229 protein-coding genes, 1 tRNA gene, 1 other RNA gene, 2 riboswitches and 1 other annotated feature (2 of these 234 cut by a window edge) are annotated in these 225863 nt (G+C 62.6%); of the genes, 96 read left to right on the top strand and 135 right to left on the bottom strand.

What is annotated here, in order from left to right:
* The 9 genes in view from L9O85_RS06760 to L9O85_RS06720 are tightly spaced (at most 33 nt apart) and all read right to left on the bottom strand, a layout consistent with a single transcriptional unit that may run on beyond the window.
* Positions 1-62, bottom strand: partial view of a cobalt-precorrin 5A hydrolase gene (locus L9O85_RS06760; RefSeq protein WP_301579989.1) — the 5' end (the start) only. 940 nt of this gene lie to the left of the window's left edge; only the first 62 of its 1002 coding nucleotides appear in the window; its start codon is at positions 60-62; its stop codon lies off the left edge, out of view.
* A complete protein-coding gene (cobM, locus tag L9O85_RS06755) occupies positions 59-814 on the bottom strand; it encodes a precorrin-4 C(11)-methyltransferase (RefSeq protein ID WP_301579988.1) in 756 nt (251 codons plus the stop codon). Before cobM ends, L9O85_RS06760 begins: the two co-directional genes overlap by 4 nt.
* Before the next feature lie 25 nt (positions 815-839).
* Positions 840-1367 carry a methyltransferase family protein gene (locus tag L9O85_RS06750; protein WP_207642597.1) on the bottom strand — a complete coding sequence of 176 codons (528 nt, stop codon included), beginning with the start codon at positions 1365-1367 and terminating at the stop codon, positions 840-842.
* 1 nt (position 1368) lies between these two features.
* Positions 1369-2061 (bottom strand): precorrin-2 C(20)-methyltransferase, encoded by a 693-nt coding sequence (gene cobI / locus L9O85_RS06745; RefSeq protein WP_108981278.1) that lies wholly within the window; start codon positions 2059-2061, stop codon positions 1369-1371.
* Complete coding sequence (cbiD, locus tag L9O85_RS06740) at positions 2028-3182, bottom strand: cobalt-precorrin-5B (C(1))-methyltransferase CbiD (protein ID WP_301579987.1); 1155 nt, start codon at positions 3180-3182, stop codon at positions 2028-2030. Before cbiD ends, cobI begins: the two co-directional genes overlap by 34 nt.
* Positions 3183-3215: 33 nt before the next feature.
* Positions 3216-3983, bottom strand: a complete 768-nt coding sequence (locus L9O85_RS06735) for a sirohydrochlorin cobaltochelatase (protein ID WP_301579986.1) — start codon at positions 3981-3983, stop codon at positions 3216-3218.
* Entirely contained in the window at positions 3980-4792 is an 813-nt protein-coding gene (locus L9O85_RS06730; protein WP_329737313.1) for an ABC transporter ATP-binding protein, read from the bottom strand. The genes L9O85_RS06735 and L9O85_RS06730 overlap by 4 nt, the downstream gene beginning before the upstream one ends.
* On the bottom strand, positions 4782-5849 hold the full coding sequence (locus tag L9O85_RS06725) for a FecCD family ABC transporter permease (RefSeq protein ID WP_108981282.1): 1068 nt from the start codon (positions 5847-5849) through the stop codon (positions 4782-4784). The genes L9O85_RS06730 and L9O85_RS06725 overlap by 11 nt, the downstream gene beginning before the upstream one ends.
* Positions 5850-5859: 10 nt before the next feature.
* Complete coding sequence (locus tag L9O85_RS06720) at positions 5860-6861, bottom strand: ABC transporter substrate-binding protein (RefSeq protein WP_108981283.1); 1002 nt, start codon at positions 6859-6861, stop codon at positions 5860-5862.
* 158 nt (positions 6862-7019) lie between these two features.
* A riboswitch (cobalamin riboswitch) is annotated at positions 7020-7219 on the bottom strand.
* A gap of 126 nt (positions 7220-7345) precedes the next feature.
* On the opposite strand from L9O85_RS06720, the gene L9O85_RS06715 reads away from it, so the two are divergent.
* On the top strand, positions 7346-7813 hold the full coding sequence (locus L9O85_RS06715; protein ID WP_050624686.1) for a hypothetical protein: 468 nt from the start codon (positions 7346-7348) through the stop codon (positions 7811-7813).
* A 50-nt stretch (positions 7814-7863) separates the two neighbouring features.
* On the opposite strand, the gene L9O85_RS06710 is transcribed toward L9O85_RS06715, so the two are convergent.
* The 9 genes from L9O85_RS06710 to L9O85_RS06670 all read right to left on the bottom strand — a co-directional run bounded on the left by L9O85_RS06710 (position 7864) and on the right by L9O85_RS06670 (position 15272).
* Positions 7864-8715: an RnfABCDGE type electron transport complex subunit B gene (locus L9O85_RS06710; RefSeq protein ID WP_050624685.1), complete on the bottom strand. Its 852-nt coding sequence runs from the start codon at positions 8713-8715 to the stop codon at positions 7864-7866.
* A gap of 22 nt (positions 8716-8737) precedes the next feature.
* On the bottom strand, positions 8738-9361 hold the full coding sequence (locus tag L9O85_RS06705; RefSeq protein ID WP_050624684.1) for an electron transport complex protein RnfA: 624 nt from the start codon (positions 9359-9361) through the stop codon (positions 8738-8740).
* Complete coding sequence (rsxE, locus tag L9O85_RS06700) at positions 9361-10041, bottom strand: electron transport complex subunit RsxE (RefSeq protein WP_050624683.1); 681 nt, start codon at positions 10039-10041, stop codon at positions 9361-9363. The genes L9O85_RS06705 and rsxE overlap by 1 nt, the downstream gene beginning before the upstream one ends.
* A 21-nt stretch (positions 10042-10062) precedes the next feature.
* The gene (locus tag L9O85_RS06695; RefSeq protein ID WP_108981285.1) at positions 10063-10587 is read right to left on the bottom strand and encodes an FMN-binding protein; all 525 of its coding nucleotides are present in this window, start codon (positions 10585-10587) and stop codon (positions 10063-10065) included.
* Complete coding sequence (locus L9O85_RS06690; protein WP_050624680.1) at positions 10584-11537, bottom strand: RnfABCDGE type electron transport complex subunit D; 954 nt, start codon at positions 11535-11537, stop codon at positions 10584-10586. Before L9O85_RS06690 ends, L9O85_RS06695 begins: the two co-directional genes overlap by 4 nt.
* The gene (gene rsxC / locus L9O85_RS06685) at positions 11537-12847 is read right to left on the bottom strand and encodes an electron transport complex subunit RsxC (protein ID WP_108981286.1); all 1311 of its coding nucleotides are present in this window, start codon (positions 12845-12847) and stop codon (positions 11537-11539) included. The genes L9O85_RS06690 and rsxC overlap by 1 nt, the downstream gene beginning before the upstream one ends.
* 435 nt (positions 12848-13282) lie before the next feature.
* Positions 13283-13432, bottom strand: coding sequence for a hypothetical protein (locus L9O85_RS06680; protein WP_170116231.1), 150 nt, complete (start codon positions 13430-13432; stop codon positions 13283-13285).
* 86 nt (positions 13433-13518) lie between these two features.
* Positions 13519-14622, bottom strand: coding sequence for an S-layer homology domain-containing protein (locus tag L9O85_RS06675; RefSeq protein WP_108981287.1), 1104 nt, complete (start codon positions 14620-14622; stop codon positions 13519-13521).
* Complete coding sequence (locus L9O85_RS06670) at positions 14619-15272, bottom strand: redox-sensing transcriptional repressor Rex (protein ID WP_050624677.1); 654 nt, start codon at positions 15270-15272, stop codon at positions 14619-14621. The genes L9O85_RS06675 and L9O85_RS06670 overlap by 4 nt, the downstream gene beginning before the upstream one ends.
* Positions 15273-15468: 196 nt before the next feature.
* Here L9O85_RS06670 and L9O85_RS06665 point away from each other — a divergent pair, with 196 nt between their 5' ends.
* A complete protein-coding gene (locus L9O85_RS06665) occupies positions 15469-16053 on the top strand; it encodes a helix-turn-helix domain-containing protein (RefSeq protein WP_276756104.1) in 585 nt (194 codons plus the stop codon).
* 73 nt (positions 16054-16126) lie between these two features.
* Here the strand turns inward: L9O85_RS06665 and L9O85_RS06660 are convergent, their stop codons facing one another.
* The 7 genes from L9O85_RS06660 to L9O85_RS06630 form a co-directional block, all read right to left on the bottom strand.
* Positions 16127-17539, bottom strand: coding sequence for an alanine/glycine:cation symporter family protein (locus L9O85_RS06660; RefSeq protein ID WP_301579981.1), 1413 nt, complete (start codon positions 17537-17539; stop codon positions 16127-16129).
* Positions 17540-17700: 161 nt separating this feature from the next.
* Entirely contained in the window at positions 17701-18408 is a 708-nt protein-coding gene (gene sigE, locus L9O85_RS06655) for an RNA polymerase sporulation sigma factor SigE (RefSeq protein WP_050624674.1), read from the bottom strand.
* A gap of 28 nt (positions 18409-18436) precedes the next feature.
* Positions 18437-19309 carry a sigma-E processing peptidase SpoIIGA gene (locus tag L9O85_RS06650; protein ID WP_256183525.1) on the bottom strand — a complete coding sequence of 291 codons (873 nt, stop codon included), beginning with the start codon at positions 19307-19309 and terminating at the stop codon, positions 18437-18439.
* A gap of 279 nt (positions 19310-19588) precedes the next feature.
* Positions 19589-21910, bottom strand: coding sequence for an S-layer homology domain-containing protein (locus tag L9O85_RS06645; RefSeq protein WP_301579980.1), 2322 nt, complete (start codon positions 21908-21910; stop codon positions 19589-19591).
* Between the two features lie 118 nt (positions 21911-22028).
* Complete coding sequence (locus L9O85_RS06640) at positions 22029-23285, bottom strand: ABC transporter permease (protein WP_050624671.1); 1257 nt, start codon at positions 23283-23285, stop codon at positions 22029-22031.
* Positions 23282-23977: an ABC transporter ATP-binding protein gene (locus L9O85_RS06635; protein WP_050624670.1), complete on the bottom strand. Its 696-nt coding sequence runs from the start codon at positions 23975-23977 to the stop codon at positions 23282-23284. The genes L9O85_RS06640 and L9O85_RS06635 overlap by 4 nt, the downstream gene beginning before the upstream one ends.
* 13 nt (positions 23978-23990) lie before the next feature.
* Positions 23991-25703, bottom strand: coding sequence for an efflux RND transporter periplasmic adaptor subunit (locus L9O85_RS06630; RefSeq protein WP_276756108.1), 1713 nt, complete (start codon positions 25701-25703; stop codon positions 23991-23993).
* A gap of 401 nt (positions 25704-26104) precedes the next feature.
* Between L9O85_RS06630 and L9O85_RS06625 the strand changes: the two genes are divergently transcribed.
* From L9O85_RS06625 to L9O85_RS06615, 3 genes are all read left to right on the top strand, one after another.
* Positions 26105-26638 (top strand): ECF transporter S component, encoded by a 534-nt coding sequence (locus tag L9O85_RS06625; protein ID WP_050624668.1) that lies wholly within the window; start codon positions 26105-26107, stop codon positions 26636-26638.
* A 14-nt stretch (positions 26639-26652) separates the two neighbouring features.
* On the top strand, positions 26653-27204 hold the full coding sequence (locus tag L9O85_RS06620; protein ID WP_272867231.1) for a uridine kinase family protein: 552 nt from the start codon (positions 26653-26655) through the stop codon (positions 27202-27204).
* Between the two features lie 111 nt (positions 27205-27315).
* On the top strand, positions 27316-27606 hold the full coding sequence (locus L9O85_RS06615; protein ID WP_050624666.1) for a hypothetical protein: 291 nt from the start codon (positions 27316-27318) through the stop codon (positions 27604-27606).
* A 193-nt stretch (positions 27607-27799) separates the two neighbouring features.
* On the opposite strand, the gene L9O85_RS06610 is transcribed toward L9O85_RS06615, so the two are convergent.
* The 14 genes from L9O85_RS06610 to L9O85_RS06545 all read right to left on the bottom strand — a co-directional run bounded on the left by L9O85_RS06610 (position 27800) and on the right by L9O85_RS06545 (position 40577).
* Positions 27800-29212: an aminopeptidase gene (locus tag L9O85_RS06610; protein WP_301579978.1), complete on the bottom strand. Its 1413-nt coding sequence runs from the start codon at positions 29210-29212 to the stop codon at positions 27800-27802.
* Positions 29213-29300: 88 nt separating this feature from the next.
* A complete protein-coding gene (gene coaE / locus L9O85_RS06605) occupies positions 29301-29921 on the bottom strand; it encodes a dephospho-CoA kinase (protein WP_301579976.1) in 621 nt (206 codons plus the stop codon).
* The gene (locus tag L9O85_RS06600) at positions 29888-30319 is read right to left on the bottom strand and encodes a hypothetical protein (RefSeq protein ID WP_157954760.1); all 432 of its coding nucleotides are present in this window, start codon (positions 30317-30319) and stop codon (positions 29888-29890) included. Before L9O85_RS06600 ends, coaE begins: the two co-directional genes overlap by 34 nt.
* 24 nt (positions 30320-30343) lie before the next feature.
* The gene (locus L9O85_RS06595; RefSeq protein ID WP_050624662.1) at positions 30344-30817 is read right to left on the bottom strand and encodes a hypothetical protein; all 474 of its coding nucleotides are present in this window, start codon (positions 30815-30817) and stop codon (positions 30344-30346) included.
* Positions 30818-30838: 21 nt separating this feature from the next.
* Positions 30839-31858, bottom strand: coding sequence for an L-threonylcarbamoyladenylate synthase (locus L9O85_RS06590; RefSeq protein ID WP_301579973.1), 1020 nt, complete (start codon positions 31856-31858; stop codon positions 30839-30841).
* A 551-nt stretch (positions 31859-32409) separates the two neighbouring features.
* On the bottom strand, positions 32410-32961 hold the full coding sequence (locus L9O85_RS06585; protein ID WP_108981298.1) for a GNAT family N-acetyltransferase: 552 nt from the start codon (positions 32959-32961) through the stop codon (positions 32410-32412).
* A complete protein-coding gene (locus L9O85_RS06580) occupies positions 32954-33610 on the bottom strand; it encodes an HAD family hydrolase (RefSeq protein WP_050624659.1) in 657 nt (218 codons plus the stop codon). The genes L9O85_RS06585 and L9O85_RS06580 overlap by 8 nt, the downstream gene beginning before the upstream one ends.
* Positions 33611-33622: 12 nt before the next feature.
* Complete coding sequence (locus L9O85_RS06575) at positions 33623-33892, bottom strand: hypothetical protein (RefSeq protein WP_301579971.1); 270 nt, start codon at positions 33890-33892, stop codon at positions 33623-33625.
* A 30-nt stretch (positions 33893-33922) separates the two neighbouring features.
* Positions 33923-34981, bottom strand: coding sequence for a peptide chain release factor 1 (prfA, locus tag L9O85_RS06570; protein WP_276756111.1), 1059 nt, complete (start codon positions 34979-34981; stop codon positions 33923-33925).
* Positions 34905-35486: a GNAT family N-acetyltransferase gene (locus L9O85_RS06565; protein WP_346015900.1), complete on the bottom strand. Its 582-nt coding sequence runs from the start codon at positions 35484-35486 to the stop codon at positions 34905-34907. The genes prfA and L9O85_RS06565 overlap by 77 nt, the downstream gene beginning before the upstream one ends.
* A 24-nt stretch (positions 35487-35510) precedes the next feature.
* Positions 35511-36137, bottom strand: a complete 627-nt coding sequence (locus L9O85_RS06560) for a YdcF family protein (protein ID WP_050624656.1) — start codon at positions 36135-36137, stop codon at positions 35511-35513.
* A complete protein-coding gene (gene abc-f, locus L9O85_RS06555; protein ID WP_301579968.1) occupies positions 36134-38032 on the bottom strand; it encodes a ribosomal protection-like ABC-F family protein in 1899 nt (632 codons plus the stop codon). Before abc-f ends, L9O85_RS06560 begins: the two co-directional genes overlap by 4 nt.
* A gap of 93 nt (positions 38033-38125) precedes the next feature.
* On the bottom strand, positions 38126-39520 hold the full coding sequence (locus L9O85_RS06550; protein WP_276756114.1) for a UDP-N-acetylmuramoyl-tripeptide--D-alanyl-D-alanine ligase: 1395 nt from the start codon (positions 39518-39520) through the stop codon (positions 38126-38128).
* Between the two features lie 4 nt (positions 39521-39524).
* On the bottom strand, positions 39525-40577 hold the full coding sequence (locus L9O85_RS06545; RefSeq protein WP_108981303.1) for a D-alanine--D-alanine ligase: 1053 nt from the start codon (positions 40575-40577) through the stop codon (positions 39525-39527).
* Positions 40578-40914: 337 nt separating this feature from the next.
* Between L9O85_RS06545 and L9O85_RS06540 the strand changes: the two genes are divergently transcribed.
* Entirely contained in the window at positions 40915-41658 is a 744-nt protein-coding gene (locus tag L9O85_RS06540; RefSeq protein ID WP_050624652.1) for a tRNA threonylcarbamoyladenosine dehydratase, read from the top strand.
* Between the two features lie 80 nt (positions 41659-41738).
* Here the strand turns inward: L9O85_RS06540 and L9O85_RS06535 are convergent, their stop codons facing one another.
* The 4 genes from L9O85_RS06535 to L9O85_RS06520 form a co-directional block, all read right to left on the bottom strand.
* Complete coding sequence (locus tag L9O85_RS06535) at positions 41739-43070, bottom strand: TRAP transporter large permease subunit (RefSeq protein ID WP_050625483.1); 1332 nt, start codon at positions 43068-43070, stop codon at positions 41739-41741.
* Positions 43071-43148: 78 nt separating this feature from the next.
* A complete protein-coding gene (locus tag L9O85_RS06530; protein WP_301579965.1) occupies positions 43149-44771 on the bottom strand; it encodes an N-acyl-D-amino-acid deacylase family protein in 1623 nt (540 codons plus the stop codon).
* Positions 44772-44898: 127 nt separating this feature from the next.
* Positions 44899-46488, bottom strand: a complete 1590-nt coding sequence (locus tag L9O85_RS06525) for an N-acyl-D-amino-acid deacylase family protein (RefSeq protein ID WP_301579964.1) — start codon at positions 46486-46488, stop codon at positions 44899-44901.
* Positions 46489-46646: 158 nt separating this feature from the next.
* A complete protein-coding gene (locus L9O85_RS06520) occupies positions 46647-46985 on the bottom strand; it encodes a DUF3870 domain-containing protein (protein ID WP_050624649.1) in 339 nt (112 codons plus the stop codon).
* A 369-nt stretch (positions 46986-47354) separates the two neighbouring features.
* On the opposite strand from L9O85_RS06520, the gene L9O85_RS06515 reads away from it, so the two are divergent.
* Positions 47355-47780 carry a DUF6291 domain-containing protein gene (locus L9O85_RS06515; RefSeq protein ID WP_050624648.1) on the top strand — a complete coding sequence of 142 codons (426 nt, stop codon included), beginning with the start codon at positions 47355-47357 and terminating at the stop codon, positions 47778-47780.
* 227 nt (positions 47781-48007) lie between these two features.
* Here the strand turns inward: L9O85_RS06515 and rnpB are convergent.
* An RNA gene (rnpB, locus tag L9O85_RS06510) (RNase P RNA component class A) lies at positions 48008-48435 on the bottom strand.
* 60 nt (positions 48436-48495) lie between these two features.
* Entirely contained in the window at positions 48496-50034 is a 1539-nt protein-coding gene (locus L9O85_RS06505; protein ID WP_108981305.1) for a sodium:solute symporter family protein, read from the bottom strand.
* A 712-nt stretch (positions 50035-50746) separates the two neighbouring features.
* On the opposite strand from L9O85_RS06505, the gene L9O85_RS06500 reads away from it, so the two are divergent.
* Positions 50747-51475, top strand: a complete 729-nt coding sequence (locus L9O85_RS06500) for a YebC/PmpR family DNA-binding transcriptional regulator (protein ID WP_050624646.1) — start codon at positions 50747-50749, stop codon at positions 51473-51475.
* A gap of 219 nt (positions 51476-51694) precedes the next feature.
* Here L9O85_RS06500 and ligA read toward each other — a convergent pair whose 3' ends face one another.
* The 8 genes from ligA to murD form a co-directional block, all read right to left on the bottom strand.
* Entirely contained in the window at positions 51695-53668 is a 1974-nt protein-coding gene (ligA, locus tag L9O85_RS06495) for an NAD-dependent DNA ligase LigA (RefSeq protein WP_050624645.1), read from the bottom strand.
* A gap of 21 nt (positions 53669-53689) precedes the next feature.
* On the bottom strand, positions 53690-54400 hold the full coding sequence (gene yunB / locus L9O85_RS06490) for a sporulation protein YunB (RefSeq protein ID WP_108981306.1): 711 nt from the start codon (positions 54398-54400) through the stop codon (positions 53690-53692).
* Positions 54401-54449: 49 nt separating this feature from the next.
* Entirely contained in the window at positions 54450-55703 is a 1254-nt protein-coding gene (locus L9O85_RS06485; RefSeq protein ID WP_276853109.1) for an aminotransferase class I/II-fold pyridoxal phosphate-dependent enzyme, read from the bottom strand.
* A 62-nt stretch (positions 55704-55765) separates the two neighbouring features.
* Positions 55766-56767: a M42 family metallopeptidase gene (locus L9O85_RS06480; protein ID WP_108981308.1), complete on the bottom strand. Its 1002-nt coding sequence runs from the start codon at positions 56765-56767 to the stop codon at positions 55766-55768.
* A 55-nt stretch (positions 56768-56822) separates the two neighbouring features.
* Positions 56823-57116, bottom strand: a complete 294-nt coding sequence (locus L9O85_RS06475; RefSeq protein WP_301579960.1) for a hypothetical protein — start codon at positions 57114-57116, stop codon at positions 56823-56825.
* 17 nt (positions 57117-57133) lie between these two features.
* Positions 57134-58159: a M42 family metallopeptidase gene (locus tag L9O85_RS06470; RefSeq protein WP_301579959.1), complete on the bottom strand. Its 1026-nt coding sequence runs from the start codon at positions 58157-58159 to the stop codon at positions 57134-57136.
* Positions 58156-59193, bottom strand: coding sequence for a M42 family peptidase (locus L9O85_RS06465; protein WP_050624641.1), 1038 nt, complete (start codon positions 59191-59193; stop codon positions 58156-58158). The genes L9O85_RS06470 and L9O85_RS06465 overlap by 4 nt, the downstream gene beginning before the upstream one ends.
* A gap of 27 nt (positions 59194-59220) precedes the next feature.
* On the bottom strand, positions 59221-60600 hold the full coding sequence (murD, locus tag L9O85_RS06460) for a UDP-N-acetylmuramoyl-L-alanine--D-glutamate ligase (protein ID WP_108981309.1): 1380 nt from the start codon (positions 60598-60600) through the stop codon (positions 59221-59223).
* Between the two features lie 234 nt (positions 60601-60834).
* Between murD and trpS the strand changes: the two genes are divergently transcribed.
* From trpS to L9O85_RS06440, 4 genes are read left to right on the top strand one after another with little or no spacing between them, the layout of a single operon-like run.
* Positions 60835-61842 carry a tryptophan--tRNA ligase gene (gene trpS, locus L9O85_RS06455; RefSeq protein ID WP_301579956.1) on the top strand — a complete coding sequence of 336 codons (1008 nt, stop codon included), beginning with the start codon at positions 60835-60837 and terminating at the stop codon, positions 61840-61842.
* Positions 61843-61898: 56 nt separating this feature from the next.
* Positions 61899-63068, top strand: a complete 1170-nt coding sequence (locus tag L9O85_RS06450) for an MraY family glycosyltransferase (RefSeq protein WP_050624638.1) — start codon at positions 61899-61901, stop codon at positions 63066-63068.
* Positions 63065-64213: a non-hydrolyzing UDP-N-acetylglucosamine 2-epimerase gene (wecB, locus tag L9O85_RS06445; RefSeq protein ID WP_301579954.1), complete on the top strand. Its 1149-nt coding sequence runs from the start codon at positions 63065-63067 to the stop codon at positions 64211-64213. Before L9O85_RS06450 ends, wecB begins: the two co-directional genes overlap by 4 nt.
* A 33-nt stretch (positions 64214-64246) precedes the next feature.
* Positions 64247-65008, top strand: a complete 762-nt coding sequence (locus tag L9O85_RS06440) for a hypothetical protein (RefSeq protein ID WP_301579952.1) — start codon at positions 64247-64249, stop codon at positions 65006-65008.
* 8 nt (positions 65009-65016) lie between these two features.
* On the opposite strand, the gene L9O85_RS06435 is transcribed toward L9O85_RS06440, so the two are convergent.
* Genes L9O85_RS06435 through L9O85_RS06425 form a run of 3 tightly spaced genes read right to left on the bottom strand, consistent with a single transcriptional unit; the run spans position 65017 to position 66253 of the window.
* Entirely contained in the window at positions 65017-65490 is a 474-nt protein-coding gene (locus tag L9O85_RS06435; protein ID WP_108981312.1) for a hypothetical protein, read from the bottom strand.
* Positions 65483-65935: a hypothetical protein gene (locus tag L9O85_RS06430; RefSeq protein ID WP_301579950.1), complete on the bottom strand. Its 453-nt coding sequence runs from the start codon at positions 65933-65935 to the stop codon at positions 65483-65485. The genes L9O85_RS06435 and L9O85_RS06430 overlap by 8 nt, the downstream gene beginning before the upstream one ends.
* 36 nt (positions 65936-65971) lie before the next feature.
* Entirely contained in the window at positions 65972-66253 is a 282-nt protein-coding gene (locus tag L9O85_RS06425) for a hypothetical protein (RefSeq protein ID WP_050624633.1), read from the bottom strand.
* A 65-nt stretch (positions 66254-66318) separates the two neighbouring features.
* Here L9O85_RS06425 and L9O85_RS06420 point away from each other — a divergent pair, with 65 nt between their 5' ends.
* Positions 66319-66777 carry a metallophosphoesterase family protein gene (locus L9O85_RS06420; RefSeq protein WP_077138761.1) on the top strand — a complete coding sequence of 153 codons (459 nt, stop codon included), beginning with the start codon at positions 66319-66321 and terminating at the stop codon, positions 66775-66777.
* 69 nt (positions 66778-66846) lie between these two features.
* On the opposite strand, the gene L9O85_RS06415 is transcribed toward L9O85_RS06420, so the two are convergent.
* The 7 genes from L9O85_RS06415 to L9O85_RS06385 form a co-directional block, all read right to left on the bottom strand.
* The gene (locus L9O85_RS06415; protein WP_337541999.1) at positions 66847-67425 is read right to left on the bottom strand and encodes a hydrolase; all 579 of its coding nucleotides are present in this window, start codon (positions 67423-67425) and stop codon (positions 66847-66849) included.
* A 116-nt stretch (positions 67426-67541) separates the two neighbouring features.
* Complete coding sequence (locus L9O85_RS06410; protein WP_050624631.1) at positions 67542-68378, bottom strand: DegV family protein; 837 nt, start codon at positions 68376-68378, stop codon at positions 67542-67544.
* 916 nt (positions 68379-69294) lie between these two features.
* A complete protein-coding gene (gene trmD, locus L9O85_RS06405) occupies positions 69295-70059 on the bottom strand; it encodes a tRNA (guanosine(37)-N1)-methyltransferase TrmD (protein ID WP_050624629.1) in 765 nt (254 codons plus the stop codon).
* A 166-nt stretch (positions 70060-70225) separates the two neighbouring features.
* A complete protein-coding gene (locus L9O85_RS06400) occupies positions 70226-70489 on the bottom strand; it encodes a spore coat protein (protein ID WP_050624628.1) in 264 nt (87 codons plus the stop codon).
* 12 nt (positions 70490-70501) lie between these two features.
* Positions 70502-70687, bottom strand: a complete 186-nt coding sequence (locus tag L9O85_RS06395; RefSeq protein WP_050624627.1) for a hypothetical protein — start codon at positions 70685-70687, stop codon at positions 70502-70504.
* A gap of 20 nt (positions 70688-70707) precedes the next feature.
* Complete coding sequence (locus tag L9O85_RS06390) at positions 70708-71289, bottom strand: hypothetical protein (protein ID WP_301579947.1); 582 nt, start codon at positions 71287-71289, stop codon at positions 70708-70710.
* A 105-nt stretch (positions 71290-71394) separates the two neighbouring features.
* Positions 71395-72024 carry a hypothetical protein gene (locus L9O85_RS06385; RefSeq protein WP_301579946.1) on the bottom strand — a complete coding sequence of 210 codons (630 nt, stop codon included), beginning with the start codon at positions 72022-72024 and terminating at the stop codon, positions 71395-71397.
* A gap of 164 nt (positions 72025-72188) precedes the next feature.
* Positions 72189-72429 (top strand) — a binding site (T-box leader).
* 58 nt (positions 72430-72487) lie between these two features.
* Here L9O85_RS06385 and leuA point away from each other — a divergent pair.
* Both leuA and L9O85_RS06375 read left to right on the top strand, forming a co-directional pair.
* A complete protein-coding gene (leuA, locus tag L9O85_RS06380; RefSeq protein WP_050624624.1) occupies positions 72488-74179 on the top strand; it encodes a 2-isopropylmalate synthase in 1692 nt (563 codons plus the stop codon).
* 333 nt (positions 74180-74512) lie between these two features.
* A complete protein-coding gene (locus tag L9O85_RS06375; RefSeq protein WP_202973721.1) occupies positions 74513-76897 on the top strand; it encodes a phosphoketolase family protein in 2385 nt (794 codons plus the stop codon).
* A gap of 165 nt (positions 76898-77062) precedes the next feature.
* Here L9O85_RS06375 and L9O85_RS06370 read toward each other — a convergent pair whose 3' ends face one another.
* Together L9O85_RS06370 and L9O85_RS06365 are read right to left on the bottom strand one after the other, a co-directional pair.
* Positions 77063-77917 carry a MurR/RpiR family transcriptional regulator gene (locus L9O85_RS06370; RefSeq protein WP_050624622.1) on the bottom strand — a complete coding sequence of 285 codons (855 nt, stop codon included), beginning with the start codon at positions 77915-77917 and terminating at the stop codon, positions 77063-77065.
* Between the two features lie 40 nt (positions 77918-77957).
* Positions 77958-79166, bottom strand: coding sequence for an AGE family epimerase/isomerase (locus tag L9O85_RS06365; protein ID WP_050624621.1), 1209 nt, complete (start codon positions 79164-79166; stop codon positions 77958-77960).
* Positions 79167-79478: 312 nt separating this feature from the next.
* Here L9O85_RS06365 and L9O85_RS06360 point away from each other — a divergent pair, with 312 nt between their 5' ends.
* From L9O85_RS06360 to nagB, 3 genes are read left to right on the top strand one after another with little or no spacing between them, the layout of a single operon-like run.
* Complete coding sequence (locus L9O85_RS06360) at positions 79479-80858, top strand: ROK family protein (RefSeq protein ID WP_050624620.1); 1380 nt, start codon at positions 79479-79481, stop codon at positions 80856-80858.
* A gap of 6 nt (positions 80859-80864) precedes the next feature.
* A complete protein-coding gene (gene nagA, locus L9O85_RS06355; RefSeq protein ID WP_050624619.1) occupies positions 80865-81980 on the top strand; it encodes an N-acetylglucosamine-6-phosphate deacetylase in 1116 nt (371 codons plus the stop codon).
* 21 nt (positions 81981-82001) lie between these two features.
* Positions 82002-82727 carry a glucosamine-6-phosphate deaminase gene (gene nagB / locus L9O85_RS06350; RefSeq protein WP_277102910.1) on the top strand — a complete coding sequence of 242 codons (726 nt, stop codon included), beginning with the start codon at positions 82002-82004 and terminating at the stop codon, positions 82725-82727.
* An 87-nt stretch (positions 82728-82814) separates the two neighbouring features.
* Here the strand turns inward: nagB and L9O85_RS06345 are convergent, their stop codons facing one another.
* Entirely contained in the window at positions 82815-83987 is a 1173-nt protein-coding gene (locus L9O85_RS06345; RefSeq protein WP_050624617.1) for an NAD(P)-dependent malic enzyme, read from the bottom strand.
* Positions 83988-84364: 377 nt separating this feature from the next.
* On the opposite strand from L9O85_RS06345, the gene L9O85_RS06340 reads away from it, so the two are divergent.
* Positions 84365-85711 (top strand): APC family permease, encoded by a 1347-nt coding sequence (locus tag L9O85_RS06340; protein WP_050624616.1) that lies wholly within the window; start codon positions 84365-84367, stop codon positions 85709-85711.
* Positions 85712-85926: 215 nt separating this feature from the next.
* On the opposite strand, the gene recN is transcribed toward L9O85_RS06340, so the two are convergent.
* From recN to L9O85_RS06280, 12 genes are all read right to left on the bottom strand, one after another.
* Positions 85927-87609: a DNA repair protein RecN gene (gene recN / locus L9O85_RS06335; RefSeq protein ID WP_301579941.1), complete on the bottom strand. Its 1683-nt coding sequence runs from the start codon at positions 87607-87609 to the stop codon at positions 85927-85929.
* Between the two features lie 27 nt (positions 87610-87636).
* Positions 87637-88089, bottom strand: coding sequence for an arginine repressor (locus L9O85_RS06330; RefSeq protein WP_050624614.1), 453 nt, complete (start codon positions 88087-88089; stop codon positions 87637-87639).
* Complete coding sequence (locus tag L9O85_RS06325; RefSeq protein WP_050624613.1) at positions 88086-88958, bottom strand: NAD(+)/NADH kinase; 873 nt, start codon at positions 88956-88958, stop codon at positions 88086-88088. Before L9O85_RS06325 ends, L9O85_RS06330 begins: the two co-directional genes overlap by 4 nt.
* Entirely contained in the window at positions 88955-89773 is an 819-nt protein-coding gene (locus L9O85_RS06320) for a TlyA family RNA methyltransferase (RefSeq protein WP_050624612.1), read from the bottom strand. Before L9O85_RS06320 ends, L9O85_RS06325 begins: the two co-directional genes overlap by 4 nt.
* Positions 89748-91622 carry a 1-deoxy-D-xylulose-5-phosphate synthase gene (gene dxs, locus L9O85_RS06315; RefSeq protein WP_329737564.1) on the bottom strand — a complete coding sequence of 625 codons (1875 nt, stop codon included), beginning with the start codon at positions 91620-91622 and terminating at the stop codon, positions 89748-89750. Before dxs ends, L9O85_RS06320 begins: the two co-directional genes overlap by 26 nt.
* 51 nt (positions 91623-91673) lie before the next feature.
* The gene (locus L9O85_RS06310) at positions 91674-92138 is read right to left on the bottom strand and encodes a divergent PAP2 family protein (protein ID WP_050624611.1); all 465 of its coding nucleotides are present in this window, start codon (positions 92136-92138) and stop codon (positions 91674-91676) included.
* A 31-nt stretch (positions 92139-92169) separates the two neighbouring features.
* Positions 92170-93054 carry a polyprenyl synthetase family protein gene (locus L9O85_RS06305; RefSeq protein ID WP_050624610.1) on the bottom strand — a complete coding sequence of 295 codons (885 nt, stop codon included), beginning with the start codon at positions 93052-93054 and terminating at the stop codon, positions 92170-92172.
* 1 nt (position 93055) lies between these two features.
* The gene (gene xseB / locus L9O85_RS06300) at positions 93056-93289 is read right to left on the bottom strand and encodes an exodeoxyribonuclease VII small subunit (RefSeq protein WP_050624609.1); all 234 of its coding nucleotides are present in this window, start codon (positions 93287-93289) and stop codon (positions 93056-93058) included.
* Positions 93289-94497: an exodeoxyribonuclease VII large subunit gene (gene xseA / locus L9O85_RS06295; RefSeq protein WP_050624608.1), complete on the bottom strand. Its 1209-nt coding sequence runs from the start codon at positions 94495-94497 to the stop codon at positions 93289-93291. The genes xseB and xseA overlap by 1 nt, the downstream gene beginning before the upstream one ends.
* The gene (locus tag L9O85_RS06290) at positions 94494-95438 is read right to left on the bottom strand and encodes a DNA-binding protein (RefSeq protein WP_413464694.1); all 945 of its coding nucleotides are present in this window, start codon (positions 95436-95438) and stop codon (positions 94494-94496) included. Before L9O85_RS06290 ends, xseA begins: the two co-directional genes overlap by 4 nt.
* A complete protein-coding gene (gene nusB, locus L9O85_RS06285; protein ID WP_050624607.1) occupies positions 95435-95944 on the bottom strand; it encodes a transcription antitermination factor NusB in 510 nt (169 codons plus the stop codon). The genes L9O85_RS06290 and nusB overlap by 4 nt, the downstream gene beginning before the upstream one ends.
* Before the next feature lie 168 nt (positions 95945-96112).
* Complete coding sequence (locus L9O85_RS06280; protein ID WP_256182653.1) at positions 96113-96646, bottom strand: DUF4364 family protein; 534 nt, start codon at positions 96644-96646, stop codon at positions 96113-96115.
* A gap of 270 nt (positions 96647-96916) precedes the next feature.
* Here L9O85_RS06280 and L9O85_RS06275 point away from each other — a divergent pair, with 270 nt between their 5' ends.
* From L9O85_RS06275 to L9O85_RS06255, 5 genes are all read left to right on the top strand, one after another.
* Positions 96917-97534, top strand: coding sequence for a hypothetical protein (locus L9O85_RS06275; RefSeq protein ID WP_301579936.1), 618 nt, complete (start codon positions 96917-96919; stop codon positions 97532-97534).
* Positions 97535-97561: 27 nt separating this feature from the next.
* Positions 97562-98932, top strand: a complete 1371-nt coding sequence (locus L9O85_RS06270) for an aldehyde dehydrogenase (RefSeq protein ID WP_346015910.1) — start codon at positions 97562-97564, stop codon at positions 98930-98932.
* 198 nt (positions 98933-99130) lie between these two features.
* Positions 99131-100642 carry a recombinase family protein gene (locus L9O85_RS06265; protein WP_301579934.1) on the top strand — a complete coding sequence of 504 codons (1512 nt, stop codon included), beginning with the start codon at positions 99131-99133 and terminating at the stop codon, positions 100640-100642.
* Positions 100635-101006 carry a hypothetical protein gene (locus L9O85_RS06260; RefSeq protein WP_242850338.1) on the top strand — a complete coding sequence of 124 codons (372 nt, stop codon included), beginning with the start codon at positions 100635-100637 and terminating at the stop codon, positions 101004-101006. Before L9O85_RS06265 ends, L9O85_RS06260 begins: the two co-directional genes overlap by 8 nt.
* 107 nt (positions 101007-101113) lie before the next feature.
* The gene (locus L9O85_RS06255) at positions 101114-101590 is read left to right on the top strand and encodes a pyridoxamine 5'-phosphate oxidase family protein (RefSeq protein ID WP_276758514.1); all 477 of its coding nucleotides are present in this window, start codon (positions 101114-101116) and stop codon (positions 101588-101590) included.
* A gap of 59 nt (positions 101591-101649) precedes the next feature.
* Here the strand turns inward: L9O85_RS06255 and cls are convergent, their stop codons facing one another.
* The 9 genes from cls to murB all read right to left on the bottom strand — a co-directional run bounded on the left by cls (position 101650) and on the right by murB (position 111949).
* Positions 101650-103182, bottom strand: coding sequence for a cardiolipin synthase (cls, locus tag L9O85_RS06250; protein ID WP_050624602.1), 1533 nt, complete (start codon positions 103180-103182; stop codon positions 101650-101652).
* A 47-nt stretch (positions 103183-103229) separates the two neighbouring features.
* The gene (locus L9O85_RS06245; RefSeq protein ID WP_276853234.1) at positions 103230-106709 is read right to left on the bottom strand and encodes a DNA polymerase III subunit alpha; all 3480 of its coding nucleotides are present in this window, start codon (positions 106707-106709) and stop codon (positions 103230-103232) included.
* Between the two features lie 167 nt (positions 106710-106876).
* Complete coding sequence (locus tag L9O85_RS06240; protein WP_050624600.1) at positions 106877-107227, bottom strand: DUF2200 domain-containing protein; 351 nt, start codon at positions 107225-107227, stop codon at positions 106877-106879.
* A 67-nt stretch (positions 107228-107294) separates the two neighbouring features.
* Complete coding sequence (locus tag L9O85_RS06235) at positions 107295-107921, bottom strand: VanZ family protein (RefSeq protein WP_108981380.1); 627 nt, start codon at positions 107919-107921, stop codon at positions 107295-107297.
* A gap of 17 nt (positions 107922-107938) precedes the next feature.
* A complete protein-coding gene (gene whiA / locus L9O85_RS06230) occupies positions 107939-108859 on the bottom strand; it encodes a DNA-binding protein WhiA (protein WP_301579930.1) in 921 nt (306 codons plus the stop codon).
* 4 nt (positions 108860-108863) lie between these two features.
* The gene (locus L9O85_RS06225; RefSeq protein ID WP_050624597.1) at positions 108864-109904 is read right to left on the bottom strand and encodes a gluconeogenesis factor YvcK family protein; all 1041 of its coding nucleotides are present in this window, start codon (positions 109902-109904) and stop codon (positions 108864-108866) included.
* A gap of 36 nt (positions 109905-109940) precedes the next feature.
* On the bottom strand, positions 109941-110801 hold the full coding sequence (gene rapZ, locus L9O85_RS06220; protein ID WP_050624596.1) for an RNase adapter RapZ: 861 nt from the start codon (positions 110799-110801) through the stop codon (positions 109941-109943).
* A 13-nt stretch (positions 110802-110814) separates the two neighbouring features.
* A complete protein-coding gene (locus L9O85_RS06215; protein WP_277102747.1) occupies positions 110815-111015 on the bottom strand; it encodes a hypothetical protein in 201 nt (66 codons plus the stop codon).
* Between the two features lies 1 nt (position 111016).
* Positions 111017-111949, bottom strand: coding sequence for a UDP-N-acetylmuramate dehydrogenase (murB, locus tag L9O85_RS06210; RefSeq protein ID WP_276853225.1), 933 nt, complete (start codon positions 111947-111949; stop codon positions 111017-111019).
* Between the two features lie 632 nt (positions 111950-112581).
* On the opposite strand from murB, the gene mgtE reads away from it, so the two are divergent.
* The gene (gene mgtE, locus L9O85_RS06205) at positions 112582-113931 is read left to right on the top strand and encodes a magnesium transporter (RefSeq protein ID WP_050624592.1); all 1350 of its coding nucleotides are present in this window, start codon (positions 112582-112584) and stop codon (positions 113929-113931) included.
* 71 nt (positions 113932-114002) lie between these two features.
* Here the strand turns inward: mgtE and L9O85_RS06200 are convergent, their stop codons facing one another.
* The gene (locus tag L9O85_RS06200) at positions 114003-114506 is read right to left on the bottom strand and encodes a GreA/GreB family elongation factor (RefSeq protein ID WP_256183382.1); all 504 of its coding nucleotides are present in this window, start codon (positions 114504-114506) and stop codon (positions 114003-114005) included.
* A 203-nt stretch (positions 114507-114709) separates the two neighbouring features.
* Between L9O85_RS06200 and L9O85_RS06195 the strand changes: the two genes are divergently transcribed.
* From L9O85_RS06195 to L9O85_RS06185, 3 genes are all read left to right on the top strand, one after another.
* Complete coding sequence (locus tag L9O85_RS06195) at positions 114710-115117, top strand: Mini-ribonuclease 3 (RefSeq protein ID WP_050624590.1); 408 nt, start codon at positions 114710-114712, stop codon at positions 115115-115117.
* A 34-nt stretch (positions 115118-115151) separates the two neighbouring features.
* Complete coding sequence (locus tag L9O85_RS06190) at positions 115152-116915, top strand: Rqc2 family fibronectin-binding protein (protein ID WP_050624589.1); 1764 nt, start codon at positions 115152-115154, stop codon at positions 116913-116915.
* A 274-nt stretch (positions 116916-117189) separates the two neighbouring features.
* The gene (locus L9O85_RS06185) at positions 117190-117654 is read left to right on the top strand and encodes a GNAT family N-acetyltransferase (RefSeq protein WP_050624588.1); all 465 of its coding nucleotides are present in this window, start codon (positions 117190-117192) and stop codon (positions 117652-117654) included.
* 153 nt (positions 117655-117807) lie between these two features.
* On the opposite strand, the gene L9O85_RS06180 is transcribed toward L9O85_RS06185, so the two are convergent.
* From L9O85_RS06180 to L9O85_RS06165, 4 genes are all read right to left on the bottom strand, one after another.
* A complete protein-coding gene (locus L9O85_RS06180) occupies positions 117808-118812 on the bottom strand; it encodes an NAD(P)H-dependent glycerol-3-phosphate dehydrogenase (protein WP_276853221.1) in 1005 nt (334 codons plus the stop codon).
* Between the two features lie 97 nt (positions 118813-118909).
* Positions 118910-119590, bottom strand: a complete 681-nt coding sequence (locus L9O85_RS06175; RefSeq protein ID WP_187120372.1) for a glycerol-3-phosphate acyltransferase — start codon at positions 119588-119590, stop codon at positions 118910-118912.
* A gap of 12 nt (positions 119591-119602) precedes the next feature.
* Positions 119603-120928: a ribosome biogenesis GTPase Der gene (gene der, locus L9O85_RS06170; protein ID WP_301579923.1), complete on the bottom strand. Its 1326-nt coding sequence runs from the start codon at positions 120926-120928 to the stop codon at positions 119603-119605.
* A 146-nt stretch (positions 120929-121074) separates the two neighbouring features.
* On the bottom strand, positions 121075-122451 hold the full coding sequence (locus L9O85_RS06165; protein ID WP_301579922.1) for a DUF512 domain-containing protein: 1377 nt from the start codon (positions 122449-122451) through the stop codon (positions 121075-121077).
* 426 nt (positions 122452-122877) lie between these two features.
* Between L9O85_RS06165 and L9O85_RS06160 the strand changes: the two genes are divergently transcribed.
* Genes L9O85_RS06160 through L9O85_RS06150 form a run of 3 tightly spaced genes read left to right on the top strand, consistent with a single transcriptional unit; the run spans position 122878 to position 125874 of the window.
* The gene (locus L9O85_RS06160; protein ID WP_301579920.1) at positions 122878-124482 is read left to right on the top strand and encodes a glucosyltransferase domain-containing protein; all 1605 of its coding nucleotides are present in this window, start codon (positions 122878-122880) and stop codon (positions 124480-124482) included.
* Between the two features lie 8 nt (positions 124483-124490).
* Positions 124491-125459: a glycosyltransferase family 2 protein gene (locus L9O85_RS06155; RefSeq protein WP_108981388.1), complete on the top strand. Its 969-nt coding sequence runs from the start codon at positions 124491-124493 to the stop codon at positions 125457-125459.
* The gene (locus L9O85_RS06150) at positions 125440-125874 is read left to right on the top strand and encodes a GtrA family protein (protein ID WP_050624582.1); all 435 of its coding nucleotides are present in this window, start codon (positions 125440-125442) and stop codon (positions 125872-125874) included. The genes L9O85_RS06155 and L9O85_RS06150 overlap by 20 nt, the downstream gene beginning before the upstream one ends.
* A gap of 824 nt (positions 125875-126698) precedes the next feature.
* On the opposite strand, the gene L9O85_RS06145 is transcribed toward L9O85_RS06150, so the two are convergent.
* On the bottom strand, positions 126699-127145 hold the full coding sequence (locus L9O85_RS06145) for a YhcH/YjgK/YiaL family protein (RefSeq protein ID WP_050624581.1): 447 nt from the start codon (positions 127143-127145) through the stop codon (positions 126699-126701).
* A gap of 296 nt (positions 127146-127441) precedes the next feature.
* Between L9O85_RS06145 and L9O85_RS06140 the strand changes: the two genes are divergently transcribed.
* From L9O85_RS06140 to L9O85_RS06065, 16 genes are all read left to right on the top strand, one after another.
* A complete protein-coding gene (locus tag L9O85_RS06140; protein ID WP_050624580.1) occupies positions 127442-128212 on the top strand; it encodes an IclR family transcriptional regulator in 771 nt (256 codons plus the stop codon).
* Positions 128213-128328: 116 nt separating this feature from the next.
* Entirely contained in the window at positions 128329-129372 is a 1044-nt protein-coding gene (locus tag L9O85_RS06135; protein WP_301579915.1) for a tripartite tricarboxylate transporter substrate binding protein, read from the top strand.
* Between the two features lie 107 nt (positions 129373-129479).
* Positions 129480-129947 (top strand): tripartite tricarboxylate transporter TctB family protein, encoded by a 468-nt coding sequence (locus L9O85_RS06130; RefSeq protein WP_050624578.1) that lies wholly within the window; start codon positions 129480-129482, stop codon positions 129945-129947.
* A 19-nt stretch (positions 129948-129966) separates the two neighbouring features.
* Entirely contained in the window at positions 129967-131478 is a 1512-nt protein-coding gene (locus tag L9O85_RS06125) for a tripartite tricarboxylate transporter permease (protein ID WP_050624577.1), read from the top strand.
* A 46-nt stretch (positions 131479-131524) separates the two neighbouring features.
* Positions 131525-132451, top strand: coding sequence for a dihydrodipicolinate synthase family protein (locus L9O85_RS06120; protein ID WP_077138759.1), 927 nt, complete (start codon positions 131525-131527; stop codon positions 132449-132451).
* A gap of 91 nt (positions 132452-132542) precedes the next feature.
* Positions 132543-133541, top strand: a complete 999-nt coding sequence (locus tag L9O85_RS06115; protein WP_050624576.1) for a ribokinase — start codon at positions 132543-132545, stop codon at positions 133539-133541.
* Between the two features lie 63 nt (positions 133542-133604).
* Positions 133605-134219, top strand: a complete 615-nt coding sequence (locus tag L9O85_RS06110; protein ID WP_050624575.1) for an SIS domain-containing protein — start codon at positions 133605-133607, stop codon at positions 134217-134219.
* Between the two features lie 51 nt (positions 134220-134270).
* On the top strand, positions 134271-134678 hold the full coding sequence (locus L9O85_RS06105; protein WP_050624574.1) for an RbsD/FucU domain-containing protein: 408 nt from the start codon (positions 134271-134273) through the stop codon (positions 134676-134678).
* A gap of 40 nt (positions 134679-134718) precedes the next feature.
* Positions 134719-135024, top strand: a complete 306-nt coding sequence (locus L9O85_RS06100) for a hypothetical protein (RefSeq protein WP_301579913.1) — start codon at positions 134719-134721, stop codon at positions 135022-135024.
* Between the two features lie 78 nt (positions 135025-135102).
* Positions 135103-135513, top strand: a complete 411-nt coding sequence (locus L9O85_RS06095; RefSeq protein WP_050624572.1) for a peptide deformylase — start codon at positions 135103-135105, stop codon at positions 135511-135513.
* A gap of 15 nt (positions 135514-135528) precedes the next feature.
* Positions 135529-135978 carry a flavodoxin family protein gene (locus L9O85_RS06090; RefSeq protein ID WP_050624571.1) on the top strand — a complete coding sequence of 150 codons (450 nt, stop codon included), beginning with the start codon at positions 135529-135531 and terminating at the stop codon, positions 135976-135978.
* A gap of 16 nt (positions 135979-135994) precedes the next feature.
* Positions 135995-136495, top strand: coding sequence for a DUF6933 domain-containing protein (locus L9O85_RS06085; RefSeq protein WP_256183358.1), 501 nt, complete (start codon positions 135995-135997; stop codon positions 136493-136495).
* A 159-nt stretch (positions 136496-136654) separates the two neighbouring features.
* Positions 136655-137491, top strand: coding sequence for a hypothetical protein (locus L9O85_RS06080; RefSeq protein WP_276758269.1), 837 nt, complete (start codon positions 136655-136657; stop codon positions 137489-137491).
* A gap of 96 nt (positions 137492-137587) precedes the next feature.
* Positions 137588-138310, top strand: coding sequence for an alpha/beta hydrolase (locus L9O85_RS06075; protein ID WP_301579912.1), 723 nt, complete (start codon positions 137588-137590; stop codon positions 138308-138310).
* An 84-nt stretch (positions 138311-138394) separates the two neighbouring features.
* Positions 138395-140098: an ABC-ATPase domain-containing protein gene (locus L9O85_RS06070; RefSeq protein WP_256183360.1), complete on the top strand. Its 1704-nt coding sequence runs from the start codon at positions 138395-138397 to the stop codon at positions 140096-140098.
* Between the two features lie 179 nt (positions 140099-140277).
* Positions 140278-141660, top strand: a complete 1383-nt coding sequence (locus tag L9O85_RS06065; RefSeq protein ID WP_108981397.1) for a vWA domain-containing protein — start codon at positions 140278-140280, stop codon at positions 141658-141660.
* 266 nt (positions 141661-141926) lie between these two features.
* On the opposite strand, the gene aroE is transcribed toward L9O85_RS06065, so the two are convergent.
* From aroE to L9O85_RS06045, 4 genes are all read right to left on the bottom strand, one after another.
* Complete coding sequence (aroE, locus tag L9O85_RS06060) at positions 141927-142790, bottom strand: shikimate dehydrogenase (protein ID WP_108981398.1); 864 nt, start codon at positions 142788-142790, stop codon at positions 141927-141929.
* Between the two features lie 14 nt (positions 142791-142804).
* The gene (gene aroD, locus L9O85_RS06055) at positions 142805-143578 is read right to left on the bottom strand and encodes a type I 3-dehydroquinate dehydratase (RefSeq protein ID WP_346015896.1); all 774 of its coding nucleotides are present in this window, start codon (positions 143576-143578) and stop codon (positions 142805-142807) included.
* A 76-nt stretch (positions 143579-143654) separates the two neighbouring features.
* Entirely contained in the window at positions 143655-144911 is a 1257-nt protein-coding gene (locus L9O85_RS06050; protein ID WP_050624563.1) for an FAD-dependent oxidoreductase, read from the bottom strand.
* Positions 144912-144933: 22 nt separating this feature from the next.
* Positions 144934-146376 (bottom strand): SLC13 family permease, encoded by a 1443-nt coding sequence (locus tag L9O85_RS06045; protein ID WP_050624562.1) that lies wholly within the window; start codon positions 146374-146376, stop codon positions 144934-144936.
* 238 nt (positions 146377-146614) lie between these two features.
* Between L9O85_RS06045 and L9O85_RS06040 the strand changes: the two genes are divergently transcribed.
* Positions 146615-147556: a LysR family transcriptional regulator gene (locus L9O85_RS06040; protein WP_301579907.1), complete on the top strand. Its 942-nt coding sequence runs from the start codon at positions 146615-146617 to the stop codon at positions 147554-147556.
* Between the two features lie 93 nt (positions 147557-147649).
* On the opposite strand, the gene L9O85_RS06035 is transcribed toward L9O85_RS06040, so the two are convergent.
* Together L9O85_RS06035 and L9O85_RS06030 are read right to left on the bottom strand one after the other, a co-directional pair.
* Entirely contained in the window at positions 147650-149092 is a 1443-nt protein-coding gene (locus tag L9O85_RS06035) for an SLC13 family permease (protein ID WP_050624560.1), read from the bottom strand.
* Positions 149093-149116: 24 nt separating this feature from the next.
* The gene (locus tag L9O85_RS06030; RefSeq protein WP_050624559.1) at positions 149117-150385 is read right to left on the bottom strand and encodes an FAD-dependent oxidoreductase; all 1269 of its coding nucleotides are present in this window, start codon (positions 150383-150385) and stop codon (positions 149117-149119) included.
* Positions 150386-150661: 276 nt separating this feature from the next.
* On the opposite strand from L9O85_RS06030, the gene L9O85_RS06025 reads away from it, so the two are divergent.
* The 8 genes from L9O85_RS06025 to vanT all read left to right on the top strand — a co-directional run bounded on the left by L9O85_RS06025 (position 150662) and on the right by vanT (position 158387).
* Positions 150662-151603 carry a LysR family transcriptional regulator gene (locus L9O85_RS06025; protein ID WP_050624558.1) on the top strand — a complete coding sequence of 314 codons (942 nt, stop codon included), beginning with the start codon at positions 150662-150664 and terminating at the stop codon, positions 151601-151603.
* Positions 151604-151765: 162 nt separating this feature from the next.
* Positions 151766-152461: a VanR-ABDEGLN family response regulator transcription factor gene (vanR, locus tag L9O85_RS06020; RefSeq protein WP_108981402.1), complete on the top strand. Its 696-nt coding sequence runs from the start codon at positions 151766-151768 to the stop codon at positions 152459-152461.
* On the top strand, positions 152454-152990 hold the full coding sequence (locus L9O85_RS15170) for a hypothetical protein (protein ID WP_430688781.1): 537 nt from the start codon (positions 152454-152456) through the stop codon (positions 152988-152990). The genes vanR and L9O85_RS15170 overlap by 8 nt, the downstream gene beginning before the upstream one ends.
* A complete protein-coding gene (locus L9O85_RS15165; RefSeq protein WP_430688780.1) occupies positions 152872-153609 on the top strand; it encodes a sensor histidine kinase in 738 nt (245 codons plus the stop codon). The genes L9O85_RS15170 and L9O85_RS15165 overlap by 119 nt, the downstream gene beginning before the upstream one ends.
* Positions 153599-154336, top strand: coding sequence for a GNAT family N-acetyltransferase (locus L9O85_RS06010; RefSeq protein ID WP_276853701.1), 738 nt, complete (start codon positions 153599-153601; stop codon positions 154334-154336). The genes L9O85_RS15165 and L9O85_RS06010 overlap by 11 nt, the downstream gene beginning before the upstream one ends.
* Positions 154337-154489: 153 nt before the next feature.
* Complete coding sequence (locus L9O85_RS06005; RefSeq protein ID WP_301579903.1) at positions 154490-155530, top strand: D-alanine--D-alanine ligase family protein; 1041 nt, start codon at positions 154490-154492, stop codon at positions 155528-155530.
* Entirely contained in the window at positions 155527-156270 is a 744-nt protein-coding gene (locus L9O85_RS06000; RefSeq protein ID WP_277102929.1) for a D-alanyl-D-alanine carboxypeptidase family protein, read from the top strand. Before L9O85_RS06005 ends, L9O85_RS06000 begins: the two co-directional genes overlap by 4 nt.
* Positions 156267-158387 carry a serine racemase VanT catalytic subunit gene (gene vanT / locus L9O85_RS05995; protein ID WP_301579900.1) on the top strand — a complete coding sequence of 707 codons (2121 nt, stop codon included), beginning with the start codon at positions 156267-156269 and terminating at the stop codon, positions 158385-158387. The genes L9O85_RS06000 and vanT overlap by 4 nt, the downstream gene beginning before the upstream one ends.
* A 162-nt stretch (positions 158388-158549) precedes the next feature.
* Here the strand turns inward: vanT and L9O85_RS05990 are convergent, their stop codons facing one another.
* The 4 genes from L9O85_RS05990 to L9O85_RS05975 are packed head-to-tail and all read right to left on the bottom strand — an operon-like array spanning position 158550 to position 161672.
* Positions 158550-158963: a (deoxy)nucleoside triphosphate pyrophosphohydrolase gene (locus L9O85_RS05990; protein ID WP_050624551.1), complete on the bottom strand. Its 414-nt coding sequence runs from the start codon at positions 158961-158963 to the stop codon at positions 158550-158552.
* Positions 158964-158999: 36 nt separating this feature from the next.
* Positions 159000-159350, bottom strand: a complete 351-nt coding sequence (locus tag L9O85_RS05985; RefSeq protein WP_050624550.1) for a DUF4186 domain-containing protein — start codon at positions 159348-159350, stop codon at positions 159000-159002.
* Positions 159351-159383: 33 nt separating this feature from the next.
* Entirely contained in the window at positions 159384-160703 is a 1320-nt protein-coding gene (brnQ, locus tag L9O85_RS05980) for a branched-chain amino acid transport system II carrier protein (RefSeq protein ID WP_050624549.1), read from the bottom strand.
* Positions 160704-160745: 42 nt separating this feature from the next.
* A complete protein-coding gene (locus L9O85_RS05975) occupies positions 160746-161672 on the bottom strand; it encodes a LysR family transcriptional regulator (protein ID WP_301579898.1) in 927 nt (308 codons plus the stop codon).
* 132 nt (positions 161673-161804) lie between these two features.
* Here L9O85_RS05975 and L9O85_RS05970 point away from each other — a divergent pair, with 132 nt between their 5' ends.
* The 4 genes from L9O85_RS05970 to L9O85_RS05955 are packed head-to-tail and all read left to right on the top strand — an operon-like array spanning position 161805 to position 165719.
* Positions 161805-162704: an MBL fold metallo-hydrolase gene (locus L9O85_RS05970; RefSeq protein ID WP_301579896.1), complete on the top strand. Its 900-nt coding sequence runs from the start codon at positions 161805-161807 to the stop codon at positions 162702-162704.
* A 59-nt stretch (positions 162705-162763) separates the two neighbouring features.
* Complete coding sequence (locus tag L9O85_RS05965; protein WP_050624546.1) at positions 162764-163264, top strand: TRAP transporter small permease; 501 nt, start codon at positions 162764-162766, stop codon at positions 163262-163264.
* Positions 163261-164547 carry a TRAP transporter large permease gene (locus L9O85_RS05960; RefSeq protein ID WP_050624545.1) on the top strand — a complete coding sequence of 429 codons (1287 nt, stop codon included), beginning with the start codon at positions 163261-163263 and terminating at the stop codon, positions 164545-164547. The genes L9O85_RS05965 and L9O85_RS05960 overlap by 4 nt, the downstream gene beginning before the upstream one ends.
* A gap of 38 nt (positions 164548-164585) precedes the next feature.
* Positions 164586-165719 (top strand): TRAP transporter substrate-binding protein, encoded by a 1134-nt coding sequence (locus L9O85_RS05955; protein WP_301579893.1) that lies wholly within the window; start codon positions 164586-164588, stop codon positions 165717-165719.
* Positions 165720-166075: 356 nt separating this feature from the next.
* On the opposite strand, the gene L9O85_RS05950 is transcribed toward L9O85_RS05955, so the two are convergent.
* The 9 genes from L9O85_RS05950 to L9O85_RS05910 form a co-directional block, all read right to left on the bottom strand.
* On the bottom strand, positions 166076-167830 hold the full coding sequence (locus tag L9O85_RS05950; RefSeq protein WP_119346878.1) for an ABC transporter ATP-binding protein: 1755 nt from the start codon (positions 167828-167830) through the stop codon (positions 166076-166078).
* Entirely contained in the window at positions 167827-169611 is a 1785-nt protein-coding gene (locus L9O85_RS05945) for an ABC transporter ATP-binding protein (RefSeq protein ID WP_119346879.1), read from the bottom strand. Before L9O85_RS05945 ends, L9O85_RS05950 begins: the two co-directional genes overlap by 4 nt.
* Positions 169612-169672: 61 nt before the next feature.
* Positions 169673-170287, bottom strand: coding sequence for a TetR/AcrR family transcriptional regulator (locus L9O85_RS05940; protein WP_301579892.1), 615 nt, complete (start codon positions 170285-170287; stop codon positions 169673-169675).
* 156 nt (positions 170288-170443) lie between these two features.
* Positions 170444-170677: a hypothetical protein gene (locus L9O85_RS05935; protein ID WP_119346881.1), complete on the bottom strand. Its 234-nt coding sequence runs from the start codon at positions 170675-170677 to the stop codon at positions 170444-170446.
* 58 nt (positions 170678-170735) lie between these two features.
* Positions 170736-172844, bottom strand: a complete 2109-nt coding sequence (locus L9O85_RS05930) for a heavy metal translocating P-type ATPase (protein ID WP_119346882.1) — start codon at positions 172842-172844, stop codon at positions 170736-170738.
* A gap of 57 nt (positions 172845-172901) precedes the next feature.
* Positions 172902-173162 (bottom strand): DUF6110 family protein, encoded by a 261-nt coding sequence (locus tag L9O85_RS05925; RefSeq protein WP_119347799.1) that lies wholly within the window; start codon positions 173160-173162, stop codon positions 172902-172904.
* Positions 173163-173379: 217 nt separating this feature from the next.
* Complete coding sequence (locus L9O85_RS05920; protein ID WP_119346883.1) at positions 173380-174261, bottom strand: helix-turn-helix domain-containing protein; 882 nt, start codon at positions 174259-174261, stop codon at positions 173380-173382.
* A 38-nt stretch (positions 174262-174299) separates the two neighbouring features.
* Positions 174300-174548, bottom strand: coding sequence for a heavy-metal-associated domain-containing protein (locus L9O85_RS05915; RefSeq protein WP_119346884.1), 249 nt, complete (start codon positions 174546-174548; stop codon positions 174300-174302).
* An 82-nt stretch (positions 174549-174630) separates the two neighbouring features.
* Positions 174631-175413 (bottom strand): ZIP family metal transporter, encoded by a 783-nt coding sequence (locus L9O85_RS05910; protein ID WP_119346885.1) that lies wholly within the window; start codon positions 175411-175413, stop codon positions 174631-174633.
* A gap of 448 nt (positions 175414-175861) precedes the next feature.
* On the opposite strand from L9O85_RS05910, the gene L9O85_RS05905 reads away from it, so the two are divergent.
* From L9O85_RS05905 to L9O85_RS05870, 8 genes are all read left to right on the top strand, one after another.
* Positions 175862-176251 carry a sigma-70 family RNA polymerase sigma factor gene (locus L9O85_RS05905; protein ID WP_119346886.1) on the top strand — a complete coding sequence of 130 codons (390 nt, stop codon included), beginning with the start codon at positions 175862-175864 and terminating at the stop codon, positions 176249-176251.
* A 228-nt stretch (positions 176252-176479) separates the two neighbouring features.
* Positions 176480-177580 carry an AAA family ATPase gene (locus L9O85_RS05900; RefSeq protein ID WP_301579886.1) on the top strand — a complete coding sequence of 367 codons (1101 nt, stop codon included), beginning with the start codon at positions 176480-176482 and terminating at the stop codon, positions 177578-177580.
* Entirely contained in the window at positions 177577-177903 is a 327-nt protein-coding gene (locus L9O85_RS05895) for a hypothetical protein (protein ID WP_301579885.1), read from the top strand. Before L9O85_RS05900 ends, L9O85_RS05895 begins: the two co-directional genes overlap by 4 nt.
* Positions 177904-178036: 133 nt before the next feature.
* Positions 178037-178450: a plasmid mobilization protein gene (locus L9O85_RS05890; RefSeq protein WP_301579884.1), complete on the top strand. Its 414-nt coding sequence runs from the start codon at positions 178037-178039 to the stop codon at positions 178448-178450.
* Between the two features lie 21 nt (positions 178451-178471).
* Complete coding sequence (locus L9O85_RS05885; RefSeq protein ID WP_119346888.1) at positions 178472-179833, top strand: relaxase/mobilization nuclease domain-containing protein; 1362 nt, start codon at positions 178472-178474, stop codon at positions 179831-179833.
* 36 nt (positions 179834-179869) lie between these two features.
* Positions 179870-180154, top strand: a complete 285-nt coding sequence (locus tag L9O85_RS05880) for a hypothetical protein (protein WP_119346889.1) — start codon at positions 179870-179872, stop codon at positions 180152-180154.
* Between the two features lie 84 nt (positions 180155-180238).
* Entirely contained in the window at positions 180239-180418 is a 180-nt protein-coding gene (locus L9O85_RS05875; RefSeq protein ID WP_301579881.1) for a hypothetical protein, read from the top strand.
* Positions 180419-180466: 48 nt separating this feature from the next.
* Positions 180467-180838, top strand: coding sequence for a TnpV protein (locus L9O85_RS05870; protein ID WP_301579879.1), 372 nt, complete (start codon positions 180467-180469; stop codon positions 180836-180838).
* A 48-nt stretch (positions 180839-180886) separates the two neighbouring features.
* Here the strand turns inward: L9O85_RS05870 and L9O85_RS05865 are convergent, their stop codons facing one another.
* From L9O85_RS05865 to L9O85_RS05855, 3 genes are read right to left on the bottom strand one after another with little or no spacing between them, the layout of a single operon-like run.
* Positions 180887-181912, bottom strand: coding sequence for a virulence RhuM family protein (locus L9O85_RS05865; protein WP_301579878.1), 1026 nt, complete (start codon positions 181910-181912; stop codon positions 180887-180889).
* 11 nt (positions 181913-181923) lie between these two features.
* A complete protein-coding gene (locus L9O85_RS05860) occupies positions 181924-182832 on the bottom strand; it encodes a hypothetical protein (RefSeq protein WP_301579876.1) in 909 nt (302 codons plus the stop codon).
* A gap of 56 nt (positions 182833-182888) precedes the next feature.
* Positions 182889-183821 carry a sigma-70 family RNA polymerase sigma factor gene (locus L9O85_RS05855; RefSeq protein ID WP_301579874.1) on the bottom strand — a complete coding sequence of 311 codons (933 nt, stop codon included), beginning with the start codon at positions 183819-183821 and terminating at the stop codon, positions 182889-182891.
* Between the two features lie 153 nt (positions 183822-183974).
* Between L9O85_RS05855 and L9O85_RS05850 the strand changes: the two genes are divergently transcribed.
* The 27 genes from L9O85_RS05850 to L9O85_RS05720 all read left to right on the top strand — a co-directional run bounded on the left by L9O85_RS05850 (position 183975) and on the right by L9O85_RS05720 (position 206080).
* Positions 183975-184283 carry a transposon-encoded TnpW family protein gene (locus L9O85_RS05850; RefSeq protein ID WP_301579872.1) on the top strand — a complete coding sequence of 103 codons (309 nt, stop codon included), beginning with the start codon at positions 183975-183977 and terminating at the stop codon, positions 184281-184283.
* Positions 184274-186331 carry a recombinase family protein gene (locus L9O85_RS05845; protein WP_301579871.1) on the top strand — a complete coding sequence of 686 codons (2058 nt, stop codon included), beginning with the start codon at positions 184274-184276 and terminating at the stop codon, positions 186329-186331. Before L9O85_RS05850 ends, L9O85_RS05845 begins: the two co-directional genes overlap by 10 nt.
* Before the next feature lie 69 nt (positions 186332-186400).
* Positions 186401-187030 (top strand): CHC2 zinc finger domain-containing protein, encoded by a 630-nt coding sequence (locus L9O85_RS05840; RefSeq protein ID WP_301579870.1) that lies wholly within the window; start codon positions 186401-186403, stop codon positions 187028-187030.
* Complete coding sequence (locus tag L9O85_RS05835) at positions 187002-188303, top strand: DNA primase family protein (RefSeq protein WP_301579869.1); 1302 nt, start codon at positions 187002-187004, stop codon at positions 188301-188303. The genes L9O85_RS05840 and L9O85_RS05835 overlap by 29 nt, the downstream gene beginning before the upstream one ends.
* A gap of 516 nt (positions 188304-188819) precedes the next feature.
* Positions 188820-189035: a DUF6471 domain-containing protein gene (locus L9O85_RS05830; RefSeq protein ID WP_301579867.1), complete on the top strand. Its 216-nt coding sequence runs from the start codon at positions 188820-188822 to the stop codon at positions 189033-189035.
* 12 nt (positions 189036-189047) lie between these two features.
* Positions 189048-189254 carry a DUF3847 domain-containing protein gene (locus L9O85_RS05825; RefSeq protein ID WP_256129697.1) on the top strand — a complete coding sequence of 69 codons (207 nt, stop codon included), beginning with the start codon at positions 189048-189050 and terminating at the stop codon, positions 189252-189254.
* 352 nt (positions 189255-189606) lie between these two features.
* Complete coding sequence (gene mobQ, locus L9O85_RS05820; RefSeq protein WP_301579862.1) at positions 189607-191304, top strand: MobQ family relaxase; 1698 nt, start codon at positions 189607-189609, stop codon at positions 191302-191304.
* A gap of 398 nt (positions 191305-191702) precedes the next feature.
* Positions 191703-192281: a TetR/AcrR family transcriptional regulator gene (locus tag L9O85_RS05815; RefSeq protein WP_301579860.1), complete on the top strand. Its 579-nt coding sequence runs from the start codon at positions 191703-191705 to the stop codon at positions 192279-192281.
* Positions 192282-192391: 110 nt separating this feature from the next.
* Positions 192392-193006, top strand: a complete 615-nt coding sequence (locus L9O85_RS05810; protein WP_301579859.1) for a class I SAM-dependent methyltransferase — start codon at positions 192392-192394, stop codon at positions 193004-193006.
* Positions 193007-193010: 4 nt separating this feature from the next.
* Positions 193011-193616: a class I SAM-dependent methyltransferase gene (locus tag L9O85_RS05805; RefSeq protein ID WP_301579858.1), complete on the top strand. Its 606-nt coding sequence runs from the start codon at positions 193011-193013 to the stop codon at positions 193614-193616.
* A 12-nt stretch (positions 193617-193628) separates the two neighbouring features.
* Positions 193629-194534 carry an alpha/beta hydrolase gene (locus L9O85_RS05800; protein WP_301579857.1) on the top strand — a complete coding sequence of 302 codons (906 nt, stop codon included), beginning with the start codon at positions 193629-193631 and terminating at the stop codon, positions 194532-194534.
* Positions 194535-194578: 44 nt separating this feature from the next.
* The gene (locus L9O85_RS05795; protein WP_301579856.1) at positions 194579-195262 is read left to right on the top strand and encodes a class I SAM-dependent methyltransferase; all 684 of its coding nucleotides are present in this window, start codon (positions 194579-194581) and stop codon (positions 195260-195262) included.
* 11 nt (positions 195263-195273) lie between these two features.
* Positions 195274-196137, top strand: coding sequence for an MBL fold metallo-hydrolase (locus L9O85_RS05790; RefSeq protein ID WP_301579854.1), 864 nt, complete (start codon positions 195274-195276; stop codon positions 196135-196137).
* The gene (locus tag L9O85_RS05785; protein ID WP_301579852.1) at positions 196134-196835 is read left to right on the top strand and encodes an L-2-amino-thiazoline-4-carboxylic acid hydrolase; all 702 of its coding nucleotides are present in this window, start codon (positions 196134-196136) and stop codon (positions 196833-196835) included. The genes L9O85_RS05790 and L9O85_RS05785 overlap by 4 nt, the downstream gene beginning before the upstream one ends.
* Positions 196835-197329 (top strand): hypothetical protein, encoded by a 495-nt coding sequence (locus L9O85_RS05780; protein WP_301579851.1) that lies wholly within the window; start codon positions 196835-196837, stop codon positions 197327-197329. The genes L9O85_RS05785 and L9O85_RS05780 overlap by 1 nt, the downstream gene beginning before the upstream one ends.
* 10 nt (positions 197330-197339) lie before the next feature.
* Complete coding sequence (locus tag L9O85_RS05775; RefSeq protein ID WP_301579849.1) at positions 197340-198113, top strand: alpha/beta fold hydrolase; 774 nt, start codon at positions 197340-197342, stop codon at positions 198111-198113.
* A gap of 9 nt (positions 198114-198122) precedes the next feature.
* The gene (locus L9O85_RS05770) at positions 198123-198965 is read left to right on the top strand and encodes a class I SAM-dependent methyltransferase (RefSeq protein ID WP_301579847.1); all 843 of its coding nucleotides are present in this window, start codon (positions 198123-198125) and stop codon (positions 198963-198965) included.
* Entirely contained in the window at positions 198962-199888 is a 927-nt protein-coding gene (locus tag L9O85_RS05765; RefSeq protein WP_301579845.1) for a ketopantoate reductase family protein, read from the top strand. The genes L9O85_RS05770 and L9O85_RS05765 overlap by 4 nt, the downstream gene beginning before the upstream one ends.
* Positions 199885-200547 (top strand): L-2-amino-thiazoline-4-carboxylic acid hydrolase, encoded by a 663-nt coding sequence (locus L9O85_RS05760; RefSeq protein WP_301579844.1) that lies wholly within the window; start codon positions 199885-199887, stop codon positions 200545-200547. The genes L9O85_RS05765 and L9O85_RS05760 overlap by 4 nt, the downstream gene beginning before the upstream one ends.
* A complete protein-coding gene (locus L9O85_RS05755; protein ID WP_301579843.1) occupies positions 200544-201140 on the top strand; it encodes an L-2-amino-thiazoline-4-carboxylic acid hydrolase in 597 nt (198 codons plus the stop codon). The genes L9O85_RS05760 and L9O85_RS05755 overlap by 4 nt, the downstream gene beginning before the upstream one ends.
* A 20-nt stretch (positions 201141-201160) precedes the next feature.
* A complete protein-coding gene (locus L9O85_RS05750) occupies positions 201161-201955 on the top strand; it encodes an alpha/beta fold hydrolase (protein ID WP_301579842.1) in 795 nt (264 codons plus the stop codon).
* On the top strand, positions 201952-202593 hold the full coding sequence (locus L9O85_RS05745) for an N-acetyltransferase (RefSeq protein ID WP_301579841.1): 642 nt from the start codon (positions 201952-201954) through the stop codon (positions 202591-202593). Before L9O85_RS05750 ends, L9O85_RS05745 begins: the two co-directional genes overlap by 4 nt.
* Positions 202590-203081 (top strand): hypothetical protein, encoded by a 492-nt coding sequence (locus tag L9O85_RS05740; RefSeq protein WP_301579840.1) that lies wholly within the window; start codon positions 202590-202592, stop codon positions 203079-203081. Before L9O85_RS05745 ends, L9O85_RS05740 begins: the two co-directional genes overlap by 4 nt.
* Positions 203082-203274: 193 nt before the next feature.
* Positions 203275-203754, top strand: coding sequence for a hypothetical protein (locus L9O85_RS05735; protein ID WP_301579838.1), 480 nt, complete (start codon positions 203275-203277; stop codon positions 203752-203754).
* Positions 203755-203814: 60 nt separating this feature from the next.
* Positions 203815-204534, top strand: coding sequence for a DUF6796 family protein (locus tag L9O85_RS05730; protein ID WP_301579836.1), 720 nt, complete (start codon positions 203815-203817; stop codon positions 204532-204534).
* Positions 204531-205349 (top strand): class I SAM-dependent methyltransferase, encoded by an 819-nt coding sequence (locus tag L9O85_RS05725; RefSeq protein ID WP_301579834.1) that lies wholly within the window; start codon positions 204531-204533, stop codon positions 205347-205349. The genes L9O85_RS05730 and L9O85_RS05725 overlap by 4 nt, the downstream gene beginning before the upstream one ends.
* A gap of 104 nt (positions 205350-205453) precedes the next feature.
* The gene (locus L9O85_RS05720; protein WP_161213597.1) at positions 205454-206080 is read left to right on the top strand and encodes an L-2-amino-thiazoline-4-carboxylic acid hydrolase; all 627 of its coding nucleotides are present in this window, start codon (positions 205454-205456) and stop codon (positions 206078-206080) included.
* Positions 206081-206145: 65 nt separating this feature from the next.
* On the opposite strand, the gene L9O85_RS05715 is transcribed toward L9O85_RS05720, so the two are convergent.
* The 5 genes from L9O85_RS05715 to L9O85_RS05695 all read right to left on the bottom strand — a co-directional run bounded on the left by L9O85_RS05715 (position 206146) and on the right by L9O85_RS05695 (position 213139).
* Entirely contained in the window at positions 206146-207879 is a 1734-nt protein-coding gene (locus L9O85_RS05715; RefSeq protein WP_301579833.1) for an ABC transporter ATP-binding protein, read from the bottom strand.
* Positions 207879-209636, bottom strand: a complete 1758-nt coding sequence (locus L9O85_RS05710; RefSeq protein ID WP_301579831.1) for an ABC transporter ATP-binding protein — start codon at positions 209634-209636, stop codon at positions 207879-207881. The genes L9O85_RS05715 and L9O85_RS05710 overlap by 1 nt, the downstream gene beginning before the upstream one ends.
* 21 nt (positions 209637-209657) lie before the next feature.
* Positions 209658-210233: an MptD family putative ECF transporter S component gene (locus L9O85_RS05705; protein ID WP_301579829.1), complete on the bottom strand. Its 576-nt coding sequence runs from the start codon at positions 210231-210233 to the stop codon at positions 209658-209660.
* A 52-nt stretch (positions 210234-210285) separates the two neighbouring features.
* Positions 210286-212448 (bottom strand): ATP-binding cassette domain-containing protein, encoded by a 2163-nt coding sequence (locus tag L9O85_RS05700; RefSeq protein WP_301579827.1) that lies wholly within the window; start codon positions 212446-212448, stop codon positions 210286-210288.
* Between the two features lie 82 nt (positions 212449-212530).
* The gene (locus L9O85_RS05695; RefSeq protein ID WP_301579826.1) at positions 212531-213139 is read right to left on the bottom strand and encodes a TetR/AcrR family transcriptional regulator; all 609 of its coding nucleotides are present in this window, start codon (positions 213137-213139) and stop codon (positions 212531-212533) included.
* Positions 213140-213259: 120 nt separating this feature from the next.
* Between L9O85_RS05695 and L9O85_RS05690 the strand changes: the two genes are divergently transcribed.
* A complete protein-coding gene (locus L9O85_RS05690; protein ID WP_346015908.1) occupies positions 213260-214873 on the top strand; it encodes a recombinase family protein in 1614 nt (537 codons plus the stop codon).
* A 344-nt stretch (positions 214874-215217) separates the two neighbouring features.
* Here L9O85_RS05690 and L9O85_RS05685 read toward each other — a convergent pair.
* From L9O85_RS05685 to L9O85_RS05615, 15 genes are all read right to left on the bottom strand, one after another.
* A tRNA-Gln gene (locus L9O85_RS05685) sits at positions 215218-215291 on the bottom strand.
* 56 nt (positions 215292-215347) lie between these two features.
* Positions 215348-216001, bottom strand: coding sequence for a toprim domain-containing protein (locus L9O85_RS05680; RefSeq protein ID WP_301579824.1), 654 nt, complete (start codon positions 215999-216001; stop codon positions 215348-215350).
* Between the two features lie 36 nt (positions 216002-216037).
* Positions 216038-217105, bottom strand: a complete 1068-nt coding sequence (gene holA, locus L9O85_RS05675) for a DNA polymerase III subunit delta (RefSeq protein ID WP_277117935.1) — start codon at positions 217103-217105, stop codon at positions 216038-216040.
* Between the two features lie 29 nt (positions 217106-217134).
* Positions 217135-219420: a DNA internalization-related competence protein ComEC/Rec2 gene (locus tag L9O85_RS05670; protein ID WP_301579821.1), complete on the bottom strand. Its 2286-nt coding sequence runs from the start codon at positions 219418-219420 to the stop codon at positions 217135-217137.
* A gap of 39 nt (positions 219421-219459) precedes the next feature.
* Entirely contained in the window at positions 219460-220083 is a 624-nt protein-coding gene (locus tag L9O85_RS05665; protein ID WP_050624541.1) for a folate family ECF transporter S component, read from the bottom strand.
* 81 nt (positions 220084-220164) lie between these two features.
* Positions 220165-220286, bottom strand: a riboswitch (THF riboswitch).
* Positions 220287-220418: 132 nt separating this feature from the next.
* Positions 220419-220808, bottom strand: coding sequence for an Asp23/Gls24 family envelope stress response protein (locus tag L9O85_RS05660; RefSeq protein WP_050624540.1), 390 nt, complete (start codon positions 220806-220808; stop codon positions 220419-220421).
* 222 nt (positions 220809-221030) lie between these two features.
* Positions 221031-221192, bottom strand: a complete 162-nt coding sequence (locus tag L9O85_RS05655) for a hypothetical protein (RefSeq protein WP_170116235.1) — start codon at positions 221190-221192, stop codon at positions 221031-221033.
* 217 nt (positions 221193-221409) lie between these two features.
* Positions 221410-222021 carry a SpoIIIAH-like family protein gene (locus tag L9O85_RS05650; protein WP_108981414.1) on the bottom strand — a complete coding sequence of 204 codons (612 nt, stop codon included), beginning with the start codon at positions 222019-222021 and terminating at the stop codon, positions 221410-221412.
* 27 nt (positions 222022-222048) lie between these two features.
* Positions 222049-222558 (bottom strand): stage III sporulation protein AG, encoded by a 510-nt coding sequence (locus tag L9O85_RS05645; RefSeq protein ID WP_108981415.1) that lies wholly within the window; start codon positions 222556-222558, stop codon positions 222049-222051.
* Positions 222555-223046 (bottom strand): hypothetical protein, encoded by a 492-nt coding sequence (locus tag L9O85_RS05640; protein ID WP_050624537.1) that lies wholly within the window; start codon positions 223044-223046, stop codon positions 222555-222557. Before L9O85_RS05640 ends, L9O85_RS05645 begins: the two co-directional genes overlap by 4 nt.
* Positions 223043-224113, bottom strand: a complete 1071-nt coding sequence (locus L9O85_RS05635) for a stage III sporulation protein AE (RefSeq protein ID WP_301579816.1) — start codon at positions 224111-224113, stop codon at positions 223043-223045. Before L9O85_RS05635 ends, L9O85_RS05640 begins: the two co-directional genes overlap by 4 nt.
* Complete coding sequence (locus L9O85_RS05630) at positions 224110-224487, bottom strand: SpoIIIAC/SpoIIIAD family protein (RefSeq protein ID WP_242850337.1); 378 nt, start codon at positions 224485-224487, stop codon at positions 224110-224112. Before L9O85_RS05630 ends, L9O85_RS05635 begins: the two co-directional genes overlap by 4 nt.
* An 11-nt stretch (positions 224488-224498) precedes the next feature.
* Positions 224499-224693 carry a stage III sporulation protein AC gene (spoIIIAC, locus tag L9O85_RS05625; RefSeq protein ID WP_050624534.1) on the bottom strand — a complete coding sequence of 65 codons (195 nt, stop codon included), beginning with the start codon at positions 224691-224693 and terminating at the stop codon, positions 224499-224501.
* A gap of 94 nt (positions 224694-224787) precedes the next feature.
* The gene (locus L9O85_RS05620) at positions 224788-225294 is read right to left on the bottom strand and encodes a stage III sporulation protein AB (RefSeq protein ID WP_050624533.1); all 507 of its coding nucleotides are present in this window, start codon (positions 225292-225294) and stop codon (positions 224788-224790) included.
* Positions 225291-225863, bottom strand: partial view of a stage III sporulation protein AB gene (locus L9O85_RS05615; RefSeq protein ID WP_108981416.1) — the 3' portion only. 333 nt of this gene lie beyond the right edge of the window; 573 of the gene's 906 nt are visible here — the last part of the coding sequence; its start codon lies beyond the right edge, outside the window; it ends in the stop codon at positions 225291-225293. Before L9O85_RS05615 ends, L9O85_RS05620 begins: the two co-directional genes overlap by 4 nt.

Raw genomic sequence — 225863 nt, 5'->3', positions numbered from 1 at the left:
GCCGCCAGCGCGGCGGCCAGCCTCCCACCATTCTCTGTAAAGGAAATAAGCTCCACAGTCATTGGGACGCCTCCCGATAGCCGGTGGAAAACCCGGGGTGGTAGAGCTGGCTGCGGTCATAGGGTCCGGCCAGGATGTCCCCCACCACCACCAGCGCGGTCCTGGAGATCTGGTGGTCCCGCCCGGCCTGGGCCAGTTCTCCCACCGTGCAGCGCACCACCTTCTCCTCCGGCCAGGTCGCCTTATACACCAGGGCAGCTGGAGCATCTGACCGGTATCCCCCCTCCATCAGCCGGGCAGACAGTGCCTCCAGCATCCCGGCGGAGAGGAAGATGACCATGGTGGCCCCGTGCCGGGCCAGGGAGGCGATCTCCTCCCCCTCCGGCACGGGGGTCCGGCCCGCCATGCGGGTGATGATAACGGTCTGGCTCACCCCGGGCAGGGTGTACTCCGCCCCCAGGGCCGCCGCTGCCCCGCAGAAGGAGGACACCCCCGGGGTCACGTCCCAGGGGATGCCCCGCCGGTCCAGGGCGTCCATCTGCTCCCGCACCGCACCGTACAGACAGGGGTCGCCGGTGTGGAGGCGTACCGTCTCCTGCCCCGCCGCCTCTGCGCGCTCCACCGCCTCCAGCACCTGCTCCAGCGTCATGCGGGCACTGTCATAGATCCGCGCGCTGTCCCTGCACAGCCCCAGAAGGGCCGGGTTGACCAGGCTGCCCGCATAGATGACGCAGTCCGCCCCCCGAAGCAGCTCCGCTCCCCGCAGGGTGATCAGGTCGGGCGCACCCGGCCCGGCCCCTACAAAATGGACCATGGAAAAAGCCTCCTTCCCACACGGATCAGAGATACCGCCTGACCCGCTTCCGATACGCCTCGTAGGGTGCGCCGAACTGCTCCCTGCACCACCGCTCCTCCGCCAGGATGATCCAGTGCTCCGAGAGCTGGAACAGCAGGACCAGGGCGGCCAGGAGCCGGGAGCGGGTCAGCAGGACGCACCCCGCAAAATACACGAAATAGGACACATACATGGGGTTGCGGGAGAACCGGTAGAGGCCGTCCTCCCGGAAAGGACCCGGGGAGTGCCTTCCGAAACTCACCACCGCCCCCGCGCACAGGGCCAGCCCCAAAAGGTACAGGACAAGTCCCGCCCAAAAGGGCCAGGCGCCGTCCACCTCCGCCCGCTGTGCGCAGAGACACACCAGCACCCCGGCGGAGGAGAGCTGATAGACCCAATAGGCCAGCCGTTCCCTGCCCCCCATGGGGGGAATGTGGGCGGCGCGGCCCAGTCCGTCCCTTCCCAGCCGGCCCAGGAGCCCAAATCGGAGCAGCAGGAAGGGGAACAGCAAGAGCAGACCGGACACGCCCATGTCACGGCACCAGAAGGGTGGTGAAGTAGCTGCCGGACTGGGGAGCGTCCTTCAGGCTCTCTGCCGCCTGCTCCCCCGGCAGGCCGCAGTTCTGCACCATGGCCGAGCTCTCCAGCAGGCCCCGGCTCTCCAGCGCCTCCAGCACCTGGGGCAGGGCCCGTCCGGACTTCATCAGCACCTTTGTCCCCGGCAGGTCCAGGGCCTCCTCCAGGGGGAAGCCCCCCGCCGGGACGATGTGGACCGGCAGGTCCATCTCCGTCAGGCTCCGGCCCAGCCGGGCCGCGGCGGCGCAGAAGCTGGGGACCCCCGGGACCCTGACACAGCGGCAGCCCTCCTCCTCCAGCAGCTGGGCTACATAGGCGCTGCTGGCGAAGAGAGACACGTCCCCCAGCACCGGCATGGCCACGTCTGTCCCCCGGTCCAGCAGGGCGCGCACCGCCTCCGCCGCTCGCCGGTGGGCCTGGCGGCGTTTCTCCTCATCCCGGGACATGGCAAAGTCTATAAAGTGTATCTCCTTGTCAGTCAGATCCGCACCCGCCTGGGCGATCTCCAAGGCCAGGGAGTCCCCCGCCGGCGTGCGGGGGACAGCCAGGACGGGACAGTCCTCCAGCACCCGCACCGCCTTCCGGGTCATCAGTTCCGGGTCCCCGGGTCCCACCCCTACGGCGTAAAATGTTCCTCTTTCGCTCTCCATATGTTCAAGATCTCCTTTGCAGTCCCGGTCATTCCCAGCAGGCCCCGGGTATTGGTGAACAGTACGCCGCCGCAGCGGCAGGACGTCCCCGCCCGCCGCTCCAGGTGTGCCTGGAGGGCGGACAGCAGGCTGTCCATGGTCCGGTCCAGCAGGCCGGCCTCCGCCAGGATGTCCAGTCCGGCGTCGGTGGTGGCGCTGCCCATCAGGGCCCGGGCAGTCTCCTGGCCGGCCCCGCACAGGGCCGCGTGGGCGCACAGGATCTCCATGCGGCAGTCCGCCCAGCGGGAGTGGGTGTTCATCACGCCCCCCGCCACCTTCACCAGCTTGCCCAGATGGCCCACCAGGATCAGCTGCCTGATCCCCGCCTCCGCGGCGCGGTCCAGGGCCTCACCGATAAAGTTAGAACACTTTACTATCCTGATATCAGAAGGGATCAGGCCGCTCTCCGCCAAAAAATCGGCCCCATAGTTGCCTGGGGTCAGCACCACCCGGTCCGCCCCCTCCGCCGCCGCCTGGCGCAGCTCCAGGGCGATGGTCTCCACCAGGGCCTGGGCGCTCATGGGCTCCACGATGCCGGAGGTGCCCAGGATGGAGATGCCCCCCTCCACCCCCAGCTGAGGATTGAAGGTCCGGCGGGCGGCCTCCTCCCCCCCAGGGACGGAGATGGTGATCTCCAGTCCCCCGGCGTAGCCCAGGGCCGCCGCCTCTTCCTCCGCCGCCCGGGCGATCATCCTCCGGGGCACCGAGTTGATGGCCGCCTCCCCCACCGGCTGGTCCAGCCCCGGCCGGGTGACCCGGCCCACCCCGGGTCCCCCCAGGATGGCCGTCCCCCCCTCCGCCCTGCGGCGGACCGTGGCCCGGATGGGCAGCCCGTGGGTGGCGTCCACGTCATCTCCCCCGTCCTTCTCCACGGAGCAGGCGGCGGTCTCTCCGTCTGCGACGCAGTCCAGCAGGGGGGCCTCCACCATCCAGTCTCTGGGGGTGTTCAGGGAGATCAGGTCCGGGGCCCGCCCTGTGAGGAGCAGCCGCACCGCCCCCGCCGCCGCCATGGCGGCGCAGGTCCCGGTGGTGCGTCCGCAGCGCAGGCGCTTCCCGCCCGCAGTGATGTAGTGCTCCGGCATCGGCAGCTCCTTTCCCGCGGCATGTCTCTTCTCTCAGGACCCGGCCCGAAGCTCCTCCAGGCGGCGGACATAGAGGGCCTGTACCTGGGACAGGGCCCCCAGTCCGGTGAGCCGGCAGGACACGGCATGCCCCCGGCTCTGGAGGAGCCTTTTCCAGCTGTCCGGCCCCTCCCCCGCCATGTCGTGGAGGGCGTGGTCCCCGGCCACCAGCATCAGCGGCACCAGCTCCACGGCGGGGGCGGTGACCAGCGGCAGCACCTCCTCCACCCTGGGCCGGCCCTCCACCGTGGCCACCACCAGGTCGTCCCGCCCGGCCAGATGGAAGATTCCCTGGAGGGCCGGGTAGACCAGGTCGGCGGATCTGTGGGTCCCGTGGCCCATGAACAGGGTCTGGGCCCCCTCTGCCGGGGGGATCAGGTCCATCAGCGCCCCGCCCAGCTCCCTCAGGTCCTCCGGCGTCCCCAGCAGGGGGCAGGAGAGCCTCAGTGCGGGAAAGCGGCCCTCCCACCGGGCGGCGGTCTCCCTTATTTTATCATATTCCGCGCCCGGGAGCAAATGGGTGGGCACGATCAGGGGGCACTCTATCCCCTCCGCCGCCATCTGCTCCAGGGCACCGGCCACATCCGGGACCGCGATCCCCCGGTCCCCCAGCCGCGCCCGGACCAGACCGCTGGTGTAGGCCCGGAAGAGGGGCAGCTCCGGGGCGGCGGCGGACAGCGCCTGCTCCACCCCCCCCAGGTCCCGGCTCCGGGCCTGGTCCACCGTGCTGCCGAAGCTGACGGCCAGAATGGCTTCTCTCATATCGATTCCTCCCCTTCGTTTCGGATGGGCTGAAAAAAGATGCGCAGGCAGCCCCGGCTGTCCCGCGCCACCTCCGCCTCCACCTCATAGATCTCCCGGAGGAGCTCCGGGGTCAGCACCTCCTCCGGTGTGCCCGAGGCGGCCACGCGGCCAGCCTTCATCACATAGAGCCGCTGGCAGTACAGGGCCGCCAGATTCAGGTCGTGGATGGCCGCCACCACCGTCCGGCCCAGGACCCGCACCAGCTCCATCAGCTGGAGCTGATATTTGATGTCCAGATGGTTGGTGGGCTCGTCCAGGATCAGGCAGGGGGTGTCCTGGACCAAGGCCCGGGCGATGAGCACACGCTGCTTCTCCCCGCCGGACAGGGTGGTGTAGCTCTGCTCCCGCACCTCCTCCAGCTGGGTGAGGCGGAGCACCCGGTCCACCAGCGACCGGTCCTGCCCATTGTCGGCCTCCAGCAGTCCCTTCCGGGCGTGCCGCCCCATGCGGACCACCTCCTCCACCGTAAAGTCGAAGCCGCTCTCGTGCTCCTGGACCACCACGGCCAGCCGCTGGGCCATCTCCCGGCCGCTCATGGCCAGCAGGTCCTCCCCCATGAGGAATGCCCGCCCCGCCCTGGGGCGGAGCACTTTGTAGAGGTTCTTCAGCAGAGTGGACTTTCCGCTCCCATTGGGCCCGATGATGCCAACGAACTCCCCCGCCTCCGCCCGCAGGCTGATCTCGTACAAGATCTCCCTGTCCCGGGTCCCATAGGAGATCCCCTCCGCAGAGAGCATGGCGCTCCCCTCCTTTTCTTCAAAATTCATAGCGCCGCACCCGGATCATCCATAAAAACAAGGGGGCCCCGATGAAGGCGGTGATGATGCCCACCGGGATCTCCTCCGGCCGGACGGCCAGCCGGGCCCCCACGTCCATCCAGATCATAAAGACGGCCCCGCACAGGGCGGACAGGGGGATCAGGCGGCGGTGGTCCGCCCCCACCACAGACCGGACCAGATGGGGGATGACCAGCCCCACGAAGCCGATGCAGCCGCTCACCGCCACAGCGGAGGCGGTGAGCAGGGCGGAGGACAGGATGAGCACTCCCCGCACCCGGTCCAGATCCACCCCCAGGGTGACGGCGGAGCTGTCCCCCATGAGCATGGCGTTCAGGGGACGGGCCAGGGCCATCAGCACCAGGAACAGGGGCGGAAGGATCAGTGCCAGCAGGGGCAGGTCCTCCCATTTGGCGCTGCCCAGCCCGCCCAGCATCCAGAAGGTGGCCTCCCGCACCGCGGCGTCATCCGGGGCAGTATAGACGAGATAATTGGTAAAGGCCTGAAACATGGCGGAGACCGCCACCCCCACCAGGATCAGCCGGACGGGGGTGACGGCGCCGCCGGAGCGGGACAGGCCGTACACCAGCAGGATGGACACCAGCGCCCCCACAAAGGCGCCGGCGGGGACGGAGAGCCGCCCCATGGGCAGCCACACCCCCACCAGCATGGCCAGCACGGCCCCCAGGGAGGCCCCGGAGGAGATGCCCAGCACGTAGGGTTCCGCCAGGGGATTGCGGGTGAAAGCCTGCATCCCCACCCCGGACAGGGTGAGGGCGGCCCCCACCAGCATCCCCAGCAGCACCCGGGGGGCGCGGAGGTGCCAGACGATATTCTGTGTGCTGTCCCGGATGCCCTCCAGGCTGATCCAGTCCCCCAGGCCCAGGGGGGTAAGCAGACGGTGGAGCATCACCCGCCACACCTCCGGAAAGGGAATGGTCACCGGCCCCAGGCTGATGCCCAGCACCACGGAGAGCATCAGGACCGCCAGCAGGGCCAGACAGGCCAGCCCGGTATGCGCCCGGACCGCACGGCACAGCCTTTTCATCCCGCCGCGCTCACTGGAAGCAGTCCGGGTGGAAGGACCGGGCAAATTTTTCGATGGTGTCCCCCGTCATGGAGGAGGCGAAGGACTCGCACAGGGTCACCGAGGTAATGCGGCCGTCCCGAATGGCAGGCACGTCCGCCAGAGCAGGATTTTCCTTCAGCTCCTCGATCTTCTCCTCCAGGGAGGTGCTGCCGTAGTCGTTGATGACGATGACCTCCGGGGCCCGTTCCACCACCTCTTCCCAGCTGACGGTGGCCCAGGTGGTGTCCATGTCCTCAAAAATATTGACGCCCCCGGCGTGGGAAATCAGCTTGGCGGTGAAGTTATCCCCGCAGGTGTAGGCGCCCCCCTCCTGGGCCATGTCGTAGACAAAGACCTTCACCGGCTCGGCCCCGGCGACCGCCTCCTCCACGGCGGCGATCTGCTCCTTCATGGCGCTGACGATCTCCTCCGCCCGGTCCTCTACCTGGAAGATGCGGCCCAGATCATAGAAGTCCTGGTAGACCACGTCCACGTCGGCCCCCACGGTATAGCCTTCGATGGAGGACAGGGACATGATGCCGTAGCCGCTGAGGGTGTCGTGGGTGGTGTTGTTCTTCTCGCTGAAAGAGCTGGAGCGGCCGTAGACGAAGTCGGGCTCCAGGGAGAGGATGGTCTCCAGGGAGATGTAGCTCTCCGCCACGGTGGGAATGGCCTCATACTCCTCCCGCCACTGGGGATTGACCTGGGTGTTGTTGTAGGCGGTGGCAATGATCTTGTCCCCCAGGCCCAGGGCCATCAGCTCATCGCCGGCGTTGGGGTTGCAGGAGATGATAGTCTCGGGGACGTGGGTGAAGGTCACCTCCTGGCCGTCCTTGGTGGTCAGGGTGAAGGGGAAGCCGCTCTCCTCCTGGGTGTGGCTGCTGGAGGCGGACTGGGCGCTCTGGCTGTCCGTTTCGCCGGAGCACGCAGTCAGACCCACGGTCAGGGTCATGGCCAGCAGGGCTGCAAGGGACTTCTTGGGGGTTTTCATCTGTTTTTCCTTCCTTTTTTCCGCGGCACGAAAAACACCTCTCTCCAGACATTCTGAAAAGAGGTGTGAGACAACAAAGCACGGTCCCAGCCTTTCCGGCCGCGCCAAATTCTCCCCAGATGATTGGTCCGACCACCCGGGAGTGTCTGCCCTCTCTCGGCAGTATCCTCCAGCAGGCAGGTCTTCCGGCTCGGGTTCCCAGCCTCCGGTCCGCCTTCCCATGGGGCCCCTCCCCACAGTGGCTGATGAACCGGCGCTCACCCATACGGCGGCGGTCCCGCGCGGGCCTCTCACCCGCTTCCCTATTCTCCCGGCCGGCCCTCTCCGGGCCCCGGGCACCTTCTGGCGCTTTGTCGGTCCTATTGTACCGGATACGGCGGCCCCTGTCAATGCGCAGGCAGCGCTTTTGTGAGGCTGATTGACAGATCGGGTCCGTTCTGCTATGATGTGCCCGATTCATCAGACCAGAAAGGACGTGGTTTCAGTGCCGCAGTTGAATCCAGGGGGAAAATTTGTCTTTGGGCGCTCGGTGCTCCGGGAGAACGGTTCCCTCCGCCTGCCGCCCCAAGCCGTGGAGGAGTACCGAATCACGGAGGAGGGGCAGGTCATACTGTTCACCGGAAGCAAAAGCACCGGTGGATTTTGTGTGACCCGGCGTGGCCTACTGCTCCCCTCCAAGCTGGGGCATATCCTCACCGACTGCTCCGGGCTGGGGGATGGCTCCCTCCCGCCCGCCAGGCTACTGGCCTATAAGGGGCGGTCCTACTGCTGGCTCCCCATCTCTCCAGAGGGGGAGCTGTCCCTCCCTCAGGGGCTGATGGAGCAGCTCCAGCTCACGCCTGGTCTGGCCCTGCTCGCCATCCGCAGCAGCGACATCGCCTTCACTATGGGGGCCCGGGGTCCCCTTCTGGAGCGGGCCCGGGCCTATCCGGGGGAGATCCCCGCCTTTTGAGCAGAAAAAGAGAGACGGGAGTCCCGTCTCTCTTTTTTCCTCGCAGACGATCAGGCGTTGGCCGCGGGGGCCTCCTCCTGGGCGGGGGACATGACCTGCTGCGCGTAGGCCGCGGGGACGTGGATCACGCCCACCGGGCACTCCTTGGCGCACAGGCCGCAGCCCACGCACTTCTCCTGGTCGATATAAGCCAGGTTGTTTTCCACGGTGATGGCCTGCTTGGGGCAGGCCTTGGCGCACTTCATGCAGCCGATGCAGCCGGCGGAGCAGGCCTTCCGGGTCTGAGCGCCCTTGTCCTTGTTCTGGCACAGCACCACAGGCTTGCGCTTGTGCTCCGGGATGATGCTGATGATGGCGTTGGGGCAGGCCTTGGCACAGGCACCGCAGCCGGTGCATTTCTCCCGGTCCACCAGGGCCACGCCGTCCACCACATGGATGGCGTCGAAGGCACAGACGCTGACGCAGTCGCCGTAGCCCAGGCAGCCGAACTTACAGTCGCCGTCGCCGCCGTACAGGCCCTTGACCGCCTGGCAGCTGTGCAGGCCCTCAAACTCAAAGCGCTTGCCGGTCTTCCCGCAGGTACCGGAGCAGGCCACCACGGCCTTCATGGGGACGGAGGCGCCAGCCTCCACGCCCATGATGGCGGCGATCTCGCCGGCCACCTTGGCACCGCCGGGGACGCACTTGTTGACGGCGTTGCCGTCCTCCACGATGGTCTTGGCGTAGTCGGCGCAGCCGGCGCAGCCACAGGCGCCGCAGTTGGCGCCGGGCAGGCACCCGGTGATCTGTTCCACACGCTCATCCACCGGGACATACATAAAGATAGAGGCAGCCACCAGAATGACAGCGCCGATCAGGCCGATGACGGTGACGATCAGGACTGCCAGTAAAATCGGATTCATACTCTTTCCTCCCCTCCTAAGCTCAGGCCCCGAAAATGGATTCCACGATGCCGCCGAAGCCCATGAAGGACAGGGAGGTCACAGCCGCAGCCACCAGGGTGATGGGCAGGCCCTCGAAGCACTTGGGGGTGACGGCCTCCTCCACCCGGCGGCGCACGCCGGAGAACAGGACCATGGCCACCAGGAAGCCGATGCCGGCGCCGGCGGCGCAGACGATGCTCTCCGCGAAATCATAGCCATTGTCGATGTTCAGGATGGTCACGCCCAGGATGGTGCAGTTGGTGGTGATCAGGGGCAGATACACACCCAGCGCCTTGTACAGCGCGGGGATGAACTTCTTCAGCACGTTCTCCAGCAGCTGCACCAGGATGGCGATGATCAGGATGAACACGATGGTCTGGAGATAGCCCAGGTCGCGGCTCGTCCCCTCGGCCCACTCAGGTGAGAGGATGTAGGTATAGATGGGCCAGGTGGCGGCGGTGGCCATGACCATGACGAAGGTGACGGCCAGGGACATGCCCACGGCGCTGTCCAGCTTTTTGGACACGCCCAGGAAGGGGCAGATGCCCAGGAACTTGGCCAGAACGTAGTTGTCCACCAGGATCATGGTGAAGAAAATGCTGGCCAGCTTCAGTGCGAGCTCCATTACGCATTCCCTCCTTCCACGGTCTCAGCGGGCTTCTTCTCCTTCTTGGGCCGGGTGGTCAGCCAAGTGGCCGCCGCCATCATGACGCCGAAGACAAAGAAGCCGCCGGGGGCGCTGGTCATCAGGGTGAAGGGGTCCACGGAGGTGGGGATGACCTGGATCTTGAAGCCCTCAGGCAGGAAGGGCAGCAGGCCGTCCAGGCCGGCCATCCAGGTGCCGGAGCCCAGGATCTCGCGGATGGTGCCCATGATGGTCAGGGTGATGGTGAAGCCGATGCCCATGCCGATGCCGTCCAGAGCGGAATCCAGGATGCCGTTCTTGGAGGCGAACATCTCAGCGCGGCCCAGGATGATGCAGTTGACCACGATCAGGGGCAGGTACACGCCCAGGGCGCTGTCCAGGCTGGGGACATAGGCCTTCACCAGCATCTGGACCACCGACACGAAGCCGGCAATGACGGTGATGTAGCAGGGGATGCGGACCTGGTCGGGGATGACCTTCCGCAGGGCGGAGATGACCACGTTGGAGCACAGCAGCACGAAGGTGGCCGCCAGACCCATGCCGATGCCGTTGGAGGCCATGGTGGAGACAGCCAGGGTGGGGCAGGTGCCCAGCACCAGACGCAGAACGGGATTCTCTTTCAGAAGGCCGTTGGTCAGTACACTCAATCTTTTACTCATTTTCTATCGCACCTGCCTTTCTCAGGAGATCGCGTTGTACGCGGCGATGGCGAAGTTGACGGCGTCATTCACAGCACTGCTGGAGATGCTGGCGCCGGTGATCCGGTCCACCTGCTGGTCCAGGGTGATGGTCTCGGCGGGCAGGCCGGTGTACTGGCTCCAGAAGGACTCGTTCTCGATCTTGGTGCCCACGCCGGCGGTCTCGCCCTGGCTCTGGATCTTCACCTGCTTGATGGTGCCGTCGGGGTCGAAGGCCACCATGACCACCACAGTGGAGCTGTATCCCTTGTCGCTGCTGGTGATGATGGTGCCCACACCGTTGTCGGCGGTGTAGATCTCGGTGACGCCCTCGAACTCGCCCTCCACCAGGGTGAAGCCCGTGGCTTCAGGCAGCAGCTCGGTGCGGGCCGCCTGGGCAGCCGCCTCCTCCGCCGCCTTGATGACGGGGGCGGTGGCGCTGTTGGTGGCGGCCAAGGCGCCGGTGATGACGACGCAGATCAGACACAGGACCACGATGGGCTTGCCGATCTTGTTCCAATTGCTCATTTCGCGGCACCTCCCTTGTTCTTCTTAGGCTTGGAAATCCCCAGCAGATCCTGGCGGGTCAGCACTTCAATGTAGGGGACCAGCAGGTTCATCAGCAGGATGGCGAAGGACACGCCCTCGTTCATGGTGCCGAAGAAGCGGATCAGGCAGGTGATGACGCCCAGGCCGATGCCGAAGACCAGCTTGCCCTTCTCCGTGGTGGGAGAGGTGACATAGTCGGTGGCCATGAAGAAGGCGCCCAGGATCAGGCCGCCGGAGAGCAGCTGATAGATGGGGTCATAGCCGCACAGCAGGCTGAATACCGCCACGGTGGCCAGATAGGTCACCGGGATGGTGGGGCTGATGACCTTGGTCCAGATCAGGTAGATACCGCCGATCAGCAGGGTGATGGCGCAGGTCTCACCCAGCACGCCGCCGTGGTTGCCCAGCAGCAGGGTGACATAGGAGCCCGCGTTCTGGGCGGTCTCCTCCACCGCCAGAGGGGTGGCGGAGGCCAGGGCGTCGATGCCGTTCTCGGGATATGTATAGCTGGTCATGGCGCCGGTGAAGCCCAGGGCCATGGCGATGCGGCCCACGATGGCCGGGTTGGCAAAGTTATAGCCCAGGCCGCCGAAGAGCTGCTTGATGATCACGATGGCGATGAACGCGCCCACCAGGGACATCCACACCGGCAGACCGGCGGGCAGGTTGAAGGCCAGCAGCAGGCCGGTGACCACGGCGGAAAGGTCGCTGATGGTCACGTCCCGGCCCACCAGCTTGCAGTAGGCGTACTCGAAGACCACACAGGCCGCCACGGTGACGGCGGTGAGCAGCAGGGCCTGGAAGCCGAAGATCAGCACAGAGGCGATCAGGGTGGGCAGCAGGGCGATGCACACGCGGCCCATGATCTTGCTGGTGCTGTCCGCGCTGGTGATATGGGGCGCGGCGCTGACAATAAGTTTATTGGCCATCACTTCTTACCTCCATTCTTCATCATGATCTTCGCCAGGGCAATGGAGGGGGTCAGAGGCCGCTTGGCGGGGCAGACAAAGGAGCAGGTGCCGCAGGACATGCACAGGTCGGCATGCAGCTGGTTGAGCAGCTCCACATTGCCCTTGTTGAAGGCCACCACGATGTCCTTGGCCGCCAGCCCCAGGGGACAGGCGTTGACGCAGCGGCCGCACTGGATGCAGTTGCTGGCCTTGGGCAGCTTGGCCCGCTCCTGGGAGAAGGCCAGGATGGCGTTGTTGTTCTTCAGGATGGGCTGGGACAGGTCCGCCACGCAGGTGCCCATCATGGGGCCGCCGTAGAGGATCTTCCCCGGCTCGGCGGTGAGGCCTCCGCAGAAGTCCAGCAGCTCCTGGATGGGGGTGCCGATGATGACCTCCACGTTCTTGGGCTGCTTGACGATGTCGCCGTCCACGGTGAGGCGCTTGGTGGTCAGGGGCATGCCGGTCTCCAGATACTTGGAGACGAAGGCCACCGAGGTGACGTTCATCACGATGACGCCCACGTCGGAGGGCAGCCCGGGGAAGGGCACCTCCCGGCCGGTGCAGGTCTCGATGAGCACCTTCTCAGCACCCTGGGGGTACCGGCAGGGCAGGGTCTTGACCTCGATGGCCGGGTCGTCGATGGCGGACTTCATCTTGGCGATGGCCTCGGGCTTGTTGCCCTCGATGCCGATGACGCACTTGGCGATGTTCAGATACTTCATCACCTGCTTGATGCCGTTGAGGACGTGATGGGTGTCCTCGATGAAGCACCGGTTGTCGGAGGTGATATAGGGCTCACACTCCGCGCCGTTGATGACCAGCATGTCGATCTCGTCCAGGTTCTTGGGGGACAGCTTCACCGCCGTGGGGAAGCCGGCGCCGCCCAGGCCCACCAGACCGCTGGCCCGGACCGCGTCTACGAAGGACTTCATATCCGTCACCTGCGGGGGGGCGATGGAGGGGTCCACCGTCTGCTGGCCGTCAGGGGTGATGACCACGGCCTGCTGGGCCGCGCCGTTGGGCGCGGTAATGGTGGTGATCTCGGTCACCGTACCGGAAACGCCGGAGTGGATGTCGGCGGAGACGAAGCCCCCTGCCTTGCCCACCACGGTGCCCACATACACCTGGTCGCCCTTGGCGACGGCAGGGGCGGCGGGGGCGCCGATGTGCTGTCCCATGGACAGGACGATCTTGGACGGCAGAGGCATCGCCACCGTCTCAAGGTTGGAAGTCCCCTTCTCGTGGGGCACTCCCGCGCCCTGCGCGGAACGTCTGAGAAAATTGCTCATTCAGATTTCAACCTCCCTGTACTGCATTCTTGGGATCACATTTGTTCTCTTTTTCGTCTGGCGGGTGGGGACTCCCTTTTTACCGGGCTTGTCCAGCCGCCTTCTCTCCCTCCCCAAAAGCATAAAATAAAATGGAACTTGCCGCGGAACTGTGCCCACGCACAACAAAACCCGACCGGTCTTTTCCGCTTTGAAAAAGGCCCCGTCGGTGTCCGCACGGCTCCGGCCCCCTCCCTTTGGACGGGCCGCTCCGCGCTGCATTACGTGCATTATCATACACCCATCTTCCAAAAAACGCAAGGACAGTTTTTGCCTGGATGGGGATCTTTTTTTCAAAAAGGGGTGTTTTTCCATAGAAAACAGCCCCTTCCGCTCCGGTCCGCCGGACAGAAAGGGCCCGGGGTGCGCAGGCACCCCGGGCCCTGTTCCTCGTGTTCAGCAGCCGCAGCCGTTGTTGCAGCCGTTGTTGTTGCAGCCGCAGCCGCAGTTGTTTCCGCCCCAGCCGCCGCAGCAGCACAGGATGATGATCAACAGAATGATCCACAGGCAGCCTCCGCCGCCCCAGCCGTTATTGCAGCACCCCATAATGAGTACCTCCTAATTTATGAATTGCGAGGCCGGCTCAACGCCGCTCTCAATCCTATCTTATGCGGAGGCACGACAAAGGTGTGTCACAGGTACTTCTCAGCAAAGTTTTGCAGCATGACCGCCACCTGGGCCCGGGTGGCGCTCTCGTCCGGGCTGAGGAGCATCAGGTCCGCGTCCGAGCTGGACAGCAGGCCGGCGCCCACCGCCCAGGCCACCGCCTCGCCGCCCCAGCTGGCCACCGCCGCCGCGTCCTCATAGGGGGTCAGGTCGGCCCGCTCCGTCAGCTCCAGACCCAGGTAGTTGGTCCCGAAGCTGTAAAGCAGGGCCACCGCCTCCCGGCGGGTCACTGCCTGCTCCGGGGAGAAGGTATCCTCCCCCGTCCCCGCCGTCACCCCCTGGTCCGCCGCCCAGCTCACATAGGGGGCGTACCACTGGCCTGCCGGCACATCGGAGAAAACGGCGGTGGAGGCGTCCATCTCCCCCTGGGGCGCACCGGCCATGTTGTAAAACACGGTCACGATCATGGCCCGGTCCATGGAGGCCATGGGAGAAAAGAGTCCGTCCCCGGTTCCGGAAAACAGCTGCTCAAAGTAGACATAATCCACTGCGGAGCTGTACCAGTCAGAGCGGGAGACATCTGTAAAGGGAGCAGCCTTTTCTCCGCTCTCCGTCTTTTCAAAGCTCCCCTGCACCCCCACCTTGGCCAGGCCGGAGTCCACGGTGAAGACGGCGGAGGTGTCCTCCCCCACCAGATAGCGGTGTCCGCTCACCAGGGCGGCTCCGGATGCCACCGTCTGGCCCGCAGTCACGTCGATCACCGCCCCGGTGTGGACAACGGTGCCGGCGCCCGCCGCCAGCTGTACCACCGAACCGGTGGGCAGCTTCAACTGATCCCCCCGGACCATGTCCCGGCTGCGCAGGTCGGCGCTGTAACTTCCGCCGCTCCCCTGCTGCACCCCGTACCCCTGGTTCACCTCGTCCAGCTTCTGGCTGGCCGCCTGATAGGCCTGGATCAGCTTTTCGTCCGCCGCCTTGGTCCCCTGGGCCACCACGGTGGGGATATAGGTGTCATTGAGATAGCTCAGGGAGATCAGGCTGTCCCCTGTGCTCAGGGCCAGCGCCGCCCCGGTCAAGGCCGCGCAGGCCAGCACCGCCGCCGCCGCGCGCACCATATGCTTTCGTTTCATGTCTCCTCCTCACGCTCCTCCCGCTGGGTGATGAGATAGCTCAGCGTCAGCAGGCTGTCAGAAAAATGTACGTTTTCCACCGCCACATCCGGCCGGGAGACGCTGATCTCCCGGTTGGTGAAGTTCCAGATCCCCCGGACTCCCCCGGCCACCAGCCGGTCGGCCACCCCCTGGGCCGCCCTCTGGGGCAGGGTGAGCAGGCCCACGCTGACCTTGTGGGCCGACAGATACTCCTCCAGCTGGTCCACATGGTACACGTTCACTCCGCCGATGGTGGTGCCCACCACGCTCTCGCCCACGTCGAAGGCGGCCAGGAGCTGGAAGCCGTTGCTGGCGAACTTGAAGTTTTCCATCAGGGCCCGGCCCAGGTTGCCTGCCCCCAGTACCACTACGGTGTGACCCTGGCTGATCCCCAGGATCTCCCCGATCTCCTCCCGCAGCAGGTCCACCTTATATCCATAGCCCTGCTGGCCGAACTCACCGAAGCAGAACAGGTCCTGACGGATCTGGGATGCGGTCAGCCCCATGGACTTCCCCAGGGCGCTGGAGGAGATCCGGATCACGCCCTTCCCCTGAAGCTCCAGCAGATGCCGGTAATATCGCGGCAGCCGGCGTATCACCGCCGTGGAAACCTTTGTATTTCTCTTCATCGTGTGATGCTCCATCCTCCGTCGGCGCCCGGGGCGCCTGTCTTTCTTTTCAGTCTACCCCATCCCGGGGCTGTTGTCAATTTCTAAAATCAGGGGCACAGGTCCCCCGCCGCCCGTTCCCTGCCCCGGTCAACGGTCCGTTGATTGCTTTTTTCTCCGTCTTCTGGCATAATGCCGGTTAGAAGGAGGGAGCACGATGGATCAAAAAAAGACCGGTGCGCTGATCCGGGTCCTGCGGCTGGAAAAAGGGCTGACCCAGCAGGGGCTGGCCGAGCTGCTGGGAGTCAGCAACCGGGCCGTCTCCAAGTGGGAGCGCGGACTGGGGTCCCCGGACCTCTCCCTACTGCCCGCCCTGTCCCTCCAGCTGGGCGTGGATCTGGCCGGACTGCTCTCCGGCGGTCTCCCGGAACCCGACAACACAGGAGGAAGCATGAAACACATTCGATTTTTTGTCTGCCCCCAGTGCGGCGATCTCATCACCGCCACCGGGGAGGCCGCCGTCTCCTGCTGCGGGAGGCGGCTGGAGCCCCTGCCCGTCCAGAAGCCGGACGAGGCCCACAGCCTCCAGATCCATCCGGTGGAGGACGAGTGGTTCATCACCTCCGGCCACCCCATGGAGAAAGGGCACTGCCTGTCCTTTTTGGCCCTGGTCACCGGCGAGCGGGCCACCGTGATGAAGTGCTGGCCCGAGTGGGACCTCCAGCAGCGCATCCCCCGCCGGGGACACGGGATGCTCTATTGGCACTGCACGCAGCACGGCCTGTTCCGACAGGTCCTGTGAGCGGCCGAAGGTCTGAAGGAGAACGAGCGCGCGGCGCCCTGATGGGCGCCGCGCGCTCGTTCTCCTCTCTGTCTCAGTTCCAAAAGTCCGTCTTCTCCTTCAGACCGATGGAGGCGGCCCGGAACACCGGGTCCTTCCCCTCCCGCCGCTGGCTGGTGTAGTCCTTCAGGGCGCTGAGAGCGGTCCGGCCCAGCAGGACGATGACCGGCAGATTGATCAGGGCCATGACGCCCATGAGCACGTCCGCCACGTCCCACACCAGGTCGAACTCCATCTGCGCCCCCGCAAAGACCAGCGCCGCGGCGGCCAGACGGAAGACTGTCAGCCCCCTCTTCCCGATCCGCTCCCGGGTGATGTACCGCAGGCATCCCTCGCAGTAGAACAGGTTGCCCAGCAGGGTGGTGAATGCGAAGAGCAGCAGGGCCAGGGTGAGGAAGTAAGGCCCCACGCTGCCGAAGGTGGTGGAGAGGGACTGCTGCACGAAAGCGGCCCCCTTCAGCTGCTCAGAGGGCACGATGCCGGTGCACAGGCACATCATGGCGGTGGCGGTGCACACCAGCAGAGTGTCGATAAAGACGGACAGCATCTGCACCAGGCCCTGCTTGACCGGGTGGGACACGTCCGCCGCCGCCGCGGCGTTGGGGGCGGAGCCCACGCCCGCCTCGTTGGAGTACAGCCCCCGCTTGATGCCCTCCATCAGTGCGGAGCCGGCGAAGCCGCCGAAGATGGCCCGGAAGTCAAAGGCGCCGGCGATGATCCTGCTGAACACCTGGGGCAGCATCTGGAAGTTCAGCGCCATGACCACCAGCGCCATCAGGATGTAGGTCACCCCCATGAAGGGGACCAGCAGGCCGGTGATCCTGACGATCCGCCTGCCCCCGCCCAGGACGCACACCGCCACCAGGACGGCCAGCAGGCCGCCCCCCACCAGGGGGACCAGGCTGGTCTGCGGGTCGCCGTAAAAGCTGTATCCGGACATGCTGTCGATCAGGTTGAAGGAGGCCAGCATGTTGAACCCCCCGGCGTAGGTGGCGATCAGGGCCGCCGCGAAGACCACGCCCAGCCAGCGGCTCTTCAGCGCCGCCTGGATGTAGTAGGAGGGGCCTCCGTAGCTCCCGCCGTTCTTGTCCCGCACCTTGTAGATCTGGGCCAGGGTGCTCTCGATAAAGGCGGACGCCCCGCCCAGCAGGGCGATGATCCACATCCAGAACACCGCGCCGTAGCCGCCGACGGCGATGGCGTTGGCCACTCCCACGATGTTGCCCGTCCCCACCCGGCTGGCGGTGGACACCATCAGGGCCTGGAACGCGGACACCGACTCCCTGGAGGAGCTCTTCTCCCCCACCACCCGGATGGACTCCGCCAAAAGCCGCAGCTGCACCCCCCGGGTGCGGATGGTGAAGTACAGCCCCACCGCCAGCAGCATGATGATGAGCAGATAGCTGTACATGAAATCGCTGATGGTCCCTATCATCTCTCCAAACATCGTCTCTCTCCTTCTTTCTCTCTGTCCGGGCAGAACGGCGCCCCCGTCAGTCATCCATGGCGGGGGCGCTGCTCTGCGCGGAGGAGATTATACCACAAATCCGGGAAGAGTTCCAGACGCCGCCGGACTTTTCTCGCATTTTGTGCAAAAAGCCGGGAGCGTCACATCATGCGGACGATCTCCTTCTTCAGCCGGGCGATGATCCGCTTCTCCAGCCGGGAGATATAGGACTGGGAGATGCCCAGCCGGTCCGCCACCTCCTTCTGGGTCTGCTCTCTGGCCCCGTCCAGTCCGAACCGGAGGGAGATGATGTGCCGCTCCCGGGGCTCCAGCCGGTCCAGGGCCTGGCGGAGCAGCTGCCGGTCCACGTCCGCCTCGATGGGGCGCATCACCAGGTCGTTCTCCGTCCCCAGCACGTCGGACAGGAGCAGCTCGTTGCCGTCCCAGTCGGTGTTCAGCGGCTCGTCCAGGGACAGCTCCGTCTTCTGGGAGGAGGTCTTGCGCAGGTGCATCAGGATCTCGTTTTCGATGCAGCGGCTGGCGTAGGTGGCCAGCTTGATGCTCTTTGCCGGCTGATAGGTCCCCACCGCCTTGATCAGCCCGATGGTCCCGATGGAGATCAGGTCCTCGATGTTGATCCCCGTGTTCTCGAACCGGCGGGCGATGTACACCACCAGACGCAGGTTGTGCTCGATGAGGCGGGCCCGGGCCTCCGGGTCCCCCTGCCCCAGGCGGGCGATCAGTTCCCCCTCCTCCTCCCGGGTCAGGGGGCTGGGCAGGGTGTCGCTCCCACCGATGTACATCACCTTCTCCGGCTGGTACAGCCCCAGCCGGACCAGGAGCCGGGCCGCCCGCTCCCTCACCGCCATCCATAACAGTCTCACAGCAGTTCTCCTTTCAAGTCAGCGCGCCGATAAGCGCGCGGTAGCTCCCTCCGTCCGAGACCGGTGTGGGAGACATGGCCACGAGCAGGGGGCCCAGCTCCTCCCCGCCCACCCTGGCACGGTCCACCCGCACCGCCAGCAGCAGGCCCCGGTCCACCCCTACGGCCCGGTAGGGCAGCAGGCGCAGGCGCCCCCGGAGGGGGCCCTCCCCCAGCCGGGCCAGCCCCCCCGCCGGGTCCCGCAGGTCCTCCGGCCCGGGCCCTGTCCCCGGTGGGAACAGGGGGGACAGGGTCTCCCCCTCCGCCACCATCACCGGCCGCCCGGAGACCGGGTCGGTCAGTGTGTTCCCCGTGTCCACCAGGGCAGTGAGCTCCACCTGCCGCTCCCGGAGGGAGAGACGGGCGGGGAGCAGCTCCCGGGAGGCAGCGGTGTGGCGGCCCGCCCCCCGGAAGATCAGGGTGATGACCGCATAGCACCCCGCTGCCGAGAGCAGGACGATCTTCAGGTCCATGGAGGAGTAGAGCACCCCGCCCCCCAGGCTCAGCCCCCGCCCCCCCAGCAGTCCGATGGCCAGCACGCCTCCGCCGAAGGCGCAGGAGAGCAGAAAAAAGATCACCACCTGGCGCAGCAGGCGGCGGCAGCCGCCGAAGGCGGTGAGCACCATCAGCACCGCCGCCGACAGCCGGCAGAGGGGCCGCCCCAGGAACCCGAAGCCGGGCAGAAAGAGCGCCACCGCATAAAGCCCGCCCAGCAGCGCCCCCAGGGCGAAGCGGAGCCGGCTCAGCCGCTCCCCGGCCAGCCGGGCGGAGCAGAGCAGGAGCAGATAGTCCACAATGGCGTTGAGCAGGAACAAGGTATCCACATAGATCACAGTCAAGCCGGCCATCTCCTCTCCGCGCGGAGCCGGTCCGGCCCCTTTTTGTTCTCCCCGGCCGCCCCCTGGGGCCGGTCCGACAAGCCCTATTATAGAGTCCGTCCATCCAGAAAAAGGTCACAATCGAGATGTCATTTTCAGGAGAAATCCCCCGCCCCTCTAGTACGGGACAGAGGGCCTGCCCGTCTATTGGCCAGACCAGCGGCGGCACCATTCCCTTTTCCTGAATAAAAACAGTGGGACCGGGAGGCCGTGCGGCCTCCCGGTCCCTGTTTTGGACAGAGGGTGTGCTTACTGGGTGGTGATGACCCGGACCTTCTCGCCGTAGGGGTCTACGTAGATAGTCAGGTCGTCGGAGTAGGCGCGGATCTGATACAGCGGGTCATCGCCGGTGAACCAGACCTTGGTCGTGGTGTTGTAGCAGGCCACCTTGTTGGACACCTGGTACACCTTGCCGCCCGCGTTGACGTAGGAGGCGCCGTTGCTGACGAAGAAGTCGCTGCGGGACACGCCCTCCACGGCCTCCAGGGTGACCCGGGAGCGGAGCTTGCCGTCGCCGTCCACCGCGATGCCGCCGGGGACGCCGTTGTCCCCGATGTAGCCCACATTGGAGAAACTGGTGGTGCCCTCCGGGCTCTCGAACCGCAGAGTGCGGACATAGGAGACCTTGCCGGACTCATCTCCTTCGACCTCTCTGGTGTCGGAGAAGAACAGGCCGTACTGATAGGCGTCGCCGGTGGCGCCCTCCAGGATGATGAAGTCCACCATGTCGGAGGAGTTCAGGTGATAGGTGGCGATCTTGTCGCCGGGGATGGAGTGGGCCTGGATGTCAGCCAGCTCCAGCTGGACCACCGTGCTGCCGCTGACCCGCTCGAAGACGTGGACGCCGGCGGTGACGGGATAGCTGCCCAGTGTCATTTTCTGGAGGTCGAAGACGCCGCCCACAGAGCGGTCAGACATGCGGCTGGCGCTGATGACTCCCGCCTTGGAGGAGGAGACCGTGACCAGCTGGTCCTTCACGCTGTCGGAGAGGCTGGAGGAGCTCTTCAGCTCGATGGTGCCCCCCGCGGGGAGGAAGACCTTCACGGAGCTGCCTTCAGCCAGGCCGATGGCGGTGGAACGGGTCTTGGCTCCGGGCTCCGCCATGCCGGCCACGTTGCCGTCCGCAGTGAGAAGCAGGACTACCGTCTTGCCCACGTCAAAGCTCTGGATGGATTCCAGGGCGCTCTCCAGGACGGTAAACTCGTGTCCCAGCACCGTGATCTTCTGGGGCGCTCTGGGGTTGGGCTCGGCGCTCTCGTAGACGCAGGGCAGCCGCAGGTCGGAGACGATCAGCTTATTGGCCACGCTGTCGTAGGTGACCACGTCATAGGGCTGGATATCAGCCATGGTGATGGTCTGGCCGTTCTTCTCGATGGTGTAGTTGGACGCGCCGCCGGTGAGCTGGTGGAACATGGCCTCGGTGGCGGTGCCGGAGACCACCACCGCGTCAGTGGAGGCGCCGGAGGAGCCATAGTACAGGCCCACCACCTTGCCGTCTGCGGTGTACAGGGTCACCTGGCTGCCGGAGCGCAGCTCCAGATACAGCTTCTCATAGGTGGTCACCGGGTTTTCCTTGGAAGAGGTATAGGCCGGGGTGTCGCCGTCGATGTTGTACCGGGTGCCGTTGGCGCCTGTGAGATAGGTGGGCTGGGCGGCGCCGGACAGGGTCACGGTGACGGAGGCGGTCTCGTCGGGGAGGAAGGTGACGATGCGGTCTTTGTCGTCCAGCACCAGCACGCCCCGGCGTCCCTGAAGGGCGGAGGGCACCACACCCTCCTGCGCAGGGAGATAGGTCCCATCCGAGGTGCGGATGGCGCCCTCGGAATTGTTGTCCTCCGCGGTGGCGTTGGCGTCCAGCAGGATGACTTTCTCCTTCACAGAGGCGCCCAGGGTCTCGTAGTAGGGGCGGCCGGAGGCCGTCTTGCACCGCAGGGTGTTGACAAAGAGCTGGGCGGTCTGGGCCCGGGTGATGGGGGCGCTGTACGCAAGGGAGACCCCGTCGGTGAGCCCCAGGGAGTTGGCCAGGTTCAGATAGCCCTCCGGCCAGACGGCTCCGGCGTCGGTCTCATCGTAGGAGAGCAGCCGGATCAGGATGGTCACCGCCTCCGCGAAGGTGATCTTCTCGTCGGGGGCGAAGGTGCCGTCCCCCCGCCCGGAGATCAGCCTGGTCTGGGCCTGAGTCCCCTCTCCGCCCTCAGAGGAGGAGCCGGAGCCGGAACCCGACCCTCCCACCGTGATGGAGGCGGCCAGGTTGATGTAGCCCCTGGCCCAGTGTGAGGCAGTCACATCGGAAAAGATGGTGCGGGTGGTGTACATGGGCACCTTGGACTGCTGCCGCAGCAGTCCAACCAGCATGGTGCAGAACTGGGCCCGGGTGAGCACATCGTTGGGGCGGAAGGTGCCGTCACTGTCGCCGGACACCGCACCCATCAGCCGCAGCACGTCCACGTTGACGGCAGTGCTGTGGTCGTTGATGTCGGAAAAGGAGCCGCCGGAGGCCGCCGCCGGCAGGGCAAGGGAGAGAAGTGCCGCCGCCGTCAGCAGCGCGGCGAGGATCCGTTTTAATTTCATACTCATATCTCCTGTCTTTCTCTGATCTCCAATTTCATTTTGTGTTCCTGGGAAATCTCTACCTTCCGGAGCTCCCCTCCCTGCCGGGAAGGAGCGCACAAAAGGATGGTGAGGTCCCTCATTCGGCCCGCAGGGCCACCACAGGCTGGAGCCCGCTGGCCTTGACGGCCGGGTACATGCCGAAGATGACGCCCAGCGCCACCGAGAAGAGGAAGGCCCCCAGGGTGATGATGGGGCTGGGGAGCAGCACATCGGTGGTGGTGGACAGCAGCAGCTTTCCGGCCACCATGGTGCCCACATAGCCGATGGCGATGCCGATCAGGCCGCCGATGCTGCAGATCATGGCCGCCTCGATGAGGAACTGGGCGATGATGCTCTTGCGCTCGGCGCCGATGGCCTTGCGGATGCCGATCTCCCGGGTGCGCTCGGTGACGGTGACCAGCATGATGTTCATGATGCCGATGCCGCCCACCAGCAGCGAGATGCCGGCGATGGCGCCCAGCACCAGAGACTGCATGTTGCTCTGGGACTGGACCTGCTCGGCGCTGCTGTTGTTGCTGTTGACGTAAAAGCTTCCGTTGTCCCGGTTTCCGTCAGCATTCATAGGAAACAAACCGTTCAGGAAAGCGTCCAGCTTTGTCATGGCCTCCACAGTGGCCTGGGCGCTCTTGGCCTTGACCACGTAGCTGTCGATGTTGTAATTGTTGTTCATGGAGCGGTTGAAGGTGTAGGGCAGGACGATGATATTGTCCAGCTCGTTCCACCCCTCCAGATCGACCGCCTCATAGTAGCCCACCACCTTGAAGGGCTGTCCGTTGATGGTGATATACTCCCCCACCGGATCGGTGAAGTCGAAGAGGGCCTCCTTGGCGCCGGCCCCCAGGACGCAGACGGCGTTGGTCTTCTCCACGTCCAGGTAGGACATCTCCCGCCCGCCGGCCAGGGTGTAGTTGTTGCACACCCCGTACTGGTCAGAGCCCAGCTTGATGTGCATGGCGGTCTGCCAGTCGTAGTTCCCGTTGTTCCAGTCATTGATGCGAATGGTTTTCGCTCCATACTGGACTGTAGCGGTCTCGTTGATCTCCACATCAGGGGTGATCCCCTCCACCAGGTCGCTCATGGTCAGGCAGTAATCGTACAGCTTCTGGGAGGTCTCATTGTTGGTGTCGTAGTAGCCGTAGGCCTGTACGGTGATCTTGTTGTCGCCCAGCTTTTCAAACATCTCCATGGTCTGCCGGTTCTGGCCCTGGACCACGGACACCATGATGACCACCGAGGCCACGCCGATGATGATGCCCAGCATGGTGAGGAAGGACCGGGTCTTTTTCATGGAGATGGACTTGAAGGCCATTTTGAAAGCCTGCCACAGATTCATTCCCAATCCACCTCCTGTGCGTGGTCCGCGATGATCTTTCCATCGGACAGCCGCACCACCCGCCGGGCGGTGGCGGCGATGCCATCGTCATGGGTGATGAGAAGAATGGTGGTGCCCTCCCGGTAGAGGCCCCGGAGGATCTCCAGCACGTGTCGGCCGGTCCTGGAGTCCAGAGCGCCGGTGGGCTCGTCCGCCATGATGATGGGGGGATGGGTGGCGATGGCCCGGGCGATGGCCACCCGCTGCTGCTGGCCGCCGGACATCTCACTGGGCCGGTGGTGGGCACGCTCCGCCATGCCCACCTTTTCCAGCGCCTCCATGGCGATGTCCTCCCGGTCCCACACGGACACCCCCTGATAGATCAGGGGCAGGGTGACGTTCTCCAGGGCATCCAGCTCCTGGATCAGGTTATACCCCTGGAAGATGAAGCCGATCTCCCTGTTGCGGATGTGGGCCAGCTGCTTGTCGGACAGGGAGGTGACGTCGGTGCCGTTCAGGTGGTACTCCCCATAGGTGGGGATGTCCAGGCAGCCCAGCACATTCATCAGGGTGGACTTGCCCGAGCCCGACTGGCCCACGATGGCCACGAACTCCCCCCGGTCGATGTGGAGCGTGACTCCGTCCAGAGCCCGGACCTCACTCTCCTTGCCCTCGTTATAAATTTTGTAAAGGTCTTTGATCTCGATCAGCATGAGAGCACCTCGATCAATAGCCGGAGCTGTAATCGGTGACCATGAAGTTGACGAAGACCTCGTCCCCCTCCTGAACGCCGGAGGTGATCTCCACGTTTTCTGTGTCCGAGATGCCGGTGGTGACGATGACGGGGTAGAAGCCATCCTCCTCCGAGGGGAACTGGCGCTGCTGGCCGGGCTCGACCTGGGGCAGGTCCAGCTCCGGCACATCGTCCGGCCGGGCGTCCCGCTTGACGAAGACCACCGCCTGACGGTTTCCATCCGCGTCGGAGACATATTTCACCGCGCTGGTGGGCACCAGGATGCAGTCACTGGACTCGCTGGTAACAAAGGAGTACTGCAGCCAGGCCCCGTCCATCAGGGAGCCGTCGTAGTTCTCCACCGTCAGGGTGACGGGGTAGTTGGTCATGCCGCTGCCGCTCTCAGCCTTTCCCATGTCGATGGCGGTGACCACGCCCTGATAGGTGGTGCCGTTCCAGTCCAGATCCACGTAGTCCCCGGGCTTGATGAAGGAGATGTTCCGGTCGTCCACCGTGATGGTGACCAGCATGGTGGTGGTGTTGGAGATGATGACCACCGTGTCGCCGCTCTTCACCTCGGCCCCCTCGGAGAGGGTGCAGGAGGTGACGGTCCCGTCGATCGGGGCCACAGCGTTGAAATCCGCCAGGGCCTTGGAGGCCTCATCCAGCGCAGTCTGGGCCTCCTCGATCTCGGACTGCTTGGCCCGGATGTCAGAGTCAATGGTGGAGGACCCCAGGTAGAGCAGGGCCTCTCCCGCCTCCACATTGGCGTGGTCGAGCAGGTTGCCCATGCCCACCACGGGGCCGTTGGCCTTGGCCTCGATGGTGCGGGTCTCATAGAACTCGGTCTGCCCATTCTGGTAGGGGTAGATCTGGGTGCCATCGCCGGCGGTGAGCATGGCGGAGGCGTCCATCCCGGCGGTGAGGGTGCCGGGGTTGTCAAAGACCACTACGGCCTCAAAGTGGACGGCCCCTTCCGGGGATATGTAGCTGACCTTGTTGATCTTCTCCACTGTTCCGGTGAAGGTGCGCATCACCGCGGGGATGGACACGTCCACGCTCTGGCCCACAGAGATCTGGTCCTCATAGGCGTAGCTGAAGTAGAGGGACAGCTTCAGCTGCTTGTCGTTGACCAGGGTGGCCACCACGGTGCCCTTGGACACGTCCTGGTCGATCTGGAACTCCTTCACATCCTGGAGCTTACCCGCAAAGGGGGCCCGGATCGTCAGGTTGGCGGCATCCTCCTGGAGGTCAGACAGGTCCTTGTAGAGGTTCTCCACCTTCTCCTGGGCGGTCTTCACCGCGTCCTCAGCGGCCTGGCTGAAGATGGTGTAGAGGGGCTGGCCCGCCGTGACGGTTTGGCCGGGAGCGATGAGCACCTCCTGTACGGTGCCGCCGGCGTTGAGGGTGATGGCGGCGGTCTCCTTGGCCTTGGCGGTGCCGCTGCCGGACACCTTGCTCTGGATGGAGCCGAGGAAGGCGGGCTGGGAGAAGATCTCCCCCTCCTCGCCGCCGGTGCTGAACAGGAATCGGTAGAGGGCAAAGCCGCCGGCCGCCAGCAGGGCGAGCACAACGGCCAGAATGATCAGGTTTTTGACCATCTTTTTCTTTTTCCGGCCGCCGTTGGGCTTGACCGGAGGCCGCGGAGTCGTCTGTGCGGGTGCGGGCGCGGTCTCGGTGGTCTGAGGTGTGGTGATCTCTGGCATTTCAAGTTCCTCCTACGTTTTTTGCCGGGCAGGCACAAGGTCAGGTGCGAGCCTGTCCAGCATGTCCATTATATGCCCAGGGCCGCCGGGTGGCAACTACATAAGAATTACAATTTTTTAAGATTATCTTAAGAAACGTCCTCTTCTGCAGAAATGTGCCCCGGGCAAAGTATCTCTGCTTATCTAGACGAAGAACGGGCACAAAATGTTCCAGACTTTAAAAATTTTTCTGGCCGGTGGGCTGGAGTTGATGCGAGGGCGCTTTTCTTCCGGGCAGAGCTGGCAGGAGATTGTTGACGAATTTTCTTCCTTCCGCTACAATAAAGCCAGTTCCCTGCCTCTGGGGCAGGAATTTTCATCCCGCCGCAGCCCGGTCTGCGGCTCCAGGAGGTATGTCCCCGATGTCTTCTGCCCGAAACAAACGGCTGGTGGTCTCCGCCCTGATGCTGGCACTGGCCCTTGTCCTGCCCTATTTTACCGGCGGCATCCCCGCCATCGGCAATCTGCTGCTGCCCATGCACCTGCCGGTGCTGCTGTGCGGCTTTCTGTGCGGCGGCGGGTGGGGGGCCGGGGTGGGACTGGCCGCCCCCCTGCTCCGCTCCCTGCTGGCGGGCCGCCCCGAATTCTTTCCCACCGCCTTCTCCATGGCCTTTGAGCTGGCCGCCTACGGCCTGATCTCCGGGCTGCTCTACCGCCGCCTGCCCAAAAACGCCGCCGGTGTCTATGCCTCTCTGGCAGGGGCCATGGTGGGCGGGCGAATGGTCTGGGGGGCGGTGCGGGCCCTCATCACCCTGGCCTCCCCCACCCCCTTCGGCCTGGCCATCTTCTGGACCGAGGCCGTCCTCAACGCCATCCCCGGCATCCTGCTCCAGCTGGTGCTGATCCCCGCTCTGGTCCTCTCCCTCCAGCGCGCCCGCCTCTCCCCAGTCCAATGACGGCCCTGGAACAGATGTGCGCGGCCCTGTCCCCTCTGGCCGGGGGCGGCGGGAGGGTGCTGGCCGCCCTGGACGGCCCCTGCGCCTCGGGAAAGACCACCCTGGCCGGCCAGGCGGCCCGGCAGCTGGGCTGCCCCCTGGTCCACATGGACGACTTCTTCCTGCCCCCGGCGCGCAAGACCCCCGCCCGCCTGGCCCAGCCGGGGGGAAATGTGGACTGGGAGCGGGTGCGGGACCAGGTCCTGGCCCCCCTGTCCCGGGGAGAGCCCGCCCGGTTCTCCCCCTACCGCTGCCATACCGGGGCGTATGGGCCCCCGGTGTCCCTCTCCCCCGCCCCCCTGGTGCTGGTGGAGGGGGTCTACGCCCTCCACCCCGCCCTGCGGGACTTCTACCGCCTCCGGATCTTTCTGGAGGCCCCCTGGCCGGTGCGGCGCGCCCGCCTTCTGGACCGGGGCGGGCCGGAGCTGCTGGCCCGCTTCCAGGGGGAGTGGGTCCCGCTGGAGGACCGGTATTTCCAGGCCTGCCGGGTCCGGGACTGCTGCCAGCTGGTGCTGAGCGGTCAATGACACGCGCCCCATCCCCCTGCAGCTCCGCCTTGCAAAGCGCGTCAAGGCATCGTATCATCAATAGACATCAAACAGCTTCTGTTTTCTGCGGTCGGAAAGAGGAGGTCAGTGATGTACAGGGTCATCGTGATCGTGCTGGCGTTTATGCTGGGAGTTTTCATTTTCTTCGGAGCCGACTCCGCGAAAACCCGCGGTCAGAAAAAGTGGGTCAACGTGATCGGCACCCTGCTCGTCTGGATATTGGCGGTCCTTGGGGCAGGTGTTCTGGTCCTGTGCTGTCTGGCGGCATGGGACTACTGGAAGACCGGCGATCCAGAAACGGCCGTCTCCTTAGGGATCACCGCCGTGATCCTCGCTGTCGCGATTTATGTCCTGCTGCGGTCTTATTTCAAAAAAACATAGCCGGGAAAACAGCCTCGTCACCGCCCCGCAGGTCCCGATCTGCCGGTGTGTCCCTGCCCCGTGCGGGGCGGGCGCGGCAGGGGTGCCCTTCCCCCGGGGCCGCAAAGCGAACTTGGGCGTCATGGAGCAGAATTGGAAAAGGTGCAGCCGAAAGATCGGCTGCACCTTTTCCGGTATCACGGGGCATATGGGCTCAGACCGCCTCGTAGATGGCCTTCATGCCCTTATAGGTCATATAGCAGTCCAGCTTGGACACCGTCTCAAAGGGGGCATGCATGGACAGCACGGGCACGCCGGCGTCCAGGGTGTCGATGTTCCGCTCCGCCATGAAGACGGCCACCGTGCCGCCGCCGCCCTGATCGGCCTTGCCCAGCTCGGCCATCTGCCACACCACGCCGGCGCCGTCCAGCACCCGGCGGACATAGGCCACCAGCTCGGCGGAGGCGTCGGAGGCCCCGGACTTGCCCCGGGCCCCGGTGTACTTGCACAGGCCCATGCCGTAGTTGACAAAGGCGCTGTTGCGCTTCTCGTACACCTCCGCGAAGTTGGGGTCATAGGCCGCCGTCACGTCGGCGGACAGGCAGAAGGACTTCTCATAGCAGGCCCGCAGGGGCACGCTCTGGCTCTGGCACAGGTCCTCCATGAAGGTGTCGAAGGCCCTGGACTTCATGCCGGACACCCCCTCGGAGCCGATCTCCTCCTTGTCCGCCAGCATGCACACGGCGGTGCGCTCCGGCGTGCCCAGCTGGAGCAGGGCGGCCAGGGAGGCATAGGCGCACACCCGGTCGTCATGGCCGTAGGCGCCGATCAGGGAGCGGTCGAAGCCGATGTCCACCGCCCGGAAGGCGGGGACGGCGCACAGCTCGGCGGAGAGGAAGTCCTCCTCCACGATGCCGTACTTCCGGTTGAGCAGCTCCAGCACTGACAGCTTCACCCGGTCGCTGCCCTCGTCGTCCCGCAGGGGGCGGCTGCCCACCAGGATGTTCAGGCTCTCCGCGGGGATGGCCTCCCCCAGGGGCTTCTTCACCTGGTCGGTGGCCAGGTGGGGCAGCAGGTCGTCGATGGTGAACATGGGGTCGTCCGGCCCGTTGCCCACCGAGACCCGCACCACCTCTCCGTTCTTCAGCGCCACCACGCCGTGGAGCTCCAGGGGAATGGTCACCCACTGGTACTTCCGGATGCCGCCGTAGTAGTGGGTCTTGAAGAAGCCCAGCTCGTCGCTCTCGTACAGGGGGTTCTGCTTCAGGTCCAGCCGGGGGGAGTCGATGTGGGCCGCCCCGATGTTGACCCCGTGCTCCAGGCCTTTCCGGCCCATCACGGCCAGCATGATGGCCTTGTCCCGGTTTACCTGGTAGATCCGGTCCCCGGGCTTCAGCTCCATCCCCCGGACATAGGCCCGGAAGCCGGCGGCCTCCGCCTGGGCGATGGCCCGGTCCACGCACTCCCGCTCGGTCTTGCCCGCGTCCAGGAACTGCTTGTAGCCGGTGCAGTACGCCTCCAGCGCCGCGCCCTCCTCCGTGTCCAGCCGGTCCCAGCCGTTCTTCCGCTCATAGACCAGGGCCCGGCGGAGCTGCTCGCCCCGGGTCAGTTCTTTTTCTTCACTCATAAAACAGTCCTCCTTTGATCTCACAGGGGCGCTTTGCGCGCCTCATTGTTCTCTTATTATGCCGCGCACGGGCGCACACTGTGCGCCCCTACACGATCTCTTTCAAAAACTCCTCTGCCTTCCGGGAAAACTCCTCCGCGGTGCCGCAGTCGTTGTACAGGATATGGGCACAGCCCTCCGCAAAGAACTGGTCCGGCCGCTGGGCCCTCACCCGGGCCCAGGCATAGTCCTCCGAAATGCCCTCCCGGGCCATGATGCGCGCCACCCGCGCCTCCGCCGGGGCCAGTACGGCCACCGTGGTGGTGCACAGGTCGGCCAGACCGCTCTCCAGCAGGGCGAAGGCGTCGATGGCCGTCAGGCCGATGCCCCGGGACCTGTTCTCTTTGACCATCTGCCGGGTGCGCTGAACCACGGCCCGCTGGGCGATGGCGTTCAGCCGCTCCAGCTTGGCCAGGTCCCCGAACACCAGGGCGCCCAGCTTTTTTCTGTCAATGGCCCCCTGTCCGTCCCGGAGGGGGCCAAAGGCCCTCTCCAGGCTTTCCTGTAAGGCTCTATCACTTTCCAGCATTTCGTGGTACACGGCATCGCAGTCGATGACCGCGCCCCCCAGTGCCTCGATCTCCTTCAGGACGGTGGTCTTCCCCGCCCCGGTAGGGCCGGTGATGCCGATGACAGTCATGGTGATCCCTCCCACTTCAAATGCGGACATGCCTCCCGGAGCTGCTCCTCCAGCTCCCGGGGGCTGCACAGCTGCTTCCGGACCTTGGCGAACCTCCGGCCGTCCCGGTCCCGTATCACCACACAACTCCGCTTTTTGGTATAGCTCCCGATTTGGGAATATGGCAGGGCCTTCATGCGACCCAGCAGGTCGAAATAGATCAGCTGATCTGCGTCGCCGTCCAGTCCCTCGTTTCGCACCCGCAGATACCGCGCCAGCAGCCACAGGACAAACAGCCCCAGAAGGGCCATCAGGGCAATCTGCCCCGGCCCCCATACGTCCAGCACGACACACAGCGCGAGAAAGAGGAAGAGGAATTTCAGCAGGGAGCGCCGGGCGTGCCTGCGCTCCATACGCCACTGAAAGCGTTTCCATGTGTACTCTTCCATCGAAGGACCTCCTTTCCGGGCCGGTCAGGGGGCCTTGGCGATGCGGCGGCCCACCCAGTAGGACACGGTGAAAATGAGGATCAGCAGCACCGCCGAGGCGATGCCTCCCCACACCACCAGCAGGCTGCCCATGTAGGTGCCGTCCACGATGCACAGGGGGGTGACCAGCATCATCGCCCCGGGCACCACGCCGGAGATAAACTGGCCGAAGAGGGCGATGGGGATGCTCCGGGCGGCGTCGTCCACCAGCCAGAACTGCCATGCCCCGCACAGCACGCTGAGGAGCACCCCCCAGTGGCCGGCCAGGAGGCTGAGCCAGAAGGGCCGCCTCTGCCGCCCGCAGTCCATCCCCAGCCAGGCCCAGGTCAGCACCATGAGCCAGGGAAGCAGGGTGAACAGCAGCGTCCCCACCACCGGGATGGCCGTCGAGTAGACATAGCAGCCCCCCAGGACCAGGGGAATCAGCCCCATCCAGGGGAAATAGTGGGACCGCTTCACTGCCCTCGCTCCTTTCCTTGGTCAGGCCTCCACGATGTGGAAGCCCGCCGCTTTGTTCAGGCGGTTGGTGACCGCCAGCCCGATCCCTCCGCTGTCCGGGCACTGGGCCCAGATGGCGGAGACGGCGGTGTGGTCGAAGGCCCGCAGGGCGTCGAACACCCGCCGGGCCTGCTCCCCCTTGTCCCCCGCCGGCCCCAGGCTCATGACGGGCCGCGCGCCCCCCGCATACATCGGGAGGAACTCCTCAAAGCAGATGACCCCGTCCCCCGGTCCGGCGTGGGCGGCGATATAGGCCGCGCTCCGCTCCGGCTCCCCGGTGACCACGGTGACGGGGGCCTTGGGGGCGTAGTGGCGGTACTTCATCCCAGGGGCCCGGGGCCTCTCCCCCGCCCCCATCAGCCGGGTGACCGCCGGGTCCACCGCCACCTCCCCCAGGGCCGCCCGCAGCTGCTCCAGGGTGATCCCCCCCGGCCTCAGCAGGCGGGGGGGCGTGCATGTCAGGTCCACGATGGTGGACTCCACCCCCACGGAGCAGGGGCCGCCGTCCAAAATGGCGTCGATCCTGCCGTCCATGTCCTCCAGCATGTGGGCGGCGGTGGTGGGGCTGGGCCGCCCGGAGGTATTCCCCGAGGGGGCCGCCACCGGCACGTCCGCCGCCTGGATCACCGCCCGGCACAGGGGGTGGGCGGGACAGCGCATCCCCACCGTGTCCAGCCCCGCCGTCACCTGATCGGGCACGTTGTCCCGCCGCCGGAGCACCATGGTCAGCGGACCGGGCCAGAAGCGCCGGGCCAGCTCATAGGCCGCCGCCGGGATGTCCCGGCAGTACCGCTCCAGCCAGTCCGCCCCCGGGATGTGCAGGATCAGGGGGTTGTCCTGGGGGCGGCCCTTGGCCTGAAAGATCCGGCCCACCGCAGCGGGGTCCAGCCCGTTGGCCCCCAGGCCGTACACCGTCTCGGTGGGGATGCCCACCAGGCCGCCGGTGCGGAGCAGGTCCGCGGCGGTCTGGATGTCCTGTTGGGAGAGGCGCTTTGTCTCCATCCTTTTCCACTTCCTATCTCTCTTGGGCGCGTGCCCGTTTTCCGAGGGTTCCATCCGGGCGGGGCGTGCCCCCTGTGCAGCACACAGCGGCCCGGCGCGCTGCTTCGTCGGACCCCGTTTTCCCCGCCAGTCTCCCTATGGGGCCCGCGCCTACGCAGGGCGGAACCCCCCTGACAAATCCTGTGACTGAGACCGGCCCGGTGGAAGGACGCCCCCTCATCCGTCACGGCTTCACCGTGCCACCTTCCCCCCAGAGGGGGGAAGGCTTTCCGGGTAGCTGAAAGCCGCCCCTTCGGGATGTTTTCGGTCTTTGTGCAGGGGCGGGCTTGGCCCGCCCGGCTTCAGCGGCAGGGTGTCCCCAAATGGATTCCGCCCCGCAGGGCGGAACCTTTCTGACAAATCATGACTGAGACGGGGACAGTGGAAAGACGCCCCCTCATCCGTCACGGCTTCGCCGTGCCACCTTCCCCCCAGAGGGGGGGAGGTAGCACGGCATATGCCGCGGCACCTTTCCTCTAAGGGAAGGTGTGTGGGAGCTTCTATGGGACCCCTCAAGGGCTTCCAGCAGGCGGAAGCTGTTCCCCCTGCCGGACGGAGAACACGATGTGGAGCATATCCATCCCATAGTAGTGCTTTATGAAAGAGCCCCGCTCCTCCATCCCGATGCACCGAGCTACTCTTTGGGATGCAAGGTTGCTGTCCCGGATGATGGAGAATACCTCCTCAAATTTCAGGGCTGAAAAGGCATGGTCCCGGCAGGCCCGGGCCGCCTCAACGGCGTAGCCCTTGTGCCAGGCCGTCCGCTCCAGAAGATAGCCAACCTCGGGTATCCGTGTGCCATCTCCCAGCCCCTGCCAAGTGAGTCCGCACTGGCCCACCATCTCTCCGGATGTTCTCTCCACTGCTGCCCACAGGCCGAAGCCATCCTTTCGATACCGCGCCTGCTGGCGGCGAAGCCATTCCCAAGCCTCCTGGTCTGAAAAGGCATGCTCATAGGCGTACATTACTGACCGATCCTGAAGCATCCGGCACAGGGCAGGAAAATCTCTGTCCGTCATTTCCCGCAGTATCAGTCGGTCAGTCTCTAAAATAGTCTCAGCCATCTCCCAGCACCGCCTTTACCAGCTCCTCCGGCGTCCGGGCCAGACAGTCGGCCCCCTCCGCCTCCAGCTCCGCCCGTCCGCGGAAGCCCCACAGCACGCCGCAGCTGGTCAGGCCGCCGTTCCTGGCGGTGCGGATGTCCACATCGCTGTCCCCCACGAACAGAGTATCCTCCGGGGAGGCCCCCATCTGCTCCATCAGCCGGTGCAGCAGGGTGGGGTCCGGCTTGGTGGGCAGGCCGGGCAGGGCCCCCTGCACCCAGGGGAACTGCCCCGGGTAGTAGTCCTCCACCACCGGGCCCGCCAGCGCGTGGGCCTTGTTGGACAGCACCGCCGTCCGCACCCCCGCCGCCCTCAGCCGCTCCACCGCCTCCGGCATCCCGGCGTAGGGGGCGGTCTTGTCCGCCCTGTGGGCGCCATAGCGCTCCGAGAACTCCTCCAGGGCCCGGGCCAGCCCCTCCGGCGTCCGCTCCGGGGCCGGAGCAAAGCGCTCCACCAGCCGGGGTATCCCGTTGCCCACGAAGCGCTTGTACTCCTCCACCGTGTGGAGGGGCCACCCGTGCCGGGCGCACACCCAGTTGGCCGCATCCGCCAGGTCGTCTATGGTATTGAGCAGAGTGCCGTCCAGATCAAAGATCACATTTTGGAACATAGCGGCCCGGCCTCACTCGTAGACCCCGATCTCCATGCCCCCCAGCTCCACCCGGGTATCCTGGGGAAACTGGGCCCGCTGGAGATAGGCCTTCACCGCCATCTGGGCGAATTTGGGGTTCACCTTCTCGTCCTCCAGCTCCAGATCCAGCCGTCCGCCGGGGCCGTCCGTCTGGCCGCCGCACACCGCGCCGCCGTCCTCCAGCACCTCGTTCAGCTCGCCCACCACGTCCGCCAGGCTCTTCCCCTGGGGCAGGGCGGTATAGTGAATATAAAAATCCATGTCGGTCCCTCCCGATCCTTTCGTCGTCGTTTACTGGGTCTGCTTCAGCCGCTCCGCCTGGTCGGCGGCGGCCAGGGCGTCCATCAGCTCGTCCAGGTCCCCGTCCATCACGCTCTCGATTTTGTACAGGGTCAGCCCGATGCGGTGGTCCGTGACCCGCCCCTGGGGAAAGTTATAAGTCCGGATGCGCTCGTTGCGCATCCCCGTGCCCACCTGGCTGCGGCGCTCGGCGGTGAACTCGCTGCTGCGCTTCTCCTGCTCCGCCTCGTACAGCCGGGAAGCCAGGATGCGCATGGCCCTGTCCCGGTTCTGGAACTGGCTGCGCTCCTGCTGGCACTCCACCACCATGCCTGTGGGCCTGTGGATGAGCCGCACCGCTGAGGAGGTCTTGTTCACATGCTGGCCCCCCGCCCCGGAGGCGCGGAACACCTGCATCTCCACGTCCGCCGGGTCCAGGTCCACCTCCACCTCCTCCATCTCGGGCAGGACGGCCACCGTGGCGGTGGAGGTGTGGATACGCCCGCCGGACTCGGTCTCCGGCACCCGCTGGACCCGGTGGACGCCGCTCTCGAACTTCATCCGGGACCAGGCCCCGTCCCCCTCGATAGTAAAGGAGATCTCCTTTACCCCTCCCAGTTCCGTCATGTTCAGGCTGGCCACTTCCGTCTTCCAGCGGCGGCTCTCGGCGTACATGGAGTACATGCGGTGGAGGGAGTGGGCGAAGAGGGCGGCCTCCTCCCCCCCCACCCCGGCCCGGATCTCCACGATGACGTTCTTCCCATCGTTGGGGTCCCTGGGGAGCAGCAGGACCTGGAGCTCCCGCTCCAGCCGCTCCAGCTCCTGCCTGGCCTGCTGCTGCTCCTCCTGGGCCAGCTCCCGCAGCTCCGGGTCGGAGAGCAGGGCCCCGGCCTCTTGCTCCCGCTCCCGGGCCCGGAGGTAGGCCCGGTATGTCTCCACCACCGGGGACAGCTCGTTCTGCTCCTTGTTCAGCCGGGCCACCTGGGCGGGGTCGTCATAGGTCTCCGGCGCGGCCAGCCTGGCCTCGATCTGGCTGTATCGGGCCTCCACGGCCGCCAGCTTGTCCAGCATGGGCATGCTCCTTTCCGCTTGATGCCCGCCCCAGGCGGTCCACCATGATATATTCCTCTTCTGTCTCCCGTACTATGCGGAATCCCACTCTCCGATACAGGCGGACCGCCGGGTTCCCCTTCTGCACGGACAGGGAGACCTGACGGACCCCCTCCCGCTCCAAAGCATCCATCATGGCGCGCAGCAGCTCTGTTCCGATGCCCTGGCCCCGGTACTCCGGATACAGCGCCGCCGCAAGGGAGGGCGTCTCATCGTCGATATGTCCGTAGTCATCCATAAGCCGGCACCATACACTGCCCACCACCCGGCTTCCGTCCACCGCTGCCAGAGCCCGGTCCAGCGGTCCACTTCCAAATCCTTGGAAATAGACCCGCAGCTCCGGCCGGTCTGCCGCCGACCTGGGCGGCGGAGCGTCCCCCGGCGGGACGTAGATTGCCTCATAGAGGAGGTCCTTCAGTGTCGCATACTCCTCCACCCGCATATTCCGAATGGTGATCTGATCCACAGCTGCCTCCTCTCCCCCGGCCCCTCACCGGTCCAGGAAAAACGACTTGACCAGGGCCAGCGGCTCCCGCACATACATGTGCAGCCGGGAGGGCAGGTGGCTGGAGGGGGCCGCCAGGGTGGAGACACTGTCATATCCGGCCCGTTCCGCCAGCATCCGGGCCCGGGTCAGGTGGAAGCCGTTGGAGACCACCACCACCCCCTGGGACAGATCACAGCCCTCTGCCTCCAGCAGCTCCCGGGAATAGCGCAGGTTCTGGTCGGTGTTGTGGGACCGCTCCTCCAGAAGCAGCTGGTCCTCCTCCACCCCCCGCTCCATCAGGTAGTCCGCCATGCACCGGGCCTCGGTGACGGGCTCGTTGTCCCCCTGGCCCCCGGAGACCACCACCGTCAGGTCCGGGTGGTCCTCCAGGTAGTCCAGCGCCCGGTCCAGCCGGTCCCGCAGAAGGATGGAGGGCTCCCCGTCGGGCATCACCTGGCAGCCCAGCACCACCATCGCCCGGGGGTCCCCCTGGATATGGTCGTAGGAGCCGTAGAGCACCGCGCCGAACAGCCCGGCAAAGGTCACGGCCCCGGCCAGCACCGCCGAGAGCAGCAGCTTCTGCCAGAGACAGAGCTTCCTTCCTTTATAACTGCTGATCTGCCGCTTCATCCTCTGGCCTCCTCCAGCTCCGCCGACAGGCGCTCCCAAGTCCCGTACAGCTTCAGGATCTCCTCCTCCAGCGCCTCCCGCTGCTCATACAGCTCCTGGAGCTTCAGATAGTCGGAGGCGGCCTCCTCGATCTGGAGCCCAAGCTCGTACATTTGTTCCTCTGCCTTAGCCACCGCCCGCTCGGCGGCGGCCACCTCCTTCTCCAGGTTCTTGGTGCCGCCGGGCCGCCGGGGCTTCTCCTTCTTCTCCGCCGGCGCCGCCGCGGGGGCGGGGACGGCCTGGGCCTGCTTCCTCTCCCGGGCTGCCCGGTACTCGCCGTAGCTGCCCCGGAAGTCAGTGACCTGCCCGTCCTCCAGCACCCACACCCGGGTGGCGAAGCGGTCGATGAAGTAGCGGTCGTGGGAGACGAAGAGCAGGTTGCCCTCGTACTCCTCCACCGCCTCCTCGATCCACTCCCGGCTCTGGATGTCCAGGTGGTTGGTGGGCTCGTCCAGGATCAGGAGGTTGATCTTCTCGTCCATGAGCATGCACAGCCGCAGCCGGGACTGCTCCCCGCCGGACAGGGCGGAGACCGGCTTGAATACGTCCTCCCCCCGGAACTTGAAGGAGGCCAGCCGGTTGCGGGCGGTCTGGGCGGTGCAGTCCAGCTCATAGAGCATGGTGTCCAGCAGGCTGCGCTCCGGGTGGTCGAAGTGGATGATCTGGGGCAGGTAGCCGATCTTCACCGTGGGGCCCATGCGGATCTTCCCCTCGTCGGGCCCCTCCTCCCCCATCAGGATCTTGATGAGGGTGGATTTGCCGGTGCCGTTGTCCCCCAGCAGGGCGATGCGCTCGCCCCCCACCACCTCCAGGTCCACCCCGGAGAACAGGGCGCGCTGGCCGAAGGATTTGGACAGCCCCTTGATGGTGAGCACCTCATCCCCCCGGAACTCCCGCTCCCCGAAGCGGACCTCCATCTTCCGCTCCCGGGTGGGCCTGTCGGTGGTCCGCATCCGCTCGATGCGCTTCTCCATGGACTGGGCCCGCTTGAAGATCTTGTCGTTGCCCGAATAGGCCCAGATCCGCAGCTGCTCGGCGGCCTTCTCCAGCTGCTGGATCTTGGCCTGCTCCTTCTCATACTGCTTCAGCTTCTCCTGGTAGCGGCGCTCCTTCTCCACCACATAGAAGCTGTAATTGCCGGAGTAGAACTCCGCCTTCCCCTCCTGGATCTCGATGACCCGGTCCACCACCCGGTCCAGGAACCAGCGGTCGTGGGAGACCGCCAGCACGGTGCCCTTGAACTTGTCCAGATACTCCTCCAGCCACTCGGTGGCCTTCAGGTCCAGGTGGTTGGTGGGCTCGTCCAGCAGCAGGATGTCGGTGTCCTCCAGGATCAGCCGGCCCAGGTTCACCCGGGTCTTCTCCCCGCCGGAGAGCCGGTCGAAGAGCTGTTCCCGCATCCCCGGGCCGATCTGAAGGCCGCTGCACACCTTGTTCTTCCGGGTGTCGGTGTCATAGCCGCCCCCGGCCTCGAAGGCGGCGGTGAGCTGGTCGTACCGGCGCAGCAGGGCGGGGTCCTCCCCCCGCTCCATCCGGGCGGCCAGCTGCTCCATCTCCTCCTCCATCTCCCGCAGGGGGCGGAAGGCGGTGTCCAATACATCCTCCACCGTGTAGCCGGCGGGGTAGACCGGGATCTGGGAGATCAAGCCCACCCGCTTGTCCGGGGCCAGGACCACCTCCCCCTCGTCCCAGTCCATCTGGCCGGTGAGGATGCGCAGCAGGGTGGTCTTGCCGCAGCCGTTCTTGCCCAGCAGTCCCACCCGCTCGCCGGAGTCCACCTGAAAGGTGAGCCCGTCCAGTATTTTTTTGCCGACCTCAAATTCCTTGACCAGGCCGGAAATGGCGATATCGATCATAACGGTCCTCTGTCTCTCCTGTGTTGGCCTCTGGGAAGGGCCCTCCCGCAGGCGGGCCTTCCAAACGGTCCGTCCGCGGGAGGGCCCTGGGGGTCACTCCGCCTCCGGGGTGATGGAGAGCAGGTAAGCGGTCAGCTCCTCCAGCTCCATCCCGCGGGACGCCTTCACTAAAATGGTGCTGCCCGGCCGGACCAGCTGGTCCAGGACAGGCTTGGCCTCCGCCTTGTCTTTGCAGTGGTACACCAGGGGCACGCCGGAGTTCCGGGCCCCCTGGGCGATGTGCTCCGCCAGCTCCCCCACCGCCACCAGGCAGTCGATGCGGGCCTTGCCCAGGCACTCCCCCACCCCCGTGTGCAGGGCGGGGGCGAAGGGCCCCAGCTCGAACATGTCCCCCAGCACGGCGATGCTCCACTGGCTGCGCCGGTCGGACAGCACGCTGATGGCCGCCCGCATGGACTGGGGGTTGGCGTTGTAGGTGTCGTCCAGGATCACGATCCCATCCCCCCGGTAGAGGATATTCATCCGCATCCGGGTGGGGACGAAGCGGAGGATGCCCTCCACGATCTGGTCCTGGGTGAGCCCGAACCGCTCTCCGATGGCGGCGGCGATGAGGGCGGGGTAGATCATGTGCTCCCCCAGGGCAGGGATCTCCACCTGCCGGTCCATCCGGGGGGTGGTCATCTGGCAGAGGATGCGGCTGTCCCCGTCCCCCTCCAGCCGGCGGGCCCGGTACTCCAGGCCCTCCTCCCGGCCGCAGAAGACGGCGGGCACCGGGGTGCGGCCCCGGAGGGATGCCAGCATGGGATCATCCCCGTTGAGCACCACCAGCCCGCCGGGCCGGATGTGGGGCAGCAGCTCGCACTTGGCCCGGAAGATGTTCTCCCGGCTGCCCAGGCGCTCGATGTGGGCGTCCCCGATGTTGGTGATGACTCCCACGTCCGGCTGGACGATCTCCCCCAGGTAGTCGATCTCCCCCGGGCGGTCCATCCCCATCTCCAGCACGCAGATCTCACAGCTCCTGTCCAGCCGCAGCAGGGTCAGGGGCAGGCCGATGTTGTTGTTGTAATTGCCCTCGGTCTTGAGCACCCGGTACCGGGTGCTCAGCACGGCGGCGATCATGTCCTTGGTGGTGGTCTTGCCCACGCTGCCCGTCACGGCGATGAAGGGGATGGGGAATCGGGCCTTGTACCATGCGGCCAGGTCCCGCAGGGCCCGCTGGGTGCTGGCCACCTTGATATAGAATCTGTCGGGGCGGTAGCTCTCCCGTTCCCGGGCGGTGAGGCAGCCCAGAGCGCCCCCCTCCAGGGCGGCGTTGATGTAGGCGTGCCCGTCGAACCGCTCTCCCACCAGGGGGATGAACAGGGAGCCGGAGTGGATGGTCCGGCTGTCGGTGTCCACCCGCTGGACGATCACGTTCTCATCCCGGAAGTCGCCCAGCAGCGTGCCGTGGACGGCCTCCAGAAGCTGGGCCAGAGTGATGGCTTCCATCTGGTCAGGCTCCTCCTTTTCTGGCTTTCAGAGACGCCTCCACGATGGTCTGGCACAGGGCGCCGTAGCCGATGCCCACCGCGGCCGCCTCCTGGGGCACCAGACTGGTGGGGGTCATGCCGGGCAGGGTGTTGATCTCCAGGAAATAGGGGGTCCCGTCCGGCGTCACGATAAAGTCCGCCCGGGCGTACACGGACAGCCCGATGGTCCGAAAGACGGCCAGCGCCGCCTCCCCCAGCCGCTGCTCCCACTCCGGGGGGATCTGGGCCGGGCAGACCTCCAGGGCCGCGCCGGGCTGGTACTTGTTCTCGTAGTCGTAGAAGCCCTCCTTGGGGATGATCTCGATGGAGGGCAGGGCCCGGTCCTCCAGCACCGCCACCTGGATCTCCCTGCCCTGGATATACTCCTCCAGCACGGTGCGGCCCCCCAGCTTCCGGCTCTCCTCCAGGGCCCGGCGCAGCTCCTGTCCGTCCCGGGCGATGAAGACCCCGATGGAGGAGCCGCTGTCCACCGGCTTGACCACCACAGGCAGGCGGGTCTGCCGGGCAAGCTCCTCCAGGTTCTCCTCCGTCACGGTGACGGAGCGCCAGGCCGGGGTGGTGACCTGACCCGCCACCAGGCGCTTGGTCAGGTCCTTATCCATGGCGATGGCGCTGGCCAGGCAGCCGGAGCCGGTGTAGGGCACTCCCAGCAGATCCAGGGCCGCCTGGATGCGGCCGTCCTCGCCGCAGGCGCCGTGAAGGGCCAGATAGACCACGTCCGCGCCGGCGCACAGCTCCAGCACCCCGGGGCCGATGGACGAGGGGCTCCTGTCCCGGCGGGCGGCGCGCACCTGGGCCAGGTCGGGGGCCTGCCGGCCGATCCGCTTGAACGCTTGGGGCACCGGGGCGTCGTAGAGGGCCTCTGCCGGGCCCTCCACCCCCTCTGTCCCGAAAAACAGGTCCACCAGCGCCACCTGATGGCCCTGCTCCCGCAGGGCCTCGCTCACCATAGCGCCGGAGGACAGGGAGACGTTGCGCTCCGGGCTGAGCCCGCCCGCCAATACCACGATCTTCATCCTATTCAACACCTCATCAGGTCTGTCTTATAATAATATGCCAGCCAAATATTTTAGCACATATCCCTGGAATACTCAATGGCCTTTTCTCATTTTGCCTCCTTCCACGGGAATTTTATCCCTTTTCCCCCGCTTTTGCGCTCTGTCCCGCCCTCCTTGCCGTTGAACTCACCCAAATCTTATGATATGATGGCCCGTGTGGTGACAAAAACAGAGGCCGGATCTGCATCTTTTCCGCAGAGCCCCGGGAAATTCCCTCAGCCGTCACCGCACGCGCCAAGAAAGAACGCTCCGCCCGGCGGGCGGGGCATCCCTTTGGAAAGACGAGGTGGGACCTGTGTCCGATCAATTCTCCCGTTCCCGCATGCTCCTGGGCGACGGCCCCCAGGAGCGGCTCTTCCACGCCTCTGTGGCCCTCTTCGGGGTGGGCGGCGTGGGGGGCTTCTGCGCTGAGGCCCTGGCCCGGGCCGGCATCGGCGCCCTGGATCTGTACGACGACGACACCGTCTCCGAGAGCAACCTGAACCGGCAGCTCATCGCCCTCCACTCCACCCTGGGCCGCCCCAAGGCGGAGGTGATGGCGGAGCGGGTCCGGGACATCAACCCCGCCTGCCGGGTGCGGGCCCTGCGGATGTTCTACCTGCCGGAAAACGCCGGGGAGGTGGACCTGTCCCGGTACGACTATGTGGTGGACGCGGTGGACACCGTCTCCGCCAAGCTGGAGCTGGCCGTCCGCTGCCAGGCCCTGGGGGTCCCGCTCATCAGCGCCATGGGCTCGGGCAACAAGCTGGACCCCTCCGCCTTCTCCGTCTCCGACCTGTCCAAAACGGAGGGCTGCCCCCTGGCCCGGGTGATGCGGAAGGAGCTGCGGAAGCGGGGCATCCACCATCTGAAGGTGGTCTGGTCCCGGGAGGAGCCCCGCGCCCCCCTGGCCCCCCCGGAGGCGGATCTCCCCCCCGGCGGAGACACCCGCCCCGCCTCCTCCCCCCGCCGGGCCGTCCCGGGCTCGGTCTCCTTTGTCCCCGGCGCCGCCGGGCTGGTGCTGGCCGGGGCGGTCATCCGGGATCTGGCCGGTCTCTGACCGCCTCAAAAAAGCTGCCCCCTGTATAGGAACAGACCTATACAGGGGGCTTTTTTCACTCTTTTTCAGTCCCGCCGGGCTCAGCCCAGGATCAGGGGGCCGATGAAGGAGTACGCCACCACGAAGACGCAGGCAAAGGCAACGCTGATCCAGCAGGCCTGGAGGGCCTCCTTGGTGTTGCTGCACTGGGCGGTGCCCAGCTGGCCGGCAAAGTTGGTGGTGGGATAGGCGGAGCCGGTGAGCCGGGTGGCCGCCAGGATGGAGACGGCGAAGCAGCCCATGGGCAGGCCCACCTGGGTGGCCAGACCGCCGAACATGTCGGTGATGATCTGGATCTCCGCCACGGCGGCCGCCTCGATGCCGAAGCCGCCCACCACAGAGGCCACCAGCATGACGGCGGTGGGGCTGTTGCCCGCCAGGCCGCCCAGCAGGTTGGAGAGGGCGTCAAAGCCGCCGCCCAGGGTGACCAGGTTGAGCAGCACGTCGATGCTCACAAAGATCAGGAACATGTTGGCCTGGGAGGCCACGCCCTTGGTGATGCAGTCCACGGAGCGGTCGATCTCGATGCCGCCGAAGATGGCCACCACGGCAGCCAGGACGATCATGACCATCAGGGCGTAGTTGGTGCCCTGCTTGGTGGCGATGCCGTAGCCCACCAGAAGGACAAAGGAGATCAGGAAAGCGACCGTGGTCCGCTTCTGACGGGGGGTGATGACCACCTGATCCAGGTGCTGCACGTCCTCCCCCAGGGCATAGCCCTCCTTGCCGAAGGTGCGCTTCTGGGCGCGGTTCGCGCCCACCCAGGCGCCAGCCAGCCAGAACACGGCGAAGGGGATGGCCGCCTGGATCATCAGCTCGCCGTAGGACAGGCCGGTGACCTCCATGGTGATGAGGGTCACGCCGGTGAGGGGGCCCAGGATCAGGCCGATCTCACCCGCCACCTTGAACAGGGTGGCCACCACGGTGGGGGTGACCCCCAGGGAGGCCATGATGGGCAGCATGATGGGGGCGATGACGGCGTTGCCGCCGCCCAGGGTGCCCAGCAGGCCGCAGACGATGATGGACACCACCACCAGGGCGATCTTGCCTTTGGTCTGGGTGTTCACGCCGATGCGCTTGACGATCCAGTAGACCAGGGTGTGGGTGACCCCCGCCTCGCTCATCAGCACGCCCAGGCCGGCGCCCATCATGATGATGAGGCCGATCAGGGCCGTGGAGGAGCCCAGCGAGGTGGCGAAAGCCTTGGCCATGGCCCCCAGGTCCTGCCCCAGCAGCAGAGCGCCCACCAGCACGCCCACCATGATGGCGGACACGTTGCTCTTTCCCCGGAAGATCAGCACGATCATGACCACCAGGGGGATCAGAGCCAGCAGAGAGGGCGCCTGAATGATAGACCAACTACCTAATTCCATATCTGTTTCTCCCTTCTGTCCGCCCCGGTCCAGACAGGCAGGCCGGGACGGCTCACACATATTGTTTTCTCCCTGTCCTCAGACAGGTCCTCCGCTCTCGCGCCGGATGACCGCCCCCTTTCTCCCTCCGGCAGACCTGCCCTGGCGCAGGGCGAATTCGCCCCCCACCAGCACGTGGCAGATGCCCTCCGGCTTCCGCACGGAATCGGTGAACTCCGAGGTGTCCCGGACCCGCTCCGCGTCAAAGACTGTGATATCGGCGATCCGGCCCTCCGCCAGGGTGCCCCGGTCCCTCAGGCCCAGGATGTCCGCCGGCAGGCCGGTCAGCTTGTACACCGCGTCCTCCAGCGGCATCAGCTGGTGCTCCCGCACCAGCCGCAGGAAGCGGGGGAAGGTGCCGAAGCTGCGGGGGTGGGGGTCGGTGATGGTAATGGAGCGGTCAAAGGACAGGCCGTATCCGTCGCTGCCCACCGCAATGTCCATGTCCTTCATGATGTTGAGCATGTCGCCCTCATCGATGGAGAAGTAGATGCAGGCCACCCGGCCGCCGCAGCAGTCCAGGGCGTGGACCACCGTGTCCGCCGGGGACAGCTTCAGCTCCTCCGCCAGCTCCGCCACGGTCCTGCCCTCCCACTCCGGGCGGCAGCCGTGAGTGCCGGCGATCATCACCCGGTCCGCTCCGCCGCGGTCCTCCATCTCGGCGGCGATCTCCGCCTTCAGCTGCCGGGAGGGGTCCCGCAGCCGCTCCAGCAGGGCGGCGCGGCCTCCGTCGTGGGCCCACTTGGGCACCAGGGCGGTCATAGAGGTGGAGGTGGCGGTATAGGGGTACTGGTCGCAGGTGACGTTCAGCCCCTCCCGCCGGGCGGCCGCCAGCTTGTCCAGCAGCTCCCGGGAGCGCCCCCACTGGGGCCTGCCCATCAGCTTCAGGTGGGAGATCTGCAGGTGCACTCCAGAGCGGCGGGTGATGTCCAGCATCTCGTCCACTGCCTGGAAGATGCGGGGCCCCTCGTTGCGCATATGGACGGTGAGCAGGGCGTCGTACTTCTTCAGCACCTTGGCCAGCTCCACCAGCTCCTCCCGCTTGCAGAAGGCGCTGGGGGGATAGATCAGCCCCAGGGACATGCCGAAGGCGCCCGCCCTCAGCTCCCGCTCCAGCAGGTCCTTCAGCCGCTCCATCTCCTCCGGTTCAGGGTCCCGGTCCACAAAGCCCATCACCGCCCCCCGCAGGGTGCCGTGGCCCACCAGCTGGCCGTAGTTGGCGGTGCAGCCGTGGGCCGCCACCGCCCGGGCATACTCCTCCACCCCGTACAGGCCGTCCAGGCTCCGGTCCTTCTCGTTGAGGACCACCTGACTGAACATGCTGGTGTCATCAAAAAAGTATTGGACGATCTCCCGGCTGTTCTCCGGCAGGCTGGGCAGGATGGAGGTGCCGCAGTTGCCGGTGATCTCGGTGGTGATGCCCTGGAAGAGCTTGCTCTCCGGCTGGAAGCTGAGCAGGGGGCAGGCATCGGAGTGGCTGTGGATGTCGATGAAGCCCGGGGCCACCGTCAGCCCGGACACGTCCACCACCTCCCGTGCCTTCTCCCCCGCATCCGGGGCGATGCGGGCGATGCGCCCGTCCCGGATGCATACGTCGGCGGCATAGGGCCGGGAACGCGTTCCGTCCACCACCGTGCCGCCCCGCAGAATCAGATCATACAAGGCTCCTTCCCTCCTTTTTTCTCCAGAGGCCCGCCGGGGGAGCCCTCAGCTCCCCCGGCCATCTCTCCCCGGAAAGGGGAGGGATGACCGCCGCGGCGGTCCCTCTATATTGGCAGGCCAGATTGTCTCAGACCTTCTTCAGCACCGTGCCCGTTCTGGAGCCGGTGGCCGCGCCGTCCTTCAGGGCGAAGGTGCCCCCCACCAGCACGTGGCGGATGCCCGCCGGCTTTTTCACCGAGTCGGTGTACTCCGACAGGTCCCGCACCTGCTCCGGGTCAAAGACCGTGATGTCGGCGATCCGGCCCTCCTCCAGGGTGCCCCGGTCCTTCAGGCCCAGGATGTCCGCCGGCAGGCCGGTGATCTTGTACACCGCGTCCTCCAGGGGCATCAGCCTGTGGTCCCGGGCCAGCTCCAGGAAGCGGGGGAAGGTGCCGAAGCTGCGGGGATGGGGGTTGGTCCGGGTGATGGACCGGTCATAGGAGAAGCCGTATCCGTCGCTGCCCAGTGCGATGCGCATGTCCCTCATGATGTTCAGCATGTCGTCCTCGTTGATGCAGAAGTAGATGCAGGCCACCGAGCCCTCGCAGGCGGACAGCACATGCATCACTGTGTCCACCGGGGACAGCCCCAGCTCCTCCGCCAGCTCCGCCACGGTCCTGCCCTCCCACTCCGGGTGGTAGCCGTGGGTGCCGGAGACCATCACATGGGCCGGGCCGCCCCGGTCCTCCATCTCCGCCGCCGTCTCGTCCTTCAGCCGCTGGTCGGGGGCCTTGACCCGGGCCACCAGGGCGGACACGCCGCCGTCGTGGGCCCACTTGGGCAGCAGGGCGGTCATGGAGGTGGAGGTGGCAGTGTAGGGGTACTGGTCACAGGTGATGGTCATCCCCTCCTGCCGGGCCGCCTCGATCTTGTCCAGTAGCTCCTGGGAGCGGCCCCACTGGGGCTTGCCCATCAGCTTCAGGTGAGAGATCTGCAGGTGCACCCCGGAGCGGCGGGTGATGTCGATCATCTCATCCACTGCCTGGAAGATGCGGGGCCCCTCGTTGCGCATGTGGACGGTGAGCAGGGCGTCGTACTTCTTCAGCACTTTGGCCAGCTCCACCAGCTCCTCGCTCTTGCAGAAGGCGCTGGGGGGATAGATCAGCCCCAGGGACATACCGAAGGCGCCCGCCTTCAGCTCCCGCTCCAGCAGGTCCTTCAGCTGCTCCATCTCCTCCGGTTCAGGGTCCCGGTCCACAAAGCCCATCACCGCCCCCCGCAGGGTGCCGTGGCCCACCAGCTGGCCGTAGTTGGCGGCGCAGCCGTGGTCCGCCACCATCCGGGCGTACTCCTCCAGGCCGGACACTCCCAGCTGGGGCAGGCTCCCGGCGGGCAGCTCCAGCTGGCTGAAGAAGTAGCGGCCGATCTCGTCCCGGCTCTCCGGCGTGCTGGGCAGGATGGAGATGCCGCAGTTGCCGGTGATCTCGGTGGTGATGCCCTGGTGCAGCTTGCTCTCCGGCTCATAGTCCACCAGGGGGCAGGCGTCAGAGTGAGTGTGGATGTCGATGAAGCCGGGGGCCACCGCCAGTCCGGACACGTCCACCACCTCCCGGGCCTCCTCGCCGCCCTCCGGGGCGATGCGGGCGATGCGCCCCTTCCGGATGCAGATGTCAGCGGCATAGGGCTGGGAACGCTTCCCGTCCACCACCGTGCCGCCCCGCAGGATCAGATCATACATAGGGATACCTCCATTCTTTCTGCTGTCTCGCTTGTCTGTTGGGATGCAAAAGGACGCACCTGCCCGGCGGGGCGTTCCGTCCCGCTGCGGTTCAGTGCGTCCTGCTACTGGATGGCAGAAAGGACAAGTCCACTTCCCGCCGCATAGCAAAATGCTGACTATTCACGCGCCTGACTGGTGCTGTCCAGGAACTTCATCCGGGCGGACCGGGCGGCGGCGTACAGCACCCGCTTGGAGTCCCCCAGATAGTTGTCCAAAAGGCTGTTCCGGATCTCCTCCAGGTCGTCCACCAGGCTGTGCCCCACAAAGACGGAGCGGAGGAAGCGCCGGGTCAGCTCGCAGACCATATTGGTGTCTGCGTCCACGATCAGGCCGGTGGCCCGTTCCACCACCAGGATGAGGATCACCTTCTCGTGGGCCAGGTAGATGGGGTTGGTCTTCTCCGGGCGGGCGTCCCCCACCACGCAGATATGCTCCCCCGGGTTGAAATCCAACATAAAAAACATCCCTAAGTTTGTTGCTGTTATCAAATTACCACAAAAGCGGGGCCTTGTCAACCGCCCCGCTCCAACATCCCAGGAAAATCACTGTGTCAGCCACAGCTTTTTCGTTGTGGCTGAGGCGAGGTTTGGATGGAAAGATGTTCTTGACAGCGCTCCCGTCCCCCCGCGGGGAAAAACGGTCCTCTCCCCCCTCTCTCCTCCGCCGCCCGGCGCGGCACCGTGACCATCGCTCTTCCTATCACTATAACAGAGATAACAATGACATTTTCTATTTCTCTGACTGTTACTGTTACGGGGCCCTAATTGCACGGAAATGTGCCACTTTCTCCCCCCTTTTCCGTTAGGAGTAAGGAGGGATGCGGATTGGAGAACGCGAAACGGGGTTTTGTTTTCTACTTTGACAACTACTTTGTGGTGGAGGACCTCCCCCCGGACCAGCGGGGGTGGCTGCTGTCCGCCCTGTGCGTCTATGCCGAGCGGGTGTGGCGGGACCCGTCGGTGACCATGGAGGAGATCCTGGACCACTACCCCCAGATGTCCGGCCAGACCAGGATCGCCTGCGGCTTTCTGGGAGCGGCCGTCCTGCGGGACACCCAGCGGTGGCTCAGCCAGCGGCAGGCCCGGGCCCTGCGCCGCCAGCAGGGGGACCGTCCGGGCAGGCCCCCGGCTCCCGCCCGGGAGCGCTCCTGGAGCCGGGAGCAGGACATGGAGCTGACCCGGAAGCTGGCCGCCCGCCTGCGGGAGGAGGCGGCCATGGCGGAGGCAGGGGGAGCAGAGGGACAGGACTGACAGGACCGCATGGGCGCACCCATGCGGTCTGTTATCCCGAGTGGTGAAGGTGAACTGGCTGCCGCCGGCACAGGTCCTGTCCCTGGCGGCCGCGATGGCCCGCCGGCAGGTGCCTGCTCTTCCGACGCCGGTCCTGTGATGCCGGAGAACGCGGAGATCCACTTAAAAAGAGCATGGCCAACACACAAAAAAAGAGTGAAGGATCTCCCTCCACTCTTTTTTCTGAAGATGCAAGTAAGCCTGTAAGCCGGGTTCTGTCTTTTAAGACAGCCATCTATCTCGACGCACCGTTGCCGGTGCGCTCCAGCCGCCTCCCTGGGACGGTCGGGCCGACCTGTGTGTCCCTCCACGGCGTTGCTCCGGATAGAGTTTACAGCGACGGACAGTTCCCAGCCGTCGGGTGAGCTCTTACCTCACCTTTCCACCCTTACCTCACCGGCGCAAGTTTCATATCCCTCGCTTCCCCCAAGGGAAAGCTCGCTCATTCCACCGCGCCTCCTCCCCCGCTCACGGGGGATCGAGGCGGTATATCTCTGTTGCACTTTTCCTAGGGTCGCCCCCGGCGGGTGTTACCCGTTATCCTTGCCCTGCGGAGCCCGGACTTTCCTCACAGGCGGGCCTTTCGCCCCGCCCGCGCGGCTGTCCAGCTTACTTGCCCGTCTATGATACAGGAAAACCGGCGGATTGTCAAATCCATCTGCGGATGACCCGCCGCTCAGTCTCCCAGGGCCTCCCGCTGGGCCACGATGACGGGCTTGTTGTAGCAGGAGAAGGCGTCCTCCACCAGCACCGGGTCGGGCTTGCGGGTGAAGAGGCTCACCACCGGCACGATCACCAGTCCGGCCAGCATGCAGAAAGCGCCGGCGTTGATGGGCGACTGGAGCAGAGCTGGAAAGCGGGAGCCCACGAAGATGTTGGACAGCATCACCACAGTGGAGAAGAGAAAGCTGGCCCAGCAGGCGGCGGAGGTGGCCTTCTTCCAGTACAGGCCGTAGAGGAAGGGGGCCAGGAAGGCGCCCGCCAGCGCGCCCCAGGACACGCCCATGAGCTGGGCGATGAAGGTGACGCTGGACCTGTACTGGATGATGGCCAGCACCACGGAGATGGCGATGAAAACCACGATCAGGCCCCGGATGATGCGGATCTGGCGCTTCTCATCCATATCTTTGATGAAGTGGTCCTTCAGGAAGTCCAGGGTGAGGGTGGAGCTGGAGGCCAGCACCAGGGAGGACAGGGTGGACATGGAGGCGGAGAGCACCAGGATGACCACCACGGCGATGAGCACATCGGACAGTCCGGAGAGCATGGTGGGGATGATGGAGTCATATCCGTTGGCCGCCACGTCGATCTGGTCGGAGAAGAGCCGCCCGAAGCCGCCCAGGAAGTAGCAGCCGCCGGCCACCAGCAGGGCGAATACGCTTGAAATGACGGTGCCCGTCTCGATGGCCTTCTCGTCCCGGATGGCGTAGAACTTCTGGACCATCTGGGGCAGGCCCCAGGTGCCCAGCGAGGTGAGCAGCACCACGCCCAGCAGGTTCAGGGGGTCGGGGCCGAAGAAGGAGGCGAAGACGCCGGGGATGTCAGAGACGGCGGGGTCGCTCACCTGGGCCAGTCCCTCCAGGGCGGCCATAAAGCCTCCCTGGCTGTTGAGGACGGCGGCGATGACGGCGCAGATGCCCACGATCATGATGATGCCCTGGATGAAGTCGTTGATGGCGGTGGCCATGTAGCCGCCGGCGATGACATACACCCCGGTGAGGACCGCCATGACGATGACACACACGGAATAGTCGATGTTAAAGGCCATGCCGAACAGGCGGGACAGTCCGTTGTACAGCGAGGCGGTGTAGGGGATGAGGAAGATGAAGATGATGACTGAGGCGGCGATCTTCAGCTTGTCGCTGCCGAAGCGCTTGCCGAAGAACTCCGGCATGGTGGCGGAGCTGAGGTGCTGGGTCATGATGCGGGTCCGGCGGCCCAGCACCGCCCAGGCCAGCAGCGAGCCCAGCAGGGCGTTGCCGATGCCCGCCCAAGTGGCCGCAATGCCGTACTTCCATCCAAACTGTCCAGCGTAGCCCACGAAGACCACGGCGGAGAAATAAGAAGTGCCGTAGGCGAAAGCGGTGAGCCAGGGACCCACAGAGCGCCCGCCCAGCACAAATCCGTTCACATCCGTGGCGTGGCGGCGGCAGTACAGGCCGATGCCCACCATCACGCCGAAGAACACGATCAGCATACCCAGTTTGACGATCATAGCGATCACACTCCCAAAAACTTTCTCGCGTTAAACTGTAACGCACAAAAGCAATAAAGTCAAGAGTTTTTTTCAGCTGATCCTCCCACGCCTCCGGGGCGGCTGGAAGCCGCCCGAAAAGCCTTCCCCCCTCATGGGGGAAGGTGGCGCGGCGTATGCCGCAACGGATGAGGGGTCTTCCCTCCCTCGACCCCATATCAATCCTTAGGATCTGTTAAAGAGGTTCCGCCCTGTGGGGCGGGTTTCTTTCTGAGCGATCAGAAAGAAACCAAAGAATCGCCGGGTGACGCTCCCGGCGGGACCACGGCTCCACATCCGTTCCGCCTAGGTCCCGCAGTCCGCTTTCCCCCGGACCCCCGATGCCGGGGACACGGGCCTTGGGTATGGCGCCGGCGTCCGGCGCGGGTGGGGGATGACACCCGCTTCCCCCGTTTGTGCTGCCGCCGTTGGTGGGTCCAATGGGCGCGCAGACCCCACGGTGGTGTCGCGCCTACCCTGGCAGAATAGGGACAGCCGGTGTAAAACCGGCGGGCGCATGATATGCGCCCCTACGCAAAGACCGAAGGGAATCCCGTATTTCGTCAATTCGCCTGAAATCTTTCTCCCCGGCCCCCGATGGGGCAGACTGTCCCCATCCAGGGGTTGCAAAGGACAGGGAGAAGTGATATAATACCATCGCTTTTTAATGAACTCAGAGAAGGGAACGAGAGATATGTCCGGACATTCCAAGTGGCACAATATCCAGAAGACCAAGGGCGCGGCGGACGCCAAGCGGTCCCAGATCTTTACCAAGATCGCCCGTGAGATGATCGTGGCGGTCAAGACCGGCGGCAGCGGCGACCCCGCCAACAACTCCCGCCTGGCCACCGTCATCGCCAAAGCCAAGGCCGCCAACATGCCCAACGACAACATCAAGCGCACCATCGACAAGGCGCTGGGCTCCGGCAACACCGACGACTTTGAGAACGTGGTGTATGAGGGCTACGGCCCCAACGGCGTGGCCGTCATCGTAGAGGCCCTCACCGACAACCGCAACCGCACCGCCCCTGAGGTGCGCCATCTGCTGGACAAGTACGGCAAGGGCCTGGGCGCCACCGGCTGTGTGTCCTGGTCCTTTGACAAGAAGGGGGTCATCGTGCTGGACGCCGAGGACCTGGATGAGGACACCGTGATGATGGACGCCCTGGATGCCGGCGCCGACGACATGCAGGCTGACGACGAGGTGTTCGAGGTCTACACCGATCCCGACGCTTTCAACGCCGTGGTGGCCGCCATGGAGGCCAAGGGCTACACCTTCCTGGAGGCGGGCGTGCAGATGGTGCCCCAGAACTATGTGAAGCTCACCGATGAGGAGGACATCAAGAACATGACCAAGCTCATCGAGTTCCTGGAGGACAATGACGACGTGCAGAACGTCTACCACAACTGGGAGCAGGACTGATCCCTCCGTCCCTGCCGTCAAAGAGCGGGACCGCTTTCGGGCGGTCCCGCTCTTGTTCTGTCCCTGTGCTCCCGGAGCCTGCCGGGCCCTCATCTCCATGCGGGACGCGGCCTCGCCCCTCTCCCCCCTCTTCCGGGGAAAACACCGAGCGGCAGGGCTGACGCCCCGCCGCTCCAGTCCAGACGATCCAACTCTCCAAATGCCCTGCTGGCCCTCCACTCACTCCATGAGCCGGAAAAATTCCTCCTCGCTGAGCACTGGGACGCCCAGCTCCTGGGCCTTGCGCAGCTTGGAGCCGGCAGCCTCCCCCGCCACCACATAGGTGGTCTTCTTGGACACGGAGGAGGCCGCTTTGCCCCCCCGGTCCTCGATCATGGCCGCCGCCTCCTCCCGGGTGAGGCGCTCCAGGGCGCCGGTCAGCACGAAGGTCATCCCCGCAAAGCGCTGGTCCTCCCCCTTCTCCGCGGCTGCGGTATTCACCCCTGCCTCCCGCAGCCGGGCCATCAGGTGCCGGCTCTGGGGGCTGGCCATCCACTCCAGGACGCTCCGGGCGGTGATCTCCCCGATGTCGTCCACGGCGGTGAGCTCCTCCAGGGTGGCGTTCTCCAGGGCCTCCAGGGTCCCAAAGCGGGCCGCCAGGACCTTGCCCGCCTTCTGCCCCACCTGCCGGATGCCAAAGGCGTAGATCAGCCGGGACAGGTCCTGCTCCTTGGAGCGCTGGATGGCGGCCATCAGGTTTTCCGCCGACTTCTTGCCCATCCGCTCCAGCTGGGCCACGTCCTCCTCCTTCAGGAAGTACAGGTCGCCGGGGGTCTTCACCAGCCCCGCGTTCACCAGGTTCTCCACCACCGCGATGCCCAGGCCCTCGATGTCCATGGCGTCCCGGCTGGCGAAGTGGGCCAGATTGCGCAGCAGCTGGGCGGGGCACTCCGCTCCGGTGCAGCGGATGTGGGCCCCGTCCTCCTCCCGCTCCACCGGAGCGCCGCACACCGGGCAGACCTGGGGGAAGCGGTAGGGCTGGGTGCCTTCCGGCCGCTCCTCCGCCACCACGGACAGCACCTCCGGGATGATCTCCCCCGCCTTTCGGACCAGCACCGTGTCCCCGACGCGGATGTCCTTCTCCGTGATGAAGTCCTGGTTGTGGAGGGTGGCGCTGGTCACGGTGGTCCCCGCCAGCCGCACCGGTTCCAGCACCGCTTTGGGGGTGAGCACCCCGGTGCGGCCCACCTGGACCGTGATGTCCACCACTCTGGAGGGCTTCACCTCCGGGGGGTACTTGTAGGCCGCCGCCCAGCGGGGGAATTTGGCCGTGCTGCCCAGCAGCTCACGTTCTGACAGGTCATTTACCTTTACGACCGCTCCATCGATATCGAAGGGAAAGCTGTCCCGCTCCTCCCCGATCCGTGCGATGCGGGCAACCGCCTCCTCCACCTGGTCACAGCTGTAATGCGGGATCACTTTAAAGCTGTGTGTTTTCAGGTACTCCAGGGTTTCCAGATGGGTGCTGAAGGTCTCCCCCTCCACCCACTGGACGTTGAACACCAGGATGTCCAGGCGGCGGCGGGCCGCCACCTTGGGGTCCAGCTGCCGCAGGGAGCCGGCGGCGGCGTTGCGGGGGTTGGCGAAGAGGGGCTCCCCCCGCCGCTCCCGCTCCTCATTGAGGGCGTGGAACACCTTCTTGGGCATGAACACCTCCCCCCGCACGATCAGCCTGGCGGGGGCGTCAGGGATGACCATGGGGATAGACCGGACGGTGCGCAGGTTCTCGGTGACGTCCTCCCCCACCCGGCCGTCCCCCCGGGTGGCCCCCCGGACGAAGACCCCGTCCTCATACTCCAGCGCCACCGAGAGGCCGTCCACCTTTGGCTCCACCACATAGCGGGCGTCCGGCGCCGCGCCCCGCACCCGCTGGTCAAACTGGCGCAGCTCCTCAAAGTCGAATACGTCCTGGAGGGACTCCAGGGGCACCCGATGGACCACCTGCTGGAAGGCGTCCAGGGCCTTCCCCCCCACCCGCTGGGTGGGGGAGTCTGGGGTGATCCACTCCGGGTGGGCTGCTTCCAGCTCTTCCAGCCGGCGCAGCTTGTGGTCGTAGTCGTAGTCCGTCATGGTGGGGGCGTCCTGGACATAATACTCATAGTTGGCCTGCACCAGCTCCCGGCGCAGGCACTCCAGCTCCTGTTTTTCATCCATGAAAGGCATCTCTCCTCTGTATCACGCGGCCCCGTTCAGGGTCAGATATGTGTCAGGCACCGCCCCAACAATGACGGTCTCCGCCACCCGCAGGCCGGTCTCTACGGTCAGCTCCGTCTGCCCGCCGGGCAGGATCAGCGTCACGGGGACGGCCACCTCCAGCTCGATGCGGTGCAGGGTCTGGTTCACCCCCGCCTGGGAGAAGTCGCTGCGGAATTCCGCCGACACCGTCCCCACCCGCAGGGCCCGCACCCGCAGCTCCGGGCCCCGGGCCCACACCAGTTCGCTGTCCACCAGGCTGCCCAGGGGGATGCGGATCTCGGAGGCGTCCACCCCCTCCAGTGCGGAGAGGATCTGGGCCACCAGCTGAGCCCGCAGCTGGTTCAGGGCCGCCATATCGGTGGTCATGGCGGTGATGGCCCCGGAGGCGTCCCGCTGGATGGTGACGAAGTCCCCGTAGTCCACGTCCCGCTCCGCCAGGTCGGCGGCGATGGCCCGGTCGATAACGGCGGTAAGGGCGTTGGCTGCCTGGGCCCGGGCCGCCGCCTCCACCAGGGGGCGCAGCTGATGCTGGAGCCACCCCACGATCCCGGCGGCCAGGGCCAGGGCCACCAGGGCGGTGAGCAGCCACCCCCGCCCCCGTCCTCCCCCCGGTCCCCGCCGGGGCGCCCGTCCCCGGAGGGGCGGGTCCAGCCGCCAGCGGACGGCCCGCAGGCGGCATCGCATATCCATATCCTCACCCCCTATGGGTCAGGATATTCATCAGGGCGCTTGGCCTATGTCAATCTTTCCCGCCCAGCAGCTCCTGCACCGCCAGCAGCACGCCCAGCCGGCCCGACTCGAAGGTGAGGCCGCCCTGGAGATAGACGGTGTAGGGGGGGCGCATGGGGGCGTCGGCGGACAGCTCGATGGAGGCCCCCTGGACGAAGGCCCCCGCGGCCATGATGACCTGGCAGTCGTAGCCCGGCATGTCCCAGGGCTCCGGCGTCACATAGGAGTCCACCGGCGCGCCGAACTGGATGCCCTTGCAGAACTTTTTCAGCGCCTCCGGCTCCCGCATATGGATCATCTGGATGATGTCGTGGCGGACGGAGGAGGAGGCGGGCTCGGTCTCATAGCCCAGCAGCTCCATCACGCCGGCGGCGAAGACGGCGGTCTTCACCGCCTGGGCCACCGTGTGGGGGGCCAGGAAGAGCCCCTGGTAGAGCAGGCGGTTCTGCCCCAGGGTGCAGCCGCACTCCCCGCCGATGCCCGGTGCGGTCAGCCGCATGGCCGCCCCCTCCACCAGGTCCCGGCGGCCGGCGATATATCCCCCCGTGGGGGCCAGTCCGCCGCCGGGGTTCTTGATGAGGGAGCCCACCACCAGGTCCGCCCCCACATGGGTGGGCTCTTGGGTCTCCACGAACTCCCCGTAGCAGTTGTCCACCAGGACGGCGGCGCCCGGGTTGACCTCCTTTACGATGCGGCACATCTCCCCGATCTCCGCCACCGACAGGGAGGCACGGGTGGAGTACCCCTTGGATCGCTGGATCAGCACCGCCTTCACCCGGGGGTCCGCCGCCGCCCGGGCCAGCCCCTCCAGGTCCGGGCAGTCATCCTTCAGCTCTACCTGCCGGTATTCCACCCCGTAGTCCCGCAGGGAGCCGTGGCCCTTGTCCGCCGTGCCGATGGCCCCCATCAGGGTGTCATAGGGGGCCCCCACCGCGGACAGGAGCACATCCCCCGCCTTCAGCGCCCCGAAGAGGGCGCAGGTGATGGCGTGGGTGCCGTTGACGAACTGGATGCGCACCAGGGCCGCCTCGGTGCCGAACAGGTCGGCGTAGATCTGGTCCAGCTGGTCCCGGCCCAGGTCGTCATACCCGTACCCGGTTGTGCCGGCAAAGTACCCCTCTGCCACCCGGTGCTTCTGGAACGCGGACAGCACCCGGGCGGTGTTCTCCTCGGCAATGGCGTCGATGCGTGCAAACTGCTCCGCCAGGCCCTGCCGGGCCTTCTCCCCCAGGTCCAGGACCCGCTGGCTTATCTGTAATGTCATATTCCTTGCTCATTCCTATCTTTCTTTGGTTTCATACGGGCTCTCCCCGCCCGGCCGCCCCCTCAGGGCTGCTCCAGCGGCCGCTGGGCCAGGGCGGCTGCCAGCCGGACGCAGGCATCCGCGTCGGACAGGCTGGCGGTCTCCGCCGGGGTGTGGATATACCGGCAGGGCACTGAGATGCCCCCGGTGATGACGCCGGTGCGGGTCAGGTGGATGGCCCCCGCGTCGGTGCCCCCCGCCCGCATGATGTCCCGCTGGACGGGGATGTCCCCCTCCCGGGCGGTGTCCTCCAGCAGCGCCACCATGGCGGGGTGGCAGATGACAGAGGAGTCCATCACCTTCACCGCCGCGCCCCGGCCCAGCCGGGCCGTGCCCGCGCGCTCCGAGCCGGGCGTGTCGTCCACATCGGTCACGTCCACCGCCACGGCGTAGTCCGGGGCGATGGACCAGGCGGCGGTCCGTGCCCCCCGCAGCCCCACCTCCTCCTGGGCGGTGAACACCAGGTAGAGGTCGTTGGGGCACTCCCCGATTCGCTCCAGGGCGGAGAGCAGCACCGCGCAGGAGATCCGGTCGTCCAGATAAGGGGAGACCACCAGGTCCCCTGTGCGGAAAGCGGGGGTGTCATAGACCGCGCTGTCCCCCACCTGGACCAGCTGTTTCGCCGCCGCCTCGTCCCCGGCGCCGATGTCCAGGAAGCACTCGTCCAGCTTCAGCTTGCCGAAGTCGGCCTTCTCCTCCGGGGCAAAGACCCCCCGCAGGCCGCTTTTGAAGCGGACGGGGGTGTAGGCCGCCTCTTTGGGGCTGACGCCTCCCAGCCGCCCCACCCGGAGGAAGCCCTCCTTCTCGATGTGGGTGACGACGAAGCCGATGGAGTCCATGTGGGCGGCGAGGAGCAGCTTGGGCCCCTTCCCCCGCCTGTGGACGATCAGGCTGCCCATGGTGTCTGCGGTGATCTCGTCGGCATAGGGCTCCGCCAGGGCCCGGATGACCTCCCGGATCTCCCCCTCGTCCCCCGAGGGGCCGTGGGCCCGGTTCAAGGTCTGGATCAATTCAAACAGTTCCATAGTTCACTCCTATTTTCATGCACTCTCATATTCTTTGGGCGGAGGCTGGGCCCCCTCACCCCAGCAGGCCGGGCACCTCCGGCACCGCCAGGGGGCCGAACAGCGCCGCCGCGGTCAGGCAGGCGGCCACCCCAAGGGCGGCCAGCGTCCACCGGGCCCACCGGGCGGTCAGGCAGCGGCCCAGGGCCGCCCAGTATTTCTGGAGCAGCCGGATCTCCACCACCATGAACAAGATCCACAGGGGATCTCTCCGCAGGGCGAAGGCCGCCCCGGACATGGCATAGCTGAGGACCGCGAACTCCACGGTCTCCAGCAGGGCCTCCAGGCCCCGGCCCTTTCTCTCGTTCACCTAGCCCGCTTCCTCTCTCACAGCCGGGCGGCCTGGTCGGCCACGAACAGCCGGGTCAGTGCGAGCATGTCCTCAAAATCCGCCAGGCTGCCCACGCTGGCCGGGGCGTGGAGATAGCGCACAGCGGCGGAGAGGGCGGCCACCCGCACCCCGGCCCGGGAGCGCTGGATGGTCCGGGCGTCGTTGCCCCCGGCGATATACTCCTTGGTCTGCCAGGGGATGCCGTTGTCCTCCGCCAGCCGGCGCAGGTCCTCAAAGAGCCCGCGGTCGTAGATGGTCCCCCCGTCCATATAGGAGATCACAGGGCCCCTGCCGGGGGCGCACACCCTGCGGTGTCCCTCCACCCCGGGCAGGTCAGCGGCGGTGGTGGTCTCCAGCACCAGGGCGGTCTCCGGAGCCACAGAGAAGGCGGCTCCAAAGGCTCCCCGGGTGCCCACCTCCTCCTGGGCAGTAAAGACGAAGACCACATCCATGGGCAGGTCCTCCTCCAGCAGCTTGAGCAGCACGGCACAGCCCACCCGGTCGTCGATGGCCTTGGCCTTGAACAGGCCCTCCCCGAACTCCTCCGGCGTGCAGACGAAGGAGCCGTAGGTCCCCGGCTCCACCCTGGAGAGGGCCTCCTCCCGGTCCTTCGCCCCGATGTCCAGGTAGAAGGCGTCGGTCTTGGGGACCTTCTTCTCCTCGTCCCGGCTGACCAGGTGGATGGCCTTGATCCCCACCACGCCGGGCACCCGGTCCGGGCCCAGGACCACCGGCTTGCCGATGGCCACCCGGCGGTCCACGCCGCCCACGAAGTCGAATTTCAGAAAGCCCTCTTCGGTGACGTGGGTGACGATGAGCCCCACCTCATCCATGTGGGCGCACAGCATCAGCCGGTCCCCGGCCGCTCTGGCCCCCTTCTTCCACACGATCAGGTTGCCCAGGGGGTCCACCTTCATAGACCGGGCCCAGGGCCTGGCCCGTTCCGCCAGGAACTCCCGCACCTGGTCCTCGTCCCCCGACACGCCGTTCAGGGCGCACAGGGTCTTCAGCAGCTCCTTCATCGGGACTCCGCCTCCTCTCCGATCCCCTCCACAAAGGCGGCCAGCAGCCGGGCCAGGTCCTCCAGGTCCCGGCGGCTGATGACCTCGATGGGGGTGTGCATATACCGCAGGGGCAGGGAGAGCACCGCCGTGGCCACCCCCTCCCGGCTCACCTGGAGGGGCCAGCCGTTGGTGCCGGAGTGGCCCGCCATTACCTCGGTCTGGACCGCCATCCCCAGCTCCTCCGCCTTGCGGCGCATCCGCTGTTCCATCCAGCGGGTGCAGTTGGGGCCCACGCCGATGACGGGCCCCTTGCCCAGAGGGAAGGTCTTTTCCTTGGGGGCATCCGGGCTGTCCCCGTGGGTCACGTCCACCGCCGCGCACAGGTCTGGGACCACCCCATAGGCCGCGGTCACCGCCCCGGTGCTGTCCACCTCCTCGCACACGCTGCCCAGCACGTACAGGTCTACATCCAGCCTCCGGTCCTTCAGCAGCTCCAGGGCCCCCAGCAGGGCGGCGAAGCAGGCGCGGTCATCCAGGGACTTGCCGCAGATCAGCTCCTGCCCCAGAGGAAAGCAGCCCCCGCGGAAGACCGCCGGGGTGCCCACCGGCACCCGGCGCTCCGCCTCCTCCTGGCTCAGCCCCACATCCAGGCAGAGCTCCCGGATGGGGATGGACTTGTCCATGTCCTCCCGGGTCTGGACATGGGGGGGCAGACAGGCCACCACCCCAGCCAGGGGGGGATCGGTGAGGACGGTGAGCTCCCGGTCGGGGAGCATCCTGGGGTCCACTCCGCCCAGGGGGGCAAATTTCAGATACCCTTCTTCATGGCCGGTGACCACAAAGCCGATCTCGTCCAGATGGGCGTCCAGCAGCAGCCGCTTCGCCCCCTCCCTGCCGCACCGGCGCAGGGCCAGCACGCTGCCCATCCGGTCCACGGTCACCTCGTCCGCCAGAGGGCGGAGCAGCTCCGCCGCCGCCCGGGACGCCGGCCCCTCGAATCCGCTGGGGGCGCCCAGGCCGCACAGGCGGGAAAGTATCGCATCATGATCCAACTCAGTGTTCCTCCTTTGTGCTTCCGGTCACAGGGACCGGACCAGCTCCTTGAACGCCCGGCCCCGCTCCATGAAGTTCTTGAAGCGGTCGAAGGCCGCGCAGGCGGGGGACAGCACCACCACGTCCCCCGGCCCCGCCGCCCGGCGGGCGGCCTCCACCGCCCCGGCCAGGTCCTCGGTCTGGATGATCTCCGGGCAGCCGCGGCCGCCCTCCGCCTCCTCCACTGCCTGCCGGATGGCCCGGGCCGTGTCCCCGGTGAGGACCAGGGTCTTGACCCGCTCCCGGATCTCCAGGGCCAGGGCGTGGAAGGGGATGCCCTTGTCATAGCCCCCGGCGATGAGGATCACCGGCTCCGGGAAGGACTCCAGGCAGGCCACGGTGCGGCTGGGACTGGTGCCGATGGAGTCATTGTAGTACTTCACTCCGTCCAGCTCCCGCACCAGCTCGATGCGGTGCTCCACCCCCTGGAAGCGGGCGGCCACCGCCCGGACGCACTTGTCCGGCACCAGTCCGTCCACGGCGGCGATGGCCGCCATGTAGTTTTCGATGTTGTGCACCCCGGGCAGCCGGATGTCCCGGGTGGGCAGCACCTCCCGGCTGCCCTGGGCGTTGGTGAGCCAGATGGCCCCGTCCCGGAGGTAGACCCCCTCCTCCAGCCGCTCCCGGCGGCTGAAGAAGGTGACCGCCCCCCCGGCCTTCTCCGCCAGGTCCCGGGTCAGCTGGTTGTCATAGTTGAAGATGGCCCGGTCCCCCTCCCCCTGGTGGAGGAAGATGTTCTCCTTGGCGGCGATATACTCCCCCATGGATCTGTGGTAGTCCAGGTGGTTGGGGGACAGATTGGTCATTACGGCGATGTGGGGGCTCTGCTCCATGGTCATCAGCTGGAAGGAGGACAGCTCCAGCACCGCAAAGTCCTCCGGCTCCATGCCGGACACATCGGGCAGCAGGGGCTTGCCGATATTGCCCCCCACATAGACGTTGTATCCCGCCTCTTTCAGGAACTCCGCAAGGATGGTGGTGGTGGTGGTCTTGCCGTCGCTGCCCGTCACACCGATCAGGCGGCAGGGGCACAGGCGGAAGAACAGCTCCATCTCCGAGGTGACCTCCGCCCCCCGGGCCCGGGCCGCCTCCAGGGCGGGGTGGCCGGGGTGCAGGCCGGGGGTGCGGAAGATCACGTCCTGATCCAGCCCCTCCAGATACGCCTCCCCCAGCCGCAGCCGGGCTCCCAGGCTCTCCAGCTCCTCCGCCTGCTCCTCCACCCGCTCCCGCTGGGCCCTGTCGCACACGGTCACGTCCAGATCCGCCCGCAGCAGCATCCGGATCAGCGGCGTGTTGCTGACCCCCATGCCGATCACGGCGATCCTCTTCCCCCGCAGACTGTCGAAATATTCCCTGATGTCGGACATGGGATACGCTCCTTTCCCGATTTGGGCCGCCGCGGCCTGAGGCCGCGGAAAAAATTTGACTGGTTTTATGGGTTTTATGGTATGTTATCACAGAAGAAGAAAAATTTCAATGAAACACTCCGCCGGAATTTCAACGGGATTCTTGCACTTTTTCCATTCCTGTGCTATTCTTGTTAAGATAGGGGTCTTCTTCCCTTCCCGATCTGAAATCACGACAGAAACGAGGTCTTTTCCATGGAGCAAGCCAACTCCGCCCCCCGCAAGCGCATCTTCAGCGGCATCCAGCCCAGCGGCGATCTGACCCTGGGCTCTTATATGGGAGCCATCAAGAACTGGGTCCCCCTTCAGGATGAGTACGACTGCATCTACTGCATCGTGGACATGCACGCCATCACCGTCCGCCAGGACCCGGCCCTGCTGCGCCGGCGCACCCTGGAGCAGCTGGCCCAGTATATCGCCTGCGGCCTGGACCCGGTCCGGAGCGTCATCTTCATCCAGAGCCACGTGCCCCAGCACGCCGAGCTGGCCTGGGTGCTGGGCTGCTACACCCAGTTTGGGGAGCTGTCCCGCATGACCCAGTTCAAGGACAAGTCCAAAAAGCACGCCGACAACATCACCGCCGGCCTGTTCACCTACCCGGTGCTGATGGCGGCGGACATCCTGCTCTACCAGGCCGACCTGGTCCCGGTGGGTCAGGACCAGAAGCAGCACGTGGAGCTGTGCCGGGACGTGGCCCAGCGCTTCAACGGCGTGTACAGCGACACCTTCACCCTCCCCGAGCCCTTCATCCCCAAGATGGGCGCCCGGGTGATGAGCCTGGGGGACCCCTCCAGCAAGATGAGCAAGTCCGATCCGGACGGCTGCGTCTTCCTCATGGACGCCCCCGAGGTCATCCAGAAGAAGTTCAAGCGGGCAGTCACCGACAGCGAGACCCAGGTCCGCTTCGACCCGGAGCACAAGCCGGGCATCTCCAACCTGCTGACCATCTACTGCGCCGCCACCGGCAAGAGTCCGGAGGAGGCGGAGGAGGTCTTCCAGGGCCAGGGCTACGGCGTGTTCAAGCCCGCGGTGGGTGACGCGGTGGTGGAGCTCCTCCGGCCCATCCGGGAGGAGGCCGGCCGCCTCATGGCCGACAAGGCGTATCTGGAGGGCATCTACAAGGAGGGTGCGGAGCGCGCCTCCCACCTTGCCGCCAAGACTCTGCGGAAGGTCTATAAAAAGGTGGGCTTTGTGGCCCGCTGACCGGGCGCCCGCTCCCGCCTCCTTCCCCACATCAATTCTGCAAAAGGGGTTTTCCCATGAACGTTCCCACGGATATTTCCCTTCAGGTGGTGGGCTCTGTGGCCGCCGCCCTGCTGGTGGCCGCGGTGGTGGCTCTGATCGCCACCCCGGTGGTCCGCTCCCTGGCCTTCAAGATCGGCGCGGTGGATGTCCCCCGGGACAGCCGCCGGATGCATGACCACCCCATCCCCCGGATGGGGGGGCTGGCCATCTTCTTCGGCTTCATCCTCAGCGTGCTGCTCTTCCTGCCCCTCACCACCCAGCTGCGGGGCATGCTGCTGGGCGCGGTGGTCATCGTCATTCTGGGCATTTTTGACGACATCTATGCCCTGTCCGCCAAGCTGAAGTTCGCCGTCCAGATCGGCGCGGCCCTCATCGCCGTGCTGATGGGCAACCAGATCGACTACCTCTCCAACCCCAATATCTTCAGCAGCGACCCCTACTGGCACCTGGGCGTGCTGTCCATCCCCATCTCTGTGCTGTGGATCGTGGCCATCACCAACGCCGTCAACCTGATCGACGGGCTGGACGGCCTGGCCTGCGGCGTGTCCACCATCAGCTCCATGACCATGCTGGTCATCGCCCTGACGGTGGCCGAGGCCCAGGTGGCCATCCTCATGGCCGCCCTGGCCGGCGCCTGCATCGGCTTTCTCCCCTATAACCTGAACCCGGCCAAGATCTTCATGGGGGACACCGGCTCCACCTTCCTGGGCTTCGTGCTGGCCACCGTCTCCATCCAGGGGCTGTTCAAGTCCTACGCCATCATCTCCTTCGCCGTCCCCTTCCTGGTGCTGGGCCTGCCCATCTTCGACACCTGCTTCGCCATCCTGCGGCGGCTGGCCCGGGGGCAGAGCCCCATGGCCCCCGACCGGGGACACATCCACCACCGGCTCATCGACATGGGCTTCACCCAGAAGCAGGCGGTGGCGGTGCTCTATCTCATCAGCGCCATCCTGGGCCTGTCCGCAGTGGTGCTCACCACCAACAACGCCATGAAGGCCATGCTCTTCCTGCTGGCCCTGTGCATGGCGGGCGCCTTCGGGGGCAGGCTCTACCTGTCCCACAGCGACAGCGGCGGCTCCGGCGCCGCGGGGGAGGCCAAGGGCCGGCAGCACCGCCCCCCCTCCAAGACCCAGATCGCCGGCAACGACAATTTCTTCGGTGAGGAGGACCGTTCCGACAAATGAACCGTATCCGAGTCATGACCATCTTCGGCACCCGGCCGGAGGCCATCAAGATGGCCCCCCTGGCCCTGGAGCTCTCCCGCCGCCCCCAGATCGACGCCTTGTGCTGTGTCACCGCCCAGCACCGGCAGATGCTGGACTCCGTGCTGGACATCTTCCGCCTGGTGCCCGACTTCGACCTGAACATCATGGAGCCCCGGCAGACCTTGTCCACCATCACCTCCAAGTGCCTGCTGGGCATGGAGGAGGTGCTGGAGCAGGCCCGACCCGACCTGGTCCTGGTCCACGGTGACACCTCCACCACCTTCGCCGGCGCCCTGGCCGCCTTCTACCACCGGGTGCCCGTGGGCCACGTGGAGGCCGGCCTGCGCACCTATGACAAATACTCCCCCTACCCGGAGGAGATGAACCGCCGGATGGTCAGCGCCATCGCTGACCTGCACTTCTGCCCCACCCCCTCCAACCGGGACAATCTGGCCCGGGAAGGGATCGAGCAGGGCGTCTTTCTGACCGGCAACACGGTGATCGACGCGCTCCAGACCACAGTTGTAAAAGACTTTCATTTTTCAGAAGGCGTCCTCAATGATTTGGATTATGTCAACCGAAAGGTGATCCTGGTCACCTGCCACCGGCGGGAGAACTACGGAACGCCTATGGCCCACATCATGACCGCCCTGCGCCGGGTGGCCGACGCCTTCCCCGACGTGGAGCTGGTCTATCCGGTCCACCTCTCCCCGGTGGTCCAGGAGGCGGCCCATCAGTACCTGGACGGCCACCCCCGCATCCACCTCATCGCCCCACTGGCGGTGGACGAGATGCACAACCTGATGGCCCGCTGCCATCTGGTGATGACCGACTCCGGCGGGCTCCAGGAGGAGGCCCCCGCCCTGGGCAAGCCGGTGCTCGTCCTGCGTCGGGAGACGGAGCGCCCCGAGGCGGTGGCCGCGGGGACGGTCCAGCTGGCGGGCACCGAGGAGGAGCCCATCTTCCAGATGGCCTCCCGCCTGCTCACCGATCCGGCGGCCTATGCCGCCATGGCCCACGCCGCCAACCCCTACGGCGACGGCCGGGCCTGCGGGCGCATCGCTGACGCCATCGAGTACCGCTTCGGTCTGCGGGTGCAGCCCCCCGCCCCCTTCCATCCCTGACCTCTGTCTGACCCCACGAGAAAGGAGCCGGCCATGGACCAAAAAAACCGCCTGATCATCGCCATCGCCGTCACCCTTCTCATCGTGGCGGCCATGTTCACCAGCTTCGGCCGCAGCCTCTTCTCTATGCGCACCGAACATATCCAGCTCCCTGAGCCCGGCGCCTCCTCCAGCAGCCAGGAGGGGGGAGGCTCCTCTCAGTCCGCCGAGCTGTTCCAGCGGGTGGAGGTGACCCCCCAGACCGTCCAGAGCGTCATCCGCACCCTGGAGCGCTCCACCAGCTATTACTGGGAGCTGACGGTAGAGACCTTCTGGACCGGGGGCTCCAGTGCCACCTCCGTCCAGACCTGGGTGGACGGAGGCTGGTCCCATACCCGTCAGGTCCTCCCCTCCGGTCTGATCCGCCACGACCTCATCAGCGAGGACACCGTCTACTACTGGTATGAGGGGTCCTCCGACTACCTCACCGCCCCGGCGGAGGGCGGCTCCGCCGATCTGGCTCAGCACATCCCCACCTATGAGGCCGTGCTGGACGCGGACCCGGAGCAGATCACCGGCACCGGCTACGACGACTCCAGGGGGGGCATCCCCTGCATCTATGTGGAGGTATCCGCCCCCGGCGGGGAGCGGGTGGACCGCTACTGGATCAGCGTGGAGAGCGGGCTGCTCATCTCCTCTGAGACTCTGGAGGGGGAGGAGCTGCTCTACCGCATGACCGCCTATTCTCCCATCCAGTCCTGCCCCTCCGGCACCACCTTTCAGCTGCCGGACGGAACGGTGCTCCACAGCATTTGAGGAGGAGCTCACCCCCCTTGCTTCTCCTCCTTCCTGTCATCCGCCAGCCCCAGCAGGAGCAGCAGCCCCAGGGTGATGACCAGGTCCATGTTGTCCCCCTCCACCAGCAGGAGCAGGATGATCAGGATCAGCAGGATATCCCCGCTGTCCAGCTCCTCCAGCCGGAGGACTTTCAGGATGCCGTTGATCCCCCCCTTGTCCCCGCCGAACAGGGCGTTCAGCGGGCTCTTCTCCCCTGAGAGCAGGTCCCCCAGGCCGCCAAAGCCCATGGGACCCGGGGCAGGCCGGCGGCCTCCTCCTCCGGGCGCGCCCCGGGCTGCCCCGTGTGGAGGTCCTGCGGAGCCCCGGGGCCCGTTCTCCCCCGGCTCCCCCCGCTCCGGCCCGGGCGGATGGGGTGCCGGACGCCGGGCCCCCTCCTCCGGGCCGTCCTGCTCCACCACCCGGGTATAAGTACCATTCTGGGGGATATAGCGGTTATACATCGCCCCGCCCCCCTTCTCCCATGCCGCGGAAGAGGACCCGGATCACCCGGGCCAGCCGGGAGATCTGCACCGCCCGGTCCAGCTTGGCCAGGCGGCTCTCCTTCAGGAAGGGGCGCAGGGCGTTGAGCAGAGCCACCGTTCGGTCGTCCTCCCCCTGATACTCCCGCAGCAGCCGCATCCCCATCTGGATCATGCCGGGGTCGATCTCCCCCAGGGCGGCCAGCGGGTCCTCTCCCCCCGCCAGGGCCGGCGGAGCGCTCCCCGCCGAAGCGGGCGCCTCCGCCTCCCTGGCGCCGGTCTGCTCCGCCCCCTGGGCGGCCTCCCCCGCCGGGGAGGCCTGCGGCCGGGGAGTGCCGCCGCCCAGGGACTGGGCCAGCGCCATGATTTGCCCCATGGCGGACGGGTCATTGAGGATCGCGTTCAGCTTGTCTTCCATCTCCCCCACAGGGCAGCCCCTCCTTTCCCCCTCCTGTGCGGGGACTCAGTCGGTCAGGCCCGACTGCCTGGCCTGGCGGCTGATGCGCTCCACCAGCTCGCCTCCCTCCGGGGTGTTCATCAGCCGCTGCATCATTCCCACCAGCTGGCTGGTGTCCCCTTTCACGGCGGCCTCCGCCGCCCCCTGGATACCGCCCCCCTGCCGCAGCAGCTCCATCAGCCGCTGGGCATCGCCGGATCTGGCCAGACGGTTGAGGGCCTCCTTATTTTTGACCAGATCGGCGGGCAGGCTCTCCTGCCCCTTTTTGCCGCTTCTTTCCTGATTCATACCGGATCTCCCTTCCAAGAGGATTTCATTCCAGTATATGCGCCAGACGAGGTAAGGTGACTCTTTTGAAAATTCTTGTGTTTTCCGACTCCCACCGCTACACCGGCGGCATGATCCAGGCCATCGAGGAGCAGCAGCCCGACCTGGTGGTCCACCTGGGCGACCTCCAGCGGGACGCCGAGGAGCTGGCCCTCCTCTACCCCAAGCTGTCCATGGTCACCGTGCCCGGCAACTGCGACGGCTGGACCACAGATCCTCTGGAGCGCCAGTTCATGGTGTGCGGCAAGCGCGTCCTCCTCTCCCACGGGCACATCTGGCATGTGAAGCAGGGGTATGACGCCGCCCTCCGGGCGGCCCGGAACGCCGGGGCCCACCTTCTGCTCTTCGGCCACACCCACCGCCCCTGCTGCTTCCAGGAGCCGGACGGCCTCTGGGTCCTCAATCCAGGCAGCGCCCGCAGCACCTTCGGCCTCGTCCTCCCAGAGGGGGAGGCTCTCTCCTGTTCCCTGCTGGACATGCCCTGATGGGCGCCTCTGTAAAAAAAACACCCCCGGGACCTGTTCACGGTCCCGGGGGTGTTTTTTTTATATGTCTCAGCCCTGGGCAGCGGCCTCCTCAATGGCCGCCTCCTCCGCCCGCATGGCTGCCAGAGTGCGGTCCAGCAGCTGGTCCAGCTCCCAGCCCAGCAGCTCCGCCCCCTGGGCGATCACGTCCCGGGAGCAGCCTGCGGCGAATTTCTTGTCCTTGAATTTCTTCTTCAGGGACTTGAGCTCCATGTCGGACACGCTTTTGGAGGGGCGCATCAGGGCGGCCGCCCCGATCAGCCCGGTGAGCTCGTCCACCGCGAAGAGGACCTTCTCCATCTCCTGCTCCGGCTTGATGTCCACACAGTGGCCCCAGCCGTGGCTGGCGGTGGCCCGGACGATCTCCTCCTCCACCCCGGCCTGCCGCATCAGCTCCTGGGACTTTTTGCAGTGCTCCTCCGGCCAGCGCTCAAAATCCAGGTCGTGGAGCAGACCCACGATCCCCCAGAACTCCTCCCGGTCCCCATAGCCCAGCTCCCGGGCAAACCAGCGCATCACGTGCTCCACTGTAACGGCGTGGCGCAGGTGGAACTCCTCCTGGTTATACTGGGTCAGCAGGTCCCAGGCCTGCTCTCTTGTCATGGACATCTCTGAAACACTCCTTTTTTCACTTCTGAGCTCCTTCTGTGCTCCTGGGGACGAAGCTCCCCCGGCCCTCCCCCGCCGGGGACGGGCATACAGACAGAGCGGGGCTTTTGACTGTTTTAATAGGCCACGACCACGCCGCCGTCGTTGGCGTAGACGGTGGTGATCCCGCCGGCCTCCAGGATCAGGACCTGCTGGAACTGGCATTTGGCCTCGATCTGCTCCTTCAGGGCGAAAGCCCGCTCCAGGCAGTTGCAGTGGCACACCGCCGCCACCCGCCCCTGATGATCCGGGTCCGCCGCCATCCGGTCCACCAGCTTGCCCAGAGCCTGCTTCATGGTCAGGGCCTGGCCCAGCTTGCAGATCTCCCCCTGAGGGGTGGCCCCCATCAGCAGCTTGATCCGCAGCGCCCCGGTGACCACCGCCTGCAGCTTGGTCAGCCGTCCGTTCTTCCGCAGATTCTCCAGGGACTCCAGCACGAAAAGGGTCTGCATCTGGCAGATATACTGCTCCACTTCCCGGACCACCTTCTTGAAGGGCATCCCGGAGGACGCCAGCTCCCGGATCTTCAGCGCCGTCAGCACCTCTCCAGAGGAGGCGGAGCAGGAGTTGAACACGTGGACGTTACGCTCCGGTTCCTCCTCTTCCAGCAGGACCCGGGCCTGGACCGCGCTGTTGTGGGAGCCGCTGAGCAGGGCGGACAGGGTGACCACATAGATGTCATCCGCGCCGCACTGGTAGGCGTCCAGATAGCTCTGGGGGGCGGGGCAGGCGGTGGAGGGGGCGTCCTCGCTCTGCTTCATGGCCCACAGCAGGTCGCTCCGGTCCAGGGAGGCGTCGTCCACGAAGGAGCTGTTCTCCACCCGAATGGTCAGAGGCACCTTCACAAAGCAGGGGTCCTTCAACATGGTCCCGGTCAGGTCGCAGCAGCTGTCCACAATGATCTTGAAACTCATACTTTTCATCCCCGAACATGATATTAGATATTAGATTTACGATACTATACCACAGTTCCGCCCAAATGTAAAGTAAAACCGCGGCGCCTCCCGTGTGCAGGATCGCCCCGGAGGGCGCAGTCCCCCGCCGCTTACCGAGGCGGACCTCTGTAACCGCCCAAACCCTCCCCTTTAGGGAGAAATGCTGCGGCGTGGGCTGTCCCCCTCTCGGCCCCGCCCCCCAAAGCCTTCCCCCCTCCGGGGGGATGGTGTCACGGCGCACGCCGCGACGGATGAGGGGTCTTCCTTTCCCCGTCCCGCTTTTTCGAGAAGGGCAGGACAAGCTCCGCCCCTACGGAGTAACTGGAAACAGCCCGTACCTCATAGGGCCCGATACCCCATCGGGCCGCGCCCACAAAGACGGCGGGCGCACAATGTGCGCCCCTACGAATTGGCCGAAGGCATCCCGTAGGGGCGGCTTCCAGCCGCCCGAAAAGCCTTCCCCCCTCCGGGGGGAAGGTGTCACGGCGCACGCCGCGACGGATGAGGGGTCTTCCTTTCCCCGTCCCGCTTTTTCGAGAAGGGCGGGGCAAGCCCCGCCCCTACGGAGTGACTGGAAACAGCCCGTACCTCATAGGGCCCGATACCCCATCGGGCCGCGCCCACAAAGACGGCGGGCGCACAATGTGCGCCCCTACGAATTGGCCGAAGGCATCCCGTAGGGGCGGCTTCCAGCCGCCCGAAAAGCCTTCCCCCCTCCGGGGGGAAGGTGTCACGGCGCACGCCGCGACGGATGAGGGGTCTTCCTTTCCCCGTCCCGCTTTTTCGAGAAGGGCGGGACAAGCCCCGCCCCTACATGGGCCGGAAGGGATCAGCGCCTCCACAGAAAACCGGGGCCTGGGGCAGTGTACTGCTCCAGATCCCCCCGCGGCCCGGGTCAGTCCTCCGGGAACAGCTCCGGCTCCTCGGCGCGCAGCTCCTTCAGGATCTTCTGGTCCGCCTTGGAGGACAGATCCAGCCGCTCATAGAGGTCGGGGCGGCGGCGGCGGGTACGCAGGATGGACTGCTTCCGCCGCCACTGGTCCACCTTGGCGTGGTTGCCTGACAGGAGGATGGGGGGCACCGCTCTCTCGTGCCACACCTCCGGCCGGGAATACTGGGGCGCCTCCAGTGCACCGTTCCAGTGGCTCTCGTTCTCATAGCACTCCGGGTCGGACAGCACCCCGGGCACCAGCCGGCACACCGCGTCCGCCACCGCCATGGCCGGGATCTCCCCGCCGGTGAGCACAAAGTCCCCCAGGGAGATCTCCTCGTCCACGCACTCCTCCACGAACCGCTCGTCGATCCCCTCGTAGTGCCCGCAGACCAGGATCAGCCGCTGGTAGCTGTCCTTCAGCCGCCGGGCATCCCCCTGGCGGAAGGTCCTGCCTGCGGGAGATAAGTAAATGGTATGGACCCGCTCCCCCGCCTCCTCACAGATGTGCTTCCAGCACTGGTAGAGGGGGTCGGCCTGCATCACCGCCCCCCGGCCGCCGCCGTAGGGGTAGTCGTCTACCTGCCGCTGCTTATTCAATGTGTAGTCCCGGATCTGGTGGCACTCGATGCGGATGTAGCCCCGCTCCTGCCCCCGGCCCAGGATGGATTCGCACAGCATGTCCCCCACCACGTCGGGGAACAGGGTCATGATATCGATACGGTACATAGTCAGTCTCTTTCCTCACTTGGCGTTTTATCCCCTTGATTATACGCAATCTCCCCCTGTTTTTCAATGGATGCCGGCCTTTTTCCCCAACTCTTTTTCCCGCCCCGGAAAAAGGGCCCGCGCCGGGCCTCCGCACTTGGGGCCCGGCGCGGGCTGCGCTCCGGTCTTACTGCTGTCCTGTGGGCTTCTGGTTGGAGAACTTGGTGTAAGCCTGGCTGATCTTGTCCGCCTGGGCCTGCTCGGGCTGGTACCAGCCCTTGGACTGGGCCAGCTGGAACAGCTCGGTCTGGGTGTGGTGCCCCTGGTTGAACAGGCCGAGGAAGGCGTCCCGCAGGGGGATGTTGACGCACTCCGAGGCGTAGGTGTCATAGTTGGAGGTCATCTTCTTCTCACTGCACAGAAAATCTGTCATACGTTCCTGATCGTTCATTCGTTCTCCTCCTCAGCGCAGCTGATCCAGCAGGGTGTTGTAGTTCTGAAGGTGTTGGCTGGCGCAGTTCTGGAACATGGTCTTCAGCTCCTGGTCGGTGCTCTCCTGGACCGCGGCCAGATACTTGCAGTGGAGCACCCGCTCAAAGTCCAGCTGGTCATTGAGGGCCTGGAGCTCCTTGGTGGTCAAAATGGGCATACGAATTCCTCCTTCAGCCGTCATCGGCTCTGATCTACGGCCTTAGGTTTCCCGCCTTTTCCAAAATTATACGGCATTTTAGGGGTCCCCTGCCGATCAAACAGAAAGATCACATATTCCCCTCCCCGGATCTGGCCCACCGTCCCGAAGCAGAAGAGGGGGACCAGCGGGAACTGCCCGCCGCCGCGGAAGGAGGCGGCCAGCCGCACCTCCTCCCTGCCCCGCTGCACCAGCAGGGGCCCCCAGCTCCGGGCCGCCTGCACCAGCACTGGGTCGGACACCAGCTTCCAGGGCTCCTCCTCCCAGTACCACTCTCCGGCGCTCTCCTCTGTAAAAGGATAGGCCATCACAGCCCTCCCTCCCGCCACCGGCCAGCAGCCCGCATCCTCCAGAGTACGGCGGCTCAGGGTCCGGCTCAGCACCAGCTCTCCCCCCTCCGGCACCAGCGTTCCCAGCAGCAGCCGTCCCTTTCCGCCGCCCCGCAGCCACACCTTATAGAGCCCCTGGCCGTCGTTCTGGCGGCGCGCCTCGGTGTGCACCCTGGGGCCGTCCTCCCGCAGGGAGAGGGTCCCGCCTCCCTCCAGCATGATCTTTTCCACCACGGCCTGTCCCTCCCTCTCCCCATCTCGCTCCACTTTATGCACCCCGGGGGCGTGGATATGCCGCTGTGGGAAAGGCGCCGGCCGCATGCCCGCGGCCGGCGCCTTTCATCCCGCCTGCTCCTGAAGGGTGAGGGCGATCTCCTCCCGTTCCTCCCCATAACAGATCTCCATGCTGTACTGCTGACGGAAGGGGAGCAGGAGCCCCTCGGTATAGCTCCCGTCCGGCGTGTTGGCCAGCCGGCACCAGACCTCTCCGCCCGCCGCATACCCAGACAGATAAAGCGTCCCGCCGTCAGAGACGGAGTAGCGGAACTGCTCTGCTTCCGTTCCGTTATGGGTCACCAGCAGCTCCGTCAGATAGATCTGCTCCGCCTCCTCCAGCGCCATGGCCTCCTCCGTCGCCTTCAGAGCCAGGGCGTTGTACTCCTCACTGCGCTCCGGGAAATCCGCCCCGCTCTGAGCCATGGTCTCTGCTGAGGCCCACTTTCCCTGTATGAGCACGGACCGTTCCGCCTCGCTGGCCTGTCTGACGTTCAGGACCACGGAAAAATGCGGACCTGCTCCGGCATAGGAATAGGGTGCCCGCCCCAGGTCCTCCTGGCTTGGGACATAGCCCTCCACGGGATAGGTGCCCGTAAAATCCTCATAGGATATCGGGCTCCCGAGCTGCCTCCCGCATCCTGTCCCGACGACGCACAGCAGGAGCGCCATCATCCACGCAACGATCCGTCTCATCCCTTTCCCGCCTCCTTGTCCCCTCAATTGTACCACAAGCCGAATCAATATCCCATTTATGTTTTTCCCGCTCCATTAAGATTTTTTAATTTGTCCCCGCCTTTTTCAGGTCTGTCTCATTTTTCTCTTGACAAAGCCGGCCTCCTCCGCTAAAATAACATTCAACAAATGCAGTGACGGGAAAAAAGACAGGGTCAGCCCCCTTCAGAGAGCCGGTGGTTGGTGGGAACCGGCGTGCGGCCCCCTGTGGATACTGGTCCCCGAGCAGCTTGTCCGAATCTGTGAGTAGGATGAGACGTATGGCCCCGTTACCGGCCTCAGCCTTGTTCGAGGCTTATGAGGGCCGCTTTCGGGTAACCGGCGGCCGAACCAGGGTGGTACCGCGTCATTTCCGACGCCCCTGACTTGAAAAAGTCGGGGGCGTCGTTTTTGTCCCCCGCAGAATGTAAAGGAGGCACCCCATATGAAACCCGGATATCAAAAGTACATCCCCTTCCAGCCCCAGCCCATCCAGGGCCGCACCTGGCCGGACCGCGTCATCACCCAGGCCCCCGTCTGGTGTTCTGTGGACCTGCGGGACGGCAACCAGGCTCTGGTGGACCCCATGAACCTGGAGGAGAAGCTGGAATATTTTCACACCCTGGTGGACATCGGCGTCAAGGAGATCGAGATCGGCTTTCCCTCCGCCAGTGAGACCGAGTATGAGATCTGCCGCGAGCTGATCGAGGGGGGCCACATCCCTGACGATGTGACCATCCAGGTGCTGGTCCAGGCCCGGGAGCACCTGATCCGCAAGACCTTCGAGGCCATCCAGGGCGCCAAAAACGTCATCCTCCACTTCTACAACTCCACCTCCACCCTCCAGCGCAAGGTGGTCTTCCACATGGACACCGATGAGATCACCAAGATCGCCACCGATGCCGCCGACCTGATCTACGAGATGTCCCAGCCCCTGATCCAGTCGGGTATGAACCTCCGGTTCGAGTACTCCCCCGAGTCCTTCATGGGCACGGAGATGGACTATGCCGTGGAGGTCTGCCAGGCGGTGCTGGAGCACCTCCACGCCGCCCCGGAGCGTAAGGTCATCCTCAACCTGCCCACCACGGTGGAGAACTGCATGCCCAACCAGTTTGCCGACATGCTGGAGTATTTCATCCGCAGGCTCCCCTCCCGGGACTGCGCCATCATCTCCCTCCACCCCCATAATGACCGGGGCACCGGCGTAGCCACCACCGAGATGGGACTGCTGGCCGGGGCGGAGCGGGTGGAGGCCACCCTCTTCGGCAACGGTGAGCGCACCGGCAACGTGGATATGATCACCCTGGCTCTGAATATGTACACCCAGGGCGTGGACCCCAGGCTGGACTTTTCCAATATCAACAAGATCCGGGAGATGTACGAGCGCTGCACCAAGATGAAGGTGGGCGAGCGGCAGCCCTATGCCGGCGAGCTGGTCTTCACCGCCTTCTCCGGCAGCCACCAGGACGCCATCAACAAGGGCACCCAGTATATGAAGGAGTCCAACTCCGACTTCTGGGAGATCCCCTACCTGCCCATCGACCCCGCCGACGTGGGCCGGCAGTATGAACCCATCATCCGCATCAACAGCCAGTCGGGCAAGGGCGGTTCCGCCTATGTGATGGAGCACAACTTCGGCTTCGACCTGCCCAAGCTGATGCACCCCGAGTTCGGCGCCGTCGTCCAGAAGGAGACCGACCGGGTGGGCACCGAGATCGCCCCCGAGCGCATCTACGAGCTGTTCAAGGAGGAGTACCTGAACATTGACGCCCCCTACCGGATGCTCAAGCACGCCTTTACCGAGAGCATCGACGCCGAGGGGCACTCCCATGTCACCTTCTGGGGCACCATCCAGCACACGGACACGATCTTCCAGGTCTCCGGCGAGGGCAACGGCCCCATCGACGCCTTCTTCAACGCCATCAAGGACGAGAAGATGTCCCACTTCACCTTCCTGGATTACAAGTCCCACGCCATCACCGACGGCTCCGACTCCCAGGGCGTGGCCTACATCCTGCTCCAGGACCAGCGGGACGGCAGGAAGTACTGGGGCGTGGGCGTCTCCCATAACATTAACCTGGCCCCCCTGCGCGGCATCCTCTCTGCCATCAACCGCTCCAAGCGGAGCGCTCAGTAGCCTGAGCAGTGCTTTCCCCCGGCGCACATACCGCGGGGGAAAACAGATCACAACTTGATTTGCGCCTGCGGGCGCGAACTCTGCGAGGCTCTTCCATAAGCTCCGGCCCGGCGGCCCTCTGGATATTCCAGCGGGCCGCCGGGCCATTTGTTTACTTTAACTCATTTCATAAATTTTATTCACCGTTTTTTAACATATTATTTTTTCTTTTCTTATTGACTTTTTCAATGTTTAGAATATACTAATCCTTGTAAATAGCTTGAAGAAGGAGGCTATCTTATGTCTAATCAGACCAATGCAAAGGAAAAAGCGGCCGCCAAAGCGCCCGCCCGCATGTCCAAGAAGGATCCCCTCACCAAAAGCCAGCTGGAGCTCATCAACGCCTGGTGGCGGGCATCCAACTATCTGGCCGCCTGCCAGCTCTACCTGCTGGACAACCCCCTGCTGCGGGAGCCCCTGAAGCCCGAGCACCTGAAGCGCACCATCGTGGGCCACTGGGGGACCTGCCCTGGTCAGAACTTCATCTACACCCACCTGAACCGGGTCATCAACAAGTATGACCTGGACATGATCTACCTCTCCGGCCCCGGCCACGGCGGTAACGCCATGGTGGCCCAGGACTACCTGGACGGCTCCTATACGGAGATCTACCCCAACATCAGCCGGGACGCCGAGGGCATGAAGAAGCTGTTCAAGCAGTTCTCCTTCCCCGGCGGCATCGCCAGCCACGTGGCCCCCGAGACCCCCGGCTCCATCAATGAGGGCGGCGAGCTGGGCTACTCCCTGTCCCACGCCTTTGGCGCGGTCATGGATAACCCCGACCTGATCGCCGCCTGCGTGGTGGGCGACGGCGAGGCGGAAACCGGCCCCCTGGCCACCGCCTGGCATTCCAACAAGTTCCTCAATCCCAAGACGGACGGCGCGGTGCTGCCCATCCTCCACCTCAACGGCTTTAAGATCGCCAACCCCACCGTCTTCTCCCGCATCTCCCACGAAGAGGCGGAGATGTTCTTCAAGGGCTGCGGCTGGGAGCCCCGCTTCGTGGAGGGGGACGACCCCATGGTCATGCACCAGAAGATGGCCGCCGCCCTGGACTGGGCCGTCCGGGAGATCCAGCGCATCCAGGAGTACGCCCGCTCCACCGGCGACGTCACCCGGCCCCGCTGGCCCATGATCGTCCTGCGCTCCCCCAAGGGCTGGACCGGCCCCAAGGAGGTGGACGGCAAGCCGCTGGAGGGCTGCTGGCGCGCCCATCAGGTGCCCATCGCCGTCCACGACGGCGCCCCCGGTCGCGTCCAGGAGCTGGAGCAGTGGCTGAAGAGCTACCGCCCCGAGGAGCTGTTCGATGAGAACGGCACTCTGATCCCTGAGCTCCAGGCCCTGGCCCCCAAGGGGAACCGCCGCATGGGCGCCAACCCCCACGCCAACGGCGGCCTGCTCCTCCGGGACCTGCGCACCCCCGACTTCCGGGACTACGCGGTGGATGTTCCCCAGCCCGGCGCGGTGGAGGCCCAGGACATGACCGTTATGGGCACCTATGTCCGGGACGTGATGGAGCTGAATATGGAGTCCCGGAACTTCCGGGTCTTCGGCCCCGACGAGACCGCCTCCAACCGCCTCTCCCCCGTCTTTGAGGTCACCGGCCGCCGCTGGGAGGACCCCATCGACGAGCACCTGGACGAGAACCTGGACCGGGACGGCCGGGTCATGGACTCCATGCTCTCCGAGCACCTGTGCCAGGGCTGGCTGGAGGGCTATCTGCTCACCGGCCGCCACGGCTTCTTCAACAGCTACGAGGCCTTCATCCGCATCGTGGACTCCATGGTAGCCCAGCACGCCAAGTGGCTGAAGGTGTGCAACCAGCTGCCCTGGCGGCAGAAGATCGCCTCCCTGAACTACGTCCTCTCCTCCAACGTGTGGCAGCAGGACCACAACGGCTTCACTCACCAGGACCCCGGCTTCCTGGATCACGTGGCCAACAAGAAGGCGGACGTGGTGCGCCTCTACCTGCCCCCGGACGCCAACTGCCTGCTCAGCTGCTTCGACCACTGCATCAAGAGCCGCAACTACGTCAACGTCATGGTTGCCTCCAAGCACCCCCGTCCCCAGTGGCTGACCATGGAGCAGGCCGTCAAGCACTGCACCCAGGGCATCGGCATCTGGCAGTGGGCTTCCAATGACCAGGGCTGTGAGCCCGACGTGGTCATGGCCTGCTGCGGCGACACCCCCACTCTGGAGACCCTGGCTGCTGTCACCATCCTGCGCCACTACCTGCCCGACCTGAAGATCCGGGTGGTCAACGTGGTGGACCTGATGAAGCTCCAGCCCCACACCGAGCACCCCCACGGCCTCACTGACGAGGACTATGACGCCCTCTTCACCAAGGACAAGCCCATCATCTTCGCCTTCCACGGCTATCCCACCCTGGTGCATGAGCTGACCTACCGCCGCCGCAACAAGAATCTGCACGTCCGCGGCTACAAGGAGGAGGGCACCATCACCACTCCCTTCGACATGCGGGTGCAGAACGACATCGACCGCTTCGACCTGGTCATCGACACCGTCAAGCGTCTGCCCCAGCTGGGCAACACTGCCTCCTATCTCATTCAGGAGATGCAGGATAAGCTGGTGGAGCACCGCCAGTATATCACCACCTACGGCCAGGACCTGCCCGAGGTCCGGGACTGGAAGTGGAACGACGGCAAGGGGAACTATTGATCCCTCCCCCATCGCAGTCCATCCGTGCAATGCGGAACAGGGACAGGGGGCGGTATGCATCGCATACCGCCCCCTGTCCTTTTGTTATAAGACAGAAAGAGCCGTCCCACTGGTCTCAGGGGGACGGCTCTTATCTATTCTGAATTCTGATCGATCTGGCCCCGGTCACAGGTGTTTTCTCGCCACGGCCTCAGCGATCTGCTCCCTGCTCTGCTCTGTCTCCTCAGGGGCCCGCATGCAGAACTCCTGGAACAGCACGTCCAGCACAAAGAGCTGGGCCATCCGGGCATTGACGGAGCCGGCCTGGAGCGGCCCCTCGTCGGCGCCGCACTGGAGCACCACATCCGCCAGCTGGCCCCCCGGCGATTTTGGGAAACGGGACACCAGCACCACCTTCACCTGCCGCTGCCGGGCCACCTCCAGCAGGTCCTGGAAGTCCCGGGTGGAGCCGGAGTAAGAGAAGAACAGGACCAGTTCGTCCGGGTCCATCAGCGCAAGGGTGTTCATCTGAAGGTGGGAGTCGGGCACAAACAGGAATTTGGGGGACACGGTGGAAAAGAGGGTCCAGGCCTCCTCTGAGAGCACCATGGAGCTGCCCTGTCCCATGCACACCACCCGGCGGGATCGCCGGAGCAGGTCCACGGCCCGGGACACCTGTCTGGGGTCCAGCAGCTGGATGGTCTGCTCCAGCACCGCCACATTCTCTCCCAGCAGCTTTTTGCACATGGCGTGAAAGCCGCTGCTCTCTTGGAGGATGGCCGCGTCCGCCCGGTGGCTGTCCCGGGTCATCGATGCCTTGGCCAGCTCCAGCTTGAAGGCGTTGTATCCAGTCAGCCCCAGCCTCCGGCAGAAGCGGGAGATGGTGGCGTCAGCCACGGTGCACTCCTCCGCCAGCTCGGAGATGGACATGTACTGGACATCGATCCGGTGCCTCAGCACATAGTCGGCCACCTTCTTTTCCGAGTTGGTCAGCTGAAAATACTGGCTGCTAATGGTCTCAAATATGTTATGCGCCGTCATGCTCTCTCCTTCCTCTTCTCCCCCGGCCGTCCTCCGGCCCTCAGTTCTGCTCCAGGATCTGCCCGATCAGCTGATCCGCCATGATCAGGCTGCGGGGCACGTGGAAGGGCCCTTTGAAGGTGCAGCCCTTGCAGGCGGGCTCGGTGGGCTTGCCGTCCCGGCGGAGATAGCCGTACCACTCGCCGTACTCCGGGTCCGCGAAATAGGTCTTGCAGTAGTCCACGGTCTTGTAGAACCAGTCCAGATACTTCTCGTCCCCGCTGTCCCGGTACATCATCAGACTGGCGATCAGGATCTCGTTGTGGGGCCACCACAGCTTCATGTCGTGCTCATAGGCCTCCGGCGGGAATCCCATGCAGTCCACGAAGTAGAGCAGGCCGCCGTACTCCTTGTCCCAGCCCCGCTCGATGGCCATATCAAAGACCTCCATGGCCTTCGCCCGCAGCTCCGGGTCGTCCTCGTACTTGGCCTCCTCCATCAGGAACCAGCTGCACTCGATGTCGTGGCCCGGATTGACGAAGCGGCCGGCGGAGATGTCGGACCAGAACTCGCCGTTCATGCCCACGGTCTCCAGGGTGCACTTCAGCTCCGGCTTGTGGTGATAGCGGAAGATGGTCTCCACGCACTGCTTGGCCCGGGCGTCATAGACCTCCCGGTGCTCCGGGTCGCAGCGGCGCATCACTGAGGTGATGTTCAGATAGATCATGGGGTCGGCCAGGGCGCGGCCGCTCCGGGTCTCCGGGATGGTCTTGGGGCCCATGCCGGCGGGGTCCTTGATGAGGCCGTTGTTCAGCTGATAGATCAGCTCATAGGCCCGGCGGGCCCGCTCCAGGCACTCCCTGTCCCCCGTGACCGCGTAATACTCCGCGTTGGCCAGGGCGTAGAAGCCCTCGGAGAAGCAGTAGCGGCGCTGGCGCAGCGGCTTGCCGTCGCCGGTGACGGTGAAGTACATCCGGCCGTCCGCCTCCCGGTTGATGCAGTGCTTCTCCATGAAGTCCAGACAGCTCTTGCTGGCCTCCAGCCACTCCGGCCGGGTGCCGTAGACGGTGCACAGATAGGCGTAGGTCCAGCCGCACCGCCCCTGCATCCACACGCTCTTGTCCGTGGAGAACAGGCGCCCTGTCCGGTCGATACAGGTGTAGACGCCGCCGTGCTCCTTGTCCATGCCGTATTTCAGCCAAAATTCGGCACTGGACGCCAGTTCCTTCCTGACCCACTCCCTGGTCTCCTGCAATCTCTTTCTGTCCATAAATTTCAACCCCTTATGACGGCAAAAGCCGCTGTTTTTTGGATTTTTCCACAACGATCCAAATCTGTAACTCCATCATAGCACTCCAGGAAAGTTTTTTCAATGAAATAATTTGTGAAAAATTTTTCCCGCATTTTAGGTGACAATCCACTCCCTGCATGATACAATTATACAAGAGCGTTGGAATATCTCCCCCCTCGATTGGGCGTCTTGCTCCAAACCGCGCTTCCGGCTTCTCATTATATCCCCGAACGACGGGAATCGCAACAGCCAGAAAGAAGGACTTCCAAAAATTTTAGGAGGCGATTTGTCGTGAATCAGTACGGTATCCAATTTGAGGTCAAAAACAAGCCCAGCCTGGACCCGGAGTTCATGCCCATCCTGAAGTTCAACCGCGCGTTTCTTGAGACGGCGAAGAAGCCGGTCTCCATTGCCCTGGAGCGCTCCGGCGGCCAGGTGGCAGTGTGTGACACCTTCATCCACGGCACCCCGGAGATGCGCCAGGCCGACCAATACTACATCGACCGCTTGGTCAAGTCCATGCTGTGGATGAAGGGCGGCTTCAAGGTGTATGTCAGCGGGGACGAGGACATTTACAACTATCTGAAAAAGACCTTCGCCCCCGGCGGCGCCCGTTCCTTTGACTCCGACTTTATGGCCGGCGTGTATGAGCGCCCCTTCGAGGTGGTCTTCTGCGACAAGGTCCCCCAGGAGGCGGGCGCCTCCCAGGCTGTCGGCCGCCATCTGGCGGGCTGCCGGGTGGGCTTCGACGCCGGCGGCAGCGACCGCAAGGTGTCCGCTGTCATCGACGGCGAGCCCGTCTACTCCGAGGAAGTGGTCTGGTTCCCCAAGATCACCGAGGACCCCGACTATCACTATGACGGCATCGTCTCCGCTTTCAAGTCCGCCGCCGAGAAGATGCCCCGGGTGGATGCGGTGGGCGTCTCCTCCGCCGGCATCTACATCGACAACCGGACTATGGTAGCCTCCCTGTTCCTGAAGGTGCCCAAAGACAAGTTCAACGAGAAGGTAAAGGACATCTATATCCGGGCCGCCCGGGACGTGTTCGGCCCCGACATCCCCCTGGTGGTGTGCAACGACGGCGACGTTTCCGCCCTGGCGGGCGCCATGGGCCTGGGCGAGAACAACGTACTGGGCATCGCCATGGGCACCAGCGAGGCTGTGGGCTATGTGGACGAGAAGGGCAACATCACCGGCTGGCTCAACGAGCTGGCTTTCATGCCGGTGGACGTGAACCCCGACGCCATGGAGGATGAGTGGTCCGGCGACATCGGCTGCGGCGTGAAGTACTTCTCCCAGGACGGCGTCATCAAGCTGGCTCCCCGGGCGGGCATCAACCTGTCCGAGTCCCTCTCCCCCGCGGAGAAGCTGAAGGAGGTCCAGAAGCTGATGGATCAGGACGGCAACAACGCCGCCGAGATCTACCGCTCCATCGGCACCTATCTGGGCCACGCCCTGGCCTACTACTACGACCTGTATCACTGCAGGCACGTGCTGCTCCTGGGCCGGGTCATGTCCGGCAAGGGCGGCGACCTGGTTCTGGAGGAGGCCAAGCGGGTGCTGGCCGACGAGTATCCTGAGTGCTCCGGCAAGCTCTTCCCCGCCCTGCCCGACGAGAAATCCCGCCGCGTGGGCCAGTCTGTGGCCGCCGCCAGCCTGCCGGAGGTGTAAGCGCCCATGATCATCGGCAACGCCAAGCTGTTCCTGGACGGCGCCTTCCAGGAGGGCTCCCTCACCTTTGAAAACGGCGTCATCACCGCTGTGGGCCCCGCCCAGGGTCCCTGTGACCTGGACGCCGGGGGAAAGTATCTGGTCCCCGGCTTCCTCGATGTCCACACCCACGGGGCCATGAACGAGGACTTCTCCGACGGGCGGCCCGAAGGACTGCCCATCATGTCCCGCCACTACGCCGCCCACGGCGTCACCTCCTTTCTGGCCACCACCATGACCCTGAAGGAGGAGACCCTCACCCCCGCCATGCACGCCATCCGGGACTTCCGCCGCCCGGCGGACGGCGCCAAGTGCGCCGGCATCCACCTGGAGGGTCCCTTCCTGTGCTACGCCAAGCGGGGCGCCCAGGCGGCGGAGAACCTGCACGAGCCGGACGCTTCCATGTTCCACCGCCTCAATGAGGCCAGCGGCGGCATGGTCCGCCTGATCACCGTGGCGCCGGAGGAGGAGGGGGCCATCCCCTTTATCCGGGAGGTCTCCCAGACCTGCACCGTCTCCCTCGGCCACACCACTGCCGGCTATGAGACCGCCATGGCGGCCTATGGTGCGGGGGCCAGCCACGCCACCCACCTCTTCAACGCCATGCCCTCCTTCCTCCACCGGGAGCCCGGGGTCATCGGCGCGGCCCTGGACAGCGGCGCCACGGTGGAGCTGATCTGTGACGGCCTGCACATCCATCCCGCCGTCATCCGGGCCACCCACAAGCTGTTTGGAGACAAGCTGGTCATCATCAGCGACTCCCTGCGCTGCGCCGGCATGCCCGACGGCGAGTATGAGCTGGGCGGGCAGCCCATCGAGATGAAGGGTGGCAAGGCCACCCTTCGCGGGACCGACACCCTGGCCGGCTCCTCCTCCAACCTGCTCTCCGAGCTGCAAAACGTGGTGGCATTCGGCCTGCCTCTGGAGGACGCCGTCACCGCCCTCACCCTTGCTCCCGCCAGGGCCGTCCGGCTGGACCACCAGATTGGCTCCTTGGCCGTGGGCAAGCAGGCCGACCTGGTGCTGCTCAACCCAGACCTCACCCTGGACTCCGTCTATGTGGACGGGGAAAAGGTCCGCTGAATTTAGAAGGAGGAATCCCCCATGAAGATCATTTCCGCAAAGGACTATCAGGCGCTCAGCCGCGCCGCCGCCAATATCATCTCTGCCCAGGTCATCCTCAAGCCCAGCTGTGTCCTGGGCCTGGCCACCGGCTCCAGTCCGGTGGGCACCTATCAGCAGCTCATCGAGTGGTACAAGAAGGGTGACCTGGACTTCTCCCAGGTCCGCACCGTCAACTTGGACGAGTATGTGGGGCTGGACAAGGACCACGACCAGAGCTACGCCTACTTCATGCGCACCAACCTGTTTGACCACATCAACGTGGACCCCGCCAACACCAACATCCCGGACGGCATGGCCCCCGACGAGGCGGAGGAGTGCGCCCGCTACGACAAGGTCATCCATGACCTGGGCGGCATCGACCTGCAGCTGCTGGGCCTGGGCGTCAACGGCCACATCGGCTTCAACGAGCCCGCCGACGCCTTCTCCACCGGCACCCATCAGGTCACCCTCACCGAGAGCACCCGGGACGCCAACAAGCGCTTCTTCGCCAGCATCGACGAGGTGCCCACCCACGCCCGCACCATGGGCACCCGGGAGATCCTTCAGGCCCGCCGGGTGCTGATGGTGGCCTCCGGCGCCAACAAGGCCCAGGCCATCAAGGACGCTTTCTTCGGCCCCGTCACTCCCCAGGTCCCTGCCTCCATCCTTCAGTACCACCCCGACTTCACCCTGGTGGCCGATGAGGCGGCCCTCTCCCTCCTGTAAGGAGCCGGACATATTTTTAAACCCAGCAGGGCCGCGGAACTGTTGTTCCGCGGCCCTGCTTCCATCTCTTTTCTGTCTGCGCTCCCCTCACAGTCGGGCCACGCCGGTCTCCCGGGCCGCCTGGGCCACCGCCTGGGCCACTGCGGGCACCACACGGGGGTCAAAGGGCTTGGGGATGATATTCTCCTCCGACAGCTCCTCCTCCCCGATCAGGCCGGCCAGGGCCCGGGCGGCGGCCATCTTCATCTCCTCGTTGATGTCGCTGGCCCGCACATCCAGCGCGCCCCGGAACACCCCGGGGAAGGCCAGCACGTTGTTGATCTGGTTGGGATAGTCGCTCCGGCCGGTGGCCACCACCCGGGCTCCCCCCGCCTTGGCCTCCTCTGGGAAGATCTCCGGCGTGGGGTTGGCGCAGGCAAAGACGACGGCGTCCTTCGCCATGGTGCCCACCATCTCCGGGGTCACCACCTTGGGGGCGGAGACGCCGATGAACACATCTGCCCCCACCATCATCTCCGCCAGGGTGCCGGTGCGGCGCTCCAGGTTGGTCACCTCGGCAATGGCGGCCTGTGCCTCGTTGAGCTGAGGATCTCCTTTACACACCGCGCCAAACTTATCGCACAGGGTGATGTGCCGGAACCCGGCGGACAGCAGCAGCTTGGTGATGGAGATGGCCGCCGAGCCCGCGCCGGAGAACACCACCTTCACGTCCTCCTTCTTCTTCCCCACCACCCGCAGGGCGTTGGTGAGGCCGGCCAGGGCGATGATGGCCGTGCCGTGCTGGTCGTCGTGGAACACCGGGATATCGCACATCTCCTTCAGCCGGCGCTCGATCTCAAAGCAGCGGGGGGCGGAGATGTCCTCCAGGTTGATGCCGCCGAAGGAGCCGGAGATGTTGTACACCGTCTGGACGAACTCGTCCACATCCTTGGTCCTGACACACAGGGGGAACGCGTCGATGCCGCCGAAGGTCTTGAACAGGACGCACTTGCCCTCCATCACCGGCATCCCGGCCTCGGGGCCGATGTCCCCCAGGCCCAGCACGGCGGTGCCGTCGGTGATGACCGCCACCAGGTTGTGCCGCCGGGTGAGCTCGTAGCTCTGGCTGGGGTCCTTCTGGATCTCCAGGCAGGGCTGGGCCACCCCGGGGGTGTAGGCCACCGACAGCTCCTCCTTGTTCCCCGCGGGCACCGTGGCCACCACCTCGATCTTTCCCTTCCACTCCCGATGCAGCCGGAGGGCCTCTTTCGCGTAATCCATAACTCCATTCCTTTCCATGTATCATCTCGGTCCCGCGCGCGGGACTTCCTTCCATACCGCTATTATACCGGATCGGACAAAAATCGCAACCGCTTTCTCCTCCCCTCTCCCACATTTCTTTCTCCCGGTGCCGGGGGCCTTTTGGTGCATCTCTCCCCGCCCCGCGGGAAAGATATCCGGTGCGGGAGGCGCCCCTCCCCGCCTACGCCGGCCCAAACAGGTCTCCGTGCGCGAAAAGACGAAAAAAATCACGTTTTTGCTTTTCTTTCAGGGGAAAATATACTATACTATTAGGGACTGTATCCGTACTGCATCCCGGGCGCTGGCACATGGTGTTTTCCAGCCCCTGGCCTTTTTCAGAGAGGAGGCGGCCTGCTTTGGAGCAGCAACTGACGAAAAAATACGGCCTGCCTACCGCCATCTGCATGGTGGTCGGCATCGTCATCGGCAGCGGCATCTTTTTCAAAGCGGAAAAGATCCTCAACGCCACCGGCGGCGACCTGCGCACAGGCATCCTGGCCTGGATCATCGGCGGCCTGATCGCCATCTCCAACGCCTGCGCCTTTGCCGTCATGGCCACCCGCTATCAGAAGGTGGGGGGCATGGTGGACTATGCCGAGGCCGCCGTGGGCCGGGCCTACGGCTACTATCTGGGCTGGTTCCTGGCCGCGGTCTACTATCCCTGTCTGACCAGCACCCTGGCCTGGGTGTCCGCCCGCTATACCTGTGTCCTGCTGGGCTACGACATCGTCAGCGGCGAGTGCATGACCATCACCCTGTTCTATCTGGTGGCCGCCTACTTCATCAACACCATGGCCCCCCGTCTGGCCGGCAAGCTCCAGGTCTCCATGACCCTCATCAAGCTGGTCCCCATCCTGCTCATGGCCGGGATGGGCACTGCGGCAGGGCTGCGGAGCGGCATGACCGCCGCCAACTTCGCCCAGGTCACCGCCGACACCGTTACCGCCTACCCCCTCTTCACCGCCCTGGCCGCCACGGCCTTCGCCTATGAGGGCTGGGTGGTGGCCACCACCATCAACGCGGAGCTCAAGGACCCGAAGCGCACCCTGCCCCTGGCCCTGGTCTGCGGGGTGGGCATCATCATGCTGATCTATCTGTTCTACTATGTGGGCATCGCCGGAGCAGTCCCCAACGCCGTCATGATGGAGAGCGGGGAGCATGGCGCAAGGCTGGCTTTCTCCACTATCTTTGGCCAGGCTGGGGGCACCATACTGTTTGTCTTTGTGCTCATCTCCTGCCTGGGCACCTGCAACGGGCTGATGATGGGCTGCACCCGGGGATTTTACGCCCTGGCGGCCCGGGGAACAGGGCCCAAGCCTCAGATCCTCTCCCAGGTGGACCCCTCCACCGGCATGACCTCCAACGCGGCTGCAGCTGGACTGCTGGCCTGCGCCTTCTGGGGGACCTACTTCTATTTCGGCTGCCTCCAAAATCATCTGGGCCCCTTCCGCTTTGACTCCTCCGAGATCCCCATCATCACCCTCTACGCCATGTACCTCCCCATCTTCCTGGGCTTCATGCGGGAAGCCAGGGAGGAGCCGCCCTTCCGCCGCTTCGTGCTCCCCGCCCTGGCCCTGTGCAGCGGCCTGTTCATGGTGATCGCCGGCATCCTGTCCTACCAGTGGGACTGCCTCTATTATCTGCTCTTCTTCGCCGTCTTTATGGCGGCGGGGGCACTCTTCTACAAGCGGAAGAGCCTCTGAGCCCGCTGTCATCGGTCAGCCCGGAGCCCCCCGATGGGGGCTCCGGGCTTTTTTCAGCGGCCAGAGAGGCAGGAATGTGGTCCGGTCCCCTTTCTTCAGGCAGCGGTGCCTGGGGCAGCCGAGACAGAAAAGAAGAACACAAAAGCGCAGGGGCTGTAAGTCCCTGCGCTTCGCCTCTTTTATTCCGCTCCCGTCTCTGGGCCGCACCCCCGGGATCACTTCTTTTTGACTGCCTCCGCCTGATCCAAGAGCTCCTCCGCGCTCCTGCGCAGGGCCGGAGTCACCGCCGCCCCGCCGATGAGCCGGGCCAGCTCCTCGATGCGGCCGGCGCGGTCCAGCCGCTCCACCCGGGTGTAGGTCCGGCCGTCCCGCTCCCCCTTCTCCACCGAGAAATGGGTGTCCGCCATGGCGGCGATCTGGGGCAGGTGGGTGACGCAGAGCACCTGCTTCTTCCGGGCCACCTGGGCCATCTTTTCCGCCACCTTCTGGGCCGCCCGGCCGGACACTCCGGTGTCCACCTCGTCAAAGACCAGGCTGTCGATGCTGTCGTCCTCCGCCAGCACATTTTTCAGCGCCAGCATGATGCGGGCCAGCTCTCCTCCGGAGGCCACCTTCTGGATGGGCTTGAGAGCCTCGCCCACGTTGGCGGACATGAGGAACTGCACCTCGTCCCCGCCGGTCTCATCCAGCCCCCAGGCCCCCTCCTTGGGGGCGAACTCCACCTGGAAGCGGACTTTGGGCATGTCCAGCTGGCGCAGCTCCTCCTGCACCCGGGTCTGGAGGGCCTCGGCCGCCCGCCTGCGGGCCTGGGAGAGCACCCCCGCCCGCCTCGCCGCCTCCTCCCTGGCCTTCTCCAGCTTCTGGCTCAGGCGGGCGATGGTGTCGTCGGCGTACTGGATCTGGTCCAGCTCCTGGCGGCTGCGCTCCAGGTAATCCAGCATCTCCTCCACCGTGGAGCCGTACTTCTTTTTCAGCCGGTAGATGGTATCCAGCCGCCCCTCCAGCTCGTCCAGTTCCTCCGGGGAGAAGTCCAGCTCCTCCTCCAGATCCCGCAGCAGCTCCACCGCGTCGTCCGCCTCACACCGCAGCTGGGACAGCTTCTCCTGGAGCTGGGAGAGGCGGTCGCTGTACCGGGCCACCCCCTGGACAGCCCCCTCGGCCTCTGCGAGCAGGTCGGCCGCTCCCCGGCCGTCCTCGTCCCCGGACAGGGCGTACTGGGCGGTCTGGACCGCATCCATCAGCTTCCCGGCGCTGCGCAGAAGCTGGCGCCGCCCGTCCAGTTCCCGGTCCTCCCCCGGCTTCAGGTCGGCCCGCTCCAGCTCCCCGATCTGGAAGGTGAGGGTGTCCACCCGGCGGGAGCGCTCCGCCTCGTCCATCTCCAGTTCCCCGATCTTTCTCCGCAGCTCCGCCAAGGCTCTGTATGCCTCCCGGAAGGAGGCCAGCTCCCCCTCCGTGTGTCCGGAGCGGTCCAGATAGCCCAGATGGCAGGCCGGGTCCAGCAGCTGCTGTCCGTCGTGCTGGCCGTGGATGTTCAGCAGCTGACGCCCCAGCTCCCGCAACTGGGCCACGGTCACCAGCCGCCCGTCCACCCGGCAGATATTCCGGCCGTCCCCCTGGATCTCCCGCTGGAGGAGCAGCTCCTCCCCCGCCGGGACCCCGTTCTCCTCCAGCCAGCCCAGCCCGGACACGCCGGTGAACACCGCGTTGACCAAGGCCGACTTCGCCCCGGTGCGGATCAGCTCCCGGCTGGTCCGCTCCCCCAGCACCGCACTGATGGCGTCAATGACAATGGACTTGCCCGCTCCGGTCTCACCGGTCAGAGCGTTGAAGCCAGGATCGAACTGGATATCGGCCCGCTCGATGACCGCGATATTCTCAATGTGAAGCAGAGAAAGCATCTTTGCCCCTCCTGACCTGTCTCAAACTCACTCCAGCAGCTTGTGGGCTTCGCTGCAAAATGCCTCTGCCGAGGCGCTGTCCCGCATGATGAGCATCCCGGTGTCGTCCCCCGCCAGACTGCCCACCATCCCGGCGATCTCCATCCCGTCCAGGGCGGAGCAGGCCGCCGAGGCCAGCCCGGGCATGGTCTTGACCACCACCAGATTCTGGGCCGCCTCCACCGAGACCACCCCCTCCTTGAAGATGTTCCGCAGCCGGCCCGCGGAGCTCTTTCCCTCCTGCCGGTCCGCTGCCACATAGCGGTAGCTGCCGGAGGGGGCCAGCTCCTTCACCAGCCGCAGCTGTTTGATGTCCCGGGAAATGGTGGCCTGGGTGGTGGTGAACCCCCGCAGCTTCAGCTCAGCGAGCAGCTGCTCCTGGGTCTCCACATCCATCATGCGGATCACATTCAAAATCTCCGCCTGTCTCGCTCGCTTCACAGCTCATACCCTCCCAGCTTCTGATAGATGATCTGATAAAAGTTCCGTTCCGTCAGCCGGATCAGCCGGGTGGACTGACGGGCACAGGAGATCTCCACCCGCTCCGTTCCGGTGATGCGCAGAGCCTTGCCCCCGTCCACCGCCAGGTACAGATGCTTCCGGCTCCCCCGGGGGAGCTGGACGGTGACCAGCCGCTCCGGCGCCAGCACCATGGACCGGGTGGACAGCTGGTGGGCGCACACAGGAGTGACGATGATGTCCCGTGAGGTGGGCTCCACGATGGGCCCGCCCGCTGACATGGAGTAGGCGGTGGAACCGGTGGGGGTGGAGACGATGACCCCATCCCCCATCAGGTTGGTGACCAGCACCCCGTCCGCCCGGACCTCCATCTCGGCCACCCGGGCCATGGAGCCCTTGGAGATCACCGCGTCGTTCAGGGCCAGGTCCTCCGAGAGCACCTTCTCCCCCCGGAGCACCCGGACGGAGAGCATCATCCGCTCCTCGGTCCGATACTCGCCGGCGGCCAGCAGGGTGAGCAGGCTCAGCTCGCCCCGCTCCAGCTCCGCCATAAAGCCCACGCTCCCCATGTTCACCCCCAGGATGGGCACGTCGTGGAGGGTGGCGTCCCGGGCCGCGTGGAGGATGGTCCCGTCTCCGCCGAAGCAGAGCAGCACATCCGCCCGCTTCAGCTCCTCCTCCATGCTGCCCAGCTTCACCTGCCGGGGCAGATCCAGCCGGTCCCCCTTCCTGGGGGCAAAGGGGAGGCAGAGGGCCGTCTCCGCCCCGGCGTTGTTCAAGATCCTGCGGGCCTCCAGCGCCACCCGCAGGCCCCTGTCCCGATAGGGGTTGGAACTGAGCAGCACTCTCACGGCTGTCCCTCCTTCCCCTGGAGGGACCGGTGGGACTCCTCCACCAGCTCCCTCAGGTCTCCGGACCAGACCGGGCCCTCCCCCTCGGTCCCCAGCCAGCCCAGGTATTCAATATTGCCCTCCGGGCCGGTGATGGGGGAAAAGGTGATATCCTTTACAGAAAATCCCGCCTCCCGGGCATGGTCCAGGAAGTGCTCCAGCACCTCCAGATGGACCGCCGGGTCCCGAACCACCCCTTTTTTGCCCACCTTTTCCCGGCCGGCCTCGAACTGGGGCTTGACCAGGCACACCGCCTGGGCCCCCTCCCGCACCAGGGGGCGCATGGGGGGCAGGATCAGCCGGAGAGAGATGAAGGCCACGTCCACGGAGAAGAAGTCCAGGGGCTCCGGGATCTGCTCCCCGGTGAGGTAGCGGGCGTTGGTCCGCTCCATGCACACCACTCTGGGGTCGCTGCGCAGCCGCCAGTCCAGCTGGTTGTAGCCGGAGTCTACGGCGTACACCTTCTCCGCGCCCCGCTGGAGCATGCAGTCGGTGAAGCCGCCGGTGGAGGAGCCGATGTCGGCACACACCGCCCCCTCCAGACGGATGGGCCAGCGCTCCACCGCCTTCTCCAGCTTCAGTCCTCCCCGGCTCACATAGGCCAGGGTCCTGCCCCGCACCTCGATGGCACAGCCGGGCCCCACCTGGGTGCCCGCCTTGTCCACCTTCCGTCCGTCCACATAGACCTGCCCTGCCATGATCATGGCCTGGGCCTTCTGGCGGCTCTCCGCCAGTCCCCGGGCAGTCAGTTCAACATCCAGCCGCTGTTTTGTCAAATCGCAGCACCTCCATGGCCCGCTGGGCCAGCCCGGCTCCGTCCAGTTCCAGGAGCCGCTTCAATTCTCCCACGCTGCCGTGGGGGGTAAAGGTATCGCCGGAGCTGCACAGCGCCACCCGGGCGCTGATGCCGGCCTGCTCCAGCGCGCAGGCGAGCCGCTCTCCCACGCTGCCGGCGGAGACGCTGTCCTCCGCCACCAGCAGGGCGCCCGTCCGGCGCACAGAGTCCAGCACCGGAGCGGCATCCAGCGGTGTAATGATGTTCAGCTTTACAACTTCCGCCTCTACGCCCCGCTCCTCCAACAGCCGGGCCGCCTGGAGCACATCGTTGATCTCCACACCGTAGGACACCAGCGTGATGTGGGACCCCCGTCGCAGGACGGCCGCCGGGGCCCGGCCGCTGTCCTCCCGGTACTCCCCCTCGCCGCCCCGGGGATAGCGCACCGCCGCCGGCCCGTCCCAGCGCAGGACCGCCTCCTCCAGCATCGCCTTCAGCTCGGCAAAATTGGCGGGGGCATAGACCCGCATCCCAGGGACGCTGTTGAGATAGGACACGTCAAAGACCCCCTGGTGGGTCTCACCATCCTCCCCAACCAGCCCGGCCCGGTCCACTGCCAGCACCACATGCAGCCGGTCCAGAGCCACGTCGTGGAGGAGCATGTCATAGGCCCGCTGGAGGAAGGTGGAATAGACCGCCACCACCGGGACCGCCCCCTGCTTGGCCATGCCGGCGGCCATGGACACCGCGCAGCCTTCGGCAATGCCCACATCGAAAAAGCGGTCCGGGAACTGGAGGGCAAAGTAATCCAGCCCAGTCCCGGTCTGCATAGCCGCCGTGACGGCGCAGACCCGCGGGTCCTCCCGGGCCAGCCGGGCCACCTCCCGACCAAACACGGAGGAGAAGCTGGCCCGCCCCTGCTTCAGGGGCTCCCCTGTCTCGGGATCAAAGGGGGACACGCCGTGGTAGGCGTCGGGATTCTCCTCAGCAGGTGTGAAGTCTTTTCCCTTTATGGTCCTGACATGGAGCAGGACCGGCTCCTTCAGGTCCCGGGCGTAGCGGAGGATCTCCGTCAGCTCCCGCAGGTCGTGGCCGTTCACCGGCCCCAGATAGGTGAAGCCCATATTCTCAAACAGGCTGCTGGGGAGCAGGCTCTCCTTCACCGCTTTCTTCAGCCGGTGGGTCACCCGGTAGATCTTCCGCCCGAACCAGGTGGCGTTCATCACCTTCCGGTAGTACTTCTTGAAGGTGAGATACTGGGGCTTCAGGCGCTGGCGGGCCAGGTGCTCCGCCACGCCGCCCACGTTCTTGGTGATGGACATGCCGTTGTCGTTGAGGATGACCAGCAGCTGGCCCCTGCTCTGCCCCGCGGTGGACAGGCCCTCATAGGCCAGTCCGCCGGTGAGCGCTCCGTCTCCGATGAGAGCCAGCACCCGGTAGTCCTCCCCCAGCATGTCCCTGGCCCGGGCCATCCCCACCGCCACCGCCACCGAGTTGGAGGCGTGTCCGGCGATGAATGCGTCATGGACGCTCTCAGATGGCTTGGGGAAACCGGCGATCCCGCCGAGCTGCCGGATGGTGGACATCTGCTCCCGCCGGCCTGTGAGCATCTTGTGTGGGTAGCTCTGATGGCCCACGTCAAAGACCAGCCGGTCCCGGCTGGTGTCGAACACCCGGTGGATGGCCACGGTGAGCTCCACCACCCCCAGGTTGGAGGACAGATGCCCTCCGGTCCGGGCTACGTCCCGGATCAGCTCCTGCCGGAGCTGGCCGCACAGCTCCCGGGCCTCCTGGTCCCCCATCCCCGCCAGGATGGGGCCATATGAGGTTGTTTTGTCTCTCTTATCCAAAAAAATCCCTCACAGCTTCCTGGGCGGCGCCGCAGCGCCTCCCCTCCCGGTTTACCAGATCATGGGGCCGGTGATGCCAATGGCCGTGCCCAGCAGAGCCCCCATCAGCACCTGGGGGAGCGTGTGGCCCAGGTGCTCATTCAGCTTCTTTTTGGGCTTGAGCTCCTCCGGCATCTCCTTCCAGTGGGCCATCACATAGTTGAGCACCTTGGCCTGCTCCCCAGCGGCCCGGCGCACATTACAGGCGTCGTACATCACCACCAGGGCCACCACCGCCGCCAGGGAGAACAGGGGCGCCTGCCAGCCGTAGATCTGCCCGATGGACGCCGTAGCCGCGCAGATGAAGGAGGAGTGGGAGCTTGGCATGTCGCCGCTGCCTACCATCCGTTTCAGGTCCAAGTTCCGGTTCACGACCAGATTGGCCACTGTCTTGATCAGCTGGGCCAGGAACCACGCCAGGATGGACAGATCCAGCACCAGATTCCCCGTTAAAAAACCGGTACGCCCCTCAAACATTTGCCTTCGCTCCCTTCTGTCCCGTCTGTTTTCACTTCCGCCGGGAGGCCAGCTCCCGGGCCAGCCAGATGAGGAAGTCCGGCTGCGGGAATCCGTTCAGTGCGGACACTGCCTCCTCCGTCAGCTGCTCCACCAGCGCGCCGCTCCCCTCCAGTCCCAGGGCCGTGACGAAGGTGCTCTTCTCTCTGGAGCGGTCCGAGCCCACCGGCTTGCCAAACTCCTCGGTGGTGCCCGTCACGTCCAGCATGTCGTCCCGGATCTGGAAGGCCCGGCCCAGCTTCTGAGCATAGCGGGCCACGGCCCGCCGCTGCTCCGGGCTCCCCCCCGCGGCAATACACCCCAGCTCCGCCGCGGCGGAGATCAGGGCGCCGGTCTTCAGGCTCTGGAGCAGCTCCAGCTCACTCAGGGACAGGCTCCGCCCCTCCCCCGCCATATCCAGCACCTGTCCCCCCACCATGCCGGAGGGACCGGCCGCCCGGGAGAGGCAGTCCACCCCCTCTGCCATCTGCTCCGGGGAGAGCAGATCCCGCCGGGCAGTCAGCATCTGAAAGGCCGCGGTGAGCAGGCCGTCCCCGGCCAGCACCGCGGTGGCCTCCCCATACACCCTGTGGTTGGTGGGGCGCCCCCGGCGCAGGTCGTCGTCGTCCATGCAGGGCAGGTCGTCATGGATCAGGGAGTAGGTATGCACCATCTCCACCCCGCAGGCAAAGGGCAGGGCCCGCTCCGGGTCGCCGCCGCACAGGCGGCAGCACTCCAGGGTCAGCACGGGCCGGACCCGCTTTCCCCCCGCCATCAGGCTGTACTCCATGGCCTCCTGGAGGTCCGCGTACCGGTCGTCCTCCCGGAATATGGCCCCCAGGGCCTCCTCGATCCGCTTCTGGTCGCCGGCCAGCCGGCGCTCAAATTCCAGGCTCATATCACAGTTCTCCTCCAAAGGGCTCCTCCCGGGGCTGTCCGTCCTCCCCTGCGGTGAGCAGGGTCACCTTCTGCTCCGCCTGATCCAGGCGCTTGGTGCACTCCCGCATCAGCTTCGCCCCCTCTTCAAAGAGCGCCATGGCCTCATCCAGCGGGGCGTCCCCCCGCTCCAGCAGGCCCACGATCTCCTCCAGCCGGGCCATGGACTGCTCAAAATCCAGCTTTTTTCCCGCCATCACAGGCACTTCCTTTCCTCCACCCGGCACGCCAGGCTGCCGTCCGACAGGCGCAGCTCCAGCCGCTCTCCCGGGGCCGCATCCTTGACAGAGGCGATCAATGTTCCATTCTCATTTCGGGCGATGGAGTAGCCCCGGCCCAGCACCTTCAGCGGGCTCATGGCGTCCAGCGCCGCGCTGTCCCGGGCCAGGCGCTCCCGCGCCCGGGACAGGATCTGCCCGGCCCCGTGTCCCAGCCGCTGTCCCTGGTAGTCCAGCAGCAGCCTCCGGTCCCGGAAATAGGCCCCCGGGTCGGTGAGCATCCGGCTGCGGCCCAGCCGCTCCAGATCCTTCCTGCGCCGGGCCAGCAGGCTGCCGGTCCCCTTCTCCAGCCGCTTGGCCAGCCCGTCCAGCCATGCGTACAGCTCATTCTGGTCGGGCACCGCCAGCTCCGCCCCGTTGGAGGGGGTGGCCGCCCGCAGGTCGGCCACAAAATCAGCGATGGTCACGTCGGGCTCATGGCCTACGGCGGAGATCACCGGGATCTGGGAGCGGTAGATGGCCCGGGCCACGCACTCCTCGTTAAAGGCCCACAGGTCCTCCATGGAGCCGCCCCCCCGGCCGGTGATGATCAGGTCGGCGGCTTGATGGAGGTTGGCCCAGTCCAGGGCGGCGGCGATCTCCTCCGCCGCCCCCTCCCCCTGCACCCGCACCGGCAGGACGCGCACCTGGGCCAGGGGGTATCTGGCCCCCAGGATGCGCAGCATGTCCCGCACCGCCGCCCCTGCCGGAGAGGTGATCAGGGCGATGCGCCGGGGATAGGCGGGCAGAGGCCGTTTGTGGGCCTGGTCGAACAGGCCCTCCCGCAGCAGCTTCTCCTTCAGCTGCTCAAAGGCTACGTGCAGGTCCCCCGCTCCCTCCGGGGTCAGGCGGACGCAGTACAGCTGATACTGCCCGTCCCGTGGGAACACGGTGATCCGCCCGGCGGCGATGACCTGCATCCCGTTCTCCGGGCGGAAGCGCAGGGAGGCGGCGTCCCCCCGGAACATGACGCACCGCAGTGCCCCCTGGCTGTCCTTCAGCGTAAAATAGTGGTGCCCGGAGGGATACATCTTATAGTTGGACAGCTCCCCCCGCACCAGCAGGCCGGAGAGGAGCCGGTCCCGGTCCATCCAGCTCTTGATATAGCCGCTTACCTGGGAGGGACTGAGGATGGTCTCTTCTCTCATGCCAGCTCCCCTCCCTCCAGGGCCCGTCGGGTCAGGATGGCCACCCCCATGGCGTTGTCCGTGGAGTAGCAGGGCTGGGCGAACAGGGCGCCGCAGCTCCTCTCCATGGCGGCCCGCAGCTGTCGGTTGGAGGCCACACCGCCGGAGCACAGCACCGGCAGGCCGGGGCAGCGGCGCTGGGCCTCCTGGGTGGCCCGGAGGACCACGCTGCACACCGTGTCCAGGGTGAAGCGGGCCACGTTGGCCGGGGCCTCTCCCTCCGCCAGCAGTCTCTTCACCTGATTCTCCATCCCGGACAGGGAGAACGTGAGGTCCTTCAGCTTCACGCGGTACTCCATACAGGCATCCGCCTGAGGATAGAGCTCGTCCAGCGCTTTGCCAGCTGGGAACTGGAGCCCCAGCAGGACGCCGGTGCGGTCGATGAGCTGGCCAGCGGAGATGTCGCTGGTCCCGCCCAGCTTCTCCGCCGCCACATTGGTCCCCTGGGGCCGGACCAGCAGCAGCTCGGTGGTGCCGCCGGACAGGTGCCAGGCCAGGAAGGGACCGTCCAGCAGGTCCGTCCGCCCGGCGGACCAGGCCGCCGCCGCCAGGTGCCCCTGCTGGTGGGAGCAGGCAAAAAACGGCACCCCAAGGGCGGCGGCCAGCGCCCTTCCCTGGGACTCCCCCGCCAGGAAGCAGGGCATGTAGGAGCCCTCCACAGCCCGGGGCCGGGTGCTGGCCCCCACTGCCTTCAGGTCCCGGAGCAGTCCGCGGCCCTCCAGCTCCTCCAGCAGCGCCGGGAGCTGCTTCACATGCTGGAACAGGGCGTCGCTCTGCCGCAGTCCCAGCTCTCCGGGCCGCACCGCCAGCAGGCGGCCGGCGTTGCAGCCATCCGCCCCGTCAAAGACGGCTGCGGAGGTGGTATAGTTGCTGGTATCCAGTCCCAGAACCGGCATGGTCATTCCTCCGGCTCCTCCGGCCCCGCCGCTTCCTCCTCCTTCTTTTCCGGCTTGGGGGCGGAATCGGCAAACTCTGCCCGGACAAAGGAGCCCAGGATGCCGTTGATAAAGGAGACCACCTCGGCCGGCTCATAGTTCTTGGCGATCTCCACCGCCTCGTTGATGGCGGCGGAGTTGGGGATCGCCGGCATATACAGCACCTCATACATGGCGGTGCGCATCACCGCAGCCGCCATGCGGGGGATGCGGGCAAAGCTCCAGCCCACGGAATAGCGGGAGATGTAGTCATCCAGCTCCGGCCCGTGGACATAGACCCCCTGTACCAGATCCCGGATGTACTGCCGCTGCTTCTCGTTGGGAAACTGGGCGTAGAGGGGCTCCTCCTCCCCCAGCTGTGCGAACCGCTCCCGGGTCATCTCGTGCTCCAGCAGCTCCTCCGCGCTGCGGCTGCCAAAGCCCAGTTCATAGATCATATGCACCGCGACCTCACGGGCGTTGCTTCTCGTCATTGTGTGATCCCTCCGTCACTTGGGCCCTCTGTCCCAATCTTTCTCTCTGGCCCGCGTCTCCGGGGCTCCGACTTTTCATCCAGATCCATTATATACATGTATATACAAAAAGAAAACCCTAAAATATGTTTTACGGGATTTTTCTCCCGGGTTCCGGGGCGCTGCGCCTCACGGCGTCTTCTCCCGCTCCTCCGGGACGCTGAGCAGCTGGACCAGCTGGTGGTAGAGCTGCTCCGGCGCCTGTTTGAAGCGGGCGGCCGCCCGCTCCCCCTGTCCCGCCGCGGGCATCAGCAGGCTCAGCTCCAGCAGGGGGCCGCTGTCGTCCGCCAGCCGCAGTCGCACCGTGCACGTCCCGTCCGGGTTTGGGAGCACCTCCCCCTGCACCTGCTGCTCCCGCATCAGGGTCTCATTCACCCGCACCAGATTGTCGTCGCACCGGCGGCGCACCGAGTATGGCAGGCTGCTCTCACAGATCTCGCTGTTGCGCCGCCCCTTCTCCGTGATGGCGTAGCGCTCCCCCTCCCGGCTCAGGTGCTCTGTCTCCACCAGATGCTCCACCGCCTGCGTCAGGGAGAAATAATCCACCCCGGCGTCGCACAGTGCCAGCTCCAGAAGCTGAAGGAACGTGATCGGCGCCGCAATGCGGGCCATAATATACAGGACCAGCAGCTTCAGATCCATCTCATCCTGAATAAATCCCATCCGGGCCATCCAAGCACACCTCTCTCTTCTTGCCCCGGCCCTGGCGGGCCGGCGGCGTCCCGGACACCGCTCCACCTTTGGTGGGAACGTGCCCATGGTCTTTCTATTTTATTATAGAACAAAACGCGCGAAAGGACAACCCCGCATTTCCGGCTCCTCTGGCACCATCCCGCCTGTCGGTCATAGTATGGTATGGAAGCCCTTCACTTCCGGCGGGCCCGGCACCCCCGTGCCCGTCCACTCCACTCAATCTGACGAGGAGGTATCCATATGCCTGAAAAGGTCGCGCCCGGTCCCGTGAGCGATGATCGCTGCATCCGGGAGGCCGTGTGCATACACACGAAAAAAATTTTTGATTCCTGCAAAGACAAAGACTGCATTGAGGATCTGCGGGTCTATCCCACCTGCGGGTCGCAGGAGGTCCTTGACCGGGCCCTGTCGGTCAAGGCCGGGACAGCCGAGCTGCTGTACGCCTACATCGATGTGGAGCCCGTAGGGTTCAACCGCGGGTTCTATACCGTGGATGTGCGGTATTTTTACCGGATCACCGCTGATGCGTTCATCGGGGCCGCCCGCCCCATCGAGGTATGCGGTCTGGCCGTATTTGACAAGCGGGCCATCCTGTTCGGCAGCGAGGGTGGCGCCAAGTCCTTCAGCTCCGACTCCCCCAGCGTGTGCAGCTGCCAGGATCTGATGGGCAGCAGTCTCCCCACCGCACACGTGGAGGCCATTGCCTACAAGAGGCCGTGTCCGGGCCACCGGCGTCAAAAGCCGGTTGACAGATTCCGCTCTCTCCTCTATACTCCCAGATACACCCCTGACATCCCCTGTATCCCGTTCCCGTTCCCTGGGCCGCGGGAGAACCGGAGCGTTTTTATCACACGATAATAAAAGGAGGACTCACCCATGGATCAGATGGAGATCCGGCAGCTCGTCGCCCGGCAGAGGGCCTATTTTCAGAGCGGTGCGACCCTGCCGGCCAGGGCGCGCGTTGAGGCCCTCCGCGCCCTGAGGTCCGCAGTGGCTGCCCGGGAGGAGGAGCTGAACGACGCCCTCCGGGCCGACCTGGGCAAGAGCGCCTTTGAGAGCTATATGTGCGAGGTGGGCATGGTCCTCAGTGAGCTGACCTATATGATCCGCCGCACCCCCGCCTTCGCCGCTGACCGCCGGGTCAGGACCCCCCTGGCCCAGTTCGCCGCCCGGAGCTATGTCAAGCCCTCCCCCTACGGCACCGTCCTCATCATGAGCCCGTGGAACTACCCCCTGCTCCTCACCCTGGCCCCCCTGATCGATGCCCTGGCCGCCGGAAACACTGCGGTGGTCAAGCCCAGCGCATACTCCCCCGCCACCAGCCGGGTCATCGCCCGGCTCCTGGCGGAGTGCTTTCCCCCGGAGCATGTCTCGGTGGTCACCGGAGGCAGGCAGGAGAACGCCTGCCTGCTGGAGCAGAAGTTCGACTATATCTTCTTCACAGGCAGCCAGGCGGTGGGCCGGGAGGTCCTGCTCCACGCCGCTCAGTACCTCACGCCGGTCACCCTGGAGCTGGGAGGAAAGAGCCCCTGCATCGTGGACGAGACTGCGGATCTGAAGCTGACCGCCCGGCGCATCGTCTTTGGAAAATACCTCAACTGCGGCCAGACCTGCGTGGCCCCCGACTATCTCCTCTGCCAGGAGAGCGTCAAGGACGCCCTGCTGGAGGAGATCGTCCGGCAGATCACTGTTCAGTTCGGCCCCGCCCCCCTGGACAGCCCCAGCTACGGGAAGATCGTCAACCAGAAGCACTTCCAGCGACTGCTGGGGCTGATCCAGCCGGAGAAGGTGGTGTGCGGCGGCACCTGGCAGGAGGAGGCCCTGCGCATCGCTCCCACGGTGATGGACGCCGTCACCTGGCAGGACCCGGTCATGGGGGAGGAGATCTTCGGCCCCATCCTCCCCGTCCTCACCTTCTCTCACATCCCGGAGGTGCTGGAGCTGCTGAAGGACCGGCCCAAGCCCCTGGCCCTCTACCTGTTCTCCAGGAACAAAGGGCACATTCGCGCCGTGACAGAGCGCTGCTCCTTCGGCGGGGGCTGCGTCAACGACGTGGTCATCCACCTGGCCACCAGCGCCATGGGCTTCGGCGGGGTGGGCGAGAGCGGGATGGGGGCCTACCACGGCAGGGTGGGCTTCGAGACCTTCTCCCACCGCAAGAGCATCGTGGACAAAAAGACCTGGATGGACCTGCCCATGCGCTACCAGCCCTATCTGCCCCTCCACGAGAAGCTGATCCGCCGCTTCCTCCGCTGATCCCTCCGCCCTGACGGCCCGGAGGGGCTTTTTTTGCCCCGCCAGGGATATCTCCTCCGCCGCCCCCATACACATGACTGGGGTGATCGATATGCTGCACTATACCTTTTTTCCACAGGACCAAAAGACGCTGGAGCGGCTGCTGTCCCAGCTGATCGCCGCCAGACTCCTCGCCCCGCCCCGTAAGGAGGACAGGAGATGAGGATGGTGGGGTACGGCCGGGTCAGCACCGACCACGAGGAACAGCGGGACAGCCTGGAGCACCAGCAGGCCTTTTTCCAGGACTTCGCCCGGGCCAGGGGCCACACCCTGGTCCGGGTCTATGCCGACCAGGGGATCTCAGGCAAGTGGCTGAAAAAGCGGGACGGCTTCCTCCAAATGCTCCGGGACGCGGAGCGGGGGGAGTTTGAGCTGGTGGTGGTCAAGGACATCTCCCGCTTCGCCCGGAACACCGTGGACTCCCTGGAGAGCATCCGCAGGCTGAAGGCCCTGGGCATCGAGTGCATCTTTGTCAACAACTCCCTCAAGGTGCTGGGGGAATCGGAATTCATCGTCACCATCATGGCGGCCATCGCCCAGGAGGAGAGCGCCAACCTGTCCAAGCGGGTGAAGTTCGGGAAGGACATCACCTCCCGGAAGGGGAGGGTGCCCCCCCGCATCTACGGCTACGACCGGCTGGACAACTTCACCCTCCGGATCGTCCCGGCGGAGGCGGAGGTGGTGCGGGAGATCTTCCGCCTCTACCTCCAGGGCCTGGGCTGCCGGAAGATCGCCCAGGCTCTGGAGGAGCGGGGGGCGTCCACCAAACTGGGGGCCAGCTGGAACAGCCGCGGGGTGCGCCGCGTCCTGGAAAATCCCATCTACTGCGGTCATTATGTCAACCATAAATACACCGTGAGCGACTTCCTCTCCGGCCAGATCCAGCGTCTCCCTCCGGACATGCACTACCACCACGACAGGCCGGAGTGGGCCATCGTCTCCCCTGACACCTTTCAGGAGGCGGCCCGGCTGATGGAGCAGCGTCGGCGGAAGTCCGGCTCCGCCCCTCCCACCCGATACAGCGGCCGCTACCCCCTCTCCACCCTCATCCGCTGCCAGAGCTGCGGCCGCGCCTTCACCCGCCGCCGGGTGGTCTACCCCTCCGGGCGGCAGTATGTCTACTGGCACTGCCCCATCCACAGCGAGTATGCTGGCAGCCGCTGCGGCAACGGCACCATCCTCCCGGAGGAGGGGCTGCTGGACCAGCTCCGGGCCTGGCTGGCCGCCCAGATCTCCTCTCCCGCCGCGCTGGCGGAGGCGGTACGCCTCCGGCTGGACGCCCGCCCCTCCCGGCCTGCGGAGGACCCTGCCGCCGCTCTCCGGCGCCGTCTGGACCAGCTGGAGGGCCAGCGTGCCCGCTATCTGGAGCTCTACGCCGGCGATCTGCTCTCCATGGAGGAACTGCGCCGGCGGCTGCGGCTCCTGGCGGAGCGGGGCGCCCGCCTCCGGGAGGATCTGGACCGGCTGACGCGGGACCCGCCCCGGGATCTGGAGGCGGAGATCACGGAGCAGGTCCGCCGCGTCCTCTCCCTGGAGGACATCACCAACGGGGAGCTGCGGCAGCTGATCGACCGCATCACGGTGAGCGAAAAGGGGGATGTGTCCATCTACCCCGCCCGGCCGGCGGAGGAGCCTCCCGCCGCCCCAGGTGCTTTTGTAGGCAATGGCTGAGGCCGTGGACCCCATCATCCTGAACATGAAGCTGGTAGACGTATGCCAGTGCCGCCCCTGCGACTGTTCCCTCACCGAGATCCCCCAGGCCATCCTGGACTGCTTCGGGGACTCCCTCACCCAGGGCGGCGACGTACACCGCCTGTACGTCACCCTGGGCCAGTTCTCCATCATCCGCCTGGAGCGGGACACCCAGCTGCTCATGCCGGTCTACGACTACTGCATGCCGGAGAAGGAGTGCGACTGCGGCAGCGACTGCAGCCAGGAGGACCCCTGCGAGGTCTTCCGGCAGGTCAAGTTCCCCGTGGACGAATTCTTCCCGCCCAACAGCAGCTGCAGCCGCAACTGCTCCCGCAGCTGCTGACCCCCCAAAACCTCCCCTCCTGCCGGAGGGGAGGTTTTTCTTGCAGTCCCTCCCAAATTGTGCTATGGTAGCTCCAGTCTATTTGATGCAGGAAAGAGGAGATCCTGATGAGAAGATCAGACAGAGCCCGGGACCGGAGCTTTGCCTTTGACGTGATCGACCGCTGCGGGCACGGCGTCGCCGCCCTCTCCACCGGCGGAGAGGGCCCCTACTGCATCCCCCTCTCTCTGGTGCGGGTGGGGGACGACCTGTTTTTCCACTGCGCCCTGGAGGGCCGCAAGCTGGACCTGCTTCGCCGGGACCCCAGGGTGTGCGTCACCTTTGTGGCCGCCGACCAGCCCGCCTACCTCCCGGAGAGCAACATGTACACCACCTTCTTCCAGAGCGCCGTGGTCACCGGCACCGCCTTTGAGGTCACAGACCCCGGCCAGAAGACCGCTGCCCTGCGGGCCCTGTGTGAAAAGATGACCCCCGGACATATGGAGGGCTTTGAGGAGGCCGTCCGCCGCAGCCTGCCGTCCACCGCCGTCTGGGGCATCCATATGGAGGAGGTCACAGGCAAGGAGAAGGCGCGGAAGCGGTAAAGATCCCGGAAGCCTCAAAAGCCTCGGCGCCCCGATGATTCGGAGCGCCGAGGCTTTTCTCACATCAGTGGGGCGAAGATGCGCAGGACGCTGCGATAGAGCTGGACCAGGATGTTCAGGTGCCTGGCCCGACGCAGGCTGATGGCCTCGCACTGCTCCAGGGTCTTCTCAAAGTCCGCCTTGATGTCCGCGATGCAGGGGGCATCACACAGCCAGACACCGTCCTCAAAGTGGAGGAAGAGGCTGCGGTAGTCCAGGTTCACGGTGCCCACCGTGGCATACCGCCCGTCCACCACAAAGTTTTTGGCGTGGATGAAGCCCGGCGTGTACTCGTAGATCTTCACCCCCGCCTCCAGCAGAGGCGGATAGTGGGCCTTGGTCACCTCGAACACGGAGCGCTTGTCCGGGATGTGGGGGGTGATGATGCGCACATCCACCCCCGCTTTGGCGGCGTTGCACAGGGCCGTGTTGGTGGCCACATCCACGATCAGATAGGGCGTGGTGATATAGATATAGTCCCGGGCCCGGGAGATCATGTTCAGGTACACCGCCTGCCCCACTTTCTCGTGGTCCAGGGGCGTATCCGTGTAGGGCTGGACCCAGCCGGAGCCGGGGAGCCGGGGCATGGACTCGGGCCGGAACAGGTCGAAGTCCTCCTCCCAGCCGGAGCAGTAGTCCCACATGGACAGGAACATGACGGTCATGGACCACACCGCCTCCCCCCGCAGGAGGATGGCGCTGTCCTTCCAGTGGCCGAACCGCACCCGGCGGTTGATATACTCGTCCGCCAGGTTCATCCCCCCGGTGAAGCCCACCTTCCCATCGATGATGCACAGCTTCCGGTGGTCCCGGTTGTTCATCCGCAGGGTCAGCACCGGGACCAGCCGGTTGAACACCCGGCACTGGATGCCCCGGGCCGCCATCTGGTCATTATAAGTGCGGGGCAGGGTGAACATGCAGCCGAAGTCGTCATAGATCAGCCGCACCTCCACCCCGGCGGCGGCCTTCCGCTCCAGGATGTCCAGGATGGCGTTCCAGCACTCCCCCTCCTGGAGGATGAAATACTCCAGGAAGATGTAACGCTCCGCCTTCTCCAGCTCCTCCAGCATCCGCACGAAAGCCAGGTCGCCCACCGGGAAATACTCGGTCCGGGTGTTGGTGTAGGCGGGGCAGGAGGCGTACCGCTCCAGATAGCGGATCTGGCCCACCGCGTCCTCATCCAAATGGGTCAGCCTGTCCGCCTTGAAATCCCCCCGCAGCACCTCGTTGCTGCGCTCCGCAATGCCCTTCATCTTCCGGCGGGTCCGCTCAGAGATCCGGTTGCCGCCCAGCAATAGGTAGAGGATGCCCCCGAACACCGGGAACGGCAGGATCACCACCAGCCAGGCGATCTTATAGCCCGGCTCGCTGCGGTCACTGACGATCCACACCGTAGCCAGGAAGCTGACGAAGATGCAGAACCAATAGAAGTAGTCAAAATGGGCGGTAAATTCGTTGACCATCACGAACAGCACCGCGACCTGGGCCACCAGGGCCAGCCCCGCCAGCACGGAGCGGTGGAAGAGGATATATTTGATTTTTCTCCATTTCATGTTGGAAGCGCCTCCTGCCCCGTCTCTCTTTCTCTCCGGGAGGTGGGTCACTGGACCACCACATTCTCCTCCCCCAGCCGCTCTCTCAGGTCGGCCAGCAGGGAGGGGTGTATCATACAGTATCCCTTGGACTGCTTCCGGATATCCTGGTAATACAGCACCACCGGCTGCTCCCCCGGGAAAAAGGAGAGGGCCAGCTTCACCTTTCGGGTCCTGGGGTCGTCCGGGCCGGGCAGGCGGATGAAGAGCTTCCGCTCCCCCGCCTCCCGCCGCTCCTCCGCCTCGGGTGTGTCCAGGGGGCGGATCTCGTCCGCCATCAGCTGGGGCTCCTTCTCGTCCCGGACGGAGATCCTGCCGCTGGCCAGGATGGCCTGGTTCTCCCGGATGTATCCGCCGCTCTGGTCCAGGGCGCGGGCAAAGACCAGCAGCTCCATCCCCCCGGTGTCGTCCTCCAGGCTGACATAGGCCATCAGGGTATTGTTCCGGGTGGTCCTGGTTTTATATGTGGAGATCACGCCAGCCACCTTCACCATCTGGCCGTCCCGGTAGACGGCGGGACCGTCCTCCCGGGCGAAGTCGCTCAGAATGGAGCCGATGGTCACCGCCCCCCTGCGGCGGGCCGCCTCCCGATAGGCGTCCATGGGGTGGCCGGTGAGGTAGAGACCGGTGACCTCCTTCTCCATGGTCATCAGCTGCTGGGGGGTGTACTCAGGGATATTGGCCAGGTGGAGAGCCGGCAGGGCCGCCTGCTCCGCCTCCCCGCCCCCCATTCCGAACAGGTCCAGCTGGCCCTCCACGTTCCGCTTGCGGCTGGCGGCGATGCCGTCCAGCACCTGGCCGAAGACCTCCATCAGTTGGGAGCGCTTACAGCCCATGCGGTCAAAGGCGCCGGACTTGATAAGGCTCTCCAGCACCCGCCGGTTCAGGTCATGGTCGAACATGCGGTCGCAGAAGTCCATAAAGTCTGTAAAGGGTCCACCCTTGCTCCGCTCTTCCAGCAGGCTGTTGATGACGCTCCGGCCCACACCCTTCAGGGCCACCAGGCCGAAGCGGATGCCCCCCTCGGAGACGGTGAAGTCCGCCTCCGACTCGTTGATGTCCGGGGGCAGCAGGCTGATGTGCCACTCCTTGCACTCGGCGATATACTCCGCCACCTTGTCGCTGGAGTCCAGCACCGAGGTGAGCAGGGCGGCCATGTACTCCTTGGGGTGGTGGCACTTGAACCAGGCCGTCTGATAGGCCACCACGGCGTAGCACACCGCGTGGGCCTTGTTGAAGGCGTAGTTGGCAAAGTCGTAGATCTCGTCGTAGATGCTCTGGGCCACCGCCTCGGGGATGCCGTTGGCGGCGCAGCCGGCGATGCTCCGCGCCGGGTCCCCGTGGAGGAAGGTCTCCCGCTCCCGCTCAATGTCCTTCACCTTTTTCTTGGACATGGCCCGGCGCACCATGTCCGCCTGGCCCAGGGAGTAGCCGCCCAGCTGCTGGAAGATCTGGATCACCTGCTCCTGATACACGATGCAGCCGTAGGTGTTGGACAGGATGGGCACCAGAGCGGGGTGCTTGTAGGTGACCTTCTCCGGGTTGTGCTTGCAGGCGATGAACCGGGGAATGGACTCCATGGGGCCCGGACGGTAAAGCGCGATGATGGCGGTGATATCCTCGATGCTCTGGGGCTTCAGGCCGATGCACACCCCGGTCATGCCGGCGGACTCCATCTGGAACACGCCGGAAGTACGCCCCTCGGAGAGCATCTGGAAGGTGGCCGGGTCATCCTCCGGGATCTGGCTGGTGTGGAAGTCCGGGTGGCTGCGCCGGACCAGCCGGGCCGCGTCGTCCAGCACCGTCAGGTTCCGCAGGCCCAGGAAGTCCATCTTCAGCAGGCCCAGCTCCTCCAGTGTGGTCATGATGTACTGCGTGACTACCAGGTCGTCGTTTTTGGCCAGGGGGACATAATCGCTCACCGGCCGGCTGGTGATGACCACCCCGGCGGCGTGTGTGGAGGTGTTCCGGGGCATGCCCTCGATGGCCCTGGCGGTGTCGATGAGCTTTTTCACCTGAGGGCTGCCGTCGTAGGACTCCTTGAGCTGCTTGGACAGCTTCAGGGCGTCCTCCAGGGTGATATGCAGGGCCCCCGGCCCGCTGGGGATCTGCTTGGCGATCACATCCACGTCGGCGTAGGGCATGTTCAGCACCCGGCCCACGTCCCGCACCGCCGCCCGGGCGGCCATGGTGCCGAAAGTGACGATCTGGGCCACGTGGTCCGCCCCGTACTTTTGGGCCACGTAGTCGATGACCTCCTGCCGGCGGCGGATGCAGAAGTCGATGTCGATATCGGGCATGGTGACCCGCTCCGGGTTCAGGAAGCGCTCGAAGTACAGGCTGTACTTCACGGGGTCCAGGTCGGTGATGTTCAGGCAGTAGGACACCATGGACCCCGCCGCCGAGCCCCGCCCCGGCCCCACGGGGATGCCGTGGCCCTTGGCGTAGGCGATGAAGTCGGAGACGATGAGGAAGTAGTCCACAAAGCCCATCTTGCGGATCATGTCCATCTCATAGCGCAGCTTGTCCAGATACTCCTGGGGCTGGGAGGGGTAGCGCCAGCGGAAGCCGTCCATGCACAGCTTCTCGAAGTAGGCGTCCCCATCGGTCCACCCCTCGGGCAGCTGGAAGTGGGGCAGGTGGTACTTGCCGAACTCGAACTCCACGTTGCACAGCTGGGCGATCTTCACGGTGTTCTCCAGGGCCTCCGGGTAATTGGGAAAGAGGGCGGCCATCTCCGCCTCGGTCTTCACGTAGAACTCCTCGGTCTCAAACTTCATCCGGTTTGGGTCATCCACCGTCTTGCCCATCTGGATGCACATGAGGATGTCCTGCATCTCCGCGTCCTCTTTCCGCAGATAGTGGGCGTCGTTGGTGGCCACCAGGGGGATGCCCGTCTCCTCGTGCAGCCGGATCAGCCCCCCGTTCACCTGGCGCTGGACCGGGATGCCGTGGTCCTGGAGCTCCAGATAGTAGCCATCCGCGCCGAACAGTTCCCGCATCTCCAGGGCAACCTCTTTGGCCTTGTCATAGTCCCCTGCAGCCAGCAGCTTGGGCACCTCGCCCCCCAGGCAGGCGGAGCAGGCGATCAGGCCGCCGCAGTGCTCCCGCAGCAGGTCCAGGTCGATGCGGGGCTTGATGTAAAAGCCCTCCAGGAACGCCTGAGAGACCATGTAGGAGAGATTGCGGTAGCCCTCCTCATTCCGGCACAGCAGGACCAGGTGGTGGAAGGAGGAGTCGAACTCGTGGACCTTCTGGAACCGGGTCCGGCCCCTTGGGGCCACATAGACCTCACAGCCGATGATGGGCTTGATGCCCGCCTCCTTGCAGGCCTTGTAGAAATCCACCACCCCGTACATGACCCCGTGGTCTGTGATAGCCACCGCGTCCTGTCCGATCTCCCGGACCCGCTCCACCAGCTTCTTGATGCGGCAGGCGCCATCCAGAAGGGAGAATTCCGTATGCAGATGTAAGTGGACAAAGGCCATAAGCCCCTCCTTCTTCTCCGGAAAAGACGCAAACAAATTTGGAGCAGGACCTCTTGCTGCCTCTTTTCTCCGTCGGTCAGGTCTGTTCTTCTCAAATCCTATACAGCAGGGCGGCCCCACGGAGACGCCGGTCGGGGCCGCCCCGCGGCACACATCACAAAGAGTCTCTATTTCCGAAGGACCTTCTCCAGCGGCTTTCCCTTTGCCAGCTCGTCGATCAGCTTGTCCAAATACCGGATCTTCCGCATCAGTGGGTCCTCGATCTCCTCCACCCGGACGCCGCAGACGGTCCCTGTGATCTTCCCGCAGCTGGGGTTCATCCGGGGCGCTTCCCGGAAAAAGGTCCCATAGTCTATGTCCAGGCTGAGCTGCCGCTCCAGGCCCGCCCGGTCGTATCCGGTCAGCCAGCAGATGACCTCATCCACCTCCTGCCGGGTGCGGCCCTTCCGCTCCGCTTTGGCCGTCAGCAGTGGATATATCTTCGACAGCTTCATGGAGAATACTTTTTCCTGTTCCATATCATCCCTCCGCCGCCTTTTTCAAGGGTCTCCCCTGCCAGATGGCATATCGTCCAAAGGCCTCCATTTATTCCCCGCGGCTCCTCCGCTTTGCTATCATGCCCGCTGTGATCTGACACAGCCGGGTAAACAGGTATCCCAGGGCCGCGCCGATAAAGTTCAGGATGGAGTCGTCCACATCTGCCGCGCCGGTGGCGGTCACCCACTGGATGTACTCCACGCCGCAGGACACCAGCGCGGCCAGGGGCAGAAAGGTCCAGAAGTGGCGCATAGGCCGGAACATCACCGGCATCAGCACCCCCAGCGGCACCAAAATCACCACATTGCCCAGCAGATTGGTCACGCTGACAAAGCTGCCCGTCCGCCGGTAGTAGATGATATAGTTTCGGATGGTGTGGAAGGGCTCCAGATTCACAGCCCCGCCATAGCCCCGGTCCAGGTGGAACAGCCCGCCGAAAAACAGCAGCACCGACAGGATGCACAGGTAGTAGAGCAGCAGGACCCACAGGGCCCCCGTGCGGTAACGCCGCCGCTGCTCTCCCCGCAGCTTCCTCAGACGCAGCAGCACCCCGGTCCCTGCCAGCAGCACGGTCAGGATGGGGATCGCCATCTGCACCGGGAGCGAGAGCCTGTCCCCCAGGATCAGCCAGAACAGGTTGACGGCTCCGGCGGTCAGATAACAAATCAAGGTCATAGATCTCTCCCGTGGTATCAGATAGTTTTGCCGGGCCCCGCCCCCTCGCCCCGGGCCTGCCCCAGCTCCACCAGCTTACGCAGCCGATGGTTCAGGGCCGACTTGGTCGCCGGCGGGTCACACAGGGCCGCCAGCTCCGCCAGAGTATCCTCCGGGTGCTCCAGCCGCAGTCGGGCCGTCTCCCGCAGCTTGTCCGGCAGGCCCTCCAGCTGCCCGGACTGCTCCAGGCTCCGGATCGCCTCCAGCTGGACCTGGGCCGCCTCCACCGCCTTGTCCAGGTTGGCCGCGTCACAGTTCACCCGCCGGTTCACGCTGCCCCGCAGGTTCTTCTCCAGCTTGGCGTTCATGATCTCCATGGCGGCCAGGGGCGCGCCGATGGCGGTAAGGAAGTCCTCGATGCGCTCACTCTGCTTGAAATAGGCGATATAGTTGGCCTTCCGGGTGGCCTCCTTGGGCTGGAAGCCCGCCTCCCGCATCAGGGCGGGCACCTCCCGGCTCACGTTGTAGTGGGAGGTGGACAGCTCCAGGTGATAGGCCTTCCGGGGGTCGGTGACCGACCCCCCCGCCAGGAACGCCCCCCGGAGGAAGGCAGCCCGGCAGCAGGGCTCCTCCAGCACGGCGAAGTTCACGTGGTTTGCCAGACTGCCCGCATCCATCCCGAAGGTCCCGCTCACTGCTGCCAGCTTGGCAGGGTCCGTGATGCCGAAGCTGTACTTCCCCTCCCCATCAGGCAGACGGTCAAAGGAGAGGCGGAACGCCTTGCGGAACAGGGTAGGGAGCCGCTGGGCAAATGCCTCGTTCTCCGTGATGATGCGGATCTCCCGCCCGGAAAAGGTGTTGCAGTAAAGCAGAACGCCGTATGCCTCCGCCTGGGTGCAGCATTTCCGGTTCAGCGCCGTCCGGCACAGCTCCCCCTTGGTCTCTCCTGCAAAGGACATGGTCTCACTCCTCAATGATGTACCGCTGTTCGCCCCGGAAGATGCGCACCGCCCGCCGGCGGTACACGTCCAGCACCGCCGCCGCCAGCCGGTCCGGGTCGTGGCGGGCATAGTCGCCCCCCTCCGAGGCCACCGGATACTCCTCCAGCTCCAGCCCCATGGCCCGGATGCGCTCCCGGTCCACCAGGATGGGGGCGGCGTCTTCTTCCCGGTACTTCTCCACCAGGCCGGGACGCACCGGCGCCGAGTTGGCCAGGCACAGGTCCACCAGCCCCGGCGCCCCGTGGGACAGCAGGGCGTCCACATGGTCGGCGGCGGTGTACCCCTCTGTCTCCCCCTCCTGGGTCATGATGTTACACACATAGATCTTCAGCGCCTCGGAGCGGCAGATGGCCTCCACCACCCCCTCCACCAGCAGGTTGGGGATGACGCTGGTGTACAGGCTGCCCGGTCCCATCAGGATCAGGTCCGCCTCCCGAATGGCCTGGAGGGCGGCCGGGAGGGCGGCGGGCCGCTCCGGGAGCAGTGCCACATGGGCGATGCGGCAGTCCTGCTCTTTTTTAAAGGAACTGATCTTGGACTCCCCCACCACCCGGGCCCCGTTCTCAAAGACGGCCTCCAGCTGCACATCGGCGCTGGTCACGGGAAGGATGCGCCCGGTGATGGCCAGCACCTGGCTCATCTGAGCCACCGCCTCCTCAAAGGAGCCGGTCACCCCGTTGAGGGCGGCCAGGATCAGGTTCCCGAAGGACTGTCCGGCCAGGGAGCCCTCCTGAAAGCGGTAGGTGAGCAGCCGCTCCATGATCGGCTCCACGTTGGCCAGGGACTCCATGCAGTGGCGGATATCCCCGGGGGGCGGCATGCCGATGTCCCGGCGCAGCACGCCGGAGCCGCCCCCGTCGTCGGCCACAGTGACCACCGCCGTCAGGTTTTTGGTGTATTTTTTCAGTCCCCGCAGCATGGTGGACAGCCCTGTCCCCCCGCCGATGGCGGTGATCTTGGGGCCGCGCTCCCACTGGTGCAGATTTGGAATGGTGTCCGGCATAGCGGGACCTCCCTTCAAGTTTGCTCTGTCCGCTCCTTACGTCCTGCCCAGGTCCCGGTGGCTCTCCGTCACCGGGTAACCCCTGCCCCGGATATAGGCCGCCAGCGCATGGGCAATGGCCACCGAGCGGTGGTGTCCGCCGGTGCAGCCCACCGCCACCACCAGCGCCGTCTTCCCCTCCTCCACATATTTGGGGAGGAGAAAGCCCACCAGGTCCTGAAGCTTTTCCAGGAACTCCCCGGCCGCTCCGCCGGAAAACACGTAGTCCCTTACCCCGTCGTCCAGGCCGGTGCGGGGGCGCAGCTCCTGAACATAGTAGGGGTTGGGCAGGAAGCGCACGTCAAAGACCAGATCCGCCTCTCGGGGCAGTCCGTGCTTGAAGCCGAAGGAGGTGACGCTCACCGTCATAGCCCCCTCCTGGCTCCCCCGTCCGAAGAGTCGGAGCAGCTCGCCCCGCAGCTTGGCGGTGGACAGGTCGGAGGTGTCCACCACGAACTCCGCCCGCTCCCGCAGGGGGGCCAGCATCCGCCGCTCCAGGGCGATGGCCCCCTCCAGGGAGTCGCATTCCTCCGCCAGGGGGTGGCTGCGGCGGGTCTCCTTATACCGCTTGATGATCACGTCGTCCGAGGCGTCCATATACAGGATGCGGTAGGGGCACTTCATCCCCTTCAGCGCCTCCAGGGACTGGAACAGGGCGCTGAAATTGGTGCCGGAGCGCACGTCTGTGACCAGTACCACCCGGTCGTACTCCCCCGTCCCGGCCATACCCAGCTCAGCAAATTTGGGGATGAGGGGGGCGGGCAGATTGTCCACACAGAAAAAGCCCATGTCCTCCATGAAGGAGGCCGCCTTGCTCTTCCCCGCCCCGGACAGGCCGGAAATGATGATAAATTCCATGGCTGTACACCTCTTATCTCTCTCTGCCGTCCGCCCCGGACAGCTCCCGACAGATCAGCGCCCGGGACAGGTACATGGCCCTCAGCCGCCGCTCCAGCAGGGTGTGGCGGGCGGTGCCCCGCGGAAATTTCTTCTGGGCCGCCTCACACTTATGGATGATGGACTGGACGGCCGTCAGCGCCTCGTCCAGCTCCTCTCTCGTATATCCGTCCATCTTACCCCAGCACCCGGATCTCCAGCTCCAGCTCCACGCCGGTCTGGCGCAGCACCTCCTGCCGCACCTGGTCCGCCAGCTCCAGGACATCGGCGCAGGTGGCGCCCCCCCGGTTGATGAGGAAGCCCGCGTGCTTCTCCGACACCTGGGCGCCCCCAACCGCCCTGCCCTTCAGGCCGCACTGGTCGATGAGGGCGGCGGCGAAGTGCCCCTGGGGGCGCTTGAAGGTGGAGCCGGCGCTGGGATATTCCAGAGGCTGCTTCTCTCTCCGCCGCTGGGCAAAGTCTGCCATCCGCCCGGCGATCTCCTCCCGGTTTCCCTCCGGCAGGGCGAATACCGCCCGGCAGATCAGCAGGTCCCCCTCTGAAAACCGGCTGTGCCGGTAGCTCAGGCCGCAGTCGGCCCCGGAGAGCAGCCGCTGGGTCCCGTCCCGTTCCAGCGCGGTAACCTGGAGGAGCACCTGGGCGGTCTCCCCGCCGTAGGCCCCTGCGTTCATCGTCACCCCGCCGCCCACGCTCCCCGGGATGCCCTGGGCGAACTCCAGGCCGGTGAGGCCCTGATCCAGCGCGGCCTTGGAGAGCCGGGACAGCAGCGCGGCCCCTCCCGCCTCCAGCCGCCCCTTCTCCCCCGGCCGTTCCGGGGGGAGGGCCCGTATTTCCTCCAGCGCCCCGGCCGGCTTGACCACAAAGCCCTCATATCCCCGATCCGCCACCAGCAGATTGGAGCCGTTCCCCAGGAAAAATGGCGGGATCTCCAGCGCCCAGGCCGCCTGAAGGGTCTCCCGGGCCTCCTCCTCCGTCCTGGGCAGGGCCATCAGTCGGGCCGGGCCGCCGATGCGGAAGGAGGTGTGTCGGGCCATAGGCTCCTCTTCCCGCAGCTCCAGCCCGGGACAGCGTCGGGTCAGCTCTGTGCGCAGCAGTTCAAAACGATCCATAGGGTCCTCCCGTCCAATCAGAATGAGGTCGCGCGGAGACTTATTTTATTATTATAGCAAATCTCTCTGGAAAATAGAATACCCCAAAACATCTGTTCTTTTGGTCAGAAGCGCCAGCGGGAGATCCGCAGGGCTGAACGGGGACCCTGCCCCGCGTCTGCACGGGGTGTGCCGCAGCTTCCACGCCCCCATGCAGGGCCCGATGTCCCCATCAGGCCGCACACATCGGCCATCAGCACAGGTGTATGGGACCGCCCTTCCGTTTTTTTCCCGTTTTCTCTTGCAATCCTCTGTCTGCTGTGTTATCCTACGGGTGGAGTATGATTTTCATCTCCCATCTGATCTAAAAAGGAGGAAAGGTAAGTGGACGCTTACGGCCGAAGTCTCAAATCGGACAGCGACAGTTCTCTCCCGGGCCCCCTTGCCTTTTCTCCGGCATAGGGAGCTCTGCACAGCGCCCCCTGCCGCCTGGCTTCCGCACAGGCGGAGGTCTGTTATGCGCCCCGCCGGGGCCCTTCCGCTGTGCTATGCGCCCGCTGAGAATGTCGCCGCACAGGTCTTTCCCGTCTCCGGGGGGCCGGTGCGGCTTTGTCTGTCCCATTGGAGGCTTCCTGACAAAAAGGAGGTTGCCAATGCAGAACAAGAAATGTTTGGAGCGCTGCCTGGAGCTGATCCGGGACAAGCGCTACCGTGAGCTCTCTGCCATTCTGGCGGAGCAGAACCCGGTGGATCTGGCCGATCTTCTGGAGGGCCTGCCCCAGGAACAGGGCGCGCTGGCCTTCCGCACGCTGCCCAAGGAGCAGGCGGCGGAGGTCTTTTCCAATCTCCCCCCTGACACCCAGCAGATGATCGTCGTCTCCCTCCCCGACCGGGAGCTGGCCGGCATCCTGGAGGAGCTGGCCATGGACGACACGGTGGATCTGCTGGAGGAGCTGCCCGCCGGCGTGGTCAAGCGGGTGCTGAAAAACGCCCGGCCCGAGACCCGCAGGCTCATCAACCAGTTCCTCAAATATCCGGAGCAGTCGGTGGGCAGCATCATGACCGCGGAATTCATCGACCTGAAAGGGACCATGACCGCGGCCGAGGCCATCCGCCGGATCCGCCGCCTGGGGGGAGACTGCGAATCCATCTACACCTGCTATGTCACCGACGGCCGCCGGGTGCTGGACGGTGTAGTCACCCTGCGGGAGCTGCTGCTGGCCCCCGACAACGCCCCCGTCCGGACGCTGATGGAGCCCAACGTGATCACCGTCCGCACCACCGACGACCAGGAACTGGCCGTCCGGGCCCTGATGCGGTACGACTTTCTCTCCCTGCCGGTGGTGGACCAGGAGGACCGGCTGGTCGGGGTGGTCACGGTGGACGACGTGATGGATGTGATGGAGGAGGAGGCCACTGAGGACTTTCAGCGCATGGCTGCTATGGCCCCCTCGGAAAAGTCCTATCTCAAGACCGGCGTGTTCGCCCTGGCCAAAAACCGCATCCTGTGGCTGCTGGTGCTGATGATCTCCGGCATGATCACCGGCGGCATCCTGGGTCGCTATGAGGCCGCCTTCTCGGTGATGCCCCTGCTGGTCACCTTTATCCCCATGCTCACCGACACCGGCGGGAACGCCGGCAGCCAGAGCAGCACCCTGGTCATCCGCGGCATGGCGGTGGGGGACATCGCCCTGTCCGACTTCCCCAAGGTGCTCTGGAAGGAGCTGAGGGTCAGCCTGCTGGTGGGCGCGGTCCTCTCCCTGGTCAACCTGGTCCGCCTGCTCCTCTCCTACCCGGGAAACGAGCTGGTGTGCGTCACAGTCACCCTGTCCCTGTTCGCTACGGTGGTCCTGGCCAAGACCATCGGCGGAGCTCTGCCCATGCTGGCCAAGCTGGTGCGGGCCGACCCCGCCATCATGGCCGCCCCTCTGATCACCACCATCGTGGACGCCCTTTCCCTGGTCCTCTACTTCACCATTGCCAGCCGGCTTCTCCACCTGTGAGGATACACCGCCGGAAAAGCTGGGGGGCACGGCTTGCGCCGTGCCCCCCCCTTTCCCTGCTCTCCCGCCGCTCAGAATCGGTTGAGGGGGACGGAGCCGTCGTCCGTCCCCTTTTCGATGGATCTGACCTCCACATAGTAGCCGTACTGCTCATTGACCTGGACATAGGGCCGGTCCCCCACCCTGCGGCCCAGCAGGGCCTTTCCCATGGGGGACTCCTTGCTCACCAGGCCGTGGAGGGCATCCTGGCGCATGGTGGTGACGATCTGGTACACCTCTGTCTCGTCGTCCTCCTCCAGGTAGACCGTCACCCGGTCGTACAATCCCACCGTGTCCGCCCCGGAATGGTCCGCGATGACCACGGCGGTCTTGATCATGTTTTCCAGAAATCGGATGCGGCTCTCGTTCCGGTTCTTCTCCTGCTTGGCCGCCTTGTACTCAAAATTCTCGCTCAGATCGCCGAAAGCCCTGGCCTCCTTCACCGCTTCCAGCAGTTTGGGCCGCAGCTGGACCCTGCGGTAGTCCAGCTCCTCCCGCATCAGCTGGAGGTCCTTCTGCGTCAGTTCGTTGTGCATGGCGCTTCTCCTCTCCGCCCCGTCCCGGGGCCCTTTTCTTTTGGCCCTATTGTACCAGACCCCGGCCCGGTTGGCAACGGCCTGCACCAGCTCTCTTTGCTCTCGTGTGTGTGCGCATGTGATCTTTACAGCATATAGGCATTGTCTTATAGGGGGGAGTGTGGTATGATAATAGATTGAAAGCCTGAGACGGAGGGGACCCTATGATCGACTACTTCCACCTGAATATGGACGCTGAACAGCTGCTGAATCTGTCCAGCCTGGGGCTGGCCCACCTGGGGGACGGGGTGTATGAGCTGATGGTGCGCTCCTGGCTCTGTCTCCACGGCAAGGCCACCGCCCGCAACCTGCACCGGGCCACAGTGGGCTATGTGGCCGCGCCGGCCCAGGCCCGGCGGGCAGAGCGCATCCTCCCCCTGCTCACCCAGGAGGAGGCGGATGTCTTCCGCCGGGGCCGAAACACCGCCCCCCACTCTGTCCCCAAGGGGGCCAGCCGTGGGGAGTATCAGACTGCCACCGCCCTGGAGGCCCTGTTCGGCTGGCTCTATCTCCAGGGCCGGACCGACCGGCTCAACCAGCTCTTCTCCACCATGATGGAGGGGGAGCTGTGACCCGCCCAACCTGTGACATAAATGAGGTGATCCCATGCCTTTGGACGCGCTGTGCCTGAGCGGAGTGGTCCATGAACTGCAGAACGCCCTCTCCGGGGCAAAAATCGACAAGATCTATCAGCCAGGCCGGGACGAGGTGGTCCTGGCCCTGCGGGCCCCCGCAGGCAATGTGAAGCTGCTCCTCTCCGCCAACCCCAGCCACCCCCGGGCCCATCTCACCCAGATCTCCCGGGAGAACCCGGACAAGCCCCCCATGTTCTGCATGCTGCTGCGCAAGCACCTGTCCGGCGCCCGGCTGCTGGAGCTGGTCCAGCCACCCATGGAGCGGGTGGTGGACCTGCGGCTGGAGGCCCTGGACGAGCTGGGGGACCGGGTGGAGCGCCGCCTGGTGCTGGAGGCCATGGGCCGCCACTCCAACCTGATCCTGCTGGACGGGGAGGGCCGGATCATGGACTGCCTGCGGCGGGTGGACAGCGACATGTCCGCCCGGCGGCAGGTGCTGCCCGGCCTGTTCTACCGTCTCCCCCCCGCCCAGGAGAAGCTGGACCCCTCCTCCCTGGACCGCGCCGCCCTGGAGTCCGCCCTGGCCGCCGCACCGGAGGAGAGCCAGGCGGACAAGTGGCTGCTGGACACCTTCGGCGGCCTCTCCCCCCTCATCTGCCGTGAGCTGGCTTTCCGGGCGGGGGGAGCCACCGACGCGCGGCTGCATCAGATGGGGGAAGGGGGCCGGTCTCGGCTGCTGGATGAGCTGGAAGGGCTCCTGCGTTCTGTGCAGGAAAACAGCTTTACACCTGTCATGCTGGAAAAGGAGGGGCATCCCTCCGACTTCACCTTTCAGCCCATCAGCCAGTACGGCCCCGCCGTCTCCTGCGTCCCCTTCCCCTCCTTCTCCGCCCTTCTGGACCGCTTTTACGAGCAGCGGGAGAACCAGGAGCGGGTGCGCCAGCGGGGCCAGGACCTGATCCGCTCCGTGACCAACGCCCGGGACCGCGCCGCCCGCAAGATCGGCCTTCAGGAGCAGGAGCTGGCCGCCACCCGGGACCGGGAGCGGCTGCGCCAGTTCGGGGACATCATCACCTCCAATCTCCATGCCATGGAGAAGGGGATGTCCCGGCTGACGGCAGCCGACTTCTATGACCCGGAGTGCCCTCAGATCCACATCCCCCTGGACCCCCTCCTCACCCCTCAGCAGAACGCCGCCAAGTACTATAAGGAGTACAACAAGGCAAAAACAGCGGAAAGCATTTTAACTTTACAGCTAGAGAAAGGCCGGCGGGACCTGGACTACCTGAACAGCGTGCTGGAGGCCATCGCTCTGGCGGAGGGAGAGCGGGACCTCCAGGAGATCCGCCAGGAGCTCACCGACACCGGATATCTCCGCCGCCCCTCCAAAGCCAGAGACCGGGGCAAGCGGGTGGCCTCGAAGCCCATGGAGTTCCGCTCCTCCTCCGGCCTGCGTATCTCCGTGGGCAAAAACAACACCCAGAACGACCTGCTCACTACCAAGCAGGCTTTCAAGAGCGACCTGTGGTTCCACACCCAGAAGATCCACGGCTCCCACGTCATCCTGTGGACCGAGGGGGGGCAGCCCGACCTGACCAGCATTCAGGAGGCTGCCCAGCTGGCCGCCTGGTTCTCCCAGGGACGGGCGAGCGGCAAAGTGGCGGTAGACTATACCCCGGTAAAATATGTGAAAAAGCCGGGGGGCGCCCGGCCCGGCATGGTGGTCTACACCACCTATGAGACCGCCTATGTCGCCCCGGATGGGGAGCTGGCCCGGCGGCTGCGGGTAAAATAGAGATCCCTTTAATCAGGGGGAGCGTCCCGCCGGGCGTTCCCCCTCCCCCATCTGTGGGCCGGGGCATCCAGAGAGGGCTTCCACCCTGGAACACAAATTGTGATCGGGTGTGAAAAGGAGGATGCGCCCAGGGACAGTTCTGAGACAAAATAATTTCAAATCAGCCATGCGCGGGACGACCGGCTGCGGTCCATACCAGACCGTTTATGCTTTTCCCCTTGAAAAATAGAGACAAGCAGATCGTCCCCTTTCTGAGAAAGCAGGAGAAAACAAAATGAATTCCCACAGCGATCACACATTGCATTTTGAAGCGGTAAACAGCAGGAACCGAGCGGAGGTCGAACATCTGGAGGTCTTTGCGGAACAGTCCGGCTTCATCGAAAGCGTGACACAGTGCCTTCAGGAGGCCGACAAATTGGAGTTGTGGAGGCCCGTCGGCATTTATGACCGCGGTATGCTGATCGGTTTTGCCATGTACGGTTATTTTCCGGAACCTGCCCCGGGGCAGGTTTGGCTGGACCGGCTGCTGATCGATAAAAAGTATCAGGGCAAAGGGTACGGAAAGCGGGTCGTGCTTGCCCTGCTTGACAGGCTCCGAACAGAATATTCCTGTGATACCATATATCTCAGTGTATATGAGACCAACTCCCACGCGATCCATCTCTATCAGCAGATCGGTTTTCACTTCAATGGAGAGTACGATACCAACGGGGAGCATGTCATGGTATATGCTTTTTAACCTATTGTGCCGTCCGCGTTATAATACAGGGCCGTTCCCCTCAGTGTACAGAGCATCAAACAGCGATCGGCACCGGTTATCAGTCTATTGGCCGGAGAAATAGCGGGCCGGGCAGCCAACAAATGGCTGCCCGGCCCGCTTATCCTTCTTCTCTCAGGTCCAGGAGGACTCTTCGGTCTCGGACCGCTTGGCCCGGGACATCAGTTCTGTGACCACGGCGTGGACATCCCGCCCCTCGTAGAGCACCTCGTAGGCGGCCTGGGCGATGGGCATCTCGATGCCCGCCTTCTGGGCCAGGGTGCGGGCGGTGACAGCGGCGTAGTAGCCCTCCACCACGGCGCCGATCTCCTTCACCGCCTCTTTGGGCTCCACCCCTTTGCCGATGAGGATGCCGCACCGGCGGTTCCGGGAGTGCATGGAACAGCAGGTGACGATCAGGTCCCCCACGCCGGCCAGCCCGGCAAAGGTCTCCTGTTTTCCCCCCAGGGCCACCCCCAGCCGGGCCATCTCCGCCAGCCCCCGGGTCATGAGCAGTGCCTTGGTGTTGTCCCCGCAGCCCATGCCGTCGCAGCAGCCGGCGCACAGGGCGATGATGTTCTTCAGGGCGGCGCACAGCTCGGTGCCCACCTTGTCGGTGCTGGTGTAGACCCGGAAGCGGGGGTTCATAAACAGGTCCTGCACCTGCCGGGCCAGCTCCAGGTCCTCGCTGGCCGCCACCACGCCGGTTGGGACATGGCGGCCCACCTCCTCGGCGTGGGAGGGGCCGGAGAGCACCACCACGGGGCAGTGTCCCTGGAGCTCCTCCTCAATGACCTGGCTGAGGCGGAGGGAGGTGTCCTTCTCGATGCCCTTGGACACGGAGATCACGATGGTCCCCGGGTCGGCCAGCTGCTTCAGCTTGGCGGCAGTGGCGCGGACCGCAAAGGACGGGGTGGCCATCACCACGGCGCCGCAGCCCTTCACCGCCCCCATATCGGTGGTCAGGCCCATTGTCTCGGGCAGCGGCACCCCCTTCAGCATGGGGTTCTCCCGGGTCTCCCGCAGCACCCGGGACTCCTCCTCGGTGTAGGACCACAGGGTCACCTCATGTCCGTTTTCCAGCAGCAGCAGCGCCAGGGCCGTCCCCCAGCCTCCGCTGCCAAGGACTGTGATTTTCATGGTAATACCTCCCAAGATATGTTGTAGGGGCGGCCTGTGGCCGCCCGTTGTTCAATTTTCTTGGCTGTTCGGGCGGCCGCAGGCCGCCCCTACGGGGTCATTGCTTCTTGTGCAGAGAAAACTTGTTCTCTGTCCCGGTCAGCAGACGGTGGATGTTGCCCCGGTGCATGTAGACCACCAGGCCGCCCAAGAGCAGGCCCAGCAGGGTGATGATCCAGTCCTGATAGACGAACCAGGTGGCCACCGGAAAGCTGGCTCCGGCCCACACCGATCCCAGGGAGACGTATCGGGTGAGAATGGCAAGGATCAGGAATCCCCCCCACACCACCAGGGCAATGCGCCAGTCGATCATGATGGCGATGGTGCCGCCGGACAGGATGCCCTTTCCCCCCTTGAAGTGGAACATGCAGGGGAACATGTGGCCCAGCAGGCAGAACAGGCCCGCCCAGTACTTGGCAAAGACCAGAACAATGGCCTCTTGGCTCCAGAAGCCGCCGTCCCAATATCGGGCCATCAGGATGCCCGCCCACACTGCGGCCACCGCCTTGAGGACATCGCACAAAATAACCACCAGGGTCAGCGGCCCGCCGAAGGTGCGGTAGAAGTTGGTCAGCCCGGCGTTGCCGCTGCCGTGGGTGCGCACATCGTCCCGCAGGATGTACTTGGAGACGATGACCGCCCCGTTGGAGCAGCCCAACAGGTAGGCCGCTGCCGCCACCAGAAGCAAGGGCAGACCCATGTCATAAAAGATCCAGGGGGAGATGTCCCCCCAAGTCATGCCCAGCATTGCTCACTCCTCCTTCTCGCTCTTCTGCCGGATGGTCAGCCGCACCGGCGTGCCCTCCAGGCCGAAGGTGGCGCGGATCTGGTTCTCCAGATACCGCTGATAGGAGAAGTGGAACAGCCGGGCGTCGTTGCAGAAGCACACAAAATGAGGGGGGCGGATGCCCACCTGGGTCATGTAGTAGATCTTCAGGCGGCGGCCCTTGTCCGTGGGGGGCTGCACCCGGGCGGTGGCATCGGCCAGCACCGAGTTGAGCATCCCGGTGGAGATGCGGGTGGCTGCCTGGTCATTCACATAGTTGATCAGCTCGAAGAGCCGGTCCACCCGCTGGCCGGTGAGAGCGGAGATGAACACGATGGGGGCGTAGGTCATATAGCTCAGGTCCCGCATCACGTCCTGGCGCATCTTGTCCATGGTCTTGCCGTCCTTCTCGATGGCATCCCACTTGTTGACCACGATGATGCAGGCCTTGCCCGCCTCGTGGGCCAGACCGGCCACCTTGGTGTCCTGCTCGGTGACCCCCTCCCGGGCGTCGATCATGATGAGGCACACGTCGCTGCGCTCGATGGCCATGGTGGCCCGCAGGACGGAGAACTTCTCGATGCGGTCATCCACCCTGGACTTCTTCCGCATCCCTGCCGTGTCGATGAACAGGTATTTGCCCCGCCCGTTCTCGAAGGGACTGTCCACCGCGTCCCGGGTGGTGCCCGCCACATCGCTGACGATGACCCGCTCCTGCCCCAGGATGCGGTTGACCAGGGAGGACTTGCCCACATTGGGCTTGCCGATGATGGCCACCTTGATGACATCGTCCTCCTCGTCCTCCTCCTCCTCGGGGGGGAAGTACTGGAAGCAGGCGTCCAGCAGGTCGCCGGTGCCGTGGCCGTGGACGGCGGAGACGGCGATGGGGTCGCCCAGGCCCAGGTTATAGAACTCGTAGATGTCCGGGTTCTCCCGGCCCACCTGGTCCGCCTTGTTCACCGCCAGCACCACCGGCTTCCGGGCCCGGAGGAGCATGTTGGCCACCTCCTGGTCGGCTGCGGTCATGCCGGTCTTGACGTCACAGACAAAGACCACCACCGTAGCGGTCTGAATCGCGATCTCGGCCTGCTCCCGCATGAAGGAGAGGATCTGGTCGTCCGTCCCCGGCTCGATCCCGCCGGTGTCCACGATGTCGAACACCCGGTTCCTCCACTCGCACTGGGCGTACAGCCGGTCCCGGGTGACGCCGGGGGTGTCCTCCACGATGGAGAGGCGCTGGCCGCACAGCTTATTGAACAGCATGGACTTGCCCACATTGGGCCGCCCCACGATGGCGACTAAGGGCTTCATACATATCACCTCTTGATGAGTTAGGAATTAGGAATGAGGAATTAGGAGTTAGAGGATAGGAGATAGGGGCGGCCTGCGCCGGGGAGTCCGCGCGCCCCAGGCGCGCCATAATTCCTACCTCCTAATTCCTCATTCCTAATTCCCTCTCAGGGGTTGTATTGATAATATTCCGTCTCCTCCCGGGGGAGCTCCTGTCGGGGGAGGCCGGACGAGATGCCGCACATGGCGTCCAGCAGCTCATAGCCGTCCTGCTCCACGGGGATCACGGGGACACCCAGTGCCCGCTCCACATCGTCCAGGGATACGTCATCCAAAAAGACCCGCTCCCCGTGGCGGAGCATATTGGCGGGGATGAGCAGACGCTCCCCCAGCTTCTTCCCCCGCAGCTGGGCGATCAGGTCGCCCCCCGTGACCAGTCCGGCCACCACGATGGTCTCCCCGAAGAAGTCGTTGCGGATGGGGTACACCGTCCCCTCTATTTTACCACATTTTTTCCGCGCCAGCTCTACCAATTCCGTTAAAAACGGGGCGGCGGACACGCCTGTGGCAATGGAGAAGGGGACGGTCCTCTCCATCTCCTCCGCCTCCATCAGGTCCAGGCCCCGGCGGAATTCCTGGCGCAGCAGGCGGAGCATCCCCACCCCGTTGTCCAGCTGGGTGAACTCCTCGTAGTAGTCCTCCTCCGGCAGGGGCCGCCCGGCCAGCAGGTAGAACTCGTCAGAGCACCAGACCAGGGCTGTGCCGTGGGCGTCGCGGTGGGCTGCCGCAAAGGCCTCCACCTGGTCCACCACCGCCCCCGCTTCCTCCCGGGTATAGGGCCGCAGGGGATAGAGGCCCTCCCGGTACTTGGTCACCCCCACCGGCACCACCGACACGCTGTGGACGGCAGGGAACATCTCCGCCAGGTCCCTCAGGGTCCGGTCCAGGGCGGGTCCGTCATTGATCCCGGGGCAGGAGACGATCTGACAGTTCATGGTGATCTGGTGCCGGGCGAAGCGGCGCATGATCTCGATGCTCTCCCCGGCCCGGCGGTTTTTCAGCATCTCCACCCGCAGCGACCGGTCGGTGGTGTGGACGGACACGTTGATGGGGGAGATGCGCAGGTCGATGATGCGCTGCACCTCCCGCTGGGAGAGGTTGGTCAGGGTCAGGTAGTTGCCCATCAGAAAGGACAGCCGGGCGTCGTCATCCTTGAAATAGAGGCTCTCCCGCATCCCCGGCGGCATCTGGTCCACAAAGCAGAAGATGCAGTTGTTGGCACAGGAGCGGGCCCGGTCCATGAGATAGGTCTCGAACTCCAGTCCCAGGTCCTCCCCCTCCTCCTTGCGGACCCGCAGGGTGCGGCTGGCTCCATCCGGGGCCTGGAGGGTAAGCGTCAGACGGGCGTCATAGGAATAGAACTTGTAGTCCAGCACATCCAGGATCTGCTTCCCGTTGATCTCCGCCAGGGTCTCTCCCGCCTGGACGCCGGCTTTGGCCGCCGGGCTCCGGGGCTCCACCCGGCGGATCATGGTCTTGCTCACAGCGCTCCCTCCTCCTCTCAAAAAGGCGTTCTTTATATTATATCGTATCCCTGCCCCTCTTTTCAAGGAAAAATCCGTTTTTTCTCGGATCTCGCCGGACATTTTTTGAGGGCGCCGCCGGGTATCCGGCGCCATCGGCCACCGGACACCTTATCTTTTTCTTGATTGTACCATACCCGCCCCCGCCGGGCAACACGTTTCCACTCTATTCTGCTCTCTCGCCGGGTATCCGGGGCACAAAAAGGATGCCTCTCCCCCGCCCTTAGTTCCGCCACTCCGGCAGAACGCCCTCTCCCCGGCCTCCGGGGAAAAGCACCCTTTCCGCCCCGGAGTTTACAGGATGTGAAAATTATGATATGATGTTCTATGATTTTCCCTTTTCTTTCTCAAATCCGCGGCTCCGGCCGCCCTGGAGGCACCTGCGACATGCTGGACGACAAGCTCAAAGCCCTGTGGGCCCGGATCTCCCCCCAGCAGAAGGCGGCCTTTTTCGGCTGTTTTCTGTCGGGCTATCTGGTCCACCTCTACGTCTTTACCAACATCATCCCCAACTCCGACGGTCTCAGCCGCATCTTCGACCCCCAGCAGATGACCGTCTCCGGCCGGTGGTTTCTCCACTTCGCCTCCTATTTCAACGGCTTCACCCAGATGCCGGCGGTCATCGGCCTCTTCTCCGTGCTCTTCCTCGCCCTGGCCGCCGCCCTGGCCGTCTCTCTGCTGGGCATCCGCAGCCGTGCCCTCTCCGCCCTGTCCGGGGCGCTGATGGCCGCCTTTCCCGCCGTGGGCTACACCTTTCTCTATCTGTTCACCGCCTCCGCCTACTGCTTCGCCATTTTTTTGGCGGTCCTCTCCGTCTCCCTGGCCAGAAGGGGCCGGTGGCACTGGCTGGCAGGCTGTCTGCTCCTGGCCTGCTCCATGGGCACCTATCAGGCCTATGTGACGGTGGCCATCGGCCTGTCCCTGCTGGTCATTTTCCGGGAGACCCTGGACCCGTCCGCCTCCTTCTCCGCCACCCTGCGCCTGGGGGTGCGGCTGATGCTGTTCCTGGCTGCGGGGGCCGTCCTCTACTACGGCATCCTGCTGGTCTTTCTTCAGGTGAAGGACCTGGAGCTGCTGTCCTATCTGGGGATGGATGCCGCCAGCTCCGGCTATCCCTTCTCCCGCCTCCCCGGGCTGCTGCTGGACACCTACAAGCAGGTGGCGGCTTTCTTCTTCCTGCCCGGTTCCGCCAACACCTTCACCTCCGGCTGGATGGCCGTGCTGGATCTGGCCGCGCTGGCGCTGGGCGGGGGCTGCTTCCTGCTGTGCATGGGGCAGGAGGGGCTCTGGCGGGCGCGCTGGCGCCCCCTGGGCGGGCTGGCCATGCTGGCTCTGCTCCCCCTGGGCATCAACTTCGGCCAGATCCTCAGCCCCTGGTCCGCCCCCACCCCCCTGATGAAATACGCCTTTGTGCTGGTCTATCTGGCGGTGGTGCTGCTGGCTGACCGGGCCCTCCCCGCCGCCGGTGCCGGCGCCGCCGTGCTCCGCCGCCGTGCGGCCCCCTGCGCCGCCCTGTGGCTGGTCCTGCTGCTGCTGTTCTCCCTGAACACCAACAACCGGCTCTACACCGCCTCCGCCCAAGCCCACCGCGCCACCCTCAGCTACGCCACCCGGCTGGCCTCCCGCATCGAGAGCTGCCCCGGCTACACCCACGGGATGCCGGTCTATCTCATCGGCTCTTTCCCCACCGACCGGGTCCACAACAGCGTGGAGGGCTTTGCCCAGGTGGACCATTACAGCGTCCCCCTGGACACCGTGGCTCCCCTGAACAAGCACATCTACTACTACCTCCGGGACTGGCTGAACCTCCCCATCGAGGAGCCCGCTGAGGCCGACCTTATGGCCATGGCGGAGCGGCCGGAATTCGCCGCCATGCCCCGCTACCCCGACGACGGCAGCGTCCAGATCATCGACGGCTGCCTGGTCGTGAAGGTGCAGGAGGAATACACCCCAAAATCCGACTTTGAGATCGCCTATGAGAACAGGAGATGAACTGTCCCATGCCCAATTCTGCTCCCACTGACTCCGGACTGCTCTCCGTGGTCCTCCCCGCCTTCAACGAGGAGGAGATGGCTCCCCGGGCAGCTGATGTCATCTCCGCCCTGCTGGAGCAGGCCCAGATCCCCCATGAGCTGATCTTTGTGGACGACGGCTCCCGGGACAGGACCTGGGCGCGCATCCAGGAGAAGAGCCGCGCCCTGCCCCAGGTCCGGGGGGTGCGCTTCTCCCGCAACTTCGGCAAGGAGGCTGCCATTTTTGCCGGCCTGGCCCAGGCCCGTGGGGCTTGCTGTGTGGTGCTGGACTGCGACCTCCAGCACCCGCCGGAAAAGATCGTGGACATGTACCGCCTGTGGCAGCAGGGCTACCAGGTCGTGGAAGGCGTCAAGGTGAGCCGCGGAAAGGAGAGCCCCCTGCACACCCTGGCGGTCCGGTGTTTCTACCGGGCCATGAGCGGGAGCACCGGGCTGGACATGTCCCGGGCCTCCGACTTCAAGCTGCTGGACCGGCGGGCGGTGGATGTGCTGCTGGCCATGCGGGAGAAAAACGCCTTCTTCCGGGCCCTGTCCTCCTGGATCGGATTTTCCACCGCTCAGGTGGAGTTCCAGGTGCGGGAGCGGGAGGCGGGCCGCTCCAAGTGGTCCCTGCGCAGCCTGTTCCGGTATGCCCTCACCAATCTGGCCGCCTTCTCCACCGCCCCCCTCCAGCTGGTCACCTTTCTGGGGGTGCTGGTGCTGATCGCCTCGGTGGTGCTCAGCGTCCACTCCCTGTGGCAGAAGTTCACCGGGCAGGCCCTGGAGGGCTTCACCACCGTCATCATCCTGATCCTGTTCATCGGCAGCATCCTCATGATCTGTCTGGGCATTATCGGCTACTATATCGCCAAGATCTATGAGGAGGTGAAAGACAGGCCCCGGTATATCCTGTCCGACACCTGCGGGGAGGCGCGCCATGCTGAAAAAGATCTTTGATCCCACCCTTTTCCGCTTCCTCCTGGTCGGGGTGGTGAACACCCTGGTGGGATATGGTGTCATGTTCGGCCTTTACAACCTGGCCGGCCTCCACCTCTGGGGAGACCCGGGCTACTGGATCTCCTCCGCCGCCAACTATCTGGTGGGCAGCGTGGTCAGCTTCTTTCTCAACAAGCACTTCACCTTCCGCAGCCGGGAGAAGGGCCCCGGCGTGGTGCTCCGCTTCGCGGCCAATATCACAGTATGCTGGCTGCTGGCCTACGGCCTGGCCAAGCCCGCCATGGGAGCCCTGCTGAGCGGCACTGCCCTCAGCCCCCAGCTTCAGGGCAACCTGACCATGCTGGCGGGCTCCGGGCTGTTCGTCCTGCTCAACTACTTCGGACAGCGCTTTTTCGCCTTCCGCTCCAGGACATGACCCCCGGCATCTGGAACAGGCCGATCACATGTGGCGCGAGGTAGAAAACAGAGGGCACCGCCCGGCCTCCATCCGTACTCAGGCGCAGGGATATTGGATGTCCCTGCGCTTTTTGTATTGTTAGGCGCGCCTTTGTCCGGCCGGTCAGGCAAACGGAGGGGAATGAGCATCCTGCCCGCAGATAGCTCCTCCCCAGCGCTCCATCAAAAGCACCAGCTCAGCCGGTGCTTTTCTTTCATTATATATGATAAGGGGAGGATGTGAGCGCTCACATCCTCCCCTTATCTCACTTTTCAATTTTGCGCGTTTGTACAATCACTTATTGTTGTCCTTATTCTTTTTGTTCGTAACGCTACTCAGGATAGCGCCCACGACGCACAGCCCGATCACTACGATCAGGAAAATCTTTTCAGGTCCCATTGGTCATCCTCCTCCCCTGTAAAGATTCTTAACACTTTTTTGTCGGCCATTTTTATTTCTTAACGGTTTCTTGATAAGAATCATAGCAGATTTTTATAAAAAAAGCAACCCTTTTTTACGGACATTTATATATTTTTTTGTGTCCCTCCGCTTCACTTCTCCAAATTATAAAACATTTTCTTTGATTTCACCTAACTTTTATTGATTTTCCCCGAATTTTTATCCCTTTTTGACTGTTTTATTTTTTGTTATTTTCATTAGTTTTTCTCAAGATATCTTGTCATTTTCTTAACACCTGCGCCGCATTCTTTCTCCCAATACGCAGAACGGCCGCCCGGTCCTCTCAGGACCGGGCGGCCGTTCTCTCCCTCCGGCAGAGGCTGTCACTGCCAGTCTGTCTGTTGTCACAGCTTGACCTTCACCACGCACTTGCGTACAGGCTCAGGTCCGTCCACCGCGATGTTGGGGGCATGGGCATCCCCCGGGAAGAGGACCACAAACTTGTCCCCGCCCAGGGTGATCTCGTCCAGCGGGCCGTGGTAGAACCAGATATCCCGCTCCGGGTGGGCCTCTACCTCTTCCTTCATGTCCTCCAGGGCACCGACCCCCATCTTCTCCCGCCCGGAGATCAGAAACTGGATGTCCACATACTTCTTGTGGGCCTCGGGAGTGTCGTTGGCCGGCTTGGACTCGTAGCTCTGCAACAAATAGAACAGATCTTCTCCGTCCACCTCCACCCGGGCGTCCTCCAGCTTGGAGAAATCGGTATCCCTTAGGAGCTCCAGTCCCTTATAGATACCGGGATGGACACCCTGATACGCCTCCATATGCTTCAAACTGTCGTAGATCATAACTTGTCTTCTCCTTTCGTTGTGGTCCCAGCCCAGCGGGCCCTCAGAGGACTTTGTACCCTTATTATAATCTCCCTCCCTCCCCCTCCGCAAGCGGCAAAAAATCTTCCCTGTCAAAAAAAGCTTCCAGGTGGTTCTCGATCAGAAAACGCCAGTCGCAAAACCCTCCTTTTTCTCCCTTTTTTGCTGGCGTTCCGCCGAAAAAAAATTGCCCTCTTGCCTTTTTTTGAGCAGATTTATATAATAGTATTGCAATAAGGAAGTGTGTTCTCTATTAGAGAACGGAGGTAGGCGTCATGGATGAATGTTCAGAACCAAAAGTGAAGTCGCTGGCAAAGTCCCTGAAGATCCTCTCCTGCTTCACCATCCAGGAGCCGGTCCTGGGGGTAACGGAGCTGGCGGAGCGGATCGGGGTGACCAAGTCCAACATCCACAACATTCTGTCCACCTTCACCTCCATGGGGTATCTGGACCGGCTGCCCGACGGGCGCTACACCCTGGGTCTGAAGATCCTGGAGTACGCCTTCATCATCAACCAGAACCTGGGCTACCCCAACGCGGTGTATGATATCCTGGTGGACACGGCCGGCAAGACCAATGAGATCGTCTACTTCGGCCTGCCTTACGGGACCAACGTCCTCTACCTCTATGTGGCTCACCCGGCCAACCGGATGGGCGTCCTCCCCTACCGGGACATCCTGGGGGAGACCTCCCCCTTCTACTGCACTGGGATCGGCAAAGCCATTCTGGCCCACATGCCCGAGGAGGAGTGGCTCGCCCATATCCCCGCGGAGCGCACCCGCTTTCAGCCCAACACCATCACCGACCTGGACGCCATCGTGGAGGAGCTCCGCCGCACCCGCCGGAGGGGCTACGCCATCGACAACAGCGAGCGGGACCCCAACGTGCGGTGTGTGGGTGTTCCTGTGTACAACTCTGCCGGCAAGCTGGTGGCCGGGGTGAGCACCTCCGGCCCGGCCATTACCATGACGGACGAGAAGCTGATGGAGTGCGCCGGCATCCTGCAAAATGCGGCCCTGCGCATGCGGGAGCGCATCTACCGCTGAGCCCTCCCCATCGTTCTGTTTTTTATGTGTGCCTCCCCTCTTCGCCGGAGGATGCCGGCACATATAGAAATAAAAAGGAAACCAAACGCGACAAATAAAATAAGGAGGATTCCACAATGAAAAATTGGAAAAAACTTCTTGCAGCTGGCTTGAGCACCGCCCTCATCCTGGGGACTCTGGCCTCCTGCGGCGGAGGCAACACTTCCAGCCCGGCTGCCAGCAGCGGCGCCGCCGCTTCCGGCAGCGGTTCTGACGCCAGCAGCACTACCACCACCAACTTCCCTGACGGCAAAAGCCTGAGCATGATCATCCACGCCTCTCCTGGAGGTCTGTCTGACACCAACGCCCGCTTTATCGCTCAGATGGTGTCTGATGAGCTGGGCGTTCCCTTCCCCGCCACCAACATGACCGGCGGCTCCGGTGTGGTGGCCATGACCTACGTAAAGGAATCTACCCCCGACGGCTACACCGTGGGCTACCTGCCCTGTGAGTTGGCCATGGTCAAGGCTCAGGGTCTGACCGAGATCATCGAGCCCTCCGCTTTCGACATGATCTATGCCTGCAACATTCAGCCCGCTGCCATCACTGTCAGCGCCGACTCCGAGTGGGACAGCATCGAGGACCTGGTCGCCTGGTGCAAAGAGCACCCCGGCGAGCTCCAGGTCGGCACCTCCGGCACCGGTTCTGTGTGGCATATCGCTGCTGATGCCTTCGCCAAGGCCGCCGGCATCGAGATCAACCTGGTGCCCTTTGACGGCGCCGCTACCGCCGTCACCAACCTGATGGGCGGCCATGTGCAGATGGTTCCCGTCTCTGAGTCCGAGGTGGCCTCCGGTGTCGCCTCCGGCAAGCTGAAGATCCTGGCTGTCTGTTCCAGCGACCGCAGCGAGTTCAACCCCGACGTCCCCACTCTCCAGGAGCTGGGGTATGATGTGGATGTCACCGCCTGGGGCGGCTTTGGCGTAGCCAAGGGCACTCCCGACGATGTGAAGGAAGTCCTGTATGCCGCCTTCGAGAAGGCCGTCAACTCCGAGGAGTTCAAGGAGCTGGCCTCTCAGGGGCAGTACTCCCCCCTGATCATGGACCATGAAGAGTTCGCTGAGTTTGCGCAGTCCCAGTACGAGTTCTACACCGAGTACTTCACCGACACTGCGCAGTAAACGCTGCTCCAATCTCAGTCGCACGAATCTTGTGATAGGGGCATCGGGCCGGCCTGCTGCGGCCGGCCCGATCGCTTTTTGATTCAAAGGAAAGGGTGAAAACAAACGTGGAGCCGAAAAAAGTAAATTCTATTTTCAACTCCGACACGGTCCTGGGCCTGATAGGGTTCCTGATCGGCCTGTGGTGGCTGGTCATGGCCATGCAGCTACCCAGCTCTACAGCGGTGGACGGGACGCCCGGTCCCTCAGCTTTCCCCGTTGGGATCTCTGTCCTGGTCATGGCAGTCTCCGTGATCATCATCGCCATCGGCGCAAAAAACAAAATCACATATTTTGATCTCAAATCCATCACCAAGGAGAACGGTATCGCTATTCTGATCTCTCTGGTCTTGTTCGTGGCCTTCCTGGTGGTATGGAATCTCTTCCACTACATTGCGGCCAGCCTGATCCTCTCTCTTGGCCTAGGGCTGCTGTATAAGATGAAGCCGGTCCCCGCTGTGATCCTGGCGGTGGCATATTCTGTGTCCACCTATCTGGTATTCAGCAAGGTCCTCAACGTCATGCTGGATTTCTGAGACGGGAGGAGGAAACAATATGGATTTTTCACTGATCAGCAATACTTTTATCACCATCTTTACCACGGATGTCTTTTTCTATTGCATCCTGGGCGTAGTGGCCGGTATGGTCATCGGTACTCTGCCCGGCCTGTCCGCCACCATGGGCATTGCCATTCTGACTCCCCTCACCTTCTGGCTGGAACCCGCGCAGGGCATGGCTGTGCTGCTGGGCATCTATAACTCCGCCATTTGGGCCGGCGGCATCTCCGCCATCCTTATCAACACGCCCGGCACCCCCGCCTCCATCGCTCAGACCTTCGACGGCTACTACATGGTCACTCAGGGCAAGGTGAAGAAAGCCCTGAATATGAACACCATTTACTCGGTCATCGGCGGCCTGATCGGCACTGTGGTCCTGATCGTCTTTTCCTTCCCCGTGGCGGAGTTTGCCCTGAAGTTCGGCCCCCCCGAGATGTTCGCCATGGCTCTGTTCGGACTGTCCATGATGATCGGTGTCTCCGGCGGCAGTGTGTTCAAGGGCCTGCTGGCTGGCGCTCTGGGCCTGTTGGTCTCCACCATTGGCATGGACCCTATGACCGGTGCCCTGCGCTTCACCTTTGGCAACATCAACATGCTCAGCGGCATTGAGTTCGTCGTAGTCATGGTGGGCATGTTCGGCGTGGGCGAGGTGCTCTACCAGATCAGTAAGAGCTCCCCCGCCGACAAGGAGGCCCGGAAGAACGCCCAGATCGTGAGCAACACCGCAGAGGCCTTCCCCACTGCCAAGGAGACCAAGGCCAGCGTGATCCCCACTCTGGTATGCGGTGCCATCTCCGCCGTCATCGGTGCGGTGCCCGGCACTGGCGGTGATATCGCCGCCATCATCTGCTGGCAGCAGACCAAGAACTTCTCCAAGCATCCGGAGGAGTTCGGCAAGGGTGCAGTCAACGGCTTGGCCGTCACCTCCTGCGCCAACAACGCCGTCATCGGCGGAGCCATGACCACTATGATGACCTTGGGCATCCCCGGCGATGGCGTCACCGCTGTGCTCATCGGCTCCCTGATGATGTATGGAATGCAGCCAGGCCCCATGATGTTCGTGGAGAAACCTGAATTTGTTTACAACGTGATGGGCCTGATGGTGGTGGGCTACATCATGATCCTGATCCTGGGCCTTCTGTCCACCAAGTTCGCCTCCCTGATCCTGAAAGTCCCCCAGGAGGTCATCTGGGTCATCGTCGTGGGCTTCTGCATCCTGGGCTCTTACGCGGTGAACAACTCCATGTTCGACGTGTATGTCATGTTCGCAGCCGGCTTTGTGGGCTTCCTGTGCAAGCGCTGTGAGGTGCCGCTGGGTCCCTTCGTGCTGGCCCTGCTGCTGGGCAACCTGTGCGAGAGCAACTTCCGCCGCGCCCTGTCCATGTCTCTGGGTGATTACAGCATATTCCTGACCCGCCCCATCACGGTGGTCCTGCTGATCCTGACCGTTCTCTCCCTGGTGCTGCCCGCCATCGGCCAGCTCCGCAAGAAGAGCAAAGCGGCCAAGTGATCTCCACCCCCCTGAACAACATTTGGAAAAGAAAGGTCGTTGTATTATGGCATTTTCCATTCAGCCCGGCGTATGGCCGGTCATGATCACCCCTTTTACCGAGGACAACAAACCGGACTTCAAGGCCATCGAGGGCCTGTGCAACTGGTACATTAAGAAGGGCTGCACCGGCATTTTTGCGGTCTGCCAGTCCAGCGAGATGGCCTTCCTCACCGAGCAGGAGAAGCTGGATATCGCCAAGGCGGTGGTGGACGCGGTGGACGGCCGCATCCAGGTGGTGGCCTCCGGACATACCGCTGACTCCAAATCGGACCAGTATAAGCAGATCGAGGACATGATGAAGATCCCCGGCATCGGCGCCTATGTGCTGGTCTCCAACCGCTTGGATCAGAACAACGAGGGCGAGGAGGTCTTCTTCCAGAACGCTCAGGAGATTTTTGACCGGTTCCCAGAGGTAGACTTCGGCATCTACGAGTGCCCCATGCCCTGGAAGCGCCTGGTCTCTCTAGACTTTCTCCGCAAAGTGGCCCCGGAGGGCCGCATGGTATTTCTGAAGGACACCTGCTGTGATTATGAGTTGATCCGGGAGCGGCTGAAGGCCGTGGAGGGCACTCCCCTGAAGATCTTCAATGCCAACGCCCAGTCCTGGTATGATAGCTACTGCCATGGCTCCGCCGGCTACAACGGCGTTATGGCCAACTTCCACCCGGATCTCTATAAGTGGGCCTATGACCACAAGGACTCTGATCCTGAGAAAGCCCAGCTGGTAGCCCACTTCCTGACCACCGCCGCCATGATCGAGATGCGGGCCTACCCTGTTTCCGCCAAATACCATCAAAACCTGGTGGACGTCCCCATGTCGCTGGTGACCCGCAGCGCCGACGCAGCCAAACTGGACAAGAATGCCCGAGGCGAGGTGGAGAGCCTCATCGCCATGGAGAATTACGTCCGAAAGCAGCTGGGCATCCTGTAAAAATGTGTATCCGCTCTTGATTTCTCTGCAAAAATGATTAGAATAAAAGAGTGGAACTGTACAAAAAAAGTGTCCAAGAAGGAGCTCTGACATGCTGAAAAAGCCAAATATTCTGGTGGTGGGCAGCTTTATGATGGATCTGATCGCCTCCACCAAGCGCGCCCCCAATTCCGGCGAGACCGTCATCGGCCTGAAGTTCCAGACCGCGCCGGGGGGGAAGGGCGCCAATCAGGCGGTCCAGTGTGCCCGCCTGGGCGCCCACGTGACCATGGTGGGCCAGGTGGGGGACGATGCGTTCGGTAAGATCATGACGGATACCGCTGCCGCTGCCGGTGTGGACGTGTCCCATGTGTCAGTGGACCCCCAGGAGTCCTCCGGCGTAGGCCACATCACCCTGGAGGTGACGGAACACGGCGCCCAGAACCGCATCACTGTCTGTCCCGGCGCCAACTTCACCATCACGGTGGACGACGTGGCCTGGCTCCGGGAGGAGATCGGCCGCTTTGACCTGGTGATGATGCAGTTCGAGCTGCCTATGGAGGTCATCGAGGCGGTGGCCCAGTGGGCCCACGACGCCGGGGTCCCCGTGATGATCAACCCCGCCCCAGCCGCCCCCATGTCCGACCGGCTGCTCGCCTGCGCCACCTACCTCTCCCCCAACGAGCACGAGGCCGCCATCCTGGCCGGCCACTCCATCGACGTCTCCAACGGCATCAACATGGAGGACGTGGCCGTGGTCTCCCAGGCCTTCCAGGCCCGGGGGGTGGAGAACCTCATCATCACCATGGGGGAAAACGGCTCCATCGCGGCGGGGAAAAACGGCATCCATCACACCCACTGCGTGAAGATGGAGCATGTGGCCGACCCCACGGCCGCCGGCGACTCCTTTGTGGCCGCCTTCTGCACCGGCCTCACCGCCGGTCTGCCCCAGGGCGAGGCCCTGGCTTTTGCCAGCCACACCGCCGCCATCACTGTGTCCCGTATGGGCGCCATGCCCAGCCTGCCCACGGTGGAGGAGGTCCAGCAGCTCCTTGTGGAGCGGGACTACCAGGGCTTTGACCCGGCGGAGCTGGACGCTTTGAAGCAGTGATCTGTCCTTGACTGTCCCCGTCCCCGCGGGGGCAGTCAAATCCTATCCATAAGGAGAGTCGTTATGCTGAAACCTGAGAGCAAACAGGCGGTATCCAATTTCTTTGCCGCCGCAGAGACCGAATTCAATGCCTTTTTGAAGGCACGCAGTCCCGAGGAGTACGAGGCCGCCGCCCAGCTGATCCTGGATTCCCAGGCCAAGGGCGGCCGTCTCCACGTCACCGGCATCGGCAAGTGCAGCCATGTGTCCACCTACGCCGCCTCCCTGTTCTCCTCCACCGGCAACCCCGCCTACTACCTCCACGGCACCGAGGCCGTCCACGGCTCCTGCGGGCAGCTGGCGGCCGGGGACGTGGTCATCGCCATCTCCAATTCCGGTGAGACCGCCGAGCTGAAGGCCACCGTGCTGGCTGTCCAGAACAACGGCTGCAAGGTCATCGGCGTCTCCGGCAACCCGAACAGCTGGCTTGCCAAGCACACCGACGCCTTCCTCTTCGCCGGCGTCAAGGCGGAGGGCGGCCCCCTGAACCGGGCCCCCCGCAACTCCGTGCTGGCGGAGCTGCTCACCCTTCAGGCCCTCTCTGTGGCGCTCCAGGTGGAGAAGGACTGGGACCCCGTCAAATACGTCCGCTGCCACCCCGGCGGAAAGCTGGGCGAGCTGCGGGAGAACGAAAAGTAAACATTCCGGGGCGGGCCCCGTCCCCTCCGGAGAAAAAGTGAGGTCATTCAAATGCTGAAAGGAAAGCTCATCCACCCCGACATCATGGCCGCCCTGGCCCTGTGCGGCCACGGGGACAAGGTCCTCATCGCAGACGGCAACTACCCCCTGGACTCCAAGACCGGCCAGGCAGAGACCGTGTACCTGGGGCTGACCCCCGGCTTGCCTACTGTTACCGACGTTCTGGCCGCCATCCAGAGCACGGTGAATATCGAGAAGGCGGAGGTCATGGACCCCGCCGACGGCACCACTCCGGAGATCTTCGGGGAGTTCCAGACCATGCTGGACGGCATGGAGCTGAACAAGCTGGGACGCTATGAGTTCTATGACGCCTGCTGTCAGCCCGGCGTCCGGCTGGCCATCTCCACCGGGGAACAGCGTATCTTTTCCAACCTGCTGATCACCATCGGCGTGGCCTGATCCGGCCTGTCTCACTCGTTTTTAGGGAGCCTTTCTCCGCATGGATGCGGAGAAAGGCTCCTTTGTTCCCGTGGCATTTTTCTCATTTCTGTGCTATAATGCCTGTGACAGCCTGAAAGAGGAGGCGCGTATCACAGCCATTGAGAACGGCGAGAGGATCACGCGGGGACTGGAGGATGGCCCCCGCCGCGTTCTCAGCTGGCTGGAGCTGGACCCATGGCCCGACGAGATCAGATCTCTGCCCCTCTTCCAAAACGAGGCCGCCGGCTTCTCCGGGGAGGATCAGCACTCCTTCGAGCTCAAGCGCCCAGCCGGGTCCGGCCCGGAGAGGGGAAACGGACTTTGAGGGGACAGTCACCGACCTCCAGACAGGCGCTGCGCGCTGTGCCGGGGTGAGCCTGCCGCAAAAGGAGAGATCGAAATTATGATCCGTGACATCTGCAAAGACGAGACCTTTCTGGCCCAGAAGGCCGAGCCGGCTACGCCGGAGGACCTGCCCGCGGCAGCGGACCTGCTGGAGACGCTGACCCACCACAGCGCGGGCTGCGTGGGCATGGCGGCCAATATGATCGGCGTGAACAAGCGCATCATCGCCTTTGACAACGAGGGCAGCTATCTGGTCATGCTCAACCCGGAGATTGTCAAAAGGTCCGGCCCCTATGAGGCGGAGGAGGGCTGCCTGTCCCTCTCCGGCACCCGGAGGGCCCGGCGGTGGCGGTCCATCAAGGTCCGCTGGCAGAACGAGCGTTTCCAGGAGCGGTGTAAGACCTTCACCGGCTGGACCGCCCAGATCATCCAGCACGAACTGGACCACTGCGAGGGCATCCTCATTTAAAAGGAGCGTCATGTCATGAGAACCGCCGTCTGTTACTATTCCCGCCACCACGGCAACACCCGGAAGGTGCTGGAGGCCATGGCCCGGGAGGGGGAGATCGACCTGATCGACGCCACCGTCCGCCAGACCGTCCGGCTGGAGGACTACGACTGCGTCGGCTTCGCCTCCGGCGTCTACTTTGGGAAGTTCCACACCAGCGTCTTACACGCCGCCCGGCAGTATCTGCCCCATGGCAAGCCTGTGTTCTTCGTCTGCACCTACGGGGGCGGCATGGGACAGAGCACCCGGGAGCTGAAGGAGCTGGCCGGGGAGCGGGGCTGCGCCGTGCTGGGGACCTTCGGCTGCAAGGGCTACGACACCTTCGGCCCCTTCAAGCTGGTGGGCGGCCTGGCCAAGGGCCGGCCGGATGAGGGGGACCTGGACCGCGCCCGCGGCTTTTTCCGGGACATCCTGACCCGCCTGTGAGAGAGGAGGCGGCGTGATGGAACTGGGACTGACCTTTCCCCTCCAGCGGTTCCTGGGGATAAAAACGCCGGCCTGGGGCACAGAGCCGGACCGGCGCTTCTGCTGGGACCTGCATGTCATCCGCCTGCGGGGCCGCGGGTGCCTGCTGGCCGTCCACTGCCACAGCCGCTACGCCTTTGTCCGCTGGGATGTGCCCCCTCTCCAGCGGGAGGACATCCCCGGCCTCTTCCGCGCAGGCCTGACCGACAGCCTCACCGCCGCCGGCCTCTCCCCGGCCCGGGTGGAGGGCTATCTGGAAAAGGCCGGGCCCGCCTGCCTCACCCGCACTCATGGCCGCCGGGAGGTGGCCTTCCTCAACCGGGCGTGGGAGGACGTGCTGGCGCTGGACCTGTGCCTGGACACGGAACGCCAGGCCCAGCCCCTGCTGGACCGCGCCGTCAACACCTGCTCCAGCCGGTGCGCAGGCTTTGAGGGACTGGGGACAGGGCTGGAGCGGATATCCGCATCGCTGTTATGAGCGGGACGCAGGGCATCCCCCCTAGTTTTCTCCTCTGCTTCGCGAGCTCTGCAAAGGCTGTTGTGAAGACGGCAGGCCACAGAGGTAACTGTTGAGCGCGCCGCCTTGCACTGCCCGCCATTTTTTCATGCAAAAAAGAAATGGAAAGAGAGAAAAGCTATGAAGGAAGTTCTGCAAAAAAAGACGCTGTTTGTCGTCATTCCGCTGCTCATCGCACTGCTGTCCGTGTTCGTCCTTTCCGGTCCCGCCTCGTCCCCGGATCTTCACGGCCCTACCCTGGCAGCCTTGGAGGAGAAGCAGACCACCGTGCTGGAATTGTCCGCCGCCTCCGCCGCCGCTTCTGCGGCGATCACGCTGATCCCCGGTGACGTCGCCACCCCGATCGCCGACAAGCTGGCCGATCTGAGCTCCCATTTTCTGCTGGTGCTGTGTGCCGTGTTCCTGGAAAAATATCTGCTGACCATCACCGGAACGGTGACCTTTTCCTTCCTGATCCCCGTGTCCTGCCTGCTGTATGTGCTGTATGTCCTCTTTGACTGGAAAAGCCTCCGTCTGCTGGCGGCAAGGCTGACCGCGTTTGGACTGCTGATCTTTTTGGTCATCCCAGCCAGCGTCTATGTCTCTGATCTGATCGAGGACTCCTACCAGGCATCCATCGAGGCCACCATTGAAACAGCCAGAGATGCCGCCGCGGAGCTGGAGAGCGAATCAGAGACGGCGGGCGAGGGAGAAAAAGGCTTCTTTTCCGGGCTGATCTCCACCGTGACAGACGGGGTCTCCGGGATCACGGACAAAGTGGGCGAGATGGTCAACCGCTTTATGGAGGCGCTGGCCGTGATGCTGGTGACCTGCTGCGCCATCCCGGTCCTGGTCCTGCTGTCCTTCCTCTGGTTTGCCAAGATCCTGCTGTCCGTGGAGCTGCCGGTCAGTTACAGCGGCATCCACCACGGGCTGAAGGACCGGCTTTTCCGAAAAAAACGGGGAGAGCCCCAGTAAAGGCCTCCCGCAGGTCGGGTGTGCGGAGATACTTCGCACGAGCCCCCGCCAGCAAGGAAACTGATCCGATCATAACAGATGGGAAGTGGCTCTCTTATGCAGATCACAGCTGTTTTTCACCGGAAGGGGCTGCGACTGGCCACGGGTGTCCTGCTGGCGATGCTTCTTCTGGCGGCCGGATTTTTCTGGTATGTATCCGACTACTACCGGGCAGAGGATGCGGCCCTGGATGTATTGGCCAGCGGCGAGAACATTGAGGTCCGGGGCAGCCTGACCATCCTCTCCCCGTCCTATCCCACGGACACTGCCATCATCTTTTACCCCGGGGCCAAGGTGGAGGGGGCTGCCTACCTGCCTCTGCTGGACCAGCTGCGGAGGACCGGCCTCACCTGTATTCTGGTGGAGATGCCCTTCCGCATGGCCATCTTTGATGTCAACGCCGCCGAAGACGTGATGGCCCAATTTCCGGAGATCCGGCACTGGTATCTGGCCGGACACTCCATGGGCGGAGCCATGGCCTCCCAATTCGCCGCCGGGCACCGGGACCAGGTGGACGGCCTCATCCTGCTGGGGGCCTATCTCTACGGCGAATACCCGTCCGCAGACACCCTCACCGTCTACGGCTCCCTGAATCAGAGCGTGGAGGACAAGATCGACTATACGGAACATGTGGTGGAGATCGACGGCGGCAACCATGCCCAGTTCGGCAGCTACGGCCTCCAGCGGGGCGACCCGCCGGCGGAGATCACATCCCAGGAACAGCAGGCCCGGACTGTGGAGGCCATCTCCGACTTCCTCGCCCAGCGGCAGGAGAGATAGGCGCTCCCTCCATCCTTTCCCACAGGCACTTCAGGCCCTGTGCCGCTCTCCGGGGCACAAAAGCAAATTGACAGGAGTATCGCTATGCAGACTTCAACAGATCTGAGAAACCTATTGGCCCGCATCGACCGGAAGGGCTATCCGGCCTATAAGGACACCCGGGGCGCCTATCAGTTCCCCGCCTACGTACTGTCCATCGACCACGTACAGGGGGACCCCTTTGCCGCTCCCTCCAAATTGAGCATCCATGTGAACGGAAAGCAGGCCGGATTCCCCAGGCAGCTCTATCAGACCCCCTGCCGGCGCATTGCCCTTCAGGATGCGCTCACCCGCCAGTTTGGCCGGCGGGCGGCCCAGGCCTCCTTTCAGGCTAAGGGCTCGGGACACAGCGGCCTCATCTCTATCAGCCGGTGCGGCCAGGAGGTGCTGGAGCGGACCGCCTGCGCCCTGGACCCGGAGCACGGTGATCTGCTGCTGCGGCTGGAGGTGGGCTTCCCCGCCAACGGCCGCACCATCAACGCCCGGGAGCTGGAGAAGATCCTCTTCGACCTGCTGCCCCGGTGCGTGGAGGAGTCCCTGCTCTACCGCAATCTGGACGGAAAGCGCCTCCAGGAAGCGGCTGACCTGGCGGAGGACCAGCAGGATATCCGCCGGCAGCTGCCCGCCCTGGGCCTGTGCGCCTTTGTGGCCGACGGCAGCATCCTGCCCCGGACCTCCGGCGTCTCCTCCCTGCCCATGAAGCAGGCCGTCCCCTTCCGCTCCCCCAGAGAGCTCTCGGTCACCCTGGAGCTGCCCCACCGGGGGACCATCACCGGCATGGGCATCCCCAAGGGGATCACTCTGATCGTGGGCGGCGGCTACCACGGGAAGTCCACCCTGCTCAAGGCCCTGGAGCTGGGGGTGTACGACCACATCGCCGGGGATGGGCGGGAGTATGTCATCACCGACCGCACAGCGGTCAAGATCCGTGCCGAGGACGGGAGGAGCATCCGGAACACCGACATCTCCATGTTTATCAACAACCTGCCCAATGGAAAGGACACTGTCCATTTCACCACCGAGGACGCCAGCGGCAGCACCTCCCAGGCCGCCGGCGTGGTGGAGGCCATGGAGGCGGGGACCTCCCTGCTCCTCATGGATGAGGACACCAGCGCCACCAACTTCATGATCCGGGATGAGCTGATGCAGCGGGTCATCCACCGGGACATGGAGCCTATCACCCCCTTCCTCGACCGCATCCGGGAGCTCTATGGTATCCACGGCATCTCCACTGTCATCGTGGCAGGCAGCTCCGGCGCCTTCTTCCACGCCGCCGACCGCATCATCCAGATGGACCGGTATGTCCCCCGGGACATCACCGCCTCCGCCAAGGAGGAGGCCCGGGCCTTCCCCGCCGGGAGCGCCGTCATGGAGCCTGCTCCCGCCCCCGGTCTCTGCCGCTGTCCCAGACCCTCCCCCCAGTTCCGGGGAGACCGGATCAAGCTCAAAGCCCTGGGCCGGGACGGCATATCCATCGATCGGGAGACCATCGATCTGCGGTATGTGGAGCAGCTGGCTGACGGCGAGCAGTCTGCTGCCCTGGGCTGGTGCATGGTCTACGCCCAGCGGCGCCTGATGGACGGCAGGCGCACCCTGCGCCAGATCGTGGACGAGCTGGACCGGCTGATGGAAGAACAGGGCCTGCCCGCCCTGTGCGGCTCCCCCTCCGGCGTCCCCTTTCTGGCCCGCCCCCGCCGTCAGGAGATCTTCGCCTGTTTTGACCGCTGTCGCTTCCTGGACCTGCTGTGACCGGCTGGTCCCCGCAGGCCCCACGCCCCCATCCAGATGGGGGGCATTGGCCCCACCACACAGAGGCGTCCCTCTCCGGCCGGTCCGGAAGGGGACGCCTTTTCTATGGGCGGCGGTGTCAACGTGGGACAGCGGCGCATAGATTGTTTTGGGGCCTCGCCCCGAAGGAGGTAATACGAATGGGTATTACAAATTCTAATAAAGTGATCAATGCGGATAGGATCGACTGTGACGGCTCCCTGAAAGTCACGCTGGCCCTCACTGCCGCTCCTGATATTATTTCCACCCCCACTGACATTGCGCTGGTACTGGACCGCTCCGGCAGTATGACCGGGACCCCGCTGACCAACATGAAGACCGGCGCGAAGACCTTCATCGACATCATCTCCCAGTCCACCGGCGGCCAGTCCTCCGGTGAGATCGGCTCCGGCAGCCACATCGGCATCGTCAGCTTTGCCGACACGGCCCAGCAGAACACCCAGCTGATCACCTCGGTATCCACCTTGAAGAACGCTGTAGACTCCCTTTCAGCTGGCGGGAGCACCAACCATGCCGATGCCTTCTCCAAGGCCATCGCCCTCTTTGACCCCAGCTCCAGCAATGACAAGGTCATCGTCATGTTCACCGACGGAAAGACCACCGCCGGTGCGCCCCCGGCCCCCGTCGCAGCCGCCGCCCGGGCCCAGGGCATCGTCATCTACTGCATCGGCCTGCTGGGCTCTGACGGGGTGGATGTCAATGCTCTCAACGACTGGGCCACCGACCCCGACGCCAGCCACGTAGCGGTCACCCCCGACGCCGCCGAACTGGAGGAGCTCTTCGCGGAGCTGGCGGCCAATATCTCCAAGACTGGTGCCACCAACATCGTCATCAACGAGACCGTGACCGCTGATTTCGTCATCACCAGCATCCTGACGCCCTCCGCCGGCAGCGCCACCATGCTCAATGCCACCTCCCTGCGCTGGACCATCCCCCAGCTGGGCGTCTCCTCCCCGGAGAGTGCTGCGCTGGAGTTCTTCATCCGCCACGTGGGCCAGAATCCCGGCACCAAGCTGGTCAATGAGTCTATCACCTACTCCGACACCGAGGGGAACGTGGTGGACTTTCCTGAGCCCACCGTGTCTGTGGAGTGCGACGTGGTGGTCAATCCTGAGGAGTGCCCCGTGCCGGCGGACCTGACCATCGAAGGCTGCTCGGACTCCGTGGTGGTGGACATGGGCAATGTCTATCTGGAGTCCCTGGGCCGCATCATCCAGATGGATGTGACCATCAAGAATGTATGCCCTGGCAAGCGGGTGGCCTTGGCTGCCATTCTCACTGAGGTGGATGAAAATGGAATGGAGTATCAGCGCGGGAGCAAGGCCATGACCATCCCGGCCCATAACTTCCCCACCTGCCGCGATGTGCTGGTCAAATGCATCAAGTTCGTGCTTCCGGAAGATCTTGATATCTCTGGCGGCTCCACCCAGGTCATGTGCAACCCCCGCAGCTTCAAGGCCCGGTTCATCGCCCACAACATCGACAGCGACTTCCGCTGCTGTGAGTCTGTCCTGACCCTGTAAACTGCCCCTTTCCCCACAAACCACCGCCTTCCGCGGTGGTACATACCTCCCCGGGCCGTTTCTTCTCCTTCTGGCGGGGCGGCTTGCCGCTTTCCTGGTTTTCGGACAAGCGCCCCAAGAAATATGGTCCTTCTGGCCTGTTCCGGCTTTGGGGAGCATGATACTTGTATGGTCCCGGCGGCCCCGCCCGCTCCGTCCTGTAAGCGCAGCAGTGCGGTCAGCGCCTTCCCGGCGCTGGCCGCACTGATTTGGTCCCTGCCAGTCCCCTATTGAAAATACTTCTCCCGGATCTGCTGGATGGGCATCTCCCGCCCGGTCCACAGGCGGAAGGACGCCGCCCCCTGGTGGAGCAGCATATACATCCCGTTGAAGGTCTTCAGTCCCGCCTCTCGGGCCATCCTCAGCAGCTGTGTCTCCCGGGGCTGGTAGATCACGTCCGACACGGTCAGCCCGGCGTGGAGCCAGGAGGCGTCGGGGATCAGGCAGCCCGGCATCCGCTCCATACCCACCGGCGTGGTGTTCACCAGAAGGTCCGCCTGCCCCAGGCAGGTCCGCAGCGCCTCCCGGTCGTCCAGATCGTGGAGGACCACCCGGCACTGGGAGGCCCGCTCCAGCTCGGCCGCCACCCGCTCCGCCCGGGGCCAGAAGGCGTCCCTGGGGTTGAACACATCAATGGCCGCCATTCCGTCCAGGGCGGCCTGGACCAGGACGGCGGTGCCGGCACCGCCGGCACCCAGCTGGACCATCCGCTTCCCCTCCGGCTGAAAGCCCGCCTCCCGGGCGCTCCTCATATAGCCCTCCCCATCGGTGGTGTGGCCCACCAGGCTTCCGCCCTCGTTGACCACGGTGTTGACCGCCCCGCAGATGCGGGCGGCCGGAGAGAGACGCTCGCACAGGGCTGCCGCCGCAGTCTTGTGGGGCATGGTCACGTTGAAGCCACGCACCCCCAGAGCCTTCAGCCCCTCCACCGCCTCGGCCAGGCGGTCCGGCGCCACGTCAAAGGCCAGGTAGGTATAGTCCAGGTCCAGCAGAGCGCAGGCCTCGTTGTGCATCGCGGGGGAGATGCTGTGGGCCACCGGGCTGCCCAGCAGGCACAGCAGTCCCGTGCGGCCGGTGACTTGACGGCTCATTTATCCCCCTCCCCTCAGCTCCGGGGGGCCAGGGCCCGGTGGAGGATATCCATGGCGGCGTTCAGCTCCTCCACGGGGATCTGCCCGGGGGCGGAGACCTGGCCCACCGCGCCGAAGGTCATAGCCGAGCCGAAGTACTCCCCGCACAGGCGGCTGACCACCCCGGCCCCCATGGACATGGTGATGATGGGCCGGTCGGCGTACTTCCCGCTCATCTCCTGGGTGGCGTCCAGCAGGGCAATGACATCTCCCGGGCACCGGGGCATCACCGCGATCTTCGGAATGTCCGCCCCCAGCTCCTGCATCTTCCGCAGGCGGAAGAGCAGGTCAGCCTTGTCCGGCGTGCCGCCGAAGTCGTGGTTGGAGCCCACCACCGCTTTCCCCGCGGCGTGGATGGCCTGAATGTTCCGGCGGACCACCTCGTCCCCGGAGAAGACCTCCACATCCACGGCGTCCGCGTCTCCCGACTGGGCCACCGCGGTGTTCAGCGCCGTATAGGCCTCCATGTCGATCTCCTTCTCGCCCCCCTCCTTCCTGGTGCGGAAGGTGAACAGGATGGGGGTCTCCCCCAGGATCTCCCGCAGCCCCTTCAGTGTGCTCAGCACCTTAGGCAGCTGGAAGACATCCTCATAGAAGTCCACCCGCCACTCCACCACGTCCAGGGCGTGGGCACGGAACTCCTGGGCCTTCTCCAGGATGCCCTGGGCCGTAGCGGCCACGATGGGGACGATCACCTTGGGCTTTCCGCAGCCCACCTCGACATTGCGCAGCATCACTGTTTTCATCAAAACTTTCTCCTTTGCCAAATATCAAAATACGGGGGGCCGCCGCAGGTATCCCTGCGGCAGCCCCAGATCCAATTTTTCAAAAGCCCAGCTGCTTTGAGATGCTCCTGCCGTCCAGGGCATTGGGCGCTGTCCCCAGGTGCACGCTCTCAGCCGCAGCCAGACCTGCCGCCTCTCCCAGGCGCATACAGGTTATCATGACACGGATGCAGGCGTGGGCCGCATAATCAGTGGAAATACACCGCCCCGCCAGCAGGAGGTTGGAGATCTCGTTGGTGACCAGACAGTGGTAAGGGATATAGAACACGCCCGTCTTGGGCTTGACGATGGTGCTGGAGACACCGTCGGTGTCATGGATATCCACAGGGTAGGAGCTTCTGACTACAGGGTCTGCAAAGAGCTTCCCCTCTACCACGTCCTCACCCGTGAGGACATATTTCCCCTGGATCCTTCGGGAGTCCCGCAGGCCGGTGAAATCTCCTGTAGAGATGAGGTAGGCCTTCTCAAATCCCGGCACGTTTTCAATAAAGAAGCGGCTGATCCTCCTTACCTGACGCCGGGCCTCCATCTCCGCCCGGCTCCACTGAGCCGCATCCAGAGGATCGATCCGAATTCGGCTCATATTGGAGTAGATCGTTCCGGATGGGAGGGGGCGTGCCAACAGGTTATTGACATAAAGGCACCCTTCTTCGATCCCCTTCTGTGCCAGACGCTCCCGCTCCGGCTGGCTGACCTGCTCATACCGCGCTATGTCCACACCGGCCATTTTGTACATCAAGGTCCCGGGCTGAAGGACGCCTTTTTCGTCCCCTATCTCCCAGCGGCAGCCGGCACTGACCGCCACGCTCCCATGGAAGGAGGCGTCAATGACCACTTTGCCGCTCACAGTTTGGACCCCCTGCTCGTTGTGGATGGTCAGTGCGGTGATGACGCCGTCCTCTACCTGCGCGCCGATGACCCGGGTATGGAGGAGCAGCTCCACGCCCGCCTGGTCCACCAGATCGAAGATCAGATCTTTGAGTATCTCGGACTCATAGGGGATGACTGGGATATCCAGGTCTCTGCGTCCGCATAGATAGATCGTCTCGATGCCGGGGGTCCCGCCCGCAGCGGCGAGGCCGTCCATCACGTCCTTGATGATGCCCTGCTGAGGCCTGTCCGGCTCACCATCGGCAAAACCCATGAACATGCTCACCTGCGCTCCGGTGGCGGTCCCGCCCAAATACGCCTTTTCCTCGATGAGCAGCGTCTTTGCGCCCCCTCTGGCGGCCGTCACAGCGGCTGCAAAACCGGCGGTACCGCCGCCGACCACAATAACATCAAACTGTCGTTCCATAAGCAGCTCTCCTTTCCCTCTGTCACATGATGGCCGCGGCGATCGGGTAGCCCACCACCGCAAAGATCACGGCCGCTGTGACGGACCACAAGAGCCCATATTTGAGCATCGTATCCGTATTCAGCCATCCGGACCCGGCCGCAATGGCGGCGTGGGCCGTGGAGGGCGGAGTCGCGCAGGCCACGCAGGCACAGGCGCCAATCACGCAGGTCAACGCGGCAGGATCGACCCCGGAAATAGCTCCGCCGTACACCAGCGGCAGCGAGATGCTGTACATCAGAGTGACGGTGACCGTGTTGGAGGCAAAGTTGGTGATCATGACCGTGGCCAGGGCGATAAACAGCACGAAGATAATGGGGGACATACTGCCGATGATGGGGGAGAGCGCTCCGCTGACCACAGCGGTGATGCCCGCTTCTTCATGGGTCAGGGCGCTGCCCAGCACGCTGGTGGCCGCCACCATGAACACAGCACCCCAGGGCACCCCCTTGGCCACGGCCTCATTGAAGTTCATCAGAGGCTTCCCCTCCACATGGAGGACGCACAGCAGGCACGCTCCGATCATGGCCGGGGTGGGCGTCCCCAGCGAGGAGATGGCGGAGGCCACCTCGGGCAGGACAGGCGCAATGATCCCGGGCAGCAGCCACATGGCCACCACCAGCACGAAGACGAGCAGCGTATATTTCTCCTGGCGGCTCATCGGAGTGGTCTCAGACTTCAGCACAGAGCTGTCCAGACTGCTCAGGCGCTCCGTCCCTGGACGACAGACGAATTTGGTCAGCACCATGGACGCCGCGAAAGTGACCAGGCATGCCGCTACGCCGAAGATGGTATAGGAGACGAAATTCACCGGGACCCCGGCGTCGTTCTCATACAGGGAGAGTGCCATCGTGGTGACTGTGTGGGCGATCGGGGTGGCAGCAGTGGACAGGGAGGCAAAAAACAGGATGCCCAGCACGACGATCTGAGGGAAACGGTCGCCCTTCTCGTACTTCAATTCCTTGAAGATCTGCTCTGCAATGGGCAGGCAGACGATAAAGGCCGGGATGGGAGACATAAAGGAACCGATGACCAGGGGAGCCAGAAACAGCAGCCCCAAAAACAGCCAGGGGTTCTTCTGCGCCCAGGGCCGGGTGACGAACCAGACCGCGCAGCGCTTGAGGAAGCCGGTCTGGCCCAGGGTATAGGTCACCATGGAGCTGAAAAGCACAAAGGAAGTGATCCAGCCTCCCATAGAGCCCGACAGGCCGCTGGAATACGTGTACAGCGGGGACAGGATCAGCGCGATGATGCACAGGATACTGGGCCAGGTGACCGAAACGAACATCCACAGCAGGATCGTGCCGATGAAAATACCGGCCACCTGCATCCCCAGAGGGGTCAGCCCAAAGACGGGGGGCAGAAACTGACATCCAAACATAAGCAGGACGCCGATGATAGTCGCGATCGTTTTTTTCGTACTCATGATCTTCTCACATTCCTCCTGATCTGATTTTCAAGCCGGCTCGTTCTCTGTGTCAAATTATAGAGCAAACCATCTCAGGAGCAATTCTTCTTCCCTCTCTATTTATTCTCAAGAGGAATAAATAGAATCTTTTGTTCCTTTTTTGTGCATTTTCCCCTCTCTTTCTCCTGGTATTTTCCACTCTGCCCCCAAAACATTCGGTCCATTCTCATTGTAACGGGGCAGGCGTCATGCTATAATGAAAAGGATCATTCTGAGAGGGGGTGCTCTGTTGGAGCTGGACCAGGTCCGCCACGTGCTGGCGGTGGTAAAATACCGCACATTTCTGGAGGCATCCTTTCAGCTCAACCGCTCTCAGTCCTCCCTGTCCAAAAGCATCCGCCGGCTGGAGGAGGAGCTGGGGATCTCCATCTTTGAGCGCACCACCCGCCGCGTGGAGCTGACCCCGGCAGGCCGTGACTTCGTCGCTTACGCCGAACAGATGATGGTCTGTTATGAAGGGATGCTCCACGCCATGGAACAGCACCGCAGCAACGGCAAGCGCTCCCTCCGGGTGGGCAGCATCTATTTCGGCCTGCACAACCGCCTGGCCCCTCTGGTGGCCAATTTTTTCAAGCTCCACCCCAGCATGGAGATCGAGATCCGGGAATCCACCACCACGCCGCTCCTTCAGGATCTCCATAAAGGGGAGCTGGATGTGGTCTTTGTCTCCAGCATGTACCCGGAAGGAGCTGAGCGGGCCAATTTCTCTCAGTATCCAGAATACCGCTCCCATTCCTGCTTCCGGGAGTCCTATCAGATCGTGGTCAGCCGGGACCACCCCTTTGCAGGCCGGAGCCAGCTCACATATGAGGACCTGGCTGACCAGCCCTTTATCATGACGGACCGGACCATGGACGTCTATCACAGGGCCGTTCAGAAAGCCTTTGACGCCCACAGGGTCCCCCTGCATATCGCCATGTACTGCACCACTGTCCGCTCTGTTCTGCATATGGTCTCCCAGAACATGGGGATCGCCATGCTCTCTCCCCTGGTCATCGAGGAGTCGGACGACCTGTGCATCATCCCCCTGAAGGATGCCCTGCTGCGGGACACTCAGATGGTGATCCTCAACCAGAAAGAGATCCCGCCCCACGTGAGATCCTTTTATCATTATGTCAAGACTCAAAATCTGGCGTAGCCTTTTTTCGATATCCTGAAAGGCCCCGCGGGGTCTGCCGTTGAGCGGACCTCACGGGGCTTTTCATTCCGGCATCCACCGTGGGGCGGACGCTTACAGCACCGCGGCGGCGATGGGGTAGCCCACAAAGGCCAGGATCACGATGCTCAGCAGGGCCATCAGGCCGCCGTACTTGAACATATCCTTCACGTCCACCCAGCCGGTGCCGGCCACCACGGCCATGGGCATGGTGCTGGGGGGAGTGGCGAAAGCGTAGGAGGCCGCGGCTCCGATGACGGAGGCCAGGGCTACCATATTGATGTTGCCCATAGCCAGGGCGATGGGGGCGGAGATGGTATAGAACACGGTGGCGCACACGGTGTTGGAGGAGAAGTTGGTTGCGATGATGCACAGGGTGGCGATGACCAGGATGAAGATGGTCTGGTTCATCCCGGAGACCAGGGGGGTGACGTTGCTGATAAGAAAGTCGGAGATGCCCACCTTCTCCAGCGTCAGGGCGCCGCTGATGACCAGGACGGCGGCATTGAAGATCAGGGCGCTCCAGGGCACGCCGCGGGCGGCCGCGTCCTTATAATCCATAATGGGCTTGCCGTCCACCTTGGTCAGGCAGAGGATCACGATGGCCACCATCACAGGCACCGCATTGCCCAGCGCAGAGATATACCCGCCGACGGTGGGGGCGATGTCCTTCAGGAAGCCCTGGAGGAGCCAGATCACGATGACCACCACGAACAGGACCGCGGAGATCTTCTCCTGCACGCTCATGGGCTGGAGGTCAGAGCGCAGCCTGGTGGCATCATAGTGGCGCAGCTTGTTCAGGTCCGGGCGGTAGAGCAGGCGGTACACCAGGATCAGGGCCGCAAAGATCAGCAGGCCGGTGACAATGCCGAAAGCGCTGTATGCCATGATGTTCACGGACAGGCCGGTCTGGGACTCCAGCAGCTGGATGGGGATCAGGATGATGGCGTGGCCCAGGGGGGTGTTGGCGGAGCCGATCCCCACCGCGATGCCCAGGCCCAGCACCAGCATCTGGGGGAAGCGGTCCCCCTTCTCATACTTCAGCTCCTTGAAGACCTGCTCCGCGATGGGCAGGAAGACCAGCAGGGCTGCGGTCTGAGACATGAAGGAGGCCATGAACATGGCCCCAAAGAGGAACATGGTCACGAACATCCAGGGGCTGCGCTGGGCCAGCTTGTTGGTAAAAAACCAGATGGCCAGCCGGCGGGTGAGGCCCACCTGGGACAGCACGTGGCTGAGCATGAAGAACACCAGCAGGAAGGCGATGGTAGAGTTGCCGAAGCCGCTTTTAAAGATATCCCCTGGCGACATGATCTGGAAGATGGCCAGGATCGCCATGCACAGCAGGCTGGGCCAGTCGGTGCCGATGAAGTTCCACATGAGCATGATGCCGATGAAGATACCGATGACCTGCATGCTGGTCTGGTTCAGGCCCGCGGGAGCGGGGATGAACTGGAACAGCAGGATGAACGCAAAGGAGATCAGCAGCATCACGAGTTTTGAGGTCTTGCCTTTCACTTTTGGATCTCTCCCTTCTCTTTCTTACACACCATATTTCTGATCCAGACAGCTCCGCAGGCTGGCGGAGGAGATCTGGTCCAGAGTCTTGTTTTCCCGCAGGGCCAATGCCGCCGCATAGCCCGCCGACTCTCCCACGTTCATCATGATGGGCATGACCCGGACCGCCCCAAAGGCCTTCGGGTCCGCGGACAGGCACTTTCCGGCCGCCAGGGTCCGCTTCATCCCCAGGGGGAGCAGGCTGCGGTAGGGGATATGATAGACCCCGGGGAGCATCTTCCACACCACGGTGTTGGTCACGGGGTCGTGGAGGTCCATGGGATAGCATCCGCAGGCCACCCGGTCCTCAAAGCAGGTCATCCGCTCCAGATCCTCGATGGTCAGCCGGTAGGCCCCCCGGATGCGCCGGGCGTCCCGCACACCGGCCAGAGGGGCGATGCCGGAGAGGTAGGCCCCCTCCAGGCCGGGCACCTCCCGCTGGACGAAGCGGAAGATGGGCTCGATCTGGGACCTCAGCTCCACCATCCCCCGGGTGGCGTCGGCCAGATCCTCGTGGTCAAACTTGGCCCGGGTGACATTCAGGCTCACGTCCCGGGTGCCGGGGATGGGGGTAAAGGCCAGGATGCCTCCCTTCAGCACACCGCTCTCCCGGCCCTGCCGGATGGTCTCCCCCAGGCGTGGGCTGTGGATAAAGGCGTCCAGCTGGTCCAGGTCCACGTTGGAGATGCGGAACATCAGGGTGGCGATCATCCGCTCCCTCTCGTCCGCCGCCTCCGTCTCCCCGCCCAGCGCCTGGACCAGGGAGGCGTTTCCGGTGGCGTCGATCAGGTATTTTCCGGAGAGGGCGATCTCCTGATACGGCCCCCGGGCCGTGATCTGACACTCCTCCTCTCCCTCTCTGGCCGCGGTCAGCTCCGTCTCATAGAGCAGGGTGATCCCCGCCTCCACGGCCAGCTGCTCCAGCAGAAGCTTGAGCCGCTCCGGGTCATAGCGGAGGCGGTCGATCTTCACCTCTTTGTTGGAGGACATTGGGACTGCGAAGTGGTAGGCCGCATGTCCGCCCCAGATCAGGCGGTCAAAGACCTCCCGCTCGATCCCCCGGTAGAGGGGCGCCCCCTGAAAGCCCGCCGCGTTCATCTCGGTCAGACCGGAGCTGGCGGCCAGGCCGCCCAGGCAGGTCCCCCGCTCCACCACGGCCACCTTCAGCCCCTCCCGGGCCGCGGCGATGGCGCTGAAGGCCCCGGCTGTGCCGCCTCCCACCACGATCAGATCAAACTGTGTCTCTTGCTGCATGTACTCCCTTCTTTCTTCTGTTGTTTGGCGTCATTTTAACCAAAATCCGGAACAAAAAGCAATCTCACTTTGGAAAGTCATATTTCCGAAACGGAATCGGATTCTATTTTCAAGGCATATTCCATTCCAAAACAGCATATCATTCTGTTTTGGAATTTTTATTTTCCAATTTGGTATCATACTGCCTGGGATTTTGGGAAACTCTCGTTGTCTTTCTCCGCCCCCCATGGTATCATAGGGCATATCACGGCAATCTGCACAAGGGATGGATGTCAGATGGACCTGTTTCAGTTGAAATGCTTTGTCAATGTGGTGGATCAGCGGAGCTTTACAAAGGCCGCCTTTGAGGTCTCCAGCTCCCAGTCCGCCCTGTCCAAGCAGATCAGCAAGCTGGAGGATGAGCTGAACGTCCGTCTGTTTGACCGCAGCCGCCGGGTGGTGACGCTGACGCCCGCAGGCCGGGAGTTCGAGCCCCACGCCCGAAAGCTGCTGGCCGACTATGACGAGATGATGGCCTCCATCAAGCGGTTCTCCAACAGCGGGCATCTGCACATCGGCAGTGTGGACCACATGGGCCGGGTGGGGCTGACTACCCCCATCTCCACCTTTTTGAAGCAGTATCCCGACGGCGGCGTCACCATCGACATCGAGCGGGGGACCTCCCTGGGGGTGATGGACCAGCTGGTGGCGGGAAAGCTGGATATGGCCTTCATCGCCCACATCATCTCCCCCTTTTCCAAGGCGTCCAACATCGACGCCTATCAGCTGGACCACTACCGCCTCTATACCCTGGTGGTGGACAACTACCACGCCATCGTCAGCCGCCGCCATCGGTTCGCCGGGCTGGATGTGGTCACCTGGCAGGATCTGGCGGAGGAAAAGCTGGTCATTTTGGACAAGAGCTACGGTCTCAATGCCATCATCCGGGAATCCTTCCGCCAGTGCGGCCTGCGGCCCAACATCGCCTTCGAGTGCGACCAGGTGGACGCCATCCTGGGGATGGTGGAGGGAAATTTCGGGATCTCCATCCTCTCCAAGCGCATTGCCGCCACCCAGTATGACGTGGAGGCCATCCCCATCGACCCGCCCATCTCCCGCAACACCGTGCTGGTGGTCCCCAAGGAGGTGGAGGCCCGCCAGCGGCTGGCCGGCGGCTTTGTCCGCCACATCGTGGATTATTACAGGGACAACACCCCCGGCCCCTGCGGGGAGCCGTAGCCTCCGCCCTCCACGCCCGGGCGGTTCCCGGCATTCTCCCCCCTCGCGCACTGTCCGTCGGACGGAGCGCGAGGGGGGCGCTTTCTGTCCGGCCCTGCCTCTCGACAGGGCCTCCTCCCCGTGGTACAATGGACAAAACCACAAAGGAGACTGTCCCGGGACATGGAGACAAACATTTTGATCGTAGACGACGAGGCCGCCATCGCCGACCTGGTGGAGGTCTATCTGAAAAATGAGGGCTACACTGTCCACAAGTTCGGCCGCGCGGGGGACGCCCTGGCCTGTGTGGCCTCCACGCCGCTTGACCTGGCCATCCTGGATGTGATGCTCCCGGATATGGACGGCTTCACCCTGTGCCAGAAGATCCGGGAGGCGCACCTGTTCCCCATCCTGATGCTCACTGCCAGGGTGGAGGACATGGACAAGATCATGGGGCTGACCCTGGGGGCGGACGACTACCTCACCAAGCCCTTCAATCCTCTGGAGCTGGTGGCCCGGGTCAAGACCCAGCTCCGGCGGTACACCCGGTACAACCAGGGCGGCCAGCCGGGGGGAGAGGCGCAGGAGCACGACTTCCGGGGGCTCCAGATCTCCCGGGCCACCCACAAGTGCGTGCTGTTCGGCGAGGAGCTCCCCCTGACCCCCCTGGAATTTTCCATCCTATGGTACCTGTGCCAGCACCGGGGGCAGGTGGTGTCCAGCGAGGAGCTGTTCGAGTCGGTGTGGGGAGAGAAGTATATGGACAGCAACAACACCGTCATGTCCCACATCGCCCGCCTGCGGGAGAAGATGCACGAACCCAGCCGAAAGCCGAAATTCATCAAGACTGTGTGGGGGGTGGGCTACACCATTGAGTAAGGAACGCAAGCCCCGTCTGGCGCAGCGGCTCCAGACAGACCGTGGGCTCTACCGCGCCCTCCAGCGCTGGGGGTATTATCTGCTGGCCCTGATGGCCTGGGTGACCGTGGTGCTGGCGGTCTCCGCCCTGGGGGTCCTGGTGTGCAGCCGCCTTACCTGGTATGAGACCGACCCTCTCTACCACCTGCTCCTGTGGGTCCGGGACTACTACTTCTTCGTCTGCATAGCGGTGGTCCTGCTGGGCTGGGTGGTCATCAGCTGGCACTTCATCTCCCGCCCAGTCCGCCAGCTGGATGCGCTGATCGGCGCCTCCGCCCAGCTCACCCGTCCCACGGAGGAGCCCATCCGCCTGCCCGCCTCCATGAAGAGCGTGGAGGACCAGCTGAACCTGGCCCGGGAGGAGGCCCTGCGTGCCCAGCGGGCCGCCCGGGAGGCGGAACAGCGGAAAAAACGACCTGGTGGTCTATCTGGCCCACGACCTGAAGACCCCCCTCACCAGCGTCATCGGCTATCTGACACTGCTCCGTGACGAGCCCCAGCTCTCCCCGGAGCTGCGCGCCCGCTACACCGGCATCGCCCTGGACAAGGCGGAGCGTCTGGAGGAGCTCATCAATGAATTCTTTGAGATCACCCGCTTCAACCTCAGCCATCTGGAGCTGGAGAAGCAGCCCGTGGACCTGTGCCGGATGCTCCAGCAGGTGGTCAGCGAGTTCGCCCCCATGCTGGGGGAGCGGGACCTGACCTGCGCCCTGGAGCTTCCCCCCAGCCTGGAATATGACTGCGACCCGGACAAGCTGGCCCGGGTGTTTGACAACCTGCTCCGCAACGCCTGCCATTACAGCACTCCCGGCAGCGTGGTCCGCATCTCCGGCGGGGAGGAGGGGGATTCCATTGTCCTCAGGTTCCTCAACTCCGGGCGGACCATCCCCCCGGAGAAGCTGGCGCGCATCTTTGACCAGTTCTTCCGCCTGGACAGCTCCCGCGCCACCCGGACGGGGGGCGCGGGCCTTGGCTTGGCCATAGCCAAGGAGATCCTGACTCTCCACGGCGGGACCATCACCGCCTGGAGCCGGGAGGATCAGGTCTGCTTCCAGGTGACGCTGCCCCGGGGCGGACAGCGGGAGGAGGGTCCAGCCCGTGAGCCATGACGCCGCCCCCCTGTTCGCAGGCTGGGAGAAGGGGATGATCCTCTCCTGTCTCCAGGGGCACATGGGCCAGGTGCGCACCGGGGGCGGGCATCCGCCGGAGAGCGCCCTGTGCGCCATCGGAGATTTCTGCTTTTTCGCCGGCCGGCCGGACCCGGCCCTGGTGCGGCAGGCCGACCGGCCCCTGCTGGTCCCCCGGACCGGGGACTGGGCCCCCGTGATCCGGGCGGTGTGGGGCCGCCGTGCCGTCCCCTTCCTCCGCTATGCCCTCTGTGGGGCCCCGGAGGACTTTGACCGGGACCGGCTGGCCGCCTTCGCCGCCGCCCTGCCCCCAGGCTTCTCCCTCTCCCCCATTCTGGCCGGGCACTATCCCCTGCTGACGGCCCAGGACTGGTCCCGGGACCTGTGCGGCAATTTCCGGGACGGTCCCGACTTCGCCCGGCGTGGGCTGGGGGTCATCGCTCTTCGGGACGGGGTCCCCGCGGCCGGCGCCTCCTCCTACGCCGTCTGGGACGGCGGCATCGAGATCCAGATCGACACCCGGCCGGACCTGCGCCGCCGGGGGCTGGCCCTGTCCTGCGGCGCCCGGCTGATCCTGACCTGCCTGGACCAGGGGCTCCTCCCCTCCTGGGACGCCCACGACCGGCGCTCCGCCGCCCTGGCGGAGAAGCTGGGCTACCGCCTGGACCGCCCCTACCCCGCCTATCTTCTGGACCAGACCGGTCCGTAAGAAAATCGCAAGATTTTCTTACGGATCTTATCAGACTTTCGCAGGAAAGACTCCAAGCAAGGTGCGCCCCCCTCTGATACCATAGGGTCATCGGAGGGGGACGCGCTTTTTTCTGGTCTGTCCCCTCCCCCACACAGAAGGAGTTGACAGAACATGAAACAGATCCTGGTGCTGTTCGGCGGGTGTTCCCCCGAGTACAGCGTCTCTCTGGCCTCCGCCTATGGGGTGCTCACCCATATAGACCGGAGCCTGTATCAGCCCATCCCTGTGGGCATCACCCGGGAGGGGGCCTGGCGCTGGTACGGCGGGGCGCTGGAGGCCATCCCGGAGGACCGCTGGCAGGAGGAGCCCGCCTGCCTCCCCTGCACCCTGCGGCTGGACCGGGGCGGGGCCGCCCTGCTCCTGCTGGACGGCTCCGGCCGGACCCTGGCCTTTGACGGGGCCTTCCCCCTGATCCACGGCAGCAACGGAGAGGACGGCACCCTTCAGGGGCTCTTTGAGCTGGCAGGGGTCCCCCTCATCGGCTGCGGCACCCTGTCCAGCGCCCTGTGCATGGACAAGGACCGCTCCCACAAGCTGGCCGCCCTGGCCGGGGTCCCCAGCCCCAGAGGGATCGTGCTGGAGCCCGGCTTCTCTCCCGCGGAACTGCGCCGGGGGGCGGAGGCGGTGGGCTTCCCCCTCTTTGTCAAGCCGGTCCGGGCGGGCTCCTCCTTCGGCGTGAGCCGGGTGGAGGGGCCGGAGCAGCTGGATGGGGCGGTGAGGGCCGCGCTGGCCTATGACCGCCGTGTCCTGCTGGAGGAGGCGGTCTCCGGCTTTGAGGTGGGCTGCGCCGTACTGGGCAGCGAAGAACTGACAGTGGGCCTGGTGGACGAGATCCAGCTGTCCGGCGGTTTTTTCGACTTTGAGGAGAAGTACACCCTCAAGACCTCCGCCATCCACTGCCCCGCCCGCATCCCTCCGGAGGCGGCCGCCCAGGTGCAGGAGGCCGCCCGGACCATCTTCCGCGCCCTGGACTGCCGGGGCTTTGCCCGGGTGGACCTGTTCCTCACCCCGGAGGGGGCGCTGCTGTTCAACGAGGTCAACACCATCCCCGGCTTCACCCCCCACAGCCGCTATCCCACTATGATGCAGGGCGCCGGCCTGGACTTCACCTCCCTGGTCAGCCGCATGATCCGGCTGGGGGTGGGAGCATGAGGCCCCTGCGGCTCCGCCGGGAGCAGACCTGCCAGGGCCCGCTGGTCCTGATCGATCGGGCACACCCCCTCCAGGAGGGCGCGCCGCCGGAGCTGGTCCCCGTGGACCGGCTCCACCCCCAGGTGCTCCTGGAGCGGCGTGCGGCCCGGCTGCTGGCCGCCTGCATCCGCTCCGTGGGGGGCGGGCGGACCATCGTCCCCGTCTCCGGCTGGCGGAGCCGGGCGGAGCAGCAGGCCATCTGGGACGACACCCGGGCCCGGGAGGGGGATGCCTTTACCCGGCAGTACGTGGCCCTTCCGGGGTGCAGCGAGCACCAGACCGGCCTGGCCATCGACCTGGGGGAGGACGTCCCCGATCTTGACTTCATCCGCCCCAGCTTCCCCGACTCCGGGGCCTGCGGCGCTTTCCGACGGGCAGCGGCCCGGTACGGCTTCCTCCAGCGGTACTGCCGGGAGAAGGAGGCCCTCACCGGCATCGCCGCTGAGCCCTGGCACTTCCGCTATGTGGGGGCGCCCCACGCCCAGCTGATGGAGGAGCACGGGCTCTGTCTGGAGGAGTACGTCCCCTTCCTGGAGGTGTCCCCCCGGCTCTGCCGGCTGGGCAGCGGCAGGACCGCCCGGGTGTCCCGACTCCCCTGCCCCAGCGCCGTCCTGGAACTGGAGCCGCCGGCGGGGTGCTGGCAGCTCTCCGGAGACAACTGCGGCGGGTTCATCCTCACCGTCTGGGAGGGAGAGCCATGAGCGCCCGCCGGGATGCCCCTGTGCTGGACCGCTTCCGCCTGCTGGCGGCGTTCCTGGCGGTGTGCAACCACACCGCCCCTCTGGCCGGACTGGCCCCGGAGGCCGACTTCTGGCTCACCCGGGTGCTGGCCCGGATCGCGGTCCCTTTTTTCCTCATGGTCAGCGGGTACTTTCTCTCCCAGGACGGCTGGAGGGGCACGGGCAGATTTTTGAAGCGGACGCTGACCCTCTACGCCGCCGCAGTTCTGCTCTATCTGCCCCTGAACTGGTACAACGGGGGCTTCTCCCCCCTGGAGTGGCTCAAAAAGCTGCTCATAGACGGCACCCTGTACCACCTGTGGTATTTCCCGGCGGTCCTGCTGGGGGTGGTGATCGCCCGCGGCCTGGCCCGGCTGGGGCTGCCCGCCGCCCTGGCGGCTGCCCTGCTCCTCTACCTGATCGGCCTGGGCGGGGACAGCTACTACGGCCTGACCGCCCAGCTGCCCGCCCTGGACGCCCTCTATGGCGGGCTGTTCCGCCTGTGCTCCTATACCCGGAACGGGCTGTTCCTGGCCCCCCTTTTCCTGCTTCTGGGGGCGGCGGGAGTCCGGCTGGGCAGGGGGATCTCCGCCCTGGGCACCCTTCTCTCCCTGGCCGGTATGTCCCTGGAGGCGTTCTGGCTCCGCGCTCAAGGCTGGCCCCGCCACGACAGCATGTATCTTTTCCTCCCCCTGACCATGCTCTTCCTGTTCTCCCTGCTGCTAAATGGCGGCCGGGGGCAGGACCGCACCGCCCGCAGGCTGTCCCTGCTGATCTACCTCCTCCACCCCTGGAGCATCGTGCTGGTGCGGGGCGCTGCAAAGCTGACAGGGCTGGAGGCCCTGCTCATCCAGAACAGCCTGGCCCACTTCTGCGCCGTGGCGGCGCTCACCCTGTGCGCCGCCCTGGTGCTGGACGCCCTGCGCCCCCTCCGCCCCGCCCCCTGCGGCCGTGCCTGGAAGGAGCTGGACCTGGACGCCCTGCGGCACAACGCCCGCACCCTCCGCTCCGCCCTGTCCCCCGGCTGCACGCTGATGGCGGTGGTCAAAGCGGACGGCTACGGCCACGGGGCGGTGCCGGTGGCCCGCTGCCTGCGGCGGGACGGGGTGCGGGCCTTCGGGGTGGCCTGTCTGGCTGAGGGCATCGCCCTTCGGAAGGCCGGGGTGCTGGGCACCATCCTCATTCTGGGCTACACCCCGCCCCGTGAGGTCCCCCTCCTCCGCCGCTGGCATCTCACCCAGACGGTGGCCGACGAGGCTCACGGTCGGGCGCTTGCCGCCCAAGGAGGGCCCGTCCGGGTCCACCTGGCCCTGGATACCGGCATGCACCGGCTGGGGCTGCCCGCCGGGGACCGCTCCGCCATCGCCCGGATGTACCGTCTGAAAAATCTGCGCATCGACGGGGTGTTCTCCCATCTGTGCGTCTCCGACAGCCTGAAAAAAGAGGACATGGACGCGACTCTGGAACAGCTCACCCTGTTCTATGACACGCTGGACTGGATGCGCACCCAAAACCTCTCTCCGGGCCGCGTCCACATCCAGGCCAGCTACGGGGTCCTCAATCTGCCGCCCCAGCCATGCACCTGGGCCCGGGCCGGCATCGCCCTGTACGGTGTGTACAGCTCCCTCTCCCCGGTCCAGCGCCGCCTGGACCTGAAGCCGGTCCTCTCCCTCCGGGCCCGGGTGGCCTCGGTGCGCCCCCTGCGCCCCGGGGAGCGGGCCGGGTATGGGCTGGCCTTCCAGGCCCGCCAGGAGACCCGGCTTGCAGTGGTCACCATCGGATACGCCGACGGCCTGCCCCGCCAGCTGCCCCAGCAGGGCGGGCGTGTGCTGATCCGCGGTGCTTTCTGTCCCATGGCGGGACGGATGTGCATGGACCAGCTGCTGGTGGATGTCACCGCCCTGCCCGATGTCCAGGCCGGGGATGTGGTCACCCTCATCGGCCGGGACGGAGCGCAGGAGCTCCGGGCCGAGGAGCTGGCCGCCCGGTGCGGCACCATCACCAATGAGCTTCTCTCCCGGCTGGGCAGGCGGCTGGAGCTGCAAAAGGTCCCTCGTTCTTCCCAGAGTAGTGGGCGGAGCGCAGAGACGCGGGGATGACCGACCCCGGCCGGAACCAAGACAGGATAAGATGAGAAGGGCATGGGTCCTGTCCCCCTGCCCTTCTGTAGTTCTGATCCCCTGTGAGGACCCCGTCTGTCATATGGCGGAGCCGTACTCCCGACGCATCAAGGCCAGCGCCATTCAGGCGCTGGCCTTGTCTTATCTTCCAACCTGTGTGGGACCGCCGCATCCGGCCACTTCCCGCAGCCGCTCCAGGATGGCCTCGTCTGCGGGGCAGAATCTATACTGCGGGATCTCTGCCGCCCGGATCCACCGGATGTCCTGATGCTCCAGCTTTCGGGGCGTTCCCTCCGCGATGGAGGCATGAAACAGGGTCAAGTGGACGGTAAGGTCAGGATAGGCGTGGATGACCTCCATGAAGGGCTCCCCCACCGCCACCCGGATGTCCAGCTCCTCCCGGCACTCCCGGACCAGGGCCTCCTCCCGGGTCTCCCCCGGCTCCACCTTTCCGCCCACGAACTCCCAAAGCAGCCCCCGGGCCTTGTGGGCCGGGCGCTGGCAGATGAGGAAGGTCTCCCCCTCCCAGATCAGGGCCGCCACTACTTCTGTCATCGCTGTGCGCTCCTCTCTGTCTCCTCCGCAGCCCGGTCACAGCTGCCGCTGGATCCAGGCCATCAGCAGATTCACGATCTTCTCCTGCTGCCGCCGGTTCAGCTGGATGCCCGGCGGGATCTTATACCACTTGTACAGGCACTTGCGGCAGCAGCAGGCACAGGCGTGCTGGGCGAGGAACACCGGGTGTCCCCGCATGGGGGTCTGCCGCCCGTCGTTGGGCAGCTCCGCCGGAGCCAGCCGGGTCTCAATGAACCCCCGGGCGTGCTCCCGAATGGTGTCCAGCCCCTTCTCCCCTATATAGGCCCGCTCCCGCTCTGAGAGCCGGAATTTCGCCCGGAAGGGGGACGCCTGAAGCTTCTCCAGCGCCTCGTCGATGGTCTGCACCCCTCAGTCCTCCTCTCTGTGTCCTCCCCCGGCTCATCGGACTTCCTTGCTTTCCCTTTGGAGGGAGAGGACAGCTCCCAGCAGGACGCCGGCCAGGGCAGGCAGGACCCATCCCAGGCCCACCTCCGCCAGGGGGACGGCGGAAAGCACCCCGTCCAGGACTGGAACAGCTGCCCCCAGTCCCTGTACCGTGTACAGGATGCTGGCCGCTCCAGTAAACAGGATGCCCGCCGGATAGATGGCCCGCAGCCGCTGCAGCCGCTCCGGCAGAAAGGAGAGCAGGATCAGCACAATGGCCGGCGGATACAGAATATTCAGCACCGGGACGGAGAACTCCAGGATCTGGTCCAGTCCTGCGTTGGCGATCACCATGCTGAGCAGGGCGAAAAAAGCCGCCCAGGCAGACGCGGGGAACCTGGGGAGCAGGGTGTGGAAGTAGGTGCTGCACGAGCTGAGCAGGCCCACGCAGGTGTTGAAGCAGGCGATGACAAAGACAGCTGCCAGGATCGCTCTGCCCCAGGGGCCGAAGATGGCTCCCACCAGATTGGTCATGGTAGCGGCCCCGTTGGTGGTCCCGGGAAAGGCACCGCCGGACAGCGCCCCGATATGGGCCAGCATGGAGTAGACTGACAGGAACAGCACCGCCGCCACTCCGCCTGCCCGGACGGTGCTGCGGAGAACGGCCTTCTCCTCCGTCACCCCCAGCGCCCGGATATTCATTACGATCACGATGCCGAAGTTCAGGGCCGCAATGGTGTCCATCGTCTGATAGCCGGTGAGGAAGCCCTCCACCGGAGCCGCGCTGTCATAGGGGGGCAACGCGGGACCATAGCCCCCCACAGGGTGGATCAGGCATCCCAGGAACATCACAGCCACCAGCGCCAGCAGCAGCGGGCACAGCAGCCTCCCCAGGCGGCTGGTCAGCTTTTCCGGCCGGAGGGCCACCAAAAAGGCCGCTCCGAAAAACAGGGCGGAGTAGCCCAGCCGGAACCAGATCAGCGGCGTTCCCTCCGGCAGGAAGGGGGGCACGGCCATCTCAAAGGAGGTGCTGGCCGTCCTGGGGATAGCAAGGCAGGGGCCTATGGAGAGGTAGATCAAAATGGTAAACACCGTGGCAAAGACGGGATGGACCCTGCCCGCCAGCCGTGTCAGGCTTCCCGACCGCACCACTGCGATCACACCCAGAATGGGAAGTCCCACAGCACTCACCGCCAGTCCTGCCATGGCCGGCCAGGTGTCCACGCCGGCCTGTGCCCCCAGCTGAGGAGGAAAGATCAGATTGCCCGCCCCAAAAAACATGGAAAACAGCGTAAACCCCACCAAAAGCTGGTCTCTGCGTCTAAGTGTCTGCATCTCAACTACATCCTTTCTCTTGTATCCTTCCTGCACCTCTGTTTAGTCCAAGTCATCCTGCGGCAGGCCGTAAAAGTCCAGGATAAACTCCCAAAAATCCAACGCCGCCTCTGTCATGAGGCTTTTTTTATGACGCATGATATGGATGGTTCGTTTTGCCATCTCGTCTTCCAGCACCGAATACTGGAGGCCGGGCGCAATGGCAAGGGCGTCCTTCAGGCAGGACTCTGGGAGCACCGCCACAGCGAGATCAGATTGGACCAGCTTGACTTTGACCAGGAACTCATCTGTCTTGCAGTACACTTTTGGAAAATATCCCGCGTTCATACACAAGGGAAAGGTGATGTCGCTGAACAAAACATCCTTCCGGTCATTCTGGGCCATGGTGACAAAATACTCGTCTTTGAGCAGGGAGAGATCCGCCGGACCGGCTCCCAGCGCGTTGGCCAATCTGTTCCCATAGATCAGTGCATAACGCTCCTGAAAGAGGGGACGAGAGACCCAAAAAGTCTTGTTCTGGTCGTGGAGCGTATCTCCCGCAGAAGAGGACAGAAGAAAGTCCAGTTGATCCGAATCCACCATTTTTGTGGCCTCAAACGCGATGATCTGGAACGTGATCAGGGGATTGATCTGGGTGTACTGGGCGACACAGTCCGCGATAATGGGGGCATAGGAAGTATAAGCGATCTGAATGCCCCCCTTGGTGTCATAGATCCCCCGTTTAGCAGAATTGATCCCCGCATTGAGCAGCTCCACCGCCTGCTTTGCATATTGGGCAAACTGCTCCCCGGTCTTGTTCAGCACAATGCGGTTGCCGATCCGGTCAAACAGCTTGACGCCGATCTCCCGCTCCAGAGAGGTGATGTGCTTGCTCAGAGACGGCTGGGAGATATGGAGCAGATCCGCCGTGGCGGAGACATGCTCGTATTTGGCCAGATGCAGAAAATACTCGATGTTCCGAATGTCCACTCCGCACCCTCCATTATTCCGTTTTTAATATAGCACTATATTTTAGACTAAATTGACAAGTTGGTCAACCACTTTTATTATAAGAACTGACAATGAGATGTGGCCAAATCTCAAAATAAAGGAGGTCGTCCTTTGGAACATTTTAACCGTTTCGGCAATATGTCGCCTACACAGGAATATATGCATCGGCCATATCTGATGGATCGCGCGCCCTTTCAGATCCGGGGCAATCTGTACTTTGTGGGAAATCTCTGGTGCTCCTCCCACCTGATCGATACCGGGGAGGGACTGATCCTGCTGGATACTCCATGCGCCGGCAGCATGCCCGGCCTGATCCACAACATCTGGAAGCTGGGCTTCAATCCCGAGGACCTGAAATATATCATCGTGTCCCACGCCCATACGGATCACTACGCCTGCGTCAACGCCCTGGTCCATCTGTCTGGGGCAAAAACCTTCCTCAGTGCGGTAGACGCAAAAGACATGCGGGAGCATCCGGAGCGCATGGAGGCCATGAACCGGGAGCTGGGATATTACAATGAGAGCTTTGTGCCGGATGTGGAGCTCCAGGATGGGGACCTGATCCAGCTGGGCAACACCACGATCCGCTGTGTCCTCACGCCGGGCCACACCATCGGAGTGATGTCCCACTTCTGGACGCTTCAGGACGGCCAGGACACCATCCGCGTGGGGATCTACGGCGGGGCTGGCTTTGTCAGCGTCTCCGAGGCGGCACTGCGGCGCAATGGGATGCCCCTCTCTCTCCAGCAGGATTTTCTCACTTCCATCGATAAAGTGTGGGACGAGCCTGTGGATCTGATGCTGGGCAACCATCCCTTCCACAACGACACCTACCAGAAATACGCCAGGCTGTGCCAGGGAGACAAGGACGCGTTTCTGGACCCGGGAGAGTGGCACCGCTTTCTCAACGAGCTGCGGATCCGCTACCAGACGTTTCTTGCCATGACTCCCGAGCAGGTGGAAGCTATGTATGCAAAATCACAGATAAATGATTATTACAAGATCCTTTGAGCAACAATAGTCCATTTTGTGGGATGCCGAAATCAAAAGATAGGGGGACCGGTACGCAGATGAAGACACTAAAATTCTTGGACAAGCACCTGGAAGAGTTTATCATGGTGCTCCTGCTGAGCAGCATTGTGGTCATCATGCTTTTTCAAATCATTCGCAGATATATTTTCAACGATTCCCTGAGCTGGTCAGAAGAGTTCTGCCGCTACTGTTTCATTTGGATGATGTTTGTCGCATTTTCATACAGCGCACGCCTTGGTTCTGACTTGCGGGTAGACGCTTTGATCGGCATGCTTCCCCAAGGATGCAGAAATATCATTGAGATCATCAATCTGATCCTCTGCATCATGGTGGCCGGTTTCCTGTTTTACCACTCTTTCGGCACCGTGGCAGGTGTTATGGAGACCGGGGAAGCCAGTGTTGCGCTGAAGCTCCCCATGCAGTATGTCTATGCCGCCAGCGTAGTCGGCTACGGTCTTGGCACGGTCCGCTATATCCAGCGGCTGGTACTGTTTATTCTGGGACTGAAAAAATCCCCTGCTGAGGAGGGTATGGCATGATCTTAGCTGTTGTCGTTGTTTTTGTTGTAGGCATCCTGATGGGATTCCCTCTGGTTTTGACCCTCATCGGTGCCACTGTGGCCCCCGGACTCATTGACCCTGATTTTGCCGGCAACATACAGTTCGTGCTCCGAAGCATCATTGGTGGAGGTGACAGTACCAGCATCCTGGCCGCTCCCCTGTTCATCCTCTCCGGCATCATCATGGCAAAGGGCGGCATTTCGGAAAAAATCTTCAATGTCTTTGCCTATTTGCTGGGACATGTTCCCGGTGGGATCCCCTGTGCCGTCATCGCTACCTGCCTGTTCTATGGTGCGATCTCCGGTTCCGGCACCGCAACCTGCGCCGCAGTAGGTGCCATGACCATTCCAGTCCTTCTCTCTCTGGGATACGATAAAGAGTTTTCCGGTGCGGTGGTAGCTACCGCCGCCGGTCTGGGTGTCATCATCCCGCCCAGTATTCCCTTTATTATGTATGGAATGGCCACTGGAGCCTCCATCGGCAAGCTGTTCATCGCCGGCATTGTCCCCGGAATTCTGATCGCCGTCTGCCTGATGGCCTATGCGGTATTCTACTGTATCCGAAAAGGTGAGGATCGAAATCGGATCGATGCCAAACTGGTTCAGCTCCGTGAGATGGGGTTTCTCCCCCTGTTGAAGGACAGCTTCTGGGCACTGCTGACCCCGGTCATTTTGCTGGGCGGGATCTACTCCGGCGTAGTCACCACTACTGAGGTCGCCTGTGTGTCCGTGATCTATGCATTGATCGTGTCTGTATTTATTTATAAGACCGTAGAGGTACGAAAAATCTTTTGGCTCGTGGGAGAATCCTGCCGTGCTCTGGCCCCCCTTGCGCTGATGATGGCTGTGGCCACTGCGTTTGGACGGGTCCTGACGATCCTGCAGATCCCCACCATTCTGGCACAGTTTATCACGAGCAATTTCCATTCAAAGGTCGAGATCCTGCTCATCATCAATGTAGCTCTGCTTTTGATCGGCATGGTCATGGACACCGGTCCCGCCCTGCTGATCCTAGCCCCCATGCTGATCCCGCTGGCCACAGAACTTAACATCGATGTGATCCACCTCGGTATCATCATGGTCGTCAATATGGCAGTTGGATTTGTGACCCCTCCGTTTGGCGTTACCCTGTTTGTCGCCAGCCCCTTGTGTGACACACCGCCCATGCGCTTGGGCCGGAAAGCGGTCCCGTTCATCATTACATTCCTGATTGCCCTGATGTTCATCACTTTTATTCCCCAAATCAGTCTGTGTCTTTTGTAAAAACCATATATGTCAAATATTAAAAAGGAGCGATCACGATGAAAAAGCTACTCTCTCTTGCCCTGGCGTGTACCTTGACTCTCGGTCTGGCCTCCTGCGGCGGCACCGGGACTTCCACCAGTTCCAATGCTCCTGCTTCCTCCTCTGCGGTGGAATCCCCCGCCGCCCAATTCGATGCCGCCTCTTATCTGTCTGGAGATTATCCAAAGCTCCCCGAGGATGGTCCTGCCTATTCACTGTCCATCGGCCATGCGATGCAGGAATCCACAGAGAGCCACAAAATGCTTCTGGCCCTGAAAGACGCAGTGGAAAAGTATAGTGATGGAAAAATCACGATCACCATATATCCCAATTCCCAGCTGGGCAGCGACTCTGAAATGATCGCCTCCTGTGTAGCCGGAGACATGGATATGGTGCTTCAGTGTGGATCTACCCACGCGACTTTCGTTCCTGAAACTGTTATTTTTGACATTCCATTTCTCTTCTCAGGATACGATAGCGAAAAAATTGAGAGCGTCCTTACAGACAGCAAATTCCGCGACCTGTACAATCAGGCAAACGAAGACGGCGGACTGGTGTGCCTGATGCTCCGCGCCGGCACCGACAGCATGAATCTTACCTCCAACAAACCCGTCACCAGCATGGAGGACCTGAAGGGGCTGAAGATCCGCACCGCTCAGGTGGAGAGCCGGATGGCGGTCTGGAATGCATTGGGTGCCAACCCGACTCCCATGGCTTTCAATGAACTCTACATGGCTCTTCAGAACGGAACAGTCGATGCGCAGGACAACAACCTCTCCAACGCCCTGAGCAGCGCCCTGTATGAGGTGCAGGAGTACCTTGTCCCTACACACCATATGACTCCCAGCATGGATCTGACCATGAACAAAGATAAGTTCTATTCCATGCCCCAGTCCTATCAGGATCTTCTGACTGCGATCTGCAAGGATATGAGCGCTTATGACTACGACGTATGCATTGCAATGGAGCAATATTATTATGACAGTCTGGTCCAGGAACATGGAATGCAGGTCTGTGAGATCACCGATGAGTTTTTAACCGATATGCAGACCGCAGCCGCTCCCGCAGTAGAGAGCGCAAAGGCGGCCGTGGGCAACGATGCTCTTTATGACACACTGTACCAGCTTCTTGACGGCGGCGAATCCGCCTGACCTGACCTGCTTTTCATAAAATTTCATGTTTGACTTCTCTATCTCTTCTCAAGTCAGGAGGGGCGGCTTCTCCATTGCGGGAGGCCGCCCCTCCCGGCTGAACGGCTCCGTCAAAGGTGTCCGGATAAAAAACATACCCCCTCTGTCTCAGCTCAAGCCAAAAATCACCCTCATGGCGGCTCTTGCATGGAGCTGGGCGGCAGGCTCCAAAAAGAAAGGCATCTGCAAAGGCATAAGCCCCATAGGTACACAATGTGAACCTATGGGGCTTATGCTATGTATGGGGCAAATCATTGAAAACAGACCGGCTGACGGATGGCACCCATGATTGGGAGCCGCCCGTCAGTCGTTCTGCTTTATTTCTTACACAACAGCCGCCACTGGGCGCTCTCGCTCTGAAGCTCCACCATACGGCGGTAGAGGCCGCCCTGCTCCATCAGCTCCGCCGGGGTGCCCTGCTGGACCACATGGCCGTCCTCCAGCACCACGATGTGGTCGGCCCCCGCCACGGTGCGCATCCGGTGGGCTATCACCAGCACTGTCTTGCCTTGAAGCAGACGGGAGAGGGCGGTCTGGACGGCACTCTCGTTCTCCACGTCCAGGCTGGCGGTGGCCTCGTCCAGCAGCACCACCGGCGCGTCCTTTAGAAGTGCCCGGGCGATGGAGATCCGCTGCCGCTCCCCGCCGGAAAGGGTGGAGCCGTTCTCCCCGATCACCGTCTGGTAGCCCTGGGGCAGTTTGCGGATAAATTCGTCACATTGGGCGGCCCTGGCGGCCTCCAGCACCTCCTCGTCAGTGGCACCCCGGCGGCCCAGACGGATGTTCTCCATCACCGTGTCCCGGAACAGCACTACATCCTGGAACACCATGGAGTAGGAGCGCAGGAGGGTCTCCGGGTCTACCGTGGACACATCCGTCCCACCTAAAAGCACCTTCCCGCCGGTGACGTCCCAGAACCGGGCGGCCAGCTTGCAGGCGGTAGACTTCCCGCCGCCGGAGGGGCCGATGAGAGCGGTCACTTCTCCCTGCTTGGCCGTGAAGCTCACATCGTCAAGCACTCCCGCACCCTCCCGGTAGGCAAAGGAGACATGGTCAAAGGTGATGTCGTAGCGGTCGGGACGGAAGTCCTCTGTTCCCGTCTGCACCGGCTGCTCCAGGATGGAGCGCATCCGTTCAATCTGCAGCTTGGTGTTGAAGGTGGCGGCGATGTTCTGGAGCACCACTCCCAGAGGATCGTACAGCCGGGCGGCGGCAAAGAGGAAGCCCAGGAAATAGAGGAAGGAGAGCTCCCCGGCCAGCAGCAGTGCCCCGCCGGTGAGCACCGTGGTGGCAAGTCCCAGCCGCAGGAAGGCTTGAGCGGAGCACACGAACACACCGGTGGCCAGCTCGGACCGGATGGAACTACCTTCCATGGCGGCCAGCTTTGCCTCCAGGTCGCCAAGATACCGCTCCTGCCGGTGGCAGGCCTTGATGTCCCGGATGGTCTCCAGCCCCTCCTGGATGCAGTCGGCCACCGCCCGCTTGTTCAGGATGTTTTTTGTCCCGAAGGCATCCTGAATCTTTTTGGAGCCCGCCGTCAGCGCAACCGCCACGGGCACCACCCACAGCACCGCCAGGGCCATGCGCCAGTCGCAGGCGAACATGCACACCCCGATCACCAGCGTGGAGCCGATGGAGGCAAACAGTTGGGGAACATAGTGGGAGAACATCTGGTCCAGGCTGGAGCAGTCGGCGATCATGGTGGAGGTCAGGTCGCTGAGATCCCGGTTCCCGAAAAAGGACAGGGGAAGCCTGCGCAGCGTCTCCGCCAGGCTCACCCGGCGGTTTGCGCTCTCCCGGTAGGTGGCGATATAGAGGGAGGCGTACTGGAACCAGTGAAGGACGAACAGTAGGACCAGCACCGCCAGGGCAAAGCCCACATAGAGCCAGAACCCGTCCGTGGGACTGCCGCCGCCCTCCAGACAGCCAAGCAGGTGTTGAATTGTAAACAGGACTGCCCCGATGGGGAACATAAGAGCCAGATTGCACACGAAGCACCAAATCACGGCCTTCACCAGGTCTTTGGCTCCCTTCTCGCTGAGGGCGAAGATGTGCTGTAATTTCTTTATCATACCGCTGCCTCCTTTCCGACCTTCCACTGGGCGCTGCGTTGATAGTCCGCCCACATGGCGGCGTAGACGCCGTTTTTCTCCAATAGGGCACTGTGGCTGCCCTGTTCCGCAATCTTTCCTTCGTTTAAGACGATGATGCTATCCGCGTTCTGCACCGTGGACAGCCGGTGGGCGATCATCAGCACTGTTTTGTTCCGGGTCAGCGTCTCAAAGGCCTTTTGGATCTGATGCTCATTCTCCGGGTCGGCAAAGGCGGTGGCCTCGTCCAGCACCACGATAGGGGCGTCCTTCAAAATGGCCCGGGCCAGGGCGATGCGCTGCTGTTCCCCACCGGAGAGGTAAACGCCCCTGGCTCCCACCACCGTGTCCAGCCCATGGGGCAGTTTTTCCAGGATGTCATCGCACTGGGCGGCATGGGCGGCGGCAAGCACCTCCTCCCGGGAGGCATCCGGCCGGGCAGCCCGGATATTTTCCAGCAAGCTCTCCTTGAACAGCCGGGTATCCTGAAACACAAAGGCCACCTGCCCCATGAGGGCAGCGATGTCCAGCTTCCGCACGTCCGCGCCGCCCACGGTGACGCTGCCGCTGTCCACATCCCAGAACCGGGGGATCAGGCTGGCGGCGGTGGTCTTGCCCCCGCCGGAGGGTCCCACCAGAGCCACCACTTCACCGGGCCGGACAGAAAAACTCACATCCTCCAGCGCGGGCCGGTCCGCACCGGGGTAGGTGAAGGTCACATGGTCAAAGGCCACGGCGTCACTGGCTGGCCTTTTTTGGACCTTCGGCTCCTCCATGGGCTGTTGGCTCAGGATCTCATCCAGACGGCCGATGGCCTCGTCGGCCTCCATCACCGCCTCGCTCATATACATGATGCGGTTGATCATCTGGCCGCAGGCAGGAGCGAACAGGGCGTAGAAGATCAGGTTCACCAGCGCCGTCCGCACGTCCCCGCCGGAGGCGATGAGCAGCGCTGCCGGGATCAGCAGGGCGAAGGCCCCGTTGATGAAGGTGAGGAAGCAGGTCTGGCCTGTCCGGCAGCTCATGGCGTACTGGCTGGCCAGGTTGCTGTAATCCTGAATGGCAGCGTAGAAGGCCTTGAAGGAGTAGACCGTCTGCTGGAACATCTTTACCACCGGAATGCCCCGGACATACTCCACCGCCTCGCCGCTCATGCGCTCGATCTCCTTTTGATAGCGGTGGAAGAAGCCGGCATTTTTGCCGCCCATCATCAGGCACATGGACAGCAAAGCCAGCACCATGGTGAGCAGGCACAGAAGGCCCATCCGCCAGTCAAAGAGGAACAGCACGACGATGGCAGCGATGGGTGTCACCGCCGTGGCGGCCAGGTCGGGGAGCTTGTGGGCCAGCAGGTCCTCGGTGAGCCCGGCGTTGTCGTCGATGAGCTTGCGCAGCCGCCCCGATTGATTCCCGGTAAAAAAGCCCAGGGGGAGCTTCAGCACATGGGTCATAGCGGCGCGCCGGATGTTCCGGGCGGTGCGGAAGGCGGCGATATGGGTGGACATAAGGGCGGCAAAGTACAGCAGGATGCTGCCAATGGCAAACCACACCGCCATCCAGCCAAAACGGCCCAGATCCCCGGCCCCGTCCAGGCTGGGCCAGGCGGCCAGTATGCTTCTGGCCACCAGCCAGACACACAGATACGGTGCCAGCCCCAGCACCGCCGACAGGGCGGACAGGACACAGCCCAGGATCGTCAGGTTTTTGTGCCCGCCCGCATAGCCCAGGATGCGGGTCAGACTGCTTGGTTTCTTTTGCTTCAAAGTGATCCCTCCTTGTCAAAATAGTTAGTTATTGCTAACTTATATCCAAAAAAGATAGGGGTCAAGCCCCCATCAATTTCAGCCATCCGGCAGTGTAGAAATCGCGGAGTTGATCCACATCCCGCAAAGCCTGTTCCCGGGGCATATCGTGGATCACGATCTCGAAGATGCCGCTCATCATCCCGCTGGCGATGATGTGACACAGGGATTTGTCCAGCATAGGAATGTCCTTCCCCAGGCGGCGGAGCACTTCTATGTATTGGAGGGTGTATTCTACCTCCACCTCCACCATGTTGTGGACAAAGTGCTCGTAGCTGGTGCCCTCCGAGCGGGTGAGGAGCAACTTCACCGGCTCCCGGTGGTCGCAGATATAGTCTACCATCCAATGGACACACTGACTGGACTCCAGCCCCATATGATCGGGCTGCTGCTCCTCGGGCAGCTCGGCAAAGGAAGTCTGCGCCTCCATGAACCTGCCCATGAGGGCGGCGGCGTGGGGCTCCACCAAGGCATTAAACAGGGCCTCCTTGCTGGAGAAGTAGCCGTAAAAGGCCCCGGTAGTCACTCCGGCGTTCTTTACGATCTGCCGCAGGGAGGCACCCTGAAATCCTTTATCCAGGAACTCCGCCAGCGCAGCTTCCTGGATCTTCTCCAGGGTGGCGGTGGTCTCTTCCATTGTGACAGCCTCCTTATAGCACTGTTATATAACAATGTTATAGTATAGCTGTCCGGCTCATTTGTCAAGAGGTGGAAGAAAATTTTCCCACGGCGCACGATGAAAATACCCCGGCGTACCACTGCACGCCGGGGCATTCGAGAATAAAATCGTCGCTTACGGTTTGCGCCGGAAAAGATACGCCGCGCCGAAGAGGCCCAAAAGAACACCGCCCAGGATCTGAAAACCCGTTACCGCGCTCTGCATGAGCAGCACAAAGCTCTGGGTATCCATTCCGCCGCCATTGGCCGACAGATACGCCCAGGCGTAATTGTCTCCCAAGGGCACCGCCAGCAGCACCAGCAACGCGCCGACCAAAGCACCGATTAGATAGAATATTTCCTTCTTCATATTCAGCCCTCCATTCAGTCGATGATTAAAATAAGCTCATGCGGGGATCTTCCGAACTTTACAGATCCTTCACTACCTTTGTCTCTCGCCCGGCCACCGGCAGGGCGCTCATGCTGTGGAGGCTCACCCCCAAGGTGGACAGATTGTGGAGCATGGCGGAGGTGGCTGGAGGCAGAATGCCTGCCACACCAAGGCCGATGAGCACTCCGTTAAAGCCGATGACGAAGCGGTAATTGTTCTGGATGCGGTGCATCAGGGCCATGGCCAGCTGGCGCAGGCGTACCAGCTCCCACAGGCTGTCGGCAGCGATGGTGATGTCGGCGATCTCCCGGGCGATGGCCGCCCCGTCGCTGATGGCGATGCCCGCGTCCGCCTCGGAGAGGGCCGGGGAGTCGTTGATGCCGTCCCCTACCATGAGAACAGTGTGACCCTCCCGCCGGAGGGCGGCTACATAGTCCGCCTTGTCCGCCGGAAGCACTCCGGCCTGGAAATCGTCAACTCCCAGCTGTGCCGCGATGGCGGCTGCGGTGCGGGGGCTGTCCCCGGTGAGCATGACGGCGTTTTTCACGCCCAAGCCCCGCAGGGCGGAAAGCACGTCCTTCGCCTCCTCCCGCAGGGGATCGGAGATACAGATCACGGCCGAAAGCACTCCTTCGATTGCGAGATAGAGTTGGGAATACTCCGGGGGCATGGCGTCGAACTTGGCCTGTTCGCCCTCCGGGATGGTCACCTTTTCGTCCTCAAAGATGAAGTGGGCGCTGCCGATGCGCACCTGCTCCCCATCCACCGAGCTGGCGATGCCGTGGGCCACCAAATATTCCACCCTGGCGTGGCGCTCCTCGTGGGTGAGCCCCCGGCGGTGGGCCTCCTTCACCACGGCGTTGGCCATGGAGTGGGGGAAGTGCTCTTCCAGGCAGGCAGCCAGGCGGAGCATCTCCGCTTCTTCCTTCCCGTTGAAAGGGACGATCCTCGCCACCCGGGGGCAAGCGTGGGTGAGAGTGCCGGTCTTGTCAAAGACGATGGTGTCCGCCTGGGCAACCGCCTCCAGGAATTTGCCTCCCTTGACTGTGATGTGCTCCCGTCCCGCCTCCCGCATGGCGGAGAGCACCGCCAGAGGCATAGCCAGCTTCAGGGCGCAGGAAAAGTCCACCATCAGCACCGACAGGGCTCGGGTCACATTCCGGGTGAGGGCCAGGCTCAGCAGGCTCCCGGCAAAGGTATAGGGCACCAGCCGATCCGCCAAACTGGATGCCTTGGCCTCAGCGGCGGACTTCATCTGCTCTGACCGCTGGATCATCTCCACAATCTGGTCGTAGCGGCCCTGGCCGGAGGCCTGTTTCACCTCCAGGACGCACTCACCCTCTTCCACCACGGTGCCGGCATAGACCGCACCGCCGGGCCGTTTGGCCACGGGGACAGACTCGCCAGTGAGGGAGGCCTGATTGACGGTGATCTCTCCTTCCGCTACCACGCCGTCCAGGGGGATGACGCCCCCGGCCCGGACCACCACCCGGTCGCCGGGTTTGATTTGGCCAATGGGGATAAGCACCTCCCCGGCCTCAGTTTTCAGCCACACCCGGTCCACATGGAGGGACAGGCTTTCCGCCAGGTCGGCCACAGACTTCTTCCTCGTCCAGTCCTCCAACAGCTCGCCGATCTCCAGCAGGAACATCACCATACCGGCAGTGCCGAAGTCCCGGCGGCCCACAGAGATCCCGATGGACAAGGCATCCAGCAGCTCCACCTTGATTTTCCCTCGGTTCAGGCAACGAAAACCCTTATGGAGAAAGGGCGTCATATGCCAGATTACCCGGGCAACCCGCAGCGGAGCGGGCAGGAACAGGGCGGCGGCCCCCTTCATCAGCACCTTGCCCACCAGTTTCTCCTGAAATTCCCGGTTCAGTTCCCGGATACTGTGACTGGGAAGGGTAACTGACTCCTCTGCCTTGGTCCAGGTGAAGCCGCCGATAGCGGAGAGGACGGTTTCCCGCTCACCCGCATAAGTCACAATGACGCAGCAAGTACGCTCATGGACGACCGCCTCTTTGGTCCAGGACTGGGCCTTCAGCCAGGTCTCCAGCAGGTCTGCTTGGCGGAGGGACATATTTTTCTGCCTCAGCCGCAGGCGCATCCGGCCTCGGCTCTCGTGTACGATGGTCGCTTTCATCAAAAATCTCTCCTCATGGAAAAAGGGAGCCGCTTACCGGCTCCCTTCCGCAGTTTTTCAGGCCTCCTGGCCCTCTACCTGAGCCTCGGCTTCCTTGGCGGCCCGGGCCTCGTTGATGTCCTTGGCGGCGGCCAAAATGTCGGCGGCGTTCTCTTGGGCGGAGGTAACCGTCTCCATTACACAATCCTTCATCCGCAGGCCGGCAGCGGTGATGTGGGTATAGGCCTTCTTGGCGTCCTTGCTGGTGAGCAGCTTCACGCCGGCGGAGCCAAACAGGGCGCCGCCCACGAAGCAGGCCAGTCTGACATAGTGTTTCATCATGGTGGTTTCTTCCTTTCTACTATGTACTTATTTGCGTTTGTAGCCTGTGATCATCACCATGACCATGCAGATCACGGCGCCCCAGGCCCAGAAGCGATGCTGTTTCATCAAGATATCCTCCTGTTGGAAAACAAACATATCTCTTTGCGTATTGAAGTATTATAGCAGACACCCTGTGTAACTGCATTGCCAAATCAGCCGAGTAGCTGCCTATTCAGACATTTTTTCGGTATTGGCCCGGAGTCACTCCATATTGTTGGCGGAAAGCGGCGGCAAATTGACTGACGCTGCTGTAACCCACCGCTTTTGCCACTCCTTCCAGATTTAATCCGGACGTGTTCAGCAGTTCTGCCGCCCGCTCCATCCGCCTCTGCCGCAGCCAAGTGTGAACGGGCAGACCATACAGTTGGCGGAACGCCTCCTTAAACGTGGTGGCGGAGAGACAGGCCCGGCGGCTTAGGGCAGGGATGGTGAGAGACTCATCCAGATGCGCTTCCATGTACCGACGGGTCTCCGCCAGAGACCGAACAATATTCCGATTTGGCATCGAACCCGGGATAGTATACGTCTCCTGTTCATCCTGGGTGGAGAGCAGATAGAGCAGTTCCACCGACTTCCACACGCACCAGCGCGCCTGCTCGCTTTGGGGAAGACGGTCCAAGTTGGCAAAAGCCGCCCGGCTCCAGTTGGTGGGACCCTCCACGGCGCAGCCACCCCGGCTGGCCATCCATCGCCGCACCCGGCTTGTGTCCAAGGTCAGACCGCCCAGCAGGTTGCAGATAGTTTCCAGGCTCTCTCGGGCACCCCGGGCATCTACCGCCACCAGGACGCCAGCCAGAGATGAGTCCACCCGGGCATTGGTCAGCCCAGAGAGGTCAGTGAGAATCAACACCTTTCTGGCGTCAGCGGTCAGGAAGGTTCCGTCCCGCCGGGTCAAGGTCACTGATCCCCCCAGGCAGAACAGGGTCTCAAAGTGCAAGGGGTCCAGCTGGAGGGGTAATGGGTGCGGCCCCTCCTCCAGAGAGAACAGACAGGCTCGGGCGCCGGGCATCACCTGGGTCCAATCTCCACGGTCTGCCAGAAATTCCGCCAGCAATATTCTGCCCCCTTTCCATCTGTCTGCATCCCGGCTCTTTACCAGCTGAACAGCCCCTTCTTTTCCCAGGGCTCCTTCCGGATCTCCCCCACCTCATAGCCGGTGGCGGAAATGGCAGCACGCAGGGCATCCTCGTCCAGGTCCGTCTCTGCAATCACCGTGGTCTCTTTTTTGCTCCGGGAGGAGGTGACTTTCTTCACTGGAAATGCTTTCCGAACCGCATCGTTTACATGGCTTTCGCACATGCCGCACATCATGCCGTCTACTTGGGCCGTGTACTTCCACATCGTCTATTCCTCCTGTCTATTCAAAAAGGTTAGATCACGCTAACTATTAGGCATGAAAAAGTGGTCGTTTTGGATGTCTCGCTTAGCCCAGTGCCACGTCCAGCGCCATCATCAGGGTGAAGCCCAGGGCGAAGGTCAGCGTTCCCACATTGGAGTGCTCCCCCTGGGACATCTCCGGGATCAGCTCCTCCACCACCACATAAAGCATGGCGCCGGCGGCGAAACTCAGCAGATAGGGCAAGGCTGGAACCACCAGCCCGGCGGCCAGGATGGTCAGCCCGGCGCCCAGGGGTTCCACCGCACCGGAGAGCACACCCCCCGCAAAGGCCCGGACCTTGCCCACCCCCTCCGCCCGCAGAGGCATGGAGATGATGGCCCCCTCGGGGAAGTTCTGGATGGCGATGCCCAGGGACAGGACCAGCGCGGCTGTCATCGTGATCTGGCCTTCTCCCGCCAGGAAACCCGCGTAGACCACCCCCACCGCCATCCCCTCTGGGATGTTGTGGAGGGTGACGGCCAGCACCATCATGGTGGAGCGCTCCAGTCGGGTGCGGGGTCCCTCTGCCTGCTGGCTCCGCTGGTGGAGGTGGGGGATCAGGTGATCCAGACCCAGCAGGAAGAGGATACCGGCCCAGAAGCCGATGACCGCTGGCAGAAAGACCCAGACGCCCGCCCCAGCGGACTGCTCCATGGCGGGGATCAGCAGGCTCCAGATGGATGCAGCCACCATAACGCCAGAGGCAAAGCCGGTGAGCCCCCGCTGCACCCGGTCCCCCAGGCCCTTCTTCAGAAAAAAGACGCAGGCGGCGCCCAGGGAGGTGCCGAGAAGCGGGACGAGCAGCCCCCAAGCTACTGCCAGTTTCATTCCAACTCCCTCCTGTTCTTTGTCTGCCGGGACAAGTTTTCTTTCTGCTAATTAAGAGCAATAGTTAGTATATGCTAACTTATATGTATTGTCAAGGACCACACGAGTATTGAATCATCTTTTTCTATTCTGCCTTTATATTTTTACCACCCTATAGGAGAATTTCATTCAGGGCACAAAGCCAATTTGCCCATTTACATTGTAGATTCCATCGTATTCGTATTCTTATTGACAAAAAGAACTTTTGTTCTATACTGGACACAGGCGAAAGCCGAAACTCGCAGCTTTCCGGTGAGGTTCACACCCCTGTGAACCTCAGGCATTCATGGGCCTCGTAGGGCACCAAAACCACCCTGAACGAAGGGAACATCCATGAAGGTCTTCAGTATTTGGCGCTGTACCGGCAGCGTGGGTGTGTACCTTTCCGTAGAGAGCGGAAAGGACACGAATGGACGACTCTGTCGTTGTTCTCTACAATGGTGAGCCAGTATCGGTGCCAAAGGAGGTTGCAGAATTTCTGGATCAGGAGCGGAAACGGGAGCAGGCGCAGGACAAGCGGGACGAGAGGCATCTGAGTAGAAGTGAGTTTGAAACGGTGCTGTCCTGCCTTGGAAACACCGATCCTCCCGTGGAAGAAACTGCGATCCAGGCCCTCCAGCTTGAAACTCTGCGAAAGGCTGTCCAAAAATTGGACGCCCAGGAGCAAAACCTGATCGCCCTGCGCTATGGTCAGGAGCTGACCATGGAGGAGATCGGGAGGCTCTGCGGCATCTCGAAAATGGCGGTATCAAAGCGGCTGAGAAGGCTCCACGAAAAGCTGAGGAGCTCTGTCACATGACAGGGCTCCCCAGCTTTTTTCTGTCTCTGGGCTTGCTATTCATAAGCTCCGCTCTCGTCCATACTGGATGGGAGCAAAATTTTTTCCAAAGATTTTCTATTTTCTGGTTTACAAACTGCTTCTGAGTGTCCTAATGGGTGAAGGACAAAGGTTCCGAATCGGAAAACCAGCTGATGGCCGCAGTTGGGATTGTCCTAAAACAAACTCAGAAAAGAAAGAAGGGCGAACATGAATCCAACCCCGTTGACCTATCTGGACGGCGAAACTCTGATAAGCACCGTCCTGCCGCCCATCCGCTTTGTCGTAGACAAACTGCTTCCCCAGGGCCTGCATATCCTGGCTGGAGCGCCGAAGGTGGGAAAATCCTGGCTGGCTCTGTGGCTCTGCCTGTGTGTTGCCAAAGGAGAGCCGGTCTGGAATTTCCCCACTCTCCGGGGCGGCGTCCTCTACCTCTGCCTGGAAGACAGCTATTCCCGCATCCAAAACCGCCTGCTGGACATCACAGACAACGCCCCAGCAGACTTGTGCTTTGCCACCGTGTCTGAGAAACTGCACAGCGGGCTGGAGGAGCAGATCGAGGGATTTCTTGGCGCACACCCAGATACTGCGCTGGTGGTCATTGACACTCTCCAGCGCATCCGGGCTGTGGGAAACGAGGCAAATCCCTACGCCAGCGACTACCGGGATCTGGGTGTACTGAAGGAATTGGCAGACCGGAACCGCATCGCCATTCTGCTGATCCACCACCTGCGGAAACTAAACGATGAAGACCCCATGAACATGATCTCCGGTACCACCGGCATCAGCGGCGCCACGGACACCAACCTGGTACTGAAGAAAGGAAAAAGGAGCGGCAGCGCCGCCACTCTCTACTGCACCGGGCGGGACATCGAGTACCAGGAGTTGGCCCTGGAGTTCGACCAAGACGCCCATGTATGGAAGCTGGTATCCAGCGGGGAATCCACAGAAGAAGAACAGGACAAAACCCTGGCTTCTCTCTCTGCTTTCCTCGCGGAGCGCCGGAAATTTACCGGCACCGCCACGGAGCTGGCAGAGGCGCTGGAGCCCTATTGCAGAGAAAAAATGCGTCCCAATGTGCTGATGAAGTACCTGCTCCGCCGCCAAGAGGAGCTGTCCCGCATGGGAATCGCCCTCCAGAACAGGCGGACTCGTGACCGACGCGAGCTGGCGTTGACACGTGCCTGTGACAGCAATGACGGCAGTGACGGGAAAAACGATATGGAGCCAGTGCCGGATTTGTTGTCACAACCGTCACAGCTGTCACGGAGCCATGCAGTTAGTTCCAACGAGAGGAGAGCGAACAAATGAACCTGTTGGAGAAAGATCTGAAATTTCTTTTGGATACCCTGGCGGATCGCTGCACGACGGAAACCATGCGCTCCGTCATGGATACGATGAAACAGTCTATGGATGACAGGGAGATTCCTCCAACGGAAACAGTGAGATCCTTCATCCAACACCCGGAACAGCCGACGGATTTGACTGCTTTTCAGCAGGCCCTTGCAATGGACAACCTGCTGGAACAGGCGGAAGTAAATTTCCGCACGCTCTGCGATCTGCTCCGCTACCACTACTGGAAACAGGCTGGAGCGGTCAGCTCCGTAGACGAGTTTCTGGAGCTGTTCCGGTAAGACGCTGAGTGGGTACCGATAACGGAGATTCCTCCCTTTCGGGAGGGCAAGCATCGCGTCCGGCTATACGCCGGCCGCAGTTCCGGGGCGCTGCCCCGAACCCCGGCCCCTGAAGGGGAGAAAGGAACGATAAATGCAGAGAGAAAAGAAAACGAAAATCGTCACCCTGCGGGTGACGCCGCAAGTCAAAGGGCGCATCCGGGCCAAGGCACAGGAGCTGGGCCTGACCGTCACCGACTACCTGTGCCTCTGTGGGCTGGGCAAGAAGATCGTCCAGGTGGACGGTCTGGATCAGGTGCTGTCCGAACTGAAAGCCCAGGGACGAAACCTGAACCAGCTCACCACCCTGGCCAACATGGGGAAGATCACCGTAGTATACGGGGACAGGCTGGCGGAGGGCTACGCCCAAGTCAGCGAACAGCTCTACCAGCTCCTGCGGGAGGTAAGCAATGGGGCCCCCGCACGAGCCCAGCAAAGCGGGTCGTGTGGGGAGAGGAGACACCCCGGAATGAGTGAGCTTTCAGCCGATAAGGCTGGAAGCGAATGATATGGAGGAGGTGTCGACGAGATGGCCACCTTCACCGCCGTCAAGAACCGGGGCGGAGGCCGAGGCGCGTTGGGCGGTGTGCTGCGATACACCCAGCAGGACGAAAAGACACTGTGGGAAGGGCAGCGGCTGGTGTCCGGCTGGAACTGCACCGCTCAGTCCGCTCTCTCCGAGATGCGGCTCACCAAGGAGCGGTATCGGAAAACGGACGGGCGGCAGTACTACCACTTCGTCCAGTCCTTCGCGGAAACGGATGACCTGACGCCCCAGGAGGCCCACGCCATTGCTCTGGAGCTGGTCCAGCGGGAGTTTCCCAACTTCGAAGTGCTGGTGGCCACCCACATCGACACCGACCATCTGCACAGCCACCTGATCGTCAGCAGCGTCTCTTTCCAAAACGGCAAGAAACTCCACCAGAGCGCCGCCGACCTCCAGGCCCATCGGCTGGCCAGCGATGAGATCTGTGCCGCCCACGGTCTGGAGATCCTGCCGCCACCTCAAAAGCAGATGAAACAAAAACGCATGAGCAGCCGGGAATACCGCTCCGCCGCCAAGGGCGAGAGTTGGAAGTTCCGACTGATGGACACCATCGACCAGTGCATGAAGTATGCTTCCACCAAAGACGAGTTCATTTCTCTGATGGAGAGTGAGGGGTACCAGGTGCGGTGGACAGACAGCTGGAAAAACATTACCTACACAACACCCAACGGTATGAAGTGCCGGGATGACCGGCTCCACGAAACAAAATACACCAAGGAGGTCATGGGACGTGAATTTCGAATCCGGGCGGAAATTATCTCTGGAGGAATTGAAACAGCTAAACCGATCCCAGTCTCAGGTACCGCCCAAGCCTCCAGCCGAACCCACGAGGCAGGACAGGGAGAATCTGCTGGCGGTACTCACGGCCCTGTACCGGCTGGAGAGCACCAACAGCGGCCGGCTGGAGCGCCTGGAGGCCAGCGTTGCAGCACAGGAGGCCCTGCTTCGGGGGTTAGGCCGGCAGGTGGGACAGCTGCCCACCCAGGCCCATCTGGAGGCGCTGGCGCGGGATGTGGCCCAAATGAGGGCGGAGCTGAAACGGGCTGGGAAGAAGAAAGAGTTTTCTGTTTCTCTGCCCAGTTTGGAGACGGCACTGTCCGTCCTGATCTGGCTGGCCCTGATTTTGCTGGGCACGCTGGTGGGCATGGTGGTCTTGCGGACGATCTGGTCCGGCTTGGCCGCGCTCTGGAGCGCGGTGCGGATGCTGATCCCGTAAGGGACGCCACCACACACCAGCACGGTGATAGAAAAGCCCTCCGCAGGGAGAGAGAGAAAAAGATCGCCCTTGGCCACAAGGAGGACGATCATGAGGAAGAACCAACTTGGCAGCAGACCATGAGCTGAGGCCAACCGTTCCCTGATATGGGAAGAAAGGCGAATATGAAAAAAGATTACGAGGAGTATCGGGACACCGGCGTTCTGGGCGGCTACCACCCGGAAATGGCCGTACTGCGGGAGCAGAGCGATGGGGAGGTCATGACGATATTTCGTGACACAGAGTATCACCAGCAGGAGCAGAATATGGAGTGCCGGCGGGAGATGCTCATCCGTGGAAAGGTGTTTCATGTGACCTCTGTATTTCCCAACCAAGCCATAGCAACGCCCACGGACAAGATGCTCTCCCTCATCGACGCGGAGTTTTCCGAAAAGGGCCACAGCGCCTGATGTTTCAGTAGACTTGGGGGAGCCGGCGGGGTATACTGTTGCTGCCCCATACCGGCTTGCCCCAGGAAAAGGAGGTTACAAAATATGGCAAGCCCAAAATATAATATCCTCTATGGCCGGCTCAGTCAGGAGGACGAGCGGCAGGGGGAGTCCAACTCCATCCACAACCAAGAGTTAATATGTAAAGGGTGGTTTCTCCCACCTAATACATATGACTGCGGCTCATTTGTGGTGAATGGAACAGCAGTTGTAGGAAAGGAGTAAAAAAGCCTTATAACCGCTGCAAATCAACACAAAAAGGAGCTGATTTTTATGAAATCCATCTTTGAAGAAATGGGCGGCACTTACCGTCAGGAGGGGGATTACCTCATTCCAAACCTTGCGCTGCCAGAGGAACCGGAATACCAGATTGGCAAGTATGGGCGTATGCGCCGCAGCTATCTGAAAGAACATCGTCCTGTTCTCTACGCAAACCTGTTCACAAGCGGAACGCTGCATCGGCACCTTGCCGAGATCGACCAAGCCTGCAACGAGCGTATGGAAATCATCGTATCTGCAATAGCGAAGCAGGAAGGCGTAACAGAAGCACTCAAAGCTGCCGATCAAATGGAATGGGTACGCCGCATGAACAGCATCCGCAGCCGCGCGGAGGAAATCGTTTTGACCGAGCTTGTATATGAATGACAAATGCCCGTTATCGGTTGCATGGCCGATAACGGGCATTTTTACACTTTAGTTCTTTTGTTCCGTGCTGGCTACCAGACGGTCAAAGTCGCTCTGATACAGCCGATCCTGAATGACACGGTACTGCTCAAACTCGCTTTCGGCAAAGGCTTTTGCAATGGCAGCGGTGACTTTTCCCTTATTTTGCAGAATCTCTGCATCGTTGAATTGCAGAAAAGCGTCCAGCTTGGAGGCCCAATCTGCCATGGTCATAGGGATATGCCGTCTGGCCTGCCGGGTGGCGTAGTCCAGATACATGGTGACGATTTCGTTCAGCTCCTGCATTTCATCCATGGATAAGTAATTTTTTGCAACGGACACATCTGCCTTGACAATCTTGCCGTCAGGAGCATTTTTCCATGAGGTCAGCCCCATGTGTTCCTTAGCGTGATCGGCTCGTGCCATAATGACCTCTGCCGCTGTGCCGCCATGGACGGCATAGTGCATCTTATTCTGAACTGTGGCAAAGAAATCCTTTGTGGTCTGGCTATCGAGAGAGTAGTCCACCGCGGTGGCGTAAATATCCGTAATTTTCTGATAGAAGCGTCGTTCGCTGGCCCGAATCTCCTGAATCTCGGAAATCAGGTGGTCGAAGTAGTCCTCATCAAAAATCTGCCCATTGATGAGCCTGCTCTTATCCAGCACATACCCCTGCTTGGTGAAGGTGTCCAGCACCTTGGTTGCCCACTGACGGAACTGCGTGGCCCTGCCGGAATTGATCCGATAGCCTACGGCTATGATGGCGGACAGAGAGTAGAACTTATAGTGATAGGTTTTTCCGTTATCCGCAACTTGTGCAAAATTTGCACAAGTTGCATCTTCGGACAATTCACCGCTTTCATATACATTTTTCAGATGCTTTGTCACAACGCTCCGGTCTACATCAAAAAGCCGTGCAATGGCCTTTTGGGTCAGCCAAACGTCGTGATCCTGTACCCGTACCTCAATGCCATCCTCATGGGCATCTTTCGTGAACACAAGGAAATCCACTGTGCTGTTGCGGATTTGCAGTTTATCCTTCTTGGCGTCTGCCATGTCGTTTCACCTCAATCTTCATCGCTGTTTTTCTTCCCACGGCTCTTATAGACATTATACTGATTTTTGCACCGGGGACTGCAAAATGCGGAATTGGAGCGGCTGCTCAGGAACACCTTCTGGCAATGCTTGCACAACCGCAGGGGCTTCTCCCCATCCACCAGCATGAAGCTGAACATCATCTGCACGCCCAGCAGCAGGGAGTGAAAGTCCCAATAGATGGTCGGCTTGTCCAGCAGCTCGATATGGTAGCTGGGCGCTATGCCGCCGAAGGCCGCCATGCCCTTGCGGTACAAATTCCGGGTATCCTCGTCGATGAGGTCATAGTCGTTATAGTACAGAATGGAGGTAGTCAGGGTGAAAGCCCAATCCTTGAACTGCTGTGCTACCCAGTCATAGGCTTCAGCATACTCCCGCTGGAAGCTCATGGTTTTTGCCATGGGTTCACTCGCAAAGGTCATGGTCAGTGCCACCATCATGTTATCGCCGGACACACTCCAACTGGACTCAATGCCCTTCTTGACCAGATCCAACTGGTCAAATGGATAGAACAGGGCAAGATAGTCCTCGGTTTCCATGGACTCCGCCTTGATGAAGTGGTTTTTCGGCAGATACACCTTTTCATAGTCCATAAAGGACGGCGTGGTAGGCAGCGCCGTCATCAGACCCAGCAGGCCGTAATGGGTCACAAACTCTAAGATAGCCTTCTGCACCTCGTCCTCCGGACTGCGGTTCATCATCAGCATACCCACATTCAGCGCATCCAGCACGATTCCCGGCACTTCCTTCAGAGGGTTATAAATGTCGGGTTTGGCATTCTTCCCCGGTGTGATATACCGCTTGCCGTCTACGGCGGTTTTCAGTTCATAGCGGTCATACCGCACCCAATGGGAACGGGACTGCTCAAAGAGATTCTTCATGGAACTGTTCCTCTCTGCTCGTAATCCAACTATATATTAACCATATTACTATTGTATCAACCGTCCTTGGCTTCGTCAAGGGCGGCTTTTTTCTTTCTCGGTTTGGTTTTGTTTTCCCGGCGGATCACGGCGTCTTTGCCCATGGTTTGCAGCAGTGCTTCATATTCCTCTACAAACTCGCGCTCCCGCAGAGTAATGCTGTAGTCCTTTTCCAGCTTTTCGCTCAGATGCTCATACATCCGCCTTTGCAGCTTTTTCTGAATGGTCATACGCAGCTTTCGGATATTCCGGTCGGACTGCCCACGGATGGCAGCAAGCCTTGTGGTGCTGTATTGCTTGACGAACAGGTAATACAGTACCTCCTTCTGTTCATCACTGAGGGTGAAGAAGAGCTTGGAGAGAAAACGGTTTGCTGTCAGCTCATGCAGCTCGTAGGGACAGGAGAAGATGATGTCGAGAAAATTTCCCTGACAGAGCTGGCGGAACCTTGGCAGATTCATCCAGAGGGGAGCAATTCTCGGCTCTGGCACGGCCTGAAACTCCAGTGGCACATCCCCGCGCAGGTTTTCGTGGTCACGCTCCCTGCGCTCCCGGTTCCTGTCCAGCTTGTTCCATTCGTCCACAACACTCAGAAAATCGGATTCCGTCCGCGCTGCTTCCTCCAGCCGCCGCAGAGCCTCTGCGCGAATTTCCCGCTTGAGCCGTTTTTCGCTGGTGGGCGCGGCTTCTTCCTCCTCGTCCTCCAGCTCGGCGGCATAGTCTCTGGGATACTCGTCCTGCTCCAGCTCACTCTCCAGCTCCAGCGTGCGTTCCTCTGCCAGCGCCTCCTCCAAGCGTTCATCCTCCGGCGCACCGTCAGAAGCGTCCACCCAATCGGCAAAGCTATCCTCATCCATTTCAAGGTCGGCTTCCTCTATTTGCTTCTCGGTATCTTCTTCCTCATCGGGAAAATCCTCATCCCACAGCAGTTCATCCTCCCATGGTTCCACGACAGCTTCACCTCCCGAAAAAATATTTTTCTTTTTCTCAAAAAACAGTTCCGATTTACACCTCGTTTTTCTCCTATTAGTGAAAGAGTAATCTAAGCACGAGCTACTGAGATTACTTTCTTAAAACACAGAGGAAAGAAAGGAGAAATGAGTATGGAAAACCAGCGCAAAGACATGATTGGCTTACAGCCAACGGAACCGAATTTATTATACCAAAAACCAACAAATTACGCAAGGAGGAAGCCTATGGAGCAAACGCAACAGGAACAGTTCATTATCCGGCGCATCGGCGGCACCACCTACAAGGTAAGGGTCGCATTCAGCGAGACGGCAGCGGAGACCATGGAGGAAAAGATTCTGCGGATGATCCGCAATGAAGGGGTTACAAACGACGGCACTTGTGGTATAATGGAAACACCACAAATGAGCCGTCAGTCTGAAAGGAGCGCCGAATGCGCATGAAACAGACTGAGGAAAAGATTACCGCTCTGTATGAGCGGCTGAGCCGTGACGATGACAATGCCGGTGACAGCAATTCCATCGTGAATCAGAAAAAATACCTCGAAAGCTACGCCCACCAGAGAGGCTACGCCAACTGCCGCCACTATACCGATGACGGATGGAGCGGCGGTAATTTTGACCGTCCCGCATGGAAGCAGCTGGTGGCAGACATTGAGGCCGGAAAGGTGGCCCATGTCATTGTCAAGGACATGAGTCGGGCCGGTCGTGATTACCTGCAAACCGGCTTTTACACGGAGGTGTTCTTCCGGCAGCACAGTGTCCACTTTGTGGCTATCGCCAACGGCGTGGACAGTGACGACCAGAACAGCAACGAATTTGCGCCCTTCCTCAATATCATGAACGAATGGTATCTTCGTGACCTGAGCCGCAAGCAGAAAACCGCCATTCGTGTCAAAGGGGAATCCGGAAAGCCCACCACCAACTGCGCCATCTATGGCTATAAGAAAGACCCGGAGAACAAATACCACTGGCTGATCGACGAGGAGGCGGCTGCCGTGGTGCGGCGTATCTTCCAGCTGACCATCGAGGGCAAAGGCCCCTACGACATCGCCCGCATTCTGTTTGATGACAAGATCGACACGCCTGCGGTCTACTTCGGCAAGCAGAACAAGGGGATCTGGAAAAGCAAGGAGGAGTTCCCCAATCCCTATAACTGGAGCGGCTATATCGTCGGGCAGATTTTGTCCAAGCCAGAGTATATGGGGCATACGGTGAATTTCCGTTCCCACAAGCAGTCCTACAAGGATAAGAATGCGGTGATGAATCCACCGGAGGAATGGCTGATCTTCGAGAACACCCACGAAGCCATCGTGGATGCAGAAACATGGGAGCTGGCGCAGAAGCTGCGGAAAACACCACGACGGCATGACACGCTGGGCGAGGCCAATCCCCTGACGGGACTTGTATTCTGTGCGGACTGCGGAGCCAAGATGATGAACCATCGCTCAAGAGGCGGCACGGAGAATAATCCCTATCCGTCGGACTTTTACGATTGCTCCACCTATACGCTGGCACATCAGAAACGCACCTACGCTTGTAGCGGACACTATATCCGCAGCAAGGTGCTACGGGAGCTGATTCTGGAAACCATCCGGGCTGCCAGTACCTTTGCCATCTCCGACCGGGACGCTTTTCTGGAGAAGGTACGCTCCGCCTCCCAGCTGCGGCAGGCAGAAGCGGCCAAGGAAACCAAGCGGAGGCTGAACAAGGACAAAAAGCGGATTTCTGAGCTGGATACCATCATCAAGAAGCTCTATGAATCCTTTGCCGTCGGGCGCATCACCGGCGACCGGTTTGACAGTCTGCTGGCAGAATATGAGGCGGAGCAGAAAGCACTGATGGAATTTGTCTCCGAAATGGAAACGCAGATGTCTGCTTTTACCGAGGACACCGACCGAGCCAAGCAATTTCTGGAGCTGGCAAAGAAGTATACGGACTTCTCCGAGCTGACCACACCTATGATCAATGAGTTCGTGGAGAAGATCATCGTCCACGCCCCGGAAAAGATCGACGGCGACCGGGTGCAGGAGGTAGAAATTTACCTGCGGTTCATCGGGCGGTTTGAGCTGCCTGTCACAGAGCTGACCGAAGAAGAAATCAAGCGACAGGAGTTCTTGAAGAAAGAACGCATCCGCAGCCGGGAGCGGTATCAGAAGCTGAAATCCGGCCAGCGTACCGTAGGTGTTCCGGTCACGCTGACCTGCAAGTGCTGCGGGCAGGAATTTGCGTCCAAGCGGACGAACACCTTGTTCTGCGGCCCCAACTGCAGGGCGAAATTCTACCGGCAGGAGGCGGCGGAGAGCCGCAGCCGGGAGTGTATCTGCGAAAACTGCGGCAAGGTGTTTACCACAACGAGGTCAGATGTGAAATATTGCGGTGACGATTGCCGTTATGCGGCGCAGATCAAGAGGCAGGGCGCACGGAAGAAAGCCTTGCGAGAGGCAAAAATTGAACCGGCAGCGCCGGAGAAAGAAACGAAATCAGCATAAGATAAGACGCAAACGGCGGCTTGCCCCAGGTCGGGCAGGCCGCCTTTTTTGCGCAGAAATGGAGGTACAATGAATCTTTTTGAAATTGTCAAATACGGCGTAAGCTGCCGGGAGGCAGCGGAGCGGTACGGCGTGGAGGTCAACCATTACGGCATGGCGCTTTGCCCATTCCACAATGACCGGCACCCCAGCCTGTATGTGGCGGACGACCACTATTATTGCTTTGCCTGCGGGGAGCACGGCGATGTGATTGATTTTGTAAGCAAGCTGTTCCGGCTCTCGCTGTATGATGCAGCGCAGAAGCTGGCAGCAGATTTTCACCTTACCCCGGACAAGCCGCCCAGCGCAGCGGCGCTCCACGCAAAGCGCATCCGAACAGAAGCACAGCAGCTCAGAGAAAACGAGCGGCTGTGCTTTTCTGTTTTGACCGATTACGCCCGTGTGCTGCGGGACTGGAAGGTTCGGTATGCGCCAAAATCTTCGGAGGAAGCACCTAACGCACGATTCGTGGAAGCCTGTCACAGACTGGACGAGACGGAATACTACTTGGATATTCTCACTTCCGGCGATTCCCACGAACGTACCGAAGTAATTCAGCAGCAGATGGCAGACGGCAAGCTGGACAGGCTGCGTCAGCGCTTAGAGAAAATTCATAAGGAGGAAACCGAAGATGGATATGACACCGCAGACGTGGCCTGAGTGGTACGACGGCAGGCACATCAATGAGGTGCTGTTCTGCCAGCAGTTTTTGGAGAAACACCCCATGAAATGTGTTCGAGGTCGGCTTTTCACCGTGGACGGGCTGATTGAGGATGAGGGACAGATCGGTAATCTCATTCTGGAAGAAATCTCCGGTGTGCTGACCGCCAATCTTTCCAAGACGGTTGCAAACTTACTTGCCAGCATTAAGCTGCAAGCCTATTCGCCGCCGCTGCCCATTGAGACGGACCGTATCCATGTTGCCAACGGAACCTATTTCATGGACGGCAGCTTCAGTACCGACAAGAGCTACTGCAACAATCGTCTGACCGTCTCCTACAATCCCAACGCGCCTACACCGAAACGCTGGCTGCAATTTCTGTCCGAACTACTGCAAGAAGATGATATTCCAACCTTGCAGGAGTTTCTCGGCTACTGCCTGCTGCCTACCACCAAGGGGCAGAAAATGCTCATGCTCATCGGCAAGGGCGGCGAGGGCAAAAGCCGCATCGGTCTTGTCATGCGTTCCCTGCTGGGCGACAGCATGAATACCACCAGCATCCAGAAGGTGGAGAGCAACCGATTCAGTCGCGCAGACTTGGAAAACAAGCTCCTGATGGTGGACGATGATATGGATATGAGCGCCCTGCCCAAGACCAATTATATTAAATCCATCGTGACCTCCGAGTGTAAGATGGACATGGAACGAAAGGGAGTTCAGAGCTACCAGAGCCAGCTTTATGTCCGCTTCCTCTGCTTCGGCAATGGTGCGCTGACCGCCTTGCACGACAAGTCCGACGGCTTCTTTCGCCGTCAGATCGTACTGACCACCAAAGACCGGCCAGCAGGCAGGGCGGACGATCCATTTCTGGTGGATAAGCTGCTGCGGGAGAAAGAGGGTATCTTCCTCTGGTGTCTGGAGGGTCTGCACCGACTGATTGGGAACAACTATCAGTTCACAGTCAGCAACAAGGCCAGAGAGAATATGGAAACTGTCAAGCGCAGCAGCAACAATGTGATTGAGTTTCTGCAATCTGAGGGCTATATCCGCTTTCGGGCAGACAGCGAGGCCAGCTCCAAGGCGCTGTATGAGGCGTATCAGCGTTGGTGCGAGGACAATGCGCAAAAGCCCATGTCTGCCAACCGTCTCAGTTCCGAGCTTGCACAAAATGAGCGGCTTTACAATGTGGAGGCCACCAACAATGTCCATGTTGGCGGCAAGCGGGTGCGTGGCTTTGTGGGCATTGAGGTGGTCAACCCGCTGCCGTATTAAAAATGAGAACCGGACTTCAAAAGTGCCGTACACGCCGTACACTCTGTACGGCTGTTTTCAACTTCATCCGCAAAATACGATTTTGCATGTGCGTTTGGTGAAACAATTCACGACAGGATGAAAGATTAACCGCTGAATCGGCGTCCGGTACACAAAACCGGCGTACAGAGGCGTACACAAGCCGTCTATGCCGTACCGAACCGTACACCGACGGCTCAATTTTTCAGCCCTGCAATCAATCCTTGTGAAATTCATGAAAATTTTTACTGCAAGCCGAACGCACTGCACCGTCCGGTGATTCACCAAAGTGTGAAACTGCTGCACTGAAATGCGGTATATCCCACCGTTCCGCATGACTTTATACAGAATGATGAAGCCGATAGGGTGCTGTTGCATACAGGGTATCACGGGCAGAAATCTGAGCGGATTTGCAGCATAGCAGATTTTTCACCCACAAGTACACCAGTATCACCTATACGAAATCACACTACACGAAATTATGGAGGTAAAAAACTGATGAAATCCAATCTGAGAAATGAAATCAAGTCGTACATCGTCCGTCAGGGACTGACCATGCAGGAGGTGGTCGATCTGCTGCATGACGAGCACGGCTGGTCTGACAGCGTATCTAACCTGTCCAACAAGCTCCAACGGGAGTCCCTGCGCTATGTTGAAGCTGTTCAGCTTGCCGATGCGCTGGGCTATGAGATTGTCTGGCAAAAGCGAAAGTGAGGAGGGATTTTTATGACAGATGCAGAGAAGAAGCTGCTGCAAGCGCAGCATCGTTTGGAGGAAGCGCAGGCACGGAACCGGGTCAAGGAACGAAAGGCTCGCACCCGTAGGCTCATTCAGGAGGGTGCGATCTTGGAGAAGGTGCTGCCGGAGGTGCGGACGATGGAACTGTCTGCGCTGAAGGATTACCTGATGCGGAAGCTGCCGCAGCACAATTGAATCCGCTGGGAGGTCTCCGGGAAACCGGGGGTCTCCCTCCTTTTTTCTCCCGTAAGGGCGCACTTACTCACCACCTGTAAAACAGGCGGTGGTATGCCTGCGGCATCGTGCGCTCTCCGAGGGGGACTGCGGCTTCTGCGGAAGCCTCCAGACAATGCCACAGCACCTGCGGGTGCTGCTGTCATCGTCTGCGCAGGTGCAAGCTGTTTCCGCTTTGGAAACAGCTTGCACCCTGCCTGCACAAACCTGCCACCGGCAGCTTTGTTTGCGGCTATGACCCGAAGCTCGACTTCGGGTCATTTTCTCTTTTGCGAAAGAGAAACAGAAAAAGAAAGAACGAGGTGAACAAGAGATGGCGATTTATCATCTGGAAGCGAAGGTGGTCAGCCGGGGCGCAGGTCGCTCTGCCGTGGCCGCTTCCGCTTATCTGAGCTGTTCCCGCCTGTATAATGATTACGACGGGATTCAGCATGACTACACGAGAAAACAGGGGCTTGTCTGGCAGCAGATATTTTTGCCGGAATATGCCCCGCAGGAATGGCAAAACCGGGAAAAGCTCTGGAACGCCGTGGAAGAAGTCGAGACAGCCAAGGACAGCAGGCTTGCCCGTGAGTTCGTTGTGGCCCTGCCCATCGAGCTAAACCGGGAGCAGCAGATCGAGCTTCTGCAAAATTTTATCCACGAGCAGTTCGTGGCGGAAGGGATGTGCGCCGACGCTGCCATCCACGACACCGACGGTCACAATCCCCACGCTCACATTCTCTTGACGGTGCGCCCTCTTGATGAACAGGGCCGCTGGCAGTACAAGACCGAGAAAGAATATCTCTGCGTCAGAAACGGTGAAGAAAAGGGCTTCACTGCCGCCGAATTCAAGACGGTGCAAAATGAGGGCTGGGAGAAGCAATATCCCTACAAGATCGGCAAAAAGAAGGTGTACATGACACCATCTGCTGCCGAGGTGCAAGGGCTTGTCCGTGCAGACAAGCATCCGAAAAGCACCTGCTACGGCAGGCAGAATCCTATCTCCGAACGCTGGAACAGCGAAGAACAGCTCGTAGAATGGCGCAAGGCGTGGGCGGATGTGACCAATCTCTATCTGGAACGTGCCGGACGGGCGGAGCGCATCGACCACCGCAGCAACGCCGCACGGGGGCTGGATGAGATCCCCACCATCCATGAGGGTGTGGCAGCGCAGGCATTGGAGCGCAAGGGAATCATCTCTGACCGCTGCGAGATCAACCGGCAGATCAGGGCAGACAATGCGCTGCTGCGGGAATTAAAAGCTGAAATTAAGAAACTGGCCGCACTGGTCGTCCGTACTGTCCCCGCCATTGCGGAAGGGCTGGAAAAGCTGCGCAGCCGTGTGCTGATCTTCTGCTACCAACTCTCTCACATTCGCAGCGGCAAATCGCATATTCAAAAATCTCTTTCCGTATGGAAGCCAGAGCTGGAGCGTTATACCGGGCTGGTACAGCAGATCAAGGAAAAGAGCAAGGAGCGCAAGGCGCTGGTTGCTGAGAAAAAGGAATTGCCAATATACCATGTGAAACGCCACAAGGCGCTGACTGTCCGCATTGCCGAGCTGATAGAGGATTTGGAAGAACTGCGTTCCGAAAAGGCGCTCCTTTTGCAAAAATTTGAGTATGCGGAGGATGCAGGCGCAGAGGAATTCCGCAAGGATATTGCCACCATGGAGGCCGGTCTGAAAAAGCTGGAGACGCAGGAACAGAAATATTCCGCCGAGTTGGATAAGGCTTTGACCGAATACGCTGAACTGAAAGCGCAGGCTACGGAGTTTGACCCGGTGGAGTTGTATGAAGCACGGCGGGCCATCCGTCCTGTACAGGAAAAGGAGTCGGAAAAGCAGTTAGAGGATGCCATGCATGAGAAGCCATTTCTTATTATGCTGCTCGGTGCCAAACAGGAAACATCCAGACTGCTCGGAGAGGATGCAGAAGAACGGCAGGTGCGACAACTCATTGCTCACAAAAGGCAGGAGCAGCATCGAAATTCAATCAGCAAACGAAAAAGAAGTGACCCTGAGCGGTAATCATGTAAAAGGCGGCGGCTCTTACGAGTCGCCGTCTCTATACATGGGGCATGTCGTTGAGCGTTGTGCAGATCGTTCCCCAGGAAGATTATTGCAGATATCATATGTCGTTCATGTTGTGTTAATTCCTGCTTTTTTCTTGTAATCAACCCATCTGTGCAATATGAAACAAAATGGGTATCAGAACGTAGCGTTTGGATGCTTCGTTCTGATGCCCTTTTACGATATAGTTTCTTTTACAGCGGCGACAACGATTACCGGAATTCCGTCGTCTCTTTCTGCAACACTGCACTCCTTTTGATTAGCGATTTTTTCTCCACACCCCTTGCAAACCAGAAAGAAGCGCGGTATAATATGACCAAATAAACTGAAACGGTCATATTTAAGGAGGCGCGGGCTTGGCTTTTACCGATTACGAGACTGAGCAGCTCCGCAAGGCGTTGCTGAAGGAAACGAGACATTGTGCTGTCACGCTGGGGATGAAGAAAACCTCAGTGGCTCAACTGACAAAGGCTGTCGGTATCGCAAAAGGCTCGTTTTATAAATTCTACGAATCCAAGGAGATGGCCTTCTTCGCGGTTTTGGAGAACATTCACTCCGAGCTTTACGGAGTGGCTGACCATGCACTGAGCGAAACTGACGGCTTGCCGCCGTCGGAGCGCGCGGCAAAGGCGGTCCTTGCCGTCTGCCGGCGGCTGTCCGATACCGGCGACATGGCTTTCATTGAAAACGATGCAAAGCTGCTTTTGCAGAGACTGCCGGAGGATGTCAAAAATGTGCATTACCACGACGACGAGACGCACATTCGTCAGCTTCTGGAAAAATATGACCTTGCGCCGAGTCGCGGCATCTCTTTGGCTGCCGCCACGGTGCGGGGACTGATTCTTACCGTTTCTCACAAGGAGCAGATTGGGGAGCTGTACCCGCAGGTGCTGGAAACGCTGGTGTACGGCGCTTGCAGGGAGTTATTTGAATAAGCGAAAGGCCGCAGTAATGCGGCTTTTCCAAGACACGATAGTTAGCGATATCTAACCAAATAACTGCACGTATCGGTTAGGCGAATCTAACATCGAAAGGAATGATAGCGATGCAGGAACACAAGAATTTCTGGGACAAAAATGCCGGTCGGTACGACCGCTTTATGCGAAAGGATCGGGCAGCGTATGAGGAGATGTATGCGCACATCCGGCCGGTGGTGAAAGCAAAAACGGTGTTGGATCTGGCGACCGGCACGGGGCTAATCGCAAAACATATCGTAAACGCAGCGGCACACATCGAGGCGACGGACGCTTCCGCGGAAATGATTGCGGAAGCCAAGCGGGACAATCACTCGGCGAAGCTGCACTTTTCCGTGCAGGATATGTTCCGCCTGCCCTACGCGGATGAATCTTTTGATGTGGTGATCGTGTCAAACGCACTGCACATCGTGCCGCAGCCGGAGAAAGCCCTGCAAGAAATCAAGCGGGTTCTGAAGGATGACGGCGTGTTGATTGCGCCGACCTTCACCCATGCCGGAAACTCTTTTTCCGGCATGGTCAGGGCATTTTTTATGAAACTGGCAGGCTTTCCTCTCCACAGCAGGTGGACCAGCGAGGAATACCTGCGCTTCCTGCAGCAAAACGGCTGGACGGTGCGGAAAAGCACTGTTCTGAAGGCATCCTTCCCGCTGACCTATGCGGAATGTGTGAAATCGGAGGTGTGATAAGATGTCATTTTTTGAGAACACCAGAAAGCCTGTGGGGCTTGGCGGGAAAATCATGGTCGCTATGATGAACCTGGGGCACAGTCCTGTGGCACGGTGGGGACTTCACTTTTTGGAGCTTACTCCGGACGCCAAGGTGTTGGACTGCGGCTGCGGCGGAGGGGCGAACATCAAGAGACTTCTGAAAAAATGCCCGGAGGGTATTGTCAAAGGCATTGACTATTCCCCCGTCAGTGTGGAGAAATCCAAAAAGGTCAACGAGGCCGCCATAGCGGAGGGCCGCTGCACCGTTCTGCAAGGCAGCGTGGCGGATATGATCTTTGCAGGTGACTGGTTCGATGCGGTAACGGCCTTTGAAACCGTCTATTTCTGGCCCGATCTGCCGCAATGCTTCCGGGAGGTCTATCGGGTGCTGAAGCCCGGCGGAACATTACTCATCTGCAACGAAAGCAACGGCGATACGGACAAGGACAAGAAGTGGACGGAGATCATCGGCGGCATGACCATCTACAAGGACGCCGAGCTGAAGACGTATCTGGAGCAGGCGGGCTTTCACGATGTGCAGATACACAAAAAGAAAAGTTGGCTCTGCATTACGGCGCGGAAATGAGGGGGCTAAATCATGAGTATCTTTGCATCTATCTTACGCAGCGTATACAAGCTCTCCGGCGCGAAAAAGGCGTTCGCCTTGCCGGAGGATGCACTGCGAAAGGAAATTGAAAAGCAGAACCGGCATCGTGGCGTTTTTACGCCCACCGACCGCAAGGCATATTATGAAACGATCGCGGTAAACGGCTTTCCCTGCCTGATCGTGCGAGAGCATACGAAGCCGTCCGAGCGCGCGATTCTCTACTTCTTCGGCGGCGGTATGGTGATCGGCCCCGATAAGGGCGACCTGCCTGTGATGCGCAAGCTCTGCCGCGAGACCGGCTGTGATGTGTGGTTTCCGTTTTACCCGCTCTGCATGGAACACTGCATTACTGAAACATACGCGATGGTGTACGAATGTTATCGAAAAATGATTGCACTGTACGGCGGCGGAAATGTCAGTACCTGCGGCTTTTCCTCCGGCGGTGCGCTGGCTTTGGGGATCGCGGCGCACAACAACGCGCAACCCGAGCCGCTGCCGCAGCCACGGCATATCGTCGCCGTATCCCCCGGTGAGGTGCCGTGGAACGACGCGGAAAAGGCGCGGATGCAGGCGCTCAATAAACGGGACGTTTCCATCGACTATGCCTTTATGGTGACAGTGGAGAAGTTCATGCGGTACGGCTGCGAGAATGTGCCGGACTATATGCTCTCCGGCTCCCGGGGAGATTTTACCGGCGTAGGCGATATCCACTTCTTCTATTCTGCCGACGAGGTGCTCTACGGTGCTCTGCCGGACTTTGAGGAAGCCTGCAAACGGGCAAATGTCCCCTATACGGTGTCCGCCCGCCCGAAGATGGTGCATTGCTACTGTATGCTGCCGATCTTCAAGGAGGCAAAGGAGGACTTTGCGAAAATCGTGAACATTTTGAAAAAATGAGATTGGAAACGGTCGTGTGAGGATTGAAACACGGAGGGAAGGCCATGGAACGAAAAGAAGCCATTCGCGGTGCGTACCGAATGACGGGCGGCAATAATTTTTATGATGGTATGATCACCTGCTCTACCCTGAGCGGGAAAGCGGTGTGCCGCTTGGTGTGGGCAATGAACAAGGCGGAAAACGACGCCTATCTGGAAAAGGCAATGTCCGGTATTCCGGAGCATTTCTCCGGCAAGCTGCTGGAAGTGCCGGTGGGAACAGGGATTCTGACCATGCCGGTTTATCAGACGATGCCCGAAGCGGACATCACCTGTCTCGATTACTCGGCGGATATGATGGGGCAGGCACAGGAAAAAGCGAACCGCCTGCACCTGAAAAATGTAACCTTCCGGCAGGGCGATGTGTGTGCGCTTCCCTATGAAGACGACACCTTCGACATCGTTTTGTCGCTGAACGGATTTCATGCTTTTCCGGACAAGGAAGCCGCCTATCGGGAGGTTTTCCGGGTTTTGAGACCCGGCGGGACATTCTGCGGCTGCTTTTATGTGAGGGGCGAGCACAAGCGGACCGATTGGTTCGTCCGGCATGTTTATGAAAAGGCAGGTTTTTTCACACCGCCCTATGAGACGGTTTCCAGCCTGAAAGCACGGCTGGATGGAATGTATGCGGATGTGGACATGGGAAACCTGAAAAGCATGGCATGGTTTAACTGCCGGAAAGCAAAGTAGGAGGCAATGGTATGTCAAAGAAAGCAACCGAATTTCAGAAAAAAGAAATGAGCAAAATGTACCGCGGCAAGGAGATCTTCAAGCCGCTGAACACCGGCTGGATCGACGAAAATGTCGCCTGTGTGCGCGAATGGGTGGCGAATATCTTTTTCTACCGCAAGGGCGATACGACCATTATGATCGATGCGGGCTACAACTACGACCGCCTTGCCGAAAAAATGGGCTGGCTCGGCATTGATCCGAAGTCGATACGCCATATCCTTATCACCCATCAGGACACCGACCATGTGGGCGCGGTGGAGTCCGATAGTCCGGGATTGTTCCGGGACGCAAAGCTGTACATAGGCGAGGTTGAGAACCGGTATCTCACCGGCGAGGTGCGGCGAAAAGTGATCTATCATCTCTATAAATTACCGCAGGTCACGATTAACAACGAAAAGGTGCTGCTGCATGACGGCGAGGTTTTCGACATTGACGGCATCAAAATCGAATGCTTCCTTGTTCCCGGTCATACCTGGGGTCATATGGTCTACCTCATTGACGATGAGTATTTGTTTACCGGCGACACGCTGTGGTTCGGCGCAGATGGCGGATATAGCTTCATTTCCTCGTTGGCAGAGGACAATAAGCTGGCTGTGCAGTCACTTGCGGAGCTGGAGCGTAAGCTGCGCGCACGCGGTTTGCATCCGTATTTCATCACCGGTCACACGGGATGGACGGACAATTTGGAATTTGCTTTTGCCCATAAGGACAAGCTCTGTTCGCCATTCAAGAAACGGGTACACGACCCGTCGGCACCCTATGATGCCTACGACGAATCGGACGACACCGAAGAAAATGCAAAGAGCGGTTTTCTGAAAGGCGTGGGAAGATGAAGGACAGCGAATTACAAATTGACCGCAGCTGCCATGTGCTGTATTCCAAGCCCTGCAAAAAGGAAATACTGGCGAAAATCGCCCTTCACTATCCGGAGGCGGAGCGCGAGGCGGTCTGGGAGCAGGTGCAGCTGAGATACGCAGAGCTTCTTTCCGACTGGCGCACAGACCTCGGCGGCAAGAAGAATTTTCACAACGGCGCAGGCGGCACCTACGACTGCATCGCCATCATGTGCTTTTACGATGTGTGCCGGGATGTGGTCACATTCCGCGAAATGGAAGAGATCGAAGAGAATCTGATCCTGCCGGCGTTCCGGAAGCTGCGCTTCGTTGACATCAATAAGCCGTTTTGGAAAAGGCTGATGTATCGGGCATTCACCACCGCCAAAAAGCGCTGCGATGCATGGCACGATTACGAGATGAATGTTGCGCCTTACGAAGGCGGCAAGCCCATCTATTATGAATTTACGGCGTGTCCGGCGGCGGAATTTGCCAAGCAGTTCGGATTTACGGACATTATGCCCGCCCTGTGCAATGTGGACTATGCGTCCATGGAGCTGCTGCATGCCAAGCTCGTGCGGACAACTACCTGCGTGGACGGCTGCCAGTGCGACTACACCATCTGCGGCGATCAGGACCCGTATTTGAAGGAGCACCCCGAATACCGGGATGAGGCGGGCTTCAGGAGGAATCGGTAATGCTTTTACAGGTGATTTTGGAGGGCATCGGGCTGGGCGTTCTGCTCATTTCGGTTTGCGCCATCGGTATCCGCAAGGGCGCGGTGGGCATGGTGCATCTTTACAGCCCTGAGGTGCAGGAGCGGTGCGTAACGCTGGGGCTCACAACACACGAAAAAATAAAGCAGAATGCTTTGATTTTCAAAGCGGTATGCGTTCCCGGTTATGTTGCCTATGTGCTGGTGAGCGTCTATGCACTCAACGGTGCGCGGGGCTTTCTTGCAGGCTTCTGGCAAATGCTCGTTATTTTATCGGTGATGAACCTGATGGACCGTTTCCTTGTTGATGATTTTTGGGTCGGTCACACAAAGGCGTGGACAATTCCAGGAACAGAGGACTTAAAACCATACATCACCGCAAAAGACAAAGCAAAAAAGTGGCTGTTCGGCACAATTGGTATGGCGGTCATTTCGGCAGCACTGGCGGCGATTATGATGCTTTTTATGAAAATATGAGGTGATAGAAATGCTGTTTCAAACATATGGCGACAGGAGGAATCCTGCCGTGCTGTTCTTTCATGCTATGGGCGTGACAGGCGCAAGCAGCGAACCGGTTGTGAAATATTTGCAGGATCGGTATTTCTGCATTCTGCCCACCTCCACCGTTTACTGTGCCGGGCAGAAATATGTCAGCAAGGCGGACGAAATACGGCAGGTGGAGGACTTTCTGCATCGACAGGGCGTGGAGCGGCTGGCGATGGTGGTCGCTTCTTCCATCGGTGCAGACCTTGCCATGGCGTTTTTGACAAGCACGAAGCTGCCCATTGGACATGTTTTCTTCGATGGCGGGCAGTTTGCGCAAATCGGAAAAGGTACGCGCCGCATCATGACGCCGTTTCTGTATTTTGCCATCAAGAGCCTATATTGGTCGAAGGGCGGCACACTGAAAAAGATTCTGTGGTGTGACGATGATTCCATAAAGCCGTATTTTATAGCCGCAGGGGAAAATCTGACCTATACAAATTTGCGCCGCCAGATGGCGGACAGTCTGGAGGACAAGCCCTTTCCGCCGCTTTCAAAAGAATTGCAAAAACATACCTATTTCGAGTTTGGCAGTATAGAAGATCATTTCAAATACCGTCAAGCAGTGATGGAAGCCTACCCCTACGGCCATTATCCTGTGTTTGAGGGATACGATCACATGCAATATCAGATTCGCGATTCAAAGGGGTTCGCCGAAATGCTGGCACACATCGCCGAGCGTGACTGTATGCCGGAACTGCCATTTTTCAGAAATTGAGTGATACCCATGAAATACAAAATCGAGAAAAACACCGTACAGGAGACGCTGATCATTCCGCTGTATGCGCGGAAGGTCTGCTCAGAACTATACCCGAATCTCTACCAAGATGAAACAGCGGTTCGCCTGATTAACGAAATCGACTATGACTTTTCGGATGCTGATAAGAACGCCCGCAGTCTGATGCAGCGCTTCGGCTCACTGGAAGTCGCCATGCGGCAGAATGACCTTGCCTTTGAAGTGCGGGATTATCTGAAAGCGCACCCCAATGCGGCGGTGGTCAATCTGGGCTGCGGGCTGGACAGCACCGGAAGAAGCTGCGACAACGGCAGTTGCAAAATCTACAATCTGGACTTTCCCGATGTCATCACCGTGCGCAACGAGTTGCTGCCCGCCGGAGAGCGGGAGCAAAACATCCCCTGCGACCTGAATGACACGGCATGGTTCTCCGAAATCGATGCCTCCGGCGGCGCGGTGTTCTTTGCCTCCGGCGTGTTCTACTACTTTTTGACTGAGCAGGTCAAGGCGCTGGTACAGCAAATGGCAGACGCTTTTCCGGGCAGCGTGCTGGTGTTTGACGCTGCGAATCGGACGGCGGTGAAGATGATTGCCAAGACATGGCTCAAGAGTGCGAAGATCAAGGATGTGGGCGCATATTTTGCGGTTTCGGACGCTCCCCAAGAGATCAGTGCGTGGGACAGCCGCTTGCAGGTCTCGAGCCGCGGCTATATGCTGGGCTACAACGATCTCTGCGATCCATCCGTCAGCGGCTTTTTCCGTTTTCTTGCCAAGGTCGGGGATAACGGGATGAAAATGCAAATTGTGAAGATCAGATTTGGAGGCAATCAATGAAAATTCTGGTATACGGTGCAGGCGTTCTGGGGTGCAATCTGGCAAGAAATCTGCTGCGTGCCGGAAAGGACGTCACCTTGCTTGCGCGGGGAAATTGGGCAGCGGAAATCAAGCAGAACGGACTGCGGATCAAGGATAAGTTTTCGCCCCGCGTATCAATCAGCCGCATTCCGGTGGTGACTGAACTTGCACCGGATGCAATGTACGATGTAATCTTTGTGGTCCTGCGCTATACGCAGTTGGATTCCGCTCTGGACACCTTGCGAGAGAATCAGACGAAAAATATCGTTTTTGTGGGAAACAATGTGCGCACCGGAGTCCTTGCCGCCTCGCTACCGGAGAAAAATGTTCTGTTTGCCTTTGCGCTCTCTGCCGGGCATCGGGAACCTGACCGGGTCGTTTCTATCGACCTGAAAAAGATCACCATCGGGCAGCTGCGTGGGGCGGTCTCCAATGCGGAACTGATCGGAGAGATTTTCGGCGGTACCAAATACAAGGTCGTCTATGAGCCGAATATGGAGGACTATCTGCTCTGCCATGCGGCCTTTGTGATGCCTGCGGCCTTCGCCTGCTATAAGACGGACGGCGACCTGAAAAAGCTTAGGAGAAATACGGTGTACCTTGGACGGGTGATCGATGCCAACATTGAAGGCTACCGTGCCATACGCAATGCGGGACACGACATTTTGCCAAAGGCGGATGCAGACTTTGAGAGCGAAAAGTACCGCAAGACCTGTCTGCGCTTCTTTAAACTCATGTGCGCCACCTCACTGGGCAAACTATGTGCCTCCGACCACGCCATGAACGCCATAGACGAAATGAGCGCCCTGAATCGGGATATCAAGCGGTTCTTTGATGAGAACGGCGCGGCTTATCCCGTGTGGCAGGCGCTGGAGGCAGAGGCCGGGAGATACTTACGATGAAATACGCCGGAATGCCTTTCGGCATGTGGACGCTGTTTGCGCCGTCCTTCCGAAACCAGCTGACAGCGGTGTTCGGCTACGGTACGAATACGGCAAAAGCCATCACGAAAAAAGCAAAGCCGAAATACAGGGAGATCATCTCCGAGCTGCCCGAATTTGAAAAGAGCGATCGCTTCAAGATGAACATCGTCAACTGCGCAATGATCGGTGCGTTCATCCTCTCCATGCCGGAACACCCGGATGTGGAGCGGCTGACGGAGTATTATGCAAAATCCATGATGACAAAGCCGATGAAATGGTTTTGCCGCAAGAGCGGAAAAAACAAGTTTACCCCCAAAGATATTTCCGGCATGAAGGCGACCGCCACCTTGAAAGCCGCCGACCGCAACCCATATTCGTGGAACATGGAGTTTTACGAATATCCCGACGGCAGCGGCTACGAGGGACGCTTCACCAAATGCGGCATCTGCGTGCTAATGAAAAAGCTGGGGCTATATGACCTCACTCCCGCGCTGTGCCGTCTGGACTACACCATGAGCGAAGCCGGCGGCGCGACTGATTTTGTGCGGCAGTACACTCTCGCCTCCGGCGGCCCATACTGCGACTGCGGGTATAAAAAGAAGGGCTTCGTGAAAGCAGGGACGGAGGCAGGACGATGAAGGAAACCTATCTCTCCCGTGATTTTCGGGAGACTGCGGCCCAGAACTTTCCCTCGCAGGCCAAGGAGCTGAATGCATTTTTTGATGCGCGGTTGAATGTGCTGCTGGCTGAAAATGCAGATGCAAGCAAGGAGAAGCAATACCACCTCCAGCGGCAGATATTACCGGGCATTGCGGCCTACGAAGCCTTGCAGCGGGTCATGCCGAAAGAGGAGGCGCTGCAAATCGTTCACGGCTATGTGGAGCGGCTGGCGAGAACGAGCCACAAACAGCTTGCAGCCCTGCTGCACATACCGGGGCTTTACCGCCTTGTCCCCGGCGTTTTTGTCAAGTCCACACGGAGCGTCTTCGGCCTGGCGGCGGGCTTTGCCCCAAAAGAACTGCAGACCGGTAACGGCGTCTGGCGTGTGGATATGATGAAGTGTCCCTATCACGACACCTGCGCAGAATACGGCTGCCCGGAGCTGTGCCGCTGCTTTTGCGACAGCGATGACATCAGCTATACCGGGCTGCATCCGAAGCTGATCTGGGAGAGAACCATAACGCTGGGGCGCGGCAATGATCGCTGTGATTTTTGCATGAAGGTCCGATAATAGCGGGGAGGCATATTGGCATGGAGATCAAACGATTCGGCGATATGCGGGGAAAGACCATTATGCTGCTGCACGGAAATCTTATGTGCTGGCGGCAGTTTGAGGATTTGATCCCGCTGCTGGAAAGGAAATTCTGCGTGTATGCCGTCAGCTTCGATGGCTTTGACGGAACAGGCAAAACAACCTACACGACCGCCCAGAATCAGGCGGACAAGTTGGCCGGTTATATTGAAAAAGAGCTTGACGGACGACTGGATCTGCTTTTTGCAGAGTCGCTGGGCTGTGGACCGGCTGTTTTTCTGAAGGCTTCTCCAAACATTCGGATTGGTCGAATGATCCTCAGCGGGCCGGAGTGTCTGGATTTTGGCGTGCTGAATCGACTGATTTTGAAGGTCATGCCGCAAAAGCAGTATCGAACGGCACACGAAAAGTATATGCCTGCATGGGCGTTGCGCTTTATGGGGCAGACGGAGCAGGGAATGCAGACCATGCTCCGCCGTATCCCGGATCATATCAGCTTGGAATCCGTCCGGGCCACTTGGGAGGCAGGGCTTTATCTCTATCGGACGGACTTTCCGGTACAGCCCGATGCAAAGGTCGCCTGCTGGTACGGAGAAAAAGAAGGGCATATGAAAAAGGCCATCCAGCGACTGCGGAAGGCATATCCGGGTCTGATCGTCCGCTGCTTCCCCGGTTTTGGTCATGGTGAGATCATCAATCATCCGGCGCTGCTTGCATCGGAGCTGGAACGCTTTCTGGCGGACGGCGAGACAGTGGGAGATGCGCAGCAGAATCAGGAAAGTGAAATACAATGAAAGTTACAACATTGGACGAGAAATCCATCCATGATATCGGCCACGCTTTCAGCTATTATGACTACGGAGAGGAAACGGGAATGGCCGCTGCCTTTTCCGGGAAAGAAGCCACTGCAAACTATATCTGCGCTTATGTGCGCGGGGTGCTGCGGGGCGGCTTTCTGCACACTATCAGCGAGCAGGGCGAGGGCTATATCGCCTATAAGCTGCCAAAGGAGAAGATGGGACTCAAGACGATGTGGCCCATTGCCTGCGGAATGCTGCGCAACTCCACCCTGAAGCGCCTTCTGCGGTTTGGCATCGCTATCAAGCGGGGAGGGGCTTCCCTGCAAGACCGCATGGACAAGGAAAAGAAACCCTACATTTTCGTTGGACTTGTCTGTGTGCGGGAGAAATATCAGGGGCAGGGATATATGCGAAAGGTGCTGGACATTGCCTTTGCCGAGGGCAATCGGCTGGGTGTGCCGGTGATTCTGGAAACCGATGCCAAGTCCAAGTGCGACAAATATGTCCATCTGGGCATGGAACTTGCCGGAGTGCGGGACATCGGCGAATTTGGAAAGCTGTATGACCTGATCAAAAAACCGGACGCGGAAAAGCAGCAGTCTGTCAGTACGGAGGCATCAACATCAAAATGAAAATCACGGTTCTTGTAACGCTCATGGTATTTCTGGCATACTTTCTTGTTTTATACGGCGGGGTGGGTTTCATTCAGGACAAGCGTTTTTTCTCATCCGCACCAAAGGAAAATCTGGACGCAATCCCCGATACAAAGGAACGATTTCCCGGCGCACATAGTATCGGCTGGGTGATTGAGATCATTGCCATCCTGCTTTTTCTCGCTGCGGCGGCACTAAGCGTATGGGACGGCGTCAGAAACGGCTTCGGCTTCCTGGACTTCTTTGTGCGGTTTCTCGCCGTGCTCTACGCCATGGAGATCTACGACATCATTTTCTTTGACTGGGTGCTGCTGTGCCACTCCAATTTCTTTCCGCATTTCTATCCGGAGCTGAAGGGCGTGATCGGTCCGCATATGTTCGGCTATAACAAGCGAACACATATCCGGCACTTTGTGATCTACATTCCCACCTCCGCTGTGGCAGCGTGGCTTTGCGCGCTGCTTTGAGGACGTGTGACAGAAGCAATCGTTTTGGGAGGCAGAGATTTTCTATGCGTGTGATAAAAAAAGTCCTGCATGAAAAAAGAAAAACAACAGAAGCCCATATCCAGCAGCTTCAGCAGGCGGGGAAACAGGGTGTCCGATATACAGCGATGATGCCAGATGCCCGATTCGCACGCAGACTGAGAAGGGAAAAACAATGATCATACTGCAATTGTTGATTTATTGCCTGCTGTTTACCGCAATGGTAAAAATCGCTGTGATCGGCGGGGCGGTCAATGGACTGTACTTTTATCCCAAGACGGTGCAGGGCCAAGCCATTGAGCTGGGACTGATCGACCGCAATACGATGAACCGGAAACGAAAGCGCTTTATGATTTCGTTTTACATCGTGATGCTTGCTGCTCTTGTGCTGATTATTGGTATGTGGAACAGGGCTTCTACCTTTGGTGAAGCCTATTGGCAGGCGCTGCTGTTTCTTGAGGTCATGAATGTTTACGATGGCGTTGTAATTGACAAGCTATGGGTCGGGCACAGCCGATTTTGGGTGCTGCCAGGGCTTGAAGATGCACCGTTTGTGCAGACCTGGCGGCAGGTGCTGAAAAAGCGAAGCATACTGGCGTTGATCTGGGTCGTAGGAGCGGCAATTGTCGGCGGTATTGTCGTTTTGATCTTCTAAGAAGGAGGAAATTGCCCAAATGAAAAGCAGAATTACGAACTGCAATTGGAGGCAAAAAAGATGAAGACGGAGAAACCGAAAAAGCTGATTCGATGGTACATCCTCGGTGCGATCGGAGCAGTTCTGATGGCTGCCGGGGACTGGCTGCTGGGGTGCGTTCCGCTTCAGAAAACCGACACCAGCCTTTTCAACAGAGCCTGTTATCTGTCTGGCTATTATGGGCTGTGGAGGCCCGTGCTTACCGTTGGACTGGGAGCGATTGGGGGCTTTCTCTATTACTTTGCGGTAAAAGCACTGAATGCGGACATTGATACAAAGTACAGAAAAACAAAGATCATTCAGTATCTGTGCGGAATTTTCACCGTTGCGGTGGCGCTGACGATCCACACCTGGGTGGCTACCATGGCGTGGTTCACCACCTATCTGGGCCCGCGCATCGGAGAAGAAGCCGCCATCGCGGCGGTCACCGCCTATCAGGACGGCATGCTCCTCGCCATTGCGCCGATGTACGTTCCGATGATACTGGCTTTCGGCATCCATTTCGTGATGCTGCTTGCGGGCACGACATGGTATTCCCGGTGGATGCTGGCTTTTCACCCGGTCACATGGAATCTTCTGCTGGTTGCTGTTCCTGATATTGCACAGGCCATGCAGGTGCCGACAGCCACATGGATGTCCGTAATGAGCCAGAGCAGCACCAATACCGCCATCGTGATCTGGTGCATTGCGGCGGCGGTTTATGCGAGAAACAATTTTAAGAGAAAGGAATCACTTACATGAAAAGCACTATTTCTGATGTTCAAAAGAAAATCAAAGTGGGAACGCACGGAGAGGACTACGGCAGCTGGATGTCAAATCCGGTCTTCTATGTTTTTGGGGGAATTGCGCTGGTGACGCTGGTGCTGACTGCACTGTCTTTTACCGTATTCCGCATCACGGTTTTGGGCGTTGTGTTCGCCGCAGCCACCGTGATTCTGGTGGCACTGCTGTGCTGGATGGCGTGGATCCGCCGCCAGTACGCCTTCGGCAAAGGCGGCATGATGGAAAAGGTGCATCAGACAATTCTGAGCAGCCTTGACTTTGACGGTCACGGAAGCCTGTTGGAGGTCGGCTGCGGCTCCGGTGCGCTGGCGGTCCGTGCAGCGCTCACATGGCCGGAGGCGAAGATCACCGGCCTTGATTATTGGGGCGCCATGTACAACTACAGCAAAGCACTCTGTGAAAAAAACGCAGCGTCCGAGGGTGTCGGTAAGCAATGCGGCTTTGTCCACGGCGATGCCAATAAGCTGGATTTCCCGGACGGGAGCTTTGATGCTGTGATCAGCAACTACGTCTATCATAACATTATGGGTGCGGACAAGCATGCCCTGCTGCTGGAAAGCCTGCGGGTACTGAAAAAGGGCGGCGTGTTTGTCCTGCATGACAATATGAAGCCCCAGATGTACGGCAACATGAACGCCTTTGTGGAAAAGCTGAAGAGCATGGGCTTTGCTGAGGTACGCTATGTGGAGACAGCGGAGGCCATTTTTGGTTCTAAGCAGCGTGCGGCTATGATGATGCTGGGCGATTCTGCTATGATCGTTGGAAGAAAATAATGCCGGAATCAGTAGGGATGCAATCCATATGAAAAGAGCTTATCATTCCGGCGGCTGGACTGCGCTTTTTGAGTCTGTAAACAAATTACAGGAGGACAAGTGATATGAAATACAACGGCTTTTATTTCTGGATGTTCAAGAGTCCGATGAAAGCAGTCCTGACGGAGAAATACGGCAACGCATATGCTGGGGAGACTATGAAAAAGAGCAAAAAAGTCTATCGTGAACTGGTCGGGAAAGCTGCCGACATTGGTGACGACAACCCAATGGCATACAACGAGCTGTTTGCACTCGCCTTTGTCGCACCTTACATAGCAAGCGGGAAGAAGATCCCCCCGGAGACGGTGCAGGAGATGATGCGGCGTTCGCTTTACCACATCAAGTGGTATTTTGCGAAAACCGACCTGAACACCGATAAGGGCAAGGCAGAGAACAAAAAGAGCATCGTGAAGTATGTCAAGTGGTACACGCCGGAAAAGGAAAAACAATATCCGACATCGTTCAAAGTGGACTTTGAGGGACAGCCTCATGAAGGAGCTTGCTACTACCGCATCACCCGCTGCCCCATCTGCGCCTATGCGGAAAAGCTGGGCGTTTCCGAGTTGATGCCGCTGTTCTGCGAGTTGGACGAGGTGATGATCACACTCCAGCACGGCGTGCTGCATAGAAAGCAGACGTTGGCAAACGGCGGAGAATTCTGCGACTATTACATTACAGGAAACAGAGAATAAACGAAGAAGCTCGTATCGTCAATAATGATACGAGCTTCTTTTCATATTTTTTAGATTGTGTTTTTTCAGACCTTCCATCCGGCAGCCTGCTTGCGCTCCACCACAAAGCGGCGGTAGAGCCCGTCAACAGCAACCAGCTCGTCATGCGTGCCCTGCTGGACGATCTCACCGTGATCGACAACGAATATTTTGTCGGCGTTGCGCACAGTTTTCAGCCGGTGAGCGATCATGATGACCGTCTTATCGTGGGTCAATTCCGCAACGGCCTCCATCAGCTCCTTTTCATTTTCGGGGTCAACATTGGCAGTGGCTTCGTCCAGAATGATGATTGGTGCGTCCTTCATAATCGCCCGGGCGATGGAAATGCGCTGCCGCTCGCCGCCGGAGAGCGTTGCACCGCCCTCACCGATAACAGTGTCAAAGCCGTCCGGTAGCGCCATGATAAAGTCGTAGCACCGCGCCTTCTTTGCTGCAGCCTTTACCTCCTCCATGGAGGCATCGGGCTTTCCGAAGCGGATATTGTTGGCGATGGTGTCCGAGAACAGATAGGTCCGCTGAAGCACAAAGGAGAAATTGCGGATGAGGCTGTCGTAGCTGTATTCCCGCACATCCCGCCCGCCAAGGCGCACGCTGCCTGACTGCACATCCCAGAACCGTGCCATAAGATTGCAGAGAGTGGTCTTGCCGGAGCCGGAGGGGCCGACGATAGCGACCGTGGTTTTCTCCGGAATCGTCAACGACACATCTTGCAGAATGGGCTTGCTGTCGTAGGAGAAGTTTACATGAGACAGAGCAATGTCCTCCCGCTCCGGCGACAGTTCCTCCCCGTCAATATCCATGGGCTCTACATGCAGAATCGCGTTTGCCTTATCCACACCAATGTCGATAGAACGGAACAGGGACGAAAAGCTCCCGGCGGAGTCCAGCTGCTCAAAGAGAATGAAGGAGCAGATCAGCATCAAAAGGCAGTTTGTAAGCTCCATAGTGCCGCCGAAGTAAAAGCCGATGGCAGCGGTGCAGACGGCAACGCCGGTGAGCTTGTTGACGATGAACTGCGCCAGCATATAAAGAACAGACGGTATCTCCATGGCGAAGGAAGCCTTGCGGGCTTCCTCTACAGCCCCATGCACCTGGGTTGCGGAATCGTGGGTCAGGTCAAAATTCTTGACCTCGGCGATGCCCTGCACATATTCCAGCACCTTGGACACAAGCCGCTCGTCGGCATTGAACTTCCGCTGGGAAAGGGCCTGCTCCGCCCGCTGCATGGCGGCGTTGACGGCGAAGAACAGCAGAAGTCCCACCAGTGTTATAAGCCCCATACGCCAGTCAAAGAGGAACATCATGACCGCGATGATGCCGGAGGTCAGGAAGCCCCTCGTTGTGACCATTACCACGCGGGTAGCCACATTCGCCATGTTTTCCATGGTGTTGGTGGTGACGGACGTGACCTCGCCGAGGCTGTTGTCATTGAACCAGCCCATAGGCAGGTAGCGCAGGTGCTCGGCGATTTCGATGCGTTTGTTGGCGCAGGCTCGGTAGCCCGCACGGGTCTGGAGCATGGTAGCCTTCATGTTGATGGCGATGGTCACAATCAGTGATGCAACGATGATGCCGAGGCTCGTCCATAAAGTTGCCATAGTGACGTCCCTTTCCAGCAGCGCCTGAATGACAATGGCAGCGGCAGGAATACGCATGGCGGAGCAGATGGCGCTGACCACGCCCAGCCAGATAGAAGTGACAAACAGTTTGCGGTTGTCTTCACCGCAGAAGGCGAAGAATTTTTTCAGCGTCTGAAGCATTACGCCACCTCCCCGTCGTCTTTGACGCTGATGTGGGCTTCCCACATGGTTTGATAAAGCGGGCAGGAAGCAAGCAGCTCCGCCTGCGTGCCGGTCGCTTCGATCTTGCCTTGATTGACAACAATGATCTGATCGGCGTCCGCAATGGTGGACAGCCGGTGGGCAATGACCAGTAGCGTCTTGCCCCGCACCAGCCTTGCCAGTGCCGACTGGATGACCGCCTCGTTTTCCGGGTCTGTGTAGGACGTCGCTTCGTCCAGAATGACGATGGGCGCATCCTTCAGCATGGCACGGGCAATGGAGATACGCTGCCGCTCGCCGCCGGACAGATGCCCGCCCGACGCGCCGCACACGGTCTGATAGCCGTTTTCAAGCCCCATGATAAACTCGTGGCAGCCGCATTTTTTCGCCGCATCGATGACTTCCTCGTCGGTTGCGCCCTTTTTGCCCATGCGAATATTGTCCATCACCGAAAGGTCAAAGAGATAGTTGTCCTGGGAAACATAGGCGATGCGCTTCGTACACTCCACCAGCGGAAGTGTACGGATGTCCACGCCGCCCAGCTCAATGGCGCCGTCCTTTACATCCCACAGAGAGGCGATAAGCCGGGCAATGGTGGACTTTCCGCTGCCGGAAGGCCCGACCAATGCGTTGACCGTCCCCGGGGCAACGTGCAAATTGACTCCGTGCAGTACCTCCTTGTCGTGATAGGCAAAGCGGACATCCTTCAGCTCGATGGCGTTATCGGCCGGCAGCCTTTCCGCCGTCCTTGGGCGCTGCATATCCTCACCGGACAACACCTCCGCCACCTCGCCCACGATGGTCGTTACCTGGGCAATGTCATCGGTGTAGGAAAAGGCGGTGATCAGCGGCTGCATGACGCCGAAGGACAGAACGATGACCGTGAGAAACGTCTCCGCCGACAGTGTGCCGTGCATATAAAGGAGGCAGCCCACCGGCAGGATGCCGAGAAGCGTTGAAGGGAGTGTCGCCATTCCGGCTACCTGCCCGAACAAACTCCCGCGCATCCAGTCAATGAAGCAGTCCGCGCCTTCCTTTGCGGCGGAGACAAACTTTGCGTAGCTGGTTTTAGACTGACCGAAGGCCTTGATGACCTCAATGCCGCTGATGTATTCCACAGCCGTGTCGTTCAGTGCTTTTGTGGCGGTGACGGTGCGCTGGAATTTTTCTTCGTAGCCGCTGAACATGGACGCAAAGCAGCCAATGCCAAGCGGCACGACGATCAGCATGGAAAGCCCCATGCGCCAGTCCTCGATAAACAGCAGCACCAGTACCGCCAGCGCACCGACGATGTTGGCAGTCATCTCCGGCAGCAAATGGGCAAGGGTGGTTTCAATGGAGTCCACGCGCTCGACGATAATGTTCTTATAGGAGCCGGAGGAATGGTCCAGCACCGTGCCAAGGGGCAGCGTTGCCAGCTTGTCCAGCAGCCGTGTGCGGGTATTGGCCAGCACATGGAAGGTGGCGTGATGGGAGAGGGACGTGGACACGCTGTGCAGCACATAGCGTAGCACCCAGCAGCCCGCCATCCACGCGCAGAGCGTCAGGCAGTACGTCAGCTCCGCCGTGCCGTTTACCAGTGCGGTGATGAGCCGGATGATGATGAAATACGGAATAAGCGAGCAGGCGACGCCCAGCAGCGCCGTAAGGACGCTCAAAGCGTACTCACCGTACCGCCCTTTTGCCAGCTCTGCCAGCCACGAGGCGGCTGAGCGCTTTGGCTCAATTTCTTTCATGGTGAACTCCTTTCGACTGCATTACGCAGCCAGATGCTTCTTCACGATGCCCTTGCCGATAGCTGCTCCGATGAATGCGGCCACGATCACACCGGCCACCAGCGCCACGGATACCCAAGACTGTAGCATCTCAGATGCGGCAAGGATGGTGTCCTGACGGCCATCGGTGACCATCTGATCCGCCATCGCTTTCGCAGCAATCGCATAGGGAATGATGGTGCTGCCGAAGGCGGCCATCACCTGATTGATGACATAACTGACGGTCAGCGCCTTTGCATTGCCGTAGCCCATCTTCCACAGCAGCAGCTCGGCAATGACACCGGAGAGAATAAAGAGGATGATGTACGGCAGATATCCGCCCATAATGGCGCGGACAATGCTGTAAATCAGGATCGCACCGGGCTTTTTCACCTTCGTGCCGATGATGAAGTAGACGATGCCCTCCAGCAGGGCGAAAAACACCGGCATCAGAATGATGGTAATGGGCGTTGCGTACAGGACGGAGCTGGCGAAGAAAATGACCACATTGATTAGAGCCAGCAGGACAACGGTGATGATGTCCTTGACTTTCAGTTTATTGGGGTTTGCAGTACTCATGGTAAAGACTCCTTTTTGAATGAAATATGTTTGAACGTCGCAGAGACGGCGATCACAGGATAAGGCCGGCGGCGATCGATGCTGCCAGCAGGACACAGAACACAGCATCCCACGCAGAAAACCGAAGCGACAGATAGTTGCTTTTACGGCGGGTTAAGTCGATGCCCCGTGTTTCGGCGGAGGCGGACAGCGTCTCGGCAATGCGGATGACCCGCAGCGCCATGGGAACGGTCAGAATTTCCAGATACGATGGTAGCGCACGCAGCTTTTGCCACGGCGTCACAAATGCGCCACGGGTGCGGATGGATTGCCGCAGTAGCTTCATGTCTCCCGACAGAACGGGGAAGAAGCGGAAGATCACGGCTACGATCATAATGAGCCGTTCCGGCAGGTGCAGATTACGCAGCGCCGCCAGGGTACGGCTGGCTTCATTCCGCCCAATCAGCGTCCGCATGGAAATGCCAACGGCAATGATACGCGGGAACAGCACCAGCATAAAGGAAAACACCGTGCCCGGCAGCATGGCGTTAGCCGCCCACAGCACCCCAAAGCTTATGCCGCCCGCGATTGCCGTTCCGAGCCATCCGTCAGTTGCGGTCAGCAAGATCAGTGCCGCATAACAGGCATAGACAAGGTGATTGTTTGCCGTGGAGATCACGACCAACAGGGCCAGCCAGTAAAGCAGCTTCGTTGCCGGGTGGAATCGTTCTTTATGCTGTTTTTTCGCAGGAGCATCGGAAGGATGGAAGCGCTCCATATATTGCCGTACCGCTTGCAAATCACGTTCCGAATGAACGGGAAATTCTGCCTCTGCATGTCCATCCGACAGCCCGATGCAGCGGTCACACGCACCTGCAATCAGCTCCAGATCATGGGTGATGATGAGAACCGTCTTTTCCTTCCGCATTTCCCGGATCAGCGCCGCGCACCGCTCCAGACTTTCCGCGTCCTGTCCTGCTGTCGGCTCGTCCAGTATGACGATCGGCTTGTCGGACAGATACGCCATCATCAGCGCCAGACGCTGCATCTGCCCGCCGGAGAGGGAAAAGGGATGCCGGTCGCGGCAGTCCCACATATCCATACTTTTCAGCAGCGCTTCCGTTTTTGCTTCAAACTCCGGTGTCACCGCATGGCCGTATTGCAGTTCGTGCAGGACGGAGTTGGTGAAGAACTGAAACTCTGCTTCCTGTAGGATGAACAGCACCTGCTTTTGCAGACCCTTAGGCTTTCGCGCTTTGCCGTACAGGAATATCTGCCCGCCGGAGGGATCGTAAAGCCCCGCAATCAGCTTGCCGATGGTCGTTTTGCCACAGCCGTTTGCGCCCACAAGGCCGACGATCTCATGCTCACGGACGGAAAAGCTGACACCAGAGAGGGTATCTCCGGCCTTCCTGCCGTATGTATAGCGGACATCTGAGACGGCAAGCGCCGTCGGCGCGGTTTTCGGTAGCAGCTCTTTCTCCGGCACGGTGATCTCCGCAAGGTCGAGCGTGCGCAGAGAAAGTGTTTGTCTCTGCTCCGCCGGGAACACCTTCGCCTCTGCGGCAGTGGATTTTCCTTTGATCTCGCCGTCTGCCATGATCCAATATTCATCGGCAATATCTGTAAGATAATAGAGTCGATGCTCACTGAGCAGCAGCGTTTTGCCCTGCCTTTTCAGTGCCAGCAGAATCTCCTTTAACTGTTGCGTGGCTGCAAAGTCCAGGTTGGCCGTTGGCTCGTCAAGGAGAAAAATATCTGTGTCCATGGCCCACGCGGACAAGATGGAGATGAGCTGTCGCTCGCCGCTGGACAACTCGTAGACATTGCGATCCTTCAGCCGCTCCAGATGAAACACACGGAAGGCCTCCTCCACCCGCTGACGGATGGTTTCCTGCGGCAAGCCGAGATTCTCCAGCCCGAAGGCCACTTCATTAGAGCTGTTCACGGTAAAAAACTGACTTCGCGGATCCTGAAACACAGAAGCCGCCAGCTCGCCGATCTCGCCGATACGCAGTCCGGCGGTGTCCTGCCCGTTCAGGCGGCAAAAGCCTTTTAGCTCTCCCTCGTAAAACTGCGGTATCAGTCCGTTGATGCACCGCAGCAGCGTGGATTTTCCGCATCCGCTGCCTCCGCAGATCACCACACAGCGTCCCGCCGGGATGCTGCCGCCGACTTTTTGCAAGGTGGGCTGCTTTTCTTCTGCATATTGAAATTCAAATTCAAAATCTATCATCGTAAACCCTTCCATTGGTTAGCTATCTCTAACTGATGCCCGTAAGAAATGGGCGCACGCACCGCCCATTTTCTTTGCCAATTTAATTCAGGCTGTCACATAACTGCCGCCAACCGGCGTTGGTAAAATCAAGGACCGCCTGTAAGCAGGTAAGCATTCTACCTTCCTCCATGTGCCGATCCAGCAGCTGGCGGAAGTACCAGAACTGGGAGCCCATCAAAAGGCGGATCGCATCGGCATTTGGCGCTTTCCCATAGATATGCGAAAAGAACTCCACCGTTTGTTCCGCTTTTTGATCCATTAGTTTATGCAGCACGGTTTCCATGGAGCTGCCATCACTGCGGCAGAAAAATAAAGTGCAGTCATTGCAGTGCTCGGTCAGCAGTTGAAAATATACCTGTTCTTCGGCGTTTATGGCGCGGAGGATATCCTCCGGCTGCGCGCTGCACTTTGCTTTTTCGTATTCTTCAGCGATGGGCGCAAATAAGGCCTTCATCGTCTCAAAAAAATCCTGAAGCAGACTGGCAAACAACGCGTCTTTATTCTTGTATCTTGTGTAGATTGCCCCCGTAGTAACACCGGCTTTTTCGGCGATCTTGTGCAGAGAGGCTTTCTGAAAGCCGTAAGCAAGAAATTCCGAATAAGCAGCCTGAATGATCCCATCATCCAGGGAATGATCCCTATTGGCCATGTCTTCACTCCTCTGCGCCTAAATAATAACGTCATTATCGATAACGGTATTATTATAGCGTTCTTTTTGCTGCTTGTCAATGCGAATTGCACACTCCGTTACAAAAACATACCTTGACAAATCTCGTCTCAAAAGCTGTTTCTGGAGAAGTACGCGGCAGACAATGGATTTGAGAACACCCTATTCCTGTCTGACGACGGATACTCCGGGACCAACTTCGACCGGCCCGCGTGGAAGAAAATCGTGGAGATGATCGAGGACGGTGAGGTGGAGACCCTGATCGTCAAGGATCTCAGCCGGCTGGGACGGGAGTACCTGCAGGTGGGACAGCTGACGGAACTCTATTTTCCAGAGAAGGGCGTCCGGTTCATCGCAGTCAACGACGGAGTGGATTCCCTGGTGGAGAGCAGCAACGACTTCAACCCCATCCGCAACTGGGCCAACGAGCTCCACGCCAAGGACACCAGCAAAAAGGTGCGGGCCATCAAGCGGATGCAGGCGGAGCGCGGGGAGCGTTCTGGCTCCAAACCACCCTACGGCTACAAGAAGAAGGATCAGGACTCCAAGGAGATCGTACCAGATGAGGTGACTGCCCCTGTAATACGGCGGATCTTTGAACTGTGTGCCGCTGGGAAGGGGCCCAACCAGATCGCCAGAATCCTGACCAGAGAGCAGATCCTGAACCCGACCAACCAGTACTACCAAGAAACTGGGAAAAACTGCAACCACCTGGACACGACCCGCCCATATAGCTGGAGCGGCAAAACAGTAGCAAATATTCTGGAGAACATCGTCTACCTCGGCCACACGCTCTCACTGCAGCGAACAACGCTCTCCTACAAGAACAAAAAGCAGATCCGCAGACCAGAGAGTGAGCAGATCCTGGTGAAGAATACCCACGCTCCGCTGATATCTCAAGAGCTGTGGGACATCGTGCGGGATGTACGGGCACATAAGCGCCGCCCGCCCAAGCACATGGAGGAACCTAACTTGTTCTCCGGCCTGGTCTACTGCTCCGACTGCGGACAGTATCTAACGCTCTGCCGGACGGAGAAGATGCGGGAGGATCAGTACTACTTCCGGTGTTCTACCTACGGCAAGAGAGGCAAGGATGCCTGTACACCCCATCAGATCCGAGAGGTAGACCTAAAGCAGATCGTGCTGGACGATCTGCGCAGAGTGACCCACTTCGCAAGGATGAAAGAACGGCAGTTCGCCCAGTACATCAATCAGAAAAACACCTTGGAACTGCGGCGGGAGATCAACCGTGTGCAGAAGGAGGTGGACGCCATGCGCCGCAGGAACGGGGAACTGAGCAACCTGTTCAAGCGGCTCTACGAGGACAACGTGCTGGGGCGGGTGACCAACGAGCAGTTCCGGATGCTCTCCGCCGACTACAATGCGGAGCAAAAGGAGCTGGAGTTCGCCATCCCAGCGAAGGAGGAGCAGTTGGAGCGGCTGAAAGCCTCAGTCGCCAATGTGGACGCCTTCATCGAGAAAGCCAAGCAGTACACTGCCATCGACGAACTGACGCCCCAGCTGCTGCGGCTGTTCATCCAGTGCATTGAGATCGGGGAGCGGTCGAAAAAGCACTCCCGCTCCGCTGGCCAGAGCGTTCGGATCGTGTACCGGGACATCGGCGCGCTGGACACGCCCATGTGGGAGGGCGACCACGCACCGTGCATGACCAAAGAAATCACAGAGAAAGAAGCAATCATCCGATTGCTGGCATGAAAACACAGAGGCGGACGGCTTCCGCCGTCCGCCTCTGTGCCTGAAAATTCACCCGGTTCAGAAAATGTACCTATGGGAACCATCAGAAAGCAGATGCCTTTCTTTTTGGCAGGATACGAGGATTCAAAACCCCTGGGCTGTTTACAGTTTACCTGATCAATTCCCGACCGGCTATCTGGCCGGCGGCGCTTTTGCGCCGTAAATCCGGAACTGCGTCAGCGGCGGAGAATGCGCAGGGACGGCTTCGCTACCCTCACGCATCAAAAATACCGAAGGAGGGCCCGGTCAACGGAAGCAAACCCCAAAACAAAATGCGACTTGTTGAAACAAGTCGCATTTTGTTTTGGCAGCGGGAGAAGGATTCGAACCCTCACAAACAGAGTCAGAGTCTGTCGTGCTACCCTTACACAATCCCGCTATTTCTTTGTAGCTCTCGCGAGCACGAACGTTATTATAGCAAATTGTGCGGAATTGTCAAGGGGTTTTTGGAAAATTTTTTTCTTTCTTTTCTTCCGCCTCCCGACCGGCCGCCGCGGGGGCCTCGGAAAACAGAATCTCCTCCGCCTCCCCGGCCCCGTAGCAGGCATTCAGCACCGCCAGAAGGCCGTTGGCGGTGAGGTGCTCCGGCAGCTCCAGCCGGCGCAGCAGGGCCAGGCGCCGGGCGCCGCTGTCGGGGCGGCCTGACAGCCCCGCCGCGTACAGGTCCGCCTTGGTGAGCCCCGGCGACGGGGCGCACGTCCCTCCCTCCTCCAGGAAGGTGGCCCCCGCCCGTCGGAGGGACTGGATCAGCACCTGGGGCGGCATCCCCTCCACTCCCAGTTTGCCCTCCCGGCCCCTCTGCTTCTTCCGCCGCTCCTTGCCGTACACGTCCGGGATATAGGCATGCTTCAGATACTGCCCCGGGATACAGCTCTTGATCCGGCTTCGGATCACAAAGCCCGCCCCGTCGGAGTCGGTAAGCACGATCAGCCCCCGGCGCTCGGCGGCCCGGCGCAGCAGGGCCATCTGGTCCCGGTCCTTGAAGATACCGAAGCCCGCCGTCTCCAGGATCAGGGTATCCACCACCTGGGACAGCGCGTTTTTGTCATACCGGCCCTCCACCACGACAGCCTCCCGGATGTGAAGCAATCTCCTCTCCTCCTCTCATTCGCCTGCGGACCGTTCTCAGCCCCGGGCCCCCTGCCGCCCCGCCGGCCGTGACGGAGCCGCCAGCTCCAGCAGCAGGCCGGTCAGCAACTCCTGGGCGTCCTGTCCGGTGGACTTCATGGCCAGGTCCGTCTGGCCGCAGCGGACCACCGCCCGCCGGCACCAGCTCAGGGAGAACCGGCGGGCCGAGGTCATCAGCTTGTCCGCCGGGTAGGGCTTCAGCCCCCACAGCCCCGCCACATAGGGGGCCCCCTTCCCCTTCTCGATGGCCAGCCGGGCGGAGTAGAGCTGGCGCATCTGCCGGCCCAGAGACCACATGATGCGGATGGGCGGCTCCTGCATCTGGTACAGCTCCCCCAGCACCGAGGCCGCCCGGTCGAAGTTCCCCTCACCGATGGCGTCCGTCATGCGAAACACCACCGCGTCCAGCTGGGGGGTGGCCACCGCGTCGATGTCCTCCCGGGTGATCCGCCCGCCCTTGGCATATGCCCCGATCTTCTCGATCTCCCCAATCAGATTTGTCATCAGGTCCCCGCACAGGAAGATCAAATCGCAGGCCAGACGGGTGTCGATCTCCTTGCCCAGCGCCCGGAAGCGCCGGCGCACCCAGTCCACCAGGTCCCCCTGGTCCTGCCGTGCGAAGTTGACCACCGTCCCGTTCTGCTTGATGGCCGCCGCCAGCTTGGTCCTGGCATCCCCCTTGTAGGGGATCAGGTCATAGACAAAGACCAGGCAGCAGTAGTCCGGGAGCTGGGCAAAGGCCCGTGCATACTCCTCCCGGTCCTTCTCCCCCGCCTTGAACAGGTCAAAATCCCGTACCAGCACCAGGGTCCGGGGCGCCATCATGGGCAGGCAGTCCACCGCCTCCTCCAGGCGGCGGGGGGACATCTCCCGCGCCGGGATGGTATGGAGGTTGAATTCCCCCATCCCCCCGATGAGCAGTAGCTCCTTCAGCCGCCCCAGGTAGTAGTCCCTCAGATAGGTCTCCTCCCCGTGGAAAAGATAGAGCCTCCCCGGCTCTCCCCCGGCCAGATCCTTTTTCAGCTGCTGATATCCGGCCGTATCGGCCTTCTGTTTGGGCGGCATAGCATTCCCTCCGTCTTTTCTTTGTACGCTCACCGGGTCCTCACGGTCACGGTGCCGTCCCGGTCGGTGCGATAGATCTCCGCACCCGCGCGCTCCAGCCGTTCCAGCGTCTCCGGGGCCGGGTGCCCGTAGGCGTTGTCCCGCCCCACTGAGAGGATGGCAGTCTCCGGCTGAAGGGCGTTCAGCAGGGCCTGAGAGGTGGAGGAGGCCGACCCGTGGTGGCCCGCCACCAGCAGCTCCACGTCCCGGAGCCCCGCGTGCTCCACCAGCATGCCCTCCACATCCCCGCTCATATCTCCGGTGACCAGCAGGTCCAGTCCGCCGGCGCCGGCCAGCACGGACAGCCCCAGCTCGTTGGCCTCTCCCGCTCCCAGAGGGGGATACAGCGTCAGCTGCCCCTTCTCCAGCTCCACTGTGGTATCCCGGCGGACCCACCACAGCGGGATGCCCTTCTCCTTCGCCAGCGTCAGGATCTCCCGCCGCAGGGGGCTGTCCTCCTCCACGTCCGGCAGGGCGATGGCGGACACCGACAGCCGCTCCAGCAGCTCGGGCACGCCGTTGGCGTGGTCGTCGTGGAAGTGGGTGAGCACCAGCAGATCCAGCCGGTCCCGCCCCAGCCCCTGAAGGCAGTCCGCTGCCGTGTCCCCGGGGTCGTCCGGTCCGTCCCCGCCGCAGTCCACCAGGGTGTAGTGGTCCCCCAGCCGAATCAGGACGCTCTGCCCCTGCCCCACATCCAGCACCGCCGCCGTCATATCCCCCGCCTGAAAGCTCCGGGCGTGGAACAGCAGGCTGGCGCACAGCGCAGCCAGGCAGGCACAGACAGGGGTCTTCCATCCCTTCTTCCCCCGGTACAGCAGCCCCAGGAGCAGCAGGACATAGACGAACAGCAGCCAGGCCAGATAGTAGAAGGAGCTGGTGCTCAGTGCCGAGAAGGGGGCCCGGGCCAGCCGGGGCACCACCCAGTCCAGATAACGGACAAAGGGGAGCACCGGGAGAGCCAGCACCCTGCCCAGTTCCGGCAGCACTGCCCCCGCCGCTCCAGCGATCAGCCCGCCGCTGAAGGCCGCAGACACGGCCCACAGGGTCATCAGATTAGCCAGGGGGGAGATCAGGGACAGGCTCCCGAAATAGAGGGCCGTCAACGGCGTGGTGAACACCATGGCCCCCAGGGTGGCGGACAGGGCCGCCGCCCCGAAGCGGACCAGCGCCCCCAGCAGCCGGAGCGGGATGGAGTCCTTGGGCGGCCGCTTCCACCCCCGCAGCATCCGCTCCTGGAGCCGGTCTGAAAAAAGCAGGATGCCCGCCACCGATGCAAAGGAGAGCTGAAGTCCGATATGGGCTGCGGAAAAGGGGTTCCAGGCCAGCAGGAGCATCAAGGCCAGGGCGAGGGCCGTCAGCGGGTCCCGCTCCCGCCCCAGCAGGGCGGCCAGTTGCAGCAGGATCAGCATCACCGCCGCCCGCACCACTGAGGGCGTGCAGCCGGAAATGAGCGTAAAGACCAGCACCACCCCGCAGGTGACCAGGGCGGAGCGCCGCTTTCCCCGGCCCAGCAGGCCGGAGACCAGGGCGGCCAGGAAGGACAGGTGCATCCCGGACACCGCCACCGTGTGGGACAGGCCGGTTCGCTGAAGGGAGGAGGTGTAGTGGTCGGTGAGGTTGTCCCGGTTCCCGGTGGTCAGTGCCCGGATCAGGGGCGCCGCATCCTCTGGGAAGGCGGCGTCCACCCCCTGTTTGAGCTGGTGGGCCAGCTCCGCCGGGAGATACCGCAGCGGGAGCCGCTCCGGCCGCGTCACCCGCAGTTCGCCGTAAGCCTCCGCCCGCAGAAAGATGCCCTTTGCGGTGTAGTAGGTGATCTCCTCCCCGCCGAAGGTCCGCTCTGCCAGGGTGCAGTGGGCCACCGTCTCCACCCGGTCCCCTGGCCGCAGGTCCGCCCCCTGTTCGTCCGCATAGACCAGCGTGGGCACCGGGGCCCCCGGCTCCCCGTCCGCCCGGACCAGCACTGACCAGCCGTAGTCGGTCTCCTGGGGGTACTCCATCACCGTGCCGGACAGCCGGATGGTCCTGTCGTCCAGCGCCCGGGCCGGGGCATAAAACACCGCCCCATAGGCCGCCGTCCACAGCAGTCCCAGGGCCAGCCCGCCGCAGATCAGGGCCCCTCTTACTCGTGCCCGCCCACGGAGGCACAGGAGGGCCGCGGCGCACAGCGCCGCCAGGACACAGCTCAGCGGGAGCAGCGCCCCCTCCAGCAGCGGGATGCAGTTGGCGGCAAAGACGGCCAGAGAGAAGGAGCCCGCCGCCGTTGCCAGCACCCGCACAGCCCTCTCCTCCTCTCTGTCCGCCTTTTGTCCGTTCTCTCAGATCAGGGGGAGCCGCCCCTTCTCATCCAGCTGTCTGGGGATGACCCCCATCTGCTGGAGGATGGGCAGCAGCGCCTGGAACAGTACATATATCACCAGGGTCTTGGGCAGGACGGTCACCAGGTTCTTGCCCAGGCTGGGCAGGAACCACCCCCAGTAGACCCCGCCCCGGAGCATCAGGTTCCACAGGGAGCCCATCAGGGCGTTGACCAGCAGGTTCACCACCAGGTTGGCCAGCACGATGCGCAGCACCGTGATCCGCGCCCGGTAAAAGCACAGGGCATAGACCAGCACCCCTGCCATGGTAGACAGGGTGTAGCCAGGGAAGAAATCCCCGGTGGGCTGGAGGATAAAGCCCAGGATATCCTCCACAAAGCCGAACACCAGTCCCATCACCGGCCCGCAGACCAGGGCGCACAGCGCCCGGGCCAGAAAGCCCCAGGTCATCTTGGTGTGGGCGATGGGGATGCCGGGGATGAGGGACAGCGCCCGGGCCATCGCCACCATCAGCGCCGCGAACATCAGCAGCTTCAGGCTTTTCATGGCCTGATTCCCCTCCAGCCACCAGCCGGGCTGGAGCGGGGTGCGGTACAGGGTCTTGGAACATTGGTCTCGATACATAAAGAAAACGCCTCCTTCTGCGATCCGGCAGCCCTTTCGGGATTGCCGCACAGAGGAAGCGGAGGTCCCGCCCCGGTATGCGGCAGCGGGATGCGGGATCATGCACTGCCGCGCGTCTGCGCTGTTCGTCCGGCGGACAACTCCCCGTCCCGCCGGCACTACACGGTCCCCTTTGGGACCAGCACGCATGCCCCTACTCTGCCTTTGTTTTAGTGTACCTCTTTTTCCGAAAAAAAGCAAGAAAAACCAGCGGAGGGGACACAGATCCTGCAAAAGCGGGGGGCCGATGGCTCGGCCCCCCGCTTCTGTTCCATTTTCAGCTGCGGCCGCAGAGATCAGCCGGTCTGCTGCTCCTTTTTCTCCAGGGTGATCCCGCCCACGCCCACGTTGACTGCGGCCACCGTCAGGCCGGTCATGGACTCCACGCTGCTCTTCACCGCGTCCTGCACGGCCCGTCCCACCTCGGGGATGGTGTGTCCATAGGACATCAGCACCGCCAGTTCCACCGTGACCTGCTCGTCCTCCACCTGGATATGGACTCCCTTGGTCAGGTTCTTCTTGTTGCTCAGCAGCTCCGCGATGTCGCTGCCCAGGTTGGCACTCAGCCCGCTGACTCCCTCCACCTCCAAAGCGGCGGCGGCAGCGATGCTGGCCAGGACCTCCCCGGAAATATGGATATTGCCCAGCTCGTCAGAGCGGGAGACGTACTCTCTATTCTCACTCACGGATGGTCACGCTCCTTCACGTCACAGTTTCCGCGTCTGCGGAGATCTTGTTCACTATTGTACCACAGCAGAGGCGCTTTGACAACTGAAACCTCAAAAAGTCCCTTTTGCCTTTTGAAGTGGTTTTGGATATAAATGACCTCCCACCATCAAAATCACGGAAGAAGATATGTCCACAGATAGCTGCTGCTCAATAAATTTGAAAATTTCATGGACAATACTCTAAATTTCAAATATCAGAATGGCTTGATCTGTTCCGACTGTCGACATGGCTGCCAATTTATATGTACCCTTCTTCATCATTTCTTCCGCCTTTTTTTCGATAGCCTTTGCCAGGTCTTCTGTACCGGTAGAACATTCCACGACAACTGATTTGTAAAACATCAGATCTACCCTCTCTCACAAGTTAAATTTCTTATTCTTTCGATTATGCTGCAATACGCGGGATGAAAAACAAATTTTTCTTATTTTATCATGTCTCTCTGCTTCAATCAACACATAGCGAGATCTATAGAGACATCTCACCCAGCAGAAATCAGATAAGAAAGAAGAGGGGAGCAGCGCTCCCCTCTTCTTTCTTATCCTGTTTTCCCGCGCGTCTCTACTCCACCTCAATGATCTTGATCTGGCTGGCGGTGAAGCCGGCCACCTCTGTGACGATGTCCACGATGCGGGCGGTGTCCGCCTCCGTGATGCCGCCCTCCGGCGCGGCCACCGCCAGGCTGACGCTCTCGTCCCCGATGAAGGCCACGCAGTCCGTATAGCCCTTGGCTACTACCAGGTTCTCGATCTGGGCCTCGGTGACGGTGTAGTCCGCCATGGCCTGGATGGTGTCGTTGGCCTGGTCCTTCATGGTCTGGTCTGCATCCTCCCCGGCAGCCGCCTCTTGGAGCAGGGTCAGGGCGCTGTCCCGGGCCTGCTGGCGGTTGAGGCGGGCAGTGGCGAAGTAGCTGTTGGAGGAGGACGTCTGCCCCGCCTCACCCGTGCCCGCTGTCGGGTCCTCCTGTCCGGCAGTGCCGGAGGCCCCCACCAGCGGGTCCTCCGTCTGTCCGTCCACCATGGTGGACTCCCCCAGGGTCTTTCCCGCCGCCGTCTCCTGCTCGTAGTTCCAGTTCAGATAGACCGCCGCGCACACGAACAAGGCGATGGCGGCCACCACCGCGTTCCGCTTCCAGAGCTGAGACAGGCTCACGCCCTTTCCCTTTGTCTTCATACCCATGTCCTCCTCAAATTCAAAATTTTAATTTCCTTCACAGATAGAGATGCGGTCGCTGCCCAGGCCGGTGAGGGCCGAGACCGCCTCCAGCAGCCGCAGCTGGACCGCCGGGTCGCCCCCGCCGGGACAGACCACCAGCGCCCCCTGAAACTGGGGCGTCAGAGTGTAGAGGGGCACCACCCCCTCCGTCCCCGCCCCCTGTCCCACCGTGACGGCGGAGGCGGAGGATCGCTCCCCGTCCCGCTCCACGTTCTGGGCCAGGATCTGGCGGCTGCCGCTCTTCAGGGTCAGCACCACCCGGGTCTTTCCCGCCCCCTGGATATCGGAGAGCACCTGAGACAGCTTCTCCTCAAACAACTCCAGGTCGAACTGACCTTCCCCCTCCGGCGGGCCCTGGGCCTCCTCGCTCCCCCCGGACGGACCCATGGGCAGCATCATCAGCAGCACCCCCGCCGCCATCACCAGCAGTACATACTGATACCGTTTCAGCGCCCCCTTCCAACGCTCCCGCAGCTGGGGCCAGATCTCTTTCACGGCGACTCCTCCCTTATGTATTCCTGCCGCTGCGCCGGGATGTCCAGATCACTCTGGATCTCCCGGACAAGCTGTTCCTGTTCTTCCTGGGCCAGGTCCCCCGTCACGCTGCACCTCCAGGGGAGGAACACCCCCGCCTCTTCCTGGGTGCAGGTCACCCGGACCTGACAGGTGATCCCAAGCTCCGCCGCCTTGTCCATAACATATGCGGCACACTGCTCCTCTATGACCAGCTTCATCCAGTCATTTGTATCTGTCCTCAGCCGGTCCGCCTGTTCCTCGATCTGTGCCGAATACCCGGACAGCCCGCCCTCCGCCGGCAGGGTGAGTTCCGCCGCCGGACGGAACACCGCCGCCAGCAGCACCAGTCCGCACACCAGCCGCCCCACCCGCTTGGGTCCGCCCTCCTGCATCAGCCCTTCGGCCAGGGCTGCCAGGATGGCCGCTGCCGTCACTCCCAGCAGCCACTCCCGGGCCGCATCCATCATGGCGTCACCGCCTTTACCGCCGAGGCCAGACTGACCAGCAGCATCAGGGCGCAGGCTCCGGTCATGCCCAGCACGATGCCGAAGGCCCCGCCGATACTGTCCAGAAGGTCGGACAGCCGCTTGTCAGACACCGTCCCGATCAGCGCCGCCGCCAGCTTATAGGTGAGGTAGTGAAATGCCAGCTGAAGGAAGGGGATCAGGCAGATGGCCAGGACCCCCAGCATCCCCACGATCCCCACCGTCCCCCGCAGCACGCCGGCCCCCACCAGCACGGTCTCCGCCGCGTCGGCCAGGATGCCTCCTACCACCGGGACGGCCCGAGAGATGGCCATTTTGGCTGTCTTGATCGCGGCGGCGTCGGCCGAGCCGGCGATGGCCCCGCTGGCGGTGAGATAGCCCACAAAGGCCAGCAGGACGGCGGTGAGCAGGGATGTGACCACCCATTTCAGCACCGACGCCAGCTTTTTCAGCCCCTCGTTCCCCACCGCCGCGTGGGCGGCGCACACCGCCACATAGGCGTAGACGATGGGCACCAGCAGGGTGTCGATGGCTCCGATGAGCAGGTCGGAGAACAGCACGGTGGCCCCCTGCCGCACCGCCGCCCCGGTGGCCGCTCCGGTGGCTGCGGTCAGCACCGCCACCACCGGCAGCAGCAGCCCGGCAAAGCCGTCCATCTGCTCTATGGTCTGCCGCCCCAGACCGATCATGGTCTGCATGTCGCTCACCGACAGGGCGGTCACCGCCAGGGCGCCTGCCATCTGCACCGCCTGGAGGCCCCCCTCCCGCTTTCCGGCGTACACCCCCTCCGCCAGACCGCAGAACACCGCCACCGCCAGCAGCTTCAGCCCGGTCTGGGCGCTGCGGCGCAGCAGCGCCCCCGCCTGTCCCAGGGCCTGTTCCGCCAGGCCGGACAGGCCGCCGCTCAAATCCCCGTCCGGCTCCACGCCGTAGGATTCCGCCGCCTGCCACAGCTCGTCCAGCCCCTCCACCTGCTCCGGCTCCCCCGCCGCCCTGCAGGGCATCGCCAGCAGGAGCATCACCGCCACCACTGTCAAAACCTGTTTCATCCCAGCAACTCCGCCATCATCGTCAGCACTCCCTCCGCCAGCGGGAGGGCCACCGCCAGGGCCAGGATGGTCCCGGCCACCTCCACAAAGGCCGCTGCGCCCCCCTCCCCGGCGGCCCGGCACACCTCCCCCGTCACCTTCGTCAGGATGGAGATGGCCGCCGTTTTCAGCACCGGCTCCACCAGGGTGCTGTCCAGCCCCGCCCGCCCGGCCAGTCGGCCGATGGCCTCCACCACCGAACCCAGGGCGCCGGCGGCCAGCATCAGCATCCAGCACCCCGCCGCCAGCACCAGCACCAGCGCCGCCTCCGGCGCGCCCCGCCGGATCACTGCGGCGCACAGCACTGCTGTCACCGCCAGAGCGGCGATCTGCATGATCCCCTCCATTACAGGTGGAACAGGGTCTTGACCATGGTGAACAGCTGGGCGATCTCCTGCACCACCATCATCAGCACCACCACCAGCCCCGCCAGGGTGGTCATCATGGCCTGCTCGTCCCTCCCGGCCCGGCTCAGCACCTGGTTGAGCACCGCGACCAGGATGCCGATGGCCGCGATCTTAAAAATCAAATCCACATCCAACGTCAGATCCCTCTTTTCCGCTCCTCAGTAACTGTACCGACTTGTCCCGGTTTTTTCCGTCGGAACTCCGGGCCGGCGGCAGATTCTCCACTTTTTACAAAAGGAGGATGACCAGAAAGGCCCCCGCTGTCACCCCCAGGGCCCCGTACACCTTTCCCAGCCGGAGACGCTCCTCCCCGGCCCGGGCCCGCAGTCCCTCCAGCTCCCGCCTGGCCCCGGCGATGGCCGCCTGCTGTCCCCGCCCGTCATAGCGCCCCAGCACCTCCCCCAGGGGGTACAGGGCCCGCTTCGCCTCCGGTGAGACGGGAAGCTGGTCGGTGAGCCGCCGCCAGGCGTGGGCAAAGGTCTCCCGCTCCAGTCCGTCCAGCGCCCGCCGGCAGGCGGAGAACAGGCGCCGGGCGGGCTCCTCCGTCCGGTGAGCCAGCTCCTCCATCAGCTGGGGCAGCGGGGTCAGCCGCAGGGCCAGCTCCCGCTCCATCAGCTCCAGTCCAGCGCACAGGGCCCCCAGGGCCCGCTCCCGGTGGGCCAGCTCCGCCGCAGCGCTCATTCCCAGCCAGACCGGGCCCGCCGCCAGGCAGACCGCGCCAAGCATCCGGATCATTCCAGCACCTCCACTTCATAGATCCTCCGGCCCGCCTCCCTGCGGATGCGGACCAGCCGCCGGAAGACTCCCTCCTCCAGCAGCCCCCGGTACAGCTTCCGCCGGGACAGGTCCTCCCGTCCCGCCCCGTGGGCGGTGGCCAGCAGTGTCACGCCGCAGCCCGCCGCGGACACCAGCGCCGCCACGTCCTCCGGCGCGGTGATCTCGTCCACCGCCAGCACCTGGGGGTTCATCCCCCGGAGCAGGGTCATCAGCCCCCACGCCTTGGGACACCCCTCCATCACATCGGTGCGGGGGCCCACGTCCAGCTGGGGGACCCCGTCGAACAGCGCCGCGATCTCCCCCCGCTCGTCGGCCACCCCCACCCGCCGGGGAGGCGCCCCCTCCCCGGCGGAGACGGCCCGCACCAGATCCCGCAGGAGGGTGGTCTTGCCCAGCCCCGGAGGGGCCAGGATCAGGGCGCTCTCCAGCCGCCCGCCCTCTAACAGCGACGGCAGCACCTCCTCCGCCGCCCCGGGGAACTGCCGCGCCACCCGCACCGCAGCGGAGGACAGCTTCCGGATGGTCCG

The sequence above is a fragment of the Lawsonibacter asaccharolyticus genome (assembly GCF_022453915.1).
GTDB lineage: Bacteria > Bacillota > Clostridia > Oscillospirales > Oscillospiraceae > Lawsonibacter > Lawsonibacter asaccharolyticus.
Note: the sequence above shows the minus strand (reverse complement) of the source record. Positions and strands in the feature narration are given on the sequence as shown.

Coding starts and splice junctions, on each gene's coding strand:
- cobM (WP_301579988.1), bottom strand. CDS start 814: ATGGTCCATTTTGTAGGGGCCGGGCCGGGTGCGCCCGACCTGATCACC.
- L9O85_RS06750 (WP_207642597.1), bottom strand. CDS start 1,367: ATGGGCGTGTCCGGTCTGCTCTTGCTGTTCCCCTTCCTGCTGCTCCGA.
- cobI (WP_108981278.1), bottom strand. CDS start 2,061: ATGGAGAGCGAAAGAGGAACATTTTACGCCGTAGGGGTGGGACCCGGG.
- cbiD (WP_301579987.1), bottom strand. CDS start 3,182: ATGCCGGAGCACTACATCACTGCGGGCGGGAAGCGCCTGCGCTGCGGA.
- L9O85_RS06735 (WP_301579986.1), bottom strand. CDS start 3,983: ATGAGAGAAGCCATTCTGGCCGTCAGCTTCGGCAGCACGGTGGACCAG.
- L9O85_RS06730 (WP_329737313.1), bottom strand. CDS start 4,792: ATGAATTTTGAAGAAAAGGAGGGGAGCGCCATGCTCTCTGCGGAGGGG.
- L9O85_RS06725 (WP_108981282.1), bottom strand. CDS start 5,849: ATGAAAAGGCTGTGCCGTGCGGTCCGGGCGCATACCGGGCTGGCCTGT.
- L9O85_RS06720 (WP_108981283.1), bottom strand. CDS start 6,861: ATGAAAACCCCCAAGAAGTCCCTTGCAGCCCTGCTGGCCATGACCCTG.
- L9O85_RS06710 (WP_050624685.1), bottom strand. CDS start 8,715: ATGAATCCGATTTTACTGGCAGTCCTGATCGTCACCGTCATCGGCCTG.
- L9O85_RS06705 (WP_050624684.1), bottom strand. CDS start 9,361: ATGGAGCTCGCACTGAAGCTGGCCAGCATTTTCTTCACCATGATCCTG.
- rsxE (WP_050624683.1), bottom strand. CDS start 10,041: ATGAGTAAAAGATTGAGTGTACTGACCAACGGCCTTCTGAAAGAGAAT.
- L9O85_RS06695 (WP_108981285.1), bottom strand. CDS start 10,587: ATGAGCAATTGGAACAAGATCGGCAAGCCCATCGTGGTCCTGTGTCTG.
- L9O85_RS06690 (WP_050624680.1), bottom strand. CDS start 11,537: ATGGCCAATAAACTTATTGTCAGCGCCGCGCCCCATATCACCAGCGCG.
- rsxC (WP_108981286.1), bottom strand. CDS start 12,847: ATGAGCAATTTTCTCAGACGTTCCGCGCAGGGCGCGGGAGTGCCCCAC.
- L9O85_RS06680 (WP_170116231.1), bottom strand. CDS start 13,432: ATGGGGTGCTGCAATAACGGCTGGGGCGGCGGAGGCTGCCTGTGGATC.
- L9O85_RS06675 (WP_108981287.1), bottom strand. CDS start 14,622: ATGAAACGAAAGCATATGGTGCGCGCGGCGGCGGCGGTGCTGGCCTGC.
- L9O85_RS06670 (WP_050624677.1), bottom strand. CDS start 15,272: ATGAAGAGAAATACAAAGGTTTCCACGGCGGTGATACGCCGGCTGCCG.
- L9O85_RS06665 (WP_276756104.1), top strand. CDS start 15,469: ATGGATCAAAAAAAGACCGGTGCGCTGATCCGGGTCCTGCGGCTGGAA.
- L9O85_RS06660 (WP_301579981.1), bottom strand. CDS start 17,539: ATGTTTGGAGAGATGATAGGGACCATCAGCGATTTCATGTACAGCTAT.
- sigE (WP_050624674.1), bottom strand. CDS start 18,408: ATGGCGGTGAGGGAGCGGGCGGCCCGGCTCCTGGTCCGGCTGGGGCTG.
- L9O85_RS06650 (WP_256183525.1), bottom strand. CDS start 19,309: ATGGCCGGCTTGACTGTGATCTATGTGGATACCTTGTTCCTGCTCAAC.
- L9O85_RS06645 (WP_301579980.1), bottom strand. CDS start 21,910: ATGAAATTAAAACGGATCCTCGCCGCGCTGCTGACGGCGGCGGCACTT.
- L9O85_RS06640 (WP_050624671.1), bottom strand. CDS start 23,285: ATGAATCTGTGGCAGGCTTTCAAAATGGCCTTCAAGTCCATCTCCATG.
- L9O85_RS06635 (WP_050624670.1), bottom strand. CDS start 23,977: ATGCTGATCGAGATCAAAGACCTTTACAAAATTTATAACGAGGGCAAG.
- L9O85_RS06630 (WP_276756108.1), bottom strand. CDS start 25,703: ATGCCAGAGATCACCACACCTCAGACCACCGAGACCGCGCCCGCACCC.
- L9O85_RS06625 (WP_050624668.1), top strand. CDS start 26,105: ATGTCTTCTGCCCGAAACAAACGGCTGGTGGTCTCCGCCCTGATGCTG.
- L9O85_RS06620 (WP_272867231.1), top strand. CDS start 26,653: ATGTGCGCGGCCCTGTCCCCTCTGGCCGGGGGCGGCGGGAGGGTGCTG.
- L9O85_RS06615 (WP_050624666.1), top strand. CDS start 27,316: ATGTACAGGGTCATCGTGATCGTGCTGGCGTTTATGCTGGGAGTTTTC.
- L9O85_RS06610 (WP_301579978.1), bottom strand. CDS start 29,212: ATGAGTGAAGAAAAAGAACTGACCCGGGGCGAGCAGCTCCGCCGGGCC.
- coaE (WP_301579976.1), bottom strand. CDS start 29,921: ATGTCCGCATTTGAAGTGGGAGGGATCACCATGACTGTCATCGGCATC.
- L9O85_RS06600 (WP_157954760.1), bottom strand. CDS start 30,319: ATGGAAGAGTACACATGGAAACGCTTTCAGTGGCGTATGGAGCGCAGG.
- L9O85_RS06590 (WP_301579973.1), bottom strand. CDS start 31,858: ATGGAGACAAAGCGCCTCTCCCAACAGGACATCCAGACCGCCGCGGAC.
- L9O85_RS06585 (WP_108981298.1), bottom strand. CDS start 32,961: ATGGCTGAGACTATTTTAGAGACTGACCGACTGATACTGCGGGAAATG.
- L9O85_RS06580 (WP_050624659.1), bottom strand. CDS start 33,610: ATGTTCCAAAATGTGATCTTTGATCTGGACGGCACTCTGCTCAATACC.
- L9O85_RS06575 (WP_301579971.1), bottom strand. CDS start 33,892: ATGGATTTTTATATTCACTATACCGCCCTGCCCCAGGGGAAGAGCCTG.
- prfA (WP_276756111.1), bottom strand. CDS start 34,981: ATGCTGGACAAGCTGGCGGCCGTGGAGGCCCGATACAGCCAGATCGAG.
- L9O85_RS06560 (WP_050624656.1), bottom strand. CDS start 36,137: ATGAAGCGGCAGATCAGCAGTTATAAAGGAAGGAAGCTCTGTCTCTGG.
- abc-f (WP_301579968.1), bottom strand. CDS start 38,032: ATGATCGATATCGCCATTTCCGGCCTGGTCAAGGAATTTGAGGTCGGC.
- L9O85_RS06550 (WP_276756114.1), bottom strand. CDS start 39,520: ATGGAAGCCATCACTCTGGCCCAGCTTCTGGAGGCCGTCCACGGCACG.
- L9O85_RS06545 (WP_108981303.1), bottom strand. CDS start 40,577: ATGAAGATCGTGGTATTGGCGGGCGGGCTCAGCCCGGAGCGCAACGTC.
- L9O85_RS06535 (WP_050625483.1), bottom strand. CDS start 43,070: ATGGAATTAGGTAGTTGGTCTATCATTCAGGCGCCCTCTCTGCTGGCT.
- L9O85_RS06525 (WP_301579964.1), bottom strand. CDS start 46,488: ATGTATGATCTGATCCTGCGGGGCGGCACGGTGGTGGACGGGAAGCGT.
- L9O85_RS06520 (WP_050624649.1), bottom strand. CDS start 46,985: ATGTTGGATTTCAACCCGGGGGAGCATATCTGCGTGGTGGGGGACGCC.
- L9O85_RS06505 (WP_108981305.1), bottom strand. CDS start 50,034: ATGATCGTCAAACTGGGTATGCTGATCGTGTTCTTCGGCGTGATGGTG.
- L9O85_RS06500 (WP_050624646.1), top strand. CDS start 50,747: ATGTCCGGACATTCCAAGTGGCACAATATCCAGAAGACCAAGGGCGCG.
- ligA (WP_050624645.1), bottom strand. CDS start 53,668: ATGGATGAAAAACAGGAGCTGGAGTGCCTGCGCCGGGAGCTGGTGCAG.
- yunB (WP_108981306.1), bottom strand. CDS start 54,400: ATGGATATGCGATGCCGCCTGCGGGCCGTCCGCTGGCGGCTGGACCCG.
- L9O85_RS06485 (WP_276853109.1), bottom strand. CDS start 55,703: ATGACATTACAGATAAGCCAGCGGGTCCTGGACCTGGGGGAGAAGGCC.
- L9O85_RS06480 (WP_108981308.1), bottom strand. CDS start 56,767: ATGGAACTGTTTGAATTGATCCAGACCTTGAACCGGGCCCACGGCCCC.
- L9O85_RS06470 (WP_301579959.1), bottom strand. CDS start 58,159: ATGAAGGAGCTGCTGAAGACCCTGTGCGCCCTGAACGGCGTGTCGGGG.
- murD (WP_108981309.1), bottom strand. CDS start 60,600: ATGTCCGACATCAGGGAATATTTCGACAGTCTGCGGGGGAAGAGGATC.
- trpS (WP_301579956.1), top strand. CDS start 60,835: ATGGAGCAAGCCAACTCCGCCCCCCGCAAGCGCATCTTCAGCGGCATC.
- L9O85_RS06450 (WP_050624638.1), top strand. CDS start 61,899: ATGAACGTTCCCACGGATATTTCCCTTCAGGTGGTGGGCTCTGTGGCC.
- wecB (WP_301579954.1), top strand. CDS start 63,065: ATGAACCGTATCCGAGTCATGACCATCTTCGGCACCCGGCCGGAGGCC.
- L9O85_RS06440 (WP_301579952.1), top strand. CDS start 64,247: ATGGACCAAAAAAACCGCCTGATCATCGCCATCGCCGTCACCCTTCTC.
- L9O85_RS06435 (WP_108981312.1), bottom strand. CDS start 65,490: ATGTATAACCGCTATATCCCCCAGAATGGTACTTATACCCGGGTGGTG.
- L9O85_RS06425 (WP_050624633.1), bottom strand. CDS start 66,253: ATGAATCAGGAAAGAAGCGGCAAAAAGGGGCAGGAGAGCCTGCCCGCC.
- L9O85_RS06415 (WP_337541999.1), bottom strand. CDS start 67,425: ATGTCCATGACAAGAGAGCAGGCCTGGGACCTGCTGACCCAGTATAAC.
- L9O85_RS06410 (WP_050624631.1), bottom strand. CDS start 68,378: ATGAGTTTCAAGATCATTGTGGACAGCTGCTGCGACCTGACCGGGACC.
- trmD (WP_050624629.1), bottom strand. CDS start 70,059: ATGTACCGTATCGATATCATGACCCTGTTCCCCGACGTGGTGGGGGAC.
- L9O85_RS06400 (WP_050624628.1), bottom strand. CDS start 70,489: ATGAACGATCAGGAACGTATGACAGATTTTCTGTGCAGTGAGAAGAAG.
- L9O85_RS06395 (WP_050624627.1), bottom strand. CDS start 70,687: ATGCCCATTTTGACCACCAAGGAGCTCCAGGCCCTCAATGACCAGCTG.
- L9O85_RS06385 (WP_301579946.1), bottom strand. CDS start 72,024: ATGAGACGGATCGTTGCGTGGATGATGGCGCTCCTGCTGTGCGTCGTC.
- leuA (WP_050624624.1), top strand. CDS start 72,488: ATGAAACCCGGATATCAAAAGTACATCCCCTTCCAGCCCCAGCCCATC.
- L9O85_RS06375 (WP_202973721.1), top strand. CDS start 74,513: ATGTCCAAGAAGGATCCCCTCACCAAAAGCCAGCTGGAGCTCATCAAC.
- L9O85_RS06370 (WP_050624622.1), bottom strand. CDS start 77,917: ATGACGGCGCATAACATATTTGAGACCATTAGCAGCCAGTATTTTCAG.
- L9O85_RS06365 (WP_050624621.1), bottom strand. CDS start 79,166: ATGGACAGAAAGAGATTGCAGGAGACCAGGGAGTGGGTCAGGAAGGAA.
- nagA (WP_050624619.1), top strand. CDS start 80,865: ATGATCATCGGCAACGCCAAGCTGTTCCTGGACGGCGCCTTCCAGGAG.
- nagB (WP_277102910.1), top strand. CDS start 82,002: ATGAAGATCATTTCCGCAAAGGACTATCAGGCGCTCAGCCGCGCCGCC.
- L9O85_RS06345 (WP_050624617.1), bottom strand. CDS start 83,987: ATGGATTACGCGAAAGAGGCCCTCCGGCTGCATCGGGAGTGGAAGGGA.
- recN (WP_301579941.1), bottom strand. CDS start 87,609: ATGCTTTCTCTGCTTCACATTGAGAATATCGCGGTCATCGAGCGGGCC.
- L9O85_RS06310 (WP_050624611.1), bottom strand. CDS start 92,138: ATGTTTGAGGGGCGTACCGGTTTTTTAACGGGGAATCTGGTGCTGGAT.
- L9O85_RS06305 (WP_050624610.1), bottom strand. CDS start 93,054: ATGAGCCTGGAATTTGAGCGCCGGCTGGCCGGCGACCAGAAGCGGATC.
- xseB (WP_050624609.1), bottom strand. CDS start 93,289: ATGGCGGGAAAAAAGCTGGATTTTGAGCAGTCCATGGCCCGGCTGGAG.
- xseA (WP_050624608.1), bottom strand. CDS start 94,497: ATGAGAGAAGAGACCATCCTCAGTCCCTCCCAGGTAAGCGGCTATATC.
- L9O85_RS06290 (WP_413464694.1), bottom strand. CDS start 95,438: ATGACCATGCCGGTTCTGGGACTGGATACCAGCAACTATACCACCTCC.
- nusB (WP_050624607.1), bottom strand. CDS start 95,944: ATGACGAGAAGCAACGCCCGTGAGGTCGCGGTGCATATGATCTATGAA.
- L9O85_RS06280 (WP_256182653.1), bottom strand. CDS start 96,646: ATGGGATTTATTCAGGATGAGATGGATCTGAAGCTGCTGGTCCTGTAT.
- L9O85_RS06275 (WP_301579936.1), top strand. CDS start 96,917: ATGCCTGAAAAGGTCGCGCCCGGTCCCGTGAGCGATGATCGCTGCATC.
- L9O85_RS06270 (WP_346015910.1), top strand. CDS start 97,562: ATGGAGATCCGGCAGCTCGTCGCCCGGCAGAGGGCCTATTTTCAGAGC.
- L9O85_RS06265 (WP_301579934.1), top strand. CDS start 99,131: ATGAGGATGGTGGGGTACGGCCGGGTCAGCACCGACCACGAGGAACAG.
- L9O85_RS06260 (WP_242850338.1), top strand. CDS start 100,635: ATGGCTGAGGCCGTGGACCCCATCATCCTGAACATGAAGCTGGTAGAC.
- L9O85_RS06255 (WP_276758514.1), top strand. CDS start 101,114: ATGAGAAGATCAGACAGAGCCCGGGACCGGAGCTTTGCCTTTGACGTG.
- cls (WP_050624602.1), bottom strand. CDS start 103,182: ATGAAATGGAGAAAAATCAAATATATCCTCTTCCACCGCTCCGTGCTG.
- L9O85_RS06245 (WP_276853234.1), bottom strand. CDS start 106,709: ATGGCCTTTGTCCACTTACATCTGCATACGGAATTCTCCCTTCTGGAT.
- L9O85_RS06240 (WP_050624600.1), bottom strand. CDS start 107,227: ATGGAACAGGAAAAAGTATTCTCCATGAAGCTGTCGAAGATATATCCA.
- L9O85_RS06235 (WP_108981380.1), bottom strand. CDS start 107,921: ATGACCTTGATTTGTTATCTGACCGCCGGAGCCGTCAACCTGTTCTGG.
- whiA (WP_301579930.1), bottom strand. CDS start 108,859: ATGTCCTTTGCAGGAGAGACCAAGGGGGAGCTGTGCCGGACGGCGCTG.
- L9O85_RS06225 (WP_050624597.1), bottom strand. CDS start 109,904: ATGCCGGACACCATTCCAAATCTGCACCAGTGGGAGCGCGGCCCCAAG.
- rapZ (WP_050624596.1), bottom strand. CDS start 110,801: ATGGAATTTATCATCATTTCCGGCCTGTCCGGGGCGGGGAAGAGCAAG.
- L9O85_RS06215 (WP_277102747.1), bottom strand. CDS start 111,015: ATGGACGGATATACGAGAGAGGAGCTGGACGAGGCGCTGACGGCCGTC.
- murB (WP_276853225.1), bottom strand. CDS start 111,949: ATGGATCGTTTTGAACTGCTGCGCACAGAGCTGACCCGACGCTGTCCC.
- mgtE (WP_050624592.1), top strand. CDS start 112,582: ATGCAGAACAAGAAATGTTTGGAGCGCTGCCTGGAGCTGATCCGGGAC.
- L9O85_RS06200 (WP_256183382.1), bottom strand. CDS start 114,506: ATGCACAACGAACTGACGCAGAAGGACCTCCAGCTGATGCGGGAGGAG.
- L9O85_RS06195 (WP_050624590.1), top strand. CDS start 114,710: ATGATCGACTACTTCCACCTGAATATGGACGCTGAACAGCTGCTGAAT.
- L9O85_RS06190 (WP_050624589.1), top strand. CDS start 115,152: ATGCCTTTGGACGCGCTGTGCCTGAGCGGAGTGGTCCATGAACTGCAG.
- L9O85_RS06185 (WP_050624588.1), top strand. CDS start 117,190: ATGAATTCCCACAGCGATCACACATTGCATTTTGAAGCGGTAAACAGC.
- L9O85_RS06180 (WP_276853221.1), bottom strand. CDS start 118,812: ATGAAAATCACAGTCCTTGGCAGCGGAGGCTGGGGGACGGCCCTGGCG.
- L9O85_RS06175 (WP_187120372.1), bottom strand. CDS start 119,590: ATGACTTGGGGGGACATCTCCCCCTGGATCTTTTATGACATGGGTCTG.
- der (WP_301579923.1), bottom strand. CDS start 120,928: ATGAAGCCCTTAGTCGCCATCGTGGGGCGGCCCAATGTGGGCAAGTCC.
- L9O85_RS06160 (WP_301579920.1), top strand. CDS start 122,878: ATGCTGGACGACAAGCTCAAAGCCCTGTGGGCCCGGATCTCCCCCCAG.
- L9O85_RS06155 (WP_108981388.1), top strand. CDS start 124,491: ATGCCCAATTCTGCTCCCACTGACTCCGGACTGCTCTCCGTGGTCCTC.
- L9O85_RS06150 (WP_050624582.1), top strand. CDS start 125,440: ATGCTGAAAAAGATCTTTGATCCCACCCTTTTCCGCTTCCTCCTGGTC.
- L9O85_RS06145 (WP_050624581.1), bottom strand. CDS start 127,145: ATGATCTACGACAGTTTGAAGCATATGGAGGCGTATCAGGGTGTCCAT.
- L9O85_RS06140 (WP_050624580.1), top strand. CDS start 127,442: ATGGATGAATGTTCAGAACCAAAAGTGAAGTCGCTGGCAAAGTCCCTG.
- L9O85_RS06135 (WP_301579915.1), top strand. CDS start 128,329: ATGAAAAATTGGAAAAAACTTCTTGCAGCTGGCTTGAGCACCGCCCTC.
- L9O85_RS06125 (WP_050624577.1), top strand. CDS start 129,967: ATGGATTTTTCACTGATCAGCAATACTTTTATCACCATCTTTACCACG.
- L9O85_RS06120 (WP_077138759.1), top strand. CDS start 131,525: ATGGCATTTTCCATTCAGCCCGGCGTATGGCCGGTCATGATCACCCCT.
- L9O85_RS06115 (WP_050624576.1), top strand. CDS start 132,543: ATGCTGAAAAAGCCAAATATTCTGGTGGTGGGCAGCTTTATGATGGAT.
- L9O85_RS06110 (WP_050624575.1), top strand. CDS start 133,605: ATGCTGAAACCTGAGAGCAAACAGGCGGTATCCAATTTCTTTGCCGCC.
- L9O85_RS06105 (WP_050624574.1), top strand. CDS start 134,271: ATGCTGAAAGGAAAGCTCATCCACCCCGACATCATGGCCGCCCTGGCC.
- L9O85_RS06100 (WP_301579913.1), top strand. CDS start 134,719: ATGGATGCGGAGAAAGGCTCCTTTGTTCCCGTGGCATTTTTCTCATTT.
- L9O85_RS06095 (WP_050624572.1), top strand. CDS start 135,103: ATGATCCGTGACATCTGCAAAGACGAGACCTTTCTGGCCCAGAAGGCC.
- L9O85_RS06090 (WP_050624571.1), top strand. CDS start 135,529: ATGAGAACCGCCGTCTGTTACTATTCCCGCCACCACGGCAACACCCGG.
- L9O85_RS06085 (WP_256183358.1), top strand. CDS start 135,995: ATGGAACTGGGACTGACCTTTCCCCTCCAGCGGTTCCTGGGGATAAAA.
- L9O85_RS06080 (WP_276758269.1), top strand. CDS start 136,655: ATGAAGGAAGTTCTGCAAAAAAAGACGCTGTTTGTCGTCATTCCGCTG.
- L9O85_RS06075 (WP_301579912.1), top strand. CDS start 137,588: ATGCAGATCACAGCTGTTTTTCACCGGAAGGGGCTGCGACTGGCCACG.
- L9O85_RS06070 (WP_256183360.1), top strand. CDS start 138,395: ATGCAGACTTCAACAGATCTGAGAAACCTATTGGCCCGCATCGACCGG.
- L9O85_RS06065 (WP_108981397.1), top strand. CDS start 140,278: ATGGGTATTACAAATTCTAATAAAGTGATCAATGCGGATAGGATCGAC.
- aroE (WP_108981398.1), bottom strand. CDS start 142,790: ATGAGCCGTCAAGTCACCGGCCGCACGGGACTGCTGTGCCTGCTGGGC.
- L9O85_RS06050 (WP_050624563.1), bottom strand. CDS start 144,911: ATGGAACGACAGTTTGATGTTATTGTGGTCGGCGGCGGTACCGCCGGT.
- L9O85_RS06045 (WP_050624562.1), bottom strand. CDS start 146,376: ATGAGTACGAAAAAAACGATCGCGACTATCATCGGCGTCCTGCTTATG.
- L9O85_RS06040 (WP_301579907.1), top strand. CDS start 146,615: ATGAAAAGGATCATTCTGAGAGGGGGTGCTCTGTTGGAGCTGGACCAG.
- L9O85_RS06030 (WP_050624559.1), bottom strand. CDS start 150,385: ATGCAGCAAGAGACACAGTTTGATCTGATCGTGGTGGGAGGCGGCACA.
- L9O85_RS06025 (WP_050624558.1), top strand. CDS start 150,662: ATGGACCTGTTTCAGTTGAAATGCTTTGTCAATGTGGTGGATCAGCGG.
- vanR (WP_108981402.1), top strand. CDS start 151,766: ATGGAGACAAACATTTTGATCGTAGACGACGAGGCCGCCATCGCCGAC.
- L9O85_RS06005 (WP_301579903.1), top strand. CDS start 154,490: ATGAAACAGATCCTGGTGCTGTTCGGCGGGTGTTCCCCCGAGTACAGC.
- L9O85_RS06000 (WP_277102929.1), top strand. CDS start 155,527: ATGAGGCCCCTGCGGCTCCGCCGGGAGCAGACCTGCCAGGGCCCGCTG.
- vanT (WP_301579900.1), top strand. CDS start 156,267: ATGAGCGCCCGCCGGGATGCCCCTGTGCTGGACCGCTTCCGCCTGCTG.
- L9O85_RS05990 (WP_050624551.1), bottom strand. CDS start 158,963: ATGACAGAAGTAGTGGCGGCCCTGATCTGGGAGGGGGAGACCTTCCTC.
- brnQ (WP_050624549.1), bottom strand. CDS start 160,703: ATGCAGACACTTAGACGCAGAGACCAGCTTTTGGTGGGGTTTACGCTG.
- L9O85_RS05965 (WP_050624546.1), top strand. CDS start 162,764: ATGAAGACACTAAAATTCTTGGACAAGCACCTGGAAGAGTTTATCATG.
- L9O85_RS05960 (WP_050624545.1), top strand. CDS start 163,261: ATGATCTTAGCTGTTGTCGTTGTTTTTGTTGTAGGCATCCTGATGGGA.
- L9O85_RS05955 (WP_301579893.1), top strand. CDS start 164,586: ATGAAAAAGCTACTCTCTCTTGCCCTGGCGTGTACCTTGACTCTCGGT.
- L9O85_RS05950 (WP_119346878.1), bottom strand. CDS start 167,830: ATGATAAAGAAATTACAGCACATCTTCGCCCTCAGCGAGAAGGGAGCC.
- L9O85_RS05940 (WP_301579892.1), bottom strand. CDS start 170,287: ATGGAAGAGACCACCGCCACCCTGGAGAAGATCCAGGAAGCTGCGCTG.
- L9O85_RS05935 (WP_119346881.1), bottom strand. CDS start 170,677: ATGAAGAAGGAAATATTCTATCTAATCGGTGCTTTGGTCGGCGCGTTG.
- L9O85_RS05930 (WP_119346882.1), bottom strand. CDS start 172,844: ATGAAAGCGACCATCGTACACGAGAGCCGAGGCCGGATGCGCCTGCGG.
- L9O85_RS05925 (WP_119347799.1), bottom strand. CDS start 173,162: ATGAAACACTATGTCAGACTGGCCTGCTTCGTGGGCGGCGCCCTGTTT.
- L9O85_RS05915 (WP_119346884.1), bottom strand. CDS start 174,548: ATGTGGAAGTACACGGCCCAAGTAGACGGCATGATGTGCGGCATGTGC.
- L9O85_RS05910 (WP_119346885.1), bottom strand. CDS start 175,413: ATGAAACTGGCAGTAGCTTGGGGGCTGCTCGTCCCGCTTCTCGGCACC.
- L9O85_RS05905 (WP_119346886.1), top strand. CDS start 175,862: ATGGACGACTCTGTCGTTGTTCTCTACAATGGTGAGCCAGTATCGGTG.
- L9O85_RS05900 (WP_301579886.1), top strand. CDS start 176,480: ATGAATCCAACCCCGTTGACCTATCTGGACGGCGAAACTCTGATAAGC.
- L9O85_RS05895 (WP_301579885.1), top strand. CDS start 177,577: ATGAACCTGTTGGAGAAAGATCTGAAATTTCTTTTGGATACCCTGGCG.
- L9O85_RS05890 (WP_301579884.1), top strand. CDS start 178,037: ATGCAGAGAGAAAAGAAAACGAAAATCGTCACCCTGCGGGTGACGCCG.
- L9O85_RS05885 (WP_119346888.1), top strand. CDS start 178,472: ATGGCCACCTTCACCGCCGTCAAGAACCGGGGCGGAGGCCGAGGCGCG.
- L9O85_RS05880 (WP_119346889.1), top strand. CDS start 179,870: ATGAAAAAAGATTACGAGGAGTATCGGGACACCGGCGTTCTGGGCGGC.
- L9O85_RS05875 (WP_301579881.1), top strand. CDS start 180,239: ATGGCAAGCCCAAAATATAATATCCTCTATGGCCGGCTCAGTCAGGAG.
- L9O85_RS05870 (WP_301579879.1), top strand. CDS start 180,467: ATGAAATCCATCTTTGAAGAAATGGGCGGCACTTACCGTCAGGAGGGG.
- L9O85_RS05865 (WP_301579878.1), bottom strand. CDS start 181,912: ATGGCAGACGCCAAGAAGGATAAACTGCAAATCCGCAACAGCACAGTG.
- L9O85_RS05860 (WP_301579876.1), bottom strand. CDS start 182,832: ATGAAGAATCTCTTTGAGCAGTCCCGTTCCCATTGGGTGCGGTATGAC.
- L9O85_RS05850 (WP_301579872.1), top strand. CDS start 183,975: ATGGAAAACCAGCGCAAAGACATGATTGGCTTACAGCCAACGGAACCG.
- L9O85_RS05845 (WP_301579871.1), top strand. CDS start 184,274: ATGCGCATGAAACAGACTGAGGAAAAGATTACCGCTCTGTATGAGCGG.
- L9O85_RS05840 (WP_301579870.1), top strand. CDS start 186,401: ATGAATCTTTTTGAAATTGTCAAATACGGCGTAAGCTGCCGGGAGGCA.
- L9O85_RS05835 (WP_301579869.1), top strand. CDS start 187,002: ATGGATATGACACCGCAGACGTGGCCTGAGTGGTACGACGGCAGGCAC.
- L9O85_RS05830 (WP_301579867.1), top strand. CDS start 188,820: ATGAAATCCAATCTGAGAAATGAAATCAAGTCGTACATCGTCCGTCAG.
- L9O85_RS05825 (WP_256129697.1), top strand. CDS start 189,048: ATGACAGATGCAGAGAAGAAGCTGCTGCAAGCGCAGCATCGTTTGGAG.
- mobQ (WP_301579862.1), top strand. CDS start 189,607: ATGGCGATTTATCATCTGGAAGCGAAGGTGGTCAGCCGGGGCGCAGGT.
- L9O85_RS05810 (WP_301579859.1), top strand. CDS start 192,392: ATGCAGGAACACAAGAATTTCTGGGACAAAAATGCCGGTCGGTACGAC.
- L9O85_RS05805 (WP_301579858.1), top strand. CDS start 193,011: ATGTCATTTTTTGAGAACACCAGAAAGCCTGTGGGGCTTGGCGGGAAA.
- L9O85_RS05800 (WP_301579857.1), top strand. CDS start 193,629: ATGAGTATCTTTGCATCTATCTTACGCAGCGTATACAAGCTCTCCGGC.
- L9O85_RS05795 (WP_301579856.1), top strand. CDS start 194,579: ATGGAACGAAAAGAAGCCATTCGCGGTGCGTACCGAATGACGGGCGGC.
- L9O85_RS05790 (WP_301579854.1), top strand. CDS start 195,274: ATGTCAAAGAAAGCAACCGAATTTCAGAAAAAAGAAATGAGCAAAATG.
- L9O85_RS05785 (WP_301579852.1), top strand. CDS start 196,134: ATGAAGGACAGCGAATTACAAATTGACCGCAGCTGCCATGTGCTGTAT.
- L9O85_RS05780 (WP_301579851.1), top strand. CDS start 196,835: ATGCTTTTACAGGTGATTTTGGAGGGCATCGGGCTGGGCGTTCTGCTC.
- L9O85_RS05775 (WP_301579849.1), top strand. CDS start 197,340: ATGCTGTTTCAAACATATGGCGACAGGAGGAATCCTGCCGTGCTGTTC.
- L9O85_RS05770 (WP_301579847.1), top strand. CDS start 198,123: ATGAAATACAAAATCGAGAAAAACACCGTACAGGAGACGCTGATCATT.
- L9O85_RS05765 (WP_301579845.1), top strand. CDS start 198,962: ATGAAAATTCTGGTATACGGTGCAGGCGTTCTGGGGTGCAATCTGGCA.
- L9O85_RS05760 (WP_301579844.1), top strand. CDS start 199,885: ATGAAATACGCCGGAATGCCTTTCGGCATGTGGACGCTGTTTGCGCCG.
- L9O85_RS05755 (WP_301579843.1), top strand. CDS start 200,544: ATGAAGGAAACCTATCTCTCCCGTGATTTTCGGGAGACTGCGGCCCAG.
- L9O85_RS05750 (WP_301579842.1), top strand. CDS start 201,161: ATGGAGATCAAACGATTCGGCGATATGCGGGGAAAGACCATTATGCTG.
- L9O85_RS05745 (WP_301579841.1), top strand. CDS start 201,952: ATGAAAGTTACAACATTGGACGAGAAATCCATCCATGATATCGGCCAC.
- L9O85_RS05740 (WP_301579840.1), top strand. CDS start 202,590: ATGAAAATCACGGTTCTTGTAACGCTCATGGTATTTCTGGCATACTTT.
- L9O85_RS05735 (WP_301579838.1), top strand. CDS start 203,275: ATGATCATACTGCAATTGTTGATTTATTGCCTGCTGTTTACCGCAATG.
- L9O85_RS05730 (WP_301579836.1), top strand. CDS start 203,815: ATGAAGACGGAGAAACCGAAAAAGCTGATTCGATGGTACATCCTCGGT.
- L9O85_RS05725 (WP_301579834.1), top strand. CDS start 204,531: ATGAAAAGCACTATTTCTGATGTTCAAAAGAAAATCAAAGTGGGAACG.
- L9O85_RS05720 (WP_161213597.1), top strand. CDS start 205,454: ATGAAATACAACGGCTTTTATTTCTGGATGTTCAAGAGTCCGATGAAA.
- L9O85_RS05715 (WP_301579833.1), bottom strand. CDS start 207,879: ATGCTTCAGACGCTGAAAAAATTCTTCGCCTTCTGCGGTGAAGACAAC.
- L9O85_RS05710 (WP_301579831.1), bottom strand. CDS start 209,636: ATGAAAGAAATTGAGCCAAAGCGCTCAGCCGCCTCGTGGCTGGCAGAG.
- L9O85_RS05705 (WP_301579829.1), bottom strand. CDS start 210,233: ATGAGTACTGCAAACCCCAATAAACTGAAAGTCAAGGACATCATCACC.
- L9O85_RS05700 (WP_301579827.1), bottom strand. CDS start 212,448: ATGATAGATTTTGAATTTGAATTTCAATATGCAGAAGAAAAGCAGCCC.
- L9O85_RS05695 (WP_301579826.1), bottom strand. CDS start 213,139: ATGGCCAATAGGGATCATTCCCTGGATGATGGGATCATTCAGGCTGCT.
- holA (WP_277117935.1), bottom strand. CDS start 217,105: ATGCCGCCCAAACAGAAGGCCGATACGGCCGGATATCAGCAGCTGAAA.
- L9O85_RS05665 (WP_050624541.1), bottom strand. CDS start 220,083: ATGTATCGAGACCAATGTTCCAAGACCCTGTACCGCACCCCGCTCCAG.
- L9O85_RS05655 (WP_170116235.1), bottom strand. CDS start 221,192: ATGTTTTACAAATCAGTTGTCGTGGAATGTTCTACCGGTACAGAAGAC.
- L9O85_RS05650 (WP_108981414.1), bottom strand. CDS start 222,021: ATGAAGACAAAGGGAAAGGGCGTGAGCCTGTCTCAGCTCTGGAAGCGG.
- L9O85_RS05640 (WP_050624537.1), bottom strand. CDS start 223,046: ATGATGGATGCGGCCCGGGAGTGGCTGCTGGGAGTGACGGCAGCGGCC.
- L9O85_RS05635 (WP_301579816.1), bottom strand. CDS start 224,113: ATGAAACAGGTTTTGACAGTGGTGGCGGTGATGCTCCTGCTGGCGATG.
- L9O85_RS05630 (WP_242850337.1), bottom strand. CDS start 224,487: ATGCAGATCGCCGCTCTGGCGGTGACAGCAGTGCTGTGCGCCGCAGTG.
- L9O85_RS05620 (WP_050624533.1), bottom strand. CDS start 225,294: ATGATCCGGATGCTTGGCGCGGTCTGCCTGGCGGCGGGCCCGGTCTGG.